This window comes from uncultured Maribacter sp. (genome assembly GCF_947500405.1).
GTDB lineage: Bacteria > Bacteroidota > Bacteroidia > Flavobacteriales > Flavobacteriaceae > Maribacter_B.
In genome coordinates this window covers 173,014-403,699 of the sequence record NZ_CANMRY010000002.1, presented here as the reverse complement: position 1 = coordinate 403,699, position 230,686 = coordinate 173,014, and the positions used below count along the sequence as shown (strand labels likewise).

The 230,686-nt window shown below is 30.9% G+C and carries 219 protein-coding genes (2 of these 219 running past the window's edge); 136 read left to right on the top strand and 83 right to left on the bottom strand.

The window, feature by feature from the left end; all coding sequences use genetic code 11:
- The 27 genes from Q0945_RS04015 to purD all read left to right on the top strand — a co-directional run.
- On the top strand, positions 1–369 hold the 3' portion of the coding sequence (locus Q0945_RS04015; RefSeq protein ID WP_299431016.1) for a hypothetical protein. The gene continues 636 nt to the left of window position 1, outside the view; only the last 369 of its 1,005 coding nucleotides appear in the window; its start codon lies beyond the left edge, outside the window; it ends in the stop codon at positions 367–369.
- On the top strand, positions 370–1,428 hold the full coding sequence (gene rfbB / locus Q0945_RS04010; protein ID WP_299431014.1) for a dTDP-glucose 4,6-dehydratase: 1,059 nt from the start codon (positions 370–372) through the stop codon (positions 1,426–1,428).
- 19 nt (positions 1,429–1,447) lie between these two features.
- Positions 1,448–2,314 (top strand): glucose-1-phosphate thymidylyltransferase RfbA, encoded by an 867-nt coding sequence (gene rfbA, locus Q0945_RS04005; protein ID WP_299431012.1) that lies wholly within the window; start codon positions 1,448–1,450, stop codon positions 2,312–2,314.
- Entirely contained in the window at positions 2,314–2,859 is a 546-nt protein-coding gene (gene rfbC / locus Q0945_RS04000; protein WP_299431010.1) for a dTDP-4-dehydrorhamnose 3,5-epimerase, read from the top strand. The genes rfbA and rfbC overlap by 1 nt, the downstream gene beginning before the upstream one ends.
- Positions 2,856–3,635 (top strand): dTDP-4-dehydrorhamnose reductase, encoded by a 780-nt coding sequence (rfbD, locus tag Q0945_RS03995; RefSeq protein ID WP_299431008.1) that lies wholly within the window; start codon positions 2,856–2,858, stop codon positions 3,633–3,635. The genes rfbC and rfbD overlap by 4 nt, the downstream gene beginning before the upstream one ends.
- A gap of 20 nt (positions 3,636–3,655) precedes the next feature.
- On the top strand, positions 3,656–4,786 hold the full coding sequence (wecB, locus tag Q0945_RS03990) for a UDP-N-acetylglucosamine 2-epimerase (non-hydrolyzing) (RefSeq protein ID WP_299431006.1): 1,131 nt from the start codon (positions 3,656–3,658) through the stop codon (positions 4,784–4,786).
- Positions 4,787–4,798: 12 nt separating this feature from the next.
- Positions 4,799–6,007 (top strand): UDP-N-acetyl-D-mannosamine dehydrogenase, encoded by a 1,209-nt coding sequence (gene wecC, locus Q0945_RS03985; protein ID WP_299431004.1) that lies wholly within the window; start codon positions 4,799–4,801, stop codon positions 6,005–6,007.
- A gap of 36 nt (positions 6,008–6,043) precedes the next feature.
- Positions 6,044–6,625 carry an acyltransferase gene (locus Q0945_RS03980; protein ID WP_299431002.1) on the top strand — a complete coding sequence of 194 codons (582 nt, stop codon included), beginning with the start codon at positions 6,044–6,046 and terminating at the stop codon, positions 6,623–6,625.
- A 6-nt stretch (positions 6,626–6,631) separates the two neighbouring features.
- Positions 6,632–7,726 (top strand): DegT/DnrJ/EryC1/StrS family aminotransferase, encoded by a 1,095-nt coding sequence (locus tag Q0945_RS03975; protein ID WP_299431000.1) that lies wholly within the window; start codon positions 6,632–6,634, stop codon positions 7,724–7,726.
- Positions 7,727–8,671 (top strand): Gfo/Idh/MocA family oxidoreductase, encoded by a 945-nt coding sequence (locus Q0945_RS03970; protein ID WP_299430998.1) that lies wholly within the window; start codon positions 7,727–7,729, stop codon positions 8,669–8,671.
- A 23-nt stretch (positions 8,672–8,694) separates the two neighbouring features.
- A complete protein-coding gene (locus tag Q0945_RS03965) occupies positions 8,695–9,978 on the top strand; it encodes an oligosaccharide flippase family protein (protein WP_299430996.1) in 1,284 nt (427 codons plus the stop codon).
- Between the two features lie 23 nt (positions 9,979–10,001).
- Positions 10,002–11,258, top strand: coding sequence for an O-antigen ligase family protein (locus Q0945_RS03960; RefSeq protein WP_299430994.1), 1,257 nt, complete (start codon positions 10,002–10,004; stop codon positions 11,256–11,258).
- A 778-nt stretch (positions 11,259–12,036) separates the two neighbouring features.
- Entirely contained in the window at positions 12,037–12,546 is a 510-nt protein-coding gene (locus tag Q0945_RS03955) for a hypothetical protein (RefSeq protein WP_299430992.1), read from the top strand.
- Entirely contained in the window at positions 12,543–13,613 is a 1,071-nt protein-coding gene (locus Q0945_RS03950) for a hypothetical protein (RefSeq protein ID WP_299430990.1), read from the top strand. The genes Q0945_RS03955 and Q0945_RS03950 overlap by 4 nt, the downstream gene beginning before the upstream one ends.
- 108 nt (positions 13,614–13,721) lie before the next feature.
- Positions 13,722–14,858 carry an N-acetyl sugar amidotransferase gene (locus tag Q0945_RS03945; RefSeq protein WP_299430989.1) on the top strand — a complete coding sequence of 379 codons (1,137 nt, stop codon included), beginning with the start codon at positions 13,722–13,724 and terminating at the stop codon, positions 14,856–14,858.
- Entirely contained in the window at positions 14,855–15,469 is a 615-nt protein-coding gene (hisH, locus tag Q0945_RS03940) for an imidazole glycerol phosphate synthase subunit HisH (protein ID WP_299430987.1), read from the top strand. Before Q0945_RS03945 ends, hisH begins: the two co-directional genes overlap by 4 nt.
- 3 nt (positions 15,470–15,472) lie before the next feature.
- Entirely contained in the window at positions 15,473–16,237 is a 765-nt protein-coding gene (locus tag Q0945_RS03935; protein WP_299430985.1) for an AglZ/HisF2 family acetamidino modification protein, read from the top strand.
- A gap of 50 nt (positions 16,238–16,287) precedes the next feature.
- On the top strand, positions 16,288–17,751 hold the full coding sequence (locus Q0945_RS03930; RefSeq protein WP_299430983.1) for an MBOAT family O-acyltransferase: 1,464 nt from the start codon (positions 16,288–16,290) through the stop codon (positions 17,749–17,751).
- A 54-nt stretch (positions 17,752–17,805) separates the two neighbouring features.
- On the top strand, positions 17,806–19,896 hold the full coding sequence (locus tag Q0945_RS03925; RefSeq protein WP_299430981.1) for a DUF4838 domain-containing protein: 2,091 nt from the start codon (positions 17,806–17,808) through the stop codon (positions 19,894–19,896).
- 6 nt (positions 19,897–19,902) lie between these two features.
- Positions 19,903–20,856 (top strand): hypothetical protein, encoded by a 954-nt coding sequence (locus Q0945_RS03920; RefSeq protein WP_299430979.1) that lies wholly within the window; start codon positions 19,903–19,905, stop codon positions 20,854–20,856.
- A gap of 53 nt (positions 20,857–20,909) precedes the next feature.
- On the top strand, positions 20,910–22,082 hold the full coding sequence (locus Q0945_RS03915; RefSeq protein ID WP_299430977.1) for a hypothetical protein: 1,173 nt from the start codon (positions 20,910–20,912) through the stop codon (positions 22,080–22,082).
- Between the two features lie 92 nt (positions 22,083–22,174).
- Entirely contained in the window at positions 22,175–24,295 is a 2,121-nt protein-coding gene (locus Q0945_RS03910) for a bi-domain-containing oxidoreductase (RefSeq protein ID WP_299430975.1), read from the top strand.
- Positions 24,277–25,857, top strand: a complete 1,581-nt coding sequence (locus Q0945_RS03905) for an alginate lyase family protein (protein ID WP_299430973.1) — start codon at positions 24,277–24,279, stop codon at positions 25,855–25,857. The genes Q0945_RS03910 and Q0945_RS03905 overlap by 19 nt, the downstream gene beginning before the upstream one ends.
- Positions 25,854–27,044, top strand: a complete 1,191-nt coding sequence (locus Q0945_RS03900) for a glycosyltransferase family 4 protein (protein ID WP_299430971.1) — start codon at positions 25,854–25,856, stop codon at positions 27,042–27,044. The genes Q0945_RS03905 and Q0945_RS03900 overlap by 4 nt, the downstream gene beginning before the upstream one ends.
- 48 nt (positions 27,045–27,092) lie before the next feature.
- Positions 27,093–28,277: an MraY family glycosyltransferase gene (locus tag Q0945_RS03895; RefSeq protein ID WP_299430969.1), complete on the top strand. Its 1,185-nt coding sequence runs from the start codon at positions 27,093–27,095 to the stop codon at positions 28,275–28,277.
- A 1-nt stretch (position 28,278) separates the two neighbouring features.
- Positions 28,279–29,250 carry a UDP-glucuronic acid decarboxylase family protein gene (locus Q0945_RS03890; protein WP_299430967.1) on the top strand — a complete coding sequence of 324 codons (972 nt, stop codon included), beginning with the start codon at positions 28,279–28,281 and terminating at the stop codon, positions 29,248–29,250.
- Positions 29,251–29,301: 51 nt separating this feature from the next.
- On the top strand, positions 29,302–30,573 hold the full coding sequence (purD, locus tag Q0945_RS03885) for a phosphoribosylamine--glycine ligase (protein ID WP_299430965.1): 1,272 nt from the start codon (positions 29,302–29,304) through the stop codon (positions 30,571–30,573).
- On the opposite strand, the gene Q0945_RS03880 is transcribed toward purD, so the two are convergent.
- Positions 30,568–30,789: a uracil phosphoribosyltransferase gene (locus Q0945_RS03880; RefSeq protein ID WP_299430963.1), complete on the bottom strand. Its 222-nt coding sequence runs from the start codon at positions 30,787–30,789 to the stop codon at positions 30,568–30,570. The genes purD and Q0945_RS03880 overlap by 6 nt on opposite strands.
- 40 nt (positions 30,790–30,829) lie before the next feature.
- On the opposite strand from Q0945_RS03880, the gene Q0945_RS03875 reads away from it, so the two are divergent.
- The 3 genes from Q0945_RS03875 to Q0945_RS03865 are packed head-to-tail and all read left to right on the top strand — an operon-like array spanning position 30,830 to position 33,483.
- Positions 30,830–31,765, top strand: coding sequence for a DUF6427 family protein (locus Q0945_RS03875; RefSeq protein ID WP_299430961.1), 936 nt, complete (start codon positions 30,830–30,832; stop codon positions 31,763–31,765).
- A gap of 30 nt (positions 31,766–31,795) precedes the next feature.
- A complete protein-coding gene (locus Q0945_RS03870) occupies positions 31,796–32,398 on the top strand; it encodes a DUF4254 domain-containing protein (protein WP_299430960.1) in 603 nt (200 codons plus the stop codon).
- A gap of 17 nt (positions 32,399–32,415) precedes the next feature.
- Complete coding sequence (locus tag Q0945_RS03865; RefSeq protein WP_299430958.1) at positions 32,416–33,483, top strand: glycosyltransferase family 9 protein; 1,068 nt, start codon at positions 32,416–32,418, stop codon at positions 33,481–33,483.
- A gap of 71 nt (positions 33,484–33,554) precedes the next feature.
- On the opposite strand, the gene Q0945_RS03860 is transcribed toward Q0945_RS03865, so the two are convergent.
- From Q0945_RS03860 to Q0945_RS03825, 8 genes are all read right to left on the bottom strand, one after another.
- Entirely contained in the window at positions 33,555–34,172 is a 618-nt protein-coding gene (locus Q0945_RS03860) for a TetR/AcrR family transcriptional regulator (protein WP_299430956.1), read from the bottom strand.
- Between the two features lie 300 nt (positions 34,173–34,472).
- Entirely contained in the window at positions 34,473–35,528 is a 1,056-nt protein-coding gene (gene arsS / locus Q0945_RS03855) for an arsenosugar biosynthesis radical SAM (seleno)protein ArsS (protein ID WP_299430954.1), read from the bottom strand.
- A gap of 103 nt (positions 35,529–35,631) precedes the next feature.
- The gene (locus tag Q0945_RS03850; protein ID WP_121064259.1) at positions 35,632–35,967 is read right to left on the bottom strand and encodes an arsenosugar biosynthesis-associated peroxidase-like protein; all 336 of its coding nucleotides are present in this window, start codon (positions 35,965–35,967) and stop codon (positions 35,632–35,634) included.
- Between the two features lie 2 nt (positions 35,968–35,969).
- Positions 35,970–36,833 (bottom strand): metallophosphoesterase family protein, encoded by an 864-nt coding sequence (locus Q0945_RS03845; protein ID WP_299430952.1) that lies wholly within the window; start codon positions 36,831–36,833, stop codon positions 35,970–35,972.
- The gene (locus Q0945_RS03840) at positions 36,818–38,197 is read right to left on the bottom strand and encodes a sodium:solute symporter (RefSeq protein ID WP_299430950.1); all 1,380 of its coding nucleotides are present in this window, start codon (positions 38,195–38,197) and stop codon (positions 36,818–36,820) included. Before Q0945_RS03840 ends, Q0945_RS03845 begins: the two co-directional genes overlap by 16 nt.
- Before the next feature lie 57 nt (positions 38,198–38,254).
- A complete protein-coding gene (locus Q0945_RS03835) occupies positions 38,255–39,703 on the bottom strand; it encodes a SusD/RagB family nutrient-binding outer membrane lipoprotein (RefSeq protein WP_299430948.1) in 1,449 nt (482 codons plus the stop codon).
- Positions 39,704–39,712: 9 nt separating this feature from the next.
- Positions 39,713–42,916, bottom strand: coding sequence for a SusC/RagA family TonB-linked outer membrane protein (locus tag Q0945_RS03830; protein WP_299430946.1), 3,204 nt, complete (start codon positions 42,914–42,916; stop codon positions 39,713–39,715).
- Positions 42,917–42,980: 64 nt separating this feature from the next.
- Positions 42,981–43,676, bottom strand: coding sequence for a DUF2064 domain-containing protein (locus Q0945_RS03825; RefSeq protein ID WP_299430944.1), 696 nt, complete (start codon positions 43,674–43,676; stop codon positions 42,981–42,983).
- Positions 43,677–44,008: 332 nt separating this feature from the next.
- Here Q0945_RS03825 and Q0945_RS03820 point away from each other — a divergent pair, with 332 nt between their 5' ends.
- On the top strand, positions 44,009–44,824 hold the full coding sequence (locus tag Q0945_RS03820; RefSeq protein WP_299430942.1) for a patatin-like phospholipase family protein: 816 nt from the start codon (positions 44,009–44,011) through the stop codon (positions 44,822–44,824).
- On the opposite strand, the gene Q0945_RS03815 is transcribed toward Q0945_RS03820, so the two are convergent.
- Positions 44,793–45,848 carry a ferredoxin--NADP reductase gene (locus tag Q0945_RS03815; RefSeq protein WP_299430940.1) on the bottom strand — a complete coding sequence of 352 codons (1,056 nt, stop codon included), beginning with the start codon at positions 45,846–45,848 and terminating at the stop codon, positions 44,793–44,795. The two genes, Q0945_RS03820 and Q0945_RS03815, sit on opposite strands and share 32 nt — an antisense overlap.
- Positions 45,849–45,981: 133 nt before the next feature.
- Here Q0945_RS03815 and Q0945_RS03810 point away from each other — a divergent pair, with 133 nt between their 5' ends.
- The 22 genes from Q0945_RS03810 (at position 45,982) to Q0945_RS03710 (ending at position 64,852) form a co-directional block, all read left to right on the top strand.
- A complete protein-coding gene (locus tag Q0945_RS03810) occupies positions 45,982–46,320 on the top strand; it encodes a helix-turn-helix transcriptional regulator (protein WP_299430938.1) in 339 nt (112 codons plus the stop codon).
- Between the two features lie 12 nt (positions 46,321–46,332).
- Positions 46,333–46,980, top strand: a complete 648-nt coding sequence (locus Q0945_RS03805; RefSeq protein WP_299430936.1) for a hypothetical protein — start codon at positions 46,333–46,335, stop codon at positions 46,978–46,980.
- Positions 46,977–47,624, top strand: coding sequence for a hypothetical protein (locus tag Q0945_RS03800; protein ID WP_299430934.1), 648 nt, complete (start codon positions 46,977–46,979; stop codon positions 47,622–47,624). Before Q0945_RS03805 ends, Q0945_RS03800 begins: the two co-directional genes overlap by 4 nt.
- 89 nt (positions 47,625–47,713) lie before the next feature.
- Positions 47,714–47,866, top strand: coding sequence for a hypothetical protein (locus tag Q0945_RS03795; RefSeq protein ID WP_299430932.1), 153 nt, complete (start codon positions 47,714–47,716; stop codon positions 47,864–47,866).
- A 57-nt stretch (positions 47,867–47,923) separates the two neighbouring features.
- Positions 47,924–48,328 carry a DUF2059 domain-containing protein gene (locus Q0945_RS03790; RefSeq protein WP_299430930.1) on the top strand — a complete coding sequence of 135 codons (405 nt, stop codon included), beginning with the start codon at positions 47,924–47,926 and terminating at the stop codon, positions 48,326–48,328.
- Between the two features lie 185 nt (positions 48,329–48,513).
- Positions 48,514–51,069, top strand: coding sequence for a hypothetical protein (locus tag Q0945_RS03785; protein ID WP_299430928.1), 2,556 nt, complete (start codon positions 48,514–48,516; stop codon positions 51,067–51,069).
- Positions 51,070–51,073: 4 nt separating this feature from the next.
- Positions 51,074–51,493, top strand: coding sequence for a polymer-forming cytoskeletal protein (locus tag Q0945_RS03780; protein WP_299430927.1), 420 nt, complete (start codon positions 51,074–51,076; stop codon positions 51,491–51,493).
- Positions 51,471–51,698, top strand: a complete 228-nt coding sequence (locus Q0945_RS03775) for an AtpZ/AtpI family protein (RefSeq protein WP_299430925.1) — start codon at positions 51,471–51,473, stop codon at positions 51,696–51,698. The genes Q0945_RS03780 and Q0945_RS03775 overlap by 23 nt, the downstream gene beginning before the upstream one ends.
- A gap of 5 nt (positions 51,699–51,703) precedes the next feature.
- A complete protein-coding gene (locus Q0945_RS16110; RefSeq protein WP_366135765.1) occupies positions 51,704–52,081 on the top strand; it encodes a DUF6168 family protein in 378 nt (125 codons plus the stop codon).
- Between the two features lie 96 nt (positions 52,082–52,177).
- Complete coding sequence (gene atpB / locus Q0945_RS03770) at positions 52,178–53,323, top strand: F0F1 ATP synthase subunit A (protein WP_299430923.1); 1,146 nt, start codon at positions 52,178–52,180, stop codon at positions 53,321–53,323.
- A 40-nt stretch (positions 53,324–53,363) separates the two neighbouring features.
- Positions 53,364–53,552, top strand: coding sequence for an ATP synthase F0 subunit C (atpE, locus tag Q0945_RS03765; RefSeq protein WP_053973883.1), 189 nt, complete (start codon positions 53,364–53,366; stop codon positions 53,550–53,552).
- 88 nt (positions 53,553–53,640) lie between these two features.
- Positions 53,641–54,138: a F0F1 ATP synthase subunit B gene (locus tag Q0945_RS03760; RefSeq protein ID WP_299430921.1), complete on the top strand. Its 498-nt coding sequence runs from the start codon at positions 53,641–53,643 to the stop codon at positions 54,136–54,138.
- Between the two features lie 6 nt (positions 54,139–54,144).
- Positions 54,145–54,684 (top strand): ATP synthase F1 subunit delta, encoded by a 540-nt coding sequence (atpH, locus tag Q0945_RS03755; protein WP_299430919.1) that lies wholly within the window; start codon positions 54,145–54,147, stop codon positions 54,682–54,684.
- Positions 54,685–54,730: 46 nt separating this feature from the next.
- Positions 54,731–56,311: a F0F1 ATP synthase subunit alpha gene (gene atpA, locus Q0945_RS03750; protein WP_299430917.1), complete on the top strand. Its 1,581-nt coding sequence runs from the start codon at positions 54,731–54,733 to the stop codon at positions 56,309–56,311.
- 89 nt (positions 56,312–56,400) lie between these two features.
- Entirely contained in the window at positions 56,401–57,261 is an 861-nt protein-coding gene (gene atpG, locus Q0945_RS03745; RefSeq protein ID WP_299430915.1) for an ATP synthase F1 subunit gamma, read from the top strand.
- Positions 57,262–57,366: 105 nt separating this feature from the next.
- Positions 57,367–58,842 (top strand): oligosaccharide flippase family protein, encoded by a 1,476-nt coding sequence (locus tag Q0945_RS03740; RefSeq protein WP_299430913.1) that lies wholly within the window; start codon positions 57,367–57,369, stop codon positions 58,840–58,842.
- The gene (gene dut, locus Q0945_RS03735) at positions 58,823–59,257 is read left to right on the top strand and encodes a dUTP diphosphatase (protein WP_299430911.1); all 435 of its coding nucleotides are present in this window, start codon (positions 58,823–58,825) and stop codon (positions 59,255–59,257) included. Before Q0945_RS03740 ends, dut begins: the two co-directional genes overlap by 20 nt.
- Before the next feature lie 131 nt (positions 59,258–59,388).
- Entirely contained in the window at positions 59,389–60,405 is a 1,017-nt protein-coding gene (locus Q0945_RS03730) for a sugar phosphate nucleotidyltransferase (RefSeq protein ID WP_299430909.1), read from the top strand.
- A gap of 177 nt (positions 60,406–60,582) precedes the next feature.
- Entirely contained in the window at positions 60,583–61,536 is a 954-nt protein-coding gene (locus Q0945_RS03725) for a hypothetical protein (protein WP_299430907.1), read from the top strand.
- A gap of 3 nt (positions 61,537–61,539) precedes the next feature.
- Positions 61,540–62,337 (top strand): DUF4292 domain-containing protein, encoded by a 798-nt coding sequence (locus tag Q0945_RS03720; RefSeq protein WP_366135760.1) that lies wholly within the window; start codon positions 61,540–61,542, stop codon positions 62,335–62,337.
- Positions 62,327–63,562, top strand: coding sequence for a peptidoglycan DD-metalloendopeptidase family protein (locus Q0945_RS03715; protein ID WP_299430905.1), 1,236 nt, complete (start codon positions 62,327–62,329; stop codon positions 63,560–63,562). The genes Q0945_RS03720 and Q0945_RS03715 overlap by 11 nt, the downstream gene beginning before the upstream one ends.
- 69 nt (positions 63,563–63,631) lie before the next feature.
- Positions 63,632–64,852 carry a bifunctional alpha/beta hydrolase/OsmC family protein gene (locus Q0945_RS03710; RefSeq protein WP_299430903.1) on the top strand — a complete coding sequence of 407 codons (1,221 nt, stop codon included), beginning with the start codon at positions 63,632–63,634 and terminating at the stop codon, positions 64,850–64,852.
- A 6-nt stretch (positions 64,853–64,858) separates the two neighbouring features.
- Here the strand turns inward: Q0945_RS03710 and Q0945_RS03705 are convergent, their stop codons facing one another.
- Together Q0945_RS03705 and Q0945_RS03700 are read right to left on the bottom strand one after the other, a co-directional pair.
- The gene (locus Q0945_RS03705; RefSeq protein ID WP_299430901.1) at positions 64,859–65,374 is read right to left on the bottom strand and encodes an acyl-CoA thioesterase; all 516 of its coding nucleotides are present in this window, start codon (positions 65,372–65,374) and stop codon (positions 64,859–64,861) included.
- 109 nt (positions 65,375–65,483) lie between these two features.
- Entirely contained in the window at positions 65,484–66,461 is a 978-nt protein-coding gene (locus Q0945_RS03700) for an SPOR domain-containing protein (RefSeq protein WP_299430899.1), read from the bottom strand.
- Between the two features lie 104 nt (positions 66,462–66,565).
- Here Q0945_RS03700 and dprA point away from each other — a divergent pair, with 104 nt between their 5' ends.
- Entirely contained in the window at positions 66,566–67,669 is a 1,104-nt protein-coding gene (dprA, locus tag Q0945_RS03695; RefSeq protein WP_299430897.1) for a DNA-processing protein DprA, read from the top strand.
- A 232-nt stretch (positions 67,670–67,901) separates the two neighbouring features.
- The gene (locus Q0945_RS03690) at positions 67,902–68,657 is read left to right on the top strand and encodes an FKBP-type peptidyl-prolyl cis-trans isomerase (RefSeq protein WP_299430895.1); all 756 of its coding nucleotides are present in this window, start codon (positions 67,902–67,904) and stop codon (positions 68,655–68,657) included.
- 120 nt (positions 68,658–68,777) lie between these two features.
- Here the strand turns inward: Q0945_RS03690 and trpS are convergent, their stop codons facing one another.
- The gene (gene trpS, locus Q0945_RS03685; protein ID WP_299430893.1) at positions 68,778–69,746 is read right to left on the bottom strand and encodes a tryptophan--tRNA ligase; all 969 of its coding nucleotides are present in this window, start codon (positions 69,744–69,746) and stop codon (positions 68,778–68,780) included.
- A 105-nt stretch (positions 69,747–69,851) separates the two neighbouring features.
- On the opposite strand from trpS, the gene Q0945_RS03680 reads away from it, so the two are divergent.
- The 5 genes from Q0945_RS03680 (at position 69,852) to Q0945_RS03660 (ending at position 72,925) form a co-directional block, all read left to right on the top strand.
- Entirely contained in the window at positions 69,852–70,595 is a 744-nt protein-coding gene (locus tag Q0945_RS03680; RefSeq protein WP_299430891.1) for a lysophospholipid acyltransferase family protein, read from the top strand.
- 58 nt (positions 70,596–70,653) lie between these two features.
- Positions 70,654–71,229, top strand: a complete 576-nt coding sequence (locus Q0945_RS03675; RefSeq protein ID WP_299430889.1) for a Crp/Fnr family transcriptional regulator — start codon at positions 70,654–70,656, stop codon at positions 71,227–71,229.
- A gap of 9 nt (positions 71,230–71,238) precedes the next feature.
- The gene (locus Q0945_RS03670; RefSeq protein ID WP_299430887.1) at positions 71,239–71,934 is read left to right on the top strand and encodes a hypothetical protein; all 696 of its coding nucleotides are present in this window, start codon (positions 71,239–71,241) and stop codon (positions 71,932–71,934) included.
- A gap of 85 nt (positions 71,935–72,019) precedes the next feature.
- Complete coding sequence (locus tag Q0945_RS03665; RefSeq protein ID WP_299430885.1) at positions 72,020–72,373, top strand: YciI family protein; 354 nt, start codon at positions 72,020–72,022, stop codon at positions 72,371–72,373.
- A 24-nt stretch (positions 72,374–72,397) separates the two neighbouring features.
- A complete protein-coding gene (locus tag Q0945_RS03660) occupies positions 72,398–72,925 on the top strand; it encodes a hypothetical protein (RefSeq protein WP_299430883.1) in 528 nt (175 codons plus the stop codon).
- Positions 72,926–72,975: 50 nt separating this feature from the next.
- Here Q0945_RS03660 and Q0945_RS03655 read toward each other — a convergent pair whose 3' ends face one another.
- The 4 genes from Q0945_RS03655 to recA all read right to left on the bottom strand — a co-directional run bounded on the left by Q0945_RS03655 (position 72,976) and on the right by recA (position 76,644).
- Positions 72,976–74,445 carry a hypothetical protein gene (locus Q0945_RS03655; RefSeq protein ID WP_299430881.1) on the bottom strand — a complete coding sequence of 490 codons (1,470 nt, stop codon included), beginning with the start codon at positions 74,443–74,445 and terminating at the stop codon, positions 72,976–72,978.
- 54 nt (positions 74,446–74,499) lie between these two features.
- Complete coding sequence (locus tag Q0945_RS03650) at positions 74,500–75,066, bottom strand: sigma-70 family RNA polymerase sigma factor (protein ID WP_299430879.1); 567 nt, start codon at positions 75,064–75,066, stop codon at positions 74,500–74,502.
- Between the two features lie 22 nt (positions 75,067–75,088).
- Positions 75,089–75,511, bottom strand: coding sequence for a hypothetical protein (locus Q0945_RS03645; RefSeq protein WP_299430877.1), 423 nt, complete (start codon positions 75,509–75,511; stop codon positions 75,089–75,091).
- A gap of 128 nt (positions 75,512–75,639) precedes the next feature.
- Complete coding sequence (gene recA, locus Q0945_RS03640; protein WP_121064187.1) at positions 75,640–76,644, bottom strand: recombinase RecA; 1,005 nt, start codon at positions 76,642–76,644, stop codon at positions 75,640–75,642.
- Between the two features lie 364 nt (positions 76,645–77,008).
- Between recA and Q0945_RS03635 the strand changes: the two genes are divergently transcribed.
- The 7 genes from Q0945_RS03635 to Q0945_RS03605 all read left to right on the top strand — a co-directional run bounded on the left by Q0945_RS03635 (position 77,009) and on the right by Q0945_RS03605 (position 83,999).
- A complete protein-coding gene (locus tag Q0945_RS03635) occupies positions 77,009–78,040 on the top strand; it encodes a rhodanese-related sulfurtransferase (RefSeq protein WP_299430875.1) in 1,032 nt (343 codons plus the stop codon).
- A gap of 75 nt (positions 78,041–78,115) precedes the next feature.
- Positions 78,116–79,285 carry a regulatory iron-sulfur-containing complex subunit RicT gene (ricT, locus tag Q0945_RS03630; protein WP_299430873.1) on the top strand — a complete coding sequence of 390 codons (1,170 nt, stop codon included), beginning with the start codon at positions 78,116–78,118 and terminating at the stop codon, positions 79,283–79,285.
- The gene (locus tag Q0945_RS03625) at positions 79,278–79,766 is read left to right on the top strand and encodes a gliding motility lipoprotein GldH (protein WP_299430871.1); all 489 of its coding nucleotides are present in this window, start codon (positions 79,278–79,280) and stop codon (positions 79,764–79,766) included. Before ricT ends, Q0945_RS03625 begins: the two co-directional genes overlap by 8 nt.
- 4 nt (positions 79,767–79,770) lie before the next feature.
- Positions 79,771–82,122: a transglycosylase domain-containing protein gene (locus Q0945_RS03620; protein WP_299430869.1), complete on the top strand. Its 2,352-nt coding sequence runs from the start codon at positions 79,771–79,773 to the stop codon at positions 82,120–82,122.
- A gap of 135 nt (positions 82,123–82,257) precedes the next feature.
- Complete coding sequence (locus tag Q0945_RS03615) at positions 82,258–82,959, top strand: CoA transferase subunit A (RefSeq protein ID WP_299430867.1); 702 nt, start codon at positions 82,258–82,260, stop codon at positions 82,957–82,959.
- 3 nt (positions 82,960–82,962) lie between these two features.
- Positions 82,963–83,304: a hypothetical protein gene (locus tag Q0945_RS03610; protein ID WP_299430865.1), complete on the top strand. Its 342-nt coding sequence runs from the start codon at positions 82,963–82,965 to the stop codon at positions 83,302–83,304.
- 41 nt (positions 83,305–83,345) lie between these two features.
- The gene (locus Q0945_RS03605) at positions 83,346–83,999 is read left to right on the top strand and encodes a CoA transferase subunit B (protein ID WP_299430864.1); all 654 of its coding nucleotides are present in this window, start codon (positions 83,346–83,348) and stop codon (positions 83,997–83,999) included.
- A 348-nt stretch (positions 84,000–84,347) separates the two neighbouring features.
- On the opposite strand, the gene Q0945_RS03600 is transcribed toward Q0945_RS03605, so the two are convergent.
- Positions 84,348–84,653 carry a hypothetical protein gene (locus Q0945_RS03600; RefSeq protein ID WP_299430862.1) on the bottom strand — a complete coding sequence of 102 codons (306 nt, stop codon included), beginning with the start codon at positions 84,651–84,653 and terminating at the stop codon, positions 84,348–84,350.
- Positions 84,654–84,821: 168 nt separating this feature from the next.
- Here Q0945_RS03600 and Q0945_RS03595 point away from each other — a divergent pair, with 168 nt between their 5' ends.
- Complete coding sequence (locus tag Q0945_RS03595) at positions 84,822–85,514, top strand: helix-turn-helix transcriptional regulator (protein ID WP_299430860.1); 693 nt, start codon at positions 84,822–84,824, stop codon at positions 85,512–85,514.
- A 344-nt stretch (positions 85,515–85,858) separates the two neighbouring features.
- Here the strand turns inward: Q0945_RS03595 and Q0945_RS03590 are convergent, their stop codons facing one another.
- The 8 genes from Q0945_RS03590 to Q0945_RS03555 form a co-directional block, all read right to left on the bottom strand.
- Positions 85,859–86,614 carry a lycopene cyclase domain-containing protein gene (locus tag Q0945_RS03590; protein WP_299430858.1) on the bottom strand — a complete coding sequence of 252 codons (756 nt, stop codon included), beginning with the start codon at positions 86,612–86,614 and terminating at the stop codon, positions 85,859–85,861.
- Positions 86,614–87,072: a sterol desaturase family protein gene (locus Q0945_RS03585; RefSeq protein WP_299430856.1), complete on the bottom strand. Its 459-nt coding sequence runs from the start codon at positions 87,070–87,072 to the stop codon at positions 86,614–86,616. Before Q0945_RS03585 ends, Q0945_RS03590 begins: the two co-directional genes overlap by 1 nt.
- A 1-nt stretch (position 87,073) precedes the next feature.
- A complete protein-coding gene (locus Q0945_RS03580; protein WP_299430853.1) occupies positions 87,074–87,913 on the bottom strand; it encodes a phytoene/squalene synthase family protein in 840 nt (279 codons plus the stop codon).
- Positions 87,914–87,915: 2 nt separating this feature from the next.
- Positions 87,916–89,379 carry a phytoene desaturase family protein gene (crtI, locus tag Q0945_RS03575; protein ID WP_299430851.1) on the bottom strand — a complete coding sequence of 488 codons (1,464 nt, stop codon included), beginning with the start codon at positions 89,377–89,379 and terminating at the stop codon, positions 87,916–87,918.
- 49 nt (positions 89,380–89,428) lie between these two features.
- Positions 89,429–90,316, bottom strand: a complete 888-nt coding sequence (locus Q0945_RS03570; protein ID WP_299430849.1) for a MerR family transcriptional regulator — start codon at positions 90,314–90,316, stop codon at positions 89,429–89,431.
- A 113-nt stretch (positions 90,317–90,429) separates the two neighbouring features.
- Positions 90,430–91,176 (bottom strand): succinate dehydrogenase/fumarate reductase iron-sulfur subunit, encoded by a 747-nt coding sequence (locus Q0945_RS03565; protein ID WP_299430847.1) that lies wholly within the window; start codon positions 91,174–91,176, stop codon positions 90,430–90,432.
- Positions 91,177–91,185: 9 nt separating this feature from the next.
- Positions 91,186–93,201 carry a fumarate reductase/succinate dehydrogenase flavoprotein subunit gene (locus Q0945_RS03560; protein WP_299430845.1) on the bottom strand — a complete coding sequence of 672 codons (2,016 nt, stop codon included), beginning with the start codon at positions 93,199–93,201 and terminating at the stop codon, positions 91,186–91,188.
- Positions 93,202–93,213: 12 nt separating this feature from the next.
- Entirely contained in the window at positions 93,214–93,891 is a 678-nt protein-coding gene (locus tag Q0945_RS03555; protein ID WP_299430843.1) for a succinate dehydrogenase cytochrome b subunit, read from the bottom strand.
- Positions 93,892–94,144: 253 nt separating this feature from the next.
- Here Q0945_RS03555 and Q0945_RS03550 point away from each other — a divergent pair, with 253 nt between their 5' ends.
- Positions 94,145–95,032, top strand: coding sequence for a RimK family alpha-L-glutamate ligase (locus Q0945_RS03550; protein ID WP_299430841.1), 888 nt, complete (start codon positions 94,145–94,147; stop codon positions 95,030–95,032).
- Positions 95,013–95,981 (top strand): succinylglutamate desuccinylase/aspartoacylase family protein, encoded by a 969-nt coding sequence (locus Q0945_RS03545; protein ID WP_299430839.1) that lies wholly within the window; start codon positions 95,013–95,015, stop codon positions 95,979–95,981. The genes Q0945_RS03550 and Q0945_RS03545 overlap by 20 nt, the downstream gene beginning before the upstream one ends.
- 113 nt (positions 95,982–96,094) lie before the next feature.
- Here the strand turns inward: Q0945_RS03545 and Q0945_RS03540 are convergent, their stop codons facing one another.
- From Q0945_RS03540 to Q0945_RS03505, 8 genes are all read right to left on the bottom strand, one after another.
- On the bottom strand, positions 96,095–96,880 hold the full coding sequence (locus tag Q0945_RS03540; protein WP_299430837.1) for a M23 family metallopeptidase: 786 nt from the start codon (positions 96,878–96,880) through the stop codon (positions 96,095–96,097).
- 203 nt (positions 96,881–97,083) lie between these two features.
- Entirely contained in the window at positions 97,084–97,980 is an 897-nt protein-coding gene (locus Q0945_RS03535) for a polysaccharide deacetylase family protein (RefSeq protein WP_299430835.1), read from the bottom strand.
- A 115-nt stretch (positions 97,981–98,095) separates the two neighbouring features.
- On the bottom strand, positions 98,096–99,421 hold the full coding sequence (locus tag Q0945_RS03530; RefSeq protein WP_299430833.1) for a peptidoglycan DD-metalloendopeptidase family protein: 1,326 nt from the start codon (positions 99,419–99,421) through the stop codon (positions 98,096–98,098).
- Positions 99,414–99,797, bottom strand: a complete 384-nt coding sequence (locus tag Q0945_RS03525; RefSeq protein ID WP_299430831.1) for a BlaI/MecI/CopY family transcriptional regulator — start codon at positions 99,795–99,797, stop codon at positions 99,414–99,416. Before Q0945_RS03525 ends, Q0945_RS03530 begins: the two co-directional genes overlap by 8 nt.
- A 126-nt stretch (positions 99,798–99,923) precedes the next feature.
- The gene (locus Q0945_RS03520; protein ID WP_299430829.1) at positions 99,924–100,313 is read right to left on the bottom strand and encodes a DUF2721 domain-containing protein; all 390 of its coding nucleotides are present in this window, start codon (positions 100,311–100,313) and stop codon (positions 99,924–99,926) included.
- Between the two features lie 3 nt (positions 100,314–100,316).
- Complete coding sequence (locus Q0945_RS03515; protein WP_299430827.1) at positions 100,317–101,288, bottom strand: ThuA domain-containing protein; 972 nt, start codon at positions 101,286–101,288, stop codon at positions 100,317–100,319.
- A 41-nt stretch (positions 101,289–101,329) separates the two neighbouring features.
- The gene (locus Q0945_RS03510; RefSeq protein ID WP_299430825.1) at positions 101,330–101,668 is read right to left on the bottom strand and encodes a cupin domain-containing protein; all 339 of its coding nucleotides are present in this window, start codon (positions 101,666–101,668) and stop codon (positions 101,330–101,332) included.
- 20 nt (positions 101,669–101,688) lie between these two features.
- Complete coding sequence (locus tag Q0945_RS03505; RefSeq protein ID WP_299430823.1) at positions 101,689–104,538, bottom strand: glycosyl hydrolase; 2,850 nt, start codon at positions 104,536–104,538, stop codon at positions 101,689–101,691.
- Between the two features lie 183 nt (positions 104,539–104,721).
- On the opposite strand from Q0945_RS03505, the gene Q0945_RS03500 reads away from it, so the two are divergent.
- The 4 genes from Q0945_RS03500 to Q0945_RS03485 all read left to right on the top strand — a co-directional run bounded on the left by Q0945_RS03500 (position 104,722) and on the right by Q0945_RS03485 (position 107,672).
- The gene (locus Q0945_RS03500; protein WP_299430821.1) at positions 104,722–105,045 is read left to right on the top strand and encodes a hypothetical protein; all 324 of its coding nucleotides are present in this window, start codon (positions 104,722–104,724) and stop codon (positions 105,043–105,045) included.
- Between the two features lie 156 nt (positions 105,046–105,201).
- A complete protein-coding gene (locus Q0945_RS03495) occupies positions 105,202–106,494 on the top strand; it encodes an aminopeptidase P N-terminal domain-containing protein (RefSeq protein ID WP_299430819.1) in 1,293 nt (430 codons plus the stop codon).
- A gap of 53 nt (positions 106,495–106,547) precedes the next feature.
- Positions 106,548–107,129, top strand: a complete 582-nt coding sequence (locus Q0945_RS03490; RefSeq protein WP_299430817.1) for a tRNA-(ms[2]io[6]A)-hydroxylase — start codon at positions 106,548–106,550, stop codon at positions 107,127–107,129.
- A 321-nt stretch (positions 107,130–107,450) separates the two neighbouring features.
- Positions 107,451–107,672 carry a hypothetical protein gene (locus Q0945_RS03485; protein WP_299430815.1) on the top strand — a complete coding sequence of 74 codons (222 nt, stop codon included), beginning with the start codon at positions 107,451–107,453 and terminating at the stop codon, positions 107,670–107,672.
- A gap of 1 nt (position 107,673) precedes the next feature.
- Here the strand turns inward: Q0945_RS03485 and thiL are convergent, their stop codons facing one another.
- A complete protein-coding gene (gene thiL / locus Q0945_RS03480) occupies positions 107,674–108,723 on the bottom strand; it encodes a thiamine-phosphate kinase (RefSeq protein WP_299430813.1) in 1,050 nt (349 codons plus the stop codon).
- 168 nt (positions 108,724–108,891) lie between these two features.
- Here thiL and Q0945_RS03475 point away from each other — a divergent pair, with 168 nt between their 5' ends.
- The 15 genes from Q0945_RS03475 to Q0945_RS03405 all read left to right on the top strand — a co-directional run bounded on the left by Q0945_RS03475 (position 108,892) and on the right by Q0945_RS03405 (position 122,845).
- Complete coding sequence (locus Q0945_RS03475) at positions 108,892–109,221, top strand: iron-sulfur cluster assembly accessory protein (RefSeq protein ID WP_299430811.1); 330 nt, start codon at positions 108,892–108,894, stop codon at positions 109,219–109,221.
- Between the two features lie 82 nt (positions 109,222–109,303).
- Entirely contained in the window at positions 109,304–110,749 is a 1,446-nt protein-coding gene (gene sufB / locus Q0945_RS03470; RefSeq protein WP_299430809.1) for a Fe-S cluster assembly protein SufB, read from the top strand.
- 70 nt (positions 110,750–110,819) lie between these two features.
- Positions 110,820–111,572 carry a Fe-S cluster assembly ATPase SufC gene (sufC, locus tag Q0945_RS03465; protein WP_298485185.1) on the top strand — a complete coding sequence of 251 codons (753 nt, stop codon included), beginning with the start codon at positions 110,820–110,822 and terminating at the stop codon, positions 111,570–111,572.
- A gap of 59 nt (positions 111,573–111,631) precedes the next feature.
- Positions 111,632–112,948, top strand: coding sequence for a Fe-S cluster assembly protein SufD (gene sufD / locus Q0945_RS03460; protein ID WP_299430807.1), 1,317 nt, complete (start codon positions 111,632–111,634; stop codon positions 112,946–112,948).
- Positions 112,949–112,957: 9 nt separating this feature from the next.
- Positions 112,958–114,169, top strand: a complete 1,212-nt coding sequence (locus tag Q0945_RS03455) for a cysteine desulfurase (protein ID WP_299430805.1) — start codon at positions 112,958–112,960, stop codon at positions 114,167–114,169.
- A gap of 75 nt (positions 114,170–114,244) precedes the next feature.
- The gene (locus tag Q0945_RS03450; protein ID WP_299430803.1) at positions 114,245–114,667 is read left to right on the top strand and encodes a SufE family protein; all 423 of its coding nucleotides are present in this window, start codon (positions 114,245–114,247) and stop codon (positions 114,665–114,667) included.
- Between the two features lie 6 nt (positions 114,668–114,673).
- Positions 114,674–115,006 (top strand): iron-sulfur cluster assembly protein, encoded by a 333-nt coding sequence (locus Q0945_RS03445; RefSeq protein ID WP_299430801.1) that lies wholly within the window; start codon positions 114,674–114,676, stop codon positions 115,004–115,006.
- A 10-nt stretch (positions 115,007–115,016) separates the two neighbouring features.
- The gene (locus tag Q0945_RS03440; protein ID WP_299431166.1) at positions 115,017–115,523 is read left to right on the top strand and encodes a DUF2480 family protein; all 507 of its coding nucleotides are present in this window, start codon (positions 115,017–115,019) and stop codon (positions 115,521–115,523) included.
- 73 nt (positions 115,524–115,596) lie between these two features.
- Positions 115,597–116,532: a DUF3078 domain-containing protein gene (locus tag Q0945_RS03435; RefSeq protein WP_299430799.1), complete on the top strand. Its 936-nt coding sequence runs from the start codon at positions 115,597–115,599 to the stop codon at positions 116,530–116,532.
- 756 nt (positions 116,533–117,288) lie between these two features.
- Positions 117,289–118,632: a tetratricopeptide repeat protein gene (locus Q0945_RS03430; RefSeq protein ID WP_299430797.1), complete on the top strand. Its 1,344-nt coding sequence runs from the start codon at positions 117,289–117,291 to the stop codon at positions 118,630–118,632.
- Between the two features lie 16 nt (positions 118,633–118,648).
- Complete coding sequence (locus tag Q0945_RS03425; protein WP_299430795.1) at positions 118,649–120,244, top strand: SprT-like domain-containing protein; 1,596 nt, start codon at positions 118,649–118,651, stop codon at positions 120,242–120,244.
- A gap of 11 nt (positions 120,245–120,255) precedes the next feature.
- Positions 120,256–120,633: a hypothetical protein gene (locus Q0945_RS03420; RefSeq protein WP_299430793.1), complete on the top strand. Its 378-nt coding sequence runs from the start codon at positions 120,256–120,258 to the stop codon at positions 120,631–120,633.
- 106 nt (positions 120,634–120,739) lie between these two features.
- Entirely contained in the window at positions 120,740–121,408 is a 669-nt protein-coding gene (locus Q0945_RS03415) for a response regulator (RefSeq protein ID WP_299430791.1), read from the top strand.
- 621 nt (positions 121,409–122,029) lie between these two features.
- A complete protein-coding gene (locus Q0945_RS03410) occupies positions 122,030–122,530 on the top strand; it encodes a hypothetical protein (protein WP_299430789.1) in 501 nt (166 codons plus the stop codon).
- Between the two features lie 9 nt (positions 122,531–122,539).
- On the top strand, positions 122,540–122,845 hold the full coding sequence (locus Q0945_RS03405) for a hypothetical protein (RefSeq protein ID WP_299430787.1): 306 nt from the start codon (positions 122,540–122,542) through the stop codon (positions 122,843–122,845).
- Between the two features lie 3 nt (positions 122,846–122,848).
- Here the strand turns inward: Q0945_RS03405 and Q0945_RS03400 are convergent, their stop codons facing one another.
- Positions 122,849–123,277 (bottom strand): hypothetical protein, encoded by a 429-nt coding sequence (locus Q0945_RS03400; RefSeq protein WP_299430785.1) that lies wholly within the window; start codon positions 123,275–123,277, stop codon positions 122,849–122,851.
- A 261-nt stretch (positions 123,278–123,538) separates the two neighbouring features.
- On the opposite strand from Q0945_RS03400, the gene Q0945_RS03395 reads away from it, so the two are divergent.
- The 3 genes from Q0945_RS03395 (at position 123,539) to Q0945_RS03385 (ending at position 125,985) form a co-directional block, all read left to right on the top strand.
- Entirely contained in the window at positions 123,539–123,826 is a 288-nt protein-coding gene (locus Q0945_RS03395) for a hypothetical protein (protein WP_299430783.1), read from the top strand.
- 615 nt (positions 123,827–124,441) lie between these two features.
- Positions 124,442–124,837: a type VI secretion system tube protein TssD gene (gene tssD, locus Q0945_RS03390; RefSeq protein ID WP_298481233.1), complete on the top strand. Its 396-nt coding sequence runs from the start codon at positions 124,442–124,444 to the stop codon at positions 124,835–124,837.
- Between the two features lie 47 nt (positions 124,838–124,884).
- Complete coding sequence (locus Q0945_RS03385; protein ID WP_299430781.1) at positions 124,885–125,985, top strand: hypothetical protein; 1,101 nt, start codon at positions 124,885–124,887, stop codon at positions 125,983–125,985.
- Positions 125,986–127,072: 1,087 nt separating this feature from the next.
- Here Q0945_RS03385 and hflX read toward each other — a convergent pair.
- Positions 127,073–128,284 (bottom strand): GTPase HflX, encoded by a 1,212-nt coding sequence (gene hflX, locus Q0945_RS03380; RefSeq protein WP_299430779.1) that lies wholly within the window; start codon positions 128,282–128,284, stop codon positions 127,073–127,075.
- A 93-nt stretch (positions 128,285–128,377) separates the two neighbouring features.
- Between hflX and Q0945_RS03375 the strand changes: the two genes are divergently transcribed.
- Positions 128,378–129,337, top strand: coding sequence for an endonuclease (locus Q0945_RS03375; RefSeq protein ID WP_299430777.1), 960 nt, complete (start codon positions 128,378–128,380; stop codon positions 129,335–129,337).
- A gap of 141 nt (positions 129,338–129,478) precedes the next feature.
- Positions 129,479–131,677 (top strand): S8 family serine peptidase, encoded by a 2,199-nt coding sequence (locus tag Q0945_RS03370; RefSeq protein WP_299430775.1) that lies wholly within the window; start codon positions 129,479–129,481, stop codon positions 131,675–131,677.
- On the opposite strand, the gene Q0945_RS03365 is transcribed toward Q0945_RS03370, so the two are convergent.
- Both Q0945_RS03365 and Q0945_RS03360 read right to left on the bottom strand, forming a co-directional pair.
- On the bottom strand, positions 131,674–132,387 hold the full coding sequence (locus Q0945_RS03365) for a 3'-5' exonuclease (protein WP_299430773.1): 714 nt from the start codon (positions 132,385–132,387) through the stop codon (positions 131,674–131,676). The genes Q0945_RS03370 and Q0945_RS03365 overlap by 4 nt on opposite strands.
- A gap of 3 nt (positions 132,388–132,390) precedes the next feature.
- Positions 132,391–134,184, bottom strand: a complete 1,794-nt coding sequence (locus Q0945_RS03360) for a DUF4153 domain-containing protein (RefSeq protein ID WP_299430771.1) — start codon at positions 134,182–134,184, stop codon at positions 132,391–132,393.
- A 392-nt stretch (positions 134,185–134,576) separates the two neighbouring features.
- Between Q0945_RS03360 and Q0945_RS03355 the strand changes: the two genes are divergently transcribed.
- Positions 134,577–135,032, top strand: a complete 456-nt coding sequence (locus tag Q0945_RS03355; protein ID WP_299430769.1) for a hypothetical protein — start codon at positions 134,577–134,579, stop codon at positions 135,030–135,032.
- Positions 135,033–135,137: 105 nt separating this feature from the next.
- Here the strand turns inward: Q0945_RS03355 and Q0945_RS03350 are convergent, their stop codons facing one another.
- The 3 genes from Q0945_RS03350 to hemB all read right to left on the bottom strand — a co-directional run bounded on the left by Q0945_RS03350 (position 135,138) and on the right by hemB (position 137,963).
- Positions 135,138–135,611: a methylated-DNA--[protein]-cysteine S-methyltransferase gene (locus tag Q0945_RS03350; protein WP_299430767.1), complete on the bottom strand. Its 474-nt coding sequence runs from the start codon at positions 135,609–135,611 to the stop codon at positions 135,138–135,140.
- 2 nt (positions 135,612–135,613) lie between these two features.
- Positions 135,614–136,735 carry a CNNM domain-containing protein gene (locus Q0945_RS03345; RefSeq protein ID WP_299430765.1) on the bottom strand — a complete coding sequence of 374 codons (1,122 nt, stop codon included), beginning with the start codon at positions 136,733–136,735 and terminating at the stop codon, positions 135,614–135,616.
- A gap of 238 nt (positions 136,736–136,973) precedes the next feature.
- On the bottom strand, positions 136,974–137,963 hold the full coding sequence (gene hemB, locus Q0945_RS03340) for a porphobilinogen synthase (protein WP_299430763.1): 990 nt from the start codon (positions 137,961–137,963) through the stop codon (positions 136,974–136,976).
- A gap of 138 nt (positions 137,964–138,101) precedes the next feature.
- On the opposite strand from hemB, the gene Q0945_RS03335 reads away from it, so the two are divergent.
- Entirely contained in the window at positions 138,102–140,738 is a 2,637-nt protein-coding gene (locus Q0945_RS03335; protein WP_299430761.1) for a DEAD/DEAH box helicase family protein, read from the top strand.
- Between the two features lie 5 nt (positions 140,739–140,743).
- On the opposite strand, the gene Q0945_RS03330 is transcribed toward Q0945_RS03335, so the two are convergent.
- The gene (locus Q0945_RS03330; RefSeq protein WP_299430759.1) at positions 140,744–141,319 is read right to left on the bottom strand and encodes a hypothetical protein; all 576 of its coding nucleotides are present in this window, start codon (positions 141,317–141,319) and stop codon (positions 140,744–140,746) included.
- Between the two features lie 91 nt (positions 141,320–141,410).
- Here Q0945_RS03330 and dcm point away from each other — a divergent pair, with 91 nt between their 5' ends.
- Positions 141,411–142,739 (top strand): DNA (cytosine-5-)-methyltransferase, encoded by a 1,329-nt coding sequence (gene dcm, locus Q0945_RS03325; RefSeq protein ID WP_299430757.1) that lies wholly within the window; start codon positions 141,411–141,413, stop codon positions 142,737–142,739.
- A 41-nt stretch (positions 142,740–142,780) separates the two neighbouring features.
- Here the strand turns inward: dcm and Q0945_RS03320 are convergent, their stop codons facing one another.
- The 12 genes from Q0945_RS03320 to hemA form a co-directional block, all read right to left on the bottom strand.
- Positions 142,781–143,362, bottom strand: coding sequence for a PmeII family type II restriction endonuclease (locus Q0945_RS03320; protein WP_299430755.1), 582 nt, complete (start codon positions 143,360–143,362; stop codon positions 142,781–142,783).
- A gap of 24 nt (positions 143,363–143,386) precedes the next feature.
- Positions 143,387–143,755, bottom strand: a complete 369-nt coding sequence (locus Q0945_RS03315) for a YchJ family metal-binding protein (RefSeq protein ID WP_299430753.1) — start codon at positions 143,753–143,755, stop codon at positions 143,387–143,389.
- Between the two features lie 41 nt (positions 143,756–143,796).
- Positions 143,797–143,955, bottom strand: coding sequence for a hypothetical protein (locus tag Q0945_RS03310; protein ID WP_299430748.1), 159 nt, complete (start codon positions 143,953–143,955; stop codon positions 143,797–143,799).
- A 9-nt stretch (positions 143,956–143,964) separates the two neighbouring features.
- Entirely contained in the window at positions 143,965–144,867 is a 903-nt protein-coding gene (hemF, locus tag Q0945_RS03305) for an oxygen-dependent coproporphyrinogen oxidase (protein ID WP_299430746.1), read from the bottom strand.
- Positions 144,864–145,499 carry a hypothetical protein gene (locus Q0945_RS03300; protein ID WP_299430744.1) on the bottom strand — a complete coding sequence of 212 codons (636 nt, stop codon included), beginning with the start codon at positions 145,497–145,499 and terminating at the stop codon, positions 144,864–144,866. Before Q0945_RS03300 ends, hemF begins: the two co-directional genes overlap by 4 nt.
- Before the next feature lie 90 nt (positions 145,500–145,589).
- Positions 145,590–146,087 carry a DUF4411 family protein gene (locus tag Q0945_RS03295; protein WP_299430742.1) on the bottom strand — a complete coding sequence of 166 codons (498 nt, stop codon included), beginning with the start codon at positions 146,085–146,087 and terminating at the stop codon, positions 145,590–145,592.
- Positions 146,084–147,223 carry an ImmA/IrrE family metallo-endopeptidase gene (locus Q0945_RS03290; protein ID WP_299430740.1) on the bottom strand — a complete coding sequence of 380 codons (1,140 nt, stop codon included), beginning with the start codon at positions 147,221–147,223 and terminating at the stop codon, positions 146,084–146,086. Before Q0945_RS03290 ends, Q0945_RS03295 begins: the two co-directional genes overlap by 4 nt.
- Positions 147,224–147,264: 41 nt before the next feature.
- Positions 147,265–147,798, bottom strand: coding sequence for a GNAT family protein (locus Q0945_RS03285; RefSeq protein ID WP_299430738.1), 534 nt, complete (start codon positions 147,796–147,798; stop codon positions 147,265–147,267).
- 5 nt (positions 147,799–147,803) lie between these two features.
- Positions 147,804–148,547 carry an EI24 domain-containing protein gene (locus Q0945_RS03280; RefSeq protein WP_299430736.1) on the bottom strand — a complete coding sequence of 248 codons (744 nt, stop codon included), beginning with the start codon at positions 148,545–148,547 and terminating at the stop codon, positions 147,804–147,806.
- A gap of 43 nt (positions 148,548–148,590) precedes the next feature.
- Positions 148,591–149,613 carry a uroporphyrinogen decarboxylase gene (hemE, locus tag Q0945_RS03275; protein ID WP_299430734.1) on the bottom strand — a complete coding sequence of 341 codons (1,023 nt, stop codon included), beginning with the start codon at positions 149,611–149,613 and terminating at the stop codon, positions 148,591–148,593.
- A 94-nt stretch (positions 149,614–149,707) separates the two neighbouring features.
- Positions 149,708–151,291, bottom strand: coding sequence for a hydroxymethylbilane synthase (gene hemC / locus Q0945_RS03270; RefSeq protein WP_299430732.1), 1,584 nt, complete (start codon positions 151,289–151,291; stop codon positions 149,708–149,710).
- Positions 151,284–152,543: a glutamyl-tRNA reductase gene (hemA, locus tag Q0945_RS03265; RefSeq protein ID WP_299430730.1), complete on the bottom strand. Its 1,260-nt coding sequence runs from the start codon at positions 152,541–152,543 to the stop codon at positions 151,284–151,286. The genes hemC and hemA overlap by 8 nt, the downstream gene beginning before the upstream one ends.
- 204 nt (positions 152,544–152,747) lie before the next feature.
- On the opposite strand from hemA, the gene Q0945_RS03260 reads away from it, so the two are divergent.
- Positions 152,748–153,635 (top strand): AraC family transcriptional regulator, encoded by an 888-nt coding sequence (locus tag Q0945_RS03260; protein WP_299430728.1) that lies wholly within the window; start codon positions 152,748–152,750, stop codon positions 153,633–153,635.
- A gap of 186 nt (positions 153,636–153,821) precedes the next feature.
- Here Q0945_RS03260 and Q0945_RS03255 read toward each other — a convergent pair whose 3' ends face one another.
- Entirely contained in the window at positions 153,822–154,661 is an 840-nt protein-coding gene (locus Q0945_RS03255; RefSeq protein WP_299430726.1) for an N-acetylmuramoyl-L-alanine amidase-like domain-containing protein, read from the bottom strand.
- A 28-nt stretch (positions 154,662–154,689) separates the two neighbouring features.
- Positions 154,690–158,205: a TraB/GumN family protein gene (locus Q0945_RS03250; protein ID WP_299430724.1), complete on the bottom strand. Its 3,516-nt coding sequence runs from the start codon at positions 158,203–158,205 to the stop codon at positions 154,690–154,692.
- 197 nt (positions 158,206–158,402) lie between these two features.
- On the opposite strand from Q0945_RS03250, the gene hemH reads away from it, so the two are divergent.
- The 7 genes from hemH (at position 158,403) to Q0945_RS03215 (ending at position 165,530) form a co-directional block, all read left to right on the top strand.
- Complete coding sequence (hemH, locus tag Q0945_RS03245; protein ID WP_299430722.1) at positions 158,403–159,434, top strand: ferrochelatase; 1,032 nt, start codon at positions 158,403–158,405, stop codon at positions 159,432–159,434.
- Positions 159,434–160,819, top strand: a complete 1,386-nt coding sequence (locus Q0945_RS03240; RefSeq protein ID WP_299430720.1) for an MATE family efflux transporter — start codon at positions 159,434–159,436, stop codon at positions 160,817–160,819. Before hemH ends, Q0945_RS03240 begins: the two co-directional genes overlap by 1 nt.
- A gap of 8 nt (positions 160,820–160,827) precedes the next feature.
- A complete protein-coding gene (locus tag Q0945_RS03235) occupies positions 160,828–161,064 on the top strand; it encodes a beta-propeller fold lactonase family protein (protein WP_299430717.1) in 237 nt (78 codons plus the stop codon).
- Positions 161,048–161,599, top strand: coding sequence for a CopD family protein (locus Q0945_RS03230; protein ID WP_299430715.1), 552 nt, complete (start codon positions 161,048–161,050; stop codon positions 161,597–161,599). Before Q0945_RS03235 ends, Q0945_RS03230 begins: the two co-directional genes overlap by 17 nt.
- Positions 161,600–161,751: 152 nt before the next feature.
- On the top strand, positions 161,752–163,161 hold the full coding sequence (locus tag Q0945_RS03225) for an ATP-binding protein (RefSeq protein WP_299431164.1): 1,410 nt from the start codon (positions 161,752–161,754) through the stop codon (positions 163,159–163,161).
- A 12-nt stretch (positions 163,162–163,173) separates the two neighbouring features.
- Positions 163,174–163,956 carry an enoyl-CoA hydratase-related protein gene (locus Q0945_RS03220; RefSeq protein WP_299430713.1) on the top strand — a complete coding sequence of 261 codons (783 nt, stop codon included), beginning with the start codon at positions 163,174–163,176 and terminating at the stop codon, positions 163,954–163,956.
- 23 nt (positions 163,957–163,979) lie between these two features.
- Entirely contained in the window at positions 163,980–165,530 is a 1,551-nt protein-coding gene (locus Q0945_RS03215) for a hypothetical protein (protein ID WP_299430711.1), read from the top strand.
- Positions 165,531–165,604: 74 nt separating this feature from the next.
- Here the strand turns inward: Q0945_RS03215 and Q0945_RS03210 are convergent, their stop codons facing one another.
- The gene (locus Q0945_RS03210; protein WP_299430709.1) at positions 165,605–166,771 is read right to left on the bottom strand and encodes a PAS domain-containing sensor histidine kinase; all 1,167 of its coding nucleotides are present in this window, start codon (positions 166,769–166,771) and stop codon (positions 165,605–165,607) included.
- Positions 166,772–166,963: 192 nt separating this feature from the next.
- Positions 166,964–168,331, bottom strand: coding sequence for a sigma-54 dependent transcriptional regulator (locus Q0945_RS03205; protein ID WP_298338815.1), 1,368 nt, complete (start codon positions 168,329–168,331; stop codon positions 166,964–166,966).
- Between the two features lie 185 nt (positions 168,332–168,516).
- Between Q0945_RS03205 and Q0945_RS03200 the strand changes: the two genes are divergently transcribed.
- The 10 genes from Q0945_RS03200 to bla all read left to right on the top strand — a co-directional run bounded on the left by Q0945_RS03200 (position 168,517) and on the right by bla (position 182,340).
- Positions 168,517–169,848 (top strand): TolC family protein, encoded by a 1,332-nt coding sequence (locus Q0945_RS03200; protein ID WP_299430707.1) that lies wholly within the window; start codon positions 168,517–168,519, stop codon positions 169,846–169,848.
- 9 nt (positions 169,849–169,857) lie between these two features.
- Complete coding sequence (locus Q0945_RS03195; protein WP_299430705.1) at positions 169,858–171,108, top strand: HlyD family efflux transporter periplasmic adaptor subunit; 1,251 nt, start codon at positions 169,858–169,860, stop codon at positions 171,106–171,108.
- A 5-nt stretch (positions 171,109–171,113) separates the two neighbouring features.
- Positions 171,114–171,788 carry an ABC transporter ATP-binding protein gene (locus tag Q0945_RS03190; RefSeq protein ID WP_299430703.1) on the top strand — a complete coding sequence of 225 codons (675 nt, stop codon included), beginning with the start codon at positions 171,114–171,116 and terminating at the stop codon, positions 171,786–171,788.
- A 34-nt stretch (positions 171,789–171,822) separates the two neighbouring features.
- Positions 171,823–174,252: an ABC transporter permease gene (locus Q0945_RS03185; protein WP_299430701.1), complete on the top strand. Its 2,430-nt coding sequence runs from the start codon at positions 171,823–171,825 to the stop codon at positions 174,250–174,252.
- 134 nt (positions 174,253–174,386) lie between these two features.
- A complete protein-coding gene (locus Q0945_RS03180) occupies positions 174,387–175,814 on the top strand; it encodes an amidohydrolase family protein (protein ID WP_299430699.1) in 1,428 nt (475 codons plus the stop codon).
- 55 nt (positions 175,815–175,869) lie between these two features.
- Positions 175,870–176,775, top strand: coding sequence for an alpha/beta hydrolase (locus tag Q0945_RS03175; protein ID WP_299430697.1), 906 nt, complete (start codon positions 175,870–175,872; stop codon positions 176,773–176,775).
- A gap of 47 nt (positions 176,776–176,822) precedes the next feature.
- Positions 176,823–178,301: a class A beta-lactamase-related serine hydrolase gene (locus Q0945_RS03170; protein ID WP_299430695.1), complete on the top strand. Its 1,479-nt coding sequence runs from the start codon at positions 176,823–176,825 to the stop codon at positions 178,299–178,301.
- Positions 178,302–178,333: 32 nt separating this feature from the next.
- Positions 178,334–179,668 carry a serine hydrolase domain-containing protein gene (locus Q0945_RS03165; RefSeq protein WP_299430693.1) on the top strand — a complete coding sequence of 445 codons (1,335 nt, stop codon included), beginning with the start codon at positions 178,334–178,336 and terminating at the stop codon, positions 179,666–179,668.
- A gap of 180 nt (positions 179,669–179,848) precedes the next feature.
- Entirely contained in the window at positions 179,849–181,210 is a 1,362-nt protein-coding gene (locus Q0945_RS03160; RefSeq protein ID WP_299430691.1) for an ankyrin repeat domain-containing protein, read from the top strand.
- A 68-nt stretch (positions 181,211–181,278) separates the two neighbouring features.
- Positions 181,279–182,340 (top strand): subclass B1 metallo-beta-lactamase, long type, encoded by a 1,062-nt coding sequence (gene bla / locus Q0945_RS03155; RefSeq protein ID WP_299430689.1) that lies wholly within the window; start codon positions 181,279–181,281, stop codon positions 182,338–182,340.
- 61 nt (positions 182,341–182,401) lie between these two features.
- On the opposite strand, the gene Q0945_RS03150 is transcribed toward bla, so the two are convergent.
- From Q0945_RS03150 to Q0945_RS03130, 5 genes are all read right to left on the bottom strand, one after another.
- The gene (locus tag Q0945_RS03150; RefSeq protein ID WP_299430687.1) at positions 182,402–182,665 is read right to left on the bottom strand and encodes an NIPSNAP family protein; all 264 of its coding nucleotides are present in this window, start codon (positions 182,663–182,665) and stop codon (positions 182,402–182,404) included.
- A gap of 12 nt (positions 182,666–182,677) precedes the next feature.
- The gene (locus tag Q0945_RS03145; protein WP_299430685.1) at positions 182,678–183,010 is read right to left on the bottom strand and encodes a DUF6624 domain-containing protein; all 333 of its coding nucleotides are present in this window, start codon (positions 183,008–183,010) and stop codon (positions 182,678–182,680) included.
- 723 nt (positions 183,011–183,733) lie between these two features.
- Positions 183,734–184,393 carry an HD domain-containing protein gene (locus Q0945_RS03140; RefSeq protein WP_299430683.1) on the bottom strand — a complete coding sequence of 220 codons (660 nt, stop codon included), beginning with the start codon at positions 184,391–184,393 and terminating at the stop codon, positions 183,734–183,736.
- A gap of 11 nt (positions 184,394–184,404) precedes the next feature.
- Positions 184,405–185,145 (bottom strand): lysophospholipid acyltransferase family protein, encoded by a 741-nt coding sequence (locus tag Q0945_RS03135; protein WP_299430681.1) that lies wholly within the window; start codon positions 185,143–185,145, stop codon positions 184,405–184,407.
- A 66-nt stretch (positions 185,146–185,211) separates the two neighbouring features.
- Positions 185,212–185,622 (bottom strand): BrxA/BrxB family bacilliredoxin, encoded by a 411-nt coding sequence (locus Q0945_RS03130; RefSeq protein WP_298485095.1) that lies wholly within the window; start codon positions 185,620–185,622, stop codon positions 185,212–185,214.
- Between the two features lie 124 nt (positions 185,623–185,746).
- On the opposite strand from Q0945_RS03130, the gene Q0945_RS03125 reads away from it, so the two are divergent.
- The 4 genes from Q0945_RS03125 to Q0945_RS03110 all read left to right on the top strand — a co-directional run bounded on the left by Q0945_RS03125 (position 185,747) and on the right by Q0945_RS03110 (position 189,241).
- On the top strand, positions 185,747–186,484 hold the full coding sequence (locus Q0945_RS03125; RefSeq protein ID WP_299430679.1) for a TerB family tellurite resistance protein: 738 nt from the start codon (positions 185,747–185,749) through the stop codon (positions 186,482–186,484).
- Positions 186,485–186,493: 9 nt separating this feature from the next.
- Positions 186,494–187,078: a HupE/UreJ family protein gene (locus Q0945_RS03120; protein ID WP_299430676.1), complete on the top strand. Its 585-nt coding sequence runs from the start codon at positions 186,494–186,496 to the stop codon at positions 187,076–187,078.
- 89 nt (positions 187,079–187,167) lie between these two features.
- Complete coding sequence (locus Q0945_RS03115) at positions 187,168–187,599, top strand: dCMP deaminase family protein (protein WP_299430674.1); 432 nt, start codon at positions 187,168–187,170, stop codon at positions 187,597–187,599.
- A gap of 10 nt (positions 187,600–187,609) precedes the next feature.
- The gene (locus Q0945_RS03110; protein ID WP_299430672.1) at positions 187,610–189,241 is read left to right on the top strand and encodes a S41 family peptidase; all 1,632 of its coding nucleotides are present in this window, start codon (positions 187,610–187,612) and stop codon (positions 189,239–189,241) included.
- Here Q0945_RS03110 and Q0945_RS03105 read toward each other — a convergent pair.
- Together Q0945_RS03105 and Q0945_RS03100 are read right to left on the bottom strand one after the other, a co-directional pair.
- A complete protein-coding gene (locus Q0945_RS03105; RefSeq protein ID WP_121064018.1) occupies positions 189,238–189,441 on the bottom strand; it encodes a hypothetical protein in 204 nt (67 codons plus the stop codon). The two genes, Q0945_RS03110 and Q0945_RS03105, sit on opposite strands and share 4 nt — an antisense overlap.
- 11 nt (positions 189,442–189,452) lie before the next feature.
- The gene (locus tag Q0945_RS03100) at positions 189,453–190,031 is read right to left on the bottom strand and encodes a MarC family protein (RefSeq protein ID WP_299431162.1); all 579 of its coding nucleotides are present in this window, start codon (positions 190,029–190,031) and stop codon (positions 189,453–189,455) included.
- A gap of 112 nt (positions 190,032–190,143) precedes the next feature.
- Here Q0945_RS03100 and Q0945_RS03095 point away from each other — a divergent pair, with 112 nt between their 5' ends.
- Positions 190,144–190,716, top strand: a complete 573-nt coding sequence (locus tag Q0945_RS03095) for a DUF3109 family protein (RefSeq protein ID WP_299430669.1) — start codon at positions 190,144–190,146, stop codon at positions 190,714–190,716.
- Here Q0945_RS03095 and Q0945_RS03090 read toward each other — a convergent pair.
- Positions 190,706–192,637, bottom strand: coding sequence for a tetratricopeptide repeat protein (locus Q0945_RS03090; protein ID WP_299430667.1), 1,932 nt, complete (start codon positions 192,635–192,637; stop codon positions 190,706–190,708). The two genes, Q0945_RS03095 and Q0945_RS03090, sit on opposite strands and share 11 nt — an antisense overlap.
- 20 nt (positions 192,638–192,657) lie before the next feature.
- A complete protein-coding gene (locus Q0945_RS03085; protein WP_299430665.1) occupies positions 192,658–193,392 on the bottom strand; it encodes a LytTR family DNA-binding domain-containing protein in 735 nt (244 codons plus the stop codon).
- Between the two features lie 1,114 nt (positions 193,393–194,506).
- Between Q0945_RS03085 and Q0945_RS03080 the strand changes: the two genes are divergently transcribed.
- Positions 194,507–195,493: a ribonucleotide-diphosphate reductase subunit beta gene (locus tag Q0945_RS03080; RefSeq protein ID WP_299430663.1), complete on the top strand. Its 987-nt coding sequence runs from the start codon at positions 194,507–194,509 to the stop codon at positions 195,491–195,493.
- 132 nt (positions 195,494–195,625) lie between these two features.
- The gene (locus tag Q0945_RS03075) at positions 195,626–198,118 is read left to right on the top strand and encodes a ribonucleoside-diphosphate reductase subunit alpha (RefSeq protein WP_299430660.1); all 2,493 of its coding nucleotides are present in this window, start codon (positions 195,626–195,628) and stop codon (positions 198,116–198,118) included.
- Positions 198,119–198,655: 537 nt separating this feature from the next.
- On the opposite strand, the gene Q0945_RS03070 is transcribed toward Q0945_RS03075, so the two are convergent.
- Both Q0945_RS03070 and Q0945_RS03065 read right to left on the bottom strand, forming a co-directional pair.
- On the bottom strand, positions 198,656–199,306 hold the full coding sequence (locus tag Q0945_RS03070) for a gluconate 2-dehydrogenase subunit 3 family protein (protein ID WP_299430658.1): 651 nt from the start codon (positions 199,304–199,306) through the stop codon (positions 198,656–198,658).
- Positions 199,306–201,021 carry a GMC family oxidoreductase gene (locus tag Q0945_RS03065; RefSeq protein ID WP_299430656.1) on the bottom strand — a complete coding sequence of 572 codons (1,716 nt, stop codon included), beginning with the start codon at positions 201,019–201,021 and terminating at the stop codon, positions 199,306–199,308. Before Q0945_RS03065 ends, Q0945_RS03070 begins: the two co-directional genes overlap by 1 nt.
- A gap of 169 nt (positions 201,022–201,190) precedes the next feature.
- Here Q0945_RS03065 and Q0945_RS03060 point away from each other — a divergent pair, with 169 nt between their 5' ends.
- From Q0945_RS03060 to Q0945_RS03045, 4 genes are read left to right on the top strand one after another with little or no spacing between them, the layout of a single operon-like run.
- On the top strand, positions 201,191–202,183 hold the full coding sequence (locus tag Q0945_RS03060; protein ID WP_299430654.1) for a sugar phosphate isomerase/epimerase family protein: 993 nt from the start codon (positions 201,191–201,193) through the stop codon (positions 202,181–202,183).
- A gap of 12 nt (positions 202,184–202,195) precedes the next feature.
- Positions 202,196–202,639, top strand: coding sequence for a DinB family protein (locus Q0945_RS03055; RefSeq protein WP_299430652.1), 444 nt, complete (start codon positions 202,196–202,198; stop codon positions 202,637–202,639).
- 45 nt (positions 202,640–202,684) lie between these two features.
- The gene (locus tag Q0945_RS03050) at positions 202,685–203,917 is read left to right on the top strand and encodes an MFS transporter (protein ID WP_299430650.1); all 1,233 of its coding nucleotides are present in this window, start codon (positions 202,685–202,687) and stop codon (positions 203,915–203,917) included.
- A 37-nt stretch (positions 203,918–203,954) separates the two neighbouring features.
- Entirely contained in the window at positions 203,955–205,094 is a 1,140-nt protein-coding gene (locus Q0945_RS03045) for a Gfo/Idh/MocA family oxidoreductase (RefSeq protein WP_299430648.1), read from the top strand.
- Positions 205,095–205,166: 72 nt separating this feature from the next.
- Here the strand turns inward: Q0945_RS03045 and Q0945_RS03040 are convergent, their stop codons facing one another.
- On the bottom strand, positions 205,167–205,631 hold the full coding sequence (locus tag Q0945_RS03040) for an ASCH domain-containing protein (RefSeq protein WP_299430646.1): 465 nt from the start codon (positions 205,629–205,631) through the stop codon (positions 205,167–205,169).
- Between the two features lie 57 nt (positions 205,632–205,688).
- Entirely contained in the window at positions 205,689–207,392 is a 1,704-nt protein-coding gene (locus tag Q0945_RS03035; protein WP_299430644.1) for a GMC family oxidoreductase, read from the bottom strand.
- Positions 207,393–207,548: 156 nt separating this feature from the next.
- On the opposite strand from Q0945_RS03035, the gene Q0945_RS03030 reads away from it, so the two are divergent.
- The 5 genes from Q0945_RS03030 to nadD all read left to right on the top strand — a co-directional run bounded on the left by Q0945_RS03030 (position 207,549) and on the right by nadD (position 211,602).
- Positions 207,549–208,601 carry a sugar phosphate isomerase/epimerase gene (locus Q0945_RS03030; RefSeq protein WP_299430642.1) on the top strand — a complete coding sequence of 351 codons (1,053 nt, stop codon included), beginning with the start codon at positions 207,549–207,551 and terminating at the stop codon, positions 208,599–208,601.
- Positions 208,602–208,669: 68 nt separating this feature from the next.
- The gene (locus tag Q0945_RS03025) at positions 208,670–209,443 is read left to right on the top strand and encodes a DUF1080 domain-containing protein (RefSeq protein ID WP_299430640.1); all 774 of its coding nucleotides are present in this window, start codon (positions 208,670–208,672) and stop codon (positions 209,441–209,443) included.
- Positions 209,444–209,570: 127 nt separating this feature from the next.
- A complete protein-coding gene (locus tag Q0945_RS03020) occupies positions 209,571–210,428 on the top strand; it encodes a YicC/YloC family endoribonuclease (protein ID WP_299430638.1) in 858 nt (285 codons plus the stop codon).
- Positions 210,428–211,009: a guanylate kinase gene (gene gmk, locus Q0945_RS03015; protein WP_299430636.1), complete on the top strand. Its 582-nt coding sequence runs from the start codon at positions 210,428–210,430 to the stop codon at positions 211,007–211,009. Before Q0945_RS03020 ends, gmk begins: the two co-directional genes overlap by 1 nt.
- Before the next feature lie 8 nt (positions 211,010–211,017).
- Entirely contained in the window at positions 211,018–211,602 is a 585-nt protein-coding gene (gene nadD / locus Q0945_RS03010) for a nicotinate (nicotinamide) nucleotide adenylyltransferase (protein WP_299430634.1), read from the top strand.
- A 68-nt stretch (positions 211,603–211,670) separates the two neighbouring features.
- Here nadD and Q0945_RS03005 read toward each other — a convergent pair whose 3' ends face one another.
- On the bottom strand, positions 211,671–212,516 hold the full coding sequence (locus tag Q0945_RS03005) for a winged helix-turn-helix domain-containing protein (protein ID WP_299430633.1): 846 nt from the start codon (positions 212,514–212,516) through the stop codon (positions 211,671–211,673).
- 129 nt (positions 212,517–212,645) lie between these two features.
- Between Q0945_RS03005 and Q0945_RS03000 the strand changes: the two genes are divergently transcribed.
- Positions 212,646–213,227 carry a YceI family protein gene (locus tag Q0945_RS03000; RefSeq protein WP_299430631.1) on the top strand — a complete coding sequence of 194 codons (582 nt, stop codon included), beginning with the start codon at positions 212,646–212,648 and terminating at the stop codon, positions 213,225–213,227.
- A gap of 166 nt (positions 213,228–213,393) precedes the next feature.
- On the opposite strand, the gene yiaA is transcribed toward Q0945_RS03000, so the two are convergent.
- Positions 213,394–213,861 carry an inner membrane protein YiaA gene (gene yiaA / locus Q0945_RS02995; RefSeq protein WP_299430629.1) on the bottom strand — a complete coding sequence of 156 codons (468 nt, stop codon included), beginning with the start codon at positions 213,859–213,861 and terminating at the stop codon, positions 213,394–213,396.
- A 155-nt stretch (positions 213,862–214,016) separates the two neighbouring features.
- Between yiaA and Q0945_RS02990 the strand changes: the two genes are divergently transcribed.
- Positions 214,017–215,483 (top strand): hypothetical protein, encoded by a 1,467-nt coding sequence (locus Q0945_RS02990; RefSeq protein ID WP_299430627.1) that lies wholly within the window; start codon positions 214,017–214,019, stop codon positions 215,481–215,483.
- Positions 215,484–215,491: 8 nt separating this feature from the next.
- On the opposite strand, the gene Q0945_RS02985 is transcribed toward Q0945_RS02990, so the two are convergent.
- Positions 215,492–217,795, bottom strand: coding sequence for an inorganic phosphate transporter (locus tag Q0945_RS02985; protein WP_299430625.1), 2,304 nt, complete (start codon positions 217,793–217,795; stop codon positions 215,492–215,494).
- A 242-nt stretch (positions 217,796–218,037) separates the two neighbouring features.
- Here Q0945_RS02985 and dgt point away from each other — a divergent pair, with 242 nt between their 5' ends.
- A complete protein-coding gene (gene dgt / locus Q0945_RS02980; protein ID WP_299430623.1) occupies positions 218,038–219,384 on the top strand; it encodes a dGTP triphosphohydrolase in 1,347 nt (448 codons plus the stop codon).
- On the opposite strand, the gene Q0945_RS02975 is transcribed toward dgt, so the two are convergent.
- Entirely contained in the window at positions 219,381–220,499 is a 1,119-nt protein-coding gene (locus tag Q0945_RS02975; RefSeq protein ID WP_299430621.1) for a DUF3078 domain-containing protein, read from the bottom strand. The two genes, dgt and Q0945_RS02975, sit on opposite strands and share 4 nt — an antisense overlap.
- On the bottom strand, positions 220,480–222,255 hold the full coding sequence (locus tag Q0945_RS02970; RefSeq protein WP_299430619.1) for a 1-deoxy-D-xylulose-5-phosphate synthase: 1,776 nt from the start codon (positions 222,253–222,255) through the stop codon (positions 220,480–220,482). The genes Q0945_RS02975 and Q0945_RS02970 overlap by 20 nt, the downstream gene beginning before the upstream one ends.
- Positions 222,256–222,382: 127 nt before the next feature.
- Here Q0945_RS02970 and Q0945_RS02965 point away from each other — a divergent pair, with 127 nt between their 5' ends.
- Positions 222,383–222,826, top strand: a complete 444-nt coding sequence (locus Q0945_RS02965; protein ID WP_299430617.1) for a nucleoside deaminase — start codon at positions 222,383–222,385, stop codon at positions 222,824–222,826.
- Positions 222,827–222,843: 17 nt separating this feature from the next.
- Here Q0945_RS02965 and Q0945_RS02960 read toward each other — a convergent pair whose 3' ends face one another.
- The 5 genes from Q0945_RS02960 to aspS form a co-directional block, all read right to left on the bottom strand.
- Positions 222,844–223,035: a cold shock domain-containing protein gene (locus tag Q0945_RS02960; protein WP_121063961.1), complete on the bottom strand. Its 192-nt coding sequence runs from the start codon at positions 223,033–223,035 to the stop codon at positions 222,844–222,846.
- Between the two features lie 84 nt (positions 223,036–223,119).
- The gene (locus tag Q0945_RS02955; protein WP_299430615.1) at positions 223,120–223,371 is read right to left on the bottom strand and encodes a hypothetical protein; all 252 of its coding nucleotides are present in this window, start codon (positions 223,369–223,371) and stop codon (positions 223,120–223,122) included.
- A gap of 6 nt (positions 223,372–223,377) precedes the next feature.
- Positions 223,378–223,803 (bottom strand): DUF3995 domain-containing protein, encoded by a 426-nt coding sequence (locus Q0945_RS02950; RefSeq protein ID WP_299430614.1) that lies wholly within the window; start codon positions 223,801–223,803, stop codon positions 223,378–223,380.
- Between the two features lie 5 nt (positions 223,804–223,808).
- On the bottom strand, positions 223,809–225,593 hold the full coding sequence (locus tag Q0945_RS02945) for a chloride channel protein (RefSeq protein ID WP_299430612.1): 1,785 nt from the start codon (positions 225,591–225,593) through the stop codon (positions 223,809–223,811).
- 63 nt (positions 225,594–225,656) lie between these two features.
- Complete coding sequence (gene aspS / locus Q0945_RS02940) at positions 225,657–227,411, bottom strand: aspartate--tRNA ligase (RefSeq protein ID WP_299430610.1); 1,755 nt, start codon at positions 227,409–227,411, stop codon at positions 225,657–225,659.
- Positions 227,412–227,662: 251 nt separating this feature from the next.
- On the opposite strand from aspS, the gene Q0945_RS02935 reads away from it, so the two are divergent.
- The gene (locus Q0945_RS02935; protein WP_299430608.1) at positions 227,663–228,013 is read left to right on the top strand and encodes a nicotinic acid mononucleotide adenyltransferase; all 351 of its coding nucleotides are present in this window, start codon (positions 227,663–227,665) and stop codon (positions 228,011–228,013) included.
- Positions 228,014–228,142: 129 nt separating this feature from the next.
- Here Q0945_RS02935 and Q0945_RS02930 read toward each other — a convergent pair whose 3' ends face one another.
- On the bottom strand, positions 228,143–230,686 hold the 3' portion of the coding sequence (locus Q0945_RS02930; RefSeq protein ID WP_299430606.1) for an efflux RND transporter permease subunit. Its footprint extends 972 nt past the window's final position; only the last 2,544 of its 3,516 coding nucleotides appear in the window; the start codon falls outside the window, past its right edge; its stop codon occupies positions 228,143–228,145.

Sequence of the window (230,686 nt, the reverse complement as noted above, 5' to 3'; positions counted from 1 at the left end):
ATTAAAGAAAATGAAGCGCTTATTAATCAAATAGACTTGCTAATAGCTAATTACTCTAAAGCACTAGGGAGTAAGGCTAATAGTAAAGAGAATGGAGAAGGAATGGTTTTATTAGGCGGTGAAGAAGGACTTAATATTCCTCAATTATTAAATTTAAAAAACAACCTAATAGAAAACACAGCTACTAATAAATTACTAAAAAGAGAATATAAGGAGACTATTAAAATTTTAAGTTTTGGGGGGGCTCAACAAATAAAGAAAGAGTTTTTTACGGCAAAACTTACATTAATACCTACAATATTAATTGGGTTATTTTTTATTTGGTCATTATTAAAGTTCTTGAACAAGAAAACAAAAGAATTATTATAAATGAATAAAACGAACCAAAAACTATTAATAACCGGAGGAGCAGGTTTTATTGGCTCTCATGTTGTTAGAAGGTTTGTTGTTAACTACCCTAACTATCATATTTTTAATTTAGATTCACTTACTTATGCTGGTAATTTAGAGAACTTAAAAGATGTAGAAAAACAATCGAATTATACGTTTATAAAGGGAGATATAACAGACGCTAGTTTTATAGACTCAATCTTTAAAAAGTATAATTTTGATGGTGTTATTCATTTAGCAGCAGAATCGCATGTAGATAGGTCTATTACAAATCCATTGGCTTTTGTTAAAACCAATGTAATTGGAACCATGAATTTATTAAATGCAGCAAAGGAACTATGGAAAAATGATTTTACAGGAAAAAGATTCTACCATGTAAGTACAGATGAAGTTTATGGTTCTTTAGGAGAAACGGGTTTTTTTACAGAAGATACTGCATATGATCCAAATTCCCCATATTCTGCTTCTAAAGCAAGTTCTGACCATTTTGTAAGAGCCTACGGTGAAACTTATGGTTTACCTTATGTAATTACAAATTGCTCTAATAATTATGGCCCTAATCACTTTCCTGAAAAATTAATTCCATTTTTTATTAATAACATTATTAATAAAAAATCGCTTCCTGTATATGGAGACGGCAATTATACTAGAGATTGGTTATTTGTATTAGATCATGCAATTGCAATAGATTTAGTTTTTCATAAAGGAAAAAATCATGAAACGTATAATATTGGTGGTTTTAATGAATGGAAAAATATAGATTTAGTAAAGCTTCTTTGTAAACTAATGGATCAAAAGCTAAATAGAAAAGAAGGAGAAAGTGAAAAGCTAATTGCCTATGTTAAAGATAGGCCGGGACACGATTTAAGATATGCTATTGACTCCAATAAAATAAATAAAGAATTAGGTTGGAAACCTTCGGTTACTTTTGAGGAAGGATTAGAAAAAACAATAGATTGGTTTTTAGAAAATCAAGATTGGTTAGAAAATGTAACTTCTGGAGATTACCAAAAATATTATTCTGAAATGTATCAATAGTAGAGCAAAAGCAATAAAAATGAAAGGAATAATTTTAGCGGGAGGGTCTGGAACTAGGTTACACCCTTTAACATTGTCTGTAAGTAAGCAATTAATGCCTATTTATGATAAACCGATGATATATTATCCTTTATCTACTTTAATTTATGCAGGGATACGAGAAATATTGATTATTTCTACCCCAAAAGATTTGCCTTTATTTAAAGATTTATTGGGTGATGGAAGTAAGTACGGTTGTTCTTTTGAATATGCTGTGCAAGAGGCTCCCAATGGCCTTGCGGAGGCATTTATTATAGGAGAAAAATTTATTGGTAAAGATAAGGTAGCTCTTATTTTAGGAGATAATATTTTTTATGGATCAGGATTAGCAAAATTATTACAATCTAATAGCAATCCAGATGGGGGTATAATTTATGCCTATAGAGTTCATGATCCAGAACGTTATGGTGTTGTTGAATTCAATGAGGAGGGAAAGGCTATAAGTATAGAAGAAAAACCATTAGAGCCAAAATCTAATTATGCAGTACCAGGAATATATTTTTATGATAATGATGTCGTAGAAATAGCTAAAAGCATTTCCCCTAGTTCTAGAGGAGAATTAGAGATAACAGATGTTAATAAAGAATATTTAAAAAGAAATAAATTAAGTGTAAGCATTTTGGATAGGGGAACTGCTTGGTTAGATACGGGTACCTTTCAATCTTTAATGCAAGCATCTCAATTTGTGGAGGTTATTGAAGAAAGACAAGGTTTAAAAATAGGAACTATAGAAGGTGCTGCTTATGAAATGGGATTTATTACCAAACAGCAATTAATAACCTTAGCGGAACCTTTAATGAAGAGTGGGTATGGTAAAAACATATTGGGAATATTAAACAAAAAATAATGACTATTGAAAAGACTATTCTGGAAGGTTGCTATGTATTAAAGCCAAGAGTATTTGAGGATGATAGAGGGTACTTTTTTGAAAGTTTTAATAAAGAGACGTTTACAAAATTAACTGGTAAAGAAGTTAATTTTGTTCAGGATAATCAGTCCTTTTCTACTGAAGGGGTTTTAAGAGGAATTCATTATCAAATAGGTAAATATGCACAAGCAAAGTTGGTACGTGTCTTAAAAGGGGTTATTTTGGATGTAGCAGTAGATTTAAGGAAAGATTCTAAAACATTTGGACAACATTTTTCCATTGAACTTTCTGAAGAAAATAAAAAGCAACTTTTTATGCCAAGAGGTTTTGGTCATGGTTTTGTAGTGTTAAGTGATACTGCGGAATTCTTTTACAAATGTGATAACTTTTATAATAAAGACTCAGAAAGAGGTATACTATATAATGATAAAATTTTAGATATTAATTGGGACTACCCAGAATCTAAAATGATAATTTCATTAAAAGACAAAGAATTACCACCATTTTCAGAACTAAGTTTATGAAACATATATTAGTTACTGGAGCCAATGGACAGCTAGGAAGCTCAATACAAGAAATTGCAAAAAATTACTCCAATTTTATTTTTGATTTCAAAAGCTCAAAAGAGCTTGATATAACCAATTCCAATATGGTGAGTACTTTATTCTTAAAGAATAAATATAGTTTTTGTATTAATTGCGCAGCATATACCAATGTAGAACAAGCAGAAAAAACACCAGAAATTGCTTATAAAGTAAATTCAGAAGCAGTTAAAAACTTGGCTGAAACTTGTTTAGAAAACAAGACAGTTCTAATACACATTTCTACAGATTATGTTTTTGATGGGAAAAAAAAAGAGCCATATACCATAAGTGACATTCCAAATCCAATAAACGAATATGGGAAATCTAAGCTAGAAGGAGAGAAGTATATTCAAAATATTTTACAAAAGTATTTTATAATACGTACATCATGGTTGTATAGCAAAAAATTTGGAAATAATTTTTATAAAACGATACTGGAAAAAGCAAAAAATAAGGAAACTTTGCAAATAACAAATGAACAATTAGGTAGCCCTACTAATACTATAAATTTGAGCTTATTTATACTTAATAAAGTTATTTTAGGTATGGAAACTAGTTATGGAATATTTCATTTTACAGATAAGCTTCCAATGACTTGGTATGAATTTGCAAGACAAATAATAGAGGAAAATAACTTAGAAGGTTTTACTACTCTTAAAAAAGCTAAGAATTATCGTACTTTTGCTATAAGGCCAAAAAATAGTGTTTTAGAATAGATTTTAAATTTAAATAGACCATGAAAAAAAAGAACCTAATAGTTTTTGGAACAAGACCTGAAGCTATAAAAATGGCCCCCTTGGTTAAAGAATTTCAAAAATATTCTAATGATTTTGAAACAAGAGTATGCATTACTGCTCAACATAGAGAAATGTTAGATCAAGTTTTGTCTTTTTTTGAAATTATTCCAGATTACGATTTGAATTTAATGAAGCCGAACCAAAACCTATATTCATTGACGGCAGACATTTTAGTAAATCTAAAACCAATTTTAGAAAAATTTAATCCAGATTTTGTTTATGTTCATGGAGATACAACAACAACAATGGCTACGAGTCTTTCTGCTTTTTATTCAGGCGCAAAAGTTTGTCATGTTGAAGCTGGCCTTAGAACGTTTAATTTACAATCTCCTTTTCCAGAAGAGATGAATAGATGTGTTACTGGAGTAATTTCTAACATTCATTTTTCACCTACAGAGACATCAAAACAAAATCTTATCAATGAAAATAAGCCCAAAGAACAAATATTAATTACTGGTAACACAGTAATTGATGCATTAAAATTTAGTGTAGCCAAAGTAAGTAAAACTAAATTTGTAGATGAAGAGATAGAAAGCCTTAAAAAAATAATAAATACAGATAATAAATTAATTTTAGTTACGGGGCATAGAAGAGAAAATCATGGACAAGGTTTTATAAATATTTGTGAAGCCCTTAAGCAAATAGCTGTAACTAATTCAAATACACAAGTAATTTACCCTGTACATTTGAATCCGAATGTACAAAAGCCAGTATATAAACTTTTAGATAAGGTAGATAATATTCACCTTATTTCGCCTCTTTCTTATCCTGCGTTTGTATGGTTAATGAACCAATCTTATCTAATAATTACTGATAGTGGTGGGGTACAAGAAGAAGCTCCCAGCTTAGGCAAACCTGTTTTAGTAATGCGCAATACAACGGAAAGACCAGAAGCTGTAGATGCAGGAACAGTAATTTTAGTAGGCACTAATAAGAAAAAAATTGTTTTTGAAACGCAAAGGTTACTAGAAAGTGAAGAAGCTTATAAAAGTATGAGTATGTTGCATAATCCATATGGAGACGGAGAAGCATGTAAAAGAATAGTAAACCATATATTAGGAATAAAATAATTTATATATAATATGCAGAAACCACAAGTGGTAATGATAGGATTAGGCTATATAGGCTTACCTACAGCAGCTTTAATAGCTCAGAATAAAGTATATGTACATGGGGTTGATATTAATCCAGAAGTGGTAAAAACTATAAATGCTGGAAAGATTCATATTGTAGAGCCAGAACTAGATGGTGCAGTGGCGAAAGCAGTAAAAGAGGGATATCTTAAAGCTGATACTAAACCTGCAATTGCAGATACATACCTAATAGTAGTTCCAACACCATTTAAAGGAAAAAATGAACCCGACATTTCTTTTGTTGAGGCAGCTACTAATGCTGTATTACCGTTATTAAAAGAAGACGATTTATATATTATAGAGTCTACATCGCCTATAGGTACAACAGAAAAAATGATGAATTTAATTTATTCTCAAAGACCAGAATTAAAGGGGAATTTAAATATAGCATACTGTCCCGAAAGAGTATTACCTGGAAATGTAATGTATGAACTTGTACATAATGATCGTGTAATTGGAGGAATAGATAAAAAATCTACAGAAAAAGCCATTTCTTTTTATAAAAATTTTATAAAAGGGAGTTTACATAGAACAAATGCAAGAACCGCAGAAATGTGTAAACTGGTAGAGAATTCATCTAGAGATGTGCAAATAGCTTTTGCAAATGAATTGTCTTTAATATGTGATAAAGCTGATATTAATGTTTGGGAGCTCATAGAATTAGCTAATAGACATCCAAGGGTAAATATTTTACAACCAGGTTGTGGAGTTGGGGGTCATTGTATAGCTGTAGACCCATATTTTATTGTTGCAGATTACCCAATGGAATCTAAAATTATTGGAAAGGCTAGAGAAATTAATAATTATAAATCTTTTTGGTGTGCAGAGAAGGTACAAACATCAAAATTAGAATTTGAATTAAAAAATGGAAGGAAGCCTAAAATTGCTATAATGGGATTAGCCTTTAAACCAGATATCGATGATTTGAGAGAATCTCCTGCAAAATATATTGCTCAAAAGGTATTGCAGAATGCGAATAATGAAGAATATTATATTGTTGAACCAAATATTACGCAGCATAATGTTTTTAAATTAACCCAATATAAAGAGGCTGTAATAAAAGCTGATATCATTGTATTTTTAGTTGCTCATAAAGAGTTTAAAAATTTAGTTTTATCTGAAGACAAAGTGATTTTAGATTTTTGTGGAATAGTTTAAATAAAATAATTACAAGTTTAAAGGATTATATTATTCATGGAAGACAAAAAATATTATGCTCATGAAACGGCTGTTATAGATAAGGATTGTTCTATAGGAAATGACACTAAAATATGGCATTTTTCTCATATTATGTCTAACTGTATTTTAGGTGTAAAATGTAATATTGGTCAAAACGTTGTAATATCTCCGGAGGTTATTTTAGGAAATAATGTAAAAGTGCAAAATAATGTGTCAATTTATACAGGTGTAATTTGTGAAGATGATGTTTTTTTAGGGCCTTCTATGGTTTTTACCAATGTAATTAATCCTAGGAGCGCTATAAATAGAAGAGGAGAGTATACTAAAACAATAGTAAAGAAAGGAGCTTCAATTGGGGCTAACGCAACTATTGTGTGTGGAAACGATATAGGTGAATATGCTTTTATTGGTGCTGGTTCTGTGGTTGTAAAACATGTTCCTCCTTATGCATTATTGGTAGGGAATCCGGCAAGACAAATAGGATGGGTTGGAGAATATGGACATAAACTAAAATTTAATGAATCAGGTATTGCTATTTGTAAAGAAAGCAAACAAACATATAAGTTAGAAAATAATATGGTTTATAGAATTAATTAAAGTTATATGAAAATTGATTTCGCAAATTTAGGGAAGGCTTATACTGAGCATAAGTTAGCAATAGACGTAGCAATAGAAAAAGTTTTGACTAACACTAGTTTTATAATGGGACCAGTTGTTTCGGAATTAGAAACAAACCTATCTAATTATGTTGGTGTAAAGGATTCTATTAGCTGTTCTTCAGGAACGGATGCGTTGTTATTAGCAATGATGGCTCTAGATATTGAACCTGAGGACGAAATTATTACAACACCTTTTACATTTATTGCTACAGGAGAAGCTATTGCTTTTTTAAAAGCGGTTCCAGTTTTTGTAGATATAGATGAAGAAACATATAATATAGACCACAATAAAATAGAGAAAGCAATTACTCCAAAAACTAAAGCAATAATACCTGTTTCTATTTTTGGACAAGTTTCTAATATGGAGGTAATAAATGATATTGCTAAAAAATACAATTTAGCAGTTATTGAAGATGCTGCTCAGAGTTTTGGAGCAAGTCAAGGTGGAGTTAGAAGTTGTAATCTAAGTACAATTGGATGTACTAGCTTTTTCCCTGCAAAACCCTTAGGATGTTTTGGTGATGGGGGAGCGGTTTTTACAAATGATGAAGAATTGGCTATAAAAATAAAAAGTTTAAGACTTCACGGTCAAACAAAAAGGTACCATCATAAATATATTGGTATGGGAGGAAGGCTAGATACTATACAGGCAGCAGTACTTAATGAAAAATTAAAAAACTACGATATTGATATTCATAATAGAAATAAAGTAGCGTTATCTTACACAAAGCAATTAAAAAATAAAGTTGTTGTTCCTATAATAAAACCAAACAATATTTCTGTTTGGGCACAGTACTCTATAAGAGTAAAAAATCGCGAACAGATTCAATTAAAATTAAAGGAAAAAGGAATTCCAACGGCAGTGCATTATCCCATGCCTCTACATTTACAAGAATGTTTTAAGTACTTAAAAGGAAAAAAAGGGGATTTTCCTATTGCAGAAAAAATTTCTAATGAAATAATGAGTTTGCCAATGAATCCTTATACAACAAAAGAAGAAATAGATTATATAACTACTAATTTAATAAAAATACTATAGATGAAAAACTTTGCACTTATTGGAGCTGCAGGATATATTGCTCCTAGACATATGAAAGCAATTAAAGATACAAATAATAACTTATTAGCGGCATATGACAAAGGGGATAGTGTTGGTGTAATTGATACATATTTTCCTAATGCAGACTTTTTTGTAGAATTTGAACGTTTTGATCGTCATATTGAAAAATTAAAATATGAAAAAGATACTTTTCTTGATTACGTAAGTATCTGCTCTCCAAATTATTTACATGATGCGCATATTAGATTTGCATTACGCAGCGGTGCAGATGCCATATGTGAAAAACCCTTAGTCTTAAATCCTTGGAATATAGATAAACTACAAAAAGTAGAGGAAAAGACAGGTAAAAAAGTTTATAACATATTACAATTAAGAGTACACCCTTCTATAATTGCATTGAGGGAAAAAGTATCGAAGTCAACTAAAGACAAGAAATTTGAGGTTGACTTAACTTATTTAACTTCCAGAGGAAATTGGTACCAAACATCATGGAAAGGAGATAATAGCAAATCAGGTGGTATTGCAACTAATATTGGTGTACATTTTTATGATATGCTATCTTGGATATTTGGAGATGTTCAAGAAAATATAGTTCATATTCATGAAAAAGATAGAGCATCTGGTTATTTGGAGTTTGAAAATGCTAGAGTTAAATGGTTCTTATCTATTAATTCTAAATATTTACCTAAAGAAATTAAAGAAAAAGGACAAACAACATATAGATCAATAACTATTGATGGGGAGGAATTAGAGTTTAGTGGAGGTTTTACAGATTTACATACATTAGTATATAAAGACATAATAGCAGGTAAAGGATATGGGCTTGGTGCAGCTAGAACTGCAATAGAAATTGTTCATAAAATTAGAAATACCACACCCATTGGACTAAAGGGAGAATACCATTCCTTTTTAAATGAGATTTAATTTTATAGTAAATAACTAAATAATTGTTTATCATAAAACTAAATAATATCTGGGCTAAGATTTCCAAATCTGAGTTTTTTAAGAATGTTTCTTCTCAAATGTTAGGAACAGGAGTAGCGCAATTATTACCTTTTGCTGTAACTCCTATTTTGACAAGAATGTACTCTGAAAAGGAATTTGCATTATATACTTCCTTTTTTGCAATTGCAGGAATTCTTGAAGTTGGAGCAGGAGGTAGATATCAATTTGCGATAGTAATACCAAAAAGTAATGAAAAAGCTACTAAAATTTTTATTTTAAGTATTTACATTACATTAATATACTCCGTATTATTATTCTTAATAGTTTTCCTGATTCCTAAAAATAATTTGCTAAAAATTGACCAAGTTATTTATTTAATCCCGATATACGTTTTATTTTTTGGTCTTTGGAGTTCTTTTTCAAACTTATCTATAAGGTATAAAACTTTTAAAGACAATGCAATAGCTAAAGTTCTACAATCTGTTTCTTATATTTTATCAAGTATGGGAATAGGAATGTCTAAATACACTATTTACGGATTATTAGTTGGAAAAATATTAGGTTTGTTTTCTTCATGGCTTTTTTTATTTAAAAAATCAAAAATTACTACTAGTACATTTAGATTAAATAACTTAAAATTAATTGCTAAGGAATATATAGATTATCCTAAGTATGGTATAACTCCAACTTTTTTAAACACAATTTCTATTCAAGGAATTGTATTGGTTTTAACAAATTTTTATTCAACTAATGATTTAGGGTATTTTGGTTTAACTACATTAGTTTTAAGTGCACCAATTGGGTTAATTGGAGCTTCTTATAAAGATGTTTTTTATCAAAAGATAGCATTTTTAATTAATACAAAGGAAAACCTTACTCAAGCATTTGATTTTTTTAAAAAGTCAGCGATAGCACTTTTAGCATTGGGAACACCAATATGTTTAATAATCTTTTTTTTAGGACCAGATATATTTTCATTTGTATTTGGGGAAAAGTGGATTAGGTCAGGAGAGTTTGCTTCAGTACTAGCAGTAAGTTTTTTAATTAAATTAATAGCAAGCCCATTATCATCAGTATTTAATGCTGCAAATAAATTAAGAGTAGCATCTATATGGCAAACATTATATTTTTTTACCACCTTTTCTACTCTAGGCATTTCAGTTTATATCTTTGAATTAGATGTAGACACATTATTTTTAGTTTATGTAGCACATGAAAGCTTTTTGTACATACTGTATTTAATGCTACAATATAGAACCTTAAAAAATCTTAAAAAAAAGAAATAAATATAGATTAATAATTATGAGTAATGCTTAAAGATTTTTTTGACTTAAGGGGAATCGAAAAATGGAAGAACATAATTTTGTTAATTTTCTCATTTTCTCTACCACTAAACCAAAAATGGTCAACAATTCTTCTATTAGTACTCATTGTAATTTCTTTATTTGATAAAAAAGACTACAAACTGTTTAGGAATATTTCATTTATATTACCAATAATTTTATACATAAGTACTGTTGCATCTTTGTTTTACTCTCATAATTTTGAATTAAAATTTATTGAGCATAGAGCCTCGTTAATTGGAATTCCTTTAATTTTTTTAACTATAAAAATAGATTATAAAGCATATAGTAAAATTTTACGATACTTTGTTTTGGGATGTTTAACAGCGGTATTTATATGCTATATAAATGCTCTTAACAATTCTTTTTCTATTGTAGATAGTGAAATTAAATTTCAAGCAGTAGTTAATCAGGAATTTTCATTTCTTTACTCTGTTGTAAGAGATGGTAATTACTTTTTTTCTTCTTTTTTCTCTATTTTTCATGATACTACATATTTTTCAATTTATTTAAATGTTGCAATAGTTATAATTTTATTTTTAAGATTATGGAAGCTAAATAAATGGTATTATTTATTATTATTACTATTTCCAATGGTAATTTTTCAGTTATCTAGTAAAGTAGGGATTATAATTTTATTTTTTATTTTCATTTTTTTCATTTTTTCAAGGATAAAAAAAATGAGCTTAAAAATGGCATTGCTTATATTAATAACTATACTTGGGGCTTTGTTTTTTCAATATAACCCAAGGCTAAAGTCTATGTCAGAAAAGTTTAGTAAAGAAAAATTAACTATTAATCCGGAGGAAAGATTTGGATATACTCTTAGGCTCATGTCATGGGATGCGGCTTTAGAACTAATTAAAGAAAACCCTATAAAAGGTTTAGGAGTAGGAGATACTCAAATAAAATTAAACGAAAAATATATAAAAAAGGGTTACGCAACTCCGTTAAAACAGAATTTAAACGCACATAATGAGTTTTTTCAGATTTTCTTAGAAAGCGGTTTAGTAGGTTTTTTATCAATTTTATTAATTCTTTATAGCTTGTTTAAGTTTTCAATTGTAAACAATAAAATTGTTTTTTTTAATATGTGTTTCTTATTTATTATAACAATAAGTTTTTTATTTGAAAGTATATTGAATAGGTACTCTGGAATATCTTTTTTTACTTTTTTTTATTATATTATATTGAACAGATATGTAGAGAATAATGATAAATAAACTTCCACGTGTTTTTGATAAAATAAAACTCTATAATTCACTTTTATTAATTATACTTTTTATAGTATTTCAAATGTGTTTTTCTTTTGTATTAAAAGATTTACACGTTTTTAAAAAAGCAGAAGAATCTGCTAGTTTGTTATATGAATTTAGTATATCAAAATTTATAATTATTTTTTTTATAGTAGCCTTTTTAATTTATTCAAATTTAGTACTAAAAATGAAAGGCTTTTTATATATAATAACTGTTCTGGTTTTAATATTTTTTGTATTTCCGAGTGCAATATTATTTTCAAACATAAGAGATTTAGATTACCGTATATTTTTATCTCATTCTTTATTTTTTACTATAATAATGATTATTGGTAAGATAAAAATCAAAATAGAGTCTAAAACATTAAATCTAAAACAATCTAAAAATGTTTTGTTATATGGTATATTAGTTGGAATGATACCATTTTTTGTACTTTATTTTCCGCACATTAATTTTAACAATCTTCTTTTAAAAGAGATTTATGAGACAAGGGAACAAATAATTTCTAGTGTAGATAATTTTTATACAAATTATACATACTCTTGGTTTAATAAAACTTTAATACCATGCTTAGTTGTATTTTGTCTTTTTTTTAAAAAAAAGCAAGAACTTATAGTCGCAATAGGGCTTTTAGTTTTTTTATTTTTATGTGGAGCTCATAAAGCCGTTTTTGTTGGGTTGTTTATGGTTTTAATTTTGTATAAATACAATTATAAAAAAAAGGCAAATTACTTTATAAAATTTATGATAAGCGTTAGTTTAATTTCTTTAATCATATCAGTCGTTTTTAATAATAATTTTCTAATGGTTATGTCTATTAGAAGAACAGTATTTTTACCAAGCTTATTAGATATTTTGTATTTTAATTTTTTTGAAGAGAACCACCTTTATTGGTCAGAAACTTTTAATGGAGTTTTTTTTAATTACCCATATAAGCATCCACATGCATTCATTATTGGGGAAAAATATTTTGGAACTATTATTTGGAATGCAAATAATGGTGTTATTTCTGATGGATTTATGAATTTTGGAATGTTGGGAGTTTTTATAAATAGTATTTTAATTGCATTGTATTTTTCTTTTTTAAATCAATTAAACATAAGCAGTAAATTTTTTGGAATTTTCTTTTTATTGTTTTTTGTAATTATAAGTTCTTCTTTAACAACTGTAATGTTAACCCATGGAGGAATATTATTATTATTTGTTTCTTTCTTTATTTTAAAAAATTCCCAAAGCAAAATGAACGACTTATGAAAAAAGTAATTATTTTAACAAAAACAAACTGGAATGAACCTCCTAGGATAAGACACCAAATAACTCGTTTATTAAAAGAAAAAGGATATGAAATAACATATGTTGAAAAAAACTCATACAAAAGCCTTTTTATTAAGAGTAGAAAAGAAGAAGGAATTAACTTTTATTCTCATGCAGAATTAATACACCATCAATTAAGGTATTTTCGGTTTATACAAAATTTAAATAATTTTGTAGTAAAATACTATTTAAAGAAAATTTTTAAAAAAGTTGATTTTGATTTTATAATGAACTTTAGTTATGAATATGACTTTTTAAAAGGATTAGCGCCAAGCAAAAAAGTTATAACAATGATGGAAGATGATTTTGAAGCACAAGCTAAATTTGGAATGACAAGAGCTATAAAAAATCAAATAAGGAGTACATGTAGAAATTCTGACAATGTATTAACCGTATCCTACCCTTTATTTGATAAATTAAGTTCATATAAAAATAATGTTACCATGCTTTTTCCATGGAGCCAAAGAGAGTATAAAAAACCAAAACAAAATTTAGATAGAAATACTGTTTTATATTTTGGTTTTATAGGAAGGTTAGATTGGAAAATTACAGAATCTATTATTAAGAATACAAAATATAACTATAGGTTTGTTGGTCCTACTATTAAAAATTCTGACGCTAATTTTGTAAATTATTTAAAAGAAACCTATAGTAATTTTGAACATATAGGCTATAGTAAAATAGAAGAATTAGAAATTGACGATGTTTTTTGTTCTATTTTACCTTATGATGCAAGTTTAGGGAATGTTCAAGCTTGTACAGTAAGTAATAGAGCATTTAATTTGTTATCATTAGGTTTTCCTTTAGTTTATGCAGACTTAAGAAATTTAATTAAATCTCCTAAAACTATAATTAAAACAAATATAACATTAGAAGAATACATAGAAACACTACATTTTTTTCACGAGAATTTTTCAAGTGTGCAGAAAGATATAATGACTTTTTTACAAAGTCATTATAAGGAATCTAGATGGAAAGTTTTGGAAAGAATAATTCCAAAAAAATAAGATTAATTTAGATCTTAAGATCATTTTTTTAATATAATAATCTTAATATAATAATCTTATTTTTGTTATAAAAACAAAGAAGTAGACTATAACTTTTAAGGTAAAATAATGAGTAGAGAATATCAAATTTGTTCAAATTGTGTCATGGACACTACAGATTCAAAAATTTCTTTTGATGAAAAAGGGGTATGTGACCACTGTAACACGTATTATAAAGATATTTTACCAAATTGGCATACAGATGAAAGAGGAGATACCAAGTTGAAAAATATAATAGCCAAAATAAAAAAAGAAGGAGAGGATAAAGATTTTGATTGCTTAATGGGAATGAGTGGCGGAATAGATAGTTCGTATCTATTATATGCTATGAAAGAAAAATACGGATTAAGACCACTTGTATTTCATGTAGATGCAGGTTGGAATTCACAAATTGCTGTAAATAATATTGAAAGATTGGTAGATTGTTTAGGTTTAGACTTATATACAGAAGTAATAAATTGGGAAGAAATTAAAGATTTACAATTAGCATTTTTTAAATCAGGAGTATCCCATATAGATACACCACAGGATCATGCTTTTTTTGCTACAATGTATAAATTTGCATCAAAACATAAGATTAAATACATACTTACAGGAGGAAATTATTCAACAGAATGTGTAAGGAATCCTTTGGAGTGGATGTATTACCAATCAGACTCTATTCAATTAAAAGATATTTATAAAAAACATGGTAAAGGAACGCTAAAAGACTACCCTGTAACTAACATTTTGTGGCATAAGGTGTATTTGCCATATATAAAAAAGATTAAGCTTATAAGACCTTTAGATTACATTCCATACCATAAAGATGAAGCCATGCAACTATTAGTAGATAAATATGGTTATCAAGAATATCCACAAAAACATTTTGAATCTCGTTTTACTAGATTTTATGAGGCCTATTGGCTTCCTAAAAAATTTGGTTATGATACTAGAAAAGTGCAATTCTCTAGCTTAATATTAACTAATCAAATGACTAGAGAAAATGCTTTAGAAGAATTAAAAAAACCGGCATATAATCCAGAATCAATTGCTCAAGATTTTGAGTTTATAGCAAATAAGTTAGGAATAACTGTAGAAGAGTTGCAGGGTTACATGGACGCACCCAATAAAACGTATAAGGACTATAAGTCTCAGGATAGTATATATAATATTGGGGCTAAAATGATGCGTTTAATTGGATTAGAAAGAGGAGGAAAAAGATGATAAAGATTGTAAATTACGGTTCGGGGAATATACAAGCAATATTAAACATTTATAAACAATTAAACATAGATTGTTTTGTTGCTAATACTCCAGAGGAATTAAAAGATGCTACCAAATTAATTTTACCAGGCGTAGGAGCTTTTGATGAAACCATGGATCAACTTATAAAATCAGGATTTAAAAAAGAACTAGACAGGCTTGTTATAGAAGAAAAAACGCCTGTTATTGGAATTTGTGTTGGGATGCAAATATTGGCAAAAAAGAGCGAGGAAGGCATATTGGATGGTTTAGGATATATTGATGCTGAGGTTAAAAAATTTGATATTAATACATTTACAGAAAAACCATACTTACCGCACCTTGGTTGGAATTCAATTAACCCTATACGAAATCATGAAATTTTTAATAATATTGATTTTGAAAAAGGATTTTATTTTCTTCATACATATTATTTTTCCTGTTTATCTAAAGAAGACACTTTAGCTACTACAAATTATGGAAATCAGTTTTCTTCTGCTGTAAATTATGATAATGTTTTTGGTATGCAATTTCATCCCGAAAAAAGCCATAGTAATGGTATTCAGTTGTTTAAAAACTTTGCTAACTTATAATTTATGTTAAGATCACGAATAATTCCTTGCTTATTAGTAAGAAATAAAGGACTAGTAAAAACAGTTCAATTTAAAGAGTCAAAGTATGTAGGGGATCCAATTAATGCTGTTAAGATTTTTAATGAAAAAGAAGTAGATGAATTAATAATCTTGGATATTGACGCTACTAAAGAAAAAAGAGAACCAGATTTTAAAATGATTCAAAATTTAGCAAATGAGTCTAGGATGCCACTATGTTATGGAGGTGGTGTTAATACAGTAGAGCAGGCTAAAAAAATTATTCATCTTGGAGCAGAAAAAGTAGCGCTTAGTTCAGCTGTAATTAATAATCCAAAACTTGTTGTAGATATTGCAAAAGCTGTAGGAGTGCAAAGTGTTATTGTTGTTTTGGATGTAAAGAAAAAAGTGTTTCTAGGAAAATATCAAGTTTACACTCATAATGGAACCAAATCAACCGGGAAGAGTCCAAAGGAATTAGCTGTACAGTTTGAAAAATTAGGAGTAGGAGAAATAGTAATTAATTCTATTGATAATGATGGTATGATGAAAGGCTATGATTTAAAATTAATAGAATTAATTAGATCTTCGATTAATATTCCTATGACAGTTTTAGGAGGTGTTGGGAACTTAGATCACATTAAAGAAGTAATCAAAAAGTATAATGTTATTGGGGTTGCAGCCGGAAGTTTATTTGTATTTAAAGGTAAATATAAAGCAGTTTTAATAAATTACCCAAATAAAGCAGAAATTAAAGATTTATTGAAATAATTTATTAATAAGTGTTTTAATGTATTCTTAATAAGAATAAACAGAATATTATGTTATTTAACTCTATTGATTTTGCTATATTTCTTCCAATAGTTTTTGTTTTATATTGGTTTGTAATTAATAAAAGTTTAAAACTTCAGAACTTATTAATAGTTGTTGCTAGTTATTTTTTTTATGGATGGTGGGATTGGAGATTTTTGTCATTAATTTTATTTAGTACTATTGTTGATTATTCAGTTGGAATTCTGCTACAAAAAGAAAATAATATCCTAAAAAGGAAGACTTTACTTTGGATTAGTATTATAGTAAATTTAGGTTTTTTAGGTTTTTTTAAGTACTATAATTTTTTCTTAGAGAATTTTATTGATGCGTTTAGCCTATTTGGTATTCTATTAAAAACTAGTTCTCTTTCAATAATTTTACCTGTAGGGATTAGCTTTTATACTTTCCAAACACTAAGTTATACAATTGATGTTTATAGAAAAAACCTTGAGCCTACTAAAGACTTTGTAGCATTTACAGCTTTTGTTAGTTTTTTTCCTCAATTAGTTGCTGGTCCAATAGAAAGAGCTAGCAATTTATTACCACAATTTTATAAGAAGCGCATATTTAGTTATGATGCTGCTGTAGATGGAATGCGTCAAATTTTATGGGGCTTACTTAAAAAAATTGTTATTGCCGATAATGCTGCTATATATGTAAATTTAATATTTGAAAATTATCCTGAATATTCAGGGAATACATTGTTTTTAGGGGCAGTTTTTTTTGCATTTCAAATTTATGGAGATTTTTCAGGATACTCAGACATTGCAATTGGAACCTCTAGATTGTTTGGATTTAATTTGAAGCAAAATTTCGCATTCCCTTATTTTTCAAGAGATATTGCTGAGTTCTGGAGGAGGTGGCATATTTCATTATCCACTTGGTTTAGAGATTATGTTTATATTCCTTTGGGAGGTAGTATAGGAGGAACTTGGATGAAAGTTAGAAATACATTTATAATTTTTATAGTAAGTGGTTTTTGGCATGGCGCTAATTGGACTTTTATAGTTTGGGGTTTTTTAAATGCATGTTATTTTTTACCATTATTATTACGCGATAAAAACAGAAAGAATATCAATACGATAGATTCAAGAAAATTATTTCCAGAATTAAAGACTGTATTTCAAATCTCAACAACTTTTGTTCTTACTATAATTGCGTGGGTTTTTTTTAGAGCAAAAAATGTTGCTACTGCACTTGACTATTTGTTAAATATGTTTTCTATGAGTTTATTTAAACCTTCACCTCAGGATTTAAAACATATTAGTGACGGGGCTCATATTATATACTATATACTAATATTAATAGTATTTATTTTAGTTGAATGGTTACAAAGAACTAAGCAGCATGCACTCCAAATTGATGAGCATAAGACTAATAAAATGCTTAGATTAAGCTTTTATTATATCATTGGTTTTACAATTTTTTGGTTTGGTGCTAGTCAGCAAGACTTTATTTATTTTCAATTTTAAAATTAGATACTCATGTGTTTTAAAAAAATATTGGCATGCATATTCATCTTTTTTATGGGAAGTAGAATTAATGCAAATGAATTAAAAAGTGATTTGCCAGAGTCTATTTTTAAGAATATATCAGTTTATCTGCACCCTTATAAATCATTAAATGAAGCTTTAGAGGATCAAAAAAATATTGATTGGGATAAAGACATAGAAAAAGCAAAAAGCATTACACTAGCTTATGCCGCAAAAGAGATTCAAGATCATTTTCGTTTGTTAAATAAGGAGGTTAATGTATTTAACTATAAGAAAAGTTTTGCTAAGAATAATATAGTTATTCTTTCCAGAGAAGAATTGAATTTAAATTATAAAAATATAGCAGGGAAAATAAATTTTGAGACCTTAGGTAACCAAGGTTTTGCAATATTCCCATATAAAAAAAACATTTACATTACAGCAAATAGTCGTATTGGAATTCTTTATGGAGTATATGATTTTTTAAAAAAAATTGGATTTTCATGGTATAGTCCAGAAGAAACTATAATACCCAAAAAAATAAAAAAAAATCCGAACTATTATAAAACTATAGAAAAACCATTTGTGGGCTTAAGAGGTTTCTGGACCTTTTCTGAGAAAAATTTACCTACAGAATATATAACGTGGTTTGCCAGAAATAGATTTAATATTATTGGTAAGATGCCCCAGTATCTTTCTAAAAAATTAGGAGTTAAAGTTTGGGGAGGAGAACACAATTTGATTCAAGAAGAATTTTCAAAAAAAAATTTATTTGAACAGCACCCTGATTGGTATTCATTATATAATGGAGAACGTATACCAGTATCTAGTAAAGGAAATTATGTTAACCCTTCTTACGCTAATCCAGAAATGGCAGAGTATTTTTCTGAAAGATTGATTCATAGATTGATAGACGGGGATTTAAAAAACATTGATGTTCTTAATATATGGCCCGCAGATAAAAAAAGAGATAAACTAGACCAAAGTGACTTGGCTAAATCGACAGGAAATTTTACGGATACTGTGTTAAAATTTTATTCTATTATAGCAAAAAACCTAGCAAAGGCTTATCAAGAAAAAAGACTATCTAGAAAAGTTGTTCTCGCGGGAATTTCATATCACTTAACAATGGAACCTCCAACGAATATGGATGTTGTTAAAGAATTAGAAAACCTAAATTATATACATATATTTTATCCAAGCACAAGAGATTGGACCACAGCAATTAACTATAAAATGGCAGAAAGTGGAGCCAATAAAAGAATATATAGTACAATTAATCTATGGAAGGAAAAGGCAAATTTTAATTTTGGGGTGGTAGATTATAATAATAAAAGTAATTATTCAGGATTAGCATTAACTGACCATGTAAATTTTGCTAGTAATTTTGATTTTTTTTTTAAGAATAGTGCGGGTTTATATGCATATATGCACCCAATAAAAACAAACCCTGGCCCTTTACAACTAACAAATAGCTTGATTTCTGATTTATCATGGAAATCTTTTGATGAAGAAAGTGAAACCATATCAAGACGAACAACAAAAAAATATTATAAAAGTAAATATGGGAGATGGGCAACTCAGTGGAGTACTATATATGATGAAATGATGCTTTCGGTTAGCAATGCCAAAAGTATTTATGAATTAGAATCTTTAAATACAGTACTATTTCAAAAAGTGTATTGGGCTGTACCACCATATTCTGATGAAGAGGCAGTTAAATTTATACCTCTTTATAGAAAAGGAGGATTACAAGACTTACCTGATGGTTTTTATAATGATAAAAATGCAACTATAAAGGCTAATTTTATGGGATTAGATGAGTCCATAAAAATTCATTCTAATCTTGAACTAAAATGGAATTCCATACTAGAAAAGGTTAAAAACCCAAATATTAGAGCAAGAATGAATAATGATATTATGTGGTTTAAGGCCACTAAAAGTAGATATAAATTAATGGCTTTAATATGTGACTATTCATTAGCTACTTTTAATAAGGATAAAACAAAAAAGATAAGAGAAAATATTATCCAAGAAATAAACTATTTAAAAAATAGTAAAGTAACAGATGATGTTATTTCTCCCGTTAATCAAAGAGATTTTTTAAGGGTTGCTCAAAAGTTATTAGAAATAAATGAAAAGTAAAGCTTGATGAAAAAATTTGTAAAGAAAATAATTGTTTTTTTTATACCACTATTTTTATATTTAATTATAGTGGTAATAATTGACCCATATAACTTTTTTTCTAATTCTAATTTCATTCCTTTAGAAACAAAAAAAGAGATTTCATTTAAATTAAATTACCCCTTATTTAAATTATTAGCTTTTAAAAAAAAACCAACAAAAAATATAATTTTAGGAGATTCTAGAACAAACAACTTAGATATTAATTTTATTAATGAATGTGCCGGTAAAGAATTTACCAATCTGGCATTCGGCGGAGGTACATTACAAGAGATTATTAATACATTTTGGGAAGCAACAAAAGAAACTAAACTTGAGAAAGTAGTTATAGGTCTAAACTTTAATTTATATAATAAAGTTAATGCTATGGATCGGGTTTCTGAAGCAGTTTATCTTAAAAATAATTTTTTATCATATGGCACAAGTAAATTTGTATTTAAATCTACAGGTCTTATTATTAAGAATCTTATATTAAATTCCTCTTTTGATTTAGGAATACCAGAAATGTCAAGAGAAGAATTTTGGCAATACCAATTAAATTCTGCGGCTAATAATACATATAGGATTTACAACTATCCACAAGGCTATTTCTTAGAACTTAAAAAAATTGCCGAATACTGTAAAAACAATAAGATTGAGCTAAAATTCTTTATCCCTCCAACCCATACTTCTTTACAAGAAAAAATTCATGAATTTAAATTATTAAAGGAAGAAGAAAAATTTAAAGAAGATATTAAAAGATTAGCATCAGTATATGATTTTGATTTTTCAAATCAAATAACGAGGAACAAAGAAAAATTTAAGGATCCATATCACTGTAAAGAATCTGTTGCGGAATTGGTAGCCAAAGTAATTTTTTGTGAAAATCCTGAACCAGACTTGATAGATTATTTCGTTTTTTATGAAAATAAAAAGGAATAATCATTTATTACAATAACTATATGGAAAACAAATGTAATATTTTCTTACAAAAAATGGAAAGGATAATAATAATTGTATTCATTTTACTTTTCGCCGGTTGTAAAAACGACAATGATGAAGCGGTATCTCAAGAAATAGAATTGTGCGTTATTTTTAAGAATGAAAGTATCATCAAGTTATCCAATTTTCAATTTAAAATATTAGATATTGAGGGTAATACACTTTTATTAGATCGTACAGACTTTGATGAAAAAAAATCTCTAAAGTTAGTAAAACAACAACCTGTTTTTCTAGAACTGTATATAAAAGATGACTGTAGAGATTTTAGTATTAAAAGAGAGTTGGGGCTCTTTGTCTCAAACCAAACAAAAGAGATTGTTATTAGTAATGATGATTTAGGTATAAAAGACTCGGTTGAAGAAAAGGTATATGAAGGTTATCTAAATATATCTAACCAAGAGGAACTAGATGCCTTTGGGCTTCAAAATTATAGTAAGATTGTTGGGGATATTACAATTTCGGGCGTAAATAATTTGTGTTCGTTAAAATATTTAAAAGAAGTTACAGGTTTTTTTGGCATAGGAGAACACTCTTCGCCTGACGGTAATGTAGTTTATGCATATCGGAATCCAGATTTACATACCTTATCGGGCTTAGAAAATCTTTCTACTGTTGGAGGCAGCTTACAAGTGTATTTTAGTTCTTGTATTAATTTAAATGAACTCTCTAACTTGACATCTATAGGTGGTGGTTTAAGTATTTATAGCAATGAGTTGTTAACAAACATAGACGGCCTTTCTAAAATAGAAAAAGTGGCGAGATTAGAGATAATGTCCAACAATGTATTGCCTGATTTGAACGGTTTATCTAACTTAGAAACTATTTATAGTGATATAAGTACTTGGACAAATGGACAAGGGGATATTTATGAATCCCCCAGTTTAATGATTTTTGCTAATGCCTCTTTAAAAAATGTAGATGGTCTTGCTAAAATAAAATTTCCTATTAATAGTTTGAGAATAGGTAAAAACGATTCTTTATCTAATTTAAATGGTCTTTTGAATGTTCCTGAAATTCAAGCAAGAATACTAATAAGAGAAAACACCCTATTAACTGATTTTTGTGGATTAAAAGGTGTGCCAAAAGTGGATAGGTATTATGTTGGCGGAAACGGCTACAATCCAACCCAAGAACAATTAGCTACAGATGAGTGTAAAGAAGACTAGAATATTTTCTCAAAAAGAAATGAAAAACCTTCAAATTATCCGATTAAACATTAGTTTTACTTAAAATATTGTAAAAGATTAGATAGTTAAAAATGAAACAAATTATACAAGATCTTAAAAACGGAGAAACAATTTTAGAAGAAGTGCCAGTCCCAATGGTAAAACCTGGATTTGTACTTATTAAAACCTTTAGAACATTAGTTTCTTTAGGGACTGAGCGTATGCTGGTAGAATTTGGTAAAGCTAATTTTATTCAAAAAGCAAAGCAGCAACCAGACAAGGTAAAAATGGTTTTGAATAAAGTAAAGACAGATGGTCTTAAACCTACCATGGATGCTGTTTTAAATAAACTAAATCAACCACTTCCTCTTGGATATTGTAATGTTGGAGAAGTTGTTGGTATTGGAAGAGGAGTTACTGAATTTCAAGTAGGAGACCGTGTTGCATCTAATGGTAATCATGCAGAGTATGTAAATCTTCCTAAAAATTTGGTGGCTAAAATTCCTGATACTGTTACAGATGAAGAAGCGGCTTTTACTGTTATTGGTTCTATAGGATTACAAGGAATACGTTTATTAAACCCAACTTTTGGAGAAACTATTGTAGTTGTTGGTTTAGGTCTTATAGGGTTAGTAACTGCAGAATTATTAATGGCAAATGGCTGTAATGTAATTGGTTTTGATTTTGACCCTGAAAAAGTTCGTATTGCTAATGAAAAAGGAATTGTAGCCGTTAATCCAGGGCAAGGTACGGATCAAGTAAAATTTGTAGAATCTTATACCAATGATATAGGAGCAGATGGGGTAATAATAACTGCTTCTAATAAAAGTAATGAAATTATAGCTCAATCTGCACAGATGTGTAGAAAAAGAGGTCGTGTAATTTTAGTAGGAGTAATTGGCTTAGATATTAGTAGAGCGGACTTTTATGAAAAAGAAATTTCATTTCAAGTGTCTTGTTCATATGGGCCAGGAAGGTATGATGAAGAATATGAGCAAAAAGGCAATGACTATCCAATAGGATATGTTCGTTGGACAGAAAAGAGGAATTTTGAAGCTATATTAACTGCTATAGCAAAAGGAACTTTAGACGTAAAACCATTAATAACGGAACGTATACCTTTAGAAGAATTCGATAAAATATATGGAGATATGGGTAATTCAAAATCCATAGCATCTATTTTAGAATATACCAATACAGCGGATCCTATTAATACTGTAGAAATTTCTAGAAAATATTTTAAAGAAAAAAATGGAACTATAGGGATTATAGGTTCTGGAAATTTTACGAGTTCAACTATATTACCAAATCTTAAAAAAATAAACGCTGAGATTAAGTATATAGCAAGCTCTGGAGGGCTTTCTTCTACCATTATGGCTAAGAGGCATTCTATTGCTAATTCAACTTCTAATTACAAAGAGATATTAAACGATTCGGATGTAGACTTAGTACTAATAACAACAAAGCATAATATGCATGCTTCGATGGTATTAGAAACAATTAATTCAGGGAAAAGTGTTTTTGTAGAAAAACCCTTAGCACTAACAGAAAGTGAACTAGAAAGTATAATTTTAGCATATAAAAACCAAAATGTAAGTGTAAGTGTTGGGTTTAATAGGCGTTTTGCTCCATTAGCAAAAAGCATGAAAAAATTACTTGGTAATGATAATACTCCGATTAATATAGTTGCTACAATGAATGCAGGTTTTATTCCTGCCGATGTGTGGGTACATGATATGGAAGTCGGTGGAGGAAGGATAGTAGGAGAGGCTTGTCATTATATAGATTTATGCACCTATTTTACAGGAAGTAAAGTAAAAGAAGTCTGTATGAATGCTATGGGTATAAATCCAGAAGAAAATACAGACAACGCAAGTATACTCATACGGTATGAAAACGGTTCTAATGCTGTTATTAATTATTTTGCGAATGGTAGTAAGGCATATTCAAAAGAACGCGTTGAAGTGTATTCTCAAGAACGCACATTAATTATGGATAATTGGAGAAAACTTAAGTCCTACGGTTTCAAAGGGGGAGGAAATGCTTCTTCAAAACAAGATAAGGGTCATTTTAACCAATTTAATGAACTCATAGAACAACAGCAAAATGGAGGAGCATCAATAATTCCTTTTGATGAAATTGTAAATACAACTAAGGCATCATTTGCTGCAATTGAATCATTGAAACAAGGTAAATGGATTTCAATAAACTAAAATTACTTTTCTATACTTTAAAATACCTTCGTTTTAAACAAATTTATTTTCGAGGATATTATTTATTTAGAAATAAGTTTTTCAAAAAAGAATATAAAAAACAGCTTAGTAAAAACATTAAAGTTATAAAATGGCAAGATTCTTTTTTATATACCGATAGTTATATTAAAAATAATTCTTTCAAGTTTCTAAACTTAGAGCATAACTTTATTTCTGAAATTGATTGGAATTACAATGCTTACGGTAAACTTTGGACCTACAATTTGAATTATTTTGATTTCTTAAATCAAAAAACAATTTCAAGCGAAGACGGCCTTTTTTTAATTCATGACTATATTCAAAACGAGGCGAATTTAAAAGATGGTAAAGAACCATATCCAATTTCACTTCGAGGGATAAACTGGGTAAAATTTTTGTCTAAATATTCAATTTCTGATTCAGAAATCAATAAGAATTTATATAACCATTATCAGACACTACTTAACAACCTTGAATATCATTTATTAGGTAATCATTTATTAGAAAACGGGTTTTCTCTTTTCTTTGGTGCTTACTATTTTAAGGACGTGAAATTTTATGCAAAAGCAATCCATATTCTGAAAGCAGAACTAGAGGAACAAATTTTGAATGATGGTGCTCATTTCGAACTTTCACCAATGTACCATCAAATACTTTTGCACCGTCTTTTAGACTGTATAAGCCTTATTAAGCTGAATTTCTGGAAGGAAGATGGAATGGCCTTATTTTTGAAAGAAAAGGCCTTAAAAATGCTTTCATGGCTTGAGAGCGTTACTTTTTCCGGGGGTAACATCCCAATGGTGAATGATAGTGCTTTTGGTATTGCACCAACTTCAAACCAATTGGTTAAATACGCAAACGAATTAGGGCTCAATTGGTCTAGTAGTATTCTTTCAGATTCTGGTTATCGAAAGTTTAAAAATGATGATTATGAACTTTTTGTTGATGTAGGAAATGTTGGCCCAACCTATCAACCTGGACATGTGCATTCAGATACCTTTAATTTTGAATTATATGTTGCGGGAAAACCAATAATCGTGGATACCGGAACTTCTACTTATGAAAAGAACGCTTTAAGACAAAAAGAGCGTGAAACAGCGGCACATAATACTGTAGTGGTAGATAGTCAAGATCAAACACAAGTTTGGGGTGGATTTAGAGTTGCTAAGAGAGCAAAAGTAAATTTACTTGAAGAAGATGAAGGTTTTGTTAAAGCCCAACATGATGGCTACAAAAAACTTGGTCTTTTTCATTCCAGAAAGTTTGTTTCAAAAGCTTCCCATTTAACTATTGAAGATTCGTTTAACAAGGCATCTCAATTAAAAAAAATTGCTTTTTTTCATTTACATCCTTCCATAAATTCTGTAAAAATTAAAGGAAATAAGGTTTTTTTAATACATCAAAATATTCAAATCTCTTTTGAGAATTTCTCTTCTATTGAGCTAATACCTTTTGATTATGCTACTGGATTTAATCAAAGAGAAAAGTCGCAAAAAATTTCTGTAACTTTTCAAAAAAAACTAAAAACTGAAATTTACTTATGAAATTACTGTTCTTAACCGATAATTTTCCTCCTGAATTTAATGCTCCAGCAACAAGAACTTATGAACACTGTAAGGAGTGGGTCAAAGAGGGAGTGGAGGTAACAGTAATTACTTGTGCGCCAAATTTTCCAGAAGGAAAACTATTTAAGGGATATAAAAATAAATTATACCAAACTGAAATTTTAGATGGTATTAAAGTAATAAGAGTTTGGTCATATATTTCTGCAAATAAAGGGTTCCTAAAAAGAATACTAGATTTTTTAAGTTACATGTTAGCCTCATTTTTAGTTGGATTATTTATTAAGACCGATTTAATTGTAGCAACATCTCCTCAATTTTTTACTGCAATATCTGGAAGGTGGCTAGCTTTTTGGAAACGTAAAAGATGGGTAATGGAAGTAAGAGATTTATGGCCAGAATCTGTAAAAGCAGTTGGCGCAATGAGTAATAAACCTATCTTTTTATTTTTTGAATATTTAGAGCTTAAAATGTATAAAAGTGCTTGGAAGATAATTACGGTTACGGATTCTTTTAAAACACAATTAATAAATGATAGAGGTATAAAACAAACTAAAATAGAAGTTGTGAAAAATGGAATTAACGCTGAAATGTTTTCTCCTATACCCAAAAATGAAAAACTTATAAAAGAATTAAATCTTAAAGATAAATTTGTAATTGGATATATAGGAACTCATGGTATGGCGCATAAGTTAGATTTTATTATAGAATCTGCAAAAAAAATCAAAAACAAAGAAATACATTTTATTTTTTTAGGGACTGGAGCAGAAAAAGAAAAATTAATGACTATAAGTAAAGGGCTTTCTAATGTAACAATGTTATCAGCTGTAGAGAAAAAAAAGGTGAAACAATACATTTCTGTATTAGATGTAGGATTGGTAAATTTAAAAAAGTGTAAAACTTTCGAATCAGTTTTACCGTCTAAAATTTTTGAGTTGGCAGGAATGCATAAACCAATATTACTTGGAGTAGAAGGGGAAGCAAAAGAGTTAGTAGAAAATTATGGTATTGGTTTTTGTTTTGAACCAGAAAATGAACTTTCTTTTTTTAAAAAAATAGAGAGCGTTGTTACAAGTAATAAAATAGATAGTAATAAATATGAAAGCTTGTTAAAAGATTTTGACAGGAATCTTCTTGCAAGAAAAATGCTAAGGTTTTTAAGAAATTAGATTTAAAATGAATAAAGTTACCTATTTTTAAGCTTTAAAATTGATAGTTTGAATTTTTTTGAAACAGCAGTATTAATTTTTATAGGCTCTTTTCTACTGGTTTACTTAACAATTCCTAAAGTAATAAAGGTAGTTGAGTATAAAAGATTAATGGATGACCCTAACCAGCGAAGCTCTCATAAAAACAGGACACCTACATTGGGTGGAGTTTCCTTTTTTTTTACTCTAGTTTTCGCTCTTTTTTTTATAGAGAGTTGGGCGGTTACACAGGAGGCTATTTATATAATTCCTGGACTAACTATATTATTTATTGTTGGTCTTAAAGACGATTTGGTCGTTATTTCACCTGGAGCCAAGTTATTAGCACAAGCATTTGCGGTAGCATTTATTTTAGCAAACCCGAGTTTTACTATTACCTCTTTAAATGGTTTTTTAAATGTAAATGAAATACCCTACTATTTATATTTAGGAATTGCAGGTTTTATGATGCTTACTATTATAAATTCCTATAATTTAATTGATGGTATAGATGGTTTAGCCTCTATAGTTGGTATTGTAATTATGGTTTTATATACAACTATTTTTTACCTTACTGGAGAGTATTTTTTCGCCCTTTTAAGCATAACGCTAAATGCTAGTTTAATGGCTTTTCTTGGATTTAATCTTTCGTCAGATAAAAAAATATTTATGGGAGACACAGGTTCTTTAATAGTAGGATTTATAATTAGTATACTTACTTTAAAGTTTTTAGCATTAGGACCAGAAAGTTATACAGAAATGCCTTTCTTATTAGAAAATGCGCCATTAATTGCTATAAGTATATTAATTGTACCTCTTTTTGATACCGCAAGAGTTTTTACCATACGTATTGCCAATAAAAAAGGACCTTTTTCTCCAGATAGGAATCATACCCACCATGTATTAATAGATTATTGGGGACTAAGTCATAAACAAGCTAGCTTTATTATAGGTTGTTTTAATTTACTTTTTGTAATGCTCTTTATTGTTTTAGGGAGTAAGGCAAAAAACCTTGGGATGGTTATAATGCTTGTTTCTGTTGTAATATTTTTAGGATATATTTTCTTTAAATATAATTATAGTTTTACTACTCTAAAGCAGAAAATAATGCTAAAAAGAAAAGTAGAAAGTCTAAAAGCAAAAGGGAGTAGTAATAAAAATAAAACTAAAAAGAATATTAGTATTGTAAGGGATCAAAATGAAAGCAAACAATAAAATGAAAAGAATACTAATAACAGGAGCTGCAGGATTTTTAGGTTCACATTTATGTGATCGTTTTATAAAAGAAGGGTTTCATGTAATTGGTATGGATAATCTTATTACTGGAGATCTTAAAAATATAGAACACCTTTTTCCTTTAAAACAGTTTGAGTTTCAACACCATGATGTTAGTACATTTGTTCATGTTCCTGGCGAGTTAGATTATATTTTACACTTTGCTTCACCAGCAAGCCCTATAGATTATCTTAAAATTCCTATAGAAACTTTAAAAGTTGGTTCTTTAGGTACTTTAAATCTCTTAGGAGTAGCAAAACAAAAAAATGCAAGAATATTAGTTGCGTCAACTTCTGAAGTTTACGGTGATCCATTAGTGCATCCTCAAAATGAAGAATATTATGGTAACGTTAGCCCAATAGGTCCAAGAGGAGTTTATGATGAAGCTAAAAGGTTTATGGAGTCCATTACAATGGCGTATCATCGCTTTCATGGGTTAGATACTCGTATAGTTCGTATTTTTAATACCTATGGCCCTAGAATGCGTTTAAATGATGGCAGGGTTGTTCCTGCTTTTATGGGACAAGCATTACGTGGAGAAGATTTAACTGTTTTTGGAGATGGGTCGCAAACACGTTCTTTTTGTTATATAGATGATCAAGTAGAAGGAATATATAGATTATTAATGAGCGATTATACAGATCCAATTAATATTGGAAACCCACATGAAACAACTATAAAAGAATTTGCTCAAGAAATTATAAAACTTACAGGAACCTCTCAGAAAGTTATATATAAACCTTTACCTCAAGATGACCCATTACAAAGACAACCAGATATTTCTAAAGCAAAAGAAATATTAGATTGGGAACCTAAAGTAGAGCGTTCTGAAGGATTAAAAATTGTATTTGATTATTTTAAATCCCTCTCTAAAGAAGAGCTTCTAAAAAAAGAACATCGTAATTTTTCTTAGAAAACTTAAATTATAAATTGGCATAACCTATTTTTGCCAAAATTTTTTACCATGAACATACTTATTCTTGGCTCTGGTGGCCGCGAACACACATTTGCTTGGAAACTTAAACAAAGTCCTAAATTATCTAATTTATTTGTTGCACCTGGTAACGCAGGAACAGCAGAAATTGCAACTAATTTAACTATAGGTGTTAATGATTTTGAAGCTATAAAAAAAGCGGTAATAGAAAATAGCATAGAAATGGTAATTGTTGGCCCAGAAGACCCTTTGGTTAACGGAGTTCATGATTATTTTTTAAAGGATGATTCTTTAAAGAGTATTCCAGTAATAGGTCCGCAAAAAGCAGCGGCTACATTAGAAGGTAGTAAAGAATTTGCAAAAGAGTTTATGTACAAACATAATATTCCAACGGCAAAGTATAAAAGCTTTACTTCTGCAAATTTAGAAGAAGGGTACACTTTTTTAGAAAGCTTAAATGCACCATATGTATTAAAGGCAGATGGTTTAGCAGCAGGTAAAGGAGTTTTAATTCTTAAAAATTTACAAGAAGCAAAAGATGAGCTAAAAGCAATGCTGGTAGATTCTAAATTTGGTAATGCTAGTGCTACTGTAGTTATTGAAGAGTTTTTAGATGGCATAGAACTTTCTGTTTTTGTTCTTACAGATGGTGACGGTTATAAGGTTTTACCAACGGCTAAAGACTATAAACGTATAGGAGAAGGAGACACTGGATTAAATACCGGAGGTATGGGAGCTATTTCACCTGTTCCTTTTGCAGATGAAGAGTTTATGGATAAAATCCATAAGCAAGTTGTTATTCCTACCGTAGAAGGGCTTAAAAAGGATAATTTGCCATATAAAGGATTTATTTTTATAGGCTTAATAAACGTGAATAATAACCCTCTTGTAATAGAATATAATGTTCGTATGGGAGATCCCGAAACAGAGGTTGTTATTCCAAGAATTAAAAATGATTTAGTTGCCGTATTTCAAGCAGTTGGGAACCAAACTTTAGATGCTATTAATTTGGAATTAGATGACCGTACAGCAACTACAGTTATGACTGTTTCTGGTGGATATCCAGAGGCATATGAAAAAGGAAAAGAAATCACAGGATATAATACTATAGAAGACTCCTTGGTATTTCATGCAGGAACAACAATAGAAAACGGTAAAGTTGTAACTAATGGGGGGCGTGTAATGGCAATTACCTCTTATGGTAAAGATTTCAAAGAGGCACTAAAAAAATCTTATCAAAATATAGAAAAACTACATTTTGATAAGATGAATTATCGCAAGGACTTAGGATTTGATTTATAAGTAAGAGTGGCTTGTGCTACTCTTATCTTCTTCTCCTTTATCGTTATATTTTTTTAATTCTAGCATCCAATAAACCATAGCTATTGATCCTATTATCATAAAAATCCAATTAATGGTATTTGCGGCCCACCAACTCTCCATAAAACGCAATGTGTCTAAAGGAGCGAAAAGTACATTTACAAATAAATCTTGTATGTTTTCAAAAAATGCTTTCATCTTATAGTATATTTACGGTGCAAAAATATAAAAATCAAGGATGATTTCAAGCATTTTTGGCAAAACAAAGCCAATTAATTACATTATTGTTGCAACTTTTCTTTTTTTGCTCTATTGGTTAGTACAATTTTATCTTTCTAACACAGGATTAAAAACAGAGCAAATACTTATAAAAGCAGCAATTGTAGCAATTTTAATGAGTAGTGTTTTTGTTTCTAATTTTATTATTCAGCGTAATAAAATTACTGGGGCAAATTCTTTTGCAATCTTATTTTTTGCAGCATTATGTCTTGTTTTTCCAGAAACCTTACTAGATAGTAAGGCTATAGTAAGTGCTTTTTTCTTGTTGCTAGCAATTAGAAGAATATTAAGTATAAAATCTTTAAAAAGTATTAAGTTAAAAATTTTTGACGCCACTTTATGGATTTTAATAGCTTCATTATTTTACAATTGGTCTTTGTTATTTTTAATACTTGTTTTTGCTGCTATTTATATTTACGAGCCAAAAAATATAAGAAATTGGTTAGTGCCATTTGTAGGAATAGTTGCTTTTATTTCTATAACATATAGCATTTTAATTTTAGCAAATTCCGCCTCTTTTTTTTTAGAGCGGTATACCTTTAACTTTCATTTTAAAAAAGACTACTTTTTAAATTGGGGAACTAATACTAAATATAGTATTTACATTTTATTAAATATTATTATTAGTGTATTAGCTTTTCTTAAAATGGGCGCCTCGGGCGTTGGTAAAGTAACTACTATGCGATTAATTTCGTATGTTTTTCTTATAGGGTTAGTAATTGTATTGTTATCTTTTGGTGATGGAAACCCTATTATTTTTACTTTTTTCTCTTCTGCTATTTTTTTCACAAACTATTTAGAATCTATAGAAAAACCTAAGTTTAAAGAAGTAGTATTAATACTAAGTATTTTAGTTCCTTTATTAGTTTTTTGTTCTACTTTATTCCTATCATAAAATAGGTATCTTTGTTTAAAATTTATTATTATGTTTAGTCAATTTGCTTTCGATATTTTTGAAAAAAGCATTCAACAATACCATGTTTTGGATAATGTAAATCAGCCTTTTAAAAACCCATATCCAAAGAATGAAATTTCTCATCTTTTATATAGAAAAAATTGGATAGATACCGTACAATGGCATTATGAAGATATTATAAGAGACCCAGAAATTAATCCTGAAGCTGCATTAATATTAAAGCGTAAAATTGATGCTAGTAACCAGGATAGAACAGATTTAGTAGAGTATATAGATAGTTATTTTTTAAATAAATACCAATCGGTACAAATAAAAGAAAATGCCACTATTAATACAGAAAGCCCTGCATGGGCAATAGATCGTTTATCTATTTTGTCTTTAAAGATTTATCATATGCAAGAAGAAGTAAACCGTAAAGATGCTTCTGCAAAACATATAACAACTTGTACTACAAAATTGAATGTTCTATTAGAGCAGAAAAAAGACCTTACAATTGCAATAGATCAATTATTATTAGATATTGAAGAAGGTTCTAAGTTTATGAAGGTTTATAAGCAAATGAAAATGTATAATGATGATGAGCTAAACCCAGTTCTTAGAGGTCAAAAATAAATTGAATTACATTCCTTGTGAGCGCACAAAAGCACATTCTTGTTATACGATTATCCGCAATGGGAGATGTAGCAATGACTATTCCTGTACTTTCTGCATTACTAAAACAAAACCCACAAATAAAAATTACGGTTTTAACTAGGGCATTTTTTAAACCTATGTTTGCGCAATTAAAAAATGTAGAAGTTTATGAGGCAGATGTAAAAGGGAAGCATAAAGGTGTTCTTGGTTTAAGAAAACTATCTAAAGAGCTTAAGGATTTAGGTATTTCTCAAGTGGCAGATTTACATAACGTTTTACGAAGTAATATTTTAAAAACGTACTTTGTTTTAGGCTCTATTCCTTTTGTTCAGATAAATAAAGGCAGACAAGAAAAAAAGGATTTAACGGCTCTTAAAGTTAAGAACATACAACCTTTAAAAACTACTCCTGAAAGATATGCGGATGTCTTTAGAAAATTAGGGTATACCATAAACCTTTCTAAAGAAAATGTTTTACAAAGAGAGTCTATAGAAGATACTATTGTAAAACTAGTAGGATCTTCTCCAAAAAAATGGATAGGAATTGCACCTTTTGCAGCTTTTAAAGGCAAAATGTATCCTTTAGAATTAATGGAAAGGGTTATAAAAGAAATAGATGCTACAAATGAGAATACTATTTTACTTTTTGGAGGTGGAAAATCGGAAAAAAAGCAACTTCAAAAATTAGAAGAGACTTATTCTAATTGTATAAATATTGCAGGCAATTTGAGTTTTAAAGAAGAACTTACCCTTATTTCTAATCTAGATGTTATGTTGGCCATGGATAGTGGTAACTCACATTTAGCTGCAATGTATGGTGTACCTACAATTACACTTTGGGGGGTTACACATCCTTATGCTGGTTTTGCTCCTTTTGGGCAAGAGATGGAAAATTGTTTAACATCGGATACTAAACAATACCCTTTCTTACCAACATCTGTTTATGGAAATAAATTCCCAGAGGGTTATGAAAGGGTAATGTATACTATAGAACCCAAAAATATAGTTCAAAAAATTGTGGAGACTTTAAGTAAACTACCTCAGGGCAAGACCACAAGGCATTAGAAGTAAAATTAGCATTGATTTCGACGCAAGCGTCGGAGCATTTAAATCTCGATTATCGAGTAAAAGTTAATTTATACACTTTCTGGCTTTAATTCTATACTTTTAAAATATTGTCTTAATTGTGCCATAAACCGGTATTTACGTGCACTTGGAGCAACATCGGTCATGAGTGTTCTAATACCAATAAAAGAGCTCATTAAATAGGTGGCAACGCCTTCACAGTCTACATGCCTATCTATAAAACCATTAAATTTTCCTTTTTGTAATGTCGTAACTAGGTTTACTTCCCATATTTTTAAAACATCGGTTAAATGTTTCATTATGGTATCATTTTTACCGTTAAATTCAGCAATTAAGTTACTTAACATAAAACCAAAGTCCATTTCATTATGAACAGCAGTCTCTAATGCATTATCAAAACAGTTTGTAATTAAATCTAAAGGGTTATCATGGCCTTCTATAGGTTCAATTAACATACTATATACTCTACGTACTATAAGGTTGTCTATAATTTGAACAAAAAAGTCTTCTTTAGAATCATAATGATAATAAAAAGCTCCTTTAGAAAGGGAAAGTTCTTTTAAAATATCGTCTACACTAGTATTATAATATCCTTTTTTGTAAAATAACTCTAGTCCTGTTACTTGCATTCTTTGCATGGTAGCCATGCGTTTTATACTATTACTCATAAGATTTGGGTTTTGGGTTAAACAGACCATTAAGTCTCTATACAAAGAACCGCCGAACTTAGTTTTGCTAGTATTTTAAAAGGTGTATTGTTGTGTAAAATCGTTAAAAAGTAAAAAGCTCGATGAACTACCATTTTCTTCACTATAATTACAAACTACCTAGTTTGTTAAACGGTAGTATAAATAAAATAAACGGTTCTTTTTTAATTTTTAAAAGGGATTTAAAATACAAAAACCCCTAAATTAATAGAGGTTTTGCAAACATTTTTCCTGCCGGGGAAACTACGTAGAAAAAAATTTTTAAGCAACTGTTCCTTGGCAGCTACTACCAGAACCAGCGGTACAACCATAACAATGTTGTGATATAATTATGTTTCTATCATTTAATATATCTTCATTATAATCTTTAATATGCTTTACCTTACTTGCAACCTTTAAATCTAACATTTGGTTAAAATCACAATCATATAACCAACCATCCCAACTTATAGAAATAGTATTGGTACACATAACATTTGCAACAGCAGAAGGGTTATATGCTTCTACTAATGCATACATATAGTCTTCATAATTTTCAGATGCTATTAGGTAGTCTAAAAACCGCGCTATTGGTAAGTTAGTAATTGCAAATAAATTATGAAAATCGATATTAAAATCTTCTTTAAGAGCCTTTTTAAAATCTGCCTGTAAAGCCATTTGGTCTCCTGGTAAATATGCACCAGACGGATTGTAAACCAAATCTAATCGTAAGTCGCTGCCAGGCATACCGTAGCCACGTTCATTTAGTTCTTGTAATGCTTTTATGGACTTGTCAAAAACACCATCACCACGTTGCTTATCTGTTTTTCCACGGGTATAATGTGGCATAGAAGATATAACGTGTACATTATGTTTTTTAAAGAAATCTGGTAAATCGTAGTACTTTTTATTTGCTCTAATTATTGTAAGGTTAGAGCGTACAATAAAATCTTTAATACCAGCTTTTGCGGCTTCTTCTACAAACCAACGAAAGTTAGGGTTCATTTCAGGAGCACCTCCAGTTAAATCTAACGTGTGCGCTCCTGTATTTTTAATTACTTCTAAGCATTGTTGCATGGTCTCACGTGTCATAATCTCTTTACGATCAGGACCAGCATCTACATGACAGTGCTCACAAACTTGGTTACACATATAACCAACATTTATCTGAAGAATTTCTAACTTTTTTGGACGTAAAGGAAAATGACCAATTTTAGCAATATTATCCTTAAAATAAGGGAGTTCTCCATCTGCGAAAATACCTCCATTTAAAATTTCTAGTTGCTTATTAGCTATTGCTAAGTCTTTCCCCTTTGCTTGTAATGATTTTGTAGCCATTTTTTCTAATTAGTAAGAGTAATACATGCTTAGTACTCTATTTAACGTATTACTTTCATTTTAATAAAAATATATTTAAGTTTTTCTTTAGATACTTAGAAGGTTACATAGATAATTTATCATGCTTATTCATCATTTGTACACCGTGTACTAAAGCAGCACCACTTTTTATGGCAGCACCTACATGAACAGCTTCCATCATTTCTTCTTTAGTAATTCCTTTTTGCAAACCATCTTTTGTATACGCATCTATGCAATAAGGACATTTTTCTGTATGTGCTACAGCCAATGCAATTAAAGATTTTTCGCGAGCAGTTAAAGCTCCTTCTTTAAAAACCTCACCATAATAGTCAAAGAATTTTGTTCCTAAATTTTCACTCCATTCGGTTATTTTTCCAAATTTTCTTAAATCTTTTGGGTCGTAGTAAGAATCTGCCATGTTTATTTTTTTATAATTTGATATTCTTTTATAATTGTTTCAAAATCATAAGGTATTCCTTGTAATTTCTTTTCTATTTTGGGTAATATTTCCATGTTATCCCATATACCGGAAACTAAGGTTTTAGTATATTCTACGGGTAAATTATTTTCTTCCATTAGGGAAGAAGCCAGTTTGTAATTGTAATTTAAATACCTATGAGTATAATTTATGCAGCCTTCTATATTTTCTAGAATCATATACCAAACTCTAGAAGTACCATCATTAGCAGGCATGCCTATTACACCGGGGTTTAGCCATAATTTTTCTTTTATGTTAGAATGAAAAGGTAGGCCACAATGTCCTGCAAGAATAACATCAGAATTTAAGCTCTTTATGCTTTCTTCTTTTATTTGGTCTGGAGTAGATTCAAATATAAATTCAGATATATTAGAATAAGAACCATGCACAACGCTAACATTTTTAGAGCCGTATGTAAAAGAAATATGGTGTGGTAAAGTAGCCATCCAATTTAAAGATTCTTTAGATAATTTACTTTGTGCATACGGGTACCATAATTTAGAAAAATTGTCACATCTACTTCCTTGTGTAAAATCACAACCGCAATCTTCTGCTCCTTCAACTAATTGTAATTCTACATTACCTAAAATGCTTAATGCTTTCCACTCTTTAAATAGTTTTATTGTTTCTTCGGGCTGTGCACAATAACCAAGTATATCTCCTGTACAAATACAATTTTCAGGAGCAATACCCTCTTCTTTAGAAACCTCTTTTAAGGCTTGTAATGCTTGTAGGTTGCTGTATACACCACCAAAAATTAGCATTTTGCCTTTATGCTCTCCAAGATGTATTATTTTTTTATCCATGTGGGAATAAAGTATAAGGTTACACAACTAAGAATACCCCAGAAATTAATCCAAAGTAAATCTGCATATTTACCAGTAGTAAAAATTAATTGCTGTGGGAATATTTTAAAAATCAATAAAAAACCAAAAATAACTCCAGCAAAAACACTTAAATGAAAACTAAGTGCTGCTGCTTTTTTATGCCAAAATATAAATACAGGGGTAAGGCCTATGACCATAGTACCGCTTATGGTAGTTGCAGATAGTATTTCTGCATCAAGAAAAACTGGTATAGTGCCTAGAACAGCAATAGCTACCATAGAGCCTCTTCCAAATTTTAAAGTATTTCCAAGATTTAAATCTATAGATAGGAGTTTAGAAAATGAAGAAAAGGTAGAATCTAGTGTAGAAGCAGCTGAGGTTATCATTATAAAATTAATTACAAGTAAAATAACTACACCAAAAGCTTTACCTACTTCTACTGCAGCTTGTCCTTTAAGCCCTGAATACTGGGCATAAACCCCTATTATGCTAAATAAAATAATACAAATTGCCCCTATAAGAGTTGCCCATAAAAAGCTTTTTAAAGTTACTTTAGGACTACTAATAAACCCTCTATCTGTAAGAACAGGATCATGAAAAGGATAACTTAATGACTGTAGTAAAGCTGCAAAGAGTAAATTTAATCCCATTTCAAAAGACCAAGTTCCAGAAGAGATTACTTTAGAGGTTGTAAATGAAGCATCGGAATTAAATATAGCTCCAAGAATAACTACTATTAATACAGAAAATAACCCCATCTGAATTACATCTGTGAAAATGGAGCTACTCATTCCACCTTTTAATACATAGGATAGAGTAAGCGCTGTAAAAACTAAAATAGACCAATAATAACTACTAGTTCCTATAGCACCAAAGTAAGAACCAATTACCATAGTATTGCTCCAAACTTCATTAAACAAACGAAAAGCTATTAATATAGAGAAAACTGCAACGGCACTTTTACCAAATTTTGTGGTTAAAAATTGATGAATGCTTGTATAATTTCCTTTGGTTCTCATTTTATAAATAACAATACCGGCAACAGCAAAGGATGCATAATACGCTGCATAGGCAACACCACCTACCAGACCAAAAGCTAAACCTAAATTAGCGGCATTGGTAATACTCTTTGCAAATATCCAAGAGATTACCAAACTACCCATTAACATAAAGGCATTGGGGGCTTTTTTACGATGCTTAGCCATAAAAAACTGATTGGTATTTTTTGCTAATGGAGACAAGAAAAACAACACCAAACTAGATGTTATTACTAATGCCCATTGAATCCCCTCTATCCCTAAAGGGGACGATTCTATTAGCGTTATAATACCATTGTATTTCATATTTTTTATTTTCTATCGCAATAGTAACAATTCCCCCTTTGGGGATAGAGGGGATTATTACTCATCCCACCATACTTTTACATTTATACTATTACCATTTGTATTAGTAGATGCTTCTGTATAATTGCTATTATTTAAGGCTTCTTCCTCAGCTGGGTAAGGCATACGAACAGGAAGCATATTGTTGTTTAAGCTTGCCGAGATAGTTTTAAGTTGCGGGTAGCCTGTTCTTCTATATTCTATCCACCCTTCATAACCATTTATCATATTAGAAATCCATTTTTGGGTAATAATTTGTTCTATAGGATTTTGCCCGTTTTGCCTATATGCTGCAACAGTAGTAAGGTAATTTGTTGGTAATGTTGTACCCCAATATGCAAATGATTCTTCTACCGCTTGTTCATATAATATCTGTGCATCAGCAGAAATAAGCAATTTTTCTGCGGCTTCTGCAAGTAAAAATTTGGTTTCCCAACTAGTCATAAAATTAGCATTTAAAACTCCAGAGTTCTCTCTAAAAATAGTTCCCGTTAAAGAATAATCTGCTAATGCAATGGAGGTTTGTGAGGCATCAATACCATTTAGTAAACCGTTGTATTTCCCTGTAGTACTATTGCTAAAAGGTCTAAATAATGTAGCAAGCCTAGGGTCGTTTAAATTGGTTAGTATTTCGTCCATTGTTTCTGATAAAACAAAGTTGTTAAAATCGCCAACACGTAATCTTGCTAGTCTAAAATTGTTTGGTTCTCCGTCTGTAAAATCAAATTTTGCATTTTGAGAATTGTTTGCAATGAATTTGTTTTCGGTATATAAAACTTGTATTTGTGCTGCTACATTTTCTTTATCCGAAATACGCATTAAAAATTTTAATTGTAACGATTTTGCAAAACGAACCCATGCATCTAAATCGCCATTAAAAAGAATATCGCCTTCTAAGGTTATAGAACCATTATAGTTTTCTATTGCAGTAATTCCTTTTTCTAAATTATCTAGTATGCCACCTTCTTCTAAGTAAATAGATTCTTGTGTATCATAAGCCGGTGTTACCGTAATGTCTTTCCCTTTAAAAGCTTCGGAATAGGGAACATCACCAAAAATATCGGTAAGTGCACCAGCCATATATGCTTTTAGTATTCTGGAAGGTCCTTCATAAACAGCAAAAGTTTCATTCTCTAAAGCAAGCGTTAGTATTTGTTCGTTATCTCTAAGATTGGTATACAATATTGGCCAAGGATTACCACCAAGTTGTGGTGATTTTAAATCATGACGGTCAAAAAGATTAAAATCTAATGCTGTAGTATACTGCCCCAATAAGTTTCCTGCAGTAAAACCTTCATAAGACATTTGCTCTCCATAATCATAAATTACTTGTCTTAAAAGTAAACTTGGTTGTACGCTAACAGGAGCATTAGGATTCGTATTTATTTCTTTAAAGTCTTTGGTACAAGAAAATACTGTTGCAATAATGCAAAGTGTTATTAGTACTGTATATTTTTTATATATCATTATAGTATCTTAAAAATTAAATCCAGCTTTTATTCCAAAGCTTCTAGTAGTAGCGTACGACATGTCTTCTATACCGCTAATAAATCCTTGTCCTTGAACAGCTAATTGTTCGGGGTCAAAGTGTGGATTCTCTGTTATTGCAAATAAATTTTTTCCTATGAAAGAAACACGTAGAGTAGCGTCATTTTTAAAAACTTTTAAATTATCAAAAGTATAGCCTAGAGAAACCTGACGAAGTTTTAAAAAGGAAGCATCATAGGTATTGTTTTCTTCATGGTTACGGTCATAAAATTGGCGGTAATAACTCTCTGCAGTTACGGCTGTGGTATTAGGTTCATATATTGGACTATCTATTGTACCAACATTAACAACACCTTGAGGAACAATACCTTCTTCTGGTCTAAAAGCCGTTTCTGCTAATTGACCACCAACATTACCTAAGGCGCGTGTTCTAGAAACTATGATTCCGCCTTGTCTCCAATCTAACAAAAAGCCTAAATCCCATTTTTTATAATTAAATTGATTATTGAAACCAAGCATAAAATCTGGATTATAGTTTCCTAATTTTTGTAGATTATTATCTGGAATATAGCGGCCTTCATCTGTTAGGATAAAGTCGCCATTTTCATTTTTTAAATACCCAGTACCATATAAATCTCCAATACGGCCACCTTCTTCTGCCTGTAAAAATACCGTTTGGTTTTGACTGTCGTATATTCTGGAATAAGCCAACGTTAATAGTCCACCGTCTTGTGGCAAGCTCTCTACAGTAGCTCTATTTCTACTAAAATTAAAGGTGATGTTCCAGCTAAAATCTGTAGTAAGAACAGGAGTAGCATTAAGAATAATTTCTACCCCTTTAGAGCGTACCTCCCCGCCATTAACTACTTGTTGTGTAAAGCCCGAAGATATGCCAATAGGTAAAGAAATAATTTGGTCTTTAGTAACCGCGTTATAATAAGAAACGTCTAGGTTTAAACGGTCTTTAAAAAAACGTATATCTGCACCAATCTCAAAAGATGACGTTTGTTCTGGTTTAAGATTTGCATTTGCAATAGTATTCTGGTCGCTAAAAGTGGGCTGCCCATTAAAAGGGGTTTGTGCTACAAAAGCACCTGTAGTTTGGTACGGATTTGTATCATTACCAACTTGTGCCCAACTAGCTCTTAATTTTGCAAAAGAAATTTCTTGTGGTAAATCTACTACCTCAGAAATTATAAAACTTGTAGAAACAGATGGGTAAAAGAAAGATGTATTATCTACAGAAAACGGTGTTGCTAGTGCGCTAGACCAATCGTTTCTTCCAGTAATATCTAAAAATAGAAAGTTCTTATATCCGAATTTGGTTAAACCATAGAAGCTGTTAATTCTTTTTTCCGATGCAAATTCAAACACTTCAATTGGTGATGCTGCATTAGATAGTTTAAAAATTCCTGGTTGTGCTAAACTTGTGGTTTGCGATTGGTTGGTTACTGCTCTTTGGTTCATTCTATTAGCACCTAAAGAAATATCGACTTTAAAATCACCAAATTTGTTTTTATAATTTAGAAGAAAATCGGTATTTATTTCTCTAAAAAAAACATCATGCTCTGCATACGCACCATTACTAAACCTATTAGAACTATATGCACGTTTAAGTTGTCTTAACTCACTAGAATAATCCATTCCTGTGCGTATGGTTGCACTTAAATTATTGGTAACATCATACTTGGCAGAAAGGTTTCCAAAAACTCTATCTCTATTAAAAGAGTTGGTGTTTTCATTTAAGATAAAGTATGGATTATCAAAAAAGGTATAATTAAAAGAATATTGTTGTGTGCCTTCTAAGCCAGGTTGCCAATAATTTTTTAGATTATTAATATTTAAAGAACGAGGTCCCCACGCTACTAAAGAATAATTTACATTCTCGGAGCCATAACCACTAGAAGGCCTATTATCGCTCTGTGAATTTACATAGCTTATAGAAGAATTTATATGTAGTTTTTCTGTGGGCTTAAATCCTAAACGTGCGGCTATGGTTTGGCGATCTAAATTAACTCCTGGAATAATAGACTCGCTTCGTAAATCGGTAAAAGAGAGTCTTAGATTTCCTTTATCAAAATTAGAAGCTATTGCTAAGTTATTTATGGCTGTAGTTCCTGTTTCATAAAAATCTTTAAGATTGTCTGGGTTAGCGTTAAACGGAGTTGCAGTAATTGGCAAACCATTGTAAAGAGCAGTATCACCACCACGTACTACCGTACCATTCGCAAGAGTTACAGGACTATCAAACTGAGGCACTAGGTTACCTGCATTTAATCTAGGTCCCCAACTATAGGTTATATTGTCATTAGTACCTCCACCAAGGCCATCTACATAGGCAAATTGTCCAGAATTACCTTGACCATATTCATTTTGAAAATCTGGTAAACGAAAAGCAGAATCTACGAAGAAACTGGTATTGTAGCTTATACCTAAACCTTTGCTTTTTACACCATTTTTGGTCTGTATTAAAATAACCCCATTAGACGCTCGTGTTCCGTATAATGCAGCAGCACTAGGACCTTTTAAAACAGATACTTCTTCAATATCATCTGGATTTACCTCCATGGCGCCGTTACCAAAATCTATTTCTTGAAAACCTGCAGCAGCTTCATTGGTAAAATTAAAAACAGAATTATTGTTAATAGGAACACCATCTACCACAAAAAGTGGATTGTTATTGGAGAAGGAAGCTTCTCCTCTAATAGTTATTTTAGAAGAAGAACCAACCCCTGTTGCACCTTGGTTAATAGTTACACCAGCCAGTTTTCCGCTTAAATTATCTAGGAAGTTGGCAGATTTCACTTCGGTTACACCTTTTGCATTTATACTTTGTACAGCATAGCCTAGTTCTTTAGTTTCTCTTTTAAAGCCTAAAGCTGTTAAAACTACCTCATCTAATTGTTCTGAAGATTCTTCTAAAACTGCATTTACGATTTCATTATAGTGTATTGGTATTACTTGCGTGGTATACCCTAAGGCAGAGAATTGTAATGCGCCTTGAAAATTAGGAACATCTAAGGCATAAGCACCATTTGTATCTGAGGCAGTTCCTTTTGTGGTTCCTACTAATGTTATATTTACATTAGAAATTGGGTCTCCAAAAATAGTTGTAATAGTTCCGGATATGGTTTGTTGTGAATGGCCTAATGCACTAGCAAATAGGACAAATAAAAGCATTGTATACTTCATTAATAGGTATAAAAATGATTATTTGTAGGGTATAAAGAGCCTACATAGTTATTTATATAAAAGTTTATTGCAATTGTAAGGAAGGGGATCCTTTATTGTAGAAGACTCTTTTTGTAGATGAAATAACAATATTTTGTAAATAGTAGAATATGTTTTTGGCTTCTTGAACAAATTGAAGTAGTAGAATGTAAAATCTAGAATTTCTTAGACTGTATAAAGAAGTTATTGTAAAAACATCTTTTTCGGCATCAATATCTTTAAATGTTTTTAGCTTAAAAATGGTAATTTGAGATGCATTTGCCCAAGAAAAAACTTCCTTTTGTAAGGAATTTGTTTGCCACGATAAATTTTTAAAAAAGCTAGCGTTAAACTGATTTTTAGATAAACCCATAAGGTAAAAACCACCATCTGCAGATAGCCCTAAAACAGTTTTGTTTTCTGAAATTTCTTTAGCCGCTTTAAGTAATTGGCTCGTTGTTAATTGCGGCGTGTCATTACCAATTGTAATAACATTTTCATACCCTAAATTGTAGACCGAGGATATTGCATTCGTAAAACGCTCTCCAAAAGTATTCCCTACTTGTTCTTGTTCTGTAAAATGAAAAAATGGAAGCTTAGACTTAGAAATAGTGTCTAATGTCTTTTTTGTTAAAGCTGAAAACAAAGAAATACCGTTAGCTATTTTTTTGTGCTTTACTTCTTCTATAGAAGATTGCGCAAAAAAAACAATGGCAGTTTGTTTTGAACTTTTAAATTTCATTTCCTTAATTCTAAAGTAAACTTACACAAAAAAAGATGCTTTTACATAGGTCGGCAGCTTCTTTTTTTCATTACAAAAGATAGTTTCTTTTATTTTCTTGTGTTTTTAATTAAGAATAAAGAAAAGACTAGTTAGTTTGTTATAGAAAGTATTTTAAACTTATTTCTTTACTTATAATACGGTAAAGAGAGTTGTTTGTTAGGTAAAAAGTTATTTTGTATTTATTTCTTTAAGCAATAGATACAAAACAAACTACAGGGTTTGTTTTATTTAGAATTATTGGATGTTTTTTAATTATAAAAAGGATAATTTTAGACAAGAATTATAGTAAAATGGCAAAGACAAATACAAATACAGATTTAGGTTTGGTAGGCCTAGTACTTTCTGGAGGAGGCGTTCGTGGACTTGCGCACATAGGTGTAATTAAAGCTATGAAGGAGTATAATATAAATGCCACTACGGTTTCTGGGAGTAGTGCAGGCGCCTTAGTTGGGGCATTGTATGCAAACGGAAATAGTATAGAAGAAATGTTAGATTTTTTTAAAAGCACACCCCTTTTTAAGTATAATTTTTTAACCATGGCCAAGGCTGGGTTTATAGATACAGATAAATATATTTCTCTTTTTAAAAACTACTTTCCAGAAGATTCTTTTGAGGCTTTATCTAAAAAATTATATTTAGTAGCAACTAATTTACAAAAGGGAGAAGAAACCTATTTTTCAACTGGAGAATTAATACGACCATTATTAGCTTCATCTGCTTTGCCTCCAGTTTTTAGCCCCGTAGAAATGAATGGCTATTTATATGCAGATGGCGGAATCATGAATAATTTTCCTATTGAACCTGTTAAGCAAAATTCTAATTTTATTATTGGTAGTAATGCCTCTGTAGTTAGTCCTTTAGAAAAAAAAGATTTAACGAATGCAGTTAAACTAGCCGGAAGAGTTACTGGTTTAATGATATATGCATCCTCTAAAGAAAAACTAAAATCTTGTAACGTAGTGATAGAACCTTTAGAGCTAGAAGAAATTGGTCTTTTAGATAAAAAAGGAATGGACAAAGCCTTTCATATAGGTTACAAACATGCAGTAAAAAAAATAGAAGCGTATTTAGAATCTACACGTCATCAAAATCTACCTTTAGAGTAGGTGTTGTTGGGTGTGCTTGGCAAGTAAGTATTAAGCCTTCTTCAATTTCTCCATCGGTTAAAATCTGATTCTTTACCATTTCTGCTTTACCCTCGGTAACGCGAGCAATACAGCTACTACAAACACCGCCTTGGCAAGAGTAAGGTGCATCTATATTTTCTTTAAGAACGGCATCTAAAACAATTTCTTTCTTATTCATAGATAATGAAAATTCTTCATCATCTACAAGAACAGTTACCTGTGTTTTTCCATCTGCACTTTCACTTACAGGAAGTTCTTCTTTAATTTCGGTACTGGTAAAAAGCTCAAAATGTATTTTATCTTTAGGAACTTCATTTTCTTCTAGTGTAGCAGTTGCCAAAGTAATTAAAGCCTCTGGACCACAAAGGTAATACCCATCAAAAGAAACTTCTTTATGCTTATTTTTTAGTGCATAGTTTATGGTAGAAACATCAATCCTACCAAAAAGAGAGTTCTCCTCTTTAGTTTGGCTATTGGTAAAATACACAAAGAATCGGTTGGCATATTCTAACTGCAGTTTCATTAAATCGGTATAAAACATAGTCTCTTTATACGACTTGTTTCCGTATACCAAAACAAATGTACTATCTGCATTACTGTTTAAAACAGATTTTGCAATACTCATAATAGGAGTAATACCACTACCAGCAGCAATTGCAGCAATGTTTTTTGCAGAAGATGTAGCATTAAAAACAAAACGACCTTCCGGAGCCATTACTTCTAAAACATCACCTTCTTTAAGCTTGGTATTAGCATAGTCGGAGAATCCGCCAGCATCTACTTTTTTTACACCAATAGTAATAGTCTCAATTTTTGGCGAAGAACTTATAGAGTAAGCTCTACGTAACTCTTTTCCTTTAATTTCTTTTTTTATGGTAATGTATTGTCCTGGTACAAAATGAAAAGTTTGTAAATGTTCTTTAGGAATACTAAAGGTTATTGCTACAGAACTTGGAGTTAAAGGTTTTATGTGTTTTACCGTTAGGGGATAAAAATGAGCCATGCTTTACTATTTAAATAAGAATGCAAAATTAAGCAAAGCAAGTAGGTTACTAAAGTAGAATAGTAAAAATATATACCTAAGTTTATTATGCATAAGAAAATTATGTATATATTTGAGGTAAGAAAATTAATACATGAGTAATTCTAAATTATATAAAGGGAGTTTAAATACTATTATTTTAAAACTGTTAGACGAACAGGGTAAAATGTATGGGTATGAGATTACCCAAAAAGTAAAGGCTCTTACCAAAGGAGAGTTACAAATTACCGAAGGCGCTTTGTACCCTGCTTTACATAAACTAGAAGCCGAAGGTTTGTTAGATGTGGAGGTGGCCAAAGTAGATAATCGTTTACGCAAATATTATAAGCTAACAGAAGTAGGAGAAAAAGAAACCATAAACCGCTTGGCAGAACTAGAAGAATTTATACGTAGTATGCAAAATATAGTAAATCCTAATTGGAGTATTAATTAAGAATTAGGGACTATGCGTTTAGTGAAAGAAGACATTCTAAATATAGATAGGTATTTAAAAGACAAGGGTATTAAGTTTTTAGATGTTCGTTACGAACTTATAGATCATTTGGTATCTGAATATGAAGCCATGGAAAATTACCCAGATTTAGAAAGTTTTTTAATAAAACGGGTTGCTTGGTGTAAAAAGGTAGCAGAAGAAAGACGAAAAGCAATACATTGGAAGTATCAAAAGGCTTTACAGCTTAGACTTCTTGGTTTTTTAAAGCAACCATTATTTTATTTTCTATTAGTACTTTGGGCTATTTTTCTAATCCTAATAAATGCAAAAATTAGTAGTACTTTTTATTATGGAATGTTGATGTCTATTTTAATAACTATAGTAGTTTTTCAAGTGGGTTTCTTTTTCTATATGAAAAGAAAAGATGGTTTTAAGAAAAAGGTATTGTCTTATGATACGATATTTAATATATACATCTTGCCACAATTATTTCTCCACCTCCCAACATTTATGAATCCTATTTTAAAAGATAATCCGTTTTGGTGTGGCTTGTTTTTTACAATTGCGTACATAGTCAATATTGCAGCATTATTGGTTACAATGACTAAAAGAAAACAAATAATAGAAGAGTATACATTTCTTAAAAAATATTTTTCATGAAATTAAGCCAATCTCAAATACAGAATATTGAAGACTACTTAGATTATAAGAAGTTAGAACAAGTAGACCTTAGATATGAGGTACAAGATCATATGATTGTTGCGATAGAGCAATCATTAGCAAAGGGTATTTCTTATAAAGAGGCATTAGCTAAAGAGAAAGAGAAATGGGACCCAGAATTGGAAAGTTACTCTTCTTTGTGGTTAAGTCATATAGATGGCCCTAAAATATTGATAAAAAAATGTGATGGCTATAATAAAAAAATGTTTCTAGAAACAATATTAATTACTGGTATTATATACTTTATTATTTCTTTTATTAACTACAATTTTATTGGAGAATCTTTTTACAAGTTTTATGTAATTGCATTGTTTATACCTATGTTGATTTCATTTTATTTATCCTATAAAATAAGAAAATCTAACATAAAGTCTTCTTACCAATATTTATTTAAAACTCAAGATATAGGTTATCTAGGGTCACTAGTGTTTTTTGGTTTAATTATTAGTTTTGATTCCAATTCTTTTTCAACAGAAGTAGAATTATTTGATGTTTATATTACAGTTACACTATATTCCTATGTTTTTTATTTAATCAAATTATATAAGAAACATAATAAAGTTATAGAACAATTAATAGCTTAGTAATGCAACTAAATTAAGCACAAATACAACAAATTTATGCTTTTACTAGCAAGCATTTTGTAGAACATTACGATTTACAAACGGAGCTGATGGCTCATTTAGTTAATGGTATAGAAGAGCAAATTGGTATAAATCCTGAATTAACTTTTAAACAAGCTTTAAATAATGAGTTTAGAAAATTTGGCGTTCATGGTTTTGAAGATGTATGGACTAAAACCTATCCAGAATATAAATTATCTTAAATCTCGTAACAAATTATCCTATTTTTATACTAACAAATAAATTTTTAAACACAAACCATGAAAAAAGTAGTATTAGGTCTTATTTTATTTTTAGCAGTACAGGTACAAGCCCAAGAAAAATCAGCTTTACAAACTAAATCCGAAGAACTTATAAAATTAACAGGTGCAGGAAAAGCTTTTGAAGATGCTATTGCCCAAATAGGAGCAGGTGTTGGTGCAGATAAAAAGGAAGCTTATAAAAAAGAAGCGGAAGGCACTTTAGTAGAAATATATGATAAGTTAGGGGCATTATATGCAGAAGAATTTACAGAAGAAGAAATAGATTCTTTAATTAGTTTTTACCATACAGATTTAGGTAAAAAACTAAGTATAAAACAATTATTAATTAGTCAAAAAGCAATGATGATTGGACAATCTTGGGGAATGAAGGTTGGCGGGATAGCACAAAAATACGCACAGTAATATTGTTTTTATTTTAGTTTCATAAATTCAATTTTCAACGTACAAGGACTAAGCACTTTTAAAAGTGCTTAGTCCTTTCTTTTTATAGAAGCCTATAAATCATAAAAATAAAGTGCATTTTACCGACCAACGGTATAATAATATGGTTGTTTTTTAGTTTAAGTTAGGTACGAATACAGATAATTTTGAAGCTTCAACATAAATTAATACTTACAGCTATATTAGCGGGAATAGGATTTAACTCTTGTTCTACTAAAAAAGATGCCTTTTTAAATAGAAACTGGCATGCCTTAAATACCAAGTATAATACGTTATACAATGGTAATATTGCTTTTGAGGAAGGAAGAGAAACTTTGAACACTAATTACCAAGACGATTACTGGGAAATATTACCCATAGAGCGTATGGAGGTAAGTGGAGAAATAAAGTTAGACTCAGAAGATAACAATCCAAATTTTATTATTGCCGAAGAAAAAGCTACAAAAGCCATACAAAAACACAGTATGGACATTAAAGACATTGAGAGAAATCCGCAAACAGATGAGGCTTTTCTACTTTTAGGAAAAGCAAGATATTTTGATGAACGCTATATTCCTGCTTTAGAAGCTTTTAATTATATACTTAGAAAATACCCAGCTAGTGATAAACTTAGTGAAGCCCGCATTTGGAGAGAAAAAGTAAATATTCGTTTAGAAAATGATGATTTGGCGGTTAAAAACTTAAAAAACTTAATGAAGTATGATAAGTTAAAAGACCAAGAATATGCAGATGCCCGTGCTATGTTGGCACAAGCATATATTAATTTAAATGCACCAGATACTGCAATTCAGCAATTAAAAATAGCATCGCACTATACTAAAAAGAACCCAGAAAAAGGTCGTTACTACTATATCATAGGACAATTATATAATCAATTAGGTCATAAAGACAGTGCAAACTATGCTTTTGATAAGATTATAGATTTAAACAGAAAATCTCCTAGAGTGTATATGATAAATGCGCACCTAAAAAAAATTCAGAATATAGAATTAACAGGAGAAAATGAGGAAGAACTTTTAAAATACCTTATTAAGTTAGAGGAGAATAGAGAAAACAGACCTTTTTTAGATAAAATTTATCGCCAAAAAGCAGAGTATTATTTAGCAACAGAATCGGATAGTTTGGCAATTGTATATTTTAATAAATCGCTTAGAAGAACACAAAACAAGCCTAAATTAAATGCTTTAAACTATGAAAATTTAGCGGAATATAATTTCGATTTAAATTCTTATAAAAATGCAGGAGCATATTATGATAGTGTGCTTACTAATGTACCAGAAAACACTAAAAAATATCGTACTATAAAAAAGAAGCTAGACAATTTAGAAGATGTTATAAAGTATGAAGATGTTGTACATTATGCAGATAGTGTTATTACGGTTTATGATATGCCTAAAGACAAGCAAATAGCATATTATGGTAACTATATTGAAGAATTAAAGAAAGCCAAAGAAGAAGAAGAAAAAAAGGCAAAACAAAAATTAACAGATGGTTTTGCTGCGTTTAGCGAAAGTAAAGGAGGCAAGGAAAATAAAGGCAATTTTTATTTTTACAATATTACTAGCTTAGGATATGGTAAGAACGATTTTAAGAATAAATGGGGGACAAGAAAGCTAGAAGATAATTGGCGTTGGAGTAATAAAAATACAACAGTTATAGAGGACAATTCTGGGGATATTGTGGCTAACAATAATAGCAGGTCTTTAGATCCAACAGAAGAGGAAAAATTTTCGATAGATTTTTATATGAAACAAATTCCAACAGATGTTTCTATAATAGATAGCCTTAAAACAGGAAGAAATTTTGCAAACTACCAATTAGGACTAATCTATAAAGAGAAATTTAAAGAGAACCTTTTAGCTGCTGGTAAATTAGAGGGCGTGTTAAACTCTAATCCAGAAGAAAGATTAATATTACCTTCTAAATATAATTTGTATAAGATATACGAAGAAGAAGGTAGCTTTTTAGCAGAATCTATGAAGCAGAATATAATTAGTAATCATGGAGATTCTCGTTACGCAGAAATAGTATTAAATCCAGAAGCAGTATTGGCGGGTAATTTAGACAGTCCAGATGTGCGTTATGCAGCATTATATAAAAAATACCAAAGCCAAGAGTTTTTACAAGTAATAACAGGAGCAGAAGAAAATATTAGCAAGTTTACAGGAGACCCTATAGTTCCAAAGTTTGAAATGCTTAAAGCAAATGCCATTGGAAGGTTACAAGGTTTTGTAAACTTTAAAGAAGCCCTAAATTATGTTGCTCTTACCTATCCTAATAACCCTGAAGGGAAAAAGGCAGAGCAAATGATTGCAGAGCATTTACCTAAGTTAGAAGAAAAAGAATTCTCTTCAGAAATAGGTGCTACAGGAACAGGAAACTGGAAAGTAGTATTCCCTTTTAAAAGAAATAATAATGACGAAGCTTTAGTTTTAAAAGAACTTTTAGAAAAATCTATAAAAGATTTACGATATAAGAATGTAGTTTCTAAAGATATTTATAACTTAGAAGACCAATTTGTGGTAGTGCATGGTTTTAAATCTAAAGAATTTGCTTTAGGTTACGCAGAGCTACTAAAAAATAATAAAGACTATAAAGTTACCAATGAGAATTTTGTAATTTTATCTTCTAACTATAAAGTAACACAAGTACATAAGAATTTAACAGATTATAAAAAGTCTCTTTTAACCCCAAAACCCTAAATTAATGTTTTCAGATAAACAAAAACCTAGAACTATGAACGAAATAGGAGGACAGCCTAACAGAATTGAAAAAAACACTAAAATAAAAGGAGATATTGTATCTGAAGCAGATTTTAGGATAGATGGTAAGCTAGATGGTAATGTTACTACTTCCGGTAAAGTTGTTATAGGTAAAGATGGTTATATCCACGGGAAAGTAGAATGTGTAAATGCAGATATAGAAGGTAATTTTAACGGAGAACTTTTAGTTTCAGACTTACTTTCTTTAAAATCATCTGCAGTAATAGAAGGTACTGTTTCTGTGTCTAAATTAGCAGTAGAGCCTGGAGCTACATTTAATGCGTCTTGTACAATGAAAGGTAAAGGAGGTTTTAGCAAGCAACCTGTTAACAGCGCAAATAATGGAGCAGCAAAAGCCTCTTAAGAAAGACAAGAGAGCTTTACGCACAGCTACAAAACTTTCTGGCATAGGTATACAAATGGGTGTAACTATCTATTTGGGTAATTTGTTAGGCGCTTGGCTAGACCAAAAATTTAACACTACCTTTTTAGAAATTTCAATAACTTTGTTGTCTATATTTTTATCTACTTATCTTTTAATAGTTAAGGCTAAGAAACTTAATACCTAAACAAGTTGTTAAAATCTTTTATCCAATATAGTATTGTTTTTACGATACTTTTTTTTGTAGCAAAGCATACACATTTATATTTTATAAAGGATTCTATTTCTTTTTCATTAGGAAAAATGTATTTGTACCATTATATCTTCTCTTTAGGTATATGTTTGTTTTTTGGGTATTTGGCATTTTCTAATATTTTAGAAAACCAATTGGGTTTAATTTACCTAGCGGCACTATTTTTAAAAATAATTTTCTTTGTTATTATTTTTAAAGATGTAATTCTTAGTGAAACTCCAATACCAAGAATAGAAAGGGTTTATATGCTGTTTCCACTAATTTTATTTTTATCTGTTGAGGTGTTATTTATCTCAAGAATATTAAGGCGTTTGTGACAAATAAAGAATAAAGTAAAAAAGTATTTGATATTTATTAATAATAACTACCTTTGCGCAAAATTTTAAGGGAGTAAATTTTTCGAATTATTTATAATGAATATAGCATCAAAATACTTTAGTAAATTAGCTTTATTAATTATCCTTATGTCTTCATTTCAAGGATTTTCTATATCTGAGGAAGAAAAAGACAATCATTCTAAAGAAATAGGGGGGCAGGTAGATACTAAGGAAGAAATTAATGATTATATAGCACATCACCTTAAAGATGCACACGATTTTCACTTATTCTCATATACAAGTGATTCAGGAGAGCGTAAGCATGTAGGTTTTTCTCTTCCAGTAATTATTTGGTCTAGTAAAGGTTTGGTTTCTTTTATGTCATCAGAATTTCATCATGATGATGCTGGGCATACAATTGTAGAGAAAAACGGATTAAAATTCACAAAAATACATAGTAAAATTTATGAGTTAGATGCTAATGCAACCGCCGTAAGTTTTGATGATGAACACCACGCAACTAATGCGCATAAGGTTTTAGATTTTTCTATTACAAAAAGTGTTTTTGGAATATTAATAGCAGGGTTGTTAATGTTCTTAGGGTTTTTCTCTTTAGCAAAAGGATATAAGAAGGGTGCTATTCCTACTGGAATAGGTCGTGTTTTAGAACCTCTAGTAATATATGTAAGAGACGAAATTGCAAGACCTAATATTGGTGAAAAAAAATACAAGAAGTTTATGCCTTACTTATTAACGGTATTCTTCTTTATATGGATATTAAACTTAATAGGATTAACACCTTTAGGTTTTAATGTAACAGGACAAATAGCAATAACAGTATGCCTAGCATTATTTACTTTAGTAATATACATGACAAATGGTTCTAAAGATTTTTGGGCACATACCTTATGGATGCCGGGAGTTCCTTATATTTTAAGACCAGTATTAGCTTTTTTAGAATTAGTAGGATTTATTCTTATTAAACCATTCTCATTATTAGTGCGTTTATTTGCAAACATTACGGCAGGGCACTCTGTTGTTATGGGTATTGCAGCACTTATGATATTGCTAAAAGCACAGTTTGGAACAGCAGGGGCAACAGGAATATCATTTTTCTTAACCTTATTTTTAATGGTTATAGAAGTTTTAGTAGCTTTTTTACAAGCGTTTATTTTTACGATGCTATCTGCCCTTTTTATTGGAATGGCAGTAGAAGAACACGATCATGCACATGATCATTAATTTAGGATTTGTTTAATTAATTATATAAAAATCAAATAGTATGTACAATTTAATTGGAGCAGGATTAATCGTAATCGGTGGAGGTATCGGATTAGGTCAAATTGGAGGTAAAGCAATGGAAGGTATTGCTCGTCAGCCAGAGGCTGCTGGTAAAATCCAAACAGCAATGATTATCATCGGAGCATTATTAGAAGGTCTAGCATTCGGTGCTTTACTTTTAGGAAAATAATTCCGAAGAAAGTTAAAAAAGAAACATCATCTGCAACGGTTGGTTGCAGAGGTGTTTTTAAATGATTAAACAAAATTAGAATAGATATATGGATATTTTTAACGATTTTTCTATAGGCTTGTTTGCAATGCAAGCTTTTATCTTAATAGTATTAATTTTTTTATTAGGAAAATTTGCTTGGAAACCAATTCTTAATGCAATAGAAGGCCGTGAAGAAGGTATTAAAGATGCCTTAGAAGCAGCTGAAAATGCTAAGAAAGAAATGCAAAATTTGCAAGCAGATAACGATAGGTTATTAAAAGAAGCTCGTGCAGAAAGAGAAGCTATGCTTAAAGAAGCAAGAGAAATCAAAGATAAAATGATTTCTGATTCTAAAGAACAAGCACAATTAGAAGGTGATAAAATTATTAAGCAAGCACAGGCTGCTATAGAAGGGGAGAAAAAAGCAGCATTGGCAGATATTAAAAACCAAGTTGGTAGCCTTTCTGTAGAAATTGCAGAGAAAGTAATAAAAGAGCAGTTATCGGATAAAGACAAGCAGCTAAAATTAGTTGAAGGTTTATTAGGAGATATTAAATTGAATTAATAGAAGATGAGCAATTCAAGAGCAGCCGTTCGTTACGCCAAAGCAATTTTAGACCTTGCAGTAGATAATACATCTGTGGATGCAGTGGAAGCAGATATGCGTTCTATAGTTAGTACTATTGCAGAAAGCAAAGAATTGCGAGATTTATTAGAGAGCCCTGTAGTTAGTGGAGAAACTAAGAAAAGTACATTATTGGCAGTTTTTAGCGGAAGTAACACTATTACAGAAGGAGCTATATCTAATTTAATAGCAAATAAAAGAATCTCTATATTAAATGAGGTTGCTTTAAAATATATAATACTTAACGAGCAGTTAAAAGGTAAAGATGTAGCGTATGTAACTACAGCAGTTCCTTTAACAGCAGATTTAGAAAAGAAAGTATTAGAGAAAGTAACAAAGTTAACGGGTAAAGAAGTTACCTTAGAAAACAAAATTGATGAGAGTATTCTTGGAGGTTTTGTGTTACGTGTAGGCGATTTGCAATATGATGCTAGTATCGCTAATAAATTAAATAATTTACAAAGAGAATTTACAAGTAGTCTATAATATATTTTCGGATTTTTAGAAATCCAGAACCTTATATCTAAAACAAATGGCAGGAGTAAAAGCCGCTGAAGTATCAGCAATTTTAAAGAAACAATTATCAGGATTTGACGCTACAGCTTCATTGGATGAAGTAGGGACAGTATTACAAGTGGGTGATGGTATCGCACGTGTATACGGTTTATCTAATGCACAGTATGGAGAACTAGTTGAATTCGAAGGAGGTTTAAAAGGAATCGTTCTTAACTTAGAAGAAGATAACGTTGGTGTAGTACTTTTAAGTCCATCTAGAGACGTTAAAGAAGGATCTGTTGTTAAACGTACACAAACTATTGCATCTGTAAACGTAGGTGAAGGTATTGTAGGTCGTGTTGTAAATACTTTAGGTCTTCCTATAGATGGTAAAGGACCTATTTCTGGTAAAACGTATGAAATGCCATTAGAGCGTAAAGCTCCTGGAGTTATTTATCGTGAACCTGTAACAGAGCCATTACAAACTGGTATTAAAGCAATTGATGCTATGATTCCTGTAGGTAGAGGACAACGTGAGTTGGTTATTGGTGACCGTCAAACAGGTAAAACTACCGTTTGTATTGATACCATCTTAAACCAAAAAGAATTTTACGATGCTGGGGAACCAGTATATTGTATATATGTTGCTATTGGCCAAAAAGCTTCTACGGTTGCAGCCATTGCACAAACATTAGAAGATAAAGGAGCATTAGCATATACCACTATAGTTGCTGCAAATGCATCTGACCCTGCACCAATGCAGGTTTATGCACCTATGACAGGAGCAGCTATTGGAGAGTATTTCCGTGATACTGGTCGTCCTGCATTAATTATTTATGATGATTTATCTAAGCAAGCAGTTGCATATAGAGAGGTTTCTTTATTATTAAGAAGACCACCAGGACGTGAGGCATATCCTGGAGATGTATTCTATCTTCACTCTAGATTATTAGAGCGTTCTGCAAAAGTTATTGCAGATGATGATATTGCAAAAGATATGAATGATTTGCCAGATGTTTTAAAACCAATAGTAAAAGGTGGTGGTTCTTTAACTGCATTACCTATTATTGAAACACAGGCGGGTGATGTTTCTGCATATATTCCTACCAATGTAATTTCTATTACAGATGGTCAAATTTTCTTAGAACAAGATTTATTTAACCAAGGGGTTCGTCCAGCAATTAACGTAGGTATATCTGTATCTCGTGTTGGTGGTAATGCACAGATAAAATCTATGAAGAAAGTATCTGGAACATTAAAACTAGATCAAGCACAATTCCGTGAACTAGAAGCGTTCGCTAAATTTGGTTCTGATTTGGATGCAGCTACCTTAAATGTAATTGAAAAAGGTCGTCGTAATGTTGAGATATTAAAGCAAGCGCAAAATGATCCTTTTACTGTAGAAGATCAAGTTGCTATTATCTATGCAGGTTCTAAGAACTTGTTAAGAGATGTTCCTGTAGATAAAGTGAAAGAATTTGAAAGAGATTTTATTGAGTTTTTAAATGCGAAGCATAGAGGTGTTTTAGATACCTTAAAGTCAGGAAAACTTACCGATGAAGTAACAGATACATTGAGTGCTGTTTGTAAAGAAATGTCGGCGAAATATAAAAACTAGTACTGAGTATTAAGTACAAAGTATTGAGTACAAAATAATTTAGATAGTAGCTAAACTACTTTGTACTCATTACTTAATACTAACAAAATATGGCAAACTTAAAAGAAATACGTAATAGAATAGCATCGGTATCCTCTACCATGCAAATTACTAGTGCCATGAAAATGGTGTCTGCTGCAAAGCTAAAAAAAGCACAGGATGCTATAACAGCAATGCGACCTTATGCAGATAAACTTACAGAGCTTTTACAAAGTTTAAGTGCAAGTTTAGATGCGGATTCTGTAAGTACCTATGCAGATAATAGAGATGTTAACAAGGTGTTGGTTGTAGCCATTACATCTAACAGAGGTTTATGTGGTGCTTTTAATACTAATGTTCTTAAGCAATGTTTCTCTTTATTGGAAAACACATACGCTGGAAAGCAAGTAGATTTTGTTGCAATAGGGAAAAAATCTAATGACATTCTTTCTAAGAAACATAATGTAATTGCAAATCATAGTGCTGTTTTTGATGACTTAACTTTTAATAATGTAGCTGCAATAGCAGAAGAGTTAATGCTTCTTTTCACAGAAGGGAAATATGATAAAATTGAAATCGTTTATAACAAATTTAAGAATGCAGCAACGCAAATTGTTATGACCGAGCAATTTTTACCAATTGTACCAATAGAAGGAGAGTCTAATTCAAATGTAGATTATATTTTTGAACCTTCTAAACTAGAGATTGTTGAGGAGCTTATACCAAAATCTTTAAAGACACAATTGTTTAAAGGTATTCGCGATTCTTTTGCTAGTGAACATGGTGCTCGTATGACTGCTATGCATAAAGCAACAGATAACGCCACAGAATTAAGAGATCAATTAAAACTTACCTATAATAAAGCAAGACAAGCTGCAATTACTAATGAAATATTAGAAATTGTTGGTGGTGCAGAAGCTTTAAATAGTTAGAATTGTTTTCAAGTAAATATATACGTTATAAAGCTCTACTTTTAAGTAGAGCTTTTTTGTTGCCTAAGTTTAAATACCTATTTTTAAACTCTAATTTCTAGACTATTGAATCCGTTAAAAAAACTTTTTAAGCAGACTTTTGTATATGGTCTTGCTACGGTATTGCCTAGAATGCTCTCCTTTATTTTAGTGCCTTTATATACTTCGGTAATGGCACCTGGTTTATATGGTAAAGTAAGTGTAATATTTGCTTGGTTTGCAATATTTAATGTGGTTTTAGCTTACGGTATGGAAACTGCTTTTTTTAGGTTTTATAGTAAATCTAATGAAAAAAATACAGTAGTATCTACCTCTTTAATATCTATAGTAATTACAACTGCTGTATTTGTTTGTATTGCTTTTTTGTTTTTTGGTTCTTTATCTCAATTCTTAGAAATAGACAAAAAGTATTTAGGATATGTAATTAGTATTTTAGCATTAGATGCAATAGTTGTAATTCCGTTTGCTTGGTTACGAGCAAATGAGAAACCTATGAAATATGCAATTATTAAGATATTAAATGTAGGTATCAATCTTGGCCTTAATGTATTATTTTTACTACTGCTCCCAATGCTTTTTAATGAAAATCCAGATGGTATTTTATCAAATCTATATAAATCAAATTTTCAGATTTCGTATATTTTTATTTCTAATGTAATAGCAAGTGGCATTACATTTTTATTGATGAGTGAATTGTATAGAAAAACAAAATGGGTTTTTGATAAAGTACTATGGAATTCTATGATGAAATATGCAATGCCAGTTATGGTAGCCGGAATTGCTTTTAGTATAAATGAAGTGTTTGATCGTGTTTTATTAGAAAAACTACTACCCGAAGATGTGTCAGAAACTAAAGTAGGAATGTATTCGGCATGTTATAAAATAGCATTATTTATGACACTATTTGCTACAGCATTTCGTATGGGAATAGAACCATTTTTCTTTAGCCATTCTACCTCAGAAAACCCACAAAAGGCCTATGCCCAGATTACCAATTATTTTGTGGTTTTAGGAAGTGTAATTTTATTGTCTGTAGTAGTTTATGCAGATGTTCTAAAAACTATTATTGTACGTGATCCTGCGTATTGGGAAGCAATGTCTATTGTGCCAATTATTGTACTTGCTAGTTTCTTTTTAGGAATATACCACAACTTATCTGTTTGGTATAAAGTAACGGATCGCACAAAGTTTGGTGCTTACATATCTATAATCGGTGCAATCTTAACTATTGTTATTAATATAGTTTTTATAAAATATTTTGAATACATGGCTTCTGCAGTAGCAACTTTAGTTGCCTATGGCACTATGATGTTCCTTTCGTTTTATTTTGGAAGAAAATATTACCCTATTCCGTATAACTTTAGAAAAATAGGATTTTATTTAGCACTATCTATTAGCTTCTCTGCAATTGCTTTTTATGGGTTTAATAGAAACTTAATTGTTGGAAATATACTTTTAGCTATATTTTTAGTACTACTATATAAATTAGAAAATGATAACCTTAGAAAGGTATTTTTAAAAAATGGAAATAAAAATAATTAATAAATCGTCTCACGATTTACCGCATTACGAAACTGGCGCATCTGCTGGTATGGATTTAAGAGCTAATATTCAAGAAGCTATTACATTAGAACCAATGGGAAGAACCATTGTAAAAACAGGATTATTTATAGAGCTTCCTGTTGGTTTTGAGGCACAAGTAAGACCAAGAAGTGGCTTAGCTGCTAAAAAAGGCATTACCGTGCTTAATGCACCTGGTACTATAGATGCAGATTACCGTGGAGAAATAGGAGTAATATTAGTTAATTTATCTAACGACGCATTTGTAATAGAAAACGGAGAGCGTATTGCACAATTGGTAATAGCTAAACATGAAAGAGCAGAGTGGGTTTCTGTTAACGAGTTATCTTCAACAGCTAGAGGCGAAGGCGGATTTGGTAGCACTGGCGTAAAATAAATATAAGATTAGCTTAAAGCTAAACCCTAATAATTAAGATATTTTTACGTTGTACTAGGCGTAAAGAGATTTCTGCCTTTGCAGGAATTAAGTTTAACCATTAATAGATATCCGCCTCGCGGAAAATAAGTATGAAAATAATAGTTCCAATGGCGGGTAGAGGCTCGCGACTAAGACCACATTCTTTAACCGTTCCTAAACCATTAATTCCGGTTGCAGGAAAACCAATAGTGAATCGTTTAGTTAGTGATATTGCTAAAGTTTTAAAACAACAAATTGAAGAAATTGCTTTTGTTTTAGGTGATCCAGCTTGGTTTGGTGATGATGTAATTGCTAGTTTAAAAGAATTAGCAGAAAGCTTAGGAGCAAAAGCATCTATCTACAGGCAAGATAAACCATTAGGAACAGGACATGCAATTATGTGTGCAGAACCTTCTTTATCTGGCCCAGCAGTAATTGCGTATGCAGATACTTTAATTAGAGCAGAGTTTGATTTAGACCCAACAGCAGATAGTGTTATTTGGACTAAGAAAGTAGAAAACCCAGAAGCATATGGCGTTGTTAAACTTAATGATAAAAATGAAATTGTAGAGCTTGTAGAAAAGCCAGAATTTTTTGTTAGCGACCAAGCAGTAATTGGTATATACTACTTTAAAGATGTTGCAGTTTTAAAAGGAAAATTACAAGAAATTTTAGATGAGAATATTATGAACGGCGGAGAATATCAAATAAATGATGGTATTAAACGCATGATGGCTGATGGGAAGATTTTTAAAACAGGTACTGTTGATGAATGGATGGATTGTGGTAATAAAAAAATTACGATAGAAACTAACCAAAGAATGTTAGGCTTTTTAGAGGCAGACGGAGAAGAATTAATCTCTAACTCTGTACAATTAGAAAACGCAAATATTATAGAACCTTGTTATATAGGTAAAAATGTAGTTTTAAAAGACACCACAGTTGGGCCTTTTGTTTCTATTGGGGATAATTCTGTAATAGAAAACTCTACAATTAAAAATAGTTTAATACAAACAAACACTACGATTACTAATGCAAATTTAGATAATGCTATGATTGGTAACCATGCTAAATTTAATGGTAATTTTGAAAGTATTAGTATCGGAGATTATTCTGTCTTGGAATAGTTTTTGCAGTTTAAATCCTATCTAAATATTTTAAGATGGGATTTAAACTTTTTTGTTTTTTAGTTCCTGTTAATTCCTTGTTATAGTAAGCCCATCTTTTTAGAAATATTCAAGTTTTATACTAATTTAGTAGCTTACAAGGATTAAAAACTCTTCTCTTTGCTAAAAAACATTCCAATGAAAATTAGAAATCGTTTAAAAATTGTGTTGCATTTAGCATGTTTCTTACTGTTTATTTCTGTGTTAGCTCAAGAAGATAAAATAGACATTGAAGAAAGTGCAGCAGTTTTTCTAGAAGCCTATTCTGACGATTTTCAAGAAGAGTTTTTTGAAGGATTAAAGCAAAAAGGGATAGAAAATTATGATAAAGCAATTAACCACTTTCTAAAATGCAAGTCTAAAGAGCCTAATAATACAGTTGTGAGCCATGAGCTAGCAAAAGTTTATTTGTTAGACAAACAATACATAAATGCTAAAAATTATGCATTAGAAGCGTTAAATAACGAGCCAGAGAATATGTGGTATCTAAATACGCTAGTTAAAGCCTTGCAATTACAGGGAAATTCTTTAAATAATATTACTAAAGAGGTTCCATATAGTAATTTAAAACTTAGAGAAAACCTAAGTTATATTTATTATAAGCAGGCAAATTATAAGGAAGCATTAGCGGTTTTAGAAGAACTAAAAAGAACAGATAAGACACAAGTATTATATTCTAAAATTAAAGACGATTTAAAAAAACAAGAATCAGAAATAACAACAGTTTCCTATTCTACTTCTAATACTATTACAAAAACTTCAAATAATAGAGACAACGCTGCGCAATCCTATAAAACAAGACTTCAGGGTTTAATACGTATAGAAGCTTATGCATTGGTAAAGCAAATTTCTAAAGAAGCGCTAGAGCAATATCCTTTGCAGCCTTATTTTTACTATGCACAAGGGTTAGCTTTAAATCAAAACAAAAAATATAGAGAAGCCCTCACTACTTTAGAAGCTTCTTTAGATTATTTAATAGAGGATATTTCACTAGCAAACAAAATTTATAAAGAAATGGCAAATGCCTATACAGGATTACACCAAACTTCTAGAGCAAATATGTATCTTCGTAAGATAAAACCTGGTTTTTAAAGTATGATGCATTCCACAAAACAATTTATTAAATATGCTATATTAAGTATTGGTTTTCTATTTGTTTCTTCCTGTAAAACCAATAAAGTAGTTATAGATGGTGGTATAAATGAAAATCTTTCTGCTAAGGCTATTATAAAAACACATTACCAAAACCATTTAGATTTTAATACGTTAAGCGGAAAAATGAAAATTAACTATTCAGACGGGGAATCTTCCCAAGGAGTATCGGTTAGTTTGCGTATGCAAAAGGACAAGGCCATTTGGATGAGTGCTCCATTAGGCATGGTAAAAGTATATATTACACCAAATAGAGTATCTTTCTATAACAAATTGCAGAATGAGTATTTTGATGGTAATTTTTCTTATTTAAGCAACTTATTGGGAACTGAATTAAATTTTGAAAAAGTACAAGATTTACTCCTTGGGCAAGCAATTTTTGATTTGCGCAAGGAAAAATACAATGCTTCTATAGCAGCTAAAAACTACCAGTTAAAACCACGTAAAACAGGAGAATTATTTAAAACCCTTTTTACAATAGAACCCACTAATTTTAAAATAGCTACGCAACAACTCTCACAACCTTTAAAGAAAAGAGTATTAGAGATTGATTATAAAAATTATCAAAAAATAGAAAATAAGGTGTTTCCAAATACGGTAGTTATTACTGCAATAGATAAGGAAATAACCAATACTATAAATTTAGAATATAGGAATATGGAGTTTAATAAAAATCTGAATTTTCCATATAAAATACCAAAAGGTTTTGATGAGATTGTATTAAAGAATAATGGAAAATAAATTCTTTTTAAAACTAATTTTAGTTGTTATAATAACTGTTAGTTCAGTTACCATAACTTATGGGCAAACTAATGAACAAAAATCTTTAGAAGCAAAAAGAGAAAAACTACAAAAAGAGATATTAGATATAAATAGATTGCTTTTTGCTGAGAAAAAAGAAAAAGGGAATGTCTTGGACCAGATGGAAGCTTTGGATAAAAAAATAAGCGTTCGCCAGCAACTAATACGTGTTACAAACCAGCAATCTAACTTACTAAATCGCAAGATTAACGCTAATATTAGAAGCATTTCTAAACTAAATAAAGAATTAAAAGAGGTTAAGGATGCTTATGCTTCAATGATTCAGAAGTCCTATCAAAATAAATCCCAACAAAGTAGAATATTGTTTTTGTTGTCTTCTACTAATTTTTATCAAGCTTTTAAGCGTTTACAGTATATGCAACAGTATACAGAATACCGTAAAGAACAAGGGTTGCAAATAGCTGCTAAAACTGAAGAATTGGCATTGCTGAATAAAGATCTAAATGAAGAGCGAAAGGTAAAAGAAGTTTTAATTGCTCAAAACAGAAAAGCTAAAAACAAACTTTTTGGAGAAATAAAAGCGCAGAAAGAACTTCTTAGTAGTATTAGAAAAAATGAAAGTAAGTATACTAGTGTTATAAATAAGAAGAAAAAAGAAGCCCGTAAGATAGATAAACAAATAGAAAGCTTAATACGTAAAGCTATTCTTGCGTCTAATAAAAAAATAGGAAAAAAAGCAAAGAGCTCTTCTGCTAAATTTGTACTAACACCAGAAGCAACTACGGTTGCTAATAATTTTTCTGCAAATAAAGGAAAACTTATTTGGCCTGTAGAGAAAGGAATTAAAAGTCAAGGTTTTGGAATTTATAAAGATGCAGTATACCCTGGTATAAAACACCAAAGTAATGGTGTAATTATAGCTACAGATGAAGGGGCTAAAGCAAGGTCCATTTTTGAAGGAGAAGTTATTGCAATACTTGCGGTTCCTGGTGGTAATAAAGGAGTACAAATAAAACATGGTAATTTTATAAGTACGTATTATAATTTGTCGGAATTATATGTAAAAAAGGGCGATAAGGTAACTGCAAAACAAGAACTTGGCAGTATTTATACTAATCGGTCAAATGGGCAAACACGTCTTAAATTTTACCTATACCAAGATACCGCTAGGTTAAACCCAGAGGAGTGGGTGTATCAATTATAAGTCTCTTTATTTCGTAATTTTTATTTTCTTTTTACGACTACCTAATTCCTAAGTAAAGTATAAAGAATTATGAAAAGCATAAAACTCCATATAGTAAATCATAAAGGTTTTAAATTACAAGCACATCTTGAATTACCTGCAAACCAAAAACCTAGTAATTATGCCATTTTTGCACATTGCTTTTCTTGTAATAGTACGTTAAGTGCGGTAAAGAATATTAGTAGAGCTTTAACCAATCAGGGTTTTGGTGTTATTCGGTTCGATTTTACGGGCTTGGGTAGGAGCGAAGGAGATTTTGCCGACAGTCATTTTTCTGCAAATGTAGAAGACCTCTTAGCTGTAAATTCTTTTATAACAAAGGAGTACAAGGAGCCAAGTTTACTAGTTGGTCATTCTTTGGGAGGTGCAGCAGTACTTGTTGCGGCAAGCAAATTAGAAAATATTAAAGCAGTAGCTACTATTGGTGCGCCTGCAACTGTGGAGCATGTAACTCATTTATTTTCTCATGATCCAGAAGAAATTAAAGAAAAGGGAGAGGTTAAAGTACATATAGGAGGAAGGCCTTTTATTATTAATCAGGAGTTTGTAGATAACTTTAAAAAAACAAATTTACCAGAAATAACAAAAAATTTACGCAAGCCTATTTTGGTAATGCATTCTCCTACAGATACTATAGTTGGAGTAGATAATGCACAGCAAATTTATCATAATGCACGCCATCCTAAAAGTTTTATTAGCTTAGACGGTGCAGACCATTTATTAACAAATACTAAAGATAGTTTGTATGTTGGTAGTATAATTGGTACATGGGCGCAACGTTATTTTCCTGTAAAAGAAAATGAAATGATTTCTACAGAAGGAGAACAGCTTGTTGGGTATTTAAATTTGATAGAAGATAATTTTACAACTTCTATTCAAACAAAAAAACATTCTTTTATTGCAGATGAGCCAGAGAGTGTTGGTGGGGACGATTTTGGTCCATCTCCATACGATTTTCTAAGTGCTGGTTTGGCTGCTTGTACGGTTATGACATTAAAAATGTATGCTGAGCGTAAGAAATGGGATTTACAGGAAGTGTTTGTTTACATTACTTATTCTAAAAAACATAGTGATGATTTAGGAATAGCGTTAGATAAACCTACACGTTTTGATTATTTGGAAAAGAAACTAAAGTTTGTTGGTAATTTAGAGGAAACTCAAATTCTTAGGCTAAAAGAAATTGCTGCCAAATGTCCAGTACATAAAACACTGCAAAATGAAGTTATTATAAACACTACAGTTTTAGGATAACTAAAATTATGCGTCCATAAACAAAGCTCTAAGCTCTGTAGCTTCTTTTGGCTTCATTTTACCTGCTAGCACAAGGCTAAGTTGTTTTCTTCGTAAAGCACCATTAAAACGCTCCTTTTCAAGTTCTGTTTCTGGAATAAGTTGGGGTACTTTAGTAGGCTTTCCTGTTTCGTCAACAGCAACAAAAGTATAAATAGCTTCATTAGCTTTTATTCGTGTACCATTAGAACGGTCTTCTAGCCAAACATCTATGTAAACTTCCATAGATGTAGTAAATGCTCTAGAAACCTTAGCTTCTATTGCTAAAATACTTCCCAAAGGAACTGATTTGTTAAAAGCAACATGGTTCACAGACGCAGTTACTGTTACATGACCACTATGACGTCCGGCAGCAATACTTGCCGCTCTATCCATACGGGCTAGTAATTCGCCACCAAATAAATTATTTAAGGCGTTCGTTTCACTTGGGAGAACCATATCTGTATTATAAGTGATGGATGCGCTAGGTGTTTTTGTTTGCATGTATTTTTTTTATAAAGATACAGTCTTCTAATGAGCTTGCATATTAATTTTTATAACCAAAATAGGTTTTAAAAAGCTGATTTTGTTTGTAAAAAAGAAAGAATTGTTACTATCTAGCAGAAAATAACCAAGCATCTTTAGAGTGGCTACGCTTTACTTGTTTTAATGTTTCTAAAGCTTTTTCTGTATCTGTAAAATGATCATAAGATACCATGTGTAGACCATGTGTATTTGTGCCAAAATAAGAAGCATTATAACCACGTCTTTTTAGCTGTCTTATTTTTTTCTCTGCATTAGTTTTGTATCTAAATGCACCAGCAACTATATAATGTACCGTTTGGTTTTTGTCAGAATCACCATGTATAGCATTCTTAATAGCAGTAGTTGCATTTAAGGTAATAGAAGGCAACTCTAGTGGAGAAGATTCAAAAAATGTAGCTTCTTGTATGTGTTTAGAAACTCTTTCTTGTGCTTCTTGTTGTACTAATTGTTTCGTAGTTTCAGATTGTTTGTACCCTCTATAAGCGGTTAATCCTGTAGATAATGCAAGTAAAAATATTGCAGCATATTTTAAATATGGTCTAAAAGAAGTTGTTTCTCTTTTTTCAGGAGTAATAATAAAAGGAATAGTCTCTTCTAACAGCTCTACCTCTTCTTTTAAAACCTCTCTTGTTATAGATGCAGAGTTAAAAGATGTAAGACCAAAAGAACTAGTTAAATAATTTACTTTCTCTAATGGTTTAAATTGAATTTTTTCTTCAGTGTTTAAAGTTAGTTCACCAATATTTTCAAGGAAAAGTGTCTTGTTATTTGTAAGCTCTTCTGTCCATTCTGTAACTACAGCTTCAATTTTAGTAAGAACAGCTTCGTATGTAGATTTTTCCACCTCAGCAATGTATGAAACCAATAAACCATCATTAGTGGTTAACTGTCTATTAAATGAAATCTCTTTAGTTGGCGGATAAAAAGTATTACTTTCCTCTACCAATTTGGCATTTCTTTTTTGAGTTAAAAAAGCTCCAAAATTTGGAACTGCCACACAGTTATACCTGTATAATAAATCGCTTATATAGTGTTCTAATACCATCCCTACAAAGATTGTAAAAAAATAGATTTATGGAAACTCTTCTCATAACTTTTTATTAACATTATATTTTCGGTATTTTGTGAATAACTAACCATTAATTATAAATGACTACAACTGAATTAATTGCGGTCTTAAGATTGCAAAGAGTGCCCAATATTGGAGACATCACAGCCAAAAAATTAATTGCGCATTGCGAGAGTCCAGAGGCCATTTTTGAAGAAAAATTGCAAAATTTACTAAAAATTGATGGTGTAGGTACGCATACATTAAAGGGTATATTTGATGCAGAACACTTGGAAGCTGCAGAGGATGAAATGGCGTATATAAAGCGCAACAATCTGGAATATAGCTATTTTATGAACCCCGATTATCCTTCCTATTTAAAACACTGTATAGATAGCCCAATTCTTTTATTTAAAAGAGGAAAAATAGACCTTGAAAACAAAAAAATCATTAGCGTAGTTGGCACAAGAAATATTACTAGTTATGGTACCGCTTTTTGCGAAGAGTTTATAGAAAAAATTGCGCCATTAGATCCTATAATTGTTAGCGGGTTTGCTTATGGAGTAGATATTTGTGTACAAAAAGAAGCAGTAAAACACGGTTTACAAACTATTGGTTGTTTAGCGCATGGACTAAATCAAATTTACCCAAAAAAGCATGCTAGTTTTGCTCCTGAGGTAGAAAAAAATGGCGGGTTCTTAACAGAGTTTTGGAGTAGTAGCAATCCTGAAAGAGAGAATTTTTTAAAAAGAAATAGAATAATTGCTGGTATGACAGAGGCTACAGTTGTAATAGAATCTGCAGAAAAAGGGGGTAGTTTAGTTACTGCAGATATTGCTCATAGTTATAATAGAGATGTTTTTGCAGTTCCAGGAAGAGCAAAAGATAAATATAGCTTGGGCTGTAATAACCTTATAAAACAACAAAAGGCACATATGTTAACCTCTGCCGAAGATTTAATTTATTTATTAGATTGGGAGGTAGAGCAAAAGCCTACGCCAATGGTACAAAAACAGCTTTTTGTAGAATTAGAAGATAAAGAACAAGCAATTTATAACTACTTACAAAAGGAAGGAAAACAACTTTTAGATACTATAGCACTGCAATGCAACATTCCTGTGTATAGAGCATCCTCTACATTACTAAATATGGAAATGAAAGGAGTTATTAGGCCGCTACCAGGAAAACTATTTGAGGCTATTTAGATTTTTACAAACTAAACAGTCTTTTATATCTCACCTTAGTGGTATTCTGATGCTTTTAGGTGCTTTATATGGATAAACAACGACAGAAAATCTAGTATCTTCTTTAAAATAGTATTCTACCTACTTTTTAAAACAAACTATTAGGTTTGTTTTGCTTTTTTATTAAATATATGTCAGTAGTATTTTCTGCTTTTTAATTTTAACTATTTTCGCATCAAAATAAACTATAAAAATGAAGAATTTTATCCTTGTTGCTATATTACTACTTGTGGGTAGCAATAGTTATGGCCAAAAAAAGAAAGATTTAATTGCTGAAGTTGCAAAGTTAAAGATAGAAGCTAGTGATTTAAAATCTCAACTTCAAGAAATTAAAAAATCTAAGAGTGTAAATTTAGAAGATAGCCTTCATAAGTTTAGTTATGCTTTTGGAGTAGAAATAGGTTCTAACTTAAAAGCTTTGGGGATAGATTCTTTAGCGTATACTATTTTTGCTGTAGCGTTAGAAGATGCCATTAACGGAAAAGAAAAAATAGCTTCACATGAAGCCCGTTCTGAAGTACAAAATACTATTCAGGAAATACAAGAAAGGAAAGCAAAAGAATTAAGTAAGGCAGGAGAGCTTTTTTTAGCTGAAAATGCTAAAAGAACAGGAATAGTTACTACGGAAAGTGGCTTACAATATGAAGTTATTAAAGAAGGCAGTGGAGCAAAACCTGTAGCTACAGATAAAGTTAAGGTACATTACGAAGGTAAATTAATAGACGGTAAAGTTTTTGATAGTTCTATAGAAAGAGGAGAACCAGTTGTTTTTGGGGTATCGCAAGTTATACCAGGATGGACAGAGGCTTTACAATTAATGCCAGCGGGCTCTAAATGGAAAGTATTTATTCCGCAAGATATTGCATATGGGCAAAGAGGAGCTGGAGCTTCTATACCTCCTTATTCTGCTTTAATTTTTGATATAGAGTTAATTTCTATTGAAAAGTAAACTACCTCCGGGCAAGCCCACGAGGCATTAGAAGGAAAATTAGCATTGATTTCGACGCAAGCGTCGGAGCATTTAAATCTCGATTATCGAGTAAAAAACGGATTAAGAGTAAGGGCAAGTCTAGTAGCCTAGTTTTGTTCTTACTCTTTTTAAAACACCATCTGCAACCTTGCTAGCCTTTTCTGCTCCAATTGCAAGTGCATCATCTATCTCATTAAGATTGTTCATGTAGTAATCAAACTTTTCACGAGCTTCTCCAAATGTATCTAGAATAACTTCATATAAGGCTTGCTTTGCATGACCGTAACCGTAGTTCCCGTTTAGGTAGTTGGCACGCATTTCTGCAATTTGTTCCTCGTTAGCCAAGATTTTATAAAGTGCAAATACATTATCGGTATCAGGATCTTTTGGGTCTTCCATAGGGGTGCTATCCGTTTGGATGCCCATAATTTGTTTACGTAACTTTTTATCTGTCTGGAATAAGTTAATTAAGTTGCCTTTACTTTTACTCATTTTAGCACCATCTGTTCCAGGAATGTACATGGTTTCCTCTTGTACTTTGGCATCGGGTAAAACAAAAGTTTCTCCTAATTTTGCATGGAATCTAGAAGCAACATCACGGGTCATTTCAATATGTTGTAATTGGTCTTTACCTACGGGAACAATCTCGGCATCATACAAAAGAATATCTGCAGCCATAAGCATTGGGTACGTAAATAAACCTGCGTTTACATCATCTAAACGGTCTGCTTTGTCTTTAAAAGAATGCGCAAGAGTTAATCTTTGGTATGGAAAAAAACAGCTTAAATACCAAGAAAGCTCTGTGGTTTGGGGAACATCACTTTGTCTATAAAAAACGGTATTACTAATATCTAAACCAAATGCTAACCAAGTTGCAGCAACCGCATAGGTGTTGTTACGTAACTCTTCTCCATTTTTTATTTGGGTAAGAGAGTGCATATCTGCAATAAAAAGAAAAGACTCATTTTTAGAATCGTTTGCCATTTTAATTGCGGGCATAATAGCGCCTAAAATGTTTCCTAAATGTGGTGTTCCTGTACTTTGTATTCCTGTTAAAATTCTAGACATAGCATTATCTGCAAAAGCAGGGCATATTATTAATAAGTTAAACGTAAGGCAAAGGTAATTTTTTTAATAGAATAGCTCATTACAATTATGTATTTTTGGTTTTATATGATTGTTTTTAAATATATATTTTGGCTTCTATATCGTATTTGGTTTTATGTTTTAGTAGCCATACCAATATTTTTATTTTTTCCTTTCTTACTATTATTTTCTCTTAAAGAAAAGTGGTATCCTCAGTTTTTTTGGTTGGCAAGAAATTTATGGGCAATACCTATTTTATATGGTATGGGTTGCCCTCCAAGAGTAAAGAAACAACAAAAAATAAAAAAAGGGAAAAGTTATATGCTGGTTGCAAACCATACCAGTATGTTAGATATAATGCTTATGCTTTATGTGAGTAAAAACCCTTTTGTTTTTGTTGGTAAAAAGGAATTAGTTAAAATACCTGTATTTGGGTTTTTCTATAAGCGAGTATGCATTTTAGTAGATCGGGAGAGTACTAAAAGTAGAACAGGAGTGTATAGAAGAGCGCAAAGAAGATTAGAGCAAGGATTAAGTATTTGCATTTTTCCTGAAGGCGGAGTCCCAGAAGAACATATTGTATTAGATAGTTTTAAGGATGGTGCTTTTAAAATGGCAATTGCGCATAAAATTCCTATTATTCCCATGACATTTTACGATAATAAAAAAAGATTCTCTTTCACTTTTTTTAGTGGTTTTCCAGGGATCACTAAAGCAAAGATTCATTCTTTTTTTGAAACGGCAATATTGGTTGAAGAAGATAAAATTACGCTGCGAGAAGAGGTTAGAGACGTAATTTATAAAGAGTTGGTAAAAGCTGAAATTAGCTAAATAATATTACTTTAGTTAAGAATAGTTAGGTTTTGTTAAGGTAAACCTTTGGATTAAAATGGATAAAACACATTTTTTAAATAGCATTTTTAAAACGGAGAATTTTAGCGCAGAGGAGCTAAAGTTAATAATAGCGCAATTTGAAGAAGTAGATTTTAATAAGAACGAGTATTTAATTGAAAAAGGGAAAGTAGCAAATTATTATTACTTTTTAGAATCGGGATTTTTACGCTCCTTTACCATAGATACAGAGGGGAATGATATTACAACCAAATTCTTTTCTGTAAATGATATTGTGATAGATTGGCATTCTTATTTCTTAAAAAAGCCATGTAAAGAGTCTATCAAGACTATAACAGAAGGAAAATGTTGGAAAATTAGCTTTTCTAATTTCATGAAATTATTTAATATAGAAGCTTTTAGAGAGGTAGGAAGAACAAGGCTAATAAAGAATTATTTTGAGTTAAAAAATCATTCTATATCCGTAATTGCAGATCAAGCAAAGGATAGATATTTAAATTTAATAAAAGAAAAGCCCTCTATAATTCAAAATGTGCCTTTAAAACATATTGCCACTTATTTAGGCATTACAGATACATCTTTAAGTAGAATCAGAAAAGAAATTACTTTATAACACAAGCCTATGTTTTCTTATCAAATCCCAATATTTTTTTCTATTCTTTTTTTGCTGGCATTTCTATTTCCTATACTAATGGTAGCTCGTTTAGCAAAAAAAGGAAAGATTAAAAATGGCTTTTGGTTGGTTCTGGGCTTTTACATTATTTATTTAATTATAGTTTCAGTAGCTAGTATTAATGGCTTTTTTGATACTGTAATGTTACCTCCAAAAATTGTAGTTACCACAACACTGCCATTAGCAGTATTTGTAACAATAATCTTTAGCACCAAAATATGTAAAAAGGCAAATGCAATTTTAAAACTAGAGTACTTAGTTAAGATTCACATATTTCGTTTAATAGGAGTAACTTTTATTATTCTATATCTTTATGATTTATTACCACCAGTTTTTGCTTTATGTGCTGGTATAGGAGATTTACTTACTGCAATCTCAAGTGTTTTTGTTGCCAAAGCCATCAGAAATAATAAAAGTTATGCCAGAAAGCTTACTTTAATTTGGAATACGTTTGGTCTGGTAGATATTATAATTACATCTGCTATGGCTATTATTTTTACTAAAATTAGTATGGATAATACTGTACAGGGTGTAGAGTTTTTGGTGGAATTTCCTTTTTGCTTTATTCCAGCCTTTGCACCACCAACTATTATTTTTCTTCATCTTTTGGTTTTTCGCAAATTGTCTTGGCTTAAAAAAGCCTAATTTTTATTTCTTGTCATAGGCAAAGTTTTTTGTCTTTTTCCTCTTCTACTTTTGGAGTATTGTTTAACTCTTTAAAATAAAAGAAATGAAAGTAGAGAAAAAATTTATGATGTTATTTAGGTACACTCCTAATCCTGATTACAAACCAACACTACAAGAAATGGAACAAATGAGACAAGATTGGGGAGGCTTTATTGGTAATATAGCAATGAAAGAAAAATTAGATAGCACTTACCAATTAGGTTTTGAAGGAAAACAAATAGCCGCTAATTCATCTGTCTTAGATGGAATTCTAATTTCCGATAACAAAACAATTAGTGGAAATATGATTGTTAACGCAAATTCTTTAGAGGAAGCGGTTGAGATGGCTAAAGACAGTCCAATTTTAAAAATGGGAGGTTCTGTTGAGGTTCGTAATATTATACCAATGGATAATTAATATAATTTTTTAAAAATGAAAAAAATGATACTACTAATAATTGCCGCAGCATTAGTCCTGTTTTTAGGCATTGGATTTTATAATGCAAACAAATTGCAGCATATTCATATTCAAAAAACAGTACATATTCAATCTGATATACAAACTACTTTTGATAATGTAGCTTACTTGAAAAACTTTACTAAATGGTCACCGTTCTATGAGGCTGATCCAGTTCAAAAAACAAGTATTAAAGGCCCTGATGGGCAGGTTGGAGCACAATTTCATTGGGAGGGTAATAAAGGAAAAGACTTGGGTTACCAAGAAACAAAGGAAATTAAACCATTAAAGTATATAAGAATGGAATGTAATATTCAAAAACCATTTAAGGCAAATCCAACTTTTGAATATTCTTTTATACAAACTGGGACTTTAATTAAAGTAACACAAGATTTTAAACTAAAATCGAGCTTTATAGATTCTTTCTTTATGTGGCTTTTTAGAGCAAAAAAAGATATGGAAAAAATGAACGGAAGAGGAATGGAGCTATTAAAAAAAGTTTCTGAAAAGTAATAATATGCTACAATAAAGCGACTTTTGTAGTATTAATAAAGTCGCTTTATTTAAAATTTAAAAATTAATCCACTATACACACCAATAGAGTAAGGGTTAAATGTTCCTTGCGTATTAGAAAATGTATTTAATTGGTATTTAAACATGGGTTCTACGTTTATTTTTACTTTAGGAGAAAATTTATAATTTAATCCAACTCCTATATTGGTACTAAAGTTTACCGAGTTAATATTGTTTGCCTCTCCTAGCTCCGTAGTTATATCTTGAGAAGATAAAAGAATAGAATTATCTATTAAGAATAAAGAACTTAAGCCCCCAATAAAATTTACACCAAATTTAGTATCTAATATAGTATAATTAAGTTCTAAAGGCACCTCTATATAGCCAAATTGTTGCGACATAGAACCTTCTTTAGCAGGACTTTTAGCAGAAGCGTCTGAAGCAAAACTTTCTTTAGGAGAACTGCTAAGAGTACTATTTGTGTCTGTGCTTAATACTTCTAAACTTGAAGAACTAGTATTATAACTAATAGTATTAATTCTGCTTATTGCGCTATTAAAGTTTGAAGAAAAAAGCACATTATTAGTGTTGTAAGAATAATCAACTTTATGAACCCCAGAACGTATACTTAACTTTTTGCTTACCTCATAAGCCACGGAAAGCCCATAACTTAAGTTAGTGCTTCCAGATTTGGAGTTAGACACAAACATGGCGTCTACAGGAGAACCGTCTCCGAGAGCATTAAAATAAACAGGAGCTACATTAGGTCCTGCGGACCATCTTTTAGTCGGAGTTTTATTTGCTAATGCTTCTTTTTCTTCTTCTTGCTCTTTAATTTCTTCAAAAATAGATTTTTTGGTTTCTTTTTCTTCAGAAGCCAGTTCGTCCTCTTTAGTCTCTTCCGTTATAATAGCTTCTTGACGGTTATTTGTAGAAGTATTTAAATCCTTTTTGGAAGGATTAACTTCTGCAAGATTGTTAATATTCTTTGTTTCTATAGTAGAAGAAGCCTCTTTTTCTTTCTTGGTTTCGGCAATTAAATTGTCTTTAGAGGTGGTTTTTTTTCTACTTACGAATGCATTGGCAATATGCTTATTTGTATTGCTATTGCCATTGTTTTTAAGAATATTATTTTTTGAAACTGTAGTTATGCTATTTTCTTCTTCGGAAGGACTATTACTAGGCGTTTCTATAATTTTTGTTATCGTATTAATTTCTTCTTTTAAGATTAAAGTATTCTCTTCTTCTTGGACATTTTTTTTGTCTTTATTAGAATTTGATGTTTCTGTTACAACAGAAGAAGGTATGGTTTGGTTGTTGCTAAAAGGATTAATTAAGAAGAAACCCAAAGCAATTATTGCTGCTACGCCACCTAATTTCCACCATAGTGGAATAACTCTTCGTTTTTTCTCTTTTTCATTTAAAGAGGCCTCTATAGATTGCCAGACTTTTTCGTCTGGCAGCTCCTGGAAGCCTTTAAACTTTTCTTGGAAAAGTTTGTCTAATTTTATTTTACTCATCTTTATATTATCTTATGTCTTATTGTGTGCTGGTTTAGGCAAACAAGAGACGTTTTATGCGTTTTCCAATCCAAATATTAAAATTCCTACTATTATAGATTGGGCGGTTTTGGTTTCTATTTTTTCTTTTAATATTAGTCTTGCTCTAGCTAGGTTAGATTTTGAGGTACCTACAGTAGTTCCTAAAAGCTCACTTATTTCTTTATGAGAATACCCATCTAGAACATATAAATTAAAAGTTATTCTATATTTTGATGGTAGTTCTTGAATATAACTAAGTAGTGTTTGTAAACTAATTTCGTTTTCTTCCTGTTCTACCTCTATAATATCTTCTGTGTTTTCTGTAACAGCGTTTAGATATTCTTTTTTTCTGTATTTCTGTAATACCGTATTAACTGTAATTCTTTTTAACCAACCTTCAAAAGAGCCTTTAGATTTATATTGCCCTATTTTTTCATAAATAGTCATAAAACTATCATGCAAACTATCTTCTGCCTCGGTTTTATTACGAGAGTACTTAAGACAAATGCTAAAAAGTACAGGAGAAAACATACTATACAATTGAGCCTGGGCCTTTCTATCGTTTTTTTTACATTTATGTATGAGTTCTTCTAGACTCAATTTAAAGTTTGTTTAGTTGTTACTACTCGTTTACTGGTACATCAATTTCTAAATACTCATCCTCTCCTGATCCAGTTTCTCCGAGCCAGAACTTAAAGGTATATGTTTCGTTGTAAAGTACAACAAAATTAAATTCTGCCGTTTGTTCAACTGCTTGTTCTGTACAATCATCGATATCTATACGCTCAGAGCCTACAACAACAACATTACGTATAGTTTGGTCTTCTTTGGTAACATCAAAGCCTTCGTAAGAAGTACAACCGTTTGGTTTAATAAAGGAAACTTTAATTTGATAGGTTTCATCTAAATTAAAAGATTCTGGTAATTGTGCACTTATAATTTGTAAAGGAACAAATTGAAAGTTTGGACTATCATTATCTACACTACAGTTACTTAGTAAAGTACCGAGAAAAATTATAGCAATAAGGGGAACAAGCCTTTTCATAAGCAAACATTTTATTTTAAGATGTTTGCTTATGCTAAAGGTTGCGTTTTTGCTTTAATATATGGGGAAAAGACGTGTTTTACTCGATAATCGAGATTTAAATACTCTGATACTTAGCTCTACGCTATTTACTTTACAGCATTTATTGCTTCACGAATTTTAGACTCTAATTCTTCAAACAATTCTGGGTTATCTAATATTAATGCTTTTACAGCATCTCTACCTTGACCAAGTTTAGTATCGCCATAGCTAAACCAAGAACCACTTTTCTTTACTATTTCATACTCAACACCAAGATCAATTAATTCTCCTACTTTAGAAATTCCTTCACCATACATAATATCAAACTCTGTAGTTCTAAAAGGAGGAGCTACTTTATTTTTAACCACTTTTACTCTAGTTTTATTTCCTAGAACATTACCATCGGTATTTTTAATTTGTGTAGACCTTCTAATATCTAAACGTACAGAAGCGTAGAATTTTAGGGCATTACCACCAGTAGTAGTTTCTGGGTTTCCGAACATTACTCCAATTTTTTCACGTAATTGGTTAATAAATATAACAGTACAATTGGTTTTACTAATAGATCCTGTTAGTTTACGTAATGCCTGAGACATAAGCCTTGCATGAAGCCCCATTTTAGAATCTCCCATTTCTCCTTCAATTTCACTTTTTGGAGTTAAAGCAGCAACAGAATCAATTACAACAATATCAATAGCACCAGAACGAATAAGATTATCTGCAATCTCTAAAGCTTGCTCTCCATTATCTGGTTGCGAAATGATTAAGTTATCAATATCTATTCCTAATTTTTCGGCATAAAAACGGTCAAAAGCATGTTCTGCATCAATAAAAGCAGCAATACCACCATTTTTTTGAGCGCCAGCAATAGCATGCAAAGTTAAAGTTGTTTTACCAGAAGATTCTGGACCGTATATTTCTACAATACGCCCTCTAGGGTAACCACCAACGCCTAAAGCAATATCAAGACCAAGTGAACCAGACGGAATTACCTCAACATCTTCTATAACACTATCTCCTAATTTCATTACGGAACCTTTACCGTAAGTTTTGTCTAATTTATCTAGGGTTAGTTTAAGGGCTTTTAATTTCGCATCTTTTTCAGAACTCATTATCTATTTTTTTAGGCTAGCTAAATTACCAATTCTTTTATCAAAATAACAATTAGGAATTTAATTTTATTAACAGATTTTATGACTTTAAAAATATTTTTTTTGAAGATTACGCAACCTTTTTTTAAAAACTACATCTTATAAAAAATTGTATATACTAACTCAATATATAATCTACTGTTTTTAGTGGCAGTGGGCAATGATGACCATCTCCTTTTAGCACTACTCAAAGAATGCTATGAAAAAGATTAATTGGAATGGTTGATAAAGAGTCTTGAAAAATCAAGACTCTTTTTTGTTTCCCTCTATTTAATTTTTAGCTTTGTAACCTCATAAATCTTTTTAACTTAAAAATTAGTATAGCATGCAACTGTACAATACATTAAGTGCAAAAGAAAGAGCCGCTCTTATAGAGGAGGCAGGTAAAGAACGTCTTACCATTTCTTTCTACAAATATGCACACATAGAAAATACTTCTGTTTTTAGAAATCACTTATTTATTACTTGGAATGATTTAGATGTGCTGGGACGCATTTATGTTGCTAACGAGGGTATAAATGCACAATTATCTGTACCTGCAGATAATTTTGAAGCATTTAAAAACCATTTAGACAGTATTTCTTTTTTAGAAAATGTGCGTTTAAATATAGCTGTAGAGCAAAACAACAAATCGTTCTTAAAGCTAAAAGTTAAAGTGCGTAATAAAATTGTAGCAGATGGTCTTGAAGATGAAAATTTTGATGTTACAAACAAAGGAATTCATGTTGGTGCAGAGAAATTCAATGAACTTATTGAAGACCCAGATACGGTTTTGGTAGATATGCGTAACCATTACGAAAGTGAAATAGGTCATTTTAAAAATGCTATTACGCCAGATGTAGATACATTTAGAGATTCTTTAGATATTATAGAGGAAGATTTAAAAGACCATAAAGAAGATAAAAAATTAGTAATGTATTGCACGGGAGGTATTCGTTGCGAAAAAGCTAGTGCATACTATAAACACAAGGGTTTTAAAAATGTGTACCAACTAGAGGGCGGAATAATAGAATATACTAGGCAAGTAAAGGATAAGGACTTAGAAAATAAATTTGTTGGAAAAAACTTTGTTTTTGATCATCGTAGAGGAGAGCGTATTTCCGAAGATGTAATTGCTAATTGCCACCAATGTGGTGAATCTTGTGATACTCATGTAAACTGTGCAAATGAAGCTTGCCACTTATTATTTATTCAGTGTCCAAAATGTGCAGAAAAAATGAATAATTGCTGTTCAGATGATTGTAAAACAGTACATGAGTTGCCTTTTGAAGAACAAAAAAAATTGCGTAAAGGAAAAACGGTAAGCAATAAAATTTTTAAAAAAGGAAGGTCTCCAGTTTTAAAATTTAAAAAATAGTATCTTTACGTTTAAGATTAATATGAACCTTTTTTGAAAAGCAATTTTCTTGTTTTTCAAATCTAGATATAAAATATGGGTTGCAGTAGTTGTTCAACCGGTAAGGATGGACAACCAAAAGGATGTAAGAACAACGGTACTTGCGGAACAGATGGTTGTAATAAATTAACGGTTTTTGATTGGCTTTCCAACATGTCACTCCCAAATGGGGAAAAACCTTTTGACTTTGTTGAAGTACGTTTTAAAAATAGCCGAAAAGAATTTTTTAAAAACACAGAGAGTTTAACACTTTCTATAGGAGATATTGTTGCTACGCAAGCACAATCTGGCCATGATATTGGTATGGTAACTCTAACAGGAGAACTGGTAAGAGTACAAATGAAAAAAAAGAAAGCTCCTTTTTCTGGTGAAGAAGTTTGTAAAGTGTACCGTAAAGCATCTCAAAAAGATATTGATATATGGCAAAAATGTAGGGACCGTGAAGAAGAAATTAAAAAACGAGCTCGTGAGATTGCCATTGTTTTAAAACTACAAATGAAAATCTCTGATGTAGAATTTCAGGGAGATGGTTCTAAAGCTACTTTTTATTATACAGCAGAAGAACGTGTAGATTTCCGTCAGCTTATAAAAGACATGGCAAAAGCCTTTGGTATTCGTATAGAAATGCGCCAAATAGGATATAGACAAGAAGCCCAGCGTTTAGGAGGTGTAGGTTCTTGTGGTAGAGAATTATGTTGTTCTACTTGGTTAACAGATTTTAGGTCGGTAAGTACTTCCGCAGCCCGTTACCAACAATTATCTTTAAACCCCCAAAAATTAGCAGGTCAATGTGGTAAGCTTAAGTGTTGTCTTAATTATGAGTTAGACACATATTTAGATGCTTTAAAAGGGTTTCCTAGTCAAGACACAAAACTTTATACAGAAAAAGGTCTTGCATACTGTCAAAAAACAGATATTTTTAAAGGCTTATTATGGTTTACCTACAAGGATGAACCATCTAACTGGCATGTACTTTCTAAAGACCAAGTAAAAGAGGTTTTAGAAAAAAACAAGAAAAAAGAAAAAGTTGCTAGTCTAGAAGAATACGCAGCAGATAATATAATAGAAGAAAAAGTTGTTTTTGAAAATGTTGTTGGGCAAGATAGTCTTACTCGTTTTGATCAACCAAGACGTAAAAGCAATAAAAATAGAAATAGAAACAAGAAAAGAAGAAATAATAAAAATAGAAAACCCAAAAATGCTTAGGTCTTTTTCCCTTTCCATTATATTGCTTTTATTTCTGGTGTCTTGTAGTGGCACTACTATAAAATCTGAATATCAAAGCTTAAAAGATGCTAGTTGGCATAAAAACGATACTATAACTTTTAATTTTTCAGAGCTAGACACTATAGAAAAGCACCATATTTTCATTAATGTTAGAAACGATCAAAACTATCCATATAGTAATCTTTTCTTAATAACAGAGTTAAACTATCCTAATGGCGATGTTGTAAAAGATACCTTAGAGTATAATATGGCTTTACCAGATGGTACATGGTTAGGAAAAGGACAAGGAAGTTTAAAAGAGAGTAAATTATGGTTTAGAGAAAACATCGTTTTTCCATCTTCTGGCGTATATACTTTACAAATAGTACATGGTATGCGTAAAAATGGCACTATATCTGGTGTTGTAAATTTAGAAGGCATAACCGATGTTGGTTTTCAAATAGAAAAAAACAAACAGTAAACTAATGGTAAAAAAGGCTGTAAAGAAAAAACAAGCAACAAGTTTTTTTAAATTTATTAAGTGGTTTTGGATAGTATTTATAACAGGAATACTCTCTGTTGCGCTATTATTCTTTTTGGCAGCTAATGAGGTTTTTGGAGAAATGCCAACCTTTGAGATTTTAGAGAACCCGCAAACCAATTTAGCAACAGAGATACTTTCATCAGATAATAAAACATTAGGTAAATTCTATTTAGACGATAATAGAACGCCAGTAAAATTTGAGGATCTTCCTGAAAATTTAGTTAATGCATTAGTTGCAACAGAAGATGCTCGTTTTTATGAGCACTCTGGTATTGATGCTAGAGGAACTCTAAGAGCTTTTGCTTTTTTAGGTAAAAAAGGAGGAGCAAGTACTATCTCGCAACAATTAGCAAAGCAATTATTTACAGGTTTAGCAGCCAGAGGCTGGAAAAGATATACTCAGAAAATAAAAGAATGGGTTATTGCAATACGTTTAGAACGTAATTACACCAAAGAAGAAATTATGACCATGTATTTTAATATATATGACTTTGGTAATAATGCAGATGGTATACGTTCTGCTTCTAAAATTTATTTTGGGAAAGAACCTAAAAATTTAAAAATAGAAGAATCTGCAATGTTAGTTGGGATGTTTAAAAATTCTTCTTTATATAACCCCAGGCCACATAGGAACCCTGTGGGAACTAAAAATAGAAGAGATGTAGTTCTAGCCCAAATGGCAAAGTACGATTATATAACAGAGCAAGAAAAAGACTCATTACAGGACTTAAAAATGAAACTTAATTATAGTCCAGAATCTCATAGAGAAGGCTTGGCTACTTATTTTAGAATGTATTTACAAGGCTTCATGAATGATTGGATTAAGGAAAATCCAAAACCAGCCTTAGAAGGAGAAAGAGATAGATATAATTTATATTTAGACGGACTTAAAATTTATACTACCATAGATTCTCGTATGCAAGCTAATGCAGAGAATGCTGTCTCACAGCATATGACAAAATTACAAGCCGAATTTTTTCATCAAAATACACCAGAACGTAATAAAACTGCACCATTTTTAGATTTAGAAAAAAATCAGATAGATGCTATTATGGAGCGCGCAATGAAAACTTCGGACCGTTGGAGAGAGATGAAAAAAGAAGGAAAATCTGAAAAAGTAATACGTGCCTCTTTTAACAAGAAAAAAGACATGACGGTTTTTGATTGGAAAAGCGAAACCAAAGAGAAAGATACCGTAATGACTCCATTAGATTCTATTAGGTATTATAAATCTTTCTTAAGAACGGCCATGATGTCTATGGAACCACAAACAGGACATGTAAAAGCTTGGGTAGGAGGTATAAATTATAAGCATTTTCAGTATGACAATGTTATACAAGGATCTAGACAAGCAGGCTCTACTTTTAAGCCTCTAGTATATGCAGCAGCTATAGACCAATTACGATACTCTCCTTGCGATTCATTACCAGATACGCAGTATTGTATAGAAGCAGAAAAACATGGAAACCCAGAACCTTGGTGTCCAAAAAATTCAAACGGAAAATATTCTGGAAAAAATTATACGCTTAAAAAAGCTCTAGCAAACTCAGTTAATACAGTTACAGCACAATTAATTGATAAAGTAGGGCCAAAGTCTGTTGCTATAATTGGAAAAAATTTAGGAATAACTAGAGAAATAGCAGAAGTACCTTCTATTGCATTAGGAGTTTCTGAAATGAACGTGTATGAAATGGTGGGAGCTTATGGAACTTTTGCTAACCAAGGGGTATATGTTAAACCTGTTATGGTAACCCGTATAGAAGATAAAAATGGTACAGTGTTGTATGAATATGTTCCAGAAACAAAAGATGTTCTTAGTAAAGATGTTGCTTATGCCATGCTAAATTTAATGGAGGGAGTAACACAAGGAGGTTCAGGAACGCGCTTACGTACTCAAGGAGTAAATAAATGGAAAAAAGAATATGATGAGGTAATTACTGGTTATCCTTATGGATTTAAAAACCCTATTGCTGGTAAAACGGGTACCACCCAAAATAATAGTGATGGTTGGTTTATGGGCATAGTTCCTAATTTGGTTACTGGCGTTTGGGTTGGTGGCGAAGAAAGAGCTACACACTTTAAAACTATTACTTACGGGCAAGGAGCAACTATGGCATTGCCAATTTGGGGTCTTTATATGAAAGAAAATTATAAGAATAAGGATTTAGGCATCTCAGATAAAGGTTTTACGAAACCTAAAGATTTATCTATAAATGTAGACTGTACTAAAGTTGCGGAAGAAGCTCAGGAAAATAACGATACAGAAGATGATTTAGAGGATTTAGATTTCTAAATATAAAAAGTTATTTACTTTGAAAAGCACCTCTATTTTTTTAATAGAGGTGCTTTTTTTATATTAATATTGTATTTTTAGTAAGAATTATTTAAAATGATAAGGAGTATGTAATCTAAATATGAGAAATCAATAATGATAAAGAAAAAAGTTACTAATGTTCAAGAAGCATTAAAAGGGGTACAGAATGGGATGACTTTTATGCTAGGAGGTTTTGGTCTTTGTGGAATCCCTGAAAATGCAATTGCTGAATTGGTTAAGTTAGAAGTAAAGGATATTATTTGTATTTCTAATAACGCAGGTGTAGATGATTTTGGTTTAGGGTTGTTATTACAAAAACATCAAATAAAAAAAATGATATCTTCTTATGTAGGGGAGAATGATGAATTTGAAAGGCAAATGTTAAGTGGAGAGCTAGAGGTAGAACTTACACCACAAGGTACTTTGGCCGAAAAATGTAGAGCAGCGCAATCTGGTTTTCCTGCATTTTACACCCCAGCTGGTTATGGTACAGAAGTAGCCGAAGGAAAAGAAACAAGAGAGTTTAATGGCAAAATGTATGTGTTAGAAGAAGCATATAAGGCAGATTTTTCCTTTGTAAAAGCATGGAGAGGAGACGAAGCTGGAAACCTTATTTTTAAAGGTACTGCTCGTAATTTTAACCCAGCAATGTGTGGTGCAGCAAAAATTACTGTTGCTGAGGTGGAAGAACTAGTTCCTGCGGGTGCGTTGGATCCTAATGAAATTCATGTCCCTGGGATTTTTGTTAAAAGAATTTTTCAAGGAAGTAATTATGAAAAAAGAATAGAACAAAGAACGGTTCGCAGTAAAGAATAATTTATGCGATTAACGTATACTTGTAAGGCTTGCAAAAGGCAAAATTTCCTGACTTTAAAGGAGGAAACAAGACCAGATTTACAAAGAAGAGTTAATGCAGATGAGGTTCGCGTAAATTGTGATACTTGTGGTAAGGTTGATAAAAGACATATTAACAGAATTACCGCAATTCCAGATAATAGAATCATTTTAGTAGGAACTATTACAGGAATTATTGTAACCGCTTTATTAATTTATTATTTGTGGCTTATTGCCGTAATAACTTTTTCTATTCCAATATTCGTATGGAAATATGAAAGTGAGCAAGCTCATAAGTTTAACTCGTATGCTTTAAGAAGAAAGTAATTAATAAATTTTCAAGTCAACACATTTCCAAATTAAAAAAGATGTTAGATAAAAATGGAATAGCAAAAAGAATAGCAAAAGAAGTTCAAGATGGCTATTATGTAAACCTTGGAATAGGAATACCAACTTTGGTTGCTAATTTTGTGCAAGAAGATATAGATGTAGAATTCCAGAGTGAGAATGGTGTTTTAGGAATGGGACCTTTCCCTTTTGAAGGAGAAGAAGATGCAGATATTATTAACGCAGGTAAACAAACCATTACAACTATGCCTGGGGCATCTTTTTTTGACTCTGCTACGAGTTTTGGGATGATTAGAGGAAAACACGTAGACCTTACTATTTTAGGAGCTATGGAAGTCTCTGAAGGAGGAGATATTGCCAATTGGAAAATCCCTGGTAAAATGGTAAAAGGAATGGGTGGTGCAATGGACTTAGTAGCATCTGCAGAAAATATTATAGTTGCCATGATGCATACTAATAGAGCAGGAGCATCTAAATTATTAAAAAAATGTAGTTTACCATTAACCGGTGTTGCTTGTGTAAAAAAAATAGTTACAAATCTTGCTGTTTTAGAAGTAGTTAAAGATGGTTTTAAACTACTAGAAAGAGCACCAGGAGTATCTGTTGATGAAATTAAAAAAGCTACAGAAGGAAATTTAATAATTAATGGAGAAATACCAGAAATGGTATTGTAAACTTATAAAAGTGTGCAGTTTATCTAATAAATTGGAGCTTCATTTTTTTCACAACAAATAAAGTGTGTTTCACAACAATAATTACTTAAATACTTACGTTAGGAAGTACATTTGTATAAAAACAACCACAACCCAAATTTAAAAAAGTAAATAATGGACGCCCAAATTAACAACATGCCAGCACCAAAAGAAATTCAAGTTTATAGAAATGATTTTTTTAGCGGTGTTGTTCACTTAATGAGAAAGTTGTTTATGTTATAAAATAACATAACAAAATAAAAAAGGATCAAACTTTTAAAAGTTTGGTCCTTTTTTATTTCTACTAGTGTGTGTAATACTCGGGAGAGCTTACTTAGAATTCTCAATAAATAAAGATTGGTTAGTGTTTACTATCTTGTTTAAGAATAATTTATCTCCCTCAGCCTGCAATTGTTTGCCTAAAGAATTATCAAAAGCTCTACTAATTAAAAATAAAATGGCCTTGGAGTTAGATTTTGTTAAACTATTAGTCCTATAAACAACATCTCTTATTGTAGAAAAACTAATATTAGTTTTTGCAGAAATATCAGCAAAATCATTTTTTGTAGTGTTTCTTCTTAAGACAATAGATAGTTTTTCATTAATTGGTTTTCCATAATTTTCTTCTGATAGCATAATGATATAAAGTTTAGAATAGTATTTTATTTAAAATATGTAACAATGTTGCATTTTAGTATATTTGTTTGTAATTCAATTACAAACAGATGTAATAATCTTACGCATTTAAACAAAACATGTAAGATTATTACGCAATGATACAATTTTATGTTTATACTAAAGCTATTGCGTCGAAAAAAAAATATAAGTCAGACAGATTTGGCCGAAGCTATTGGAGTTAGTTTGCGAACAATTCAACTTTATGAAAAAAGAGAAGCTAATATTCCTCGGAAGAATCTAGATAAAATTGCAGATTTCTTTAATGTAAGTATAAGCGAACTATATGCTACAGAAGTAAATGAAATTAATATTGAATATAAAAAACCAATCCAAAAAAAGTCTAAAGAACAAGCACATAAGATAATAAAATTAGGTCCAGGAAAATATTTGGTACAAGCCCCACTTATTATAGCAGAAAAACAGATAAAATATTTAGAGAAATTAGAGGATATATTATTTTTAAAACAAATGCCTTTGATTGGTTTTATTCTAGAAAATGTATCCGTTTCTAATTATGCCGCCTTTGAAATTACAAATAATTCTATGTTTAGTGGAGATTATAATGGTTTGCCAAATAAAACAATTGTATTAGGGAAAGGAGTTTCTTTAAAAGAATTTGGAAAGTCTTTTAGCACAGCTGATTATTGGGTTATTGTGTTAGGTAATAGTATAATGTGTAAACAAATTACGAACTATAATAAAAAAGAAAATACAATAACTTGTCATAGTCTAAATATCTCTCCTGAATTTCCCGATTTCACTCTTAATTTAAAGGACGTTAAGTTACTTTTTAGAGTCATAAAAAAACAAGTAAATTAAATGTTTTAGTCTCTATTTTATTTTTAAAATAGCAATAAAGTCTTTTCTGAAATTCCGACCAATAGGAATTATATTATTTTCAATATATAATTGGTTGCCAATAATTTTATCTATAAAATGGTGTAGGCTTCCCTAAAAATATACCATTGTTAAAATATACAATGAATACTAGTATAAAAAAGTATTGTAAAAATGGGTTTTCTGTCCAGTAATAATTAAAAAAAAAGAAAAGAAATATTAAATCTGGCGAAAAATTATGGGATTATAAAGTAAATAAAGGGGTACAAAGACCTTCGGTTTATGACGGAGATGTATACTTACTAAGCGGAAAACAAATGTATGTACTAAACTAAAAAGTTTATTAAAGCTAAAGCCCATACAAAATGAGTTGTAATATTTTTATTAGATGAGAAACTAATTTTTTTTCGTTTATATTTTAGCTTTTCTATAAAAAGTATATTTAGAAATAATAGATTAAAAGCATAAACAATATCTTCCACAGGTATTGTAACAATGCGTATTCTTAAATTTTCATTATCATTATACCATACAATAGGTTCATCAATAAAACTACCTGTTAAAATGCCATTTACTATAAAAAAAGGGATTAAAATAATGAGAAATGAAAGATAAAACTTTTGTAAATATTTTATTTTAATTAACCCAATACAAAAAATAATAATTGCTAGGCTAAAATTTACTAATGTATATGCTTTATCTGAATGGAATATTATAGTAATGGCTAGTATGGTAATTATTAATAAAGTAATTGTATAGGTTAATTTTTTTGATAACTCTGCTTTGGGGTAATAGTAATCTAAAGCATAATGTATAAAAACAGAAGCATAAGGTATACAAATAAAAAAAAGCCATTCTTCAATTGGAAGCCCTAGTAATTTATAGGGTAAATGATATTTAGTATTAAAACCCCAAACACCATCTAATGTAAAAATAGCATCCCATAAAATAAAAGCTAATCCAACTATTAATATAGAACTAAAAATAGTTTTCCAATATTTTATAAAATTCATTTTCCTATGAAAAGAATAGGCAAATGGAATGGAAATGGATGCAAGATTTAGTATTAAATATAAATACATTATACCAATTGGTTTTTAAAATATTTATAAGGCACGTAAAGCATTCCAAAACATTCTCCGTCTTCTTTATTTAAATGTTTATGATGAATTTTATGTGCTTTTCTAAGACCAATTAAGTATTTATTTTTGGTTTTTTTAAACCATTTAAAGCGTTGATGTATTAGAACATCATGAATTAAAAAATAAGTTAATCCGTAGCATAAAATTCCAAACCCTATAAAAAATAAGTAATTAATATTTGGTATAACTCCATACCAAAACAATAAAATACTTGGTATAGCGAATATTACAAAGAACCAATCGTTTTTTTCAAAAACGCCTTGGTATTTTGGTTGGTGGTGGTCTTTGTGTAAGTACCATAAAAACCCATGCATTATATACTTATGTGTACACCAAGTTATAGCTTCCATACTTAAAAAAGTAAGGATAATAATTACGAGATATAGTATTATAAGCATATTACAAGATATTAAGTTTATATCTAATAAAGGATTTAGCTAGTAAATTAAATTTCATTAAATCGGATATACGTATTCTAGTATCCATAATTTGGCTAGAAGGTGTTCTTTCTAACTTTCGTAAAAGTTTTAAGTAATATCTGTATGCCGTATATACCCCAAACCTAGATTCTAAAGGTAATTTTACAACTCCTTTATAGGCTTCTTTAAAATCTTCTTTTATTTCCTCTATAATATTTAATTTATCTTCTGGACTTAATTGTTTTAGATTAACATTTGGAAAATAAGAGCGGTTAAGTACTTCATAATCTTCTTTAATATCTCTTAGAAAATTAACCTTTTGAAAAGCAGAACCTAAACGCATAGCAGGTGCTTTTAAAGCATTGTACTTATCTATATCCCCATTTGTAAAAATTTTTAAGCACATGAGGCCTACTACATCGGCAGAGCCATATATGTACTCTTCATAATCTTTTTTGTTATAATAGGTTGTTTTATGCAAATCTGCACGCATACTTTTTAAAAAGGCTTGTATTAAATCATCTTCTATATTGTATTTTTTTACAGTTTTTTGGAAAGAATGTAAAATAGGATTTAGACTTATATTGTTTTTATGTGCTTCATAATAATTGTCTTCAAAATCTTTAAGTAAATCTTGTTGATTGTGTTCATGAAAACTATCTACAATTTCATCTGCAAAACGAACAAAACCATAGACACTATAGATAGCACTTCTAATTTTGGGAGATAACATTCTAACAGCCGAAGAAAATGAGGTGCTGTATTTTTTAGTAACTAATTTGCTACAAGAAAAAGAGAGCTCTGTATATAGTTGTTTCATAATTAGTTGTTTTTTAATATTAAATCTGCTGCTATTTTTCCTGATATTAATGCAGGTGGTACACCAGGCCCCGGAACTGTAAGCTGGCCTGTAAAGAATAAATTCTTTACTTTTTTACTTCTTATTTTTGGCCTTAAAAATGCAGTTTGCATAAGAGTATTTGCAAGTCCGTAGGCATTTCCTTGGTAAGAGTTGTATTCCTTTTTAAAATCATTTACACAAAAGGACTCTATAAATATAATATTTTCTTTAATGGCTTGCTCAGTTACTTTTTCTAATCTCGTTATTATTTTTTTAAAATATGCTTCTCTAATTTCATTAGTGTCTTTTATACCTGGCGCAAGCGGAATTAAAAAAGTTGCAGCTTCTTTTCCTTCTGGAGCTACGGAAGCATCTGTTTTGCTAGGAAAACTTACATAGAATAAAGGGTCTTCTGGCCATTTTGGAGTATCGTAAATAGATTCTGCATGTACTTCAAAATCACAATCAAAAAATAATGTATGGTGCGATACATTATTTACAGGTTTACTTAAGCCAACATAAAATAATAGGGCAGAAGGAGCAAAAGTTTTGTTGCACCAATATTTTTCTGAATACTGTCTATTTTCTTTAGGTAATAAAGTTTCTGTATGATGGTAATCTGCACCACTTAGTATACTATCAGATTTTTTAAATTCTCCGTTTACAATAAGTCCTTCTACTTTGTTGTTTGTGCTTACTTTTATCTGCTCAACATTTGCTTCTGTAACAAATTCTACACCTAGAGATTGTGCTAAGGTTACTATGCCATTAACAACAGTAAACATTCCACCACTAGGATGCCAGGTTCCAAGTCCAAAATCTGCATAATTCATAAAATTATAAAAGGACGGTGTATTACTAGGTTTTGCTCCAAGAAATAAAACAGGAAATTCTAAAATTTTAATTAGTTTTTCATTTTTAATTTTTTTTCGGATAGTTTTTCGAATGGTAGAAAAAAACTGACCAGCCCTTTTTATAGTAACTGGTGTAATAAGTTCTGAGATAGATTCTCCTGGTTTGTAAACTAAATCTTTAATTGCTGTATTATAATTGTTTCTTGCAGAGGTTAAGAATTCTCTTAGGTGCATAGAACTACCTTTTTCTTCTGCTTCAAACATAGAATGTATTTCTTCTATATTACCAGAAACTAATTTTGAATCTTCTTTTCCAAAATATACCTGATATGCAGGGTTTAATTTGTTGAGACGGTAATAGTCTGATGGAGCTTTATTAAAATCTGAGAAGAATTTTTCAAATACATCTGGCATCCAATACCATGTAGGGCCAATATCAAAAGTAAAACCTTCTTTTTTTAATTGTCTTGCTCTGCCGCCTAGTGTACTGTTTTTTTCAAGTACAATTACTTTGTAGCCAGCCTTTGCTAAATAGCAAGAAGCAGATAAAGAAGAAAATCCTGAACCAATTATATATATTGTTTTTCTCATATTGTTTAACAAAAATACTAAAAAGTTAAACAATATTAAAGTGTAACTTTTATAAACTTTCTAATAGACTTACTGTAGAGCTAAATGTTTTAATGTTAGGATACGTAATTTCTAAGTTTTGGGTTCTATGTCCTACTGCCCAAAATGTGTTATTAGTATTTTTAATTATAGTGTTAATTTCTTTAAAATACGGCATTAGTTTGCTTTCTTGAGGCTCAACGGTAAAATAGGATATAAAGCATATATCATTAAATACGTTTTGTACATCTATAAGGTTATTAATTGGCACACTTTGTCCAAGGTATATTGTCTTATTACCTCTTAAAGTTAGTTCATAATTTAAGTAAAGTAATCCAAGTTCATGTATTTCATTTTCAGGAAGATAAAGTACATAAACTCTTGTATCATTATTTTGTTTAAATGGAATACGCTCTGTATTAATCTGTATTTTTTGAGTTATTAAGTTAGATATGAAATGTTCATGAGCAGGAGTTAAAGTCTTTGTTTGCCATAGAAGGCCTATAAAGTTTAAAAGGGGAATAAAGGTTTCTTTAAATATTTCAGGAAAAGATTTTTGAACCAAAAGTTTAGCATATACTTGATTAAAAAGATTCTGATCAAAATTATACATTGCGATCTTTAATGAGTTTATGGCATCATCAGTAATATCTGTTTTTAAAGCTAATTCTCTAGAATTAAGAATGATTTCGTTATCAGACATAGCAGCTATTTTAGATATTTTGTAGTTGTTATTATTTAATAAAACTACGTTTAATAGCTTTTGTAGGCTATCTTGATCATAATATCTAGAATTACCAGAGGTTCTTTCTGGACTAAATAGATTGTATCTTTTTTCCCAAATACGTATTGTATGCGCTTTTATACCCGAAATATTTTCGAGGTCTTTAATACTAAATCTTGTTTTTATATTGTTCAATTAAAAATGAATTTAAGTTAGACAAACTTAATAAAAAAAATTACACTTTGTTAAAAACAAAAAAACCTTAAGCAATTAAGCTTAAGGTTTTTTATAGGTAAGTTATTTATTGTTTAGCTTTTAAATGTAGCTTTTAATAATTCTCTATTCATTCTAGCAATGTTTTCTAGAGATATTCCTTTAGGACATTCAATCTCACAAGCACCTGTATTACTACAGTTACCAAAACCTTCTAAATCCATTTGCGCAACCATGTTTTTAACACGATCAGTAGCTTCTACTTGTCCTTGTGGTAATAATGCGTATTGAGATACTTTTGCACCAACAAAAAGCATAGCAGAAGAGTTCTTACACGTTGCAACACATGCGCCACAGCCAATACAGGTTGCAGCATCCATTGCTTCATCTGCATCATGCTTAGATATAGGGGTTGCGTTTGCATCTTGTGTATTACCAGAGGTATTTACTGAGATATAACCACCAGCATGTTGTATACGATCAAAAGAACTACGATCTACAACTAAATCCTTTATTACAGGAAATGCTTTTGCTCTAAATGGCTCTATTGTAATAGTGTCACCATCTTTAAACATACGCATGTGTAGTTGGCAAGTAGTAACTCCGCGATCAGGACCATGTGCCTCACCATTTATGTACATAGAACACATACCACAAATACCTTCTCTACAATCATGATCAAAAGCAACTGGCTCTTCGCCAGCATTAATTAATTGTTCATTAAGAACATCCATCATTTCTAAGAAAGACATATGTTCTGAGATATCGGTAACTTTATAGTCTACCATTTGACCCTTAGTTTTCGAGTCTTTTTGTCTCCAAATTTTAAGCGTTAAATTCATAGTCTTTTCTTATTTGTATGAACGTTGTTTAAGTTCAATATCGTTAAATTCTAACTCTTCTTTATGTAGAACTGCATCTGCAGGCTCTCCTTTATATTCCCAGGCAGAAACAAATGCAAAATCTTTATCATTACGTTTTGCTTCTCCTTTTTGTTCCCCATCTAATTCTACAGATTCTTCTCTAAAATGTCCACCGCAAGATTCTTCACGTGTTAAGGCATCCTTAGCAAATAACTCGCCAAGTTCTATAAAATCTGCCACCCTTCCTGCTTTTTCTAATTCAGGGTTCATTTCGTTCATGCCTCCAGGAACAGAAACATTTTTCCAGAAATCTTCACGTAAAGCTTTAATTTCTGCCATTGCTTCTTTAAGTCCTTTTTCATTACGAGACATTCCACATTTATCCCACATAATCTTACCTAGTTTTTTATGGTAATAATCAACAGAATGTTCTCCTTTGTTTGTTACAAAGAACTCTAAACGTTCTTTTGCTTCTTTTTCTGCTTCTATAAATTCTGGAGAATCAGTTGAAATTTTTCCTGTTCTAATGTCATCAGATAAATAATCTCCAATAGTATAAGGCAACACAAAATAACCATCTGCTAAACCTTGCATTAATGCAGAAGCTCCAAGTCTGTTAGCTCCATGATCAGAAAAATTAGCTTCTCCAATACAGTACAACCCAGGAACAGTAGTCATTAAATTATAATCTACCCAAACACCACCCATTGTATAGTGTACCGCTGGGTAAATCATCATAGGTGTTTTGTACGGATTCTCATCTACGATTTTCTCATACATTTGAAATAGGTTTCCGTATTTTGCCTCAACAATTGCTTGTCCTAATTCGTATATTTTAGCTTCAGAAGCATTTTTTATATTCTGAATTTTTGCTTGTTCCGTACCATAACGTGTAATTGCCGATGCAAAATCTAAATACACCGCTTCTCCAGTAGCATTTACACCGTAACCAGCATCACAACGTTCTTTTGCTGCTCTAGAGGCAACATCACGTGGTACTAGGTTTCCAAATGCTGGGTATCTACGTTCTAAGTAGTAATCTCTTTCGTCTTCAGACAAATCAGTAGGTTTCTTGCGACCTTCACGAATTGCCATAACATCTTCCATATTTTTAGGAACCCAAATACGACCATCATTACGTAAGGACTCAGACATCAATGTTAATTTAGACTGATAATCTCCAGAACGAGGAATACATGTTGGGTGAATTTGTGTATAACAAGGATTGGCAAAGAAAGCTCCTTTTTTATGTATTTTCCAACCAGCAGATACGTTAGATCCCATTGCATTGGTAGATAAGAAAAAAACATTTCCGTAACCACCAGAAGCAATAACTACAGCATGAGCAGAATGGCGTTCTATTTCTCCAGTAATAAGGTTACGTGCAATAATCCCTCTTGCTTTCCCATCAACTTTAACAACATCAAGCATTTCATGACGGTTGTGCATTTCAATCTTACCACGAGCAATTTGTCTGTTCATTGCAGAGTATGCTCCTAATAATAATTGTTGTCCTGTTTGTCCTTTAGCATAAAAAGTTCTAGAAACCAATACACCACCAAAAGAACGGTTATCTAATAACCCACCATAATCACGAGCAAATGGAACTCCTTGAGCAACACATTGGTCAATAATATTAGCAGATACTTCTGCTAAACGGTATACGTTTGCTTCACGGGAACGGTAATCACCACCCTTTACAGTATCATAAAATAATCTATAGGTAGAATCTCCATCTCCTTGATAGTTTTTAGCAGCATTAATACCACCTTGAGCAGCAATAGAGTGTGCTCTTCTTGGAGAATCTTGATAAGCAAATGCTTTTACATTATATCCTAATTCTGCTAATGTTGCACAAGCAGAACCTCCAGCTAATCCAGTACCAACAACAATAACATCTATGTTACGTTTGTTTGCAGGGTTAACTAAATCAATATGGTTTTTATAATCAGTCCACTTATTTTTAAGTGGTCCTTTTGGTACTTTAGAATCTAATACAGACATAGAATTGTATTATTAATGATTAAAATGATGAAAAAGAGCAATTAATATAAAACCTAAAGGAATTATAATGGCATAAGCTTTTCCAAATGCTTGAAGTTTTTCTTTTCTCATGGAACTAACTCCAGAAGATTGGAACGCAGAGCTAAACCCGTGCATTAAGTGTAAGGATAAAAACACAAATGCTAAAACATAAGCACCAACTCTTAGTGGATTAACAAACTTGTGTGTTAATTCTTCGTAATAACGGTACCCTTCACCATCTACTAGTAATCCAGACATATCGCCTTGAATATATTTTGTATTAATTTCTGGTATCCAAAAATCAATAAAGTGAAGAACTAAGAAACCTAAAATAGCTAATCCGCTATAAATCATATTTCTACTCATCCAGCTAGAATTAGCCGAACCATTATTTTTTGCATACTTTACAACTCTTGCGTTTCTATTCTTAATCTCTAGAATAAAGCCCATTATAAAATGGTACATTACTCCAAAAATTAAAATTGGTTGCATTACATACTGTATAACCCAAAAAGTTCCCATAAAATGAGAAGCTTCATTAAAAGCATTAGGGCTAAAAACGGAAAGTATGTTTATTGCAAAATGTTGTAAAAGAAAAAACATTAAAAATAAAGCAGAAAGTGCCATTGCATATTTTCTACCTATTGAAGATGTGAAAAATTTACTCATTGGTTAATTAATTTTAGACAAATTTAACGTACAAACGGTTGATTAACAAACTTTGTTTTATTAGCCTCCGTATTTATACTTAGTAAAAATAAGAAGCTTGTAAGCCTGTAAATACATAAATATAAGTTTCATAGTTAATTATGAAGAAAACGATTTCGTATAGCATATAATTTTCAAGCCTAAAAACTGAATTTTTTTCAATTTAATTTTGTTTTTTTACCTAATAAACTATGAAGAGTTTAAAATAATTAGGATGGATATTGGACTATTATCTGTAAGTGTAAATGTGTATTCTACAAGAAGAATAGTAGAAGAAGCTCAAAAATTAGGGCATTATATAGAACAAATTGACCATACAAAATGTGCTGTTAAGTTAGGGAAAGGCAGACCTCAAATTTTTTATCAAGGGCAAAATATAACCAATGTTTTTCAGGCCATAATACCAAGAATAGGAACAACCGTAACTAAACATGGTGCTGCTATAGTAAAGCAGTTTCAAATGAATGGGGTGTATAGTGTGGCAGAAGCGCAAAGTATTACTACTGCAAGAAATAAAGTACAAACCCTACAAATTATGGCTAGAAAGGGAATTGCCATTCCAGATACTCTTTTTTCTATTAGCCCAGATAATATTGAAGAACAGATAGATATTTTAGGTGGAATGCCAATAATAATTAAACTTCAAGAAGGGACACAAGGTTTAGGAGTAATTTTAGCAGAAACTAAAAAATCGGCTAAATCTATTATAGATACTTTTTATAAAATGAATACCAGTATTCTTATTCAAAAATACATAGAAGAATCTAAAGGAGAAGATATTAGGTTATTTGTTATTGGTAAACGGGTTGTTGCAAGCATGAAAAGAACAAGTGCTCCAGGAGATTTTAGATCTAACGTGCACCGTGGAGGAGCTACAGAAATAATAGAACCTACAAAAACTGAAAAGTTTATGGCTATTAATGCTACAAAACATGTGGGTTTAGATATTGCTGGGGTAGATTTACTACGTTCTAAAAATGGGCCGTTGTTAATTGAGGTAAATGCATCGCCTGGGTTACAAGGAATAGAAGCTGCTACAGGACTTAATATTGCAAGAGAAATTGTATTGTATGTTGAAAAAAATGGAGGACTTAAAAAGTGAAAATATTGTAATAGGTGGGGAAACTGTTTCTCCTGGGCAGTATAAGTTGCTAAGCATTAGTATTGGTAGGTTACCTACAGGTACTTTAATAGATATTCCTGTGTATGTTTTTAATGCAAAAGAACCAGGTCCAACACTGTTAGTACAAGCAGGCTTACATGGAGACGAAATTAATGGCGTGGAGATTGTACGACGTATGTTGCATAAAAAAAAGTTTGCCGTTAAAAAAGGAGCTGTAATTGCAGTGCCAATATTAAATATTTTTGGTTTTATACATTATTCCAGAGATGTTCCAGACGGTAAAGATGTAAACAGAAGTTTTCCTGGTTCTAAAACTGGTTCTTTAGCAGGGAGAATGGCGTACCATTATGTTTCTGAAATATTACCGCAAATAGATTTTGGTATAGATTTGCATACTGGTGGAGCGCAACGTAGTAATTATCCACAAATACGATATACTGTAGGGGATACACTAAGTAAAGACTTGGCTACTGCTTTTAATGCGCCGTTTACTTTTTCTTCTAAACTAATAAAAGGTTCTTTTAGAAGTGTTTCTTATAAAATGGGAAAGCCTACTGTAGTTTTTGAGGCTGGGGAAAGTATGCGTTTTGATACACATTGTATATCCGAAGGAATAAAAGGCATATTAAATGTTTTAGAACATTATAGTATGATAGACAAACAAGAATCTTTAAGCTTAGAAAAAAAGGGTTCAATTATACTTACAGATAGAAAATGGTTAAGAGCCCCAACTGCAGGTATGTTTATTTCAGAAGTAATAAACGGAACAGCCATTAAAAAGAATGCTATTTTAGGTATTATAACAGATACTTTTACTCTTAAAATTAAAACAATTAAAGCCCCTTATGATGGTTTTATTTGCGCTATAAATAACCAAGCCGTAGTTAACCAAGGAGACGCTTTATTTCATGTTGGGAAAAAGGAATAAAAACTAAAAATAGGTACTATTTTTAGTTTTTTGAGTACGTATTAAAAAGATTTAATAATGGCATGGAGAGTAGAGAAGTGGAGGCAAAATGTGTCTGCAAAGTATTATCTTAACTAGTTTTTAATTAGTATTAATTTTTGACCAATTCTAAGTGTACTCGTTTTTTTAATAGCATTATTTTTGCATATTGAACTTATAGAAACATGATACTTTTTTGATATTTCTGAAAGTGTATCTCCTTGCCTAATAACATATATTTGTTGCTGTTTTTTTTCACTTTGTAAAGCTTCTTCATAAGTATCGCAAATTGAAATGAGACTTTGTCTTTTAGAATTATGAAAGTGTGGTGTTACCCAATTTTTGGTCACCCATATATTTTGAGAGCGAATTCTATTTTTTTCTCCAAAATCAAATAGATATTCAGGATATATATACATGCCTTTAAAACTTACTTCAAGATGTAAATGACTCCCTCTGGCGTTTCCTGTTGTTCCGCCTTTACCTATAGTTTGACCTTTAGAAACCATATCGTTTATTTTTACCAGTTGTTTAGACAAATGTGCATATACCGTTTCTAAACCATTAAAATGACGAATGATAACTAATTTCCCGTGTCCCGCTTGAGAACCTACGTAGCGGACTTTTCCATCTAGCATGGCTAAAACATTATCGCCAGTAATTAAATCTATATCAATGCCTTTATGTGGTCTTCTATTGCGCCAGCCGTAACGAGACGTAATTACTTTTTTACGTTCAATTGGGGAAGCGTAAACACTATCTGTAAAAACAATATAAAAAGGGTGTTTTTTTATTTCTTTCTTATATGGGTCATAGGTAGATGTATCCCAAAACTCTGTCAGCCATATATTTGATGTACTGTCCTTTTTAATAGTTTTCATTTGTGTTACAGTATCTTGTTCTTTTAGATGATAAGTAGCGACAGTATCAATTTTAAGACTGTCTCGATACTGTGCATAACTATTAGTACACAAACAAAATAAAAAAAGGTACAGGCATAAAGGTTTCATAATAATGGAAACTATTTTTTTGAAGAACATAACTGTATTATTTTGAGAATTAAAACTAGGGAAGATTTTAGCGGTTATAAACCCAATTTATTCATTACTATTTTTATAGATTTACTATCTTCTCCAGTAGCGCGCAAAATAGTATCATACTTGCCAGAATCTTTTGCTAGTGCATAAATGAGGCTTTCACCAGAAAACTTCGTTTCTGTTAGGTATACGGGGTCTTTATATGCATTAGATGCCGACACTATTTTCCACCCTTTAGATATAAACATGTTTATAAGGTCATCAATGAAAAGGGCTGCAGCCAAATTATGGTGTAATAAAAGGCTGTGATTTATATGTCTGCCGTTTATTTTTAATGACAGTTTTTCGTAGAATTGCGCACGCTCCCAAATATGATTCAAATAGAAGGTTTTAAAATCACTTATATCGGCATTAGGATTGTCTTTTAGCCTTTTCACTAATCTACTTTCAATGTACCAGTCAGAATTATCAATGGTAACATATCCATTTCTATAATTTTGTTCCTTTAAAAAAGCTTTTGCTGCAGTTATCTTTTCTTCTGTATTACCTTCTTTTAAGTAAGGAAACCTAAAAAACTTACAATAATTCGAATACGTATTTATAATAGTATCATTTTTAATAAAATCATCTTTAAATGCCTCGAATGTATGGGTTTTATTGTTGTAGTTTAAATGGTTAAATGTATGGTTTGCAATTTTATGACCATCATTATTCCAACTTTTTAGTAATTGTTTTCCTTTATATCCAGTTTTACCTTCTCCGCTAACAAAAAACATAGCTTCTACCCGAGCATCTCTCAATTTTTGTAATAACATACTGTTCCATTGGTCTAAGGTATGGTTAGGTTTATCACGTAAGGAACCATCATCAAAAGTAAAACTGATTTTGGATTGAGAAAAAGAACTTAGAGGTATTAGTAATAGTAGTGTAATTATTTTTTTCATTTGTATGTTTTATAAATGTTTAGGCTATAGGCAGCCTGTTCTATTTAAAAAGAGAACTAATTTTGGTTAAAAGACTATAAAAAATTAAGGTAAGTTGTTAGCTAATAGAAACGTTTTATTTTAGATAGTTTATAGGATTTAGGCGTTTTCCATTATATTTAATTTCATAATGTAAATGAGACTCTTTTGATTTACCACTATTACCAAGATATCCAATAATATCTCCTTTTTTAACAGATTGGTTTTCAATAATATTAAACCCTTTTAAATGCGCGTACCAAGTTTCGTATCCATCAGCATGGGTTATAATAATTAGATTTCCCCAATCACCTACCATAGCAGCTTTGTTAACAATTCCATCTGCAGTCGCCAAAATAGGGGTGCCACTTTTTCCTCTAATATCTATCCCGCCATGAACTACATTTTTTTTGTTAGAATGCTTCCCCATTACTCCAAAAAATGTAGTTATATTCTCTACCGTCTCTTTTTGTACCGGGAATAAAGAAATAGGTTTACTTATAATTGTTGAATCTTCTAATATATCTAGATACACGCTACTATCAACCATTGGAGATGTAAATGCAGAAGTTAGAAATGTACAAACTGGTAAAAGCAAAATATATGTAATCTTTAACATATGGTTTGATTTAGGCTTGGTCATCATAATTACTCTTTTTTTTAGAATAGATTGATTAAAATAATTATAAAAATTATTTGTTTTTTGATGAATCTCAACGCCTTGTAATAACAGTTGTATATATTTAGAAGTTCTAGCACCGTTTTGAAGTACGCGATTATCTGCTTGGAATTCGTGTACTGATTTTAAAGACTTTCTATAAAAATAAGTTAACGGATTAAACCAAAAGAAGGCAATATAAATTTCAGAAAAAATAACATCCCAAGAATGTTTCAACTGAATATGGACCTTTTCATGCTCTATAATTTCTGGATTGTATTGCTCAATTTTGTGCTTAGGAATAAAGATCCAATTGAAGTATGAGAAAATATCAGACACATTAGCAGCAACTAATTGATAGCCTTTCTTTTGTTGAATTATAGATTTTTTCCGTAAAATAAATAGTTGCCTTATATGGAAAATAATTCTAATAAAATATATTGTAAATACCAACCAATATATAAATACTAATAAAACAGAGTAATTAAAAGAAGCCTCCCTTAACGGCTGCTCTATAGTTTGTAGTTGCTTATGAATAGTATCAAATGTTACCTTTTCAAATAAAGGAATTTCTATAATGTTTGAAGAAAGGGTAGGAAATAAATATTCTGAAAATGGAATTATAATAGAAACAATTGGAAGTAGTAATAGCACCAATCTATTTACATTATGAAAAGTTAGTGTATTTAAAAATAAGATGTATAAAAGATATAAAACTGAAAAAACAGAAGCCATTTGTATAAGGCAAAGAATCATATTAGTCATTTTTTTCTTTTAATTTTTCAATTTTATCTTCGAGCATCAATTTCATTTTTTCCAATTCAGTAAGATTTAAATCTTCATTATTTGCAAAAAATAAAGCAAACTTACTAGGAGAACCACTAAAAAAATTCCCAATAACATGTTTCATATGCCTTTTAAAATAAGTATCCTTTGAAACGGTTGGATAATATTGTCTAATTTTACCGTAGGTATTAAATTGTAAGTATTTTTTTTTCACTAAAACCCTAACAACAGTTGATATAGTAGTATATGCTGGTTTTGGTTCAGGAAACTGTTCTACAATATCTTTTAGGAATGCTTTTTCAAGTTTCCAAGCATATTGCATTACTTGTTCTTCCGCTTTAGTTAACTCATTCATAATGCAAATATATCATTAATTTTTAGTTATGACTATAAATATAGTAATAAAACTATAAATATAGTTGTATAGGTTTAACTTATTAGTGGTTTTATAAAAAATAACGAATCATTTAGCTATTATTTTTTATTTGCTAATATCTTCTAATTGAATAGAAAGTGCTTTAGTAGAAAGTTGTACTTCTATTAAACTTAGACTTAAAGAAATCATTAAGGCAAACAGGCTAATTCCAAATGCAACATTCGCAGCCAAAGTGCTTTTAATGTATATTAAAAACATGGTTATTACTGCAAGTAAAAAACTTATAATAGCAATTGCTTGCATGTTTTTTATAATAGATAAGCGTTTTCTTAATTGCTTTACTTGTAGTTCTATAGTAGAGGACTCTGTCTCTTTAAATTTTTGATGTAATTGCCTAATTAAAGCTGCAATTGCTAAATACCTAGCATTATAGGCTAGCATTGTTAAAGATATTGCAGGGAATAATAGTGCAGGAATACTTAAAGTAAGTTCCATTGTTTATAATTTAATAAATGGTCTGCTACTTGTTTCATTTTTTTTTGGAAAATCTTTAGGAATTTTTTGTGTAACTTTTCCTGTAGCTGCCCACTCTGCTCCTCTTAAAAATGTGGTTATAAAACCAACGCATTGTACAGAATAATCTGCATGCCCCATAATACTATGAAAAATACGCCCCTTGCCATATTCTAATGTCATTAAAGCTGGCTCATGACGTCCAGACCCTTTATTTTCTTTCTCGGAATAAGCAGTAGCTATAACCGTCATATTTTCTGCAGGACCTCTTAAGCTATTGTATAGTTCATCTTTTGTATGCAACCAAGTTTTTGGTAAACCTTTTGTAATTGGGTGTTTTTTATCTCTTATTTGAATTTGATATTCACTTTGCGGACCATGAGCACCAGCACTTCCGACGGATGTATCTCTTATTAATTTGCCTTTTTCGTCATAATATACATAGGGACCATCTTTTTCGCTACGATTTCCCCAACCACCTAAACCAATCATTTTGTTGTATGCTAACCATTCTGGAAAAGAATTATCTGCCGCATGAAAAACCACTAAACCACCACCATTTTCTATAAATTTTTCAAAAGCTTTTTGGGTTTTTTCTGGCCAATAGGCAGCTTTCCATCCAAAATTGCAAATAACTAAATCGTAATCAGAAAAGTTGGGGGCATAGTCGGGGTCTTTTTTTGGTTCTTTTAATGCCTCTGTATGTTTGTTATTTAAAGCGTATTCTTTAATATATTTTTCTCCTTTCCAAGTATAAGCTGTTCTGTCTAAATTTACAGAAAACAACTTTGTATCTACCATGTATTTTTTTAACATATAGCTTATTTTGGGCCATTGTCCATGATTGTTCTGACCATCAATAAGTAAAGCTTTTATTTTGGGCTGTTCTATAGTTTGGCCAATAACTGTAGTTGAAACTAAAAGAAGTATGAAAAATATTTTTTTAAGAAAGTGCATTGGTGTTTTTTTTAGAAAGATAGTATAAAAATTGTAACTATTTAATCGGTAGCAATCCCAAAGTAGTTCCAATGAACATCTTCTTTAAAAGGATTGCTTTGTGCATGTAATTCTCCAGGTTCAATAGTAATACAATCCCCTTTAGATAAAACTATAGTGTTGTTATTTACTATAAATTGCACTTTACCACTTACAATCTGAAAAACTTCAAACATGGTATCGTGTTTATGCAATTCTACCGCTTGTCCGGGTTTAAAAGTAGCAGATCCAAACATCATTAATTGTGGAATCTCTCCTCGTTCTATAAAAACCTTTTTTTTTATTTCAGCATTATGAGAAACTCCTACTTCTGGCAATTCTTTAGTTTTTACAAGTTTCATAATTAAGATATATTAGAGATTTATTCAATTGTAAAAGTAGTTTCTTTTTTAACAGTTTTACTTTCTAATAGAACGGTGTAAATGCCTTTTGGAAGATATGTTTTTCCGTTTTTAGCAGTTTCTAATTTGTTGTTATTATTTTTTTCAAAATTCAATTTTCCTTCGATAGAGAATGTAACATCAAAGGAAAGGATATTAAACCCTTTGTCCGATTCTATTTTGGTTTGGCTTACAATAGTTTTATCTTTAGAAATAATCTTTGCAGTGTATAGATTTTCGCTATTGGTGTAAAAAACAATATCTATACCAGGTGTTTCTGGTTTGCTCCATGAACTCCATGCATTCCCCCAGTTTTTAGAATGCCTAATAGATTTGATTTTAAATATATTTAAGTCTTTTTGTAGAATATCCTCTGTAGTTTCTTGTAACGGTTTAATGTTTGCTTTATAAATACTTCTTCCGTGTGTGCCAATTAATAAATGTTTAGCTTCTTCTTGTATAACTAAATCATGTACAGCTACATTAGGTAAACCGTTTTGCATAACTTCCCAGGAGCTTCCTCTGTTAAATGAGGTGTATAAACCATTGTCTGTCCCAACAAATAATAAATTCTCATTCTCAGGGTCTTCTATAAGTACATTTACTGGAGAATTAGGCATATTGTTCATAATGTTTTTCCAAGTATTTCCATAATCATTACTGCAATAAATATAAGATGTAAAATCGTCATTCCTATACCCATTTAGAGTAAGGTAAACTCTTTCTTTTTTATGCTTAGAAGCATGAACTCTGCTTACCCATAAGTTTTTTGGTAAACTATCTGATAAGATTTTCCAGCTACTTCCTCCGTCTTTAGAAATTTGAACAAGACCATCATCACTACCAGTGTATAATACACCAAATTTAAAAGGAGATTCAGAAATTGTTGTAAGTGTACCATAAGCTACATTCCCTTTTTTGCTTCCTAAGGTTAGATCGTTAGAAATAGTTTCCCATGAAGTCCCTTGGTTTAAAGATCTATGTAATTTATTACTACCTAAGTAAAGTATGTCTTGGTTGTGTTTAGATAATAAAATAGGGGTTTGCCAATTAAATCTATATGGTTTTTCTCCTAACTCATGTTTTGGCTGTATATATGTTTTTTTACCAGAACTTTTATTTATTCTATAGTAGTTTCCAAATTGATATCCGGTATAAACTATGTTGTGATTTCTACTGTCAATTTCTATTTGCATACCATCGCCTCCTATTAAAGACTTCCAAGGGTACTTTCCTGTTTGATGCCATTTAGTACTTATAGGAGCATTATGTGGGCCATGCCAAACACCGTTATCCTGTAACCCACCATAAACATGATATGGTTCTTGGTTGTCTACATTTATGGCGTAAAACTGCCCTACATTGTTGGTGTTTAATTTTGTCCAGTTTTTACCATTATCATAAGAGATGTTTAAACCACCATCATTACCACTAATTATGTGTCCTTCTAGATTTGGGTTTATCCATAATGCTTGGTGGTCTGCATGCACATTTTTCCCTTGTAGGTTAGAAAACGTTTCCCCATTATTTTCAGAAAATAATAAAGGAACACCAGTAATATAAATTTTGTCTTTATTGGTAGGGTTTACCCTAATTTCTCCAAAATAATACCCGTAACTATAGTATAAATCGTCAATAAAATCTTCATTTTTTTTAAGCCATGTTTCTCCTCCATTTTCAGTAAAGTATACTTCGGCACCAATTACGGGAGTGTTAAATAATAAAGAATTTGCATTTTCTAAATAGGTTGTAATATCTGCAGGTTTTTTAAGACCGCTTCTTACCATTTGTTTTAGGTTCTCTGCTCTATATTTTTCTTGAAACCCATTTGTTTTAAGAAAAGAGTTTAGTTTTTTATTATCAAGACTTAAGAACTCTTCATTAGTCATGGTTTTAAAAACCTCTTTGTCCAATTTGTCTGTTTTTTTAATGGTATTACTTTCTGTTTTTCTTCTATATTGATTATCAAGAACAGCATAAACAATACTGTCATTAAAAGCAGCAAGTCCTATTCTACCAACACCGTCACCAGTTGGAAATCCATTTTCTGTAGAAGTAATCTTTTCCCAAGTTTCTCCAGCGTTTATACTTTTGTAAATAGCAGAACCTTTACCACTACTAGTAAAATTCCACCCTTTTCTATCTTTTTGCCATGCAGAAGCATATACTATATTAAAGTTATTTGGAGCGTAAGCCAAATCAATAATTCCAGTGTTGGTATTTATATGAAGTGTTTTTGTCCAAGTTTTTCCCCCGTCTATAGTTTTGTAAATACCTCTTTCTTCATTAGGAGTGTATAAATGACCAGTTGCTCCAATAAGTACTTCATTAGGGTTATTAGGGTTAATTAGTATTCTACCAATATGGTGGGTGTCATTTAAACCAGTATTTATCCAGGTTTTTCCCTGATCTGTAGATTTTAATATGCCAATACCTGCATAAGAAGACCTAGAAGAGTTATTCTCCCCAGTACCAACCCAAATAGTACCATTTTTCCAGTCTACAGCAATATCACCAATGTTTTGTGTATTAGAATCATCCATTAATGGTGTAAAAGAGGTGCCATTATTGTTGGTGTACCAAAGACCACCTGAAGCATATGCTACATAAAACTCTGTTGGTTTTTTTTCATTAACATCAATATCTACAACACGACCGCTCATTATAGATGGACCTATATTTTTGAGTACTATATTTTTTACTAATGAGGTGTTTTTTAGTTCATTTTTCTTTAATAAGTCTTTATTAATTTTTTCTGATGCGCTATTTGTGTTTTGAGCAAAAGAATAAAAACAAAAACTAAGGATTAAAATGTGAAGGCATATTTTCATTTAAGTATAAACTGCTATGGTTTAAAAAGGGAAGTTAGGAATATCTTTTGTAGTGGTAAAATTTAAAATTTCACCATATATTTCCTTATGTAGTTGTAAATCAGTATTTAATATGGTATTAAATTGTTAGTTTAATAATTTTTTCGTTAATTTATTGCCATATAATCAACAAACTATATTATTATGGAAGAGTATTTACCATTAATTATTCAACTAGTAACTGGCGCCATTGGAGGTAATGTCGCAGGAAAATTGTTTAAAAACTTATCTTTAGGTACAGCAGGAAATAGCATTGCTGGTATTTTAGGAGGAGGTTTAGGAGGACAATTATTAGGAATGCTGGGTTTAGGAGCGGGAGCCGCTTCTGGAATTGATACATCTGCAGCAGTTGATGCTGCTGGAGGTATAGATTTATCGAGTATCTTAGGAAATGTAGCTGGCGGAGGCGTTGGTGGAGGGGTAATTATGGCAATATTTGGAATTATAAAAAATATGATGTCAAAATAATAAACACGACCAATATTTAAACCGGAAGGAGCTTATGTATGTAAGCTCCTTTTTTTGTTTTGTATACATAGGTTACCAAATAGATTTGTTAATTTTACTCGATAATCGAGATATAAATTTTTCCGAGGCTTACCTCTAACTTTGAAAGTTTAAAGTATGAAATATGAACAAATATCTAATAGTCTTTTTATAAAAAACCGCAAAAAATTTATGGCGAAAATGAAGCCTAATAGTATTGCCGTTTTTAATTCTAATGACGTTTATCCTGTTAGCGCAGATAGTACATTACCGTTTGAACAGCATAGAGATATTTTTTATTTATCTGGAGCGGATCAAGAAGAGACTATATTAGTATTATTTCCAGATGCTTTAAATAAAGACCAGAGAGAAGTATTATTTGTAAGAGAAACTAATGAACATATTGCTATTTGGGAAGGTGAAAAACTAACCAAAGAAAAAGCAACAGAAGTTTCAGGAATACAAACAGTTTATTGGCTTTCAGATTTTGACAAAGTGTTTTTTGATTTAATGACTGAGGCAGATACTGTTTATTTTAACACCAATGAGCATTATCGCCAAGCAGTAGAAACGCAAACAAGAGAAGACCGTTTTATACTTAAATGCAAGCAACAATTTCCTGCGCACCTGTATGCTAAAAGCAATCCTATTTTACAAGAAATTAGGGGGGTAAAAGAACCAGAGGAAATTGTGCTAATGCAAACAGCTTGTAATATTACAGAAAAAGGATTTCGTCGTTTACTAGGTTTTATTAAGCCTGGTGTTTGGGAATATGAGATAGAGGCAGAGCTACTTCATGAGTTTATTTGTAACCGTTCTAAGGGTTTTGCATATACGCCAATAATAGCAGGTGGTAATAATGCAAATGTTTTACATTACATAGAAAATAATAAGCAATGTAAAGATGGCGATTTAATTTTAATGGATGTTGCTGCAGAATATGCTAATTATTCTTCCGATTTAACACGTACAATTCCTATTAATGGAAAATTTACTCCAAGACAAAAAGCAGTATATGAAGCAGTTCTAAGAGTTAAAAATGAAGCAACAGCAATGTTGGCTCCAGGAACAATTTGGGCAGAATACCATAAGGAATGTGGAAAAATAATGACCTCAGAGTTGTTAGGTCTTGGTTTATTAGATAAAGCCGATGTACAGAATGAAGATAAAAATTGGCCGGCATATAAAAAGTACTTTATGCATGGAACTAGTCATCATATAGGTTTAAATACCCACGATTATGGAGCATTAAAAACTCCAATGAAAGCCAATATGGTTTTTACAGTAGAGCCTGGTATTTATATTCCGGAAGAAAAAATGGGTATTCGTATAGAGGATGATGTAGTTATTCAGGAAAAAGGAGCGCCTTTTAATCTTATGGCAAATATTCCTATAGAGGTTGATGAGATAGAAACATTAATGAATAGTTAATACATTAAGATAAATATCTTTTAGATTTATACAACAGTTTTAAAGTTATAATTATGCTTGGTTTAAAATTAGCAACAGACCCGCGTTGGGCAAACTTAGTGGAAAGTAATATTGAAGAAATATTAACAGACCATGCGTGGTGCGAGCAAAAAGCAGCAACCAATGCAATTACTATTATTTCTTTAAATTCTGAACACGAAGATTTAGTAACAGATTTATTAGCGTTGGCGCAAGAAGAATTGGAACACTTTCAGATGGTTCATACAATTATAAAAAAACGCGGTTATAAATTAGGAAGAGAAAGAAAAGATAGTTACGTGAATGAGCTTTTTAAAGTACAAATGAAAGGAGGAAGCAGGCAGCAAGCTCTAATAAACAGACTATTGTTTTCTGCTATGATAGAAGCACGCAGTTGCGAACGCTTTAAAGTTCTTTCCGATAATATAAAAGACGAAGAACTCTCTAAGTTTTATCGTGAGTTAATGATTAGTGAAGCTGGACATTACAAAACATTTCTAGGCTTTGCTCGTAAATATGGAGAAGGTATTGATGTAGATAAGCAATGGAAAAACCTTTTAGAAAAGGAAGGAGAAATAATTAAAAACTATGGCAAATCAGAATCTATTCATGGGTAATACTCCCTTACCCATTATTTATTAATAATACCTAAAATAACTTTAGGTCTAATTCTTTTTTACTTTAGTTAATCTTATTATTTTGTTTTTCAATGATTTAAAAAAGTGTCATTCATCGATACAAAAAGAGCAGTTCATCGAATTTTGTGTTTTTAATCGAAAAAAAAAGAAATTTATTTGTTTTTGCCAATAAAAAACAGGGTTATGTCGTTATCTCTTCATAATGTTTTAAAAAGCATTTTTTAACACCATTAACCAAATTAAGAACTTTGTATTTATAGGTTCCCAAATCGTATAAATACCCCTAAAAAAACCTACATTATGAAGAAATACATATGCAGTATTTTTGGACACCACTACGCTGTGTCTAAAAAAGTTACTTCACACATTAAGGAATACAAATGCATTCATTGCGGTAGAGAGGTTACAACAGATGTTAGTGGAAATTTATCTGCTTTAACACCAGAATTACAGGATATAAATAAAACCCTTGAGGATATTTATCAGAAAAGACACAGGGCTGCTGCAAAGCAAGTAGCTTAACCTATGCTTTGGCGAGCGAATTCCAGCCCTGAGCGGTTATCGGAATTTTAGAATTATTCCTAGAGATTAAGAAAGCACCTTCATTCTCTTCTGTCGTATGCCCCACGACAGAAAAGTTAGGATTGCCCTTAATTTTTGGGAATTCTTTTTGGTCTATAGTGAACAATAATTCATAATCTTCACCACCACTTAAGGCAACTGTAGTACCATCTAAATTAAACTCTTCACAAGTAGAAATTACGGTTGGATCTAACGGAATTTTATCTTCATATAAGTTTATCCCAACCTTACTATTTTCACACAAATGCAAAATTTCAGAGGAAAGACCGTCACTAATATCTATCATAGAAGTTGGGTGTACACCTAACTCTTTTAGTAATTCCGGAATATCTTTACGAGCTTCTGGTTTTAATTGTCTTTCAACAATATAAGAGTAAGGCTCTAAATCTGGTTGGTTATTAGGGTTTACTTTAAAAACTTCCTTTTCTCTTTCTAAAACTTGTAACCCCATATAAGCACCACCTAAATCGCCGGTAACAACTAGTAAATCTTTTGGTTTAGCACCGTTTCTATATACAATATCTTCTTCATTAGCTTCCCCAATAGCAGTAATACTAATTAACATACCTTTGGTAGATGAGGTAGTATCCCCACCAATTAAATCTACTTTATATTTATCCGTAGCAGTTTTTATTCCTGCGTATAATTCTTCTAATGCTTCTAAAGGAAATCTATTAGAAACAGCAATAGAAACAGTGATTTGAGTTGCTTTAGCATTCATGGCATAAATATCTGATAGATTTACCATTACAGCCTTATAACCTAAATGCTTAAGAGGCATGTAGCTAAGGTCAAAATGCACATTTTCTACTAATAAATCTGTAGAAATAACTACTTTTTTATCTTTAAAATCTAATACAGCAGCATCGTCGCCAATACCTTTTATAGTTGAGGTCTTAGTTATTTTAAAATTCTTAGTTAAATGGTTAATTAATCCAAATTCTCCTAAACTTTCTAAAGATGTTCTTTCCTGATTCTTGTCTTCTAGCATATTGCAAAAATAAGGATCCTAGAATTAAGAACCATAGTTTCTATTGGGTTAGATGTTGTTACATAAAGAAAACTTATAACTATATGAGTTATATTAATGTAAGTTTATAGCAAAAAATCCTACTTATAACATATATTTGTAAACTATTTAGATTTAATCCAGTTAACTATGATTCAAGTATCGGAAACAGCAAAAAAGAGAGTTGTAGGCTTAATGACCGAAGGAGGTTTTGATGCTACTAAGGACTATGTGCGCGTTGGTGTAAAAAGTGGAGGTTGTAGCGGTTTGTCTTATGAATTAGATTTTGACAATAAAGTTAGTGAAACCGATAAGGTTTTTGAAGACAATGATGTACGTATTGTAGTAGATAAAAAAAGCTTTTTATACCTAGTAGGTACTACATTAGAGTATTCGGGAGGTCTAAATGGAAAAGGTTTTGTGTTTAATAATCCCAACGCACAGAGAACATGCGGTTGTGGTGAGAGTTTTTCATTATAAAACAACTTACTAAAACTTTATAGTTTTATAGATAATAATATTAATTAGTTCAATTCTCCCTTTGGGGGATTAAATGGGGCTTATGGCATATACAGAAGAGGAATTAAAAAAAGAGTTAGAAACCAAAGAATATGAATATGGTTTTTATACAGATATTGAGTCGGATACTTTTCCAAAAGGTCTTAATGAAGATATAGTTCGTGCTATTTCTAAAAAGAAGAACGAACCACAGTGGATGACAGATTGGCGTTTAGATGCTTTTCGTGTTTGGGAAAAAATGGAAGAGCCAGAGTGGGCAAATGTAAATTATGAGAAACCAGATTTTCAGGCAATAAGTTACTATTCTGCACCAAAAGCAGCAGACCCTAATAAGACGTTGGACGATGTGGATCCAGATTTATTAGAAATGTATCGTAAACTTGGAATTTCAGTAGATGAGCAAAAGAAGTTGCAAAATGTTGCGGTAGATATTGTTGTAGATTCTGTTTCTGTAGCAACTACATTTAAAAAGACTCTTGCAGAAAAGGGTATTATTTTTATGCCAATTTCTGAAGCTATACAAGAACATCCAGAATTAGTTAAAAAATATATGGGAACTGTAGTTCCTAAAACAGATAATTTTTATGCAGCTTTAAATTCTGCGGTATTTACAGATGGTTCTTTCTGTTATATTCCAAAAGGCGTAAAATGTCCAATGGAATTATCTACTTATTTTAGAATTAATGAAGGTGGTACAGGACAGTTCGAAAGAACTTTAGTAATTGCCGATGAAAGTAGTTATGTAAGTTATTTAGAAGGTTGTACAGCACCATCCAGAGATGAAAACCAATTACACGCAGCAGTGGTAGAGCTTATTGCTTTAGATGATGCAGAGATAAAATACTCAACGGTACAAAACTGGTTCCCTGGTAATGCAGAAGGCAAAGGAGGGGTTTACAATTTTGTAACTAAAAGAGGTATTTGTGAGAAAAACTCAAAAATATCTTGGACGCAAGTAGAAACTGGTTCTGCGGTAACATGGAAATATCCTTCTTGTATCTTAAAAGGAGACAACTCCATCGGAGAATTTTATTCTATAGCTGTAACAAATAATTACCAACAAGCAGATACAGGTACAAAAATGATTCACCTTGGAAAAAACACAAAGAGTACTATTATCTCTAAAGGTATTTCTGCAGGAAAATCTCAGAATAGCTATCGTGGTTTAGTACAAGTAGGTTCTAGAGCAGAAAACGCTAGAAACTTCTCGCAGTGCGATTCTTTACTAATGGGTAATGAATGTGGCGCACATACTTTTCCGTATATAGAAGCAAAAAATAAATCGGCAATGATAGAGCATGAGGCTACTACAAGTAAAATTGGTGAAGACCAAATTTTCTATTGTAACCAAAGGGGAATAGATACAGAAAAAGCTATTGCACTTATTGTAAATGGTTTTAGTAAAGAAGTATTAAATAAATTACCAATGGAGTTTGCTGTAGAAGCTCAAAAATTATTAGAGATTAGTTTAGAAGGTTCTGTAGGGTAGTCAATAAGATTATATACTGCATAAAAAAATAAAATTGCCAAAGGCACCAGAATATTTAAAGTAGAAGACAATGTTAAAAATTAATAATCTACACGCACAAGTAGAGGATAAGGAAATTTTAAAAGGAATTAATTTGGAGATGAAAGCAGGGGAGGTTCATGCAATAATGGGCCCTAATGGTTCTGGAAAAAGTACCTTAGCATCTGTAATCGCTGGAAAAGAGAATTTTGAAGTTACTGATGGTTCTGTAGAATTAGATGGTGAGGATTTAGATGAAGTTTCTCCAGAAGAAAGAGCGCACAAAGGGGTGTTTTTATCTTTTCAATATCCTGTAGAAATTCCTGGAGTTTCTGTAACTAACTTTATGAAAACGGCTATTAACGAGTCTAGAAAAGCAAAGGGATTAGAAGAAATGCCTGCGAAAGACATGCTAAAGTTAATTAGAGAAAAATCAGAACTTTTAGAAATAGACCGTAAGTTCTTATCACGTTCTTTAAACGAAGGTTTTTCGGGTGGAGAGAAAAAACGTAATGAAATTTTCCAGATGGCAATGTTAGAACCTAAACTAGCTATTTTAGATGAAACAGATTCTGGTTTAGATATAGATGCTTTACGTATTGTTGCTAACGGAGTTAATAAGCTTAAGAGTAAAGACAACGCGGTATTAGTAATTACACACTACCAACGTTTGTTAGATTATATAGTGCCAGATTTTGTACATGTTTTACATAATGGTAAAATAGTAAAATCTGGAGGAAAAGAACTAGCATTAGAGTTAGAAGAAAAAGGTTACGATTGGCTTAAAAATGAAGCTACAGTTTAACAGGAGTACAAAGTAATAAGTCTCAGAGCTTAATACTAATTACTTAATACTAGAAAAAAATGGAATTAAAAGATAAGCTAGTTTCTTCCTTTATGGCATTTGAGAATAATGTAGATGTGGAGAATCCTGTTCACGATATTCGTACGGAAGCTATTAAAAATTTTGAAACCAAAGGTTTCCCAACAAAAAAGGAAGAAGCTTGGAAGTATACTTCTTTAAATAGTTTACGTAAAATAGATTTTAGTATTTTTCCTAAAACAGAGAATACTATAGAGTATAATGACGTAAAACAATATTTTTTACATGAGATAGATACTTATAAAATTGTTTTTGTAGATGGTATTTACAGCTCCTATTTATCTGAAACCACACATGATGGTGTAGATATTTGCTTAATGAGTTCGGCTTTAACAAAAGATATGTATAAGCCAGTTATAGATGTTTATTTTAATAAAGTTGCGTCTAAAGAGGAGTCTTTAACAACATTAAACACGGCATTTAGTAGAGAAGGAGCATATATTTATATTCCTAAAAATAAGATGCCTAAGAAGCCTATTGAGATTTTACATTTCGCAACAGGAAATGAAGCTTCTTTAATGCTACAACCAAGAAATTTAATTATTGTAGAGGAAAATGCTGAGGTTCAAATTATAGAAAGGCACCAAAGCTTAACAAGCAATAATGTACTTACAAATGCTGTAACAGAAATCTTTGCTGCAGACAATGCAATTGTAGATATTTACAAGCTTCAAAATGATACAGCTGGAGCATCTTTAATAGATAACACCTACATAGATCAAAAAAATAAAAGCGTAGTTAAGGTGCATACCTTTTCTTTTGGAGGTAAATTAACTCGTAATAACCTTAACTTTTATCAGAATGGGGAGTATATAGACTCTATTATGAAAGGGGTTACCATTTTAGGAGAAAAGCAGCACGTAGACCATCATACTTTAGTGCATCATATAGAGCCTAATTGTGAAAGTCACCAAGATTATAAAGGTATTTACGGAGAAAGCTCTACAGGGGTATTTAATGGTAAAATAATTGTAGATAAAATTGCCCAAAAGACGAATGCTTTTCAGCAAAACAACAATATTCTTATAAGCGATAAAGCTACAATAAATACAAAACCACAGTTAGAAATTTTTGCAGATGATGTTAAATGTTCTCACGGTTGTACCATTGGCCAGTTAGATGAAGATGCATTATTCTACTTACAATCTAGAGGTATTCCTTTAAAAGAAGCTAGAGCTTTGTTAATGTATGCCTTTGCGAACAATGTATTAGAAAGTGTACGTATCCCAGAGCTTAAATCAAGAATTAATGCGCTGATAGCTAATAAATTAGGAGTTAGTTTAGGTTTTGATTTGTAGTCTAATAATATGAATATAACCGCAATTCGTAAAGACTTTCCAATACTTCATAGAGAAGTAAATGGAAAACCATTGGTGTATTTTGATAATGCAGCAACATCCCAAACACCACAACAGGTTATAGATGTTATTGTAGATTATTACCAGAATTATAACGCCAATATTCATAGAGGTGTACATGCCTTATCACAAGAGGCTACAGATAAGTATGAGCAAGCTCGCGTTACTATTCAAAAACACTTTAATATTGCTAAGTCGCACGAGGTAATTTTTACTTCAGGAACTACGCACAGTATTAATATGGTTGCAAATGGGTTTGGTGCTTTTTTATCTGTTGGAGATGAGATTGTTGTATCCGCTTTAGAACATCATTCTAATATTGTTCCATGGCAAATGCTTTGTGAACGCACAGGAGCAATTCTTAAAGTTATTCCAATGAATTTGGAGGGCGAGTTGGTAATGGAAACCTATAAGGAATTACTAACAAACAAAACGAAATTAGTTTTTTGTAACCATGTATCTAATGCATTAGGGACAGTAAACCCTGTTGAGACAATAATACAAGAAGCGCATAAAGTAGGCGCAGCTGTTTTAATAGATGGTGCACAAGCAGCACCACATATAAAAGCAGATATGCAGGCATTAGATGTTGATTTTTATACGGTTTCTGCGCATAAGGTTTGTGGGCCAACAGGAGCAGGTATGCTTTATGGTAAAGAGGAGTGGTTAAAAAAATTACCACCATACCAAGGAGGAGGAGAAATGATTGCCGAAGTTACTTTTGAAAAAACTACCTATGCAGATTTACCACATAAATTTGAGGCTGGTACGCCAAATATTTGTGGCGGTATTGCATTTGCTGCAGCATTAGACTATATGAATGTTATAGGCTTTAAAGATATTGCTACATACGAAGAAGAACTTCTGGAATATGCTACAGAAAAGCTTTTAACTATAGACGGACTAAAAATCTACGGAACAGCAACAAATAAAACGGCAGTAATTTCTTTTAATATAGAAGGTTTGCATCCGTATGATATTGGTTCTATTCTAGATAAGTTGGGAATTGCAGTACGTACAGGGCACCATTGTGCACAGCCAATAATGGAATTTTTTAACATACCAGGAACGGTAAGAGCCAGCTTTAGCTTTTATAATACTAAAGAGGAGATAGATGCGCTTGTAATGGGTGTAGAAAGAGCTAGAAATATGCTTTTATAATCCATAATCGTTATCATTTTCCTAAAGGTTTGAATCCCAAAGAAACCTATCGTACTTTTGTAAAAAAATAAGGGTATGACAATTGAAAAAATCCAGGAAGAAATTATAGATGAGTTCTCCATGTTCGAGGATTGGATGCAGCGCTATGAATATATGATAGACTTGGGTAAATCTTTACCTTTAATTGAAGAAGAATATAAAACAGACGACCATATAATAAAAGGTTGTCAAAGTAAGGTTTGGGTGCATGCTAAACTACAAGAAGATAAACTCGTTTTTACTGCAGACAGTGATGCGATAATTACTAAAGGAATAATTGCTATATTAATACGTGTTTTTAGTAATCAAAAACCACAAGATATTATTGATGCAAATACCAATTTTATTGATGAAATTGGTTTAAAAGAACATTTGTCTCCTACCAGAGCAAATGGATTGGTTAGTATGATTAAGCAGATAAAACTATATGCTGTAGCATACCAAACACAACTAAAATAGAATATTATGAGCGAAACGGCAGACAATATAGAAACAAAGGATTTAGGAGAAAAAATAGTTAACGTATTAAAAACTATTTATGATCCAGAAATTCCTGTAGACATTTATGAATTAGGGTTAATTTATGATGTATTTGTAAATGAAGATAATGAGGTTAAAATATTAATGACCCTTACTTCTCCTAACTGTCCTGTGGCAGAATCTTTACCAGTAGAAATAGAAGAAAAAGTAAAGTCTATTAATGAGGTTAAAGGAGCTATTGTAGAAATTACTTTTGATCCGCCTTGGACACAAGATTTAATGAGCGAAGAGGCTAAATTAGAAATAGGTTTACTTTAATTTTCCGATGATGGAAGGTGAAATCAGGAATAAGGTAGCCGAAAGTCAGTTAATGACATTTAATCTAGAAGACTATTATCCAGAAGGAAAAAGGATGATTCTAGATATTAGTGAATGGTTATACGAAGGCTTTATTCTTAAAGAAAAAGACTTTAGAAATAGTATTAAAGAACATAATTGGGAGCAGTATAAAGATGCATATGTTGCTGTCAACTGTAGTACAGATGCTATTATTCCTGGTTGGGCATATATGTTAATTGCAACAAAATTAGAACCTTTTGTGGCAATGGTTATACAAGGTAATTTAGATGAGTTGAATACATTATTATATAGGCTAATGATAGAAGATTTAGATGTTTCAGCTTATAAAGATAAGCCAGTGATTATCAAAGGTTGTAGTAATAAACCAGTACCTTCAAATGCTTATGTATGGGCTACAATTAAGTTACAAAATGTTGCTAAGAGCATTATGTATGGAGAGGCTTGTTCGTCAGTACCTCTATACAAGAAGAAATAATTTTTTTCACTTTAATAAGTGACATTTATTACTTTTGCGTTTCTAAATTTAAAAAACACTAAACATTACAATTATGAAAAAACTAGTTTTTACTTTGGTAGCAGTATTTACATTATCTGCAGGTTATGCCCAAACGATTGATGAATTAAAGGCAGAACAAGCTTTAAAGAAAGATTCAGTTGCAGCTATCCAAGGTAGAGTAGATGCTTTACAAGGGAAAATAGACGCTTTTCCAGGATGGAAAAAAGGAGCTTTTGGAACTATAGGAGCTAATTTATCTGGATTTAGTAACTGGTATTCACAAGCTTTACCAGATAACTCTTCTGGAAATATAGGAGTTACTGTTAATGGGTTTGCAAACTTAGATCGTGAAAAATTCTTCTGGAGAAATAATGGAAACATTAATATTGGATGGGTAAAATTAGATGATCAAAATTTACCAGAAAATCAACAGGACGGATTTAAAGAAGCAACAGATGTTTTTACAATCTCTTCTTTATATGGTCGTAAATTAAGCGATAAATTTGCAATTTCTGCTTTAGGAGAATATAGAACTACAGTTTTAAATAATTTTAATGATCCTGGTTATTTAGATGTAGGTGTTGGTGCTACATGGACTCCAATAAAAGATATGGTAGTGGTTATACATCCTTTAAACTATAACTTTGTGTTTGCAGATAATGATGCTGTTTTTGATTCTTCTTTAGGAGCTAAAATACTAGTAGATTATACAAGACAATTAGGAGCAGTAAATTTTAAAACTAACTTTTCTACTTTCCAAAGTTATAAGAGTGGAGATTTATCTAACTGGACATGGATTAACTCTTTTGGTTATACATTATGGAAAGGTATAGGTTTAGGGTTTGAGTTTGGCTTAAGAGGCAATAAGCAAGAGGCTTTAAACAATGCTGTTAGTAAAGTTGCAGCTACGGATCCTCAACCAACTTTTGATTCTATTGATAATAAAACACAATCGTATTGGTTATTTGGTCTTAATTACGCTTTCTAAGACATACGGTATTATATAATATATAGAAAGCCCTCTTTTTATGAGGGCTTTTTTTGTTAAGTAGGACTTTTCTTTATACACAGTCATTTAATAATATAACAGTGTTTATAGTAATAGGCTAAACTTAAGTATCAAAAAAGTAAAGCTGTTATTTAGGACGCTTCTTTAAAAATACCCAGACAATCTAATAAGCATATTTATGCTACAGAAAGTTTTGTTGTAAAACAATTATTTTTTGTTGTAAAAGCTGTTAAAGTATGGTTGTAAAGTTTAGTTTTTATAAATAAAAAAGCCCTTTTGGGAAAGGGCCAGTTTTTTAGTAAGTAGGTATTCTGTAAAATTTGGGCCAGAATTTAATCTGGAAATTTTTTTAGGTTAAGTATCCTTTTTTGGGGAAAAGACACGTTAACATTTTGGGTTAAGTTCTGGTGTTTATTTGGTCCCGACAACTATCGGGAAAACACTATATCTTAATTACACTTCAAAGATACTACAGCTCTTAAGATTTAGAACAATTTATGTTGTGAAGTAGAACTATACTGTTGTGAAAAATACGAGTGGTATTCTTTCTTCGATGAACTGTAGAATTAATACTCAAAATTAAATTTAATAATTCATTTATTTTAAAATTGTTGCTGTGCACTTTATCGAAAGTAAGGGTAAATCCTTACTTATTGTAAGGGTGTTTTTTCTATAATTTAATATTAGTTATGCAGTTTTGTCCTATGGCTAACTCCAGAATATAAAAATATTAAAATGAAAAAAGTAACTACTCTTATTCTATTTCTTTTTGTAGTACATTTTATAGGGTACTCTCAAGATAATGTATTTGAAAACACAGAAACACTAAAAAACATAGAGAGCTATATATATAGCGATACTATACCCCGTAAACAATTTAAAAAGGCATTTAAAAAAGTAAAAAAAATAGCTAAAGAAGACAATGCCCAAGCACTATGTTTGTTGGGAGTATTGTATAAAGACGGTATAGGAACTCACTTAAATTTTAATAAAGCCCGTAAGCAGTTTAAAAAAGCGTATACGCTTGGTAATGAAAAAGCAGCATACTCTATGGGTTATATGTACTTAAAAGGTTTAGGAACTATTAAGCAAGATTATAAAAAAGCAATTAATTGGTTTCGTAAAAGTACGTATCCTATGGCAAAACATTGGTTGGCCAAATGTCATTATTATGGTCTGGGAGTACCAGCTAATAAAGAAAAAGGAATGCAGTTGCTTAAAGAAAACACTATAATAAATAGTGAAGTTCTTTTGTCGCAATGGCAGTATGAAAAAGATAACCCACAAATAGAAATTAAATTAGACACCATACGTAGTAGTAAAAATGTAGAGGAGACAAAAGTTAGTATAAATACTACCACTACAGATAATTATAAAGATACTTCGGGAGAAATATTAGGGCAATGGTATGGAGATTGGGAAATAATGGACTTTTCGGGAAAAAAGGTTATGCGGAGTATACCAATATCTATAGAGATTTTAGATTCTGGAACAGGAATTTTAAATGCAAAAGTACTTCTAGACGGTAATGAATTTATAGGGAATGTTATACAAAATAAGGAAGAGCTAATATTTCCAGAAATGAGCGTAATGCTTAGAAAAAGATATACAGATTGGCCAGAGGAGCTAACGTTAGATTACCGTTTAACTTCTTTTAAATACAAAACTTCTAATGTAAATGGTTTGGCATATATGTCTGGGAAATTAGAAACTACCATAGAAAATTGGAAAGAACCAGGGCCACCAAGTAAACTAATACTGCAAAGAAGTGAACAAGAATTAAGTCAAAAAATACGTAAGGCACTTGCAGAACAAAAAGAACATTTTATAAAAGTATACCCTAACCCTTTTGAGCAAGATCTATTAGTTCACTATACCTTAGAGGAGGATGCAGATGTTACGATACAATTAGCAGATTATTACCATCCCTCAAGAATATTAAAAACAAAGAATAGAACCCAAAAAAAAGGAGAGCGTATGGTAACATTAGAGGAGCTTAATACCTTAAATAAAGGCCTGTATGTTATTAAGATGAGCGTAGGAAAAAACAGGTATTCACGTATAGTTATAAGAAAGTAATATAAAACTGTAGAAAATGAAAAATACAATAATAGGAACAGTTTTTGCCATTTTATTTTCAGTATTTGGCATCCAAAAAGTACAATCGCAGTATAGACAGTATAAACCTTTAAGACACCATCGTTACCAGAAAGAAAGTATACATTTATATAGGTATAGCCCCATAATACGTAGCGGTTATACAAGATGTTGTACAGAAGTAGCACCCTTTAATTATACAATAACCTATAATAATATGGCTGGGCTTTTAGCTATGCAAAATGCTATAAATAGGGCAGAGCGAGCTAAAGTAGAGCGCTGGCTTAGAGAGCAAGAAAATAATTTTAAAGACGAAATAAACCAGCAATTATTTACCCACCATACAACGTTTAAAGATGCACAGAAAGCATTTTTTAAAAGCTATGAGGAGAATCTTTTAAGGTTAAATAATAGCATAGATTATGTAGCTGGTAGCCATAGCAAAAAATCTGTAGCTTTAGATAAAGAACAAGAGAAATATACCAATGAACTTATTTTAAGTAATAATTGGAGGAATACACAGAGTAATGCCTACAAAATTTTTTCTAGAACAGAGCATGAGTCAGCTTTACATAAATCATGGGCACAGGGGGTATATAGGATAAATGAAAATAATGTACTTACTACCGAAATGGTAAATAAGCATATTAGCCATTATAACAGTAGGGGACTCCAAGATAAAGTTTTTTTAATGACCGCCTATTTAACTCAGTATAAAAATAGGTTTAAGTCTCAAGGGCCACTTGCTGTACCGCTAGACCAGTATAAAATACCACCTTTTTGGAGTAATAAAACATTATTAGAAAGAGGAAAGAAAAAAGCCACTCCAGTCTCTTTAGATGCTAGAATATTTGCACCAGATTTTGATTCAGATTGCCAACGTGGACGTCCAAGACACCCTAGAGGAGGGTACTTAGGCGCAGATTATTGTGGAAAATATAAACAAAGGAGAGAACAAATTATTCAGGAGCATATGGATGATATTTTATATAAAGTTGATGATTCTAAGCTTACTGGTAAAGCAAAGTGTGTTTATGAGAAACTTCAGAAAACTAATATTACTTCGTTAGGAATAATTCAACAGACATATATATCATTCAATGATGAGTTTAACTTTAAGAATTATAATTTATCTTATGAACTTGGTAGTTTAGGTAGAACTAAGTATGGAAAAACAACTAAACTGACTAATAGAAGTTATAAAATTACAATAAATGAGGATTACATAGAGTCTAGATCCACTATTGAAATAGCAAGAACAATTTTACATGAATCAATACATGCATTACTACTAAAAGAAGCTTTTGGGGATGGAAAGGAATCTTTCATAGATTTGTTTAAAAATTATATAGAAAAATCTAAAGATGAAGATGGCAATATAAGTAATAATATATTACAGCATTCAATTATGCGTGATAAATATGTTATTCCTATAGCAAAAGGATTACAAATGTTTGATGGATACTCCGAAGATTTTTCTTATTATTTAGATATAGCTTGGATAGGTTTAAGTAATGAAACGGATCGTAATCAAAGGACTAATTCAGATAAAGCAATTAAAAAGGCAAGAGCTAAAGGACTAGATTGTAAATAAAATATAAGATTATGAAATATAGATATATGACCCTTGTTGGAGTTTTAGTTATACTAATTTTTGTTTTATTAAATTTTGATAATTTATTGGAGATAATTAAACCAAAAAAGGATGTTTTTGTAAAAAATGAATATAACACTTCTTTACCACTATCATTGAAAATATATGAAGATGAATTTATCGAATTAGAACAAAAATCTAAATCCATAATTAAAAATGGTGATTTTTTTAACCCAAAACATACTGTAATTAGTTTAGATTCCCTAAAATACTTTTTAATTAAAATATCGCCTCACAATTATGAGAAATATAATTTTTATCTAATAAAAAATCAGAAAGATTTTCATACTGTTACTCCCATAAACCCAATTTTTTCAATAGTAGACTAAAACATATAGTATAGCTTTTAAGATAATACTAGAAAAACGATGGTAAATCCCGCAAATACTCTGGTTATCGTTTCCTATATTTAAGTTCTTTTAAATTACGTAATTTATGAGTAGTAGAAAAGTGTTAATTGTAGAAGACGAACCTTTTCTTTGTGATGCATATAAACTTGTTTTTAAGCAAATTAAGGAGGTAAATAAGAATTTTGATTTTAAAATAGATGTTTGTAATACTTTAGATAAAGCAAAGGAATTAATAATTTTAAATAATAACCCTTATACTATTGCTATTATAGATATACGTTTAAGAGATGTTAAAAAGGCTTCATTAATTTGTGGAGATTATTTAGGGCAGCAAATAAGACAACGGAGTTTAGATACTAAAATTATATTTGTTACTTCTGTAGTAGATAATTATATGTTTTATAAGGTGTTTAAAAAAATTAGCCCAGAAGGTTTTATGATTAAATCGGAGATTAATTATGATACTTTTAAAAAGGATTTGTTGCTAATATTACAAAATAAAAATAGATATACAGAAAGTGTTTTAAGTTTTATAAAAAATGAAATGCAGTCTAAATCAAGTCTAGATGATATTGACAGAGAAATATTATTCCATTTATCTAACGGTGCGCAATTAAATAATTTGTCAAAATATGTTCCTTTATCTTTATCAGGGATAGAAAGAAGAAAAAGAAAAATTGCTGAAAAATTAGGATTAAAGAAGGCTAATGTTCAGTTTATTCTAGAGAAAGCTTCAGAATACAATTTAGTGTAACCTTAGAGCATAAAAAAAGCCCTTTTGGGAAAGGGCCAATTCTTTAGTTAAGTAGGTATTCTGTAAAATTTGGACCAGAATTTAATCTGGAAATTTTTTTTAGGTTAAGTATCCTTTTTTGGGGAAAAGACACGTTAACATTTTGGGTTAAGTTCTGGTGTTTATTTGGTCCCGACAACTATCGGGAAAACACTATATCTTAATTACACTTCAAAGATACTACAGCTCTTAAGATTTAGAACAATTTATGTTGTGAAGTAGAACTATACTGTTGTGAAAAATACGAGTGGTATTCTTTCTTCGATGAACTGCATTACCTATATATATAAGACTCACATAACCGCTTGTTATTTATTGTACATAATAGATAAATTATCGTTTTTTTATTTAAAAAAGACTTAAACAGGCAGGCAGCATAAATATGAGGGAAAATCCTACAAATTATAACTTGCTAATTTCTTACTTTTGGAGTAGGTTTTGTAATTTACATGCATAAATAATTTAAAAAGCATGTAATTATGAAAACAACAAAAATTTTTTTAGCAGTAATCGCGGTAGTATTTATGGTAGCATTTGTAAGTTCTTGTACAAAGAACAGTACCGCAGAAACGGAAACATTGTATGAGCAAAGTATTGACAGGAGAACGATGGAAAGAGCTGGGGATCAAGGAAGTGACTAATAGAGTAATAGGATCTTTATTTATTGCCTTATCTGGGTTGCTTCTTTATCTAGATAAGGTTTTACTTTTTCTTGAAATTGAAGGTGATAATACATATGGGTTTTCTGATTATCATACCTTTATTTGGGTTTTTATGCAATCTTTAGTGCCTTTAATAATGATTATTGGCTTTCATTTAAAACCTTATTCTTCTTCTTATCTTATACCGATTTATTGTTACACGATTCAGATTATTTGGGTTTTTAGACCTGATATGAAAATTGATAATGTTTTATTACATGTATTTGCTATTGGTTCTTGTATTCTATTTATAGTATTAACAATGCTTATTAAGAATATATCTAGATGGCGTAAAAACCAGTTAGCACTTAAAAGAGAATTTCAACAAGAGGCACAAGAAATTCTACATATATTAAAAGCCAAAACAGTATCTGAAAATTAAAACCCTACTATGCAAGATCTAATTATCCAAATTAAAGAAGTACGCCATAAACTTAGTGGTGGCGATTTATCTGTGGAAGAAGCCATTATTGTACTTAGTACTATAATAGATAAATTTAATGAAAGAGATGAAACAGACAACGAAAAAGGATATCTAAAAAGCCTGTTTACTAATAAAAAATTAAAAGAGATAAATACTAGGAATGAAGAGGCAAAAAAACGAATTAAAAGTCTTAAAATAGTAACCTTATTACATGATATAGGAATTGATCAAGTAACGGAAAAGGATGTTAATAGAATTTTAAAAGGAGTTTAAGTATTATTTTATAGAGTTTTTTAGAAGTAATTGTTCTTGTAATAGGTCTACCTTGGCTTGATTGATTATTGAATTCTTATAAATTTTAAATATTTCATTTTCCTCAAATGCTTCTATATTGTGAAGAATAAATGTAGATATTTCTGCAACGGTAATTATATTTTTTCCTCGGGTATGTAAACATGTTTGTCTTGATACATTGTTTTTTGGGTTGGCAATATATTTGTCTTCACTATTTCCTACAATGAATTCATAATTTATATCTGGCCTAAAAGCGGTTACTGTTTGGGCAATTTTAGAAGATATTTTCTTAGTGTAGCCTTTACTAATATTACTTATAGTAGATTTATGCACGTTTAAAATGGTGGCAAGTCCTGCTTTATCTGTCTTAAACTCAGAAAGTAAAAACTCTATTATTTCTTTGGCATTCATAAATTTTTGTAAGACTTTATTTCAAAAAAATGTACTTTTATGTACAACAATGGACTATTTTTAGTATTTTTACTTAAAAAGTAACAAAAGATAAGTAAAATATTTTAAGCTACAATCCATTATAAATCCATATCTAATTAACACTTATTTAAAAAAGTGATTTTTAAATAGATACCATGCAAATTAATTATTTATATTAGGATATGGATAGGGTTGGCTTTTAATTACTAAATAACAAGTATAATTTATAAAGCACCGAGCATGAGTCTAGAGTTTTTCGAGATTTATAATTTAGATGATTTAGAATTAAAATTATTTTTAGACAAGAATTCCAATCTTTATTTTAAGGCTAAATCTGGCAGTATTATGCCTATTGAAAAAATGCCTTGGAACCTACAAGCACCCTTTTATTTTACTTTTTTGCGTGATCAAAAACTTGGGGACTTATTTCAGAACCATGATGTAATTGGTGGTATAGATTTATTTGTAAAATGGAAGTATTGTTTAAATGAAGATTTAAATATAGCTACTGCTTCTGTAGGTATCTAAAATATAAAAGCCCTTTTGGGAAAGGGCTAGTTTTTTTGTAAGTAGGTATTCTGTAAAATTTGGGTCCGATTTTACTCGATAATCGAGCTCATATACTTCGGTACTATTTTTTTAGGTTAGGTATCTAATTTTGGGGAAAAGACACGTTAACATTTTGGGTTAAGTTCTGGTGTTTATTTGGGTAAACACTATATCTTAATTACACTTCAAAGATACTACGAAAGGTAAGATTTAGAACAATTTATGTTGTGAAGTAGCACTATAATGTTGTGAAAAATATGAGTGGTATTCTTTCTTCGATGAACTACACTTTTTGGATTATTTTTATCTTAATAATAAAAATAAAAATGAGTTTCATATTAATACTCTCGTCGACTTACTTTTAGGCAGTTTACTAGTATTTTAGAAAATGTAAGGTAGAATCTTATATATTGTAAAATGCAGTTTTAGGATCATAAATTTTTTAAACATTCTAAATCCTTCTTTTCGATGAAATGCATTAATTTTCTTATCCACGCTTCATTTTTCCTACAATAAATATTCTATATTGCATTTATAAAATAAGCAATCTTCCCTCATTATAATATACAAACAAACCTTTAACAAAAATTAAATATGTCTTTTAAAGCCAAGCTAGAACTAGATGGTAAAGTTATTACAGTCTTAAATTATATGATAGATGTGGACCAACAAGCAGATATTACTGGTAGACCAACAGCAACACCAACTGCAGGAAAAATTTCTTTAACCCTGGAGATGAGCGATCTTACCATGGAAATTATACGATGGGCACTTTCTGAAACGGGTACTAAAAACGGAAAAGTAATTTTTTATAATGATAATCTTAGTGGAATTTTACGCACCATATATTTTGAGAATGCATTTTGCATAAAATACAACGAAAATTTTGATGATGAAGGAATAAGACCCTTTACCATATCTATAGTAATAAGTGCAAAAGATTTAAGTATTGGCGATGAAAAACACAAAAACAATTGGCCTATGGCTTAGTATAACCTTTTTCTTGGTTTAATACCGAGTATCTTAACCAGTATACTATGAAAAATATATTAGAAAAAAACCAAATAGATGCATATTTATATAGAACACTACAAAATATGGTAGCAAGGGTAATAAAACATGCGGTTATGTTTCATAATTTATCTAATGCGGAAAGAAGCTTACAGGCAGAAATAAAAATACAAGTTGCTAACTCTAAATTTTTTATAGAAAATAATTACCAACTATACCCCGTAGCTAAAAGCCATATAAGCACCTATATAAGAAACTTTTTTTCGTACCATTTAGAAACCGTATTAATACAGTTTTTAAAGAAACAGTATTATGTAGATAATTTAGATGCCTTACTAGAAGCTAGTAATCCAAATTACAAAAAACGAAAAAAAATAGATGCTATACTAGAAGATGCTAAAAAAAGAAATACTTGTATTCCTGAGGAGCTATATGAAGAAAAAAAGCTTCATAAACTCATAGAGCAAGTTGCGGCAATGCCACAAGAAGAAGAAAAAGTAAAAAAAGCATGGACAGCCTTAATGGGAAGTTTAAACCCTATAGAAGCAAAGAATGTAATTAAAAAGCAGAATAAAGAGGAAGTTGCTTCAAACGGATTAAATGCTAGCACTTTAGCTACAACAGCCAATCTTATGGGTGGATTAATAGCTACGTTTGATGATCATTCTGTATTTAAACTCCAAAAAGGATTGCCTGCCAATAAATATGCCGTTTTTTACAAAGGAGAGCTAAAAATATGGTCTACTGGTTTCAATGGAGGTACAAGAGCTAAAATTCCTAGTAGTTTTGTTGCATTGTCTAGAAAAAGTGCTAACTCTACTAAGTTTATTTCTAAAATGGCTGGACATGCAAGTTTTACGGGTTCCGTTTTGGGTTATTATGGAGCAGTTGAAAATTTATTAAATGAAAATTATAACGCTGCTGGAGCTGAAGCTATTTCAAACACTACATCAATTATTTTAGCTTCTAGATATAGAAATATATATGGTATCGCTTGGACTCTTGGATGGGAGACAGGGAAATCACATGGATATTTATTAGATGAAAATATTCCTGGTTACTTAGAATATTTTAAAAACCCCATTAGAAAAACCTTTGGTTTTAACCCCGTATATTTACAAAAATAACTTTATGTATTTTTTTAACTCTATATATTACTACCTATACAACAAAAGCAAAAGAGGAAATGCTGTGCCAGAAATTCCTGTATTAGGCTTTATATCTTTTTGCCAAACAAATAACTTTCTTTTAATCATTAACATTATTATGATTGTAATAAAACCAAACATTAATTATAAAATAAATAATGTTTATTTTATATCTCAAATCATTTTTTATATTTTAAATTATAGATACTATCAAACTAAAAAAATAGGTTTAGAAATACTTAATCAACCAAAGTATAAAAAAAGTAAATATAGTTTTATAACCTATATATATATAATTATGTCGGTTTTTCTAGTAGGATATTCTTACTATATCTACAAAGAATACTAAATAACATAATAAGTGGGCTGTATAATAATATCAGGATGATATGCTATCTATATTACTAAAATAATATGAAGTATTTATACTATTCCATATATATATTTTACAAAAATGTGATTAAAGTGGGGAGTTATGATACACCACATTTTTACACAAAAAGCATGCTTTCTGGGTTTCAAAGTTTCGCAATATGGATGTTCATTAATTATATATATATATCTTAATAATTACAGAGATGTAATGAATACTAAAGCTATTATCCCATTTCTATTTTACTTACTAATATTTTTCATTAACAATAAAGTGTATGAAAAAAGAAAAGAAAAAATTATTAAGAATTTAGGAAATAAATCTAGGTTATTTAGAAATACAATTCACATGACTTCAGCTGTAATAATTATTATTTTAATAAAATTACTTTTCTCGATGTCAACATATAAAAGAAACCTTAGAATAGAACTAGAAAAAGATTATTATGAAATACCTTATTAAAAAAATGGTGAATTATTGACTTATAAAGTAGAAAAAAACATGGTCATGTATTAGATAATAATATTCCTGGTTACCTCGAAAACTTTAAAAACCCCATTAGAGAAACCTTTGGTTTTGATCCAATTAAAGTACCTTATAAATTTAAATAATGTTATTAATCCAGCAAGGAGCATTATTTAACTTTACCTATACTATGCGCGATGTTTTTGAAGACTCTTTTAATGTACACCCTTAATACTCATCTAAATGCTCTGGGTATAAAAAGTTGTTGTACGGGAAACGGGTAACATGAATGTCTCTAACTTCATCATACACGCGTTTTCTAAACTCGTCTAAGTTTTCTTTATTTAGGGCAGATATAAAAAGCGCTCTATCTCCAACTTTTTGCATCCAAGTTTGTTTCCACTCTTTAATGGTAAAGTGTTTAGATGTCTTTTCTGTAATTAAATCATCATCATCAATTGTTTGGTGTTCATATTGGTCTATTTTATTAAAGACCATTATGGTTTTTTTATCAGCACTTTTAATTTCTGATAATATTTTTTGAACAGAGTCTATATGCTCTTCAAAGTTTGGATGGCTTATATCTACTACATGTAATAATAAGTCGGCCTCACGGACTTCATCTAAGGTGCTTTTAAAGCTTTCTACTAGTTGTGTTGGTAGTTTACGAATAAAACCAACAGTATCACTTAAAAGAAAAGGTAAATTACCTATAACTACTTTACGAACGGTGGTATCTAAAGTGGCAAAGAGTTTGTTTTCCGCAAAAACATCGCTCTTACTAATGACATTCATTAAGGTAGATTTTCCAACATTGGTATATCCTACTAAAGCTACCCGTACTAAAGCACCACGGTTACCACGTTGAGTTCCCATCTGCTTATCAATTTTTAACAGTTTCTTTTTAAGAAGGGTTATACGATCACGAACAATACGCCTATCTGTTTCTATCTCTGTTTCTCCAGGACCACGCATACCAATACCACCTTTTTGTCTTTCTAGGTGCGTCCAAAGGCCAGTTAATCGTGGTAATAAATATTCATATTGCGCTAATTCTACTTGTGTTCTAGCATAACTAGTTTGGGCGCGCTGTGCAAAAATGTCTAATATTAAGCTGGTACGATCTAGAATTTTGCAACGTAATTGTTTTTCAATATTTCTTTGTTGCCCAGGAGTAAGTTCATCATCAAAAATTACGGAACCTATTTTATTAGTTTCTACATAATTTTCTATCTCTTCCATTTTACCACTACCTATTAGTGTTTTAGGATTTGGCACATCAATCTTTTGCACAAAACGTTTTAATACTTCGCCACCAGCAGTATACGTAAGAAACTCTAGTTCATCTAGATATTCCTTTACTTTCTCTTCGTTCTGTTCTCTATTAATTACGCCTATTAGAACAGCCTTTTCATAGGCAATAGTCTTCTTTTCTATCATAAATTCTATAAAGTGTAAAATTACATAAATCTAATGTAGCTATTTTGTAAATTTATCGTCCTTATTTAAAATCATTACATTTTTCTTTAATATATGAAAGATAAAGAACAAGACCTATATACAATTGCATTTTATAATTTAGAGAATTTGTTTGATACTGTAGATGGAGAGCATACGTTAGATGATGATTTTACACCAGAAGGGTTTAAGAAATGGACGCCAAAAAGATATGCTAAAAAGTTATCACGTTTAGCAACGGTAATTTCTAAAATTGGGTACGATACTATAAAAAAACCACCAGTATTAATAGGTATTGCAGAAGTAGAAAATGAAAAGGTAGTTAAAGAATTAGTAGAAACAGAACCATTAAAGGATATTGGGTATGATTATGTGCATTATGATTCTCCAGATGAGCGCGGTATAGATACAGGGCTATTATTCTTAAAAGATAAGTTTGAAGTGTTATATTCTGAAGCAATTCCTTTGCTTATAAATAGTTTAAAAGGGGTTAGAGATACTACTAGAGATATTTTATATGTAAAGGGAAAATTAAATGGCGAACTGGTACATATTTTTGTTAATCATTGGCCGTCTAGAAGAGATGGAAGTAAGGAAACAGATTATAAGCGTATAGAAGCAGCACAAACAGTGCGTAAATATATGAGTACAATAGAAGAGGAAGAAATAGACCCAAACTATATTATAATGGGCGATTTTAATGACAACCCAACCTCTGATAGTATACAAACCTTGGTAAAAGATTCTACACTTTACAACCCCATGGAGAAGTTACATTCCCCAAACCATAGAGGTAGTACTAGTTACAGGAAAAACTGGAGTTTGTTTGATCAAATTATAATCTCTCATAATTTCTTTAATTATAAAAAGAACACCCATAGTTTTTCTGATGCAGATATTTTTGACGATACTTTTTTAACAGAATATAAGGGTAAGTTTAAAGGGAGTCCTTATAGAACTTTTGCTGGTAAAAAATATATAGGAGGGTACAGCGATCACTTTCCAGTGTATATACAATTAAAATTTAATTCGTAATATTATTCTTACGCATCGTTTTTTTGCACTTTCACAACATAAGCATTAAAACATATAGGTAGTTCATCGAAAACCGATTGTTTTTTAGTCTCTTTTTTTGTTTATAAAATATATTTGTAGTCCAAATCTTACAATATACTTATGAGCAATAAGCAACCTACTTGTCTATGGCTTTTTAAATTAGCTATGTGTTTTTCTTTTATTCTTTGTACGGTTGCTTTATCGGCTCAGAATAAAACGCAAAAAAATAAGATTGCTAAGGCTAATAATAGTACCCAATTAAGAAAAACTGTCTCAAAGTTAGAAAACCAATATGCTAAGAAGCAACAAAGAATAAAGACCTTAGCAAAACAGAATGGTTGGAAACTAAAAGAAGAATTACAAGATGGCACTTTTACCGAATTGTTAGATGTAGCTGAAGATGGTTCCCCAATATATTATACCACTTTTGCCGACCATGTAAGTGTTACTTCTAGGGCAAACTCTCTTTATGAAGATGGTTTATTACATTTAGGAATTACGGGAAAAGGAATGCAAGTAGGAGTGTGGGATGCTGGAATAGCACGTGGTACCCATACCGAATTTGATTCTAGAGTAACCATAGCAGATAATACCACAACAATAGGAACACACCCAACCATGGTAATGGGAACCTTGCTAGCATCTGGCAAAAAATCTAATGCAAAAGGAGTTGCTTTTGAGGCTACAGGAATAACTAGCGATTGGAGTAGGGATAAAATAGAAGTAGCAGAAGCTGCCGCAAACGGACTTTTATTATCTAACCATTCTTACGGTATAAAAACAGACCGTGTACCAGATTGGTATTTTGGTTCTTACCTAAGAGTAACTAAAGATTGGGATAATATAATGTATAACGCTCCTTATTATTTAATGGTTACTGCAGCAGGAAATGCTCAAAAGTCTGGTAATAATAGCCAGCCAATAGCAGAAGCAGTTGGTAAAGGATATGACATGCTTTTAGGGTTTGCAACCTGTAAAAATGGAATTACAGTTGCTGCTGCAGATGCCAAAATTAATAGTAATGGCGATCTAACAAAAGCATCAGTAGCATCGTATAGTAGTTTTGGTCCTGTAGATGATGGCAGAATAAAACCAGATATTGCTGGTAGTGGAACCAATATTTTTGCAGCTTATTCTAGTAGCGATACTAGTTATAATTCTTCTACGGGCACTTCTATGGCAACGCCAGGAATAACAGGTTCTATGCTTTTATTGCAACAGTACCATGAAAAATTATATGGTTCTTTTATGAAAGCAGCAACCTTAAAAGGATTGGTATTACATACTGCAGATGATGTAAATGAGGCCGGACCAGATTACCAAATGGGATGGGGAGTAATGAATACAAAGAGAGCAGCAGAGGTATTATTAAATAAAGAGTATAAAAGTTATATTATAGAAGAAAGTTTATCGCAAGGAGAAACCTATTCCTTAACAGTGACAATACCAGAAGGAGAGCAACTACTAGCATCTATTTCATGGACAGACCCAGCATCGAGCTTTATTAATAGAGATATTGTAAATAATACACAAGCAGCATTAGTAAACGATTTGGATATTAGAATTTCTCAAAATTCAGGCATTTACTACCCTTGGAAACTTAGTGCTGCAAACGTAACGCAAGCAGCAAAAAAAGGAGATAATAAAGTAGATACTTTTGAACGTATAGATATTAATAACGGTAGTGGAGAATATACTATTACAATTTCCCATAAAGGAGAACTTACCAATGGTTTACAAAACTTTTCTTTAATAGTTTCTGGTGTTGCAGTTACAGAATGTAGTGTTACAGCTCCTGCTAATTTAAAAGTAGAGGGAAATGAAGATAAAGCATTTTTACATTGGGATGCAATTCCAGATGGGTTATATGAAATACAATATAAAGAGGTTAAAGAATCTAGTTGGATTACAAAATATACCAATGAGAATATTTTTGAAATGCCTGATTTAGAGATAGGTGTATCTTATGAAATGCGTTTACGTACTTTTTGTAATGAAAATGTGGCATCGGAATATAGTTTAGTCTATTCCTTTACTTTTAATGGAGAAACTACGGTTTTAGATGAAATTTTGGAAGCACATAGTGTTCATGATTTAAGTATTTCTATTTACCCAAACCCTTCTACAGATATTATTAAAATAAATGGAGAGAAAGAAGAGGATAGTCACTTTCAGATAATTTCTACAGCAGGTTTAGAAGTAGAACATGGTAACGTGCCAGAGGAGGGGATACCAGTTTCTAACTTATCTTCTGGGATGTATATTTTAGTTATTGATTCTTCTAAAGGAATGTCTACCACTAAATTTTATAAAGATTAAATTCGCTTAATTTCAGAATCTACAAGAAGCTCATCATTGCGTAAACGTAGAAAAACTTGGGCTGTAGTAATAACATCTAACTCGCAATAGGTGCAAATACGATCTATATCCTTGTCTTTATAAAACACTTCGCGAACCATACTGCCATCAATATCTTCTTTAGGAGATGGAATTCCTAAAACATTTGCCATAAGTTTAAGTGATGTAAAATGTTTGTAATCGCCAAATTTCCACAATTCCATAGTATCTAAATGGGCAATTTCCCATGGTTTCTTGCCAAACATATTTAGTTTATAAGGTAAATTAATACCATGTATTATCATTCTGCGCGCTATATAAGGAAAATCGAACTCTTTACCATTGTGCCCGCATAACATGTGTTTTGGCCCACTGAAATGAGAAACTACTAAATTTTTAAATTCTTTTAAAAGAACAGCTTCTTCCCCATGAAAAGTAGTAACTCTAAAAGTTCTTATATCTCCTTTGAAATTAAAATACCCAACAGATATACAAACAATTTTACCAAACTCTGCCCAAATACCTGCTCGCTCGTAAAATTCCTCTGCGGTATACTCATCTTTTCGTTGGTATCTAGATTTTTGTTCCCAAAGTTCCTTTTTATCGTCCTCTAAATTGCCAAAATGCTCTTGTTCTGGAACAGTTTCAATATCTAAGAAAAGTATATAGTCTAAGTTTAATTTTTGTAGCATAAATTAATTTTCTTTTAGGAATAGAAAAGCTTTAAAACTATCAAACAATATATCTTTATCATTTGAAACTCTAAAACTTAGTTCAGATAAATACATTTTAATTTGCATACTATTGTTACTAATCTCTATAGTAAAATTGGTTGCATCTAAATTATTTAGATTTGGCCCTTGTCCAATAAACGTACTAAGTTTATTTTTAATAGGAATTTCTATAGTATTAAGGCTATCTTTTTTTGATGTAACATGCATCTTTAAAGTCTTCATATTTAGAATTATGTCATATTCTCCAGCATTCACCGTTTTATTGGTGTTGTAATAGTTTAAATACGTAAAATAATCATAATCTTCTATTGGTGCAGAAAACTTATTATTACTGTAATGATTTCTATAATAGTATATATTTTTTGACTCTAATTTATCTACAGTATTAGTATCTACTTTAATGGCAAGTTTTTCCCAGATTTTGTGTTTGTTTAAATAGCCAACCGTATTACCTTCCTCCCTTTCTTCTCTAAAGTCTTCTATATTTAATTGGGTAACAGCGTTTAAGTTTGTTACTTTTTTTCGTTTTTCTAAAAAGGTTAAAATAGATTTTAGTTGGTATAATTCTGATTGGCTTGCAACATTATTATTTTCTTTTACTTTATTAAATATTTCCTCGAATTGCCTTGTTTGGCTAGCGTTTGCAACACTATGCGCTCCCCAAAAACCAAAGGAAGAAAAAATTGCAATTGCAAATAAAGAAATAGGGATTGTTCTTAATGCTTTTTTCTTGCTAAGTAATACATATACTATCATGGCAACATTCCAAATAGCAATTGCTAGTACAAAATACCTATTTTCTGTAATTCCATAATCATTAATCCTCCTAAAAATAGCAACAAAGAGTAATATGTTTAACGGAATTAATAAGAAGTAAAACCAAGGAAAAAACCTATTAATTGTCCATGATTTTATATTTTTTTGAATGGGGTTTATTATTATTTGAATTACATATCCTAAAACAGATAGTGCAATTACTAAATAGGAAACCCAACCTTTAGGTAATTTCCATTCTATAACAATTTTGGCACTATATGCATATAATATTAATAGGTAAAGAATAACTAACGGTATTAATATATATTTAACCAATACTTCAATTGCTTTGTTAAATTGTATGGTAGTATTCTGTATTACATTTTTAGGAAAATCTGCTAAATAAATCCATGTATTTACAATACCAATACAAAATATAAAGAGCTGCCCGTATCTTTCTCCTTTAATTGTAATATCAAAAAGAGCATCAATAGCAACTAAAGCTAAAACTAATCCTAAGAAAAGAATACCTGAAAAAAACAGACTTCTAGTTATAGCTACCCCTGTTAGGTTTAAGTAATTCCAATAGGCATTTTTATCCCATTTAACTAGGAATGGAGCAAAAAGCACAAATAAATGCCCTGCAATAAGGTAAAGGAAAAATCTAGTAAGGTATATTGGGTTTTGTGTATAATGGTATACACTAGGGTAGTACCAGTAAAAAAGACCTAATAGAGCAAGGACAACTACTTTTAACCAGAGCCATTTTTTCTTGTTCTTAAATTGTTCTACAAAAAATTGAATACCAATTAGCCAGCTTATGCCTAAGCTTAGGGTTAGTAATACACTAGATTTGTCCTCAAATAAATCTAACGAAGAATCTCCTATAATACTTATACAATATAAAGAGCCTAGAATAGACCATACTAATGTAATAGGAAAACGTTTAAAAGCACTTTCTGCTTTAGTGGTAATTTCTGTTAAAGATGGTATTTTCATTATATTAAAAATAATGGTTTCAGTAACAAATTTACGGTTACTGTTAGGTTTAAAACACCCTGTTTACAGTTGTTTTAAATATGTTTGTTTATATGTAAATAAACTAGGTAGTCGGTTTTTAGTTTTTTAAAACCTATTGCTAATTACTAAAACTTCTTTTTTTGATGTTTTAGTATCGATGAAAAGTAAAAACTCCATTCTGTTAGTAGCTATAAGGGTTTAAAACCAACTAATTGGTTTGTAATAATTAAAAAATATTGCTTTCTTTTCTGCTTGTTTTCTATAAAATGTAAGATAAATCTCTTTAATCAAATAAGAAAAAAATATAATTTATACAATAATATGGTTGTAAGGCGTTTTATAGAACTCAATAATAAACCAAAATTATAACCATGAACTATTTTTTTAAATTACCATTAACTTTTTTATTACTTATTCTTTTTACTGCTTGTTCAGAAGAGGATGCAAATGTTGAAGATAAACTTGCAGATGTAGACCTTTTAATTGGCGAATGGAACTTTGTTTCTGAACATTCATATTATTGTGATACGGATGAAATTGAAACTTCAAGACCTGGAGATGCCGATATTATTAACACCTATACTTTTAAAGCAGATGGCACTTATATTGAAATAGAAGATGGTGAGTTTTCTGAAAGCGGTGAGTGGAAAAAAAATGAGGATGGCACGTATAAAATTACACCTTTAGAAGATGCTTATGAAGATGATTTAGAAGCTTATGATATTAAGTCTGAATTTGATGGAAAGGATGTTTTAAAATGGGGAATATACGGTTGCGAGGATAATGATTCGGATACCTATGTATATGCTAAATACGAAAGAAAATAAGCGTATTTCAGAATGTAAACATCTATAAGTTTTATATATAAAGAGTTTAGTTTCTTTTTCTATTTTAATTAGAAAAGTCACTAAACTCTTTTTTATTTATTACTGTTAAAATAAAGAAGTCTGTTTTGAAGGACTTTCTAATTCTAATAGCCATTTTTTACGGTGTAAACCACCTGCATAACCAGTTAAAGAACCATCACTACCAATTACTCTATGACATGGCACTACAATCCAAAGCGGATTTTTGCCATTTGCAGCTGCCACAGCACGTATTGCTTTTGGGTCTCCTAAGGTTTTAGATAAATCCATGTAGGAAATTGTTTTTCCATAGGGTATATCTTCTAAAGCTTTCCAAACCTTTTTTTGAAAACTAGTTCCTTCAGGATTTAAGGTTAAATTAAAGACTTTGCGTTCTTCTTTAAAATATTCGTTAAGTTGGTACACAGCATCTTCTAAAACTTCTGGTATAACAGTGGTAAGAGGAACATCAGAATTTAGAACAATAATAGAGGCAATACCATTTTCATTGCCTATTATTTTAGCAATACCTAATGGAGTTTTAATAAATGCCTCTTCCATTTTTACTCTAACTTAGTATTTTCTTCAATAATACCAATTTCTTTAGCTCTGGTTTCCCATTTTTTTCTGGCTAAGAGCTGTAGGTCTGCAACATTATCACTTTCATCCATAATTTCTAAGCCCAAAAGTGTTTCAATTAAATCTTCTAATGTTACTAAACCACTAACAGAACCATATTCATCTACTACCAAAGCTATATGTTCTCTTTTTGCGATAATAATATCAAAGAGTTGTGGTATAGGAGTATCTCTTTTGGCAATTAAAATATCTCTTTTTATCTCAGATAAAGGAATATCATCATTATCATTTATTATCTCTTCAAGTATAGTGTCTTTAAGTACAAACCCTGTAATATTATCTACTTTTTCACTAAATACAGGGATACGAGAAAATCGTAATTTAGGATTTTCATCAAAAAAAGACCGAATGGTTTTTTGTTCTGATGCAATTTTCATAACAGCCCTAGGTGTCATTATATCTTTTACAAGAACTTCATCAAAACGCAATAAGTTTTTTATAATAGTAGATTCTGATTTTTGAAAAACCCCTTCTTCATGAGCAATATCTGTCATTGCAGTAAAATCTTCTCTACTTAAAACGCTGCCATGATGTCCTTTGCCACCAACTAATTTTGTAAATAACTGTAAAATCCACAATAGACCTGTCCATTTTAGAAATAATACCATTATTTTAAGAGACTTTGCAGAAAAATTAGCAAGTTGTCTCCAATAGGTTGCGCCAATAGTTTTAGGAATAATTTCTGAAGCAATTAAAATAAGTAAGGTCATTATGGTAGAAACTACACCAACCATAAGTTCTTCTGAGAATTGTATTCCAAAGAAAGACTGTTTTACAGAGCCATACATTTCTTGGTAAGCAACTTTTGCTTGTACACCAACTAATATTGCACCAACAGTATGGGCAATTGTATTAATGGTAAGTATTGCAATAAGTGGTTTGTCTACATCTTTTTTAAGTTCCTCTAGAGTAGAAGCAAATGCTTTTCCTTCTTTTTTCTTTACGGTAATAAAAGTAGGCGTAATACTTAATAATACCGCTTCGAGAATAGAACACAGAAAAGAAAAGAAAATAGATATTAAAGCATAAAATATAAGAAGTGCCATGAATAGTGTTTAAGGTATAAAAATACGGATAAATATAATAGTGTTTATTTTTTTGGTAGCAGTTAATTAATTGCAATTGCTTTTATAAATCACAATAATAAGGCAATTTTATAATCATGCGAACAGAATAAATCATATACGATTCATTGTAATATATTGTTTATAAGTATTATTGAATACTTTGGTAGTGATTTTTTATTTTTAGTATAATACCAAAAAGTATTAAGTGCTATTTTTTTTAGCTTAATAGTTTTACTGCATCTTTAGCAAAATAGCTAGCAATAATATTTGCTCCAGCTCTTTTAATTGCAATTAGTTGTTCCATCATAACAGCATCATGATCTAGCCACCCTTTTTCTGCTGCAGCTTTAAGCATAGCATATTCACCAGAAACTTGGTAAACAGCAACAGGTACATCTACTTCGTTCTTAATTTCACGAACAATGTCTAAGTAACATAAACCTGGTTTTACCATTACAATATCGGCACCTTCATCAATATCCATTTGGGTTTCTCTAATGACTTCAAACCTATTAGAATAATCCATTTGGTAGGTTTTTTTATTTTTTGGAATATTTTTATTGTCTACTGGAGCAGAATCTAATGCATCTCTAAAAGGACCATAAAAGGCACTAGCGTATTTTGCACTGTAGCTCATTATTCCAGTATTGGTATACCCTTCATCTTCTAAGGCTTCTCTAATGGTTAGTATTCTACCATCCATCATATCACTTGGTGCAACAAAATCTGCTCCAGCTTCTGCATGAGAAACACTCATTTCTGCAAGAACTTCGGAAGACTCATCATTTAATATTTGTCCGTTTTCAACAATACCATCATGACCGTACATAGAAAATGGATCTAAAGCAACATCGGTCATTACCAACATTTCTGGACAAGCATCTTTTACCGCTTTTACGGCACGTTGCATTAGTCCGTCTGGATTTAAGGCTTCCGTTCCTTTATTGTCTTTTAGGTTATCTGGAACTTTTGCAAAAAGTAACACCGCGCAAAGTCCCATATTCCATAGTTCTTTTACCTCTTTTTGTAAATTTTCTAAGCTTAAGTGATATTGCCCGGGCATGGACGGAATTTCTTTTTTTATACCTTTTCCTTCCACAACAAATAGTGGCACTAGAAAATCATCCGGAGTTATTATGGTTTCACGAACTAACCTGCGAACAGCTGCATTACTACGTAATCTTCTATTTCTTATAAGTGGGTACATAATTTTCTTAAATAGTATTTTATATTACAAAGAAAAGAAAAACGGCAATAGAATTGTGGTTTACGCCAATATTATTGGATTGTAAAACGTTGTTTGTCTACATTTATGCTAATATTTGCCTTTAAAATCCTTTTGTAATTGATACTTAGCTTTACGTCTTTATCTTTTAAATTTCCTTGGCGAACGTATCAAGCAGCGTTTTTAGCGCATTTTGAAGCACATATTACAGATAATCATCTACATGTTATTGCACCTCCAGGTTCAGGAAAAACACTCTTAGGATTAGAAATAGTTAGGCAATTAAACCAAAAAACATTGGTTTTGGCACCAACCTTAACTATTCGTAACCAGTGGGAAAATAGATTGCAAGAGTTTTTTGTTGGTCAAGAGCCTTTTACGGCGTTCTCTTTTGCAGTCTCTAAGCCTTCAGACATTACTTTTAGTACATACCAAGGATTACATGCGTTTTTTAAAAAGCAGGAATCGCAAGAGGCTTTTATTCGTTTTTTTAAAAAACAAGGGATACAAACATTAGTTTTAGATGAAGCACACCACTTAAAAAATGAATGGTGGAAATGTTTACATATTTTAAAACAAGAGTTAAACCTAACTATAGTTGCATTAACAGCAACGCCGCCTTATGATAGCGGTAGTACAGAGGTAGAACGTTATTTTGATTTATGTGGTCCAATTGATGATGAAATTGCGGTGCCAGATTTAGTAAAAGAGGGCGATTTATGTGCACACCAAGATTTTGTACATTTTTCTTTACCAGAGGATAGTACTATAAACTACATTTATGAGTTTCGACAAAAAGTAGCACAATTATTAGAAGATTTACAGGCTGATGCTGATTTTAGAAAGCTAATACAAAACCATCGTTTTCTACACCAGACCGAAACGTATTTAGAAGATATTTATCAAAACCCTACTTATTTCTCGGCTTTACTTATCTATTTGCAAAGTGTACATATACCTATTGCAACGGATAAATTAGAGGTTTTAGGCTTTGATAAAGAAGAGTTGGTGGATTTCCCTGCCTTAACAACACATTGGTTGCGTATACTTCTTAATCACTTATTTTTTCAGGATAGAGAAAACCTACAAGAGTATGAAGTTTTCTTAAAACAGTGGGAAAAGAAATTGCGAAAACTAGGGGTTTTAAAAACCAAAAGGATTGATTTAATAGGTTCCGAACTCTTTTACCAAACCCTTTCTACAAGTGCTAGTAAGTTAAATAGTATCGTGGCAATTGCAGAATCTGCGCAGAGAGATTTAGGAACAGAATTGCGTACGGTTGTTTTAACAGACTATATCCGAAAAGAATATTTAAATACGAAAGAAAATGAGGTTTCCAAGATTAACAAATTAGGGGTTCTGCCCATATTTCATAAGCTTAAGACATCTAATGTCAACAAAAAAACAATTGGTATATTAACTGGAAGTCTAGTTGTTATTAGCACAAATGCTAAAACAGAATTGTTGGAAAGGTATCCGCAAGTAAAATTCAATTTTTCTGTATTGGAGTCTGATGCTGATTTTGTAATTCTACAAACTGTCACTTCTGAAAATACTACTGTTGTAGAGATACTAACTGAATTATTCCAAGACGGAATTATTAATATACTAATTGGTACAAAATCTCTTTTAGGTGAAGGTTGGGATGCTCCAGCTATAAACACATTAATCTTGGCATCTTTTGTAGGTTCTTTTGTTTCTTCTAACCAAATGAGAGGAAGAGCCATTCGTTCCCAACAAGGAAACCCAAATAAAACTGCTGTTATTTGGCATTTAGCTTGTATAGACCCAACCGATGAAAATAAAGGAAAGGATTATGAGACCTTAACTAGGCGTTTTGATGCTTTTATGGGAATTTCTAAAGAAAACCCTGTATATATAGAAAGTGGGTTAGATAGATTGTCTGTTTCCAATATGGATACCGAGGAAGAAATTTCTAAAGCAAATGAAGAGGCTTTATTAGCATCCGCTAACAGACCAAAGATTAAAAGCAAATGGCAAGAAGCGGTATTAAATGGTACTGGTTTACAGAGAGAGATAAAAAAGTATCATAGAAGTAAAAAACCTTTTATAGAACAAAAGAAACTACTTTATAAGGATATGGTTGCCTATAGTTTTGTTGAAATAGTTGCGATGCTTACTTTTTTCTTACCAGAGTTTTTGCTTAAGAATATGACCGTTCTTTTAACAAGAGGTTGGTTACAATTTATTTATGCATTACTATCTGCCTTTGTGTTTGGATTTGGTATAAAAACCTATAAAGCCATAAAGCTTTATATAACTTATGGAAAAATACATAAGCATGTTGGCAAAATGGGTTGGGCAATAGTAGATACCATGAAAGATTTAGGGTATATAAGTACCTCAAAAGCAAAACTGCAAGTGGAAACTAATTTAGATACTTATGGTACAATTTCGTGTATGCTATTAGGAGCCACAAATTATGAAAGCTCTGTTTTTATAACTGCTTTAGAAGAGGTTTTAGCACCTATAGAAAACCCTAGGTATTTATTACTAAGAAAACATTGGTTTAAAAAGCAACTAGGTATAGAAAGCTTTTATGTAGTACCTACTATTTTTGGTGATAAAAAAGAAAGGGCACTACTCTTTTTAAAGCATTGGGAGAAAAATATGTACAGTGCCCAATTAATTTATACCAGACAAAAAACTGGTAGAGCCATATTACTTAGAGCACGTATTTTGCATATTACCAATACCGAAGATAAACCAACTAAAAAAGCAGTAATCTGGAAGTAGTAATGTTAGTTGTTTTTAAGCATTTCTTGCTTACAACGAATTTGCTTTTCTAGTGCGCTATCTAAAAAATGTTTTTCCCAAAGCTTTATATCTTTTCTAATTTTTATTGGGTTTTGGTCTTTATCTAGATACTTTTTTATGGATTTTATTATAGGGTCACTATCGCCTGATATTTTTAGAATAGATTTTTCGCCGGGGATAGTATAATCTCCTTCATAATCATAACAAGAAACTAAAACGGCATCTCCAACTTTTAAGTCTAAACCATTAAAGCAGTCTGTTTTAAAATAATTCTGATTGGTATATTTATTACCACCTATATCTTTAATTTTATATACTTGTTCTAACTTTATAATTCCGTCTTGCGAAGTGTATAAGGGGCCAGCTTCATCTGTTGGTTCTTTTAATTGGGTAACTACACCTCTAAAAACTAAGGAAAGTTCTGTACTACATTCTCCAATAAAAGGACCAGATTCTGGCCACCAATACGTATAACCAGCGGTTAGTGTGTCTGGAGTAAAGAGTACCTTAATATCACTCTTTCCTTTTTTTCTGGAGTTGCATGAAAATGAAAAAAGCATAACAAAAAATAAATGGAAAAGAACAAAGAACTTAATTTTATTATTCAAATTTTTCCTATAAATTTGTAACCAATGTGTAAGGTTGTGTAACATGGGTATAAAGGATTATTATTCACTTTCTGAGGCTTCAGAAATTATTGGTAAAAGTAAAGAAACTTTACGAAGATGGGATAAAGAAGGAAAACTTAGTGCAGTTAGGGAACCTATTAGCAACTACCGGGTTTATAAAAAGGAACAATTAAATACTTTTCTTGAATTATTTTCTGATAAAATAGATGAGAAAACTGATAATTCAATAGCTCCATTAAAAGAATACAAGGTTTTGGAACTTTTTGCAGGAGCAGGAGGTTTAGCAATTGGTTTAGAAAAAGCAGGAATTAAATGTGTAGCTCTAAATGAAATTGATAAATGGGCGTGCCAAACATTACGTAAAAATAGACCAAAATGGAATGTTTTAGAAGGCGATATAAAATCTTTCTCTTTTCATAAATATAAAGAAGAAGTTGATATAGTTACTGGTGGTTTTCCTTGTCAGGCTTTTAGTTATGCTGGTAAGAAATTAGGTTTAGAAGATGCTCGCGGTACATTGTTTTACGAATTTGCAAGAGTTATAAAAGAAGTTAACCCGCCAATTTGTATTGGTGAAAATGTAAAGGGTCTTTTATCACATGAAAAAGGAGAAACTCTCAAAGGAATGATTTCAATTTTAGATGAAATAGGCTATAATGTTGTTCCCGTTGAAGTTTTAAAAGCGATAAACTATAAAGTTCCACAAAAAAGAGAAAGGCTAATTCTTGTTGGTATAAGAAAAGATATTGATATAGCTTACGAATATCCAAAGAAGCATAGAAAAGTTTACAATTTAATTGATGCTTTAAAAAAGGGAGAATTATATAGTTCTGATGTTCCGAAGTCTCTTGGATCAAAGTATCCTAAACATAAAGAAGAAATATTAAAAATGGTGCCTCCAAAAGGATATTGGAGAGATTTACCTATTGCTATTCAAAAATCTTATATGGGTAAGAGTTTTTATTTGGGAGGAGGAAAAACAGGAATGGCAAGAAGAATTGGTTGGGATGAACCTAGTTTAACGCTTACATGTAGCCCTGCTCAAAAACAAACCGAAAGATGCCACCCAGATGAAACAAGACCATTTACAGTAAGAGAGTATGCTAGAATACAAACTTTTCCAGATAGCTGGGAGTTTAGTGGTTCGGTTTCACAGCAATATAAGCAAATTGGAAATGCAGTACCTTGTAACTTAGGTCAAGAATTAGGATATTCTATTATTAAATTTTTGAATAACTATTATTCAAAATTAAATAATTCTGAGTATTTTATTTCTGATGCTAATAGCTCTAATCCTTCATTAAAAAAATCTTCAGTGTCTAAAGAAGAAATAGTATTATCTAATTCTTGAACTAGTTTGTTATAAAAGTTAGGGAAACCAGTTATTCTATGCTAAAAGTCTTTTCCTATTACAACAGGGAATTGTTGGTTAATTTTGCTATAATGTTGGCTTAATTGGCTCTCTTCACCATATAAGACACCTAATATTAAATCTGAATTATTCATCGCTAGAGAATTTGTTCTAGCTAAATTGGTAACTGTTGTAAATTTTTTTAATAAAGGAGAAACATCTTCCGAGTTTATTGTATTTGGACCAGACTTTAATTGACACCATTTTTTTCTACCATCAATTTTATCAATAAATTCAATATCCATTCCTTTAATTAAAGAGCCTTCAGCTAATTTTAAAGCTACAAACATATTCTGTATTCGTGTCCCAAAAGAGGTGTTTATAGACGTTCCAAGAACGCGGGGGTAATAAAGTGCCTTTGCAATACCAATTGGTGTAAAATCTTTTTCTAGTATTTTGGATAAATATTTTACTACAATAGGATTTATTTTATAAGATTTTAATTTGGAGTGTGTTTTAATAGAGCTCGATTTATGATTTTCAAAAATATTAGACCTAAAATATTCTGTAACAATTTTTAGTAACTCTACTTCTTCCATGTTTTCAAAGATATGTTTTTTCAAAAATTTTCTTCCCTTGTAGTACGTTTAAATATTTGATGAGATTTTGTCTGCTAACCCCAAATATACCCAATGCTTATTTTCTTTTACAAAGGCCGATTTTTCATTTAGAACATTAACTTTTCCATTTTCGTAATAATACGCATTAAAAGTTACAGTCCCTTTAGTATCTTTTTCAGCTCCTTTGGTTGTTTCTAAAACTTCTAACTTAATCCAATTAACAGACTTTGCCCAGGCAATAATTGCTTTTTTATCTTTAGTTGACCTGGTAGAAGAATGGTGACTTTGCATTAAATAGTCTCCGTTTGCCATAACAAATGCAGAATATCTGGAACGCATTAATTGCTCTGCCGTTTTTGCTTTTAATATATTGTTATGTAGTATATTACAGAACATCGTATATGATTTTTCGCTACCGCAAAAACAATTCTTTCCCATTAATTATCTTTTGCTTTTTCTTGGCTTAGCTTTACAATAGCTTTTAGCCGTTCTTTTCTAGTCTCCTGTTCTTTTTTAAGTTTATTCTTTTTACGGTTCATTAACTTAGTATGCTTTGCTTTGTTTACCGTATTTTTTTCTTTTCCTTTTTTAGCCATAATCTAGTTTTAAACCCAATCTTTTGGATTTGCTAAAACCTGAAGTAATTTTTCTTCTTCACTTCCCTTTTCTGGGTGATGGTTATAATGCCATTGTACATGCGGTGGAAGACTCATTAATATACTTTCTATACGTCCGTTGGTGCGTAAACCAAATAAAGTTCCTTTGTCATGCACCAAATTAAATTCTACATAGCGGCCACGCCTAACCTCTTGCCAGTCTCTTTGTTCTTTAGTATATGGTAAATCTTTTCTTTTTATAACAATTGGTATATATGCCTCTAAAAAACTATTGCCAACTTCGGTTACAAAGTTATACCAGTCTTGCATAGCCATAGTATCGGTTGCTTTACAATAATCAAAAAATAAGCCTCCTAAGCCTCTTGCTTCATTACGGTGTGCGTTCCAAAAATAGGTATCACATCGTTCTTTATATTTTTTATGAAATGTTGGGCTATGTTTATCACAAGCTGTTTTGCATGTTTTATGAAAATGAATAGCGTCTTCCTCAAATAAATAATAGGGTGTAAGGTCTTGACCACCACCAAACCATTGATCTACAATGTTACCTTGTTTGTCATACATTTCAAAATAACGCCAATTAGCATGCACTGTTGGTACCATTGGGTTTTTAGGGTGTACTACTAAACTAAGTCCACAAGCAAAAAAATCGGCATCTTTAACACCAAAATAGTTTTGCATGCTTTCTGGTAAAGCACCATGCACTGCAGAAATGTTTACACCACCTTTTTCAAAAACAGCTCCGTTTTCTATAACACGTGTTCTACCACCACCGCCTTCTGGTCTTTTCCAAAGGTCTTCTTTAAATGTAGCAACACCATCTACTTCTTCTAATTTAGTAGTTATAGTGTCTTGTAGTTGTTGAATATAGGCGTAGAAAGTATCTTTCATATATCAGGAATATTTATAGGCGGGTTTTTATTTTGTGGCTTATAAAGTAATAATACTTCAATTAGCACTAAAAAGCAATAATAGATTAGTCCAAAACAAATAGAAATATGTGGCGTGTCTATAAACACACCACCGGATGTTTTTGCGGCATTATAACCAGAAAGCTCTAAGTACTCTTCATGTAATCCCAGTTCCGGAATGGAATTCATATTAAATACGATTACAAAAATTAATATAAAATATATAATTGCAGCTAAAACAGAAGTTAATATTGCTCTATTTTTTAAAGCCGGACTTACATCTGAAAATGCAAAACGCATACGATTAAATATAACTACTAAGTAAGCTATTAATATAGTATTATTCTCTGTTGCAGCATTAAAAGCAAGTGCAAAAAGACCATACACTGGAAATAATACATATAAAGATATTTTTCTAGGCATTACAGCCATAAAAACACCAGAGTGGACCATGATAAACTCAAAAGCCATTAGAGCTGCCAATGCAGAAACAGTAGAAGCATCATTTATAGTTGGATTACTCCAAATTTTATAAAATTGGTAGGCTATTAAAAGGTTAATTAGGATACCTAAATATTCAAATTGGCGATCATATTTTTCAATTATCTGCATTAGTTTATTGAATTGTAATATCTTTTGTATAGCGCGTTTGTATTCCGTAGAGTACAGATATACTATACAAATTGTTATAGATAGTATGTTTTAAAAGTTTTCATTCAATTCCCTTAACATTTCAATAGTATTTATATACCTCACGTTAAATTGATTGCAAACTTCAGGGATTTTAATTCGATTCCTTCTATTTGGCTCGCTTTTTTCATAAGTAACTATTGTCCATCCATTACTCATGGCAAAAGCGACTAACCAAGGGTCTGCTAAATCTGTTGCAAGAAATTCTTGTTGAGCACGTTCAGTAAAATGACTAGAATTTACCCAATTCACAATAGATATATAATTGTTTAATACAGAGTCAGTATTTATAAAAAAATCATTTGGAAGATTATCTCCGCACCAAATCTTTAATTCATCTTGATGAGAAGCATTATCAAAAATTTCTTTTTTAACCTTATCAATACTTACTATGGTACCATTCATTGCAAGGGCATTAATTTTCACCCAAAAACTTTGAACTACATCTAGTGGGTAAATAGAGCGGTGTGCTTGAATAAAAAAGTTGGAATCTACAATGAATTTACTCATGCTTGATATAAGTATTCATTGATAAATTTCTCATAGGTGTTTCCTTTCAAGCTTGTCAATCTATATGCATCTCGATAAAGAAGGGTATTCTCTTTTACAGCACTATTAACATAGCTTGCAAACCTAAGACTTATTCTTTTTTTTGCAGTTGCATAAAAATTTCCTCCAGAACTTTGATTGTCCTTTTTATTTAGATATTCGGAGATATAATCGTTGTAGAATTGAAAAAAAGATGGTTTAGATAACAATTTTAAGTCAAGAGCTCGTCTAGCAATAACGATAGGGCTAACTTTAAAAACTCTACTAAGATGTTTAATGTTTTGGGTACTCTTCCATTTTTCTTTGAAAAATATTTCTGGAACCAGGAATTCAGCAGCTACTTTATCACAGAATTTCTCAATAGGGTCGTCAGCTGGTAGCATTTGTTTATTATCAAAACCGGCACTTTCTCCTAACCATATATGAGCAAGTTCATGTATCAATGTAAACATTTGCGCAGCTTTTGCATCAGCAGAATTAATAAAAAGAAATGGACTTTTGTTGTTTACTATTACAAACCCTCTGCATTCATCAACAGGAATTTTTCTTCTAGTATTATTACCAACTATTCCATTAAAATTCACAATTATTCCAATCTCTTCAATTTGTAATGTTAAATAATCTAATGCCTGTTCCCAAGTACCAAGTTTACTTGCCCAATTTACAGTCAGATTAAGAGTATTACGAATATCATTTACAACTTCTTTATAATTAGAATTCACATTATACTTCCCTATAAATTCTAAGTCTGGATATTCACTCTCTTGAAGATAATTAGTTAGCCAATTCTGCCTTTCCTTTATAATCTGAATTGTATGATATACGTTTAAGGAAACCTTTTCTCTTTTAGAATCTCCTGTCCTAAAAAAAGGAATTGGAATTTCTTCTTGGGGCGGTTGATTGAGAAACATATATCCAAATGGGACATGTACCTTATGTGTAAAATCTTCTAATTGCTTGATTGTAGGTTTTTTCGTTCCTGCAACCCACTCAGCAACAGAAGGGTTGTTAAGATAAAATTCATCCAATTCATTCCCTGCCCGAGTAATAGCCCAGTTTATTAAATCAGAGTTTATATTTTCTATTCTCGTAGACATTAAGCAAATATAATTTTTTTATTTAAACTCAAGACTAACCATTACTTACAACGTTCGTATAACTCCATATCTAACGAATCTTCATTAGGAGGAGTATGTTCTTTAGGTAACGTTTTTTGCCATGTAAAGTTACATTTTAAAGCAACCTTTATACTTGCGGTATTTGTTTCATGTACTATTATTTGCAGCGTTTGTAATGCTTTTTGGCTAAAAGCCCATTTTGTTAAAACCGTAATGGCTTTACTTGTAATACCTTGCCCTTCATAATTATACCCAATACAATAGGCTAATTCTCCTTGTTTAGTTTTCCAATTTAGTTCTTTTAAATAAATTATACCGATTATGTTTTTTTCTAAATTACTTCGGAGAATAAATAGGTACTCTTGGTTGTTTTGAAACTCTTTTACTTTTTTATTTGTAAAAATAATAGCTAGTTCTGGAGTTACATTTGCTGCTAATGTTACAGGGAAATAGCGTTTTAATCTATCCGAATTAGAGGTAACAAAATCGCATAAACCCCAAGCGTGTTTTTCTTGTATTGGTTCTAGGTAATAAGAATCAAAATTCAAGTCCACTAGATTTAATGTTTTTGATTTTCTAAAATAGCTACAGTTTGTTTAGAAGCTGCTGTTACGGATAGAGGTAAGACTAAAATAATTCCGATAACAGGAATTAAAAGAAATAACATAAACACAATACCATTACCAATAGCAAACCCTTTATTCTTTTTTACAAATTGAATACTTTCTTTATACTTAAAATGACGTTCTAAGGTATAATCCATATTACCAAAACCTGCATAATATGCTTGAACCAAAAATATTAAAACAGTAGAAGCAATACCAATTACAGGAATAAAGCCTATGATTAGAAGCGGAATAGTAAACAAAATCTCTTTCCAAAGATTTCTTAAGTTTATTCTAACACCTCTCCAAAGTTGGTCATTAAAAGAAGTTTTTCTATGCTCGTGGTTTGTATTTTTTGTAAAATGCGCTTCAATTTTTTCGGATACAGGACTCATAAAAGGAGCAGATAATGCCATTACAATATGCTTATAAAGTACAAGTCCAAGGAGAATTACCGTTGCGCCACCAACAAAGTTACTTATAGAGGTAAAAGTTTCTTTTCCCCAATCCCATATCCAAATCTTGGAGATAAAAGCGCCAATATCGTCCGCAAGTGTATAGCTAGTAAAACCAATAGAAATGGCTGTTACAACACTAATACCAATGGGTATAAAAAAATATTTCCACAATTTTAGTTGTGCAATAAGTTTAAAAGAATTGGCGTAAGAAGTAATGCCTTTTAAAATGTTTTTTATCATAATTAGATATAATAATACAAAAAATAGGCAAAAGAAAAGAGTACTATTCTTTATACTCTTTTACGGCATCTATAAATGCTTTTGTGTTTTCTAATGGTATGTTAGGTAAAATTCCGTGGCCTAGATTTACAATGTATTTATCTTTACCAAACTCAGTGATCATTTGGTGTACCATCTTTTTTATTTCCGCTGGCGGTGATAATAAACGAGAAGGGTCAAAGTTCCCTTGTAGTGTAATATTTCCTCCGGTTAAGTAGCGAGCATTACGTGCAGAACATGTCCAATCTACCCCTAATGCAGAGGCGCCAGATTTTGCCATATCATTTAAGGCAAACCAACACCCTTTACCAAAAGCAATTACAGGAGCTTCTTCTTTAAGTGCATCTATAATTTGTTGTATGTATTGCCAAGAAAATTCTTGATAATCTGTTGGCGAAAGCATTCCTCCCCAAGAATCAAACACTTGTACCGCATTAACTCCTGCTTTTACCTTTTCTTTAAGGTAAGCAATAGTAGTATTGGTTATTTTTTGCAATAGAGAATGTGCTACCACAGGTTGTGTAAAGCAAAGCTCTTTAGCTTTATCAAAGTTTTTACTTCCTTGTCCTTGTACACAATAGCATAAAATAGTCCATGGAGAACCAGCAAAACCAATTAAAGGAATTTCATCATTTAATTTTTCTTTAGTCATTTTTATAGCATCCATAACATAGCCAAGGGTGTCTTGAATATCTGGAACAATAACACTGTCTAAATCTTTTTGCGAACGAATAGGGTTTGGTAAATATGGGCCAAAATTTGGTTTCATTTCTACCTCAATATTCATTGCCTGCGGTATTACTAAAATGTCAGAAAACAAAATAGCAGCATCCATACCATATCTACGTATAGGTTGTACTGTAATTTCGGAAGCTAGTTCTGGAGTTTGGCAACGGGTAAAAAAGTCATATTTAGCTTTAATTTCCATAAACTCAGGAAGGTAACGCCCTGCTTGTCTCATCATCCAAACTGGTGGCCTTTCTACAGTTTCTCCTTTTAATGCTTTTAGAAATAAGTCGTTCTTCATATTATATACTGCTATTGGTTTCTTGCTATTGGCTAATGGCCTTTAGCTTTTTGCTTTTAGCTATTTTTAATTATAGTAATTGGACTATCATTATTTACTTGGTAATAAAATCAGAATTTGCCAACATAATAACACTTTCTACGGTACGCATTTTAGCTACTTTAACTTCTGTAAAATGTTTTCTAGCTTCAGAAGCTGTGGTTTCTCCAATGCAATATGCAATTTTAGTATTGTTGTTAATCTTAATGTAACTTTGTACCCCAGAAGGACTAAAAAATAAGATGCCTTTAGTGTCTTCTTCTACAGTTCTTGGTGCAAGTCTTGTTTGGTATGCCTCAATCTCTGTAACGGTAATATTACTCTCCGTCAATAAATTTGGTAAAGTATCTAAACGAATATCACCACAAAAATATGTAACTTCTTTTTCTTCTAGATTCTCTGCTAAATATTCTGCGAGTTTTTTGGCATTTGGAGCACAATAGGTTACTTCGCCAATTCGTCTTTCTATTAAACGTTTGGTTTTGCGACCTACGCAATAAATATTATCAAATTGTAATTCGCTAGCCGTTGCATTTTGTATTAGTGCTTCAATACCATTTTTACTTGTAAAAATGACATTTTTATGGAGTGCTTTTAATTTAGGTCTTGGAATTCTGGTAAGCTTTATTTTTATAAAATCTTCAGAATCTACACTTACTGTTGGGTCAAACATTTGCGTTTGTTCTGGAGTAAGCTTTTTTGTAGCATATAAAGTAGCAGCAGTTGGCCCATCATTAAGTTGTCCCATAAGGCGCTTACCGCCTTTTTCTAATACTTTATTTGCTAAATCTTCTCCAAGAGTTTGGTGTTTTCCTAGTTTAACAGATTTTGCTACCTCTATTTTTTGTTTTCCGTCTTTAGATAGTAAAACCCCTTTAAAAACAACTTCTTCTTCCTTATTTATATAGGCAAAAGCACCTATAGGGGCAGTACAACCACCTTCTAAAGTTCTTAGAAATTCACGTTCAATACCAACACAGGTATCTGTAGCTTCATGGTTTAGTTCTGCTAAAATTTCTCTTAGTTCTTCGTTTTCTTCTTTTGCAACTACCATAATTGCCCCTTGTGCAGGAGCAGGAATCATCCAGGTAAGTCCAATAGTATTTTCTGGTTGTAAATTTATACGGTCTAATCCTGCTGCGGCAAAAATGGCACCGTTCCAGTTATTGTCTTCCAGTTTTTGAAGTCTACTGTTTACATTTCCTCTTAAATCTACCACAGTATGTGTAGGGTAGCGGTTAAGCCATTGTGCTTTTCTTCTAAGACTTCCGGTTGCAATAATACCTTCTGGAGACCCTAAAAATTCTTCATTGTCTTTAAAGGCAAGAATGTCCATGTAATTTGCTCGTTTTAAAACGGCAGCTTTTACAATACCTTTAGGTAAGGCAGTTGGTACATCTTTCATAGAATGCACAGCAATATCAATATCTCCATTAAGCATTGCTATATCTAAGGTTTTGGTAAAAATACCAGTTATTCCTAGCTCATAAAGCGGTTTGTCTAATATGATGTCTCCTGTAGATTTTACGGCAACAATTTTGGTGTTGTGGCCTAGAGCGTCTAATTGTCTTTTAACGTAATTTGCTTGCCATAGTGCTAATTCACTATCACGAGTACCTATTCTAATGGTATTACTCATTTGTACTTACTTGTAGTTGAAATACCTTTTGAATTAATTCTAGGCTTTCGTCTGCATCATTGCCAGTTTCTTTTAAATGATTGGCAAATTGCTTGGTTATTTTTTGAATTATACGGTTAGAAATTGCATCTGCGTGTTTGGAATTAAAATCAGTCAGTTTTTTGGAATGGTAATCTAATTCTTCTTCCTTCATTGTTTTAAGCTTTTTATTTAAAGCTTTAATTACAGGAGCAAATTTTCTACTTTCTAACCACTGAATAAAGTCTTCCTTTACTTCTTCAATAATTTCTTCTGCTTGCGGAATAAATTGCTTTCTACGTTCTAAAGTCTCATCGGTCATTTGTGATAAATGATCTAAATGAATAACGGCTACATTTTCTAGCTCTGCTACAGAATTATCTACATTTTTAGGGATAGATAAATCTAGAATTAGTAATGGCTTTTTAGTATGTATTAAATCTTTAGAAATAGTTGGTTGGTTAGCACCAGTAGCAACAACAAGAACATCTGTAGTTCTAATTTCTGTTTGTAAATCGCCATAATCCTTTACCATTAAATTAAATTTACCAGCTATTTTTTCGGCTTTATCTTTAGTTCTATTAATTAAGGTTATATTAGGGTTTTTGGTGTGTTTTATAAGGTTTTCACAAGTGTTTCTTCCAATTTTACCTGTTCCAAAAAGTAAAATCTTTTTTTGCGAAATATCTGGAATAGTTTTTAAAATATATTGTACCGATGCAAAAGAAACAGATGTTGCTCCAGAAGATATTTGTGTTTCGTTTTTTATGCGCTTACTTGCTTGAATAACGGAGTTACATAAACGCTCTACAAACGGATTTGCAATTCCTTGTTTTTTAGAACGGTTAAAACTTTGTCTTAACTGACTAATTATTTCAAAATCTCCAAGAATTTGACTGTCTAAACCAGTGCCAACTTTAAAAAGGTGCGAAATAGCATCGTTGTTTTTATACACATACGCTACTTGTTGAAATTCTTCTACAGTACCTTGCGTATTATCACAAAGCATTTTTATTAATTGAAAAGGATGTTGCGCAAACCCATGTAATTCTGTTCTATTACAAGTTGATGTTGCAAGCAAGCCATCTATTCCTTCTGCTTTTGCTTCCGTTAGTATTTTTTGCATTGCATTTTCATCTAGACTAAATTTTCCACGCATTTCTGCATCAGCCTTTTTATAATTAAGGCCAATGGTGTAGAAAGAGTTGTGTTTAGAAATGTTATAATCCTTCATCTAAAATTGTGAATGCACGCAAATGTAAATTCATTGTTTGGATAAAAATAACGCTAGAGGAACTATAAATATCGATTCAAGGGTTTTGAGCCTTTAAACGATAGATTTTAGATAAAAACCTGTATTTTAGCAGTAAATATTAATGTTTTTTACTATTTTATTTAGAAAGATTCTAAATAAAAGCAATTATAAATTCCAAAGAGTATGGAAGAAAATGTCGCTTCAGGTTCCTTTAACGAGGTGTTGTTAGAACAAGGGTTTTATGTGCTAAAAATACAAAATGATTCTTCTGATATTCAGAAGGTTACAAGAGACATAAATAGTTCTTATATTCAATTTCATTTTTGTTTAAAAGGAAGAGCAAAATTTGTTTTTAATGATGGGAGGTACGCTTTAGATGTTTCTGAAGAGAATTCCTTGTTACTTTACAATACACAGATAGATTTGCCTATGAATTTAGAATTGCAACCAAACTCTTGGTTAGTGTCTATTGTAATGACTATTAGAAAGTTTCATTCTTTATTTTCTACAGAGGCTAGTTATATTCCTTTTTTAAGTCAAGAATTTAAAGAAAAAAAATATTACTCTCAGGACCCAGTGTCTCCTGCTATTGCTGTAGTACTAAGCCAGATAATGAGTTACAATTTACATCCATCTATAAAAGGATTGTACACAAAAGGGAAGGTTTACGAGCTTATATCTTTATATTTCAATAAAAGCACCGATGCAGATATAGAACAATGTCCTTTTTTGGTAGATGAGGATAATGTAAAAAGAATAAGAAAAGCCAAGGAAATAATGATAAGCCATATGGCAGAACCACCAAGTTTACCAGATTTGGCTAAACAAGTAGGCATAAGTTTAAAACGTTTAAAAGAAGGGTTCAAGCAAATTTATGGCGATTCTGTTTATAGTTTTTTGTTTGATTATAAGATGGAGCATGCTCGTGGCTTATTAGAATCTGGGCAGCATAACGTTAATGAAATAGGATTGCGCATTGGGTACAGTACCTCTAGTCATTTTATTGCTGCTTTTAAAAAAAAATACGGTACTACGCCTAAAAAATATGTAATGTCTTTATCTAATGGATAGTTTTTACGCTACAATGGATAAACAAACTAAGTGGTTGGTTTTAGAAATTATAAATTAAGAGTCTTTTTGTAATGGTTAAGACTTTTTTTAGTTTTTTGCCGATGAATTGCAAATATTTATATAATTGTACGGGTTTATTATTCCTTTACAAACTAAATGGTTTGTAAATTAGGTAAGGTTTAACTTTTATAAAGGCCTGCAAACCATAATTCCTGTATTGTTTTTTATCTTTTTAAGATAATCTATTAGTGGTTCTTTAGATATTTTAACTTCCCCAGATGAGGAGGCGTGTAAAAGGTGAATTCTACCATCTTTCTCTAGTATTGCAATTCCGGTGTGTGTAATATCTAAACCTTTTATAGCCGTTGTAAGTGCTATTATGTCTCCAGATTTAATTAAATGTTCGTTTGCTTTAATTTGGTCTTGTTCTAGAATGCAAATAGCCTCGTTATTTAGGAACTCTTCAGAGGCTTTTATTTTATTATAGTTAGTATCATTATCCTTTAGGAAAGGATATAATTTTCTATGTGTGCTCATAAAATTAATGGTCTTATTTATTTCTATACCACCAATTTCAGAAGTTATATTTTTAACTAAACCTTTCTCCTCGTTATTAGCAATCCATTCTGAAAAATAATGTAGTCTAGAGGCATAACCATTACGTTTACCGTCTTTATATCGTATATTTTCTAAAGTTTTGGTAAAAGAAATAAAATCTGTTTTTTCATTTTTTAATAAAAGACTAAACGCCAAAACGTTTTCTACATAGGTAGTGCAATCTAAACCTTGAAAATTAATAACCAAGGGCTCTTTTTCATCAATCTCTAAGGTTTTGGGAACGTAAGGTGTTCCTAAGAAAGTTTTACCTACAGCAGTTATTGTTTTACCAAATTCTTTTTCTAGAAAACCATCAACAGCTATTATTTTAGTTTCAAAGGTTTCTTTGTCTTGTATAGAGCAAACAACTTCTTGTGAGAAAGTAGTAGTAATAAAAAGAATAAAGAAAAGAAAATATGCAATTTTCATAACTGTTTAGAATTTTAGCCAAGGTATATTAAAATCCGTGATAACCATAACCACCATATCCATTTGGTCTATATATAACTGCTCTTTTGTGCTTTTCTAATAAGAATTCTTCAGTTACATACCTAACAGTATCATCATCTGTATCTGTGTCTTCTATACGCATGCCACGATTTTTATACACTGGATTAGTTTGTATGCCTTTTCCTTTTTCAAAAACAAACATATGTAGACTATAATTTTTATCATAATCTTGACTGTTTCTTTTCTTGAAAAAATAAGCAGAAACCTGTTTTCCTTCATAATCTAAAGTTTCATTACACAAGTATTGCAGTTGTATTTTATCTTTTTCATATATTATTTTTTGAAAAAGGAGTGCTTCAGCTATGTGTTTCTGTGTTTTATAGGTAGAAGGAAATAATTGTAATTTATTTACATCTTTTAATTTGTTATATAATAGTACTCTAGATTGTACATCAATAGCAAGTTCATTTAAAAGATTTTGAGGAATAGCTTCGTTATTATTTGCAAGTAAAGTTACATAGGTGGTTTTTATATCTGCATCTTTTACCATTAGTAGTTGTGAATAAAATTGTGCCACAGATTTTTCTTTTCTAAAAGGGAAAAGAAGTGTAACATAGTCTTCTAAAATACTACTAGTTTTATTTTGAAGAGTTGCGTATCTATTTTGATTATACATAGCATTATCTGCTCCTAATTGTCTTTTCAGAAGTATTTTGGCGTCATTTAAAATTTGCTTTTTATACTTTTTATATAGTTTAGGTTTAGCAAACCTATTTGTTTTAAGTTTAGCTAAAAGTGAAAAGATAGGCAGTTTGTATTCCTCTATTGCGCTGTATTCTAGAATTTCTGGGAATAGTTTTTTTGCTAGGTTTAGGCTATCATTATATGCTCTAAAAATAGAATTAATTTGATACTGATTAGATATTAATGGAAGGTCTGTAGACATTAAACTTAACATTAAGTCAGTTGCGTCTTCTTCTTTTTTATTTGCTAATGCTTTTAGAATTTTGGCTTGTGCGCTAGAGTTACTATAAGATTGGGTGTAAAACTCTGTATAAAATTCTTTAAGATTGGTGTTTTTTATTTTAGATAACTCTCTAATTAAATAGGGTTGTATTTCTTTTTGGCTATCTGTAAATGTATGCCTAGAAATATAATGTTTTAGTTCGCTAAGATGCTTCTTATTAAATTTTACAAATTTGTAACCTTCTGTAGCTAGGCTGTCATTATTTTTTAGAGCTTTAAAAAAATCTGGTGTTTTGTCTTGTAAAATGTCTTTTCCAATAATTGTATCTAGTGGTGTAAAGTTGGAATAAAAGTTAGTTACAAAGCTAGTGGATTTTACTAAGGTGTCTATTGGGGTTTTTAATTCCCAAAGTAATCCGCCTTTTATTACATTTTTAATTAAAATTCCCCTAGTACTTGCAGTATCTGTTAGGGTTAATTGTAATTCATAAGTGTTTTTATCTATAATTTTTTGCGTAGTATTTTTAATTGCAAATGTGTTTTTGGCATATAAACGCTTACGAAGTGCCCAAACAGAGTCAATGTTTTGGAACATTAGTAGGTCATGTGACTTATTCACTTCTACCCAAATTGCTTCCCGGTTTTTATTACTGTAGACTGTTTTTTTATTAAACGCATCATACTCTTTTGTTTTCTTATCATTGTAATAATCTTTGCTACTCTCTACAAATTTTGGTGGAGTAACATTAGTTTTTGTCCTAAAAAATAGAGCAGTATCTATTACAGTAGTAAATGGTTTCTTATATTTTGTTTCTTGTAGTTTTAAAGAATTAAAATAGTTTAAAGCCTCTTCGCTATCGTTGGTTAAAACACCCAGTAAGTAATAATTGTTATTAGCAAGTACTGTTTTAATATAAAGTGTTTTATTGCTTTTAAAAAATGGAGCACTAGAACTTAGTGTTTTGTCTTTTACAGGACTGTATTCTGGTGTTAGTTTTAAATCTTGATAAAATCTTTTTTGTATTTGTTTAAGCTCAAAAGAATCTTGTTCTATAAAATTAAAATCGTTTAAACTTGCTTTTTTAAGAAAGTAATAAGAATCTTTTATACTATCATAGCCTTCAATAAACCTGTTGCCACCTCTAGATGCATTTGTGAAATTATATAAAGAGGGCATTTTTATTTTAAAATCATTAAAACCAGAGGTAATGGTTACCTTTTTAAGTTTCCTATTTTTAAAAGTAATACTGTTAAAAATAGTGTCCGAGAATTGAGAAACAAAATTACCTTCTCCCCCCATTTTAAAAATTATAATTTCTAACGGAGTTTTATAAATTTGATAGCGTTGTACATCTCCATTTTTAAGTTTATTTTTAATATCTAGACCATTATATCCGTTTCGGTATATTTTGTTTTTTTCAATGATTTTCCCTGGAATGTTTTCAAAAAGTAAATGATCTATATCTTCTAAAGAATAGGTGTGCTCTTGTTTTAGGAAAGAGTGTAAGGGTATTCTGTTAATTACTACAAAGCTTCCGTTTGCCAAATCTGGTGAAACATAGGTTGTTTTATTTACAGAGTTAATAGGATAAATTTTATTAGGTAAAAGAAGGCTAAAAAAATGATCTTCTACTTCATGAGTATTATAAGAGTTAATCTTTATTTTATCTTCAATTTTTTCTTTTAATAGCTTCCCTTTATTACCTGCTCTAGAAGTTAGTGGTTTTACAGTATATCCTTTCTTTTGTAGCAGGTCTATAACACCATTTTCTCCTGGTAAATGTGCAGCACCTATACCAGCAAATACCTTACCTAATTGCATAACAGAGTCTAGACTTTTTGCCATATTATGGTTTCTAATATGAAGCATATTCTCTATATAATAAGGCGTATACATTGCTCTGTCTATAGAATCCAAAAGACTAATATTTCTTTCCCTATAAGCGTCTTGCAACATAAACATAGGGTCTTGTTGTTGCATTCTTTTTAATAACCACTCGTCTGGCTTTTGTTTTACTGGATTTTTACTTGCCCTAGCAACTAGGGTAGCAGACTCTTCCATGTCTTCTAAAGCAACTATTTTTTTATCAAACTTTTTCCCTGCTTGATAAATAAACATGTCTAAATACGTCTCTTCTTCAAAATTTTGTGAGAAAGAGCTTGTTCTGTATAAAATATTATTAATTATACGGTCTTCTGCAGCTAGGTAAGATGCAATATTTTCTTTTCTAGGATTATTTATTAAAAACGGATACGTGTAAAAACCTTTAGTCATAAGTCCGCTTCCTATACTACGAATAGAACTTCCATTAATATCATCATTATCTAGCCAAGTATTAGGATCAGACTCTAAAGCAATTATCTCACTTTTATCTAAAGCATCGTAAAAAACATCATCTAAACGAAAAGCAATTTTTTTACTCACATGCATGGTTCCATAGAGGTAAGAGCTTTTTTGTAAGCCGTTTCCCGAAATTTCCCATAAAAGACTATTTTTTTCTTGTGCTTTTATACTAAGACATATAAAAAGGGTAAATAGCGTAATTTTTAAATGCATAAAAAAGTAAATATTTGGCAAATTATTTTAAAGAAACCAGACTATAATAAAAGAAAATGCTAATTAACTTTTTCTTGTACTATAAAATTTAAGGTACTACTTTATTGTTAAACCTTATAATACTATTAATAAAGTCTTAAATTATCTTAACGTATATTCAATACATGTAGTATTTTTGTTTTTGATAAAAAGAACAGATGAAAGGAATATTACTAGTTAACCTTGGATCCCCGGATAGTCCAACCGCAAAAGATGTTAAACCCTATTTAGATGAGTTTTTAATGGATGAAAGGGTAATAGATGTTTCTAAATGGTTACGTAATATTATTGTTCGTGGTATTATTTTACAAACAAGACCTAAAAAATCTGCCGAAGCATATAGTAAAATATGGTGGGAAGAAGGGTCTCCATTGGTAGTAATATCAGAAAGGTTCACTGAAAAAGTAAAACAATTTGTAGACATGCCCGTAGCCTTAGGAATGCGTTATGGAAGCATGACAATTAAGAATGCTCTACAAGAATTAAAAGATAAGGGTGTAGATGATGTTTTGCTTGTTCCTTTATACCCGCAGTATGCTATGTCTTCTTTTGAAACTGTTGTTGTAAAGACAATGGAAGACAAAGATGCTTTTTTCCCAGAAATGAAGTTAACTACTTTACCTGCTTTTTATAAGAATAAAGAGTATATAAAAGTACTTTCGGAAAGTATAGCAGATGGACTTAAAGGTTTTGATTACGATCATATTTTATTCTCCTACCATGGAATTCCAGAAAGACATATAAAAAAGAGCGACCCAACTAAGTTTCATTGTAAAATAGATGGTAGTTGTTGTTCTACAAATTCGGTAGCGCACCATAGTTGTTACCGTCATCAGTGTTTTGATGTTACAGAAAAAGTAAAAGCATATTTAGGATTGCCAGAAGATAAAGTAAGCTTATCTTTTCAATCTAGACTACCAAATGACCCTTGGTTAAAACCGTATACCGATTTTGAGTTTGAACGTTTTCCTAAAGAAGGAAAGAAAAAATTGGCAGTTATAACCCCAGCTTTTGTTTCCGATTGTTTAGAAACTCTAGAAGAAATTGCAATGGAAGGTAAGCATCAATTCCAAGAAGCAGGGGGGGAAGATTATAAACACATTCCTTGTTTAAATGATAGGGATGATTGGGTGCAAGTTATGGTAAATTGGCTTAAAGACTGGCAAGAGAATGAACTACTACCAGCATAATGGAAAAAGTATCATCAGAGCAACTAGGTTCTGAGCCTATAGGAAAATTGCTGGTTAAGCAAGCTGTACCAGCAGCCATAGGGATACTAGTAATGTCTTTAAATGTTTTAGTAGATTCTATTTTTGTTGGTAATTGGATTGGCTCTATTGCCATTGCAGCAATAAATGTAGTGCTCCCAGTTTCTTTTTTTATAGCCGCTTTAGGAATGGCAATTGGTATTGGCGGTTCCAGTATAATATCTCGTGCATTAGGTAGTAGTAATTTAGAAATAGCTCTTAAAACTTTTGGGAATCAAATTACACTTACTTTTTCTATTATCCTAGTATTTATAGTATTTGGATTGTTTTTTGTAGATGATTTAATTCCCGCTTTTGGAGGAAAAGGAGACATCTTTAATCCTGCAAAAATTTACTATGTAATTGTATTGTATGGCGTTCCTCTTTTAGGTTTTTCTATGATGGGTAGCTCTGTTATTAGGGCAGAAGGAAAGCCTAAATTTGCAATGGTAGCACTTATAATACCATCTATAGGAAATCTATTTATGGATTATATTTTTATCTATGTTTTAGATTGGGGAATGCATGGAGCAGCTTGGGCAACCAACATAGCATACCTTTTAAGCTGTAGTTATGTGGCTTATTTTTTTGTTTCTAAAAATTCAGAATTAAAAATAAAGTGGAAATATCTTAAGTTAGATGTTGAGGTATTAAAACAAATTACCTCTTTAGGTTTTGTTACACTTTCTAGGCAGGCAGTAGTTAGTATAATATATTTATTAATGAATAATATTCTCTTTAATTTAGGAGGAGAAGCAATGGTTGCGGTTTATGCAATTATAGGCAGAATGTTAATGTTTGCGTTATTTCCAGTATTTGGAGTAACACAGGGCTTTTTGCCTATTGCAGGGTTTAATTATGGAGCGCATAAGTTAGATAGGGTTAGAGAATCTATTAATACTGCTATTAAATACGCAGCAGTTTTGGCTACTGTAGTTTTTTTAGGTTTAATGATTTTTCCTGCCGAGATTGCTTCATTATTTTTAAGTAGCAACCCTAACCTTACGGCAAAAGAGCTAGCAACAAATGCATTTGTTTTAGAACATACACCATCTGCAATGCGTTGGGTATTTGCTGCAACACCAATAATTACAATACAATTAATTGGTGCAGCCTATTTCCAAGCAATAGGAAAAGCAATACCAGCTTTATTACTAACATTAACAAGACAAGGATTCTTTTTTATACCTTTAATTTTAATACTTCCAAGCTATTTAGGGGAATTTGGAGTTTGGATTTCCTTCCCAATTTCTGATGTTTTAGCTACGATAGTAACAGGGTATTATTTAAGAAAAGAAGTAAGGAAAAATCTAATAGTTAAAACGTAATTATTTGAATGAAACAAGGAAATTTATTACTAATCTTATTTAGCTTAGTTATATTCACTTCTTGTAAAGTAGAAAGTAGTAAACTTTTTGTTAGAACCTTTACGCAAAGCGGAAGCAAAGGCTTATACAGTTATTCTTTTAACACAAAAACAGGAGAACTAAACAATAAAAAATTAGAAGCAGAGATAAAAGACCCATCTTTTTTAACAATATCAGATAATAAAAAGTATGCAAGAATATTATAATTACATAAAATCTTTACATCTCATATTTGTAATTACGTGGTTTGCTGGTTTGTTCTACATTCCAAGACTATTTATATACCATATAGAAGCTTGGCAAAAGCCATCTCCAGAAAAGGAGATATTAACAAAGCAATTAAAATTAATGACTAAGAGGTTATGGTATATTATTACTTGGCCTTCTGCTGTTTTGTGTGTTTTATTTGCAATTTGGTTGTTACTATTAATGCCAAGTTGGTTACAACAACCCTGGATGCATATAAAGTTAGGATTTGTAGTATTACTAATTCTATATCATTTAAAAAACCATCAAATCTTTAAGCAATTACAAAGAGATGAGGTAAATTATACTTCAAGATATATGCGTATTTGGAATGAAGGTGCCACATTAATTTTATTTGCAATAGTATTTTTAGTTATTCTAAAAAGTACTTTTAATTGGGTTTTTGGAGTTATAGGTATTATTGTTTTAGGGATTTTATTAATGTTGGGCATTAAACTATATAAAAATATACGTAATAAAAATCCTAATGCTTAAGATAGGTTGTTGGCTTAACTTTTGATGTATCTTATATATAGCAAAAGGTAAATAAAATCTAATTTTAAGCCTTGTCTATATTCCTTATCTTTAACGTTAAATAAGTTACATTGCTTAAAAAATTCTCTCTTAGGTCTCGTATTTTTGTTTCTATGATATTGCTGGTGCTTATAGCATCAGTACTAATTGCAGGAATTACTATTTACCAGTATAGAGAACAATCTAAAGATTATCATGAGGTACGTTTAGAGCGTAAAGAACAACAGCTAAAACAAAGTGTTAATTACACCTTGCAACGTACAACCTATCCTATTACAACAGAAAATTTAGCTAATATTTTTAAAGAAGAAATTTATCAGATTGCAGATGTGCAAAATGTAAATTTTAATATTTATGATTTAGAAGGCGGACTTATTAAAAGTTCTAGACCAAAGTTTGAACAGGATTCTATTTCTAATTGTTTAGATGCACATATCCTTAATAAATTAGACATATCTATAGATAAAAGGTTTGTAGAAGAAAATTCTGCTGCAGGAGATAAGTACCAAGCATCTTATACGTATATAACAGATTATCAATTTAAACCAATAGGTATATTAAATTTACCATATTTTGAAGATAATACTCTTAATGATATGGAACTTAGAGAGTTTTTAATGCGTTTAGGAGGGGTATATTTGGTAATGCTCCTAATGGCAATTGGGTTAGCATATTTTATTTCTAAATACATAACTAGATCGTTAGAAACAATTTCTAACATGATGAGTAAAACAGATTTGACGAAGCGTAATGAAAAGATTTTTATAGAAAGCCCAGGAGAAGAAATGGACAATGTAATTGCTTCTTATAACGCTATGATTGATGAGTTAGAGATAAGTGCTGTAAAATTAGCAAAAAGTGAAAGAGAACAAGCCTGGAGAGAAATGGCAAAACAGGTTGCCCATGAAATAAAAAATCCGCTAACACCAATGCGGTTAACTGTGCAAAGTTTTGAGCGAAAGTTTAACCCAGATGATCCAGACATAAAACCGAAATTAGAAGAGTATTCTAAAACTTTAATACAGCAGATAGATACTATGAGTAGTATTGCATCGGCCTTTTCTAATTTTGCCGAAATGCCTGCACAGCAAAATGAAACCTTGAATGTGGTTAAGATTGTAAAGCTAGCTCTAGATATTTTTAATAAAGATTATATTCATTTTATATCCGAAGAAAAAGAAATTATTGCAAAATTAGACCGTACACAGTTAATAAGAGTAATTACTAATTTGGTTAAAAATGCAATACAAGCAGTTCCAGAAGTTGCATCTCCTAGAATTTTAGTATCCATGGCTTCCGAAGAGACTTATGTTAAAATTATGGTAGCAGATAATGGTATAGGAATATTAGATGAAAATAAAGATAAAATTTTTGAACCTAAGTTTACAACAAAAACTAGCGGAATGGGGCTAGGTTTAGGAATGGTAAAAAATATTGTAGAATCTTATAAAGGAATTATAAGTTATACATCGCAGCCAGGAAAAGGAACCGTTTTTACAGTAAAATTCCCAAAAGAAATTTAAAAAAGTAATACTATGCTATACAATACAATTTTAGTAGAACAAGATCAATTTATTGCAGAAATTACAATTAACAGACCAAGTAAATTAAATGCATTAAATAAGGAAACTATAAAAGAGTTGTCTAAAGCCTTAAAAGTACTAGAAAAAGATAAAATTGTAAAAGGGATTATTTTAACAGGTAGTGGTGAAAAAGCATTTGTTGCTGGTGCAGATATATCTGAATTTGCAAATTTTTCAGTAAAAAAAGGTGCTGCTTTAGCTAAACAAGGACAAGAAACTCTTTTTAGTTTTATTGAAAAAATGAAAACACCTGTTATAGCAGCGGTTAATGGTTTTGCTTTAGGTGGCGGATTAGAACTTGCAATGGCGTGCCATTTTAGAGTAGCTAGTGATAATGCTAAAATGGGGTTACCAGAAGTTTCTTTAGGGGTTATTCCAGGATATGGTGGTACACAAAGGTTGCCACAACTTATAGGTAAAGGTAGAGCGTTAGAATTAATAATGACAGCTGCTATGATAGATGCTCCCAAAGCATTGCAATATGGTTTAGTTAATTATGTGGTTGCACAAGAAGAGCTACTGCCATTATGTAAAAAAATTGCAAATAAAATTGCAAATAATTCTCCAGTAGCTATTGGGCATGCAATAAAAGCAGTAAATGCTGGTTTTAATACTACTTTAGATGGGTATAAAACTGAAATTAAAGCCTTTGGCGAATGTTTTGGTACTGCCGATTTTAAAGAAGGGACTACTGCTTTCTTAGAAAAAAGAAAAGCGGATTTTCCTGGTAAATAAAACACTCAAAAATCAGTTTTCTTATGTATAAAAACATCATTTTTGTACTATTATTACATTGTAGCTTTAGTTTGGTTAAGGCACAAGAAATACCTGTAGATTATAGTCTTGGAGAAAATTATAACGATAGGTATAAATACTCTACTGTGTTGTCTTTTGATAATGATGCTAAGGGTCAGAGTATTATTGTAAGAAAATATTATGGTGGTGTTTTATTAAGAGCAAAAGGGCATTTTATAGAAGTTTATGATGCCGACTTAAATCTAGTACAGGACTATAATTATAAATACTCTGCCATGCATATGGTAGATGGTTTTGTGCGTAACGGACAATTATATTTATTAGAATTAAAATATGATTACAGGAAAGAAGCCTATGATTATATTATTCACCAAAGCCCTTTGGACGATTTTAATTTTACGGAAAGAGTTCTATTATCTATCCCATCAAAAGAAGTTTCTAATCCACTTGCGGTAAATAAATATAATAGAAACTTTAGTAACGGTTTTTCTACGGCAGTTCATTTTAATGATAAAAAAACAGCTTTTGCAATTACAGTACAGCATAGAGATAGAAAAAAAGTAATTTATGATATGCACCTTTTTGGAACCGATTTAAAAAAGCATATTACGTATGATTTTACCGCCGCTACTGAAGAGAAAAATTATGCTTTTGAAAATATAGAAATAGCACCAGACTATAAAACAGTATATTTTTCTGGAAAAGCATATTTTAAGAAAAGAAGGTTTGATGTTAAGGAACGTAGATTTCAATATGAAGTAGTGCGTATTACTAATGAGGGACATAAAATACAAGAATTTAATGATGCTGGTAAATATCCAGAATCTTTGAAGCCTATACGAATAGGAGAAAATTTAGTAGTAGTTGGTTTTTATGCGGATCGTAAGGATAATAGATATAATGGTTTATGTTATTATAAGTTACATGGTTCATCTCTAGATATACAATCCAAAAAATACAATGCTTTCTCAGAACAATTTATGGTAGATAAATTTGGTAGAGAGGTAAACGCAGAAATAAAGAACTTAATATTTAAAAGTATTCATATTACACCGCAGAACGATTTACTTTTTAGTGCAGAAGAATATTTTGTTACTAAAGGTATGGATGCAACCTCTGCAGGAACACGTTTAGAGGTAGAGCGTTTTCATTATAACGACATTGTTTGTGCAAAGTTAAATGCAGAAGGTACAATGGTTTGGGCTCGTAATATAAACAAGGCAGAAGTAACCCAAGGAGATGCTGCATATGCATCTTATACTGCTTTTGGAAAAGGAGATAAAATGTACTTTTTTATTAATTCTGGTGAAAACCCTCAAAAGATGAGTAAAAACAGAATTTTGTTTAAGCAAGGGTATAGTCGTAATCCTAATCTATTTGTAATTCAGGTAAAGTCAACTGGGGATTTATCGTATAAAAAATTGGTAGATGATAAGGATGTACGCCTGCCTATAATGGTTTCTAAGCCACTACTAAGAAAAACAGGCAATGAGTTATTGTTCTATGCGAAAAGAGGCAGTAAAAAACAAGTAGTTAAAGTAACTGTTAATTAATAAAAAATACTGTATTCTACATAGAAAAGGAACACAAGAGCGGTAAGCTTATAAATTATCTGAATATATCCGTGTTAAAACAGCAATGTAAAAACAGTTTCTACATCAGGTGTAGATTTTACCATTAAGTGCCCTTGATGCAATTGCATAATATGTTTAGAAAGACTTAAACCAATACCTGTACCTTTTTCTTTGGTGGTGAAAAACGGAATAAAAATTTGCTTAAGATTGTTCTCAGATATTCCAGCTCCGTTATCTATAACTTGTATTTCTATATTTCCAGAAGTTGCTTTTATAGCTTGTAGTTTAATTACTCCGTTAGCATGATTAGTTAACGCATCTATCGAATTCTTAATCAAGTTGACTAAGACCTGCATAATCTGATTTTCGTCAGCGAAAAACTCTAAATTAGTTGGTGTAATTTGAGTTTCGAGAGATATGTTTTTATGTGCCTTTTCGTTACTTACTAACGTGATTATTTTTTCGAATAATGCAGACACTTTTATAAGTGTTTTATCGGGTTTAGGAATTTTTGTTAAAGAACGATACCCTGTTACAAAATCGGTTAAACCTAAACTTTGTTCTTGTATTACGGCCAATCCTTTTTTTACTTTTTCTAAATCACTTTCTTTTAATTGGTCCAATTGAATTTTACCATTATCAGTTTTAATGACTTTAGATAAACTATCTGAAATAGAAGTTATTGGTGCTAAAGCATTCATAATTTCATGGCTCATTACCTTTATTAATCCCATCCAAGAATCGACTTGTTTAGTGTCTAATTCGCTATAAATATTTTGAATACTAACTAATAAAAGAGACACATTGTTAACTTCTATAGGTTTAGATTCAATTTTTAATTCAACCGTTGCACGTTCGTTCGTTATAGAAATTACCTGTTGCTTAAAAGGTTGTAGTTTACTAACTAAATTGTAGACGCTGTTATCTATTTTTTTAAGCTGTTGAATATGTGTAAGCACATCGCAATTCAACAATTTTTTTGCACTTTCGTTGGCAAATAAAATATGCCCTTTGGCATTAATAGATAATAAGCCAACATTGGTATATGCTAATAAAGTTTGGTAGTATTGTTCTTGGGCTTGGGTATGTAATTTTTCATCTTGAATAATTCTATTAACCTTATTTAAATGCGCATTTAATTGATTTGTTACCGAGTTATTTGTGTTTTCTGAAAAGCTAATGGTAGAATCTGAGTTTTCTATAGCATTAAAGAAAAACATGAGTTTACGGTTGGTGCTGTTTAGAAAATTGACAAGTGAAATTATTTGTAAAATTAGTACGACTCCTAATAATACAGCAACGCCTTTTATATCATTTAAAATAAAATACACTACGCTAGCACATACCAATACTAGCAATAGTACTCTTAAAATTATTTTTAGATATAAATTTTTAGATAGCATTTTAGAATATTAAATTTTATAACGCTTTGTTTTATTGTATAAGGTTTGACGCGTGATGCCTAACTGTTCTGCAGCAGTACTATAATTACCATCGTGTTTTTTTAGCGCAGTAATAATCATATTTTTTTCCATTTCGTCAATGGTTATATCTGCCGTGTTTAATGCTTTTGTTTGCCGCTGATTAAACATAAAATCATTTACCGTTAATAGATTATTTTCACTTAAAATAACACAGCGTTCCATAGTATGTTGTAGCTCTCTAATATTTCCGGGCCAAGTGTATTTAAGTAGTTTTTTTTTGATAGCACTACTCAATTTCAATCCTTTTTTATCGTATTTATTCGCATACTTATTTAAGAAAAATTCTGCCAATTCTATAATATCATTGCCACGTTCTCTAAGTGCGGGTACTTCAATATGTATAGTATTTATTCGGTACAACAAATCTTCTCTAAAAAGTCCTTCATCAACCATTTTATTCAAATCGCAATTGGTAGCGCAAACTAATCTAACATCTACAGGAATAACTTTGTTAGACCCAATACGAACGATTTCTTTTTGTTGAATCACTTTTAATAATTTAGACTGTAACTGTAATGGCAAATTACCTATTTCATCTAAAAAAAGCGTACCATTATGAGCAACTTCAAACTTACCTGCTCTATCATTTTTAGCATCGGTAAAGGCGCCTTTTACATGTCCAAAAAGTTCACTTTCAAAAAGGCTTTCGGGTATGGCACTTACATCTACATTTACTAAAATTTCTTGATGTTGTGCAGATTGATTGTGAATGGCTCGTGCAATTAACTCTTTACCAGTACCATTTTCGCCAGTTATTAAAACATTTGCAGAGGTTTTTGCAACTTTTTCAGTAATTTTTAAAACGGCATTTATCGCTGAAGAAGTTCCGATAATTTGCTGCTCTGTTTCGTTGATAAGGTGCTTTAATTTTTTTTCGCTTTGTTTTAGTAAACTTACTTCTTTCTTAGATTTTCCTAATTGAAAAGCTGCATGAATGGTGGCCAAAATCTTTTCGTTATCCCATGGTTTTAATACAAAATCTATGGCACCTTCTTTTAAGGTATTTACAGCTAATTCTACATCGCCAAAAGCAGTCATCATTATTACAGAAGCATCGGGTGCTATTTCTTTTAATTTTCGTAGCCAATAAAACCCTTCATTTCCTGTATTTATTCTGGATGAAAAATTCATATCCAAAAGAATAACATCGTAGCTTTTTAAATCGGTAACCGAAGATATTCCGTTTGGGTTTTGAAGCGTAGTTACAGTTTTGTAAACATCTTGCAACAACAATTCTAAGGCGCTTAGCACCCCTTTATTGTCGTCTACGATAAGTATTTTTCCAGATTGCAACATAATAATCCAAAGCTACAAATAAGAATAATACTCAACTACAAAGTGTAAAATATTTTTACACTTTGTATAAAAATATTTTACATAAAAAGGATAATTAGATATTGATGATGTTTGTAATCTATTGAATTTCAGTGTATTGTTTTTTTGGCACGCATATCGTTATATAAAATACAAAACAATAAAAAATGAAAAACACTTTCCTGATTTTTGTAACCTATATTGCCTTTTCTTTAAATGGTAATGCACAAAAATTATGGACTTTAGAGGAATGCATTGTTTATGCTTGTGAAAATAACTTAGACCAAAAAACAAAAATTTACAATTCGGAGATTGATAAGGAATCGTTTCAACAATCTAAACGAGATTTTTTACCAGACTTTAACGCTGTATCAAATTTAAACAGACGATTTGGTAGGTATGTAGACCCAAATAATAACAACGTTATCAATACTGCAACATCATCAAACACCTACGGAGTAACATCGTCTTTAAATCTGTTTAATAATTTTAAAAAGTGGCACCAAAGGTCGCAGAAAAAACTACTATATCATGCAAGCTTAGAAGCTGTTTTGCAAGCAAAATACAACCTTTCTTTTGATGTGATGAATGCTTTCTATCTTGTAAAATTTAGAGAAGATTTATTGCAAATAACAAAAGAAAAATTAGAAATCTCTAATTTAAACTACGAGTTGGTAACTTCAAAAATAGAACTAGGATTGCTAGCGAAATCTAATTTATACGATATTGAATCTGAATTGGGTACTAATAAATTAGAAATAGCTCAAGCCCAAAACGCCTTAAATGAAGCGACTTTAAATCTTATTCAAATCATGAATTTTAATGGCACGAGTATAAAGCTAAAACCCGATTTAGTGGCATTAAAATCTCTTGATAGTTTAACACTAGAAACTGTTTTTTCTAAAGCAATTGCTTTTCTTCCGTCTATTAAACAACAAGAATTACAGGTAAATGCTTCAGAAAAAAACTTGGCTATTAGAAGGAGTGATTTCTATCCATCATTAGCATTAAATGCGGCGTATAGAACAGGTTATTTTGAAACGAGTATTGATGAAAACGGATTGATAACTCCTTTTTTAGACCAGCTATCTAATAATGCTGCCAAATCCATTGGTTTGTCTTTAAGAATTCCGATTACCAATAAATGGTCAAAACATTCTAATGTAAAAATTGCTAAAATAAATATCTTAAAAGAAAAGAATATTCTGGAGCAAAAGAAGCAAGAACTTTATAAAGAAATACAAAAAACAATTCAAAAAAACACTGCGCTTTTAGCGGAAAAAGAGGAGAATGAGTCTAACCTAAAATCTAAAGAACTCGCTTTTAACTTTGCTCAAAAAAAGTTTAACAAAGGGCTGGCTATGATTTACGAATTAGAGGTTGCCAAAAATAATTTAGCACAAGCTAAAATAGAAAGAACCAGAATTAATTTACAATTACAATATCAAAAAAAGGCAATAGATTTTTATTGCGGTATTGCTGTTTTTCCTTTTAAATAATAACAAAGAATGGATACTAAAATAGAGAAGAAAAGAACACTACAACCCAAACATATTGGCATAGGATTACTTGTAATTATTTTAATAGCAATATTTCTATACAATAGTTTAGGCACGCCTAGTACATCATCAGAAGTTAAAAAAAATGAAATTACGATAACAGAGGTTAAACGCTCTAATTTTAATGATTACATTACGATTAATGGCGTTGTAAAACCCATTACTACAGTATATCTTGATGCCTATGAAAACGGAAGAATTGTTGAAAAATATATAGAAGAAGGCAGTATTGTAAAAAAAGGAGATATTATATTAAAGCTAGAAAACAGGCAGTTATATGAGCAAATTTTAGCAAGCGAAAACAACCTAGCCATTAAGCAAAATAATTTAAGAGAAACAAAAATAAATTTTGAGTCGCAACGTGTTTTTAATCAAAAAAGTTTACTTGAAGCAGAATACAGAGTTATAAAAGCAAACAGGTCTTTTGAGCAAAATAAATCGTTATTTGAAGAAGAATTAATAGCTAAAGAAAATTATATAAGAGCCAAAGAAGAAAAAGAATTGGCTTCTAAACAGTATGATGTTATCAAGTTTAAAGCAAAGCAAGATTCGTTATTAAGTGCTACAGGTATAAAAGAATTAGACAACGATTTAATACGAATGAAAAAAACCTTAGCCATGGTTTATGAAAGAATTGAACATTTAAATGTTAGAGCAACTATAGATGGCCAATTAGGAATGCTAGATGCTGAAATTGGGCAAAGCATTTCCCAAGGACAACGTATAGGACAGATACACGTGTTAACCAATTTTAAAGTACAGTCTAATATAGATGAGCATTATATTGATAGAGTTACGAGACATGTTTCTGCATCTTTAGAACGCGATGGAGAAACCTATGCCTTAAAAACTAAAAAAGTATATCCGGAGGTAAGAGATGGAGAATTTCAAATAGACCTAAGTTTTATAAACGAAAAACCAAACAATATTAGAACAGGGCAAAGTTATTTTATAAAATTAGAATTGGGTACACCTACAAATGCTATACTTGTTAGCAGAGGAGCATTCTCTAATACTACTGGCGGAAATTGGATTTACGTTGTAGATACTTCTGGTAATTTTGCAACTAAACGCCAAATAAAAATTGGCAAACAAAACCCCCAATATTATGAAATTCTTGAAGGCCTAGAACCTAACGAACGTGTAATAACATCTAGCTATAAAAATTTTGAAAACAGCGATAAACTTATTTTAAATTAATAACCATGATACAGACAAAAAACCTAACTAAAATATTTATTACAGAAGATATACAAACTAAGGCATTAAACGATATAAATCTACATGTAAAAGACGGAGAATTTATTGCTATAATGGGCCCTTCTGGTTGTGGAAAATCTACCCTTTTAAATATACTTGGACTTATTGATATTCCATCCGATGGTAGTTATATGTTTCATGGAAAAGAAATAGGCAACTTAAAAGAAAAGGAGTTAACTAAAGCAAGAAAAGGTAATATTGGTTTCATTTTTCAGAGCTTTAATTTAATTGATGGCTTAACGGTTTACGAAAATGTTGAATTGCCATTAATGTTTATGAACATCAATCAAAAAGAACGAAAAGAAAAAGTAAAAGCTGTTTTAAAACGCATGAAAATAGACCACCGTTCTAACCATTTTCCGCAACAATTATCTGGAGGGCAGCAACAACGTGTTGCTATTGCTAGAGCTGTAATTACCGAGCCTAAATTATTGTTAGCAGATGAACCTACGGGAAATTTAGATTCTAAAAATGGTACCGAGGTTATGAATCTATTAACAGAGCTAAGTCAAGAAGGTGCAACCATTATTATGGTAACACACTCCGAAAGTGATGCAAATTACGCACACAGGGTCATCAACTTATTTGATGGGAAAATTGTAATGGAAACAAGCAATTAGTAATACAGCCAATTAACTAAATAACTAGATAAAAATGAACTTTATCAAACTAAATATTTTCTATCGTAATTTAAAAAGAGATAAACTTATTTCTATAATTAATGCAGTTGGTTTAATTATAGGTATACTAAGTGCCTTGTTTATTTTAGAGTATGTGTATTACCAAAGAAGCTACGATAGCCATCACGAAAATGCCAAAGATATTTATCGTGTTGCTTACAATCGTTATCAAAATAACGAAGTGTTATGGAAAACAGCCAATTCATTTCCACCAACCGGAAAATGGTTAAAAGAACATTATAGCGATGTTGTAAATCATGCGAGGATAACTCCAAAAAATGAAATAACCATAAGCTATAACAATGCCTCAGGAAGCAAAATTATTTATTCTGAAGATAAAACGTACTATGCAACCTCTTCTATATTTGAAGTATTTACAATTCCATTATTACAAGGCGAAAAAGACCCTTTAAAAGCGCCAAATACAGTAGCAATATCACACCTCGCAGCAGAGCGTTATTTTGGAGAAGAACGTCCGTTAGGGAAAACAATAAAAGTAAATGGTAATGAAGATTACATGATAACTGCCGTTTATAAAAAGATGCCAAAAAATTCGATTGTAAAATCCGATTTTTTGTTTTCTATGGAAACCATTTACAAACAACGTCCTAGAATTAGAACAAGTTGGGGCTACGATTATGGCAGTACTTTTATACAATTAAAACCAAATAGCGATTATAAAAAGCTAGAAAAAGAAGGTCTTCCTGAAATGATAGCTGCTAATTATAAAGAACGTCTAGATTCGCAAGGAAAAAGAGATACATACTATTTACAACCGTTGCAGGATATTCATTTAACCTCTAACATAGAATATGAATCGGAGCCTCCTGTTAACGGAAAAATTATAAGTATTCTTTTTGGATTTTCTATTTTTCTTTTAATTATAGCTTGGATTAATTTTATAAACCTAACTACAGCACGCTCTATAGAAAGAGCCAACGAGGTAGGTGTTAAAAAAATTAATGGAGCCTCTAAAATGAATTTAATAACTCAGTTTTTAAGTGAAGCTTTCCTTTTTAACATACTTTGCTTAGCCATAACTATTGTATTATTTTATGCTTTAAATCCTTGGTTTAAAACCATTACTCAAATAGGCGATTTTAATTTATTTGAGCACTCTAAATTCTTAGGTACATTTATAGTAATTTTTGTTTTAGGCATTATAATTTCCTGTATTTATCCTGCTGTTATATTGCAATCTTATAAACCTGTAACTGTTTTAAAAGGGAAATTTAAAAACAAACGCGAAGGAGTCTTTTTTAGAAAACTATTAGTTACTCTGCAATTTGTAATTTCAGTTGTATTGCTTTGCGGTACACTTATAGCATACAAGCAAGCTACGTTTTTAATGGAAAAAGATATGGGTATTAATTATGCTCAAAGTATAGTAATTAAAGCGCCCAAAACAGGAGAAAAACAGAGTGAATTACAAAGTAAAATTCTGTTGATGAAAGATGAATTAACTCAAATTCCTGAAGTAAAAGGATTTACTTTTTCATCTGATATTCCTGGTCAAGAAATTCAACATTGGTTTAGTTGTAGAAGAAAGGGGTACGACAAAACAGACACAAATTCTTTTTTCCAACTCTCTATAGATGACCAATTTCTAGAATTTTACAATATAAAACTGCTTGCAGGAAGACTATTTAGGAAAGGCGAAAAAGAAACTGGAACCAAGAGTATTATTATGAATGTAAAAGCTATGGAACGTGTTGGTTATAAAACACCAGAAGAAGCGATTAATAACTTTGTTGTAACAGGTAGAAATGAAGAGTTTAAAATTATAGGCATTGTTGACGATTTTTATTATCAATCCATCAAAAACGAACCAGTACCAACGGTATTAAGACTTACCGATAGTCACAAAGCCTTTTTAACATTAAAAGTGGCTAGTAATAATACCACCGAAATTATTCAAAAGTTAAAAACCATTTATGAGAACTATTTCCCAGAACAACCTTTTGATTATTTGTCTCTAGAAAATAAGATAAGTAATACCTTGAAATCAGACCGAACGTTCTTATTTGTCTTTAGTTTATTTTCAATACTTGCTATTATAATTGCCGTAATTGGTATTGTGGGCTTAATATTAATCACTATTAGCCAACGTATGAAAGAAATAGGTATTAGAAAAGTCCTCGGCTCAGAATTAATGGATGTCTCTAAACTACTAGCCAAAGAAGTTGCTTCACAGATTATTACAGCTATAATAATTGCCATTCCTCTAGCTTGGTATGGTTATCAAAATTGGTTTTTAAAAACCTATATTAATAGCATAGAGTTGCATATATGGATGTTTTTAGTTCCTGTTATTGTGCTTTTTATAATCGTTTTTTTAGTAATTCATCTTGTGGCTTTAAGAGCGTACCAAATGACTTTGTCTGAAGTATTGCAAAATGAGTAATTGAACGTGTAAAGCTATGAGTTGAATTGGTGTAGAGTTTAGTGTTAGACACAATTAAAAAGACTAATTCTCTTTCTGAAAAGTGTAACAACTAGCAAAAATGGGCGTCTATTAAACGAGCCTAAACGAACTTTATGAAACATTACCTTAAATATCTATTGCTGTTGGTTATAATAATTACCAATAGTTGTACAAATTTAACTTCAAATAAAGCACAAGAAGAGGATGAAAAAGCATTTGATACTTACGTCATAAAAAATGTAAATATAATTCCGATGACAACTCATAATGAAGTCATTGAAAATGCAATCGTTTTAATACAAAATCAAAAAATTATTTCGATTAATGATACCATTCCTGATGGGGCAAAAACAATAGATGGCAAAGGGAAATGGTTGATCCCAGGTCTTATTGATATGCATGTTCATTCTGTATCTCATGTTAATTTTGGAAAAAGTTCTCCTACTCAAGGCGCTACTTTTTTCTTTAACTCGCAAGACATGGTAACTCCGTATGTAATAAATGGTGTTACAACAATATTTGACTTAAATTCCAATTCGTCATATTTTGCATTAAGGAATGAAATTGCAATTGGAGACGTAATAGGTCCAAAAATTGCGTTAGCCAAATTACTTAATGGAGGAAATGATGTAGGTCATGTTAATACCCCTTCTGATGGTCGACAAGCAGTTAGAAGCGCAAAAGCAGATGGATATCATTTTATAAAAACGTATACTCATTTAAACAAAGAAACGTTTTTAGCTATAGTAGATGAAGCTAAAAAACTAGAACTTAAGGTTATTGGACATATTCCTAAAGCATTCGAAGATAGACTTGAAGAAGCATTTGTACCTAACTTTAGTATGGTAGCTCATGCCGAGGAATTTGCGAGGTATTGGCGTAAAGACAATTCTTATAAGAAAGCGTTAGAATATGCTAAAATGGCTAAAGAAAACAACACATGGGTTGTGCCCACTTTAACTGTAATGGATTGGATAAATAAACAAAGTAAGTCGCTTGATTGTATAACACAATTAAGTTCTTTAAAATATCTACATCCAATTTTTCAAGACAAATGGATAAACCATAATAAACATTCAAAGAATTCATCTCCTAATTACTCGGTGTATTTAGACAGTCTTGTAAATTTTAACAATAAGCTTGTTAGAGCCTTCAAGGAGACAGGAGTGCCAATAGTTACAGGTACCGATGCAATGTGTTCTGGAGTTGTTCCTGGTTTTTCTGTTCATGACGAGTTAGAACTGCTTGTAGAAGCAGGTTTAACACCAGAAGAGGTACTAATTTCGGCCACTCGTTTGCCAGCAACTTGGCTAGGTATAGACAAGAAAACAGGAACTATAGAAGCAGGTAAAGATGCAGACTTAATTTTACTTAATTCAAACCCCCTTGATAATATTAATAATACAAGAGATATAGATGGTGTTTTCGTTAGCGGTACATGGCTTAATAAGTCTAAAATAGATAGTATGCTTTCTGATTTGGCTAGCCGAAATAATGAATCATTAGGAAAGTATAAATGGAAAAAAAGAAGAACGTACTAGAAAAAACTATGGTTAACAACCGTTGTAAAATATTAATAAAGTAAAAATGGAGTTGATGAAGAAACTAATATTTAAGATAACGTTATTGTTTACTATAGGTACAATAGGTCAAACTAACCATTTAATAAAAACTGACTATGGAACAATCCATTATAAAATTTATGGACAGGGGTCTCCAATTTTAATTATTAATGGAGGACCAGGGATGAATTGTGAAGGGTTTTCGTCCTTGGCTAAACTCCTAAATGACGATTACATGGTTATTCTATATGACCAAAGAGGAACAGGTAAGTCTAAGCTTAATAGTTTGAATTCAAACACTTTAAATATGGATTTACTGGTGGAAGATATTGAAGTCTTAAGGAAGCATTTAAAAATTAACAAATGGGCTGTGTTAGGACACAGTTTTGGAGGCTTTCTTGCTCAACATTATGCTTCAAAACATTCAAATAATTTGACAGGAATGATTCTCTCTGGTTCAGGAGGAATCGATATGGATATTTTTACCTATTTAGGAGCTAATTTTCACATTCGACAAAGCGCTCAAGAAAAAGATTCGTTAAATTATTGGAGAAATAAGATAAAAAAAGGAGACACTACTTATCTAGCTAAATATAAAGTTGGGAGATTTAGAGCACCTTTATACCTATATGGAGATAAATACATTGAAAAAGTCGCACATAGATTAACTCAGGGAAAACCTGAAATTAGTAAATTAATATTTCAAGATTTACATGAGAAAAATTATAACTGGAAAAATGCAATGTCTAAACTTGAGATTCCTGTTTTAATTATTCAGGGAAGACAAGATATGGTTGGTTCTGGAACTGCATATAAAGCCCATAATGTTTATAAAAACTCTAGATTAATATTTTTGAATGAATGTGGACATTATGGATGGTTAGAGCAAGAAGAAAGATATATTACAGAAATAAAATCTTTTGTAAAAAACCTAAATTAAAATACTGTAACAAGTAAATGATTTTAGAGTCTTTATTGAAACTCATCATGAAAGTAAAAAATAAACTTATTGTACTAATTGCCCTTCTTTTAACAATCTTTACCTCTAAAGCACAAATTGCCAACGACACCGAATTATACAAAAACATCATTAAAAAGGACAGTCTGTTATTCAATATTGGCTTTAATACTTGTGAAGTAAATCAGTTTGAAAAACATTTAAGTAGCGACTTTGAATTTTATCACGACAAAGGTGGTCAACAAAATAAAGTAGCATTTTTGAATGCATTGAAGAATGGACTTTGCAAATCTCCAGACCAATATCAATCACGCAGAGAGTTATTGAATTACTCAACAAAAATATATCCGCTTTACAACAATAAGAAGTTGTATGCTGTTATTCAAACTGGAATCCATAATTTTTATGAAACCTTCAATAATGGAAAGGAACAATTTGCGAGTTCTGCGAACTTTAATCATTTGTGGCTTTTGGAAAACAATGATTGGAAACTCAAAAGAAGTTTAAGCTATAATCATAAGAATAAAAAGGAAATACAAACTAAAGATTTGTTCAACCCATTTGAGCTTAAAAAATGGCTAATAGCAAATGATATCCCAATCCTTGGACTTGGCATCATAAATAAAGGGCAGTTAGAGGAAGTTAAAGTAATAGGGAATCTAAACAAAAATAAAAAAGCACCTATCAACACCATATTTAATGTTGCTTCTTTAACAAAACCAGTTACAGCCTATGTAGCTCTAAGGTTAGTGAGCCAAAACAAGTTAAGCTTGGACGAGCCAGTTTACAAATACTGGACTGACCCAGACTTAAAAGATGATGAAAGACATAAATTACTAACAATAAGGCACTTGATGAGTCATCAAACAGGCTTCCCTAATTGGCGTGATGGAAAGTTGAAATTTCAATTCACACCTGGAACAAAATACCAATATTCTGGAGAAGGCTTTGAATACTTAAGAAAGGTATTGGAAAGCAGGTTTAACAAGTCTCTAAGTGCATTAGCGTCAGAATTAATATTTGAACCTTTTAGTATGGAAGATACTAGGTATGTTTGGGACGATAAAATAGAAGAGCAAAGACTTTCTTTAGGTTTTGATAAAAGTGGAAAGAGTTACAAAGTTCATAAAAGAAAAGTGGCTAATGGAGCAGATGATTTACTCACAACAATAGAGGATTATGGAACGTTTTTAACAGCCGTATTAAATGGGTATGGACTCTCTGAACACGTTTTCAAAGAAATGCAATCTAACCAAGTCAGTTCCCAAAAAGGAAAGCATTTTGGATTGGGATTTGAAAAATATGACTTCAGAGATGGCAATTTCGCACTTTCACACGGTGGCTCTGATAATGGCGTTCAAACCATTGTTTTTATCTTCCCTAAAACCAAACAAGGAATGTTGATTTTTACAAATGTTGATGATGGCTATAAAGTTTATGAGAGTTTATTAAGCCAATATCTTGGAGAATACGGAGAAGAAATTATTGAAATAGAAACTAAAAAGTAACTATGCCCAACATTAAAAAACTGATAAGCTTAATGAATAAACTGATAAGCTACATTTTATTGTTCAATATATGTGTTTCCTTTGGGCAAACCACTAAAAAAATAGAAATTGACAAGGCAAAACTTGATAGTTTATTTATAAATCTTGACAAGCATAAACTTGGAATGGGCAGTCTTGCCATTTCAAAACACAATCAGTTAGTATATCAAAAAGCTTTTGGGTACTCTTTATTAAATCAATCAGAAAAAAAAATATCAACAACAGAAACATTTTATAGGATTGGCTCAGTTACAAAAACGTTTACAGCAGTTCTTGTTTTTCAATTTATTGAGAAAGGTCAGTTATCGCTTGATGACCATTTAAATAAATTTTTCTCAGAAGTTCCCAATAGTGAATTGATTACGGTTAGAAATTTACTAAATCACTCTAGTGGTTTAGCAAACTATTCTGATAAGACAGATTTTCAACAATGGAAATATGAAAAAAAATCAAAAAAGGATTTACTTGCAATAATCGAAAAATACAAACCACAATTTAAACCAGGAAAAAAACACCAATATTCAAATACAAATTTCTTTCTATTAAGTCTTATTCTAGAAAAAATTTCAGGGGAGTCTTATCAAAAACTATTACAAAAAAACATATTTCAAAAAATTAACCTTAAAAATACTTATTATGAAGAAGCTAAGGACTCCATAAGAAAAAAAAGTAAATCGTATAAGTATACTGGAGGTAATTGGAATCAAGAACGTGAAGATATTGCAGAAAATCATTTAGGTGCAGGTGTTATTGTTTCTAATACATCAGATTTATTAAAATTTATAGATACTCTATTTTCGTATCAATTGATTGAAAAGAAAAGTTTAAACTTAATGACTTCTTTTGATAAAGATTATGGATTGGGTATTTTCAAATTTCAATTTGACTCCTCTTTGGCTTATGGTCAAGAAGGAAGAATAAACGAATATTATACTACTCTGATTCACTTTCCTGATGTAGGACTTTCAATTGCTTATTGCACAAACGGAATTTTATACCCTAGGGATGATATAATTAGTGCTGTTGTCGCAATTTGCTTAGAAAACAACTACAAATTGCCCCATTTTAATGGTGTAAAAATAAATGATAAGAAACTGACAGGCTTATTGGGAACATATGCTTCTAATACTATGCCCATTCAAGTAACCTGTAAAGCGGATAATAACCAGTTGATTGTGGAAACTCAAGGAAAAGAGTTTGAAACCATTAAGATTAACAACAATTATTTTGCTAATTATAAATACGGGTATTTTTTTGAATTTCAATCAGAAAAGAATACTCTACTAATAAAAGAAACGGATAATATTTACATTCTAAAAAAGAAATAAAATGGTACACAGCATACAATATAGGTAACTAAAAAGGGTTCAAGAGATATGAGATATTTATTATAAGTGCCAATTTTATCATATCTTGAAAGTGCTATTCTCTATAATCTCTTACTGTTTATATTATTACTTACAATTAGTATAAAATTCATGACCCGAAAAAACTTAATTCTGCTATTAATGTTAACCTTAACATCTGTTGTGTTTAGCCAAAATCTATTTAGGACAGCCTGCAAGGGCAATTTGGTAAGGTTAGATAGTATGCTGGTAAATAGTACCATTAATGTGAAAGACAACCGAGGAAAGTCATTATTACATTGGGCAGTAGCTTGTAAACAGCGGAAAGTATTTGACTTTCTAATAAAGAGAAACATAAAAATTAATGAAGCTGATAATCAAGAAAAAACACCCTTACACGTAGCAGTTCGGTTCAATAATATAGAATATCTTGATTATCTGATTGAATTACAGTCTAATAATGACTGGCAGTCCTTATATGGAGCTTCATTAATTGAACAGGCTATATTAAATGGAAACAAAGAAATAATAGAGAAATTAATTAAGAGTGGCGTTGACATAAATATTAAAAACAAAAGAGGAAGTACTGCTTTGGAAATCTCGAAACGATTAGGTACTAAAAATATTTCTGAATTTCTAATTTCTCAAGGAGCAGATAAAAATCTTGTTAGAAAGTTCAAAATGAAAGGAAAATATATGGGACTAAAAGGACGTGAAACGATTCCTAAAATATTTGCGCCTAACTTCATTTCTACTGAGGAACAAGAATTCGGTTCAACATTTAACAAAAAGGGAACTGAGTTTTATTTTGGAGTAGATGTAAACGGGCGGAATGAAATTCGTTTTTCAAAAATAGAAGGCAACCAATGGTCTAAACCAAAAACCATTATTTCACATAAACGTTACAGCTATAACGACCCCTTTCTTTCCAATGATGAGAATAGACTCTATTTTATCTCAAAAAGAGCATTAGATGGCATTGGTAAAATTAAAGATGTAGATATATGGTATGTGGAGAGATTGAGCAATGGGTGGTCAGAACCAATAAACGCAGGTTCAACTATTAATACAAATGGGAATGAATATTATATGTCTTTCACAAATGATGGAACCATGTATTTTGCTTCTAATGGGCATGCCCGAAAAGACATCTCTAGAACAGACCATGATATATATTACTCAAGAGTTATTAATAATGAATTTCAAAAGCCTGTATTACTAGATGCGTCAATAAATACAACAGGATACGAAGCCGATGTTTTTGTTGCACCAGATGAATCTTATCTTATATTTTGTTCTACTCGTGATGGCGGATTTGGAAGAGGAGATTTATATATTAGTTTTAAAAACTCGAATGGAAAATGGACAAAGGCAGTTAATATGGGTAAAAAAATAAATACCGATAATTATGAATATTGCCCATTCGTTACAAAAGATGGAAAATACTTATTCTATACCAGTAATCAAGATATATATTGGGTTAGCACAAAAATTATTAATGAAATAAAAGAAAAAAATAAGTAATTATTAGCTAAATTTATACTTAACTCACACCACTAAAAATATACACAACGCACTAGTTTTAATGCACTATGATTAAAATAAAAAAGGACTTCGTATGGATACTTTTAGTTATTTTAAATTTGCCCTTATGTGGTCAAAATATTAAAATCTCAGAAAGTTTAACAGTCACAAAACTTTCTGAGAACACTTATATTCATACACAAAAGAATAATAATGGAATTGTGTATTTTAATAATGGCGAAGCTGTAATTGTATCTACTCCTGATTCAGAGATAGAAACTCAAAATCTAATAAATTGGGTAGAAAAGAAAGCGCGTATAGTAGTTTATGTAATTGATAGATGGCATCCTGATGCAATGAAAGGTTTAAATATTGTAAAAGAAAACAATATTAAAACTTATGCTAATAAACGCACAAAGAGAATTGCCAAACAAAAAGGGTTACCTATAACAGATTTTGTATTTAATATCAAAAAAGAAATCGACGTAGGAAATGAAAAAATAATTTGTCATTATTTAGGAGAGGCACACACATCAGATGGAATTGTGGTTTGGATTCCAACCCAAAAAATACTTTTTGGAGGAAATGAAATTAGAAATTATAATGGATGGATAGGTAATATAGGAGATGCTAACCTACGAGAATGGTCTAATACGGTAAAGAGAATAAAAAAACATTATGGTACTGCAAAAATTGTAGTTCCTGGTCATGGAAAACATGACGACTCAAAGCTAATTGATTATACAATTAAACTTTACGATTTTTATCCAAAAAAACTAACTGTAGAGGATAAAAGTAAAAAGATAATCAATCCTTTAAAAAATAAAATTATCTCTGTAGAATCTAAATCAGATACGATAATTAATACTAAAAGAATATTAATTGATGCAAAAGTAATTGTACAGGATAAATCAAAGTTAATTATAGTTGAAGCAAGTAGAATTGAGTTAAAAGATAATGAATTTAGAATTAAATCAAAAGCCGGAAGGGTTCAAATTTACGATAAAGAAAAGGAGTTTATTTCTTTAAGAACAGATGTAAATTTCAATACGTTATTTTTGTCAAAACTCAATGATAACGTTGGATTAGTTGTAGTCTTGAAAGAAATAACAACTACCAATAAAATATAAATTTTATTCGATTTTGGCTTTATCAGTTATTCCGTTAAAAATAGGTTGCATAAAAGACCTTTCATAACTTAGTGTCTATTGCATATTGCAAAGCTTCTTGACACGCTTTGTTATCAGGTATTTTATCTCGGTACTGCTCATATTCTGATAATGATTGGAATGAAAAAGAAGCATATCCAATATTGTTAGGCCCTTCATATGGTTTTAAATAGCCATGGTGGATTCCTCCCATTTTATTTACAAGGTCAATCCACATTTTTCCATAGTGTTCAAATTCTTTAATTTTTAAAGGGTCAATGGTGTATTTTAAGAAACAGGTTACCATATTTTAATTTTTTTATTCTTTATTTTTATACTCAACACAATTTTCATTCGCATAAACTCTAAGAGGTTCTAGTCCAATGGCTTTTCTTCTTTTATCAACTTCTGTTTCATTCTCTATCGAGTAAAATTTCTTAATTGCGTTTTCTTTAATAATAGCTTGTCCAAACTTTTGTTTTTGATTTGTTCTTTTTAGGATTCTATCATATAGTTCAGCATACAAAATTGCTTCAGGCTCATTAGTATTAAGAGTGTTTTCTAGTAATTTTAAACATTTTATTTGAAAGTCCAAGTCGTGGGAATGCTGTGCAATCCCCCAGGCTATCCAAACACCATCTTCTCCTATCATAGTTCGTAGGCCATCCATACTGCGCAATTATTTCATTCAATCGAATTGTATTTTGATTAACTATTTTCTTCTGTGCATCCCATTTTCCAACTAAATCTTGGTCATTCTTCCACATTTGTTTCAATTCAGTTCTTAGTTTAGGATGTGATAAATTTGAAGAATACTCTTGTTCTACCTTTTGCATTTTAACTTTTAATTCATTCCATCTATTATTAGAGTGAAGTACATTTAATCGATTATTTCTTTCCCACCTTGCTAAATCGTACATTCCTGCATCAATGGCTTTTTCTAATGAAATAAAAGATGAATCAATTTGACCTATTCGAGCATATAAAATTCCAGCATAGTAATAATTCTCGAAGCTTTTGTTTTTCTGTAATTCAGCTCCTTTAAAAATTAATTCAGCAGCTTTTTCAAAATTTCCGATTGCTCTTTTTTTTTCCTTTGATAAATGAATTCATCCCATGTTTGACCAAATGAGTTTAAAGTAAATAAAGGAATTAAGAAGAATAAAAGTTTTTTCATCTTGTCTTTTTCTTTATGACGAATAATACCTCAGATTATTACTTTGTTTAATTATTTATTAGTGGTTTTATCTATGTTGTTATCAGTCTTTTTTAGAGGATGTTTTTTGAAAGTTTAAAAGGCAATAGTATTCTTCCTATTTTTAAGAAGGCACAAAAAAGTAAGAAGTCAAAAATTATTTTAGACTAATATATTTTACTACGATATGCCATTCCATTCCGAATAAAATTGGTTAAGGTACTTAACCATGAATAAATGTCTTTTTTTTGCAAGTTTTTTACCGCTACGGGTATTCATCTTATCTTTTAGTAAGAGTAGTTTTTCGTAAAAATGATTAATAGTCGGAGCAGTTGATTTTTTGTATTCTTCTTTAGTCATTTCTAAATTTGGAAGAATATCAGGGTTATATAGAGATCTATTTTTAAATCCACCGTAATTAAAAGCTCTTGCTATACCAATAGCGCCAATAGCATCTAAGCGGTCTGCATCTTGTACTACTTGTAATTCAAGAGAACTAAACTTATCTGCTTTTAGCTCTAAGGAAGATTTATAAGATATATTGTTTATAATGGCTACTACATGTTCTATAATTTGTGCGGACACGTTCATAGAAATAAGGAAGTCGCTAGCCACTTTTGGTCCTATACTCTCATCACCATTATGAAATTTAGCATCTGCAATATCATGTAACAAAGCACCAAGAGAAACTATAAGTAGGTCTACATTTTCTTCTTTTGCTATTAAAAGGCTGTTTTTGTAAACACGTTCTATATGAAACCAATCATGTCCGCCTTCGGCGCCATCTAAAGTTTTTTTTACAAAGGCAATGGTTTCTTGTATTATCTTTTCATCTTTCAAAATAGGATACTTTATGCTTTAAAAGAATGTACACCTTGCGAAACAGTCTTTTCTATTGCGGCAATTAAATCATCAATATTACCTTCTATTTCTAACGGTTTGTGTACATCTATAGTAATGCGGCTACCTAGACCATTAGGAAATTTACCATATCGTAACATTTTCCATGAATCGTTTACGCTAATGGGTACTATTAATGCCGAGGGTGCTTTTTTAATTAATATTTTGAGCCCCATAGTTTGAAACTTTTTTGGGTGCCCCGTTCTACTACGAGTACCTTCGGGGAATATTACAGCACTTCGGTTATGTTCTTCTATATAAGAACCTAGTTTTGCAATTTCTTTAATAGCTTGTTTTCCATCATTACGATCTATAAGAACAGAACCACCATGATTTAAATTGTAAGAAACACTAGGAATACCCTTCCCTAATTCTTTTTTGCTAACAAACTTTGGATGATGTTTACGCATCCACCAGCTTATAGGAGAAATCTCATACATGCTTTGGTGGTTAGATACTATTATTAAAGGTCTGTTTGTTGGTATGTTGTGAGGATTGTTAAACTTATAAGTTGTGCCTATAATATGGGTGCATCTTATTAAACATAAATTAAAGTAGTTTACACTAATACTATGGGCTTTATAACCAAATATGTTTAAACAAACCCACTGAATTGGTTGAAAAACCAATAAAACAAGCATAAAAAAGAATGCAAATATTGGAGTTAGTATGTAGGCAAAAAATTTTCCCATAGTGTAAAAATAAAAAAACCGCTCTTTACAAAAGAGCGGTTTTAAAAATAATGTTTTTATTATTTTTTAGCAAAACTCATTATAAGCTTGTGCAAGGTTCTCAGCAATCATTTGCGCTGGTCTTCCTTCAATATGATGGCGTTCTATCATATGAACTAATTCTCCGTCTTTAAAAAGAGCCATAGATGGCGAAGATGGAGGAAAAGGTATCATTAAATTTCTAGCAGCATCAACAGCTTCTGTGTCTACCCCAGCAAATACAGTTACTGTATGGTCTGGTTTTTTGTCATTTTGTAAACTCATTTTTGCAGCAGGCCTAGCATTTGCAGCAGCACATCCACATACTGAATTTACAACCACTAAAGTGGTACCTTTTTTTGCTATTGCACCCTCTACTTCTTGGGCCGTATATAATTCTTGAAAACCAGCAGATGCTAAGTCTTCTCTCATTGGTTTAACTAATTCCGCAGGATACATAATATCTTAATTTTATTTATTAATACAAAGATAACCAATTTGTCGTACTTGGTTAATTTTCATTACGGTTCGTTTATTTAAATTTTTTATGCTAATACCATATCTTTGAAAAAAATAATAGATTATGATTAAGTGGTTTGCTGCCATTCTAGGATATTTCTTCTTAAGATATCCAGGAGCAATTTTAGGTTTTTTTGTTGGTAGCTTCATAGATAATGTAAGCTCTAATAAAGGAGGAGGTAATACAGTTTTTAGTGACTTAACAAGGCAGAAAGTTTCTCCAGCAGATTTTGAACTTAATTTACTCTCTTTATGTTCTATTGTAATTAAGGCCGATGGTAAAATCTCGCAAAAAGAAATGGATTATGTGAGACAATACTTTGTAAGTACTTACGGTAAAGAAAAAGCAAATGCAATTTTTAGAACTTTTAATGATGTTAATAAGAAACACGAAATATCTGCACAACGTATTTGTAGTTTTTTAAACCAAAGAACTAGGTATGAAGTTCGTTTGCAATTAATACACTTCTTATTTGGTATTGCAAAGGCCGATGGGCATGTTAGTAATCTTGAGGTTGCTAAAATTAAAGAAATTGCAGGGTATTTAAGAATAAGTGCTACAGATTTTGAGAGCATTAAAGCAATGTTTTTTTCATCTTCGGATAACGCCTATAAAATTTTAGAAATTTCTAAATCTGCTAGTGATGATGCTGTAAAAAAAGCATACCGAGCTATGGCAAAAAAATACCATCCAGATAAAGTAATCACTGAAAATGAGGCCATTAAAAAGGGTGCCGAAGAGAAATTTAAAAGGGTTCAAAAAGCCTATGAAGACATTCAAAAAGAAAGAGGAATTAACTAAAGTAAACTTATGCAAGAATTTTTGTTTTACACAAAGTTGGGTTTAGAGCATGTATTAGATTTTTCTGCTTATGACCATATTCTTTTTTTAGCTGCTTTAGCACTTCCTTTTACCTTTAAAAATTGGAAAAATGTTTTGTTATTAGCTACTGTTTTTACCATTGCGCATTGTACATCATTAGTTTTTTCCGTATACGAAGTGGTTGTTTTTGATGTCAGTTTTATAGAGTTCCTAATACCTGTTACTATTTTTATAACAGCAGTTTTTAATTTATTTTACACCAATACTATTAAAAAGGAGCAGAGTATTTTATTGCATTTAATTGCAACGGCTTTTTTTGGTTTAATACACGGTTTTGGTTTCTCTAACTATTTTAAAATGTTATTATCTGGAGAAGAAGAAAAAGTATCTCCTTTGTTAGGTTTTGCATTAGGAATAGAGCTTTCGCAGTTAATCATAGTAATAACAATTTTGTTAATAGCCTTAATTATGCAGGACAAACTAAAAGTAAAACAACAAAATTTTGTAGTTGTAGGTTCTATCATAATATTATTAATTACAATACCAATGTTAATAAACACTTTTCCTTGGTAAGGTTTGTTAAATTTAACTATAATAGGCTGTTGTTGTTTTATAAAGCAGGTATCTTAGTGTTTTACCTAGATAAGAATAAGAAGTTTTAAATGATTAAGACAAAACAAGAGAAGTATGATAAGGCCTATTTGCGTATGGCAAAAGAATGGGGTTTATTATCTAATTGCGAGCGTAAAAAAGTAGGAGCAATTATTGTTAAGGATAGAATGATAATTTCTGACGGATATAACGGAACACCAACAGGTTTTGACAATGTTTGCGAAGATGAAGAAGGCTATACCAAATGGTATGTTTTACATGCAGAAGCAAATGCAATATCTAAAGTAGCCTCTTCTACACAATCTTGCAATGGAGCTACATTATATATAACGCTATCTCCTTGTAGAGAATGTAGTAAATTAATTCATCAATCTGGGATAAAACGTGTTGTATACCAAAATGCATATAAAGATGATTCTGGTCTTAAATTTTTAGAAAAAGCAGGTGTAGAATTAGTGCATATACCAGAAATTTCTAACTAAGAAAAAAATAATGAAACGTATAAATACCTATTTATGGCCAACTATTATTGCAGCTGCCTTAGCAATAGGAATTTTTCTTGGCGGTAAACTTAATTTTAAAGATTCTCCAAAACGTCTTTTTACTACAAATTCTAAAAAAAACAAATTAAATAGGTTAATAGACTATATAGATTATGAATATGTAGATGATATTAACACAGATAGTATCGTAGATATTACCGTAAATAATATTTTAGAAAAGTTAGACCCGCATTCAGTATACATTCCTAAAAAAGAAATGAGTCGTGTTGCAGATAATATGAAAGGAGATTTTGTTGGTATTGGTATTAATTTTTATGCCTATAAGGACACAATTTCTGTAATACGAACTATAGATAATGGTCCTAGTTTTAAAAAAGGAATAAAAGCGGGAGATAGAATATTAATGGCAAATTTGGATACACTTTATGGAAAAAACCTAGGAAGTGGTACCATTGTAGAAAAACTGAAAGGAAAAAAAGGAACTATCGTAAATTTAAAAGTTTACAGAAAAGAAGAAAATAAAGTTTTTGATGTTAAAATTAAAAGAGATTTAGTTCCTATTAAAAGTGTAGAGGCGTATTATATGCTTACAGAGGACATGGGCTATGTAAAAGTTAATCGTTTTGCAGAAACTACATATAAAGAATTTAAAGCTGCTTTAAAGGATTTAACAAAACAAGGAGCTAAAAAACTTACATTAGATTTAAGAGATAACCCAGGTGGTTATTTAGGTGTTGCCGAAGAAATGGCAGATGAGTTTTTAAAAGACGGGAAGCTTATTTTATTTACAAAAAATAAGAAAGGAAAAATAGATAAGATTTTTGCTTCTGAAAAAGGAGAGTTTGAAGATAAACCCGTGTATGTATTAATTAACGAACGCTCTGCATCTGCAAGTGAAATTATTGCAGGCGCATTACAAGATAATGATATTGGAACTATAGTAGGAAGAAGGTCTTTTGGAAAAGGATTAGTGCAAAGAGAAATGGAACTAGGAGATGGTTCAGCAGTAAGACTAACGGTTTCTAGGTACTACACGCCAACAGGAAGAAGCATTCAAAAAACATATAAAAACGGACATAAAGATTATTACAAGAAGTTTACAGAGCGATATAATAATGGGGAATTAATGTCTGCAGATAGTATAAAAGTAGCCGATTCTTTAAAATTTAAGACCCCTAAAGGGAAAATAGTATATGGCGGTGGCGGTATAATTCCAGATATTTTTGTGCCAATTGGAACTAATGAAGAGGAAGCTTTAAAAAGTATGGATAGTTACGGCATATTATCCTATTTTGTTTTTGAGCATTTAGATGAAGACCGTAAAAGGTATGAAGACTATACCCAACAAGAATTTATTAGTGACTACAAAGTAGATGATATACTTTTTGAAAATTTTGTAGAATATGCTATGGCTAGAAATCTAAAAATGAATTTTTATGATTTTGAGGATAGTGTAAAATTGTATTTAAAAGCTGCGTTAGCAGAACAATTATACAGTGCTAATATTTACGCTAAAATTAAAAGTACAAAAGATGCTATGTTACTTAAAGTATTAGATTTAGATAGCCCTGCCTTATTACAAGAAAAAAAGGATGAAATAAATAATACGAAGAGTAATTAACCTTCGTTTATCTTCTTTTGTATTTTTTTACTAGTATTAAAAACTAAAATTAATAGTATGGCAATTAGAGCTGCCATAATACCTATTAGAGCAATAATACTATTCCCTTCAAATACATTATTAAAATCTATTAAAGTTACATTATATGCAATAAGCGCAATTGCTAAAACAATTAAAACTATAGATAAGGTCTTGTTCATTTTTATTTTTTTTAAAATAACTGGTTAATATTAGCTGCAAATAACTTAACCGCAATAGCCAGTAAAATTACACCAAATACTTTTCTAATTACATTAATACCATTACTGCCTAAAATATGTTCTATACGTTTAGAAGATTTTAAAACAATGTATACAAATATAATATTTATGAAAATGGCTATAATAATATTTTCTACATGAAACTCTGCTCGTAAAGAAAGTAAAGACGTCATTGTACCTGCACCAGCAATTAATGGGAATGCAATAGGAACAATAGAAGCACTTTCTGGCGCATCATCTTTATAAAGACTTATACCTAATATCATTTCTATGGCTAAGAAAAATAATATAAAAGCCCCAGCTACAGCAAAGGAGTTTACATCTATACCAATTAAGTTTAATATTTCTTCTCCAATAAAAAGGAAAGCAATCATTATTAAAGTGGCAACAATAGACGCCTTTTCGGATTGTATATGCCCAACCTTATTACGTAATCCAATTATAATAGGAATACTTCCGATAATATCTATTACTGCAAAAAGAATCATACCAGAAGTAACAATTTCTCTAAAATCAAAATTAAAAGTCATATCATAAAAATATTTGGTCAAATGTACGTTTATTATCAAATTTTAGATGTTAAGCCTTAAATAAACTAAAAGAATTTATAAGAAAACGTATCTTGGCATTTTATTAAATTATATGTTTCAAATAGGTAAAACCATAGTATCTGAAGAGATAATAGAGAACGATTTTGTTTGCAATCTTAATGCCTGCAAAGGACAATGTTGTATTGATGGTGAGGCAGGAGCTCCCGTTGCAGATAATGAGACCGAGATAATGGTGGATATTTATAGCAAAGTAAAACCTTATTTACGTTCTGAAGGTGTTATAGAAATAGAAAAACAAGGGGCTTTTATAAAAGGAGAAGATGGCGAATGGGAAACTCCTCTAGTAAACGGAAGTGAATGTGCATATGTAATTTTTGATGATAAAAAGATTGCTAAATGTGGTATTGAAGAGGCGTATAATGATGGTGTTATAGATTGGAAAAAACCGGTGTCATGTCATTTATATCCAGTTAGAGTAAAAGAGTATACAGAACTAACAGCTGTAAACTATCACAAATGGGAAATTTGTGACCCTGCTTGCGCCTTTGGAGACGAATTAAAAGTGCCAATTTATAAATTTGTAAAAGAGTCTCTAATACGTAAATTTGGAGAGGCATGGTATGCAGAGCTAGAAGAGGTGGCAAAAGAGCATATTAGAAAGTAGGTATGTGTAATATTACTTGAGTTCCTGAAGGTTTTTTATTTTTATCATATAAATCTATAATTTCAAGACTAAATGAGTTTTGATAATCTCTAGAGAAATTTGTTAATCTTTCTTTGGTTATATCTATTCCAACAGATTTTCTTTTAAGAACCTTATTCTTTTTAATTTTTTCGGCAGTTACTCTTCCAACTCCGTTGTCTGTTATTTCTATATGTATAAACCCGTCTTTACATTTATGAACGTTTAATTGTATTTTTTTTTCTCCTTCCTTAGAAGAAAGCCCGTGCCAAAGTGCATTTTCTAGGAAAGGTTGTAAAATTAATGATGGTATTTTAATAGTATGCGTATCAATATCCTCAGCAATAGAAATGGTGAAATTAATTTCATTAGAAAACCTAATATTTTCAATATTCATATACAGGTCTACTGTTTCTAACTCTTCTGCTAAAGGAATTTCTTTTAAAGAAGACGCTTCTAATATTTTACGAACCAGTTTAGAGAACTTGTTTAAATAGTGTACCGCATTTTTTTTCTCATTGTTTATTATGTATAACTTAATAGAATTTAAGGAGTTAAAAAGAAAATGGGGGTTCATTTGGCTACGTAACATAGTTTGTTCTAGGGTAAGAAGCTTTTTTTCGTTTTTTAATTGGTATTGTCTGTAAAGTATAAAGAAAATACCAGCAAGTAGTGTTAGTGCAAAAGCACTAATAAGTAGGGTGGTTTTGTTTTTTCTTAATTTTAGTTTTACAATTTCATTTTCTTTGGCTAGTACTTCAATTTGGCTGCTTTTCTTTTCGGTATCATACCTAATAATCATATCATTTACATACCGTAAATTTCTAACGTTTGTTATTCCTTCATCAAAAGCTTGCGCTACTTTGTAATACTCTAAAGCTTTTTTGTATTTTCCCTGTTTGTTATATAAATCTGACAAGTTTAAATTTGCCTTAATTATACCGCTTGGCAGGTTATGTTTTTTTGCCAATTGCAAACCTGTTAGCATGTTCTTTTCGGCATCTTTGTAATTTTTAATATGCATTAATGCGGTTCCTAAATTTATATGCACAGCAGATGTAACATATTGGTCTCCTAAGGATTTAGAATCAATTAAAGTAGATTCTAAAATAGCAATAGCTTCTTTTGTTTTTTCTTGTTTTATATTTATTTGAGCTATGCTATTCTTGCAAATAATTAAGCCCATTGCGTTATTTATTTTTTTGTTATAATAAAGTGATGTTTTAAAATTTTCTAGAGCTGCATTTAAATTTAATTGAGACTCTTGGCATTCTCCAATGTTTTGATGGTTTATTGCAATACCTAGCTCATTACCCAATTCTTTTTCTAAAAGCATAGATTTTTTAAATTGTTTAATGGCTAAATCATATTGCTCTAGCGTTTGGTATATATTACCTATTCCATTTAAAGAAACATTAATACTCCTTTTTAAACCATCTGATGGATTTTTTACTGTTTCAGCTAGTTCTAGGGCTTCTTGGCTATAATCTAAGGCTGTTTTAATAGCATCTGTTCTGCGGTATACAACGCTAAGCATATTTAGGCTAAACACTTTAAATTCTAAATTTTTATCTTTATTTGCAGCTTGTAATGCTTTATTGTGTAACGCAATTGCATTAGAAAATTGAGAATATGCTCTATACCTTCTCCCTAACTGATTTAAGGCATATGATTGCCCTATAAAATAGCCTTTACTTTCTGCGGTATTTGCAAAATAGCGCATGTGTACAGTGTCTTTTCTTTTAGGTCTTAATATTTTATCTATCTCTCTATACGTTTTTGGCTCTGCCTTTATAAGACTATCACTTAAAGAAATAAATTCTGAAGATACTTCTTGAGTATAACTGCTAATGGAATAAAACAGAAGAAAAAAAAATGTAAAAATTTGTTTAGACTGTAGCAAGGCTTATTGGTTTTGTTGGTTTATAACAAATCTAGAAAATCAGATTTTTTTTGTCTAGATACAGGTATTTTATGATTAGAATTTAAGATTACATACCCATCGGTTTTTAAAAATTCTTTAATTTTATTTAGGTTAATAATATAGGAGTTATGAATTCTAAAAAAAGTATCTGGGGGTAGTAACTCATTAACTTCTTTTAATTTTTTTGTAAGGACTATTTTTTGACCGTCGGTTAAAAAAATGGTGCTGTAATTCCCGTCAGATTCTGCATATAAAATTTCATTACTCTCTAAGAACAGTAGTTTGCCATCTGTATTAATAGTGATTTTTTTAGTATTTGTAGAGGAGTTAAAATTTAACAGAATTTTTTCTAATTTATCTACCGTTAAGTTTCTGGTATTAAATTTTTTTATTTTGACAATTGTTTCTTCTAAATCGTCGGTATCTATAGGTTTTAGTAAATAATCTAAAGCCTCATTTTTTAAAGCTTTTATTGCGTATTGATTATACGCGGTAGTAATTACAACAGGGAAGTTTTTATTCTGTAATTTTTGAATAAATTGAAAACCGTCCATGGTTGGCATTTCTATATCTAGAAATAAACAGTCAGGAGTGTTTATTTCTAAATAACTTAATGCTTTAAATGGATCTGTAAAAGAAGCCACTACATTAATTTCTTTACTAAAGTTTGTTAGCTCCCAAGATAAGCTTTGTAAGGCTTTAATTTCATCGTCTACAATTACAGCTTTTAGCATAGTTAAATATTGCGTTTAAGTAAGGTAACCAAAAATATAATTATTATGTAATTTATTATATAAATATGTATTAATGGTTTGTAATTAAGTGTAAATGGTAAGGAAGAATTTTTTACACAAAAACGGTTACATTGGTAAGTAATAAACTACAAATGTTAAATGTTTGTTTTTTATAATATTTCCATATATACAAAATTAATTACCATTTATACATTTCAAGAGTTCTAAAATACCTATTAAAGTATATTTACTAAGCTTTTTAAGTTCCCCGAGTAAGTAATTTGTAATTATTTTATAAAATGAAAAGGTGCCTTTTAATGTTTGTTTTTCTGCTTTTACTATTGCTTTTTGCGGCTTTTGTTGATGATGATGACAAGAAATTATCTTTACAAAATACTGTAGTAGCGGAAATTGAATTCAAAAAGTAAGTATGTAGTTGTAATACTTTAGGATGAAATGCGGTTTTTGCATTATCTAAAATTGTTTCATTATACTGATATTATACTAATTTAGTACAGAAATTCTTAAAAATAGAAGGAAAAACCGTCTTAAAAGATAATTTAAATGTTATAATTTTGTAATTATTACTAAATAAAAATAATTATAATATTTAACTATATATTACCAAATTTAAAAGTTACGGTTCTTAAGCAATTTTTTAAAATTTTGCTGTACAGTGTATTATTACAATTAAAACCAAAACCAACCAGTTGGAAATTGGAATATTGTTGAGAATAGGTTTCGGGGGAACTACCTAAATCAGCTAAATTGTAATATTTATCTTTCATTAGTTGCATTGGGGAACCGTATTTTGGTAATAACTGGTTGTTAGGGCTTTACGTTAATTAGGAGTCCAATTTTAATAAACCAAAAAGTATAAAAATTTATACTTTTTGGTTTATTTTTTTAAGTCTATTTTTATTTCAAAAATCAATTCTTTGTAAAGGCTAATAAACATTGCTAGTCAACATACATTTCAACATTGTGTGTTAAAAACTTTGTGACCATATTGCTTAAATAGACCTTAAAATTTGGTGTTAATTTTACATCTTTGTTAGTCCGTAGTGGGAGGTTTTTTTCCTAGTTGTATAAAATATAAAAATCACAAATTATTATGTCTGTATCCATTGAGCCCATTTTAGCCGAAAACAAAGATCGGTTTGTAATATTTCCAATTCAACATAATGATTTATGGGATTGGTATAAAAAGCAAGAGGCATGTATATGGACGGCAGAAGAAATAGACTTGCATGAAGACTTAACAGATTGGAATAATAAGTTAAGTGATGATGAGCGTTATTTTATAAAGCATATTCTTGCATTTTTTGCTGCATCAGATGGTATAGTAAATGAAAATTTAGCAGAAAACTTTGTGAATGAAGTACAATATTCGGAAGCAAAATTTTTCTATGGTTTTCAAATAATGATGGAAAACATACATTCAGAAACATATTCTCTATTAATAGATACTTATGTTAAGGATGATAAGGAAAAAACAAAACTTTTTCAGGCAATAGAAAACTTTCCAGCAATTAAGAAAAAAGCTGATTGGGCTCTTAAGTGGATAGAGTCTCCAAGTTTTGCAGAGCGTTTAATAGCGTTTGCAGCAGTAGAAGGCATTTTCTTTTCAGGTTCTTTTTGCTCTATATATTGGTTAAAAAAGAGAGGCCTTATGCCTGGCTTAACCTTCTCTAATGAGTTAATTTCTAGAGATGAAGGTATGCATTGTGATTTTGCTGTGCATTTACACAACCATCATATTATAAATAAAGTCCCAAAAGAAAGAATAAAAGAGATTTTAGTAGATGCTCTTAATATAGAAAGAGAGTTTATAACAGAATCTCTTCCTGTTAGTTTAATAGGAATGAATGCTAAGTTAATGACCCAGTATCTTGAATTTGTTACGGATCGTTTATTAGTAGAATTAGGATGTGATAAAGTATACAATTCTACCAATCCGTTCGATTTTATGGATATGATTTCCTTACAAGGAAAAACTAATTTCTTTGAAAAACGCGTTTCAGAATACCAAAAAGCTGGCGTGTTAAATACAGAGGATGATGAAGACTCTCAGAAAATTAGTTTCGACGCTGATTTCTGATAAATAGAACAACATTAGTTTGTTGTTTTGTACCCCATATTTAATTATAAAACCTACAATAAAACTAATTAGGCTGGTTTAATGACCAATTGACCCTAATATTTAACGTACCATTTAAACCCTTGTAGCAATATGTATGTAGTAAAAAGAGACGGAAGAAAAGAACTAATAATGTTTGACAAAATTACGGCAAGAGTTCGTAAACTTTGTTATGGATTAAATGCTTTAGTAGATCCACTTAAAGTAGCAATGCGAGTAATTGAAGGTTTGTATGATGGAGTAACAACTTCTGAACTAGATAATTTAGCTGCAGAAATTGCTGCAACAATGACTACAACGCACCCAGATTACGCAAAGTTAGCTGCCCGTATATCTGTATCTAATTTACATAAAAACACAAAAAAATCTTTCTCAGAGACAATGAAAGATTTGTACTTGTATGTAAACCCTAGAACAGGTAAAGAAGCTCCGTTGTTATCTGATGAGGTTTTTAATGTTATATCTGAAAACGCAGAAAAATTAGATTCGACTATAATATATAACCGAGATTTTGGCTACGATTATTTTGGTTTTAAAACATTAGAGCGTTCGTATTTATTAAAAATAAATGGTCAAATTGCAGAGCGCCCGCAACACATGCTTATGCGTGTTTCTATAGGAATACATTTAAATGATTTAGATGCAGCTATAGAAACTTATGAATTAATGTCAAAAAAATATTTTACACACGCTACACCAACGCTTTTTAACTCTGGTACTCCAAAACCACAAATGTCTTCTTGTTTTCTTTTAGCAATGAAAGATGATAGTATAGATGGTATTTACGATACTTTAAAGCAAACAGCTAAAATATCTCAGTCTGCCGGTGGTATAGGGTTATCTATACATAATGTAAGAGCTACAGGATCCTATATTGCAGGAACTAATGGTACATCTAATGGTATAGTTCCAATGTTACAAGTTTTTAATGATACTGCAAGATATGTAGATCAAGGAGGAGGAAAACGTAAAGGTAGTTTTGCTATTTATATGGAACCCTGGCATGCTGATATTTTTGAGTTCTTAGACTTGAAAAAGAACCACGGTAAGGAAGAAATGCGTGCTCGTGATTTGTTTTATGCTATGTGGATTTCTGATTTATTCATGAAAAGAGTAGAAGGAAATGAAGATTGGACTTTAATGTGTCCTAACGAATGCCCTGGTTTATTTACAAAACATAGTGAAGAGTTTGAAACCTTATACCTAAAGTACGAAGCAGAAGGTAAAGGAAGAAAAACAGTTAAGGCTCGTGAACTTTGGGAGAAAATATTAGAATCTCAAATAGAAACAGGAACACCTTATATGTTGTACAAGGATGCAGCTAACCGTAAGAGTAACCAAAAAAATTTAGGTACAATCCGTTCTTCTAATTTATGTACAGAAATAATGGAGTATACCTCTCCAGACGAAATAGCTGTATGTAATTTAGCTTCTATTGCGTTGCCAATGTTTGTTAAAAATGGAGCGTTTGATCATAAAGAATTATTTAAAGTAACAAAAAGGGTTACAAAGAATTTAAATAAAGTAATAGATAGAAACTATTACCCAGTAAAAGAAGCAGAAAATTCTAATATGCGCCATAGGCCTATTGGTTTGGGCGTGCAAGGTCTTGCAGATGCATTTATTATGTTACGCATGCCTTTTACAAGTGATGATGCAAAAAAATTAAACCAAGAAATTTTTGAAACGCTTTATTTTGCAGCGGTAACTGCCTCAATGGAAATGGCAAAAGAGGAAGGAGCATATTCTACTTATGAAGGCTCTCCAATGTCACAAGGAGAATTCCAATACAATCTTTGGGGAATTAAAGATGAGGAGCTTTCTGGAAGATGGAATTGGGAAAAATTAAGAAAAGATGTATTAAAGAATGGTGTTCGTAATTCTTTACTAGTAGCTCCTATGCCAACAGCATCTACTTCTCAAATATTAGGTAATAATGAGTGTTTTGAGCCGTATACTTCTAATATTTATACAAGAAGAGTACTTTCAGGAGAATTTATTGTAGTAAATAAGCATTTATTAGAAGATTTGGTAGATTTGGGTATGTGGAATGAAAACATGAAGCAAGAGCTAATGCGTGCAAATGGATCTATACAACATATAGAAACTATTCCTCAAGATATTAGAGATTTATACAAAACAGTATGGGAATTAAGTATGAAGGATATTATTGATATGAGTCGCCATAGAGGTTACTTTATTGATCAAAGTCAGTCTTTAAACTTATTCATGGAGAATGCTAATTATTCTAAATTAACATCTATGCACTTTTATGCGTGGAAGAGTGGTTTAAAAACGGGAATGTATTATTTACGTACTAAAGCAGCAGTAGATGCAATTAAGTTTACGTTAGACAATACAAAGAAAAAAGAAGTTCCTGTAAGCGTAGCTGCAGAAGCAGAGGTAACAGCTGCTACACCAGCACCAACGGCTGCAGAAGCAGTATCTATGGAAGTAAAAGCAGCAACTACGGTTGTGCAACCAGAACTAGATGTGCAACCATTAACCCCTGAAGAAATGAAGGAAATGATTGCGAGAGCTAAAGAAGGGCAAGCTGATGATGATTGTTTAATGTGTGGTTCTTAAAAAATCTATATACTACAAGAAAAGCCCTAGTAAATTATTTTACTAGGGCTTTTTTGTATAATTTATTTTAATAGTATAAAATATACTAAATGCTACTATTTTTATTTTTTGAAGTATGGCTTAAATACTAAAGAGAATATATATGCCATCACGTACAAAGCCAGTATGATAATATAGTTGTCCATGATTATAAATTTTAATGTATATTTATTAGAACGGTATAGTTATTAAAAAATTACAAATTATACTATTAAAAATTTGTTAATGTACTATTTTTTAATAGTATATAGTGAAATTACTTTAATGTTAACAACAAATATAAGAAAAATCTTACAATTTAAAAATATTATCTATTGCTTTTAAAGTAAATGATATACTCACTGAATAATTTAAAGATTCCAAAGCTTGCTTCAAATTTTATAAGTTGTTTTCTTATGAAGACTTCGTAGGTTTGCCTAGTACTTATTCACGGGCATAAATTAAAAAAGTGGCTTAGATAAGATAAGCCACTTTTTACTTCAAAATTTGTGTTATAATCTATAAAGACCAGGCTTTATTTTGTGTTAGCTCTTCTACATCACCACAAGCTATATATTCTCCAGGTATTGGTAGGTAGGCTAAAACCTTTTCTCCAACATATTCAGAGGTTTTATAACCCCAAATAGTCAGTCCTCTTAACTTACTGGCAAAAGCATAACATGCAACATCATCAGTAAGAATAGCAGAACTATTTTGAGTAGCAATAGCATTGTTATAAGCTATAATAGCTTTATCATTTTCTTTTTGCTGTCCTTTACTTATTTTTAATGCTTTAGATAAAGACATATCTAAATTAGCTGCGGTTATTTCTCCTAGAGATTCTTTTCCAGAATCTTTTAATGCTGTTTTAGTAAATACATTAAATGTAGTTTTAAAAACATCTTGCTGTTTTTTAGGCATTACTTCTTTAGAAAATTTATCTATAAATAAATGCACTTGTAATTCAGAAGCAGAAGGAGTATCTGTTGCTGGTAGAATTAAATCTACTAGGGAGATTAGAGTTACCCCCTGTTCTTTTGTAAAAAAATCAGGAGTCCATTCTAATACCTTTTCGGTTTTACAACTTTGAACAATGCTTAGTAGGGTAGGTGTGGCTACTACGTAACCAAGAGACAACCCCATATTTTTTAGCGCTTTTCTTCTATCCATTATAGTTTTCCTTTTTTAAATTGTTCAGCAGCATGATTAGCAGCTCTGGCTGTAAATGCCATATAAGTTAATGATGGGTTTACACAACTAGACGATGTCATAAAAGAACCATCTGTAACATAAACGTTTTTTACATCATGTAATTGGTTATTACCATTTAATACAGACGTTTTACGGTTTCTTCCCATACGTGCTGTACCCATTTCATGAATTCCTAATCCAAGTGCAGCAGAGGTGTCATCAAAGCCTTTCACGTCTTTAAAACCAGCTTTAATTAACATATCTATAGCAGATTGCTTTATGTCTTTACGCATATTGCGTTCATTTTCTTTTAATTCTGCATCAAAAGTAACTGTAGGTAAGCCCCATTGGTCTTTTTTATCGTAATCTAAAGTAAATCTGTTTTCTTCATTTGGAAGAACTTCTCCAAATCCCATAAGACCAAAATTCCATCCGCCAGGCTTTAAAATAGCATTTTTTAAATCTTTACCATGAGAAAGTTCTGCAATAGAATCTTCCCAGTTATTTCTTGAGGCTCTACCTTGGTAGCCAAAACCTCTTTTGTATTCTTTTTTATTACTTTCTCCTCCTAAGTTTCTAAACCTTGGAATGTATATGCCATTGGGTCTTCTTCCTTTGTAGTATTTATCAGTAAAACCATCTACTTTAGCACTAGCGCCAACTTTTAAATGGTGGTCCATAATATTACGTCCTAATTGGTCAGATGCATTTCCCATACCATTTGGGAAACTATCCGATTTAGATTGCATTAAAATAGAGGTAGATGCAATTGCAGAAGCGCAAAGGAAAATTACTTTGGCTTTAAACTCAAGCTTTTCTTTGGTTACCCTATCTATTACTTTAACACCAGTAGCTTTTTTTGTTTTAGGGTCATACATTACTTCATGAACAATAGAGTCTGGTCTTAAAGTCATGTTTCCTGTACGTTCTGCAGCTGGTAGTGTAGAAGATAAACTACTAAAGTATGCTCCAAAAGGACACCCTCTTATACATCTATTTCTAAATTGGCATTTGCTTCTGCCATCAAATTCTTTATTCCCAGTTATATTGGCAACTCTACCAGTAGTCACAACCCTTCCATCAAAATTTTCAGCAACTTTTTCTTTTAAGTGTTCTTCAACACAATTAAGATCCATTTTTGGAAGAAATTTACCATCAGGTAATTGTTCTAAACCTAAACTTTCTCCACTAACACCTATGTATTCTTCTACCTTATCATACCAAGGAGCAATATCTTTATAACGTACTGGCCAGTCTACTGCAATACCTTCTCGTTTATTAGCAGTAAAATCTATATCACTTAAACGATAACTTTGTCTTCCCCATTGTAAAGAACGTCCACCAACATGATAACCACGCATCCAATCAAAACGCTTGGTTTCATTATATGGGTGCTCTAAATCATTAACAAACCACATAGAACTAGCAGATTTAGTAGTGTAACCTGTTCTACTTTGTTTTAGTTGTTTAGCAAGTTCTTCTTGTGTAGGTTTTCCACCATTTGGAAAATCCCAAGGATCTTTATGAGCAGTTTCATAGTCTTTTATGTGAGTAACCATTCTACCTCTTTCTAGAACTAAGGTTTTTAAACCGTTTTCACACAGTTCTTTAGCTGCCCATCCACCACTTATTCCAGTCCCAACAACAATTGCATCGTAAAAATCTTGCCCTTCGTTATAATAAACTTTGCTCATGTATTAATTATTTAATTCCTAAATTTATTAAATATTAAATTAATTTTATGTATTTATTTCTCTTAAAAATTATGAATTATATACTATAACGTTGTAGTATTTTGCAATTGTGCAATACGGTAAATACCACTATTTTTGACATATAACGAAAAAATAGAACCAAAAAGATATGAGAAAGAATAGTATTGAAAACACTAGAATTAAATTATTGGTAGTCATTTTAATTGCTATTGCATATTCTTGCAAAGAAGTAAAAAAAGAAACTTCAGAAAAAGAAAATATAGTAGTTAATGCGGATCCTTTTTTTAAATTATCATTAGCGCAGTGGTCTATACATACCATGATAAAAGAAAAAGGAGTGGATCCTTATACATTTGCAGAAAAAGCAAAAAAATGGGGCTTTAGTGGTTTGGAATATGTAAGCCAATTATATAACCCAGAATTATCTAAAGCCAATTACTCCAAAGAAGCAATGACTTCATTTGTAGAAAAATGTAATGCGGAAGCAAAAAAGCATGGGATGCAAAATTTGATTATTATGATAGATGGTCAAGGAAATTTAGCAGTCTCTGATACTGAAGAAAGAAAAATTGCAATAGAAAAACATTATAAATGGGTAGATGCTGCAGCTGCGATGGGGTGCCATTCTATACGAGTAAATTTAGCTGGTAGCGATATTCCTGAGGAATGGAAAAAAAATGCTGTTGATGGTTTAACACAATTAGCAACTTATGCTAAAACAAAGAATATAAATATAATAGTAGAAAACCACGGAGGTCTTTCATCTAATGGAGCTTTAGTAGCAGAAGTTATGGAGATTGTAAATATGGATAACTGTGGAACCTTACCAGATTTTGGTAATTTTTGCATCCAAAGAAATGATAAAAAAGATAGGTCTAAGGGTTGTGCAAATGAATATGACAAATACATAGGGGTAAAAGAATTAATGCCTAGAGCCAAAGCAGTTAGCGCCAAAACGCGCGATTTTGATGTTAATGGAAATGAAACTAAAATAGACTACGTAAAAATGCTTCAAATTGTTAAAGATGCAGGGTATACAGGTTTTATAGGGGTAGAATACGAAGGTAAAGTACTAGGAGAAGAAGAAGGTATATTAGCAACAAAAAAATTACTAGTAAGTGCTTCTAAAAAAGTTAAATAATTAATAGGTATTATGAAGGTTTTTTTTAATCAGATGTTTGATTATAATTTTTATTGCAATAAAAAAATAATAGAGCAGTGTATTGCAATGGAAACTGTTCCCGATAATACGATTAAACTATTTAGTCATATTTTAAATGCCCATCATATCTGGAATAGTAGAATATTAAAAGTTTCTTCTAAATATTCTGAATGGCAATTACATGATGTTAAAGAGTGGGAGGATATTCATTATGAAAATCAAAGAAATTCTTTTGAAATTACTAGTAATACAGATGATTTTGAGGATAGAATAGATTATGAAAGTTCTGAAGGACGGCTTTTTACAAATACACTTCAAGACATGTTATTTCATATTATAAACCACTCTACGCAACATAGAGGACAAATAGCAAAAAACTTTAGGAAAAAGGGACTAGACCCTCTCATTCTAGATTATGCTATTTACAAAAGATAGTTTTAGAACTTAACGGCAACACCAACTAATTAAATATATAAGGAAATGAAGGAAGTGAATAATAACCAAATATTTTTAGCAGCCTGTATTTCTCTAATTGTAACGTCTATGACATTTGCAATAAGAGCAGGTATTTTAAATCAATTAGGAGTAGATTTTGAAATTTCTAATAAAGAATTAGGTTGGATAAATAGTATGGCTTTTTTAGGATTTCCTCTTGCAATGATTCTTGGAGGGTTGCTTTATAATACTGTTGGCGCTAAAAAATTAATGATAGTTGCTTTTATATGCCATATATTAGGTTTGTTACTAACCATTTTTGCAGGTGGTTTCTGGACGTTAATCATATCAACCTTCTTTATTGGCTTTGCAAATGGCTCTGTAGAAGCAGCATGTAATCCATTGATAGCAAAAATGTATACTAACAACAGAACAGCAATGCTAAATAAATTTCATGTTTGGTTCCCTGGGGGTCTTGTTATAGGGGCATTAGTAACTAAATTTTTAACAGATGCTGGTATGGGGTGGCAAGCCTTAATAGCTACTATGCTAATACCTACATTAATTTACGGATATTTAATATTTACTCAGAAATTTCCTGAAAGTAGAAATATGGAATCCAACACATCTAATAATATAAAAGCCTTAGCAAATCCATTATTTATTTTTATGGCACTTTGCATGACATTAACTGCCGTTTCTGAGTTTATGCCACAACAATGGATAGAAACTATTTTAGGTAGCTCAGGTGCTAGCCCTATGTTAGTATTAGCCTTAGTAACAGGTATTATGGCTTTAGGTAGATTTTTTGCAGGACCAATTATACATAAATTAAACCCGGCAGGGGTTCTTTGGATGTCTGCAATAATTACTAGTGTAGCTATTTATCTTATGAGTATAGTGGATGGTTCTATGATATATGTTGCAGCGGCATTATTTGCTTTAGGAGTTTGTTACTTTTGGCCAACTATGATTGGTTTTGTATCAGAATACTTGCCAAAAACAGGTGCATTAGGAATGTCTCTAGTTGGTGGGGCAGGAATGTTTGCTACCTCAATGTGGAACCCCATAATTGGTTCTTGGTTAGATGAAGAAAAGAATAATGCTTTAGCATCTGGTTTATCTGGAGCTTTAGCAGAAATTGCAGCAGGTAAGGCTGTTTTAGCAATAGTAGTGTTCTTTCCATTAGCACTAGTTGTGTTATTTGGAATTTTATTTTTTATGCGTAATAAGATTGAAAAAAATAGAATTGGCCACGGAGAAGATGCTATTGCATAAATTATATTAAAAAAAGTATATAATTAAATATAAGTTGATGAGTAAAAAAATTAGGTTAGGAATTCTTGGCGGAGGCAGAGATTCTCTTATTGGAGTATTACATAGAGTAGCATCACATATAAATGATAATTATCAAATAACGGGTGCCGTATTTAGTCAAGATTTTGAGGCAAATATGGCTTTTGCTAAAGAAATAGATGTTCCTACCAATAAAATATATAAAGATTTTGACACTTTTATAGAGGAAGAAATGAAACTTCCTAAAGAAGAAAGAATAGAAGTTTGTTCTATACTTACTCCTAATTTTTTACATTTTCCAATGGCAAAAAAGTTGTTAGATAATGGTTTTCATGTTATTTGTGAAAAGCCAATGACAACAAGTCTAGAAGAAGCAAAAATATTACAAGAAGCACATAAAAAATCAGGAGCAGTTTTTGCGTTAACGCATACGTATACTGGATACCCAATGGTACGTCAAATGCGAGAAATGATTAAATCTGGAGCTTTAGGAAAAATTCATAAAGTAGATGCTTCTTATTATCAAGGATGGGTAAATACCATAATCCATGATCATGAAAAACGTTCTTCTGTTTGGAGATTAAACCCTAAAAAGGCAGGTATTAGTTCTTGTATAGGTGATATAGGAGTACATGCTTTTAATCTAATTGAGTATACTACAGGATTACGAATAGATACTATTTTGTCTGATTTTAATTATTTATATGAAGATAACCAGATGGATGTAGATGGTACTGTTCTAGTGCGTATGGATAATCATGTAAAAGGATTAATACGTTCTAGTCAAGTTGCTACAGGAGAAGAAAATGGGTTAACTATTGCAATTTATGGGGAGAAAGCCGCTTTTAAGTGGGAACAAGAAAAACCCAATTTCTTATATAAGCTGAGTGATACTGAACCAATGCAGGTATATAAACCAGGGCATGCGTATAATTCCGATTTATCTTTAGGAGGAACAAAATTACCTCCAGGACACCCAGAGGGTATTTTTGATTCTATGGCTAATATTTATTTAGGAGCAGCCAAAGCAATTAGAGGGGAAAATTATAATGACGGAGAGTTTCCTACTATGTTAGACGGTGTTCGTGGAATGAATTTTATTGAAGCTACAGTAGCATCTCATAAAGCAGGTAATACTTGGGTTAAATTAGAATCTTAAACTAGGGATAATAATTTATAAAAAATGCAGCCTTATTTAGGACTGCATTTTTTATGTTTTAATACTAAATAATTATCGTTTAAAAACAACCTTAAATTCGTGGCAAACCACAATCATGCTCTCGCTAGGTTTGCGATTAAAAGCACTTAATTCTCTAGTGTAATAATCCCAATGTACTTTTTTCCAATGTGTTAAAGATTTGTCCCCTTCACCTTCTTTCTTAGCGTAAGATTCATCAATACTAAAATAAGGTTTTAAGGTAACTTTAGTCGTTTTTATAATACATTGAGCTTCTCCTTCCCAGTTTGTAATGACTGTAAAATCTCCTATTTTAGGTAATTTTTCTTCTCTATTTTGAATGCCAATAAGAGAATCTGTAGTAGCTTTTTTTACTCCAGATTTTACAAGATTAGCACATTCATTAGCATCATTCTTATTATCACAAAAATGAATTGTTTTTGGAGCTTCATGAAAAGCATCTTCTAAATGCTTATCTAAATAATCTCCCCACATATTTCTTGCCGATGAATTTTCCATTTATAATAAACGTGTTTATAATTTTTAATATTGTTAGTGTTGCGTAATATAGTAATTTTAAGAAAATGTACCTGCTTTAAATTCCTTTGCAGCATGGTTTGCTGCTCTTGCTGTAAAAGCCATATAAGTTAATGAAGGATTTACACAGCTAGAAGAACTCATAAAAGCACCATCTGTTACATAAACATTTGGTACACTATGTACTTGGTTGTATTTATTTACGATTGACGTTTTGGCTGAGTGCCCCATTCTTGCTCCGCCCATTTCATGAATTCCAAGACCTGGGCCAGTAGAATTGTTGTAAGTTTTTACATTTTTAAAGCCAGCAGTTTTAAATGTTTCAAAAATTATCTTGAGAATGTCTTTTCGCATATTTAGTTCATTTTCCTTGAACTCAACATCAAAAGCAAGTTGCGGCAAACCCCATTTATCCTTTTTTGTTTTACTAAGGGTTACTCGGTTATCATCATAAGGAAGCATTTCTCCGAAACCTCCTGCTCCAATCCTCCACTCGCCAGGTTTTAAAATGTTTTCTTTTAATTCAGTACCGTAACCCATTTCTGCAATAGCATCCGTCCAATTTTCTCTGCTCGCACTTCCTTGAAAACCAAAGCCTCTTATATAATCTTTACGGTTAGTTTTAGCATCTAAGTTTACAAATCTAGGAATGTAAAATCCGTTTGGCCTTCTTCCTTTGTAATATTTATCTAAAAACCCATCTACTTTTGCAGAAGCTCCTAATTGGTAATGGTGGTCCATAATACCTCTTCCTAATGCGTCAGAATCATTTCCGAGGCCATTAGGAAAACGTTTAGACTTAGATTGCAATAATATCCCAACAGATGCCATTGCAGATGCGCACAAGAATATTACTTTGGCTTTGTATTCTATTTTTTCTTTGGTAAGTGCATCAATAATTTTTACACCAGTTGCTTTTTTTGTTTTAGAATTATATACTACTTCATGAACAATGGAGTTGGGTCTTAATGTCATATTCCCGGTGCGTTCTGCTGCGGGTAGTGTAGAGGAGTTACTACTAAAATAGCCTCCAAAAGGACAACCTCTACGGCATCTGTCTCTATATTGGCAAGGACTTCTCCCTTCAAATTTTGCATTTTTATCTGTAAGATGTGCAACCCTACCAATAGTTAAAAGTCTACCATCGTCAAAAGAAGATGCCATAGATTCTTTTAAGACTTTTTCAACACAGTTCAAATCCATAGGGGGTTGAAATTTACCATCAGGAAGCTGTTTTAACCCTAAATTTTGACCACTTACACCAATGTACTCTTCTACCTTATCATACCAAGGAGAAATATCTTTATAGCGTACAGGCCAGTCTACACCATTTCCATCTTTTTTATTTGCCTTAAAATCAATATCACTCCATCTATAACTTTGTTTTCCCCAAGTCAAAGACCGTCCGCCTACATGGTAGCCACGTATCCAGTCAAAACGTTTAATTTCTTCATAGGGGTGTTCCAAATCATTTACAAAAAAATGTTTGTTATCTTCTTTTGGAGCAAATCCAGTTCTAGCTTGTATATGTTGTTTTTTTTTATCTGCCTTGGAAAGTTCACCTTTAAGAGGGTAATCCCAAGGGTCATCATTCATAGTTTTGTAATCCTCTATATGTTTAACCATAGGACCACGTTCAAGCACTAAAGTTTTTAAACCATTTTCACATAATTCTTTAGCTGCCCAACCTCCTGTTATTCCAGTTCCTACTACTATGGCATCGTAAATTTCTTCGTAATTCATTGTGCTTTTTAAAAAATAATAATGTTATGCCTATATTTATAACACATCTGTCGAGAAATTGATAATATGGCAGAATAACATTAAATATACTGCATATTTATAAAAATTTCTTGAATGAAAACAAAATATTAAGAAAAATATACTAAAAACATTAAAATGAAAACAATAAAAGGTCCGGCTGTTTTTTTAGCACAATTTGTAGATAGTAAAGCACCATTTAATACTTTAGATGGTATGTGTAAATGGGCAGCAGACTTAGGATATAAAGGAATACAAATACCTACATGGGAATCTTTTTTAATAGATATTGAGAAAGCTGCTGAAAGCCAAACGTATTGTGATGAATTAAAAGGAAAGGTTAATTCTTATGGACTAGAAATAACAGAACTTTCTACACATTTACAAGGCCAATTAGTGGCTGTAAACCCTGCCTATGATTCTATGTTTGATGGTTTTGCTCCTGATGTTGTTAAAAACAACCCCAAAGCAAGAACAGAATGGGCAATAGAAACTGTTAAAAAAGCAGGTACTGCAAGTAACCGTTTAGGGTTAAAGTCCCATGCAACTTTTTCTGGAGCTTTACTTTGGCATACTATGTATCCATGGCCACAAAGACCTCCAGGATTAGTAGAATTAGGTTTTGAGGAACTTGCAAATAGATGGATGCCTATTCTTAATCATTTTGATGATAAGGGGGTAGATGTTTGTTATGAAATTCACCCAGGAGAAGATTTACATGATGGTGTTTCTTTTGAGCGTTTTTTAGCAGCAACAAAAAATCATAAGCGTGTAAATATGTTGTATGACCCTAGTCATTATGTACTACAAAATTTAGATTATTTAGCATTTATAGATCATTACCATTCTTTTATTAAAGCCTTTCATGTAAAAGATGCCGAATTTAACCCAACAGGAAAACAAGGTGTTTACGGTGGATATTCGGATTGGATAGACAGAGCAGGAAGATTTAGATCTCCGGGTGATGGTCAAGTAGATTTTAGCGGAATTTTTTCTAAACTTACTCAGTACGGTTGTAATGTTTGGGCAGTTATGGAATGGGAATGTTGTATGAAGAGTCCTGAGCAAGGTGCTCGTGAAGGCGCCCCTTTTATTCAAAAACACATTATAGAAGCAACCCAGAAAACATTTGATGATTTTGCTGGTAGAGATACAGATAAAGATGCCTTAAAAGGAATTTTAGGGATTTAAAACATACTTTATTATACCATGGATAAAATGGTATTTTACTGGAACATTAAAATTAAAGAGTTGTAAAAATGAAGAAATTACGTCTAGCTTTTGCGCTTGTTGCTTTTGTAGCTAATAGTTGTTATAGTCAAAAAGAAATAGTTACAGAAAATAAAGTTAAAGAGCCAACAAAACCAGAGGAAACCGAATTTTATGAACCAGTAGTTCCTGTTGTGAAAAAGAATACTAATGGAGTTCCTAGTGATGCTATTGTATTATTTGATGGAGAAAACTTAAATAATTGGGAGCATACTAAAACTAATAAAAAAGCTACTTGGCTTATTAATGAAGATGGGAGTGTAACGGTTAAAAATAAATCGGGAGACATACAAACCAAACAAAAATTTGGAGATATACAATTGCATATAGAATGGCAATCCCCAGCAGATATTAAAGGGAAAGGGCAAAATAGGGGGAATAGTGGTGTTTTTATGCAAGGCAGATATGAAGTGCAAATTTTGGATAATAATGATAATGATACCTATGTTAATGGCCAAGTTGGTTCCGTTTATAAACAGCATACTCCTTTAGCAATGGCATCCGTTCCTAGTGGAGAGTGGAATGTTTATGATATTGTGTATCATGCTCCTGAGTTTAATGAAGCAGGGGTAAAAATAAAATCAGGCACATTAACAGTATTACATAATGGTATACTTATTCAAGATCATGTGGAAATTAAAGGAACAACACCATATATAGGATGGCCAAAAAATCCTCCGCATGGTAAAGGCCCTATAAAATTACAAGACCATGGAGATAATAGTAGAGTAAGTTATAGGAATATCTGGGTAAGGGAGTTGTAGATAAATAATTTAGATATAAAAAAAGCTGTTTAATTAAACAGCTTTTTTTATACGCTAACTTTTAAAAATAAGACAGATGCTTTTAAATAATATGCTTTAATTATCTTTGCAGGTAAATAATCTATATATGATTCAATCCATGACCGGGTTTGGGAAACATGTAATACAACTTCCCTCAAAAAAAATTACAGTAGAATTAAAGTCCTTAAATAGTAAAAACTTAGATTTAAACGCAAGAATGCCTTCGGCATATAGAGAAAAGGAATTAGAATTACGAAAGGTAATAGCAAGCTCTTTGGTTCGTGGCAAGGTAGATTTTGGATTATATATTGAGAATACAGGAGATACTACTCCTGCTCAAGTAAATGAAGTGGCTGTAAAGCAGTATATGAAACAATTGCAGTCTATTGCAGACGGAGAATCTATACAGCTTCTAGAAATGGCATTGCGTATGCCTGATGCTATGAAAACCGAAAAAGAAGATATAGATGAAGAAGAGTACACTTCTATAAAAGAATCCTTAGTTGCCGCTTTGGAGGAAATTAATAAATTTAGATCCGAAGAAGGAAGTGTATTAGAAATCGATTTTAAATTAAGATTAAGGAAGTTAACTTCCTTACTGGAAGAGGTTAAGGATATAGACCCAGAAAGGCAAGCAACTATAAGAGAAAAGTTAGAAAAAGCTGTTGCAGATTTAACCGCAGATGTAGATGCTAATAGGTTTGAGCAAGAGCTTATTTATTACCTGGAAAAATATGATATTACAGAAGAAAAAGTACGTTTAAAGAACCATTTAGAATATTTTACAAAAACGTTAAGCTCATCAGACAGTAATGGAAAAAAACTTGGATTTATATGTCAAGAAATAGGAAGAGAAATTAATACTATAGGCTCTAAAGCTAATTATGCTCCTATGCAGCAAATAGTAGTGCAAATGAAAGATGAGTTAGAAAAAATTAAAGAACAAATGTTGAATGTTTTATAATGGCAGGGGGTAAATTAATAATTTTTTCGGCACCATCTGGAAGTGGTAAAACTACTATAGTTAGGCACTTATTAAAGCAACAAGATTTAAATTTAGCATTTTCTGTTTCTGCAACGTCTAGACCTAGACGAGGGAAAGAAAAAAATGGGGAACATTATTATTTTATGACTGTTTCTGAGTTTAAAAAACATATTAAGAATGATGATTTTTTAGAGTGGGAAGAAGTTTATAGAGATAATTTCTATGGAACTTTAAAAACAGAAGTAGAGCGTCTTTGGGCAGAAGGTAAAAATGTAATTTTTGATATAGATGTTGTTGGAGGATTACGTATTAAAAAGAAATTCCCGAAAGAGACATTAGCTGTTTTTGTTAAACCACCAAGTGTAGATGAGCTTAAAATAAGACTTAAGAAGAGAAGTACAGAAAGCGAAGATAAAATTAATATGCGCGTAGCTAAAGCATCTGTAGAATTGGCAACTGCACCACAGTTTGATAAAACTATTAAAAATTACGATTTAGATGTTGCTTTAAAAGAAGCGCATGATCTTGTTGCAAGTTTTGTGAATTCCAAAGAACAGTAAAGTAATAAATGAAAAAAATAGGACTTTATTTTGGCACTTTTAATCCTATTCATTTAGGACATTTGGTAATTGCCAACCATATGGTAGAGTTCTCTGATTTGGATGAGGTTTGGTTCGTAGTAACTCCGCAAAGCCCTTTTAAGACTAAAAAAACATTACTAGACAATCATCATAGATACCAAATGGTATATGATGCTGTTAAATACTATGATGGCTTAAAACCTAGTATGATAGAGTTTAATATGCCGCAGCCTAATTACACAATAAATACTTTAGTGGTACTTTCAGAAAAATATCCGACTGAATATGAATTTTCTTTAATAATGGGAGAGGATAACCTTAAAGGTTTACATAAGTGGAAGAATTATGAAGTTATCCTAGAAGATTATGCTGTGTATGTCTATCCTAGAGTTTCTAGCGGTGTTGTAGAACATCAATTTAAAAATCATCCTAAAATACATAAAGTAGATGCTCCAATAATGGAAATCTCATCCACATTTATTCGCAAAAACCATAAATTAGGAAAAAACATCAAACCTTTATTGCCAGAAGTAGTTTGGAAATATATAGATGAGATGAATTTTTATAGATAAATTCTTTAAGGTCTTTTTTTTCTTGTGAAAATTAGGCTTATTATAGAGAATAATTTTATGAAAGCAATTTAGATTTTCATTTTATAACCTATACCTCGAATATTAAGAATCTCTATAGAACTGTTTTTACTTAATTTTTTTCTGAGTTTAGAAATATAAGTATCTAAACTTCTACCTACAATAACGCCTTTGTCTTCCCAAACTTCTTTTTGTAGTTCTTCTCTTGATATAATTTGATTTGGTTTGTTTAGAAATAAAATTAATATTTCTGTTTCTTTTTCACTTAAATCTATTTCAATATCATTGAGGATTAATTTTCTTTCCTCAGTATTTAATATGTCTTTTATATTATAGGAAGTGTTTGTACTATTTTTTTTTCTTTTGTCCTGTTTTTTTAAGTAAAAAAAGAAAATTATTATACCCCCAATAATTATTAAGATATAAGGAGTAAATTTCCATAATTTTTTAGAGGAAGAAAGGAACTTTATGTTTAATCTATAACAAGCTTTTGGCAAATCTCTACCAATACATGGAATAAGAACTCCCTCTTCTTTCAAAGACATTTTGTAACTATAAACAATTTCATTTAACTCACAACTTCTGACTTCGACAATATAATTTGCAGGTAGTTTTAGTTTGTTAAAAGTATTTTTAACAGTTTTGGTTAAAAAGCTAGGCGAGATTGATATTTTTGAGTTAAATGAAATTTCGAACCAATCATTGGACTTCTTCTTAATAGGGAAGACTAAAGAAGTTGTGTCATTATTTTTTAGTAATAACTGGTGACCAATATTACGAAGTGATACATTTATAATTTCAGTTTTGGGAGAGGTAGTATTTGTATATAAAGAATAAATTAATACAAGAATTAAAATCCCAAATATGTAAAAGGCACTTTTTTCAGTTTTAATCATTAAACAAATTTAAGAATTGAAAATAGGTTCAGTATTCAATTACATACTTTTTACAAATCTTTGACAAACCTTTTGCATTTACAGACCTTCATCAAATATATCTTAGGCATAATTTTAAAACTTAGAATTATGAAGAATGTATTAAAAACAATGTTACTATTATTAATAAATTTTACATGTTTAACAGCCCAAGAAAAGAAGCCAATTAATATTGTTGATAGTAAAATTACATGGTTAGGTTCAAAATCATTTGATATAATAGAACACTCTGGCTCAATTAAATTTAAAAAAGGAGAATTGCTTTTTAAAAATAATTTATTAGTAGGTGGCGAATTTATAGTAGATATGAACTCAATTAATGATGATAAATATAATTCGATGCTTACAAACCATTTAAAAGGGGGTGACTTTTTTAATACAGAAAAATTCCCTTTTGCTTATTTAGTTATCACAGAAGTGAATTATAGATCAAGTTCAAAGATTTCGTTAAAAGCAGATTTAACTATTAAAGGAGTTACAAACCCTATAAATTTCTATTTGGAAGAGCAGCCAGTTTCTGATATTGATTATAGAGCTGTTTTTAGTATTGATAGAACAAAATGGGGTATAAAGTATGGCTCTAAAAGTTTTTTTGAAATCCTTGAGGATAGTGTTATTTCAGATATTATAAAGTTTAATGTGTTACTTAGTTTTGCAAAGGATAAATGTTAATTATAAACTAAGCTATTCATATATTTAAAGAACTCCACAAAAAGGAAAATTATGTTTAAGTGCCTCTAATAAAAAACATAAAAGGCAATTCTTATATAAGAATTGCCTTTTGGTAAACATCAAAACGCAATTATTAGAATTACGTTTTAATGCTTTTTTAAAATATTTAATCTAATTCTTCTAAAAATTTAAGATCACGAGTGTTTTTTTGTACTGCAATTGCAGAAAATAAACTTAAGGTAAAAGACATGCCGTAAAAGCCTTTTTCACTTAACAGTAAATCGGCATTCCAAAGTCCAATAACTAATAACACAATAGAGGTTATGGTAGTGAACCAACTAATTCCATAATAGGCTTCGGTAACAGGGAGTCCTTCTTTTTTGTCACGAACACTCTTTTGTACCGATACTACAGAGAATAACCCAAATAAAAGAACAGTAAAATAGTATCCTTTTTCATTCAATAGCATATCTGCATTCCATAGACCAATACAGAAAGAGACCATTCCTAAAAGCAAGGCACTCCATGATGCAGATATAAAAGCTGGTGTAGGTTTTAAATCGTAATCTTGCTCTTTTTTTTCTTTTTCTAATCGTGTATTCTTTTTTGTTTCTGTAAACATTTGATTTTCCATACTATTTTATTTTGATGTTTAGTATGGTACAAAGGTGCAACGGCCAAAGTGTTTTTTATACTCAAAAAAAAAGAATAACTTACGATTTAATATTATATTGTACATCTATTTATTCCTATTTATAAATAGTAATTAAATATTTTACTTACGATTAAATGAATAAAATTTTATTAATAATTAACTCTTTATCTATAGAAAATAGGCAAAATTTTATCTTATGGTTAAAAAATAAGAACCGTAGAGGAGATGTTAAAAATGTTATTCTATTTAATTATCTATTAAAAGGAGAGACAAATGCTTTAGATATTAAGCTTTATGGTAAACCAAATAAGAATGCTTTTCATGCTTTATGCAAAAGACTCCAGGATAATTTGTTAGATTTTATAGCTACTAAAAGTTTTGAAGGAGAAACCTCTGAAGAGTTAGAGGTTTTAAAATTGCTGGTGGTAAGCCGTTTGTTTTTAGAACAAAAAGAATACAAGCTTGGTTATAACACTCTAGCCAGAGCAGAAAAGTTAGCCAGTTTTATAGACCATTACTCTTTACTAAATGAAATTTACCATACCAAAATACAATATGCACATTGTAATTCTTTAGTGAATCTTTATACTACATTTAAACTGGCAGATAGTAATATGGAGGCTTTTCAAAAAGATTTTAAATTAAATATGGCTTATGCAGAGATTAAAGAAAAGATTTTAATAACTAAATCTTTAGAAAAAATAGACACTATTGTAGAAAATGCATTTACAAAATATAAGGTATCTATAAATGCTTCTTTGTCCTATAAATCTTTGTATCAGTTAATGAATTTAACTTCTATTACGGCAAAACTGCAGCGTAATTATTATAGGATTACGCCATTTATAGAAGAAGCTTATGCTGTTGTAAATAGTAAAGAAACATTAGCCTACAAACATTTGTATTACCATATAGGTATTTTACAAGTTATGGCAATGGTACATTTTAGGAATAAGAGTTTTAAAAAATCCATGGCATTTGTAGTAAAGATGGAAAAAGAAATGCTAAAAAATAAGAAAGCGTACTATAAGCGATTTTTAGCAGATGTAACAGTGTTAAAAGTTTTAAATTATAACTATACTGGAAATTTTAACAAGGCTTTGCAAATATTATCTAAAAACAAAACCGAGGCTTTGGATATAGAGTTAATACACACGATGTGTTTTTTTCAACAGAATAGATTTAGAGATGCTTATAGTATTATAAAAAGATTATACCATAGTGATGTTTGGTATGAGAAAAAAGCGGGCTGGTTATGGGTTTTAAAAAAGAGTATACTAGAAATTTTATTATTAATAGAGTTAGATGAACTAGATTTAGTTTTATTACGAGTAAAGAGTTTTAAAATTAAATTTAAAGAAAGGTTAATTGCAATAAATGAAGAAAGAGTTTTAACTTTTATACAGTTAGCACTAACATATTATGAATCTCCTAAAAATGTGAATACATCATCTTTTAAAGAAAAAGTAGAACGTTCTTTTGATTGGAAAGATAACCGCGAAGAAGATATTTATGTAATGAGTTTTTATGCTTGGCTAAAAGCAAAAATGGAAAAAAGAGAATTATACACTACTACTTTAGAACTAGTTTCTTTACAATAAAAATGTTTTTAATTAGAGTCTTTATTGTCAATGGTTGCAGGCTTTACAGAGCTATCATGTTCTTTGTAATAAGACTCTAATAGGTTCATTGTTGCTGTTATTAAATCTTTAGTTTCTAATAGTAGTGTAAAATACAAAGTAGTGTTTTTAGGACTAGATTCTTCTGTTCTAGTTCTTGCTACTTGTTTTTCTATTTTATCTGAAACTAAATTAAAAAGATTGTTTTTGTGTTTAACAATACTTTCAATTTCTTCAAAAGACCTATTCTCAAAAACTAACTGTGTATCAGTAAGTAATTTTTTTAACTCAATGTCTATTTCTTTTAGCTCTTTGATTTGGTTATACTTTAATTTTTTGTGATTGTTGCTAATGTGTTTGTGTGTAATTTTAGCAATATATTCTAAAGACTGTGTCATGGCTTGTAAATAGCCTAAGATATTTATATAAAAATTGCTAGCACCAACACTTGCTTCGTCTAAATTTTTTATAAAATAAAAAATATGGTCTCTTAAATCATCTATTTCCTCAGAAAGCCGTACAACACCTTTTTTATTCTTTTTAAGAGTTTCTAAATCTTGTTTTGCAAGACTATTAAAGCTGGTTGTAAATATTTTATTAGCCCTTTTAACTACTCTTGCAACGTTGTGTGCACTTTCTTCTATAACCCCTTGTATAGAGCTACTTTCTGCTTTACTTAAACTATCTTCTTCTTTAAGAATTTTGTTTTTTCTGTTATAGGAAATGTAACTTCTTAACAATAAAGAAAATACCCCAAAAAGTAAGATGGTAATAGCTACCCCTTTTCCAAAATAGATTATGGTTAAAATACCACCAGATGCTATAAAGGCAATTAAAGCAGTACCAAACCACCCACCAATAACATTTAATACTCCAGCTACCCTATATACAGCGCTTTCTGCTCCCCATGCTCTATCTGCTAAAGAAGTTCCCATACCTACCATAAATGTAACGTATGTAGTAGATAAGGGTAGCTTAAAAGAAGTTGCTATAGAAATTAATATACCTGCAACCATTAAGTTTACAGCAGCACGTACCATGTCAAAAGCTGGTAAATCTTGCGGTTTGTCTTTAGATATAATTGGTGCTGTTTTTGTAAATTGAATTTCTATTTTGTCCTGCATGTTTTTTGACAAAATACTTGTAAAAATTTCAGAGGTATTTACTGCAAACCTGACTAAAGAACGAGAAATAAAATTAGGTTGAAAACGTTCTTTTGTTCTTTCTTGGCTAGATAAATCTATAGATGTTTTAACAACAGCCTTAGCTTTACTAGAAAACCAAAGAGTAACAACCATAATAATGCCAGCAATAAAAAGTAATATGTTTGGTGTGGGAACTTTTTGAGACAGTATTTCCATACTAAACTTTGTTGCTAATACCCCAGAAGCTTCCCAAGCTTCATAAGATTGCCAAGCAGCAATAGGAACACCTATAAAATTCATTAAATCATTACCAGCAAAAGCAAGTGCTAAGGCAAAAGTGCCAACTGTAATTATTAGCTTGTAAATATTAATTTTAGTAAAAGTTATTACTAAGAACGATAAAGTAATAAGAACAGAAAATGTTGAAAAAATAATTAAAAAAGGTTTGTGCTCTATAAACGATTCAAGAGTAATATTTCCTATTATTTTAAAATTATGTTGTACTAGTGTAGTTCCTTTAATACCCTCAATAAGGATAAAATAAGAAATTGCAGTTAAAGCAATACCTCCAAAAACCGCACCTATCCATTTAGGTTTTTTATTAAAATCAAAAGAAATTAATAGTCTGGTTAGCCATTGAACAAGAGCACCTATTGTAAAAGCAATTAATATAGATACTATAATTCCGGCTATAATTATAACAGCTTTTTCAGTATTTATATATTGTGCTACTTCAGAAAAAGAACCATTATTATTTGCAATTTTAATTAGAGCCATTGCTACTGCAGCACCTAGTAATTCAAAAACTATAGAAACAGTTGTAGAGGTAGGCATTCCTAAGGTGTTAAAGAAATCTAACAACAGAATGTCCGTAATCATAACAGCCATGAAAATGAACATGATTTCATTAAAATAAAACTCACCAGGATTAAAGATATCTTTACGAGCAACCTCCATCATACCACTAGAAAAAATGGCACCACATGCAATACCAATACTAGCTACAATCATTATGGTTCTAAATGAAATAGCTTTAGAACCAATAGCAGAATTTAAAAAATTCACAGCATCATTACTAACTCCGACCACTAAATCAGCAATTGCTAAAAAAGCAAGTGCCACAATCATTATTAAGTAAACATTATCCATAAATTTAGTAAAGAAATAAATCGGCAAATATCTAAAAGAAGTTAGACTGCAGTGTTATCTAAAGGTTATATTTTTTCGATAAATTTGATAGATATGTTTATATAAATGTATCAGTTTTCAGGAAAAAAGAGTCCCGTTTTTTATAAAAAAATGAGTTGTTAACCTTGCCATTTAGGTTAATGCTGTTTTTTATTAGCATTACTATTTTGTAAAATGTAACTTGCGTATTTTAAAACTATACAATGCGCTGGGAACAACTATTATCATTAAAAAGACAAGGAGATACTTTTAAAAGATTACGTAAAGAACAAGACGAAACTAGGCTTGGTTTTGAGGTGGATTATGACCGTATAATATTTTCTAAAGCCTTTAGGAGTTTACAAGATAAAACGCAGGTTATTCCTTTGTCTAAAACCGATTTTGTGCATACAAGACTTACTCATAGCTTAGAAGTTTCTGTTGTTGGTCGTAGTTTAGGAAGAATTGCTGGTAAAAAAATAATAGAAAAACATCCGTATTTAAGTGAAATACATGGGTATAAATTCAATGATTTTGGAGCTATAGTAGCTGCTGCAGCATTGTCTCATGATATTGGAAACCCGCCTTTTGGACACAGTGGAGAAAAATCTATTGGAGAGTATTTTAAAACTGGAGTTGGAAAAAAATACCAATCGGTTTTATCTAAAAAGGAATATCAAGATATTATAGATTTTGAAGGTAATGCTAATGGTTTTAAGCTCCTAACAGAATCTAAAGAAGGTGTTTCCGGAGGATTACGACTTAGTTATGCTACTTTGGGTGCTTTTATGAAATATCCAAAAGAATCACTTCCTAAAAAGCCTACAAAACATATTGCAGATAAAAAGTTTGGTTTTTTTCAGAGCGAAAAAGAAGCATTTATTAATGTTGCAAATGAGTTAGGTTTAAGACAAACAAGAGATGGTGATGCTGTTTCTTACGCAAGACACCCATTAACTTTCTTAGTAGAGGCTGCAGATGATATTTGTTATACCATTATAGATTTTGAAGATGGTATTAATCTTGGATTAATATCGGAAGATTATGCTTTAGAGTATTTAATTAAACTTGTAAAAGATAGTATTAATACTACGAAATATAATTCTTTAGTATATAAAGAGGATCGTTTAAGTTATTTACGCGCACTAGCTATAAATACATTAATTACAGATGCAATAGATATATTCATTGCAAATGAAGACGCAATTCTTAAAGGGGATTTTCATATGTCTTTATTGGATAAAAGTGCTTATGCTGCGCAAATTAAAGACATAATTACCCTAAGCGTAAATAAAGTTTATAAGGCGCAAGATGTCATAGAAAAAGAGATAGCTGGGTATAAGATAATCTCAGATATATTAGATGTGTATTCTTCTGCTCTTATAAATGAAAAAGAAAACAAAGGATCTAATTACGACAGGTTAATGATAAGTACTTTGCCTAAGTTTTACCAGCGTACACAAGTTTCTATTTATAATATTTTACTAAATACCTGTTGTTATGTTGCTAGCCTTTCTGATAGTGCTGCGGTACATATTCATAATAAAATAATGGGGAAGCAACTTCACTAAAAATCATAAGAAACACCTACGCCTAATAATTGTTTAAATTGTATTCTAGGAATACCGGCATCTACTACAACATTGTTTTCTTTAACTTCATCAAAAAGAATATCATCATCATAAATAATATGAGTTCCAATATTGGCTTTTATGTATTTATTTACTCTTAAGTCAAAGTTTAATTCCCAGTCTATATCTACATTACCAAAACTAGTTAAGTAATCTGTATAAAGAGAAAGTCTATGCTTCATTTTTACATTTTTGGCAATGTTGGTTTGCCAAGTATTGGTTAATAAAAAACCAAGTTCTACAAAAACGGTTTCCCCTGGAGTTATTATATTTCCATTAGTATCTAAAGTAGCTTTTTTAACACCAAAAGCACCTTTGTCTGCTAGTCTTTGGTCTAAAACATATGTAGACTTTAAGGTTAGCGGAGATATATATAAATTAAATTTTTGATCTGGAGTTATATAAGATGTTCCGGCACCAAAGAAGAAATAACCCGGAGCCATAAACCTAGAAATAGGAGTAGTTCTATCAGGATATTTATATCCATTAGAAAATTGTGTTCTTAGATTTGCTTTTACAGAATAATACCAATTACTTATAGTATCTCTTCTATACCCAAATGTGGAGCTCATTCTAATATTATCATCGGTTTTTCTTAATTTTTGGTCTTCTTGCGCGTTTAGACCGTATCTTAACTCTAACTCATTATCCCATTGTACGTATCTAAATTTATAATTTCTTTCAAATTTAAGACTACCAAGACCACTTATAGAGTTGTTACCACCTGCATTCCAGTTTACAAAAGCAACTTCACTTACTCGTATTCCTAATTGATTTTTCTTAATCCAGAAAGATGGAATTCTAAACCTTTTATATTTTTTAGCTAAAGGTTTTGTCTTTTTAAAAGAAACATAAGGGTTTGTTAAGTGTGCGCCCCTTGGAATATGCCTAATTTTTTCCTGATTTTTTCTAATAACAATAGTATTAATTATTGTAGTATCTATTTCTGAAGTTGTAGCAAGAGAATCTTGAGAAAAAGAGGGTAGTGAAAATGTTATTAAAAATAAAGCTAGAACTATTTTTTGGATTAGTTTTTTAAGATAAGCGTAATTCATTTATGCTTTTTTTAATGGTTTGATAGTCAATTTTAGCTATTTTATGTAATTCTTCTAGGCTGCCGTGCTCAATAAAAACATCAGGAATTCCTAGTATTTTAATAGTGTTTTTATATTTATTATCCAATACAAATTCTGAAATGGCACTGCCAAATCCGCCGCTTATGCAACCGTCTTCAATAGTAATAATAGCCTCGTAATTAACACAAATAGTTCTAAGTCTATTAGTGTCTAAAGGTTTTATAAATGGCATATTATAGTGACCAATTTCTGTATTAGAATCTAAATCATTTATAACTTTTGTGACTAAATTTCCAATTGTTCCAGTGGAAATAATAGCAATTTTTGTGCCTTTTTTTAATTCTTGGGAGCTTACTATGTTAATTTTTTTAAATCTCTTTTTCCAATCTACATTTTCACCTCTTCCTCTAGGGTATCTAATTGCTATTGGTTGTTTTAGCCCTAATTGAGCGGTGTACATTATATTTCTTAGTTCTATTTCATTTAAAGGGGCAAAAATAATAAGATTTGGAATGCACCTTAAAAATGCTATATCATAAATTCCATGATGTGTTACTCCATCTTGGCCAACCAAACCAGCACGATCTAAGCAAAAAATTACAGGTAGTTTTTGTAAAGCAACATCATGTATAACTTGGTCATAAGCTCTTTGTAAAAAGGTAGAATAAATATTACAAAAGGGGATAAGACCTTCTTTTACCATACCTGCAGCCAAGGTTACGGCATGTTGTTCTGCAATACCAACATCAAAAGCACGGTCAGGAATTTTTTCCATCATATATTTTAAAGAACTACCTGTTGGCATTGCTGGTGTAATGCCAACAATATTTTTATTATTAAGCGCTAGTTCTACAATAGTGTGTCCAAAAACATCTTGGTATTTTGGAGCTTGTACTGTATTTTTTTTAGGAATTAAATCTCCAGTAGTTTTGTTAAATTTCCCAGGAGCATGGTAGGTAACTTGGTTTTCTTCAGCTTGTTTTAATCCTTTACCTTTAGTGGTAATAACATGTAATAATTTGGGGCCTTTTATATTTTGTAGGCGCTTTAATTCTTTGATTAAATCATTTATATTATGACCATCTATAGGACCCGTATAATTAAAGTTTAAGCATTCAAAAATATTTTCATCCTTTGCTGTTCCTTTTTTAACATTAGTGAGGTATTTTTTTAGAGCACCTACGCTAGGATCAATACCAATAGCATTATCATTTAAAATAATTAAAACATTAGCATTAGTAACTCCAGCATGGTTAAGGCCTTCAAAAGCCATTCCACTAGCAATAGACGCATCGCCAATAACTGCTATATGATTCTTTTGGACATTGCCTTTTATTTGTGCGGCAATTGCCATACCCAATATGGCCGAAATAGAGGTAGAACTATGCCCTGTTCCAAAAGCGTCGTAAATACTTTCGTCAATTTTAGGAAAACCACTTATACCATTTAGTTGCCTGTTGGTTTCAAAAACATCTTTTCTGCCAGTAAGTATTTTATGCCCGTAGGCTTGATGCCCCACATCCCAAATAAGATTATCTATAGGGGTCTTATAAACATAATGTAATGCAATAGTGAGCTCTACAACCCCTAAACTTGCCCCTAAATGCCCTTCTTTTGTGGCAACAATTGTAATGATAAAGTCACGTATTTCTTGCGCTAATTGTGGTAACTGCTCTTGCGGTAATCTTTTAAGATCGTTTGGAGAATTTATAGTAGATAATAAAGTTTTAGGCATGCCCACATTAGTTAAGGTAACAAAATTACGGTTTTTATGACGGTATATTAAATATAGATTTTAGCTTATGTTCTTCTTTATTTTATAAAACCTACTTTTTTTATTAATCTTGAATTAAATTTATAATATGATACAACCTTTTGATGATACTTATTACATGAAAAAGGCTTTGCAAGAAGCTGAGACTGCTTATGATAAAGGAGAAGTTCCTGTAGGTGCAATTATTGTTGTTAAAGATAAAATTATAGCTAGATCGCATAATCTTACAGAACAATTAAATGATGTTACTGCGCATGCAGAAATGCAAGCCATTACTTCTGCAGCTAATTTTTTAGGAGGTAAATATTTAAAAGAATGTACCTTGTATGTTACTTTAGAGCCATGCCAAATGTGTGCAGGAGCATTATATTGGAGCCAAATTTCTAGAATTGTGTTTGCTGCAACAGACTTGGAAAGGGGTTGTAGAGCTTTAGGCACTAAATTACACCCTAAAACAAAAATAGAAGGAGGACTATTGGCAGAAGAAGCTTCTGAACTATTAAAACGTTTTTTTAGTAAAAAGAGAAATTAAAATTACATGCAAAAGTATTAAATAACTTGGACTTGTCCTGCAACAATTCCTTTTCTGCCTTCCTCTTCTTCATACTCTACTTTATCCCCTTCATTTAATTGTACTCCGTTTAATGCAGTAGCATGAACAAAAATGTCTTTACCTGTATCATCATTGGTTATGAACCCATATCCTTTAGATCCATTAAAAAATTTTACTGTACCAGTCATTAGAATAAAAATTAAAAATTAATACACTAATTTATAATTTTTTGGGGAAAAAGAGTTTAGAATAGAAATAAAATGTATTGGAAATTACTGGTTTTCAGTCTTTTTGGGTGGCTTTCCTTGCATTTTTCTTACATTTTCCTCGGTAAGCATATAATCATTCATTTTTTTCCCTTTACTCTCTTTGTAAAGAAAAAGCGGCATAGCAAGTAAAAATAAAGCAGCAGTACCTGCTCCAATATATTTATGAGAAAGTTGTGTTTCACTTTCCTCTAAAGTAAACCCATAAGCAATAGAACCAAATGCGGCTATTGTAATTATTGTTATAATGTATTTCAAAATAATTTAATTTAAAGCAATAATAAACCCAAGAGTAGCTATAATTGCGCATAAAGGAATAAAGTATTTTGTATCGTTAATTGCAAAAGTTGTTTTTTTTATTTTTTTAAATAACCCAACATATTTAAAATCTCCAAGAACTCTTAAAAGAAAAACACTAGGAACAATCCATATTCCATACTTTATAACCCAAGTTGGAAATATATTTACATGGATACTAAATATAAGTAGTAAATAAATATATGCAATTAAAAGCAATGCAATTGCAACTAGTATAGTAGCTAATGGGTTTGGCTTAATAGCTTTTTCTATAGTAGTTTTTGTAGGTATTACATATTCTAAGCCCCATTTGCCTCCAAAGGCCCAATACCAATGTAAACATGAAAGATTTAAAAAAATTATTACTAATACTCCTTTTGCAATGACTAACATAGTTTTTATTCTGTAAAGTTAATTAATTTACGTCTATACGCAGTTAATAATTTAGATTTAGAAACAAAGCCCATATACTTTCCTTTTTTAATAACAGGTAAATTCCAAGCGCCACTATTTTGAAATTTTTGCATTACTTTTTGCATGTCGTCTTCGCCATAAAAAATATAATCTGGAGCTTGGTGCATAAAGGTTTCTACTTTTGTGGTTTTATACAAAGCTCTATTAAACATAAACTCCCGAATATCATCTAGCAAAACAATACCAACTAGCGCTTTTTTATCATCTACCACCGGGTAAATATTTCTTGTAGATTTTGCCACAGATTTAAGTAACATGTCTCCAAGTGTCATTTCAGGGTGTATAACCTTAAAGTTATCTTCTATAACATCATCTAACTCCATTAAAGTTAATACTGTTTTGTCTTTATTATGAGTTAATAGATTGCCACTTTCTGCAAGCTCTCTAGTATAAATAGAGTGGTCTACAGCATTCTTAGTTATTAAGTAAGATATAGATGCTGTTATCATTAGTGGAACAAATAGTTCATAACCCCCTGTTATTTCTGCAATTAAGAAAATAGCCGTTAGTGGTGCATGTAAAACCCCCGCAATTAAACCAGCCATTCCTATTAGTGTAAAATTACTTTCTGATACAGAAAAGCCTAATCCAAGATGGTTAATTACCTTGGCTACAACATTACCTAAAGCACTACCCATTACCATAGTTGGAATAAAAATACCACCAGAACCACCAGCGGCAAACGTAGTGGTCATTGCTACTGCCTTAAAAATGGTAAGCCCAAAGAGTAGCGCAATTACCACCCATATATTATTTTTATAAGCATCAAAAGGAGTGGTTCCTATTGCTTTTAAATGATTACCTTCTAAAAGATTATTAATAAAACCAAAACCTTCTCCATACAGTGGCGGAATAAAATAGAGCATAATACCAATGGCTAACCCACCAACTAAGAGTCGGTATTTTGGACTTTTTAGAGGTTTAAAAAGGTTAAGAATGCCAAAGTACATTTTTGTAAAATAGATAGATGCAATTGCAGTACCTACACCTAGTAAAACATAAAATAAGGTGTCTTTAATTTCAAAGTTATCGGTTAGGGAGAATTTAAATAATACCTCATTTCCTAAAAAGAAATACGAAGTTAATACTCCAGAGATAGATGCTAATAATAATGGAAGTACAGAAAGCATGGTAAAATCTAAGCTAAAAACTTCTACAGCAAAAATAATGGCTGCAATAGGGGATTGAAATATAGAGGCTATTGCCCCTGCAGAAGCACATGCAATTAATAAAGAGCGAGTTTTAGCATTTACATGCAATATACGGCCAAGGTTAGAGCTAATAGCTGCACCAGATGCTACTGCTGGCCCTAGCAAGCCTACAGAACCTCCAAAACCAACTGTAAGAGGTGCAGTTATTAGTGGACTATATATTTTTTTAAGTTTGATGAGACTTTTTTTCCTAGAAAGCGCAAATAAAATAGAAGATACTGCGTGTTCTATTTTTTCTTTGTAGATGTATTTTACATATAGATATACCAACGTTAAACCTAAAATAGGTAATATAAAGTATAACTGATTGCTTGAAAAAACTATCCCTGTTTCTAGAGAAGAACTAATAAAATAGGTAAGGTTTTTTAGTGTAACCGATGCTAAACCCGCAAGTAAACCTACTAGAATACTTAATATATGCGTAAAATTCTTATCAGAGATATGTTTGTATCTCCATTTAAGAAGTTTTGTGAATAGTGTTTTTTGTTGGGTTGGCATTTATAAAAATCCTTTCTTAAAAGTATTAAAAAAAATCCTGCTAATTAGCAGGATTTTATATTATTAAGACTCTAAGTTTAGTTGTAATCGTAGTTCTTTTAATTGTTCATCATCAATAGGAGCAGGAGCATCTATCATAACATCACGTCCGCTATTGTTTTTAGGAAAAGCAATAAAGTCTCTTATGGTTTCTTGTCCGCCTAGTATAGAAACTAATCTATCTAAACCAAAAGCAATACCACCATGAGGAGGAGCACCATACTGAAAGGCATCCATTAAAAAGCCAAATTGTTCTTTTGCCTCTTCAGGAGTAAAACCTAAATGCTTAAACATAGTTGCTTGCGTTTCTTTATCATGAATACGAATAGAGCCTCCGCCAATTTCATTACCATTAAGTACCAAATCATATGCATTTGCTTTTACAGCTCCTGGGTTGGTATCTAACAATTCTAATTGTCCTGGTTTTGGTGATGTAAATGGGTGGTGCATGGCATGGTAGTTTCCTGTTTCTTCATCTAATTCTAATAAAGGAAAATCTATTACCCATAATGGAGCAAATTCTTCTGGCTTGCGTAGGTCTAAACGTTCTGCCATTTCCATACGTAAGGCACTTAACTGCGCTCTTGTTGCATTGGTGTCTCCAGAGAGTACACAAATTAAATCGCCAGCTTTAGCTCCAGTAACTTTTGCCCAGTTTGCTAGATCTTCTTGGTCATAGAATTTATCTACAGAAGATTTAAAAGTACCATCTTCATTACATTTTACATAAACCATTCCCTTAGCACCTACTTGTGGTCTGCGTACCCAGTCTATAAGTTTGTCTATTTCTTTTCTAGTATAGGTTGCTGCACCTGGTATTGCTATACCAACTACTAGCTCTGCAGTATTAAAAACATTAAATTCTTTGTGTTGTGCAACAGCGTTTAATTCTCCAAACTCCATCCCAAAACGAATATCTGGTTTATCATTACCATACTTAGCCATAGCGTTGTCATATGTCATTCTTGGGAAAGAAGTAATGTCTATACCTTTTATTTCTTTTAAAAGGTGTTTTGTTAAACCTTCAAAAGCATTTAAAATATCTTCTTGTTCTACAAATGCCATTTCACAATCTATCTGTGTAAATTCTGGCTGGCGATCTGCACGCAAATCTTCATCTCTAAAACATTTTACTATTTGAAAGTATTTATCCATGCCACCAACCATAAGCAATTGCTTAAACGTTTGTGGCGATTGTGGTAGCGCATAAAATTGTCCCTCATTCATACGACTAGGAACCACAAAATCTCTGGCTCCTTCTGGAGTAGATTTAATTAAATACGGAGTTTCTACTTCTATAAAACCACCATCGGAAAGATACTTGCGTACTTCCATAGAAACCTTACTTCTAAATATAAGGTTGTTCTTTACTATATTTCTTCTAATATCTAAGTAACGATATTTCATTCGAATATCTTCTCCACCATCGGTGTCATTTTCAATAGTAAAAGGAGGTGTTTTGGATTCGTTAAGAATAGTTAGCTCTTGTACCAATACTTCTATGTTCCCAGTTGGGATATTTGCATTTTTAGAAGCTCTTTCTAATACGGTACCTTTTATCTGAATTACAAACTCTCTTCCAAGACTACGAGCTTGTTCTAGAAGTTCTTTGGAAGTTCTTTCTTCATCAAAAATAAGTTGGGTTATTCCAAAGCGATCACGTAAATCTATCCAAACAACAAAACCTTTATCTCTAGTTTTATGTACCCAACCAGATAGGGTAATGTTATTTTCTATATGTTCCTCTCTTAATTCACCACAAGTATGACTCCTATACATGATATTTTACTTTTGAGGGCAAATTTAAGAAGTATCAGCAATTTAGTAGGTTTTATTACAACGGATTTTTATTTAATTATACCGACCAATGTTATTAGCACGAGAATAGTTAAATCATTGATTATTAGATATTTATTGTTTTAATGTTAATTTAATGTAAACTAAATGTTATGCATTCGTTGATTTTGTGTAAAATATTTCTATATTTGTAACGTTAATGTTAGTATAATGTTTATTAAAATATATAAAATATGAAAAAAGTAATCTTCTTTTTAGCACTTATAGCAACTGTTGGTATGTACGCACAAGATAAAACCCCTTCTTATGAAATAGAAGGAGAAATAGTAAAAGCAACATTTTACCACGATAATGGAGAAGTTTCTCAAACTGGTTATTTTGTAGATAAAAAGTTACATGGGGAATGGAAAATGTACAATGAAAACGGAAAAAAAATTGCTATGGGGCAATATGAAAATGGTGTAAAAACTGGAAAATGGTTTTTTTGGAAAGGTGAAGGACTTAGTGAAGTAGATTATTCTAATAACCAAATTGCAAATGTTATTCAATGGAATAATGCAGAAGCAGTTGTTTTAAATAAATAGAGCTTCTTATAACTTAAAATATAAAGAGTTTACTTTATCCTAATAAGTAAGCTCTTTTTTATTAGTGTTTAAAAAAGAGCCCTTACAAGAATTACTTGTAAGGGCTTATACATTTTATGAATATTTTTATTACGGATTAACAGCGTGTTTAGGTAATTCCTTTGTGTATTTAGCTGCTCTGTTTTTGTATAGCCACATTTTAAACCTGGTTATTAAATAAAACAGAATAGGAACTACAATTAGAGTTAAGAACGTTGCAACAAAGAGTCCGTATATAACTGTCCAAGCAAGAGGTCCCCAAAACACAACATTATCACCACCTACATATATATGAGGATTAAATTCACTAAACAATGTAAAGAAGTTAATGTTTAAACCAGTTGCTAAGGGAATTAACCCTAGAATAGTAGTAATTGCGGTTAGTAATACCGGTCTTAGACGTGCTTTACCACCTTTAATAATAGCTTCCAAAAGTTCTCCTTTTTCTATATATTCATTGTCTTCTAGATCATGCTCTACTTTCTTTCTGTCAATTAATAATTGTGTATAATCTAGTAATACTACACCGTTATTTACTACAATACCCGCCAAAGATATAATCCCCATCATAGTCATCATAATTACAAAAGAACTTCCTGTAGCTACGATACCTCCAAATACTCCTATTAAACTTAAGAATATTGCAATCATTATAATTCCTGGTTTAGAAACGGAATTAAATTGAAAAATTAGGATAAAGAAAATTAATGCTAAACCAGTAAAGAAAGCCCCCATTAAGAAGTTCATTTGCTTCGTTTGCTCTTCTATTTGTCCTGTATAGTCAATTTTTACAGTGTCTGGTTTTTCTGTGAAACTCAGCATTTCATTTTGTATCTGAGATACTATTGCTCCAGCATCTGTGTACCCTGGTGCAAGAGCAGAATAAAGTGTTACAACACGTTTTACATCTCTGTGTTTAATTGCACTAAAACCAGAGTTGTTTTTATGTTTAGTTACTGCAGAAACAGGAATTTCTTTTATTTGGCCAGAAGCCATATCTCTAAATGTTATTTTTTGATTAAAAATAGCACTTGTGTTATACCTGTTTTCTTTATTAAAACGAACATAAATATCATAATCTTCCCCATCTTTTTTATATATACCTGCCTTAGAACCAAAAATAGAGTTACGTAATTGTTGCCCAACTTGACCAGAATTTACACCAAGTTCTCCTGCCTTTTTTCTGTCAACAACAACTTCCATAGAAGGTTTGGACTTATTTACATCAATCTTTAATTCATCAATACCTTGAATATTTTTAGAATTAATGTAATCTTTCATTTTTTCTGCAGTTACAATTAACTCAGAATAATCTTCACCTTCAAGCTCTAGGTTTATCGGGTATCCTGCTGGCGGACCAGCAGCATCTTTTTCTACAGAAATAGCAATACCTGGATAAATGTTTTTTAACCCTAATTGTATTTTTTTAAGAAGTTCATTACTATCTACTCCGTCTCTATATTTATACTCACGCATGGTGGCAGTAATTTTGCCACGGTGTGGCATTTCTGCAGCGGAACCTCCATCTGTTTGTGGGTTTCCGGCTCCTTCACCAACTTGAGAAACAGCACTTTCTGTTAAGAAATTAAACCCATCTTTAATATAAAAAGGGTCATTTATTATTTTATAAACTCTTTCCTCTATATCTTTAGTAATAGCATTTGTTTTCTTAATATCGGTCCCTTCAGGATATTCAATATAAACTATTATTTGGTTTGCAGTGGTATCTGGAAAGAATTCTACTTTTGTTCGTTGGCTTCCTACAGATGCCCCAAACCCCATAAAAGCTATGATAAGTAAAAGAAAAGTTCCAATAGTTATAACAATGGGTTTTTTACCATTTAGTGCAAATCGAAGTAGTTTTTCATAAGAACGCTCCCATTTTGGAAGAATTTTATTTTGGAAGCCATTAGCCCACCCTCTTAAAAACATACGATATGCCCATAACATAATTACGGTAACAATCATTAACGTTCCTAAGCCTCTGTAACTTCCTCCTATAAGGAATATAAGGATACCTATACCACCCATAATTGCAGAAATTCTTATTATTTGCTTTAATGGCATGTCTTTATCTTCGGTTGTCATAAACTGCGATACCATAACAGAGTTAAAGAAAATGGCAACAAATAATGAAGAACCTAATACTACGGAAAGTGTTATTGGAAAATAAATCATGAATTGCCCCATAACTCCTGGCCATAACCCTAATGGTATAAAAGCAGCAACTGTTGTAGCTGTTGAGATTATAATTGGAAATGCAATTTCACCAATTCCTTTTTTTGCAGCTTGTAGTCTGCTTAAGCCCTCTTCCTCCATTAAACGGTAAACATTTTCTACAACCACAATACCATTATCTACAAGCATTCCAAGTCCCATAATAAGACCAAATAGAATCATAGTATTCATAGTATACCCTAACATATCTAATATCATAAGCGACATGAACATAGACATAGGTATTGCAAAACCAACAAATAATGCGTTTTTAAACCCTAAAAAGAACATTAAAACCGTTACAACTAGAATAATACCAAATATGATATTGTTTACCAAATCGTCTACTTGACCAATAGTTTTAGAAGATTGGTCATTGGCAATAGTAACTTTTAAGTTTGGTGGAAAAACATTTTC

What these genes read in the sequence shown, in the direction of transcription:
- Q0945_RS03550 (WP_299430841.1), top strand. Translation starts at nt 94,145, where the DNA reads ATGGATATTGGACTATTATCTGTAAGTGTAAATGTGTATTCTACAAGA.
- Q0945_RS03590 (WP_299430858.1), bottom strand. Translation starts at nt 86,614, where the DNA reads ATGTATTTATATTTAATACTAAATCTTGCATCCATTTCCATTCCATTT.
- Q0945_RS03105 (WP_121064018.1), bottom strand. Translation starts at nt 189,441, where the DNA reads ATGAACAAGACCTTATCTATAGTTTTAATTGTTTTAGCAATTGCGCTT.
- Q0945_RS03870 (WP_299430960.1), top strand. Translation starts at nt 31,796, where the DNA reads ATGTTTAGTCAATTTGCTTTCGATATTTTTGAAAAAAGCATTCAACAA.
- Q0945_RS03975 (WP_299431000.1), top strand. Translation starts at nt 6,632, where the DNA reads ATGAAAATTGATTTCGCAAATTTAGGGAAGGCTTATACTGAGCATAAG.
- Q0945_RS03860 (WP_299430956.1), bottom strand. Translation starts at nt 34,172, where the DNA reads ATGAGTAATAGTATAAAACGCATGGCTACCATGCAAAGAATGCAAGTA.
- Q0945_RS03075 (WP_299430660.1), top strand. Translation starts at nt 195,626, where the DNA reads ATGTATGTAGTAAAAAGAGACGGAAGAAAAGAACTAATAATGTTTGAC.
- Q0945_RS03225 (WP_299431164.1), top strand. Translation starts at nt 161,752, where the DNA reads ATGATATTGCTGGTGCTTATAGCATCAGTACTAATTGCAGGAATTACT.
- Q0945_RS03810 (WP_299430938.1), top strand. Translation starts at nt 45,982, where the DNA reads ATGAGTAATTCTAAATTATATAAAGGGAGTTTAAATACTATTATTTTA.
- Q0945_RS03005 (WP_299430633.1), bottom strand. Translation starts at nt 212,516, where the DNA reads ATGATTAAAACTGAAAAAAGTGCCTTTTACATATTTGGGATTTTAATT.
- Q0945_RS03025 (WP_299430640.1), top strand. Translation starts at nt 208,670, where the DNA reads ATGAAGAAATTACGTCTAGCTTTTGCGCTTGTTGCTTTTGTAGCTAAT.
- Q0945_RS03345 (WP_299430765.1), bottom strand. Translation starts at nt 136,735, where the DNA reads ATGGCACTTCTTATATTTTATGCTTTAATATCTATTTTCTTTTCTTTT.
- Q0945_RS03535 (WP_299430835.1), bottom strand. Translation starts at nt 97,980, where the DNA reads ATGAAAAAAATAATTACACTACTATTACTAATACCTCTAAGTTCTTTT.
- Q0945_RS02935 (WP_299430608.1), top strand. Translation starts at nt 227,663, where the DNA reads ATGAAAAAAGTAATCTTCTTTTTAGCACTTATAGCAACTGTTGGTATG.
- Q0945_RS02970 (WP_299430619.1), bottom strand. Translation starts at nt 222,255, where the DNA reads ATGCCTAAAACTTTATTATCTACTATAAATTCTCCAAACGATCTTAAA.
- Q0945_RS03615 (WP_299430867.1), top strand. Translation starts at nt 82,258, where the DNA reads ATGATAAAGAAAAAAGTTACTAATGTTCAAGAAGCATTAAAAGGGGTA.
- Q0945_RS03160 (WP_299430691.1), top strand. Translation starts at nt 179,849, where the DNA reads ATGTTAACCTTAACATCTGTTGTGTTTAGCCAAAATCTATTTAGGACA.
- Q0945_RS03300 (WP_299430744.1), bottom strand. Translation starts at nt 145,499, where the DNA reads ATGCAGATAATTGAAAAATATGATCGCCAATTTGAATATTTAGGTATC.
- dcm (WP_299430757.1), top strand. Translation starts at nt 141,411, where the DNA reads ATGGGTATAAAGGATTATTATTCACTTTCTGAGGCTTCAGAAATTATT.
- Q0945_RS03495 (WP_299430819.1), top strand. Translation starts at nt 105,202, where the DNA reads ATGAAATATGAACAAATATCTAATAGTCTTTTTATAAAAAACCGCAAA.
- Q0945_RS03955 (WP_299430992.1), top strand. Translation starts at nt 12,037, where the DNA reads ATGATAAGCGTTAGTTTAATTTCTTTAATCATATCAGTCGTTTTTAAT.
- Q0945_RS03190 (WP_299430703.1), top strand. Translation starts at nt 171,114, where the DNA reads ATGATACAGACAAAAAACCTAACTAAAATATTTATTACAGAAGATATA.
- Q0945_RS03230 (WP_299430715.1), top strand. Translation starts at nt 161,048, where the DNA reads ATGCAAGAATATTATAATTACATAAAATCTTTACATCTCATATTTGTA.
- Q0945_RS03875 (WP_299430961.1), top strand. Translation starts at nt 30,830, where the DNA reads ATGATTTCAAGCATTTTTGGCAAAACAAAGCCAATTAATTACATTATT.
- aspS (WP_299430610.1), bottom strand. Translation starts at nt 227,411, where the DNA reads ATGTATAGGAGTCATACTTGTGGTGAATTAAGAGAGGAACATATAGAA.
- Q0945_RS03200 (WP_299430707.1), top strand. Translation starts at nt 168,517, where the DNA reads ATGAAAAACACTTTCCTGATTTTTGTAACCTATATTGCCTTTTCTTTA.
- thiL (WP_299430813.1), bottom strand. Translation starts at nt 108,723, where the DNA reads ATGCTAGAAGACAAGAATCAGGAAAGAACATCTTTAGAAAGTTTAGGA.
- Q0945_RS03060 (WP_299430654.1), top strand. Translation starts at nt 201,191, where the DNA reads ATGAGAAAGAATAGTATTGAAAACACTAGAATTAAATTATTGGTAGTC.
- Q0945_RS03035 (WP_299430644.1), bottom strand. Translation starts at nt 207,392, where the DNA reads ATGAATTACGAAGAAATTTACGATGCCATAGTAGTAGGAACTGGAATA.
- Q0945_RS03170 (WP_299430695.1), top strand. Translation starts at nt 176,823, where the DNA reads ATGAAAGTAAAAAATAAACTTATTGTACTAATTGCCCTTCTTTTAACA.
- Q0945_RS03980 (WP_299431002.1), top strand. Translation starts at nt 6,044, where the DNA reads ATGGAAGACAAAAAATATTATGCTCATGAAACGGCTGTTATAGATAAG.
- Q0945_RS03255 (WP_299430726.1), bottom strand. Translation starts at nt 154,661, where the DNA reads ATGAAAATTGCATATTTTCTTTTCTTTATTCTTTTTATTACTACTACT.
- Q0945_RS03825 (WP_299430944.1), bottom strand. Translation starts at nt 43,676, where the DNA reads ATGAAATTTAAAAGTTCAAAACAAACTGCCATTGTTTTTTTTGCGCAA.
- hemF (WP_299430746.1), bottom strand. Translation starts at nt 144,867, where the DNA reads ATGAAAGATACTTTCTACGCCTATATTCAACAACTACAAGACACTATA.
- hemC (WP_299430732.1), bottom strand. Translation starts at nt 151,291, where the DNA reads ATGAGTAATACCATTAGAATAGGTACTCGTGATAGTGAATTAGCACTA.
- Q0945_RS03925 (WP_299430981.1), top strand. Translation starts at nt 17,806, where the DNA reads ATGGGAAGTAGAATTAATGCAAATGAATTAAAAAGTGATTTGCCAGAG.
- hemE (WP_299430734.1), bottom strand. Translation starts at nt 149,613, where the DNA reads ATGAAGAACGACTTATTTCTAAAAGCATTAAAAGGAGAAACTGTAGAA.
- arsS (WP_299430954.1), bottom strand. Translation starts at nt 35,528, where the DNA reads ATGGCTACAAAATCATTACAAGCAAAGGGGAAAGACTTAGCAATAGCT.
- dgt (WP_299430623.1), top strand. Translation starts at nt 218,038, where the DNA reads ATGCGCTGGGAACAACTATTATCATTAAAAAGACAAGGAGATACTTTT.
- Q0945_RS03490 (WP_299430817.1), top strand. Translation starts at nt 106,548, where the DNA reads ATGCTTGGTTTAAAATTAGCAACAGACCCGCGTTGGGCAAACTTAGTG.
- Q0945_RS03660 (WP_299430883.1), top strand. Translation starts at nt 72,398, where the DNA reads ATGATACTACTAATAATTGCCGCAGCATTAGTCCTGTTTTTAGGCATT.
- trpS (WP_299430893.1), bottom strand. Translation starts at nt 69,746, where the DNA reads ATGTCTAGAATTTTAACAGGAATACAAAGTACAGGAACACCACATTTA.
- Q0945_RS03540 (WP_299430837.1), bottom strand. Translation starts at nt 96,880, where the DNA reads ATGAAAACTATTAAAAAGGACAGTACATCAAATATATGGCTGACAGAG.
- Q0945_RS03115 (WP_299430674.1), top strand. Translation starts at nt 187,168, where the DNA reads ATGATTAAGACAAAACAAGAGAAGTATGATAAGGCCTATTTGCGTATG.
- nadD (WP_299430634.1), top strand. Translation starts at nt 211,018, where the DNA reads ATGAAAAAAATAGGACTTTATTTTGGCACTTTTAATCCTATTCATTTA.
- Q0945_RS03295 (WP_299430742.1), bottom strand. Translation starts at nt 146,087, where the DNA reads ATGAGTAAATTCATTGTAGATTCCAACTTTTTTATTCAAGCACACCGC.
- Q0945_RS03100 (WP_299431162.1), bottom strand. Translation starts at nt 190,031, where the DNA reads ATGACTTTTAATTTTGATTTTAGAGAAATTGTTACTTCTGGTATGATT.
- Q0945_RS03360 (WP_299430771.1), bottom strand. Translation starts at nt 134,184, where the DNA reads ATGAAAATACCATCTTTAACAGAAATTACCACTAAAGCAGAAAGTGCT.
- bla (WP_299430689.1), top strand. Translation starts at nt 181,279, where the DNA reads ATGATTAAAATAAAAAAGGACTTCGTATGGATACTTTTAGTTATTTTA.
- Q0945_RS03830 (WP_299430946.1), bottom strand. Translation starts at nt 42,916, where the DNA reads ATGAAGTATACAATGCTTTTATTTGTCCTATTTGCTAGTGCATTAGGC.
- Q0945_RS03700 (WP_299430899.1), bottom strand. Translation starts at nt 66,461, where the DNA reads ATGGTATTAGAACACTATATAAGCGATTTATTATACAGGTATAACTGT.
- dprA (WP_299430897.1), top strand. Translation starts at nt 66,566, where the DNA reads ATGACTACAACTGAATTAATTGCGGTCTTAAGATTGCAAAGAGTGCCC.
- Q0945_RS03210 (WP_299430709.1), bottom strand. Translation starts at nt 166,771, where the DNA reads ATGTTTTTCTTTAATGCTATAGAAAACTCAGATTCTACCATTAGCTTT.
- rfbA (WP_299431012.1), top strand. Translation starts at nt 1,448, where the DNA reads ATGAAAGGAATAATTTTAGCGGGAGGGTCTGGAACTAGGTTACACCCT.
- Q0945_RS03930 (WP_299430983.1), top strand. Translation starts at nt 16,288, where the DNA reads ATGTTATTTAACTCTATTGATTTTGCTATATTTCTTCCAATAGTTTTT.
- Q0945_RS03080 (WP_299430663.1), top strand. Translation starts at nt 194,507, where the DNA reads ATGTCTGTATCCATTGAGCCCATTTTAGCCGAAAACAAAGATCGGTTT.
- Q0945_RS03670 (WP_299430887.1), top strand. Translation starts at nt 71,239, where the DNA reads ATGTTTTCTTATCAAATCCCAATATTTTTTTCTATTCTTTTTTTGCTG.
- atpH (WP_299430919.1), top strand. Translation starts at nt 54,145, where the DNA reads ATGAGCAATTCAAGAGCAGCCGTTCGTTACGCCAAAGCAATTTTAGAC.
- Q0945_RS03280 (WP_299430736.1), bottom strand. Translation starts at nt 148,547, where the DNA reads ATGATAAAAAACATTTTAAAAGGCATTACTTCTTACGCCAATTCTTTT.
- Q0945_RS03215 (WP_299430711.1), top strand. Translation starts at nt 163,980, where the DNA reads ATGTATAAAAACATCATTTTTGTACTATTATTACATTGTAGCTTTAGT.
- Q0945_RS03775 (WP_299430925.1), top strand. Translation starts at nt 51,471, where the DNA reads ATGGAGCAGCAAAAGCCTCTTAAGAAAGACAAGAGAGCTTTACGCACA.
- crtI (WP_299430851.1), bottom strand. Translation starts at nt 89,379, where the DNA reads ATGAGAAAAACAATATATATAATTGGTTCAGGATTTTCTTCTTTATCT.
- Q0945_RS03500 (WP_299430821.1), top strand. Translation starts at nt 104,722, where the DNA reads ATGGAAGAGTATTTACCATTAATTATTCAACTAGTAACTGGCGCCATT.
- Q0945_RS03205 (WP_298338815.1), bottom strand. Translation starts at nt 168,331, where the DNA reads ATGTTGCAATCTGGAAAAATACTTATCGTAGACGACAATAAAGGGGTG.
- Q0945_RS03815 (WP_299430940.1), bottom strand. Translation starts at nt 45,848, where the DNA reads ATGGCTCATTTTTATCCCCTAACGGTAAAACACATAAAACCTTTAACT.
- atpA (WP_299430917.1), top strand. Translation starts at nt 54,731, where the DNA reads ATGGCAGGAGTAAAAGCCGCTGAAGTATCAGCAATTTTAAAGAAACAA.
- Q0945_RS03365 (WP_299430773.1), bottom strand. Translation starts at nt 132,387, where the DNA reads ATGCTACAAAAATTAAACTTAGACTATATACTTTTCTTAGATATTGAA.
- sufD (WP_299430807.1), top strand. Translation starts at nt 111,632, where the DNA reads ATGGAATTAAAAGATAAGCTAGTTTCTTCCTTTATGGCATTTGAGAAT.
- Q0945_RS03450 (WP_299430803.1), top strand. Translation starts at nt 114,245, where the DNA reads ATGACAATTGAAAAAATCCAGGAAGAAATTATAGATGAGTTCTCCATG.
- Q0945_RS03920 (WP_299430979.1), top strand. Translation starts at nt 19,903, where the DNA reads ATGAAAAAATTTGTAAAGAAAATAATTGTTTTTTTTATACCACTATTT.
- Q0945_RS03130 (WP_298485095.1), bottom strand. Translation starts at nt 185,622, where the DNA reads ATGTATCCTGCGGAATTAGTTAAACCAATGAGAGAAGACTTAGCATCT.
- Q0945_RS02960 (WP_121063961.1), bottom strand. Translation starts at nt 223,035, where the DNA reads ATGACTGGTACAGTAAAATTTTTTAATGGATCTAAAGGATATGGGTTC.
- Q0945_RS03310 (WP_299430748.1), bottom strand. Translation starts at nt 143,955, where the DNA reads ATGGCTAAAAAAGGAAAAGAAAAAAATACGGTAAACAAAGCAAAGCAT.
- Q0945_RS03665 (WP_299430885.1), top strand. Translation starts at nt 72,020, where the DNA reads ATGAAAGTAGAGAAAAAATTTATGATGTTATTTAGGTACACTCCTAAT.
- Q0945_RS03175 (WP_299430697.1), top strand. Translation starts at nt 175,870, where the DNA reads ATGAAGAAACTAATATTTAAGATAACGTTATTGTTTACTATAGGTACA.
- Q0945_RS03505 (WP_299430823.1), bottom strand. Translation starts at nt 104,538, where the DNA reads ATGAAAATATGCCTTCACATTTTAATCCTTAGTTTTTGTTTTTATTCT.
- Q0945_RS03415 (WP_299430791.1), top strand. Translation starts at nt 120,740, where the DNA reads ATGAGTAGTAGAAAAGTGTTAATTGTAGAAGACGAACCTTTTCTTTGT.
- Q0945_RS03805 (WP_299430936.1), top strand. Translation starts at nt 46,333, where the DNA reads ATGCGTTTAGTGAAAGAAGACATTCTAAATATAGATAGGTATTTAAAA.
- Q0945_RS03905 (WP_299430973.1), top strand. Translation starts at nt 24,277, where the DNA reads ATGGATTTCAATAAACTAAAATTACTTTTCTATACTTTAAAATACCTT.
- Q0945_RS03135 (WP_299430681.1), bottom strand. Translation starts at nt 185,145, where the DNA reads ATGGGAAAATTTTTTGCCTACATACTAACTCCAATATTTGCATTCTTT.
- Q0945_RS03150 (WP_299430687.1), bottom strand. Translation starts at nt 182,665, where the DNA reads ATGGTAACCTGTTTCTTAAAATACACCATTGACCCTTTAAAAATTAAA.
- Q0945_RS03780 (WP_299430927.1), top strand. Translation starts at nt 51,074, where the DNA reads ATGTTTTCAGATAAACAAAAACCTAGAACTATGAACGAAATAGGAGGA.
- Q0945_RS03790 (WP_299430930.1), top strand. Translation starts at nt 47,924, where the DNA reads ATGAAAAAAGTAGTATTAGGTCTTATTTTATTTTTAGCAGTACAGGTA.
- Q0945_RS03950 (WP_299430990.1), top strand. Translation starts at nt 12,543, where the DNA reads ATGAAAAAAGTAATTATTTTAACAAAAACAAACTGGAATGAACCTCCT.
- Q0945_RS03400 (WP_299430785.1), bottom strand. Translation starts at nt 123,277, where the DNA reads ATGAATGCCAAAGAAATAATAGAGTTTTTACTTTCTGAGTTTAAGACA.
- Q0945_RS03370 (WP_299430775.1), top strand. Translation starts at nt 129,479, where the DNA reads ATGAGCAATAAGCAACCTACTTGTCTATGGCTTTTTAAATTAGCTATG.
- atpG (WP_299430915.1), top strand. Translation starts at nt 56,401, where the DNA reads ATGGCAAACTTAAAAGAAATACGTAATAGAATAGCATCGGTATCCTCT.
- Q0945_RS03945 (WP_299430989.1), top strand. Translation starts at nt 13,722, where the DNA reads ATGAGTAGAGAATATCAAATTTGTTCAAATTGTGTCATGGACACTACA.
- Q0945_RS03840 (WP_299430950.1), bottom strand. Translation starts at nt 38,197, where the DNA reads ATGAAATACAATGGTATTATAACGCTAATAGAATCGTCCCCTTTAGGG.
- Q0945_RS03915 (WP_299430977.1), top strand. Translation starts at nt 20,910, where the DNA reads ATGGAAAGGATAATAATAATTGTATTCATTTTACTTTTCGCCGGTTGT.
- Q0945_RS03110 (WP_299430672.1), top strand. Translation starts at nt 187,610, where the DNA reads ATGAAACGTATAAATACCTATTTATGGCCAACTATTATTGCAGCTGCC.
- Q0945_RS03705 (WP_299430901.1), bottom strand. Translation starts at nt 65,374, where the DNA reads ATGCAAACAAAAACACCTAGCGCATCCATCACTTATAATACAGATATG.
- recA (WP_121064187.1), bottom strand. Translation starts at nt 76,644, where the DNA reads ATGAGTTCTGAAAAAGATGCGAAATTAAAAGCCCTTAAACTAACCCTA.
- sufB (WP_299430809.1), top strand. Translation starts at nt 109,304, where the DNA reads ATGGCATATACAGAAGAGGAATTAAAAAAAGAGTTAGAAACCAAAGAA.
- rfbD (WP_299431008.1), top strand. Translation starts at nt 2,856, where the DNA reads ATGAAACATATATTAGTTACTGGAGCCAATGGACAGCTAGGAAGCTCA.
- Q0945_RS03645 (WP_299430877.1), bottom strand. Translation starts at nt 75,511, where the DNA reads ATGAAAAGGCTTGTTCCCCTTATTGCTATAATTTTTCTCGGTACTTTA.
- Q0945_RS03545 (WP_299430839.1), top strand. Translation starts at nt 95,013, where the DNA reads ATGGAGGACTTAAAAAGTGAAAATATTGTAATAGGTGGGGAAACTGTT.
- Q0945_RS03565 (WP_299430847.1), bottom strand. Translation starts at nt 91,176, where the DNA reads ATGAATTTAACGCTTAAAATTTGGAGACAAAAAGACTCGAAAACTAAG.
- Q0945_RS03935 (WP_299430985.1), top strand. Translation starts at nt 15,473, where the DNA reads ATGTTAAGATCACGAATAATTCCTTGCTTATTAGTAAGAAATAAAGGA.
- Q0945_RS03420 (WP_299430793.1), top strand. Translation starts at nt 120,256, where the DNA reads ATGAAATATAGATATATGACCCTTGTTGGAGTTTTAGTTATACTAATT.
- Q0945_RS03725 (WP_299430907.1), top strand. Translation starts at nt 60,583, where the DNA reads ATGAAAATTAGAAATCGTTTAAAAATTGTGTTGCATTTAGCATGTTTC.
- hemB (WP_299430763.1), bottom strand. Translation starts at nt 137,963, where the DNA reads ATGTACCCACTTATAAGAAATAGAAGATTACGTAGTAATGCAGCTGTT.
- Q0945_RS02965 (WP_299430617.1), top strand. Translation starts at nt 222,383, where the DNA reads ATGATACAACCTTTTGATGATACTTATTACATGAAAAAGGCTTTGCAA.
- rfbC (WP_299431010.1), top strand. Translation starts at nt 2,314, where the DNA reads ATGACTATTGAAAAGACTATTCTGGAAGGTTGCTATGTATTAAAGCCA.
- Q0945_RS03960 (WP_299430994.1), top strand. Translation starts at nt 10,002, where the DNA reads ATGCTTAAAGATTTTTTTGACTTAAGGGGAATCGAAAAATGGAAGAAC.
- tssD (WP_298481233.1), top strand. Translation starts at nt 124,442, where the DNA reads ATGTCTTTTAAAGCCAAGCTAGAACTAGATGGTAAAGTTATTACAGTC.
- Q0945_RS03125 (WP_299430679.1), top strand. Translation starts at nt 185,747, where the DNA reads ATGATTAAGTGGTTTGCTGCCATTCTAGGATATTTCTTCTTAAGATAT.
- Q0945_RS03085 (WP_299430665.1), bottom strand. Translation starts at nt 193,392, where the DNA reads ATGCTAAAAGCTGTAATTGTAGACGATGAAATTAAAGCCTTACAAAGC.
- Q0945_RS02950 (WP_299430614.1), bottom strand. Translation starts at nt 223,803, where the DNA reads ATGTTAGTCATTGCAAAAGGAGTATTAGTAATAATTTTTTTAAATCTT.
- Q0945_RS03690 (WP_299430895.1), top strand. Translation starts at nt 67,902, where the DNA reads ATGAAGAATTTTATCCTTGTTGCTATATTACTACTTGTGGGTAGCAAT.
- Q0945_RS03260 (WP_299430728.1), top strand. Translation starts at nt 152,748, where the DNA reads ATGGAAGAAAATGTCGCTTCAGGTTCCTTTAACGAGGTGTTGTTAGAA.
- Q0945_RS03475 (WP_299430811.1), top strand. Translation starts at nt 108,892, where the DNA reads ATGATTCAAGTATCGGAAACAGCAAAAAAGAGAGTTGTAGGCTTAATG.
- Q0945_RS03070 (WP_299430658.1), bottom strand. Translation starts at nt 199,306, where the DNA reads ATGGATAGAAGAAAAGCGCTAAAAAATATGGGGTTGTCTCTTGGTTAC.
- yiaA (WP_299430629.1), bottom strand. Translation starts at nt 213,861, where the DNA reads ATGGAAAATCAAATGTTTACAGAAACAAAAAAGAATACACGATTAGAA.
- Q0945_RS03290 (WP_299430740.1), bottom strand. Translation starts at nt 147,223, where the DNA reads ATGTCTACGAGAATAGAAAATATAAACTCTGATTTAATAAACTGGGCT.
- Q0945_RS03820 (WP_299430942.1), top strand. Translation starts at nt 44,009, where the DNA reads ATGGCAAAGACAAATACAAATACAGATTTAGGTTTGGTAGGCCTAGTA.
- dut (WP_299430911.1), top strand. Translation starts at nt 58,823, where the DNA reads ATGGAAATAAAAATAATTAATAAATCGTCTCACGATTTACCGCATTAC.
- Q0945_RS03030 (WP_299430642.1), top strand. Translation starts at nt 207,549, where the DNA reads ATGAAAACAATAAAAGGTCCGGCTGTTTTTTTAGCACAATTTGTAGAT.
- Q0945_RS03485 (WP_299430815.1), top strand. Translation starts at nt 107,451, where the DNA reads ATGAAGAAATACATATGCAGTATTTTTGGACACCACTACGCTGTGTCT.
- Q0945_RS03635 (WP_299430875.1), top strand. Translation starts at nt 77,009, where the DNA reads ATGCAACTGTACAATACATTAAGTGCAAAAGAAAGAGCCGCTCTTATA.
- Q0945_RS03760 (WP_299430921.1), top strand. Translation starts at nt 53,641, where the DNA reads ATGGATATTTTTAACGATTTTTCTATAGGCTTGTTTGCAATGCAAGCT.
- Q0945_RS02990 (WP_299430627.1), top strand. Translation starts at nt 214,017, where the DNA reads ATGAATAAAATTTTATTAATAATTAACTCTTTATCTATAGAAAATAGG.
- Q0945_RS03020 (WP_299430638.1), top strand. Translation starts at nt 209,571, where the DNA reads ATGATTCAATCCATGACCGGGTTTGGGAAACATGTAATACAACTTCCC.
- Q0945_RS03435 (WP_299430799.1), top strand. Translation starts at nt 115,597, where the DNA reads ATGAAAAAACTAGTTTTTACTTTGGTAGCAGTATTTACATTATCTGCA.
- Q0945_RS03040 (WP_299430646.1), bottom strand. Translation starts at nt 205,631, where the DNA reads ATGGAAAATTCATCGGCAAGAAATATGTGGGGAGATTATTTAGATAAG.
- atpB (WP_299430923.1), top strand. Translation starts at nt 52,178, where the DNA reads ATGAATATAGCATCAAAATACTTTAGTAAATTAGCTTTATTAATTATC.
- Q0945_RS03655 (WP_299430881.1), bottom strand. Translation starts at nt 74,445, where the DNA reads ATGAGTAAAATAAAATTAGACAAACTTTTCCAAGAAAAGTTTAAAGGC.
- Q0945_RS03720 (WP_366135760.1), top strand. Translation starts at nt 61,540, where the DNA reads ATGATGCATTCCACAAAACAATTTATTAAATATGCTATATTAAGTATT.
- Q0945_RS03330 (WP_299430759.1), bottom strand. Translation starts at nt 141,319, where the DNA reads ATGCTTTTTTCATTTTCATGCAACTCCAGAAAAAAAGGAAAGAGTGAT.
- hemA (WP_299430730.1), bottom strand. Translation starts at nt 152,543, where the DNA reads ATGAAGGATTATAACATTTCTAAACACAACTCTTTCTACACCATTGGC.
- Q0945_RS03315 (WP_299430753.1), bottom strand. Translation starts at nt 143,755, where the DNA reads ATGTTCTGTAATATACTACATAACAATATATTAAAAGCAAAAACGGCA.
- Q0945_RS03520 (WP_299430829.1), bottom strand. Translation starts at nt 100,313, where the DNA reads ATGGAACTTACTTTAAGTATTCCTGCACTATTATTCCCTGCAATATCT.
- Q0945_RS02985 (WP_299430625.1), bottom strand. Translation starts at nt 217,795, where the DNA reads ATGGATAATGTTTACTTAATAATGATTGTGGCACTTGCTTTTTTAGCA.
- Q0945_RS03145 (WP_299430685.1), bottom strand. Translation starts at nt 183,010, where the DNA reads ATGATAGGAGAAGATGGTGTTTGGATAGCCTGGGGGATTGCACAGCAT.
- Q0945_RS03095 (WP_299430669.1), top strand. Translation starts at nt 190,144, where the DNA reads ATGTTTCAAATAGGTAAAACCATAGTATCTGAAGAGATAATAGAGAAC.
- rfbB (WP_299431014.1), top strand. Translation starts at nt 370, where the DNA reads ATGAATAAAACGAACCAAAAACTATTAATAACCGGAGGAGCAGGTTTT.
- Q0945_RS03455 (WP_299430805.1), top strand. Translation starts at nt 112,958, where the DNA reads ATGAATATAACCGCAATTCGTAAAGACTTTCCAATACTTCATAGAGAA.
- Q0945_RS03890 (WP_299430967.1), top strand. Translation starts at nt 28,279, where the DNA reads ATGAAAAGAATACTAATAACAGGAGCTGCAGGATTTTTAGGTTCACAT.
- Q0945_RS03525 (WP_299430831.1), bottom strand. Translation starts at nt 99,797, where the DNA reads ATGAATGAGTTAACTAAAGCGGAAGAACAAGTAATGCAATATGCTTGG.
- Q0945_RS03850 (WP_121064259.1), bottom strand. Translation starts at nt 35,967, where the DNA reads ATGGCAGATTCTTACTACGACCCAAAAGATTTAAGAAAATTTGGAAAA.
- Q0945_RS03730 (WP_299430909.1), top strand. Translation starts at nt 59,389, where the DNA reads ATGAAAATAATAGTTCCAATGGCGGGTAGAGGCTCGCGACTAAGACCA.
- sufC (WP_298485185.1), top strand. Translation starts at nt 110,820, where the DNA reads ATGTTAAAAATTAATAATCTACACGCACAAGTAGAGGATAAGGAAATT.
- Q0945_RS03800 (WP_299430934.1), top strand. Translation starts at nt 46,977, where the DNA reads ATGAAATTAAGCCAATCTCAAATACAGAATATTGAAGACTACTTAGAT.
- Q0945_RS02945 (WP_299430612.1), bottom strand. Translation starts at nt 225,593, where the DNA reads ATGCCAACCCAACAAAAAACACTATTCACAAAACTTCTTAAATGGAGA.
- atpE (WP_053973883.1), top strand. Translation starts at nt 53,364, where the DNA reads ATGTACAATTTAATTGGAGCAGGATTAATCGTAATCGGTGGAGGTATC.
- Q0945_RS03795 (WP_299430932.1), top strand. Translation starts at nt 47,714, where the DNA reads ATGGCTCATTTAGTTAATGGTATAGAAGAGCAAATTGGTATAAATCCT.
- Q0945_RS03430 (WP_299430797.1), top strand. Translation starts at nt 117,289, where the DNA reads ATGAAAAAAGTAACTACTCTTATTCTATTTCTTTTTGTAGTACATTTT.
- Q0945_RS03560 (WP_299430845.1), bottom strand. Translation starts at nt 93,201, where the DNA reads ATGTCTGTATTAGATTCTAAAGTACCAAAAGGACCACTTAAAAATAAG.
- Q0945_RS03680 (WP_299430891.1), top strand. Translation starts at nt 69,852, where the DNA reads ATGATTGTTTTTAAATATATATTTTGGCTTCTATATCGTATTTGGTTT.
- Q0945_RS03055 (WP_299430652.1), top strand. Translation starts at nt 202,196, where the DNA reads ATGAAGGTTTTTTTTAATCAGATGTTTGATTATAATTTTTATTGCAAT.
- Q0945_RS03835 (WP_299430948.1), bottom strand. Translation starts at nt 39,703, where the DNA reads ATGATATATAAAAAATATACAGTACTAATAACACTTTGCATTATTGCA.
- Q0945_RS03580 (WP_299430853.1), bottom strand. Translation starts at nt 87,913, where the DNA reads ATGAAACAACTATATACAGAGCTCTCTTTTTCTTGTAGCAAATTAGTT.
- Q0945_RS03385 (WP_299430781.1), top strand. Translation starts at nt 124,885, where the DNA reads ATGAAAAATATATTAGAAAAAAACCAAATAGATGCATATTTATATAGA.
- hisH (WP_299430987.1), top strand. Translation starts at nt 14,855, where the DNA reads ATGATAAAGATTGTAAATTACGGTTCGGGGAATATACAAGCAATATTA.
- Q0945_RS03675 (WP_299430889.1), top strand. Translation starts at nt 70,654, where the DNA reads ATGGATAAAACACATTTTTTAAATAGCATTTTTAAAACGGAGAATTTT.
- Q0945_RS03410 (WP_299430789.1), top strand. Translation starts at nt 122,030, where the DNA reads ATGAGCAAAGTATTGACAGGAGAACGATGGAAAGAGCTGGGGATCAAG.
- hemH (WP_299430722.1), top strand. Translation starts at nt 158,403, where the DNA reads ATGAAAGGAATATTACTAGTTAACCTTGGATCCCCGGATAGTCCAACC.
- Q0945_RS03620 (WP_299430869.1), top strand. Translation starts at nt 79,771, where the DNA reads ATGGTAAAAAAGGCTGTAAAGAAAAAACAAGCAACAAGTTTTTTTAAA.
- Q0945_RS03515 (WP_299430827.1), bottom strand. Translation starts at nt 101,288, where the DNA reads ATGCACTTTCTTAAAAAAATATTTTTCATACTTCTTTTAGTTTCAACT.
- Q0945_RS03395 (WP_299430783.1), top strand. Translation starts at nt 123,539, where the DNA reads ATGAGTCTAGAGTTTTTCGAGATTTATAATTTAGATGATTTAGAATTA.
- ricT (WP_299430873.1), top strand. Translation starts at nt 78,116, where the DNA reads ATGGGTTGCAGTAGTTGTTCAACCGGTAAGGATGGACAACCAAAAGGA.
- Q0945_RS03610 (WP_299430865.1), top strand. Translation starts at nt 82,963, where the DNA reads ATGCGATTAACGTATACTTGTAAGGCTTGCAAAAGGCAAAATTTCCTG.
- Q0945_RS03445 (WP_299430801.1), top strand. Translation starts at nt 114,674, where the DNA reads ATGAGCGAAACGGCAGACAATATAGAAACAAAGGATTTAGGAGAAAAA.
- Q0945_RS03355 (WP_299430769.1), top strand. Translation starts at nt 134,577, where the DNA reads ATGAACTATTTTTTTAAATTACCATTAACTTTTTTATTACTTATTCTT.
- Q0945_RS03425 (WP_299430795.1), top strand. Translation starts at nt 118,649, where the DNA reads ATGAAAAATACAATAATAGGAACAGTTTTTGCCATTTTATTTTCAGTA.
- Q0945_RS02975 (WP_299430621.1), bottom strand. Translation starts at nt 220,499, where the DNA reads ATGAATTACGCTTATCTTAAAAAACTAATCCAAAAAATAGTTCTAGCT.
- Q0945_RS03530 (WP_299430833.1), bottom strand. Translation starts at nt 99,421, where the DNA reads ATGACTAATATGATTCTTTGCCTTATACAAATGGCTTCTGTTTTTTCA.
- Q0945_RS03405 (WP_299430787.1), top strand. Translation starts at nt 122,540, where the DNA reads ATGCAAGATCTAATTATCCAAATTAAAGAAGTACGCCATAAACTTAGT.
- Q0945_RS03220 (WP_299430713.1), top strand. Translation starts at nt 163,174, where the DNA reads ATGCTATACAATACAATTTTAGTAGAACAAGATCAATTTATTGCAGAA.
- gmk (WP_299430636.1), top strand. Translation starts at nt 210,428, where the DNA reads ATGGCAGGGGGTAAATTAATAATTTTTTCGGCACCATCTGGAAGTGGT.
- Q0945_RS03185 (WP_299430701.1), top strand. Translation starts at nt 171,823, where the DNA reads ATGAACTTTATCAAACTAAATATTTTCTATCGTAATTTAAAAAGAGAT.
- Q0945_RS03900 (WP_299430971.1), top strand. Translation starts at nt 25,854, where the DNA reads ATGAAATTACTGTTCTTAACCGATAATTTTCCTCCTGAATTTAATGCT.
- Q0945_RS03710 (WP_299430903.1), top strand. Translation starts at nt 63,632, where the DNA reads ATGAAAAGCATAAAACTCCATATAGTAAATCATAAAGGTTTTAAATTA.
- Q0945_RS03250 (WP_299430724.1), bottom strand. Translation starts at nt 158,205, where the DNA reads ATGCATTTAAAAATTACGCTATTTACCCTTTTTATATGTCTTAGTATA.
- Q0945_RS03715 (WP_299430905.1), top strand. Translation starts at nt 62,327, where the DNA reads ATGGAAAATAAATTCTTTTTAAAACTAATTTTAGTTGTTATAATAACT.
- Q0945_RS03625 (WP_299430871.1), top strand. Translation starts at nt 79,278, where the DNA reads ATGCTTAGGTCTTTTTCCCTTTCCATTATATTGCTTTTATTTCTGGTG.
- Q0945_RS03120 (WP_299430676.1), top strand. Translation starts at nt 186,494, where the DNA reads ATGCAAGAATTTTTGTTTTACACAAAGTTGGGTTTAGAGCATGTATTA.
- Q0945_RS03240 (WP_299430720.1), top strand. Translation starts at nt 159,434, where the DNA reads ATGGAAAAAGTATCATCAGAGCAACTAGGTTCTGAGCCTATAGGAAAA.
- Q0945_RS03050 (WP_299430650.1), top strand. Translation starts at nt 202,685, where the DNA reads ATGAAGGAAGTGAATAATAACCAAATATTTTTAGCAGCCTGTATTTCT.
- Q0945_RS03065 (WP_299430656.1), bottom strand. Translation starts at nt 201,021, where the DNA reads ATGAGCAAAGTTTATTATAACGAAGGGCAAGATTTTTACGATGCAATT.
- Q0945_RS03440 (WP_299431166.1), top strand. Translation starts at nt 115,017, where the DNA reads ATGGAAGGTGAAATCAGGAATAAGGTAGCCGAAAGTCAGTTAATGACA.
- Q0945_RS03910 (WP_299430975.1), top strand. Translation starts at nt 22,175, where the DNA reads ATGAAACAAATTATACAAGATCTTAAAAACGGAGAAACAATTTTAGAA.
- Q0945_RS03605 (WP_299430864.1), top strand. Translation starts at nt 83,346, where the DNA reads ATGTTAGATAAAAATGGAATAGCAAAAAGAATAGCAAAAGAAGTTCAA.
- purD (WP_299430965.1), top strand. Translation starts at nt 29,302, where the DNA reads ATGAACATACTTATTCTTGGCTCTGGTGGCCGCGAACACACATTTGCT.
- Q0945_RS03195 (WP_299430705.1), top strand. Translation starts at nt 169,858, where the DNA reads ATGGATACTAAAATAGAGAAGAAAAGAACACTACAACCCAAACATATT.
- Q0945_RS03845 (WP_299430952.1), bottom strand. Translation starts at nt 36,833, where the DNA reads ATGGATAAAAAAATAATACATCTTGGAGAGCATAAAGGCAAAATGCTA.
- Q0945_RS03880 (WP_299430963.1), bottom strand. Translation starts at nt 30,789, where the DNA reads ATGAAAGCATTTTTTGAAAACATACAAGATTTATTTGTAAATGTACTT.
- Q0945_RS03510 (WP_299430825.1), bottom strand. Translation starts at nt 101,668, where the DNA reads ATGAAACTTGTAAAAACTAAAGAATTGCCAGAAGTAGGAGTTTCTCAT.
- Q0945_RS03350 (WP_299430767.1), bottom strand. Translation starts at nt 135,611, where the DNA reads ATGGAAGAGGCATTTATTAAAACTCCATTAGGTATTGCTAAAATAATA.
- Q0945_RS03000 (WP_299430631.1), top strand. Translation starts at nt 212,646, where the DNA reads ATGAAGAATGTATTAAAAACAATGTTACTATTATTAATAAATTTTACA.
- Q0945_RS03045 (WP_299430648.1), top strand. Translation starts at nt 203,955, where the DNA reads ATGAGTAAAAAAATTAGGTTAGGAATTCTTGGCGGAGGCAGAGATTCT.
- Q0945_RS03235 (WP_299430717.1), top strand. Translation starts at nt 160,828, where the DNA reads ATGAAACAAGGAAATTTATTACTAATCTTATTTAGCTTAGTTATATTC.
- Q0945_RS03555 (WP_299430843.1), bottom strand. Translation starts at nt 93,891, where the DNA reads ATGAGTAAATTTTTCACATCTTCAATAGGTAGAAAATATGCAATGGCA.
- Q0945_RS03165 (WP_299430693.1), top strand. Translation starts at nt 178,334, where the DNA reads ATGAATAAACTGATAAGCTACATTTTATTGTTCAATATATGTGTTTCC.
- Q0945_RS03375 (WP_299430777.1), top strand. Translation starts at nt 128,378, where the DNA reads ATGAAAGATAAAGAACAAGACCTATATACAATTGCATTTTATAATTTA.
- Q0945_RS03180 (WP_299430699.1), top strand. Translation starts at nt 174,387, where the DNA reads ATGAAACATTACCTTAAATATCTATTGCTGTTGGTTATAATAATTACC.
- wecC (WP_299431004.1), top strand. Translation starts at nt 4,799, where the DNA reads ATGCAGAAACCACAAGTGGTAATGATAGGATTAGGCTATATAGGCTTA.
- wecB (WP_299431006.1), top strand. Translation starts at nt 3,656, where the DNA reads ATGAAAAAAAAGAACCTAATAGTTTTTGGAACAAGACCTGAAGCTATA.
- hflX (WP_299430779.1), bottom strand. Translation starts at nt 128,284, where the DNA reads ATGATAGAAAAGAAGACTATTGCCTATGAAAAGGCTGTTCTAATAGGC.
- Q0945_RS03970 (WP_299430998.1), top strand. Translation starts at nt 7,727, where the DNA reads ATGAAAAACTTTGCACTTATTGGAGCTGCAGGATATATTGCTCCTAGA.
- Q0945_RS03600 (WP_299430862.1), bottom strand. Translation starts at nt 84,653, where the DNA reads ATGCTATCAGAAGAAAATTATGGAAAACCAATTAATGAAAAACTATCT.
- Q0945_RS03585 (WP_299430856.1), bottom strand. Translation starts at nt 87,072, where the DNA reads ATGCTTATAATACTATATCTCGTAATTATTATCCTTACTTTTTTAAGT.